General features: G+C 58.5%; 212 protein-coding genes, 1 tRNA gene, 1 other RNA gene and 1 pseudogene. 110 read left to right on the top strand and 105 right to left on the bottom strand.

The window, feature by feature from the left end; all coding sequences use genetic code 11:
• The 42 genes and pseudogenes from VMN77_05420 to gltX form a co-directional block, all read right to left on the bottom strand.
• The coding region (locus VMN77_05420; GenBank protein HTN43221.1) for a hypothetical protein at window positions 1–296 on the bottom strand (296 nt) is incomplete at its 3' end.
• A 136-nt stretch (window positions 297–432) separates the two neighbouring features.
• Entirely contained in the window at window positions 433–1,911 is a 1,479-nt protein-coding gene (locus tag VMN77_05415; protein HTN43220.1) for an alpha-amylase family glycosyl hydrolase, read from the bottom strand.
• Window position 1,912: 1 nt separating this feature from the next.
• Window positions 1,913–4,642, bottom strand: coding sequence for a glucosidase (locus VMN77_05410; GenBank protein ID HTN43219.1), 2,730 nt, complete (start codon window positions 4,640–4,642; stop codon window positions 1,913–1,915).
• 91 nt (window positions 4,643–4,733) lie between these two features.
• Window positions 4,734–5,918 (bottom strand): acetate/propionate family kinase, encoded by a 1,185-nt coding sequence (locus tag VMN77_05405; GenBank protein ID HTN43218.1) that lies wholly within the window; start codon window positions 5,916–5,918, stop codon window positions 4,734–4,736.
• A gap of 18 nt (window positions 5,919–5,936) precedes the next feature.
• Entirely contained in the window at window positions 5,937–8,303 is a 2,367-nt protein-coding gene (locus VMN77_05400) for a phosphoketolase family protein (GenBank protein ID HTN43217.1), read from the bottom strand.
• A 66-nt stretch (window positions 8,304–8,369) separates the two neighbouring features.
• Complete coding sequence (locus VMN77_05395) at window positions 8,370–9,401, bottom strand: class I fructose-bisphosphate aldolase (GenBank protein ID HTN43216.1); 1,032 nt, start codon at window positions 9,399–9,401, stop codon at window positions 8,370–8,372.
• A 102-nt stretch (window positions 9,402–9,503) separates the two neighbouring features.
• A complete protein-coding gene (locus tag VMN77_05390) occupies window positions 9,504–10,091 on the bottom strand; it encodes a histidine phosphatase family protein (GenBank protein ID HTN43215.1) in 588 nt (195 codons plus the stop codon).
• 4 nt (window positions 10,092–10,095) lie between these two features.
• Window positions 10,096–12,264, bottom strand: coding sequence for a glycogen debranching protein GlgX (glgX, locus tag VMN77_05385; GenBank protein HTN43214.1), 2,169 nt, complete (start codon window positions 12,262–12,264; stop codon window positions 10,096–10,098).
• A 69-nt stretch (window positions 12,265–12,333) separates the two neighbouring features.
• Window positions 12,334–14,853: a glycogen/starch/alpha-glucan phosphorylase gene (locus tag VMN77_05380; GenBank protein ID HTN43213.1), complete on the bottom strand. Its 2,520-nt coding sequence runs from the start codon at window positions 14,851–14,853 to the stop codon at window positions 12,334–12,336.
• Window positions 14,854–14,896: 43 nt separating this feature from the next.
• The gene (locus VMN77_05375) at window positions 14,897–16,570 is read right to left on the bottom strand and encodes a mechanosensitive ion channel domain-containing protein (protein HTN43212.1); all 1,674 of its coding nucleotides are present in this window, start codon (window positions 16,568–16,570) and stop codon (window positions 14,897–14,899) included.
• Between the two features lie 14 nt (window positions 16,571–16,584).
• Window positions 16,585–17,085, bottom strand: coding sequence for a hypothetical protein (locus VMN77_05370; GenBank protein ID HTN43211.1), 501 nt, complete (start codon window positions 17,083–17,085; stop codon window positions 16,585–16,587).
• Window positions 17,085–17,858, bottom strand: coding sequence for a polyphosphate kinase 2 (ppk2, locus tag VMN77_05365; protein HTN43210.1), 774 nt, complete (start codon window positions 17,856–17,858; stop codon window positions 17,085–17,087). The genes VMN77_05370 and ppk2 overlap by 1 nt, the downstream gene beginning before the upstream one ends.
• A 16-nt stretch (window positions 17,859–17,874) precedes the next feature.
• Window positions 17,875–19,374, bottom strand: coding sequence for a TolC family protein (locus VMN77_05360; protein ID HTN43209.1), 1,500 nt, complete (start codon window positions 19,372–19,374; stop codon window positions 17,875–17,877).
• A 15-nt stretch (window positions 19,375–19,389) separates the two neighbouring features.
• On the bottom strand, window positions 19,390–20,346 hold the full coding sequence (locus VMN77_05355; GenBank protein ID HTN43208.1) for an efflux RND transporter periplasmic adaptor subunit: 957 nt from the start codon (window positions 20,344–20,346) through the stop codon (window positions 19,390–19,392).
• The gene (locus VMN77_05350) at window positions 20,346–20,843 is read right to left on the bottom strand and encodes a DUF3302 domain-containing protein (protein HTN43207.1); all 498 of its coding nucleotides are present in this window, start codon (window positions 20,841–20,843) and stop codon (window positions 20,346–20,348) included. Before VMN77_05350 ends, VMN77_05355 begins: the two co-directional genes overlap by 1 nt.
• A 112-nt stretch (window positions 20,844–20,955) precedes the next feature.
• Window positions 20,956–21,615 carry a MarC family protein gene (locus VMN77_05345; GenBank protein ID HTN43206.1) on the bottom strand — a complete coding sequence of 220 codons (660 nt, stop codon included), beginning with the start codon at window positions 21,613–21,615 and terminating at the stop codon, window positions 20,956–20,958.
• Window positions 21,616–21,699: 84 nt separating this feature from the next.
• The gene (locus tag VMN77_05340; protein ID HTN43205.1) at window positions 21,700–22,896 is read right to left on the bottom strand and encodes a DcaP family trimeric outer membrane transporter; all 1,197 of its coding nucleotides are present in this window, start codon (window positions 22,894–22,896) and stop codon (window positions 21,700–21,702) included.
• A gap of 47 nt (window positions 22,897–22,943) precedes the next feature.
• Window positions 22,944–23,981, bottom strand: coding sequence for a glutaminase A (glsA, locus tag VMN77_05335; protein ID HTN43204.1), 1,038 nt, complete (start codon window positions 23,979–23,981; stop codon window positions 22,944–22,946).
• A 67-nt stretch (window positions 23,982–24,048) separates the two neighbouring features.
• Window positions 24,049–25,740, bottom strand: a complete 1,692-nt coding sequence (aspT, locus tag VMN77_05330) for an aspartate-alanine antiporter (protein ID HTN43203.1) — start codon at window positions 25,738–25,740, stop codon at window positions 24,049–24,051.
• Between the two features lie 214 nt (window positions 25,741–25,954).
• On the bottom strand, window positions 25,955–27,001 hold the full coding sequence (locus tag VMN77_05325; protein ID HTN43202.1) for an asparaginase: 1,047 nt from the start codon (window positions 26,999–27,001) through the stop codon (window positions 25,955–25,957).
• Between the two features lie 93 nt (window positions 27,002–27,094).
• On the bottom strand, window positions 27,095–28,744 hold the full coding sequence (locus tag VMN77_05320) for a bifunctional aspartate transaminase/aspartate 4-decarboxylase (protein ID HTN43201.1): 1,650 nt from the start codon (window positions 28,742–28,744) through the stop codon (window positions 27,095–27,097).
• A 24-nt stretch (window positions 28,745–28,768) separates the two neighbouring features.
• The gene (gene aspT / locus VMN77_05315) at window positions 28,769–30,451 is read right to left on the bottom strand and encodes an aspartate-alanine antiporter (GenBank protein HTN43200.1); all 1,683 of its coding nucleotides are present in this window, start codon (window positions 30,449–30,451) and stop codon (window positions 28,769–28,771) included.
• 69 nt (window positions 30,452–30,520) lie between these two features.
• On the bottom strand, window positions 30,521–33,337 hold the full coding sequence (locus VMN77_05310) for a decarboxylase (protein ID HTN43199.1): 2,817 nt from the start codon (window positions 33,335–33,337) through the stop codon (window positions 30,521–30,523).
• Window positions 33,334–33,726, bottom strand: a complete 393-nt coding sequence (locus tag VMN77_05305; protein ID HTN43198.1) for a response regulator — start codon at window positions 33,724–33,726, stop codon at window positions 33,334–33,336. Before VMN77_05305 ends, VMN77_05310 begins: the two co-directional genes overlap by 4 nt.
• 125 nt (window positions 33,727–33,851) lie before the next feature.
• Window positions 33,852–34,487: a response regulator transcription factor gene (locus VMN77_05300; GenBank protein ID HTN43197.1), complete on the bottom strand. Its 636-nt coding sequence runs from the start codon at window positions 34,485–34,487 to the stop codon at window positions 33,852–33,854.
• Window positions 34,474–36,780, bottom strand: coding sequence for an ABC transporter substrate binding protein (locus VMN77_05295; protein HTN43196.1), 2,307 nt, complete (start codon window positions 36,778–36,780; stop codon window positions 34,474–34,476). Before VMN77_05295 ends, VMN77_05300 begins: the two co-directional genes overlap by 14 nt.
• Before the next feature lie 434 nt (window positions 36,781–37,214).
• Window positions 37,215–37,913: a 6-phosphogluconolactonase gene (pgl, locus tag VMN77_05290; protein HTN43195.1), complete on the bottom strand. Its 699-nt coding sequence runs from the start codon at window positions 37,911–37,913 to the stop codon at window positions 37,215–37,217.
• A 19-nt stretch (window positions 37,914–37,932) separates the two neighbouring features.
• The gene (gene gnd, locus VMN77_05285; GenBank protein ID HTN43194.1) at window positions 37,933–38,949 is read right to left on the bottom strand and encodes a decarboxylating 6-phosphogluconate dehydrogenase; all 1,017 of its coding nucleotides are present in this window, start codon (window positions 38,947–38,949) and stop codon (window positions 37,933–37,935) included.
• A 43-nt stretch (window positions 38,950–38,992) separates the two neighbouring features.
• The gene (gene pgi / locus VMN77_05280) at window positions 38,993–40,660 is read right to left on the bottom strand and encodes a glucose-6-phosphate isomerase (GenBank protein ID HTN43193.1); all 1,668 of its coding nucleotides are present in this window, start codon (window positions 40,658–40,660) and stop codon (window positions 38,993–38,995) included.
• Window positions 40,657–42,243, bottom strand: a complete 1,587-nt coding sequence (gene malQ / locus VMN77_05275) for a 4-alpha-glucanotransferase (protein ID HTN43192.1) — start codon at window positions 42,241–42,243, stop codon at window positions 40,657–40,659. Before malQ ends, pgi begins: the two co-directional genes overlap by 4 nt.
• Before the next feature lie 2 nt (window positions 42,244–42,245).
• Window positions 42,246–43,922 (bottom strand): phosphoglucomutase (alpha-D-glucose-1,6-bisphosphate-dependent), encoded by a 1,677-nt coding sequence (gene pgm / locus VMN77_05270; protein HTN43191.1) that lies wholly within the window; start codon window positions 43,920–43,922, stop codon window positions 42,246–42,248.
• A 186-nt stretch (window positions 43,923–44,108) separates the two neighbouring features.
• Window positions 44,109–44,726: an outer membrane beta-barrel protein gene (locus VMN77_05265; protein ID HTN43190.1), complete on the bottom strand. Its 618-nt coding sequence runs from the start codon at window positions 44,724–44,726 to the stop codon at window positions 44,109–44,111.
• 189 nt (window positions 44,727–44,915) lie between these two features.
• A tRNA-Gln gene (locus VMN77_05260) sits at window positions 44,916–44,989 on the bottom strand.
• A 165-nt stretch (window positions 44,990–45,154) separates the two neighbouring features.
• Window positions 45,155–45,787: a hypothetical protein gene (locus VMN77_05255; protein HTN43189.1), complete on the bottom strand. Its 633-nt coding sequence runs from the start codon at window positions 45,785–45,787 to the stop codon at window positions 45,155–45,157.
• A 49-nt stretch (window positions 45,788–45,836) separates the two neighbouring features.
• A complete protein-coding gene (locus tag VMN77_05250) occupies window positions 45,837–46,241 on the bottom strand; it encodes a response regulator transcription factor (GenBank protein ID HTN43188.1) in 405 nt (134 codons plus the stop codon).
• Window positions 46,242–46,400: 159 nt separating this feature from the next.
• Window positions 46,401–47,042 carry a response regulator transcription factor gene (locus VMN77_05245; GenBank protein HTN43187.1) on the bottom strand — a complete coding sequence of 214 codons (642 nt, stop codon included), beginning with the start codon at window positions 47,040–47,042 and terminating at the stop codon, window positions 46,401–46,403.
• Window positions 47,039–47,434: an ATP-binding protein gene (locus VMN77_05240; protein HTN43186.1), complete on the bottom strand. Its 396-nt coding sequence runs from the start codon at window positions 47,432–47,434 to the stop codon at window positions 47,039–47,041. Before VMN77_05240 ends, VMN77_05245 begins: the two co-directional genes overlap by 4 nt.
• A gap of 357 nt (window positions 47,435–47,791) precedes the next feature.
• Window positions 47,792–48,049: pseudogene (locus VMN77_05235) on the bottom strand (PAS domain-containing protein).
• Between the two features lie 226 nt (window positions 48,050–48,275).
• Complete coding sequence (locus VMN77_05230; protein HTN43185.1) at window positions 48,276–48,803, bottom strand: DUF4136 domain-containing protein; 528 nt, start codon at window positions 48,801–48,803, stop codon at window positions 48,276–48,278.
• A 223-nt stretch (window positions 48,804–49,026) separates the two neighbouring features.
• Entirely contained in the window at window positions 49,027–49,560 is a 534-nt protein-coding gene (locus VMN77_05225) for a DUF4136 domain-containing protein (protein HTN43184.1), read from the bottom strand.
• Between the two features lie 81 nt (window positions 49,561–49,641).
• The gene (locus tag VMN77_05220; GenBank protein ID HTN43183.1) at window positions 49,642–50,193 is read right to left on the bottom strand and encodes a DUF4136 domain-containing protein; all 552 of its coding nucleotides are present in this window, start codon (window positions 50,191–50,193) and stop codon (window positions 49,642–49,644) included.
• Between the two features lie 61 nt (window positions 50,194–50,254).
• On the bottom strand, window positions 50,255–51,688 hold the full coding sequence (gene gltX, locus VMN77_05215) for a glutamate--tRNA ligase (GenBank protein ID HTN43182.1): 1,434 nt from the start codon (window positions 51,686–51,688) through the stop codon (window positions 50,255–50,257).
• 167 nt (window positions 51,689–51,855) lie between these two features.
• On the opposite strand from gltX, the gene VMN77_05210 reads away from it, so the two are divergent.
• Genes VMN77_05210 through atpF form a run of 4 tightly spaced genes read left to right on the top strand, consistent with a single transcriptional unit; the run spans window position 51,856 to window position 53,588 of the window.
• Window positions 51,856–52,092 (top strand): AtpZ/AtpI family protein, encoded by a 237-nt coding sequence (locus VMN77_05210; GenBank protein ID HTN43181.1) that lies wholly within the window; start codon window positions 51,856–51,858, stop codon window positions 52,090–52,092.
• Window positions 52,093–52,100: 8 nt separating this feature from the next.
• Window positions 52,101–52,826 carry a F0F1 ATP synthase subunit A gene (locus tag VMN77_05205; GenBank protein ID HTN43180.1) on the top strand — a complete coding sequence of 242 codons (726 nt, stop codon included), beginning with the start codon at window positions 52,101–52,103 and terminating at the stop codon, window positions 52,824–52,826.
• A gap of 21 nt (window positions 52,827–52,847) precedes the next feature.
• Window positions 52,848–53,078 (top strand): ATP synthase F0 subunit C, encoded by a 231-nt coding sequence (gene atpE / locus VMN77_05200; protein HTN43179.1) that lies wholly within the window; start codon window positions 52,848–52,850, stop codon window positions 53,076–53,078.
• 3 nt (window positions 53,079–53,081) lie between these two features.
• Window positions 53,082–53,588: a F0F1 ATP synthase subunit B gene (gene atpF, locus VMN77_05195; GenBank protein ID HTN43178.1), complete on the top strand. Its 507-nt coding sequence runs from the start codon at window positions 53,082–53,084 to the stop codon at window positions 53,586–53,588.
• Between the two features lie 10 nt (window positions 53,589–53,598).
• Here atpF and VMN77_05190 read toward each other — a convergent pair whose 3' ends face one another.
• The 5 genes from VMN77_05190 to rlmN all read right to left on the bottom strand — a co-directional run bounded on the left by VMN77_05190 (window position 53,599) and on the right by rlmN (window position 59,024).
• The gene (locus VMN77_05190) at window positions 53,599–54,273 is read right to left on the bottom strand and encodes a hypothetical protein (GenBank protein HTN43177.1); all 675 of its coding nucleotides are present in this window, start codon (window positions 54,271–54,273) and stop codon (window positions 53,599–53,601) included.
• Window positions 54,273–55,088 carry an ATP-dependent sacrificial sulfur transferase LarE gene (gene larE, locus VMN77_05185; GenBank protein ID HTN43176.1) on the bottom strand — a complete coding sequence of 272 codons (816 nt, stop codon included), beginning with the start codon at window positions 55,086–55,088 and terminating at the stop codon, window positions 54,273–54,275. The genes VMN77_05190 and larE overlap by 1 nt, the downstream gene beginning before the upstream one ends.
• A gap of 62 nt (window positions 55,089–55,150) precedes the next feature.
• A complete protein-coding gene (locus tag VMN77_05180; GenBank protein ID HTN43175.1) occupies window positions 55,151–56,527 on the bottom strand; it encodes a pitrilysin family protein in 1,377 nt (458 codons plus the stop codon).
• Window positions 56,528–56,534: 7 nt separating this feature from the next.
• On the bottom strand, window positions 56,535–57,854 hold the full coding sequence (locus tag VMN77_05175; protein HTN43174.1) for a pitrilysin family protein: 1,320 nt from the start codon (window positions 57,852–57,854) through the stop codon (window positions 56,535–56,537).
• Window positions 57,855–57,971: 117 nt separating this feature from the next.
• On the bottom strand, window positions 57,972–59,024 hold the full coding sequence (gene rlmN, locus VMN77_05170; GenBank protein ID HTN43173.1) for a 23S rRNA (adenine(2503)-C(2))-methyltransferase RlmN: 1,053 nt from the start codon (window positions 59,022–59,024) through the stop codon (window positions 57,972–57,974).
• Window positions 59,025–59,104: 80 nt separating this feature from the next.
• Between rlmN and VMN77_05165 the strand changes: the two genes are divergently transcribed.
• The 3 genes from VMN77_05165 (at window position 59,105) to VMN77_05155 (ending at window position 62,408) form a co-directional block, all read left to right on the top strand.
• Window positions 59,105–61,486: a tetratricopeptide repeat protein gene (locus tag VMN77_05165; GenBank protein ID HTN43172.1), complete on the top strand. Its 2,382-nt coding sequence runs from the start codon at window positions 59,105–59,107 to the stop codon at window positions 61,484–61,486.
• A 356-nt stretch (window positions 61,487–61,842) separates the two neighbouring features.
• Window positions 61,843–62,115, top strand: a complete 273-nt coding sequence (locus VMN77_05160; GenBank protein HTN43171.1) for a hypothetical protein — start codon at window positions 61,843–61,845, stop codon at window positions 62,113–62,115.
• Window positions 62,112–62,408: a cell division protein ZapA gene (locus tag VMN77_05155; GenBank protein ID HTN43170.1), complete on the top strand. Its 297-nt coding sequence runs from the start codon at window positions 62,112–62,114 to the stop codon at window positions 62,406–62,408. The genes VMN77_05160 and VMN77_05155 overlap by 4 nt, the downstream gene beginning before the upstream one ends.
• Window positions 62,409–62,499: 91 nt before the next feature.
• On the opposite strand, the gene smc is transcribed toward VMN77_05155, so the two are convergent.
• Window positions 62,500–66,126 (bottom strand): chromosome segregation protein SMC, encoded by a 3,627-nt coding sequence (smc, locus tag VMN77_05150; GenBank protein ID HTN43169.1) that lies wholly within the window; start codon window positions 66,124–66,126, stop codon window positions 62,500–62,502.
• A 253-nt stretch (window positions 66,127–66,379) separates the two neighbouring features.
• On the opposite strand from smc, the gene VMN77_05145 reads away from it, so the two are divergent.
• From VMN77_05145 to VMN77_05135, 3 genes are all read left to right on the top strand, one after another.
• Window positions 66,380–67,144 (top strand): NYN domain-containing protein, encoded by a 765-nt coding sequence (locus VMN77_05145; GenBank protein ID HTN43168.1) that lies wholly within the window; start codon window positions 66,380–66,382, stop codon window positions 67,142–67,144.
• A 101-nt stretch (window positions 67,145–67,245) separates the two neighbouring features.
• A complete protein-coding gene (locus tag VMN77_05140) occupies window positions 67,246–67,488 on the top strand; it encodes a hypothetical protein (GenBank protein HTN43167.1) in 243 nt (80 codons plus the stop codon).
• A gap of 14 nt (window positions 67,489–67,502) precedes the next feature.
• A complete protein-coding gene (locus tag VMN77_05135; GenBank protein HTN43166.1) occupies window positions 67,503–67,940 on the top strand; it encodes a CoA-binding protein in 438 nt (145 codons plus the stop codon).
• Window positions 67,941–68,011: 71 nt separating this feature from the next.
• On the opposite strand, the gene rnr is transcribed toward VMN77_05135, so the two are convergent.
• Window positions 68,012–70,264, bottom strand: a complete 2,253-nt coding sequence (gene rnr / locus VMN77_05130) for a ribonuclease R (GenBank protein ID HTN43165.1) — start codon at window positions 70,262–70,264, stop codon at window positions 68,012–68,014.
• Window positions 70,245–71,222: a beta-ketoacyl-ACP synthase III gene (locus VMN77_05125; protein HTN43164.1), complete on the bottom strand. Its 978-nt coding sequence runs from the start codon at window positions 71,220–71,222 to the stop codon at window positions 70,245–70,247. The genes rnr and VMN77_05125 overlap by 20 nt, the downstream gene beginning before the upstream one ends.
• A gap of 116 nt (window positions 71,223–71,338) precedes the next feature.
• On the opposite strand from VMN77_05125, the gene bamD reads away from it, so the two are divergent.
• Window positions 71,339–72,070: an outer membrane protein assembly factor BamD gene (gene bamD, locus VMN77_05120; protein ID HTN43163.1), complete on the top strand. Its 732-nt coding sequence runs from the start codon at window positions 71,339–71,341 to the stop codon at window positions 72,068–72,070.
• Complete coding sequence (locus VMN77_05115; protein ID HTN43162.1) at window positions 72,067–72,720, top strand: bifunctional precorrin-2 dehydrogenase/sirohydrochlorin ferrochelatase; 654 nt, start codon at window positions 72,067–72,069, stop codon at window positions 72,718–72,720. Before bamD ends, VMN77_05115 begins: the two co-directional genes overlap by 4 nt.
• 12 nt (window positions 72,721–72,732) lie before the next feature.
• Here VMN77_05115 and VMN77_05110 read toward each other — a convergent pair whose 3' ends face one another.
• Window positions 72,733–73,467, bottom strand: a complete 735-nt coding sequence (locus VMN77_05110; protein ID HTN43161.1) for a 50S ribosomal protein L11 methyltransferase — start codon at window positions 73,465–73,467, stop codon at window positions 72,733–72,735.
• A gap of 201 nt (window positions 73,468–73,668) precedes the next feature.
• Between VMN77_05110 and VMN77_05105 the strand changes: the two genes are divergently transcribed.
• The gene (locus tag VMN77_05105; protein HTN43160.1) at window positions 73,669–74,841 is read left to right on the top strand and encodes an anhydro-N-acetylmuramic acid kinase; all 1,173 of its coding nucleotides are present in this window, start codon (window positions 73,669–73,671) and stop codon (window positions 74,839–74,841) included.
• Between the two features lie 6 nt (window positions 74,842–74,847).
• Here the strand turns inward: VMN77_05105 and VMN77_05100 are convergent, their stop codons facing one another.
• The 8 genes from VMN77_05100 to VMN77_05065 all read right to left on the bottom strand — a co-directional run bounded on the left by VMN77_05100 (window position 74,848) and on the right by VMN77_05065 (window position 83,590).
• Window positions 74,848–75,363: a hypothetical protein gene (locus VMN77_05100; GenBank protein HTN43159.1), complete on the bottom strand. Its 516-nt coding sequence runs from the start codon at window positions 75,361–75,363 to the stop codon at window positions 74,848–74,850.
• Entirely contained in the window at window positions 75,360–76,310 is a 951-nt protein-coding gene (locus tag VMN77_05095; protein HTN43158.1) for an Mrp/NBP35 family ATP-binding protein, read from the bottom strand. The genes VMN77_05100 and VMN77_05095 overlap by 4 nt, the downstream gene beginning before the upstream one ends.
• An 89-nt stretch (window positions 76,311–76,399) precedes the next feature.
• On the bottom strand, window positions 76,400–77,578 hold the full coding sequence (gene sat / locus VMN77_05090; GenBank protein HTN43157.1) for a sulfate adenylyltransferase: 1,179 nt from the start codon (window positions 77,576–77,578) through the stop codon (window positions 76,400–76,402).
• Window positions 77,579–77,591: 13 nt separating this feature from the next.
• Window positions 77,592–80,015 (bottom strand): sulfurtransferase TusA family protein, encoded by a 2,424-nt coding sequence (locus VMN77_05085; protein ID HTN43156.1) that lies wholly within the window; start codon window positions 80,013–80,015, stop codon window positions 77,592–77,594.
• 39 nt (window positions 80,016–80,054) lie between these two features.
• On the bottom strand, window positions 80,055–80,435 hold the full coding sequence (locus VMN77_05080; GenBank protein HTN43155.1) for a 4Fe-4S dicluster domain-containing protein: 381 nt from the start codon (window positions 80,433–80,435) through the stop codon (window positions 80,055–80,057).
• Window positions 80,436–80,470: 35 nt separating this feature from the next.
• On the bottom strand, window positions 80,471–82,198 hold the full coding sequence (locus VMN77_05075; protein ID HTN43154.1) for an adenylyl-sulfate reductase subunit alpha: 1,728 nt from the start codon (window positions 82,196–82,198) through the stop codon (window positions 80,471–80,473).
• A gap of 50 nt (window positions 82,199–82,248) precedes the next feature.
• Window positions 82,249–83,118, bottom strand: a complete 870-nt coding sequence (locus tag VMN77_05070; protein ID HTN43153.1) for a sulfite exporter TauE/SafE family protein — start codon at window positions 83,116–83,118, stop codon at window positions 82,249–82,251.
• A gap of 13 nt (window positions 83,119–83,131) precedes the next feature.
• Window positions 83,132–83,590: an Rrf2 family transcriptional regulator gene (locus tag VMN77_05065; protein ID HTN43152.1), complete on the bottom strand. Its 459-nt coding sequence runs from the start codon at window positions 83,588–83,590 to the stop codon at window positions 83,132–83,134.
• 204 nt (window positions 83,591–83,794) lie between these two features.
• Here VMN77_05065 and VMN77_05060 point away from each other — a divergent pair, with 204 nt between their 5' ends.
• Window positions 83,795–85,108, top strand: coding sequence for a hemolysin family protein (locus VMN77_05060; protein HTN43151.1), 1,314 nt, complete (start codon window positions 83,795–83,797; stop codon window positions 85,106–85,108).
• Between the two features lie 23 nt (window positions 85,109–85,131).
• Here the strand turns inward: VMN77_05060 and ilvE are convergent, their stop codons facing one another.
• On the bottom strand, window positions 85,132–85,995 hold the full coding sequence (gene ilvE / locus VMN77_05055; GenBank protein HTN43150.1) for a branched-chain-amino-acid transaminase: 864 nt from the start codon (window positions 85,993–85,995) through the stop codon (window positions 85,132–85,134).
• 6 nt (window positions 85,996–86,001) lie between these two features.
• On the bottom strand, window positions 86,002–87,462 hold the full coding sequence (locus VMN77_05050; protein ID HTN43149.1) for an anthranilate synthase component I family protein: 1,461 nt from the start codon (window positions 87,460–87,462) through the stop codon (window positions 86,002–86,004).
• Window positions 87,463–87,636: 174 nt separating this feature from the next.
• Between VMN77_05050 and VMN77_05045 the strand changes: the two genes are divergently transcribed.
• From VMN77_05045 to iscX, 10 genes are all read left to right on the top strand, one after another.
• Window positions 87,637–89,391, top strand: coding sequence for a HEAT repeat domain-containing protein (locus VMN77_05045; protein ID HTN43148.1), 1,755 nt, complete (start codon window positions 87,637–87,639; stop codon window positions 89,389–89,391).
• Window positions 89,381–90,865 carry an HD-GYP domain-containing protein gene (locus VMN77_05040; protein HTN43147.1) on the top strand — a complete coding sequence of 495 codons (1,485 nt, stop codon included), beginning with the start codon at window positions 89,381–89,383 and terminating at the stop codon, window positions 90,863–90,865. The genes VMN77_05045 and VMN77_05040 overlap by 11 nt, the downstream gene beginning before the upstream one ends.
• A gap of 117 nt (window positions 90,866–90,982) precedes the next feature.
• The gene (locus VMN77_05035; GenBank protein ID HTN43146.1) at window positions 90,983–91,396 is read left to right on the top strand and encodes an Rrf2 family transcriptional regulator; all 414 of its coding nucleotides are present in this window, start codon (window positions 90,983–90,985) and stop codon (window positions 91,394–91,396) included.
• Window positions 91,397–91,417: 21 nt separating this feature from the next.
• On the top strand, window positions 91,418–92,632 hold the full coding sequence (locus VMN77_05030) for an IscS subfamily cysteine desulfurase (protein ID HTN43145.1): 1,215 nt from the start codon (window positions 91,418–91,420) through the stop codon (window positions 92,630–92,632).
• Window positions 92,633–92,653: 21 nt separating this feature from the next.
• On the top strand, window positions 92,654–93,046 hold the full coding sequence (gene iscU, locus VMN77_05025; GenBank protein HTN43144.1) for a Fe-S cluster assembly scaffold IscU: 393 nt from the start codon (window positions 92,654–92,656) through the stop codon (window positions 93,044–93,046).
• A 25-nt stretch (window positions 93,047–93,071) separates the two neighbouring features.
• On the top strand, window positions 93,072–93,395 hold the full coding sequence (gene erpA / locus VMN77_05020; GenBank protein HTN43143.1) for an iron-sulfur cluster insertion protein ErpA: 324 nt from the start codon (window positions 93,072–93,074) through the stop codon (window positions 93,393–93,395).
• 42 nt (window positions 93,396–93,437) lie between these two features.
• Window positions 93,438–94,142 (top strand): Fe-S protein assembly co-chaperone HscB, encoded by a 705-nt coding sequence (hscB, locus tag VMN77_05015; GenBank protein HTN43142.1) that lies wholly within the window; start codon window positions 93,438–93,440, stop codon window positions 94,140–94,142.
• Between the two features lie 22 nt (window positions 94,143–94,164).
• Window positions 94,165–95,988, top strand: a complete 1,824-nt coding sequence (gene dnaK / locus VMN77_05010) for a molecular chaperone DnaK (protein HTN43141.1) — start codon at window positions 94,165–94,167, stop codon at window positions 95,986–95,988.
• A 28-nt stretch (window positions 95,989–96,016) separates the two neighbouring features.
• Complete coding sequence (locus VMN77_05005; protein HTN43140.1) at window positions 96,017–96,421, top strand: 2Fe-2S iron-sulfur cluster-binding protein; 405 nt, start codon at window positions 96,017–96,019, stop codon at window positions 96,419–96,421.
• A 20-nt stretch (window positions 96,422–96,441) separates the two neighbouring features.
• Complete coding sequence (gene iscX / locus VMN77_05000) at window positions 96,442–96,654, top strand: Fe-S cluster assembly protein IscX (GenBank protein HTN43139.1); 213 nt, start codon at window positions 96,442–96,444, stop codon at window positions 96,652–96,654.
• A 7-nt stretch (window positions 96,655–96,661) separates the two neighbouring features.
• Here iscX and VMN77_04995 read toward each other — a convergent pair whose 3' ends face one another.
• From VMN77_04995 to VMN77_04985, 3 genes are read right to left on the bottom strand one after another with little or no spacing between them, the layout of a single operon-like run.
• Window positions 96,662–96,925: a hypothetical protein gene (locus VMN77_04995; GenBank protein ID HTN43138.1), complete on the bottom strand. Its 264-nt coding sequence runs from the start codon at window positions 96,923–96,925 to the stop codon at window positions 96,662–96,664.
• Window positions 96,926–96,937: 12 nt separating this feature from the next.
• Window positions 96,938–97,285, bottom strand: coding sequence for a hypothetical protein (locus tag VMN77_04990; GenBank protein HTN43137.1), 348 nt, complete (start codon window positions 97,283–97,285; stop codon window positions 96,938–96,940).
• An 8-nt stretch (window positions 97,286–97,293) separates the two neighbouring features.
• Entirely contained in the window at window positions 97,294–97,611 is a 318-nt protein-coding gene (locus tag VMN77_04985) for a DsrE family protein (protein ID HTN43136.1), read from the bottom strand.
• A gap of 746 nt (window positions 97,612–98,357) precedes the next feature.
• Here VMN77_04985 and VMN77_04980 point away from each other — a divergent pair.
• From VMN77_04980 to VMN77_04970, 3 genes are all read left to right on the top strand, one after another.
• Window positions 98,358–100,721 carry a vitamin B12-dependent ribonucleotide reductase gene (locus tag VMN77_04980; protein HTN43135.1) on the top strand — a complete coding sequence of 788 codons (2,364 nt, stop codon included), beginning with the start codon at window positions 98,358–98,360 and terminating at the stop codon, window positions 100,719–100,721.
• A gap of 58 nt (window positions 100,722–100,779) precedes the next feature.
• On the top strand, window positions 100,780–101,631 hold the full coding sequence (locus tag VMN77_04975) for a HEAT repeat domain-containing protein (protein ID HTN43134.1): 852 nt from the start codon (window positions 100,780–100,782) through the stop codon (window positions 101,629–101,631).
• 318 nt (window positions 101,632–101,949) lie between these two features.
• Window positions 101,950–102,279: a DUF3870 domain-containing protein gene (locus VMN77_04970; protein HTN43133.1), complete on the top strand. Its 330-nt coding sequence runs from the start codon at window positions 101,950–101,952 to the stop codon at window positions 102,277–102,279.
• A 64-nt stretch (window positions 102,280–102,343) separates the two neighbouring features.
• On the opposite strand, the gene VMN77_04965 is transcribed toward VMN77_04970, so the two are convergent.
• Window positions 102,344–103,930 carry a radical SAM protein gene (locus VMN77_04965; protein HTN43132.1) on the bottom strand — a complete coding sequence of 529 codons (1,587 nt, stop codon included), beginning with the start codon at window positions 103,928–103,930 and terminating at the stop codon, window positions 102,344–102,346.
• 381 nt (window positions 103,931–104,311) lie between these two features.
• Here VMN77_04965 and VMN77_04960 point away from each other — a divergent pair, with 381 nt between their 5' ends.
• Window positions 104,312–104,725 carry a DUF4279 domain-containing protein gene (locus VMN77_04960; GenBank protein HTN43131.1) on the top strand — a complete coding sequence of 138 codons (414 nt, stop codon included), beginning with the start codon at window positions 104,312–104,314 and terminating at the stop codon, window positions 104,723–104,725.
• A 20-nt stretch (window positions 104,726–104,745) separates the two neighbouring features.
• On the opposite strand, the gene ubiE is transcribed toward VMN77_04960, so the two are convergent.
• Window positions 104,746–105,486, bottom strand: coding sequence for a bifunctional demethylmenaquinone methyltransferase/2-methoxy-6-polyprenyl-1,4-benzoquinol methylase UbiE (ubiE, locus tag VMN77_04955; GenBank protein ID HTN43130.1), 741 nt, complete (start codon window positions 105,484–105,486; stop codon window positions 104,746–104,748).
• Window positions 105,487–105,586: 100 nt separating this feature from the next.
• Between ubiE and uvrA the strand changes: the two genes are divergently transcribed.
• From uvrA to VMN77_04925, 6 genes are all read left to right on the top strand, one after another.
• Window positions 105,587–108,430: an excinuclease ABC subunit UvrA gene (gene uvrA, locus VMN77_04950; protein HTN43129.1), complete on the top strand. Its 2,844-nt coding sequence runs from the start codon at window positions 105,587–105,589 to the stop codon at window positions 108,428–108,430.
• Entirely contained in the window at window positions 108,431–110,488 is a 2,058-nt protein-coding gene (gene rhaD / locus VMN77_04945) for a bifunctional rhamnulose-1-phosphate aldolase/short-chain dehydrogenase (protein ID HTN43128.1), read from the top strand.
• A gap of 96 nt (window positions 110,489–110,584) precedes the next feature.
• Entirely contained in the window at window positions 110,585–111,598 is a 1,014-nt protein-coding gene (gene aroF / locus VMN77_04940; protein HTN43127.1) for a 3-deoxy-7-phosphoheptulonate synthase, read from the top strand.
• A gap of 38 nt (window positions 111,599–111,636) precedes the next feature.
• Window positions 111,637–112,284: a DedA family protein gene (locus VMN77_04935; protein HTN43126.1), complete on the top strand. Its 648-nt coding sequence runs from the start codon at window positions 111,637–111,639 to the stop codon at window positions 112,282–112,284.
• Between the two features lie 146 nt (window positions 112,285–112,430).
• Window positions 112,431–114,500, top strand: a complete 2,070-nt coding sequence (locus tag VMN77_04930) for an NAD(+) synthase (protein ID HTN43125.1) — start codon at window positions 112,431–112,433, stop codon at window positions 114,498–114,500.
• Window positions 114,501–114,520: 20 nt separating this feature from the next.
• On the top strand, window positions 114,521–114,994 hold the full coding sequence (locus tag VMN77_04925; GenBank protein HTN43124.1) for a methylglyoxal synthase: 474 nt from the start codon (window positions 114,521–114,523) through the stop codon (window positions 114,992–114,994).
• A 215-nt stretch (window positions 114,995–115,209) separates the two neighbouring features.
• Here the strand turns inward: VMN77_04925 and VMN77_04920 are convergent, their stop codons facing one another.
• On the bottom strand, window positions 115,210–115,647 hold the full coding sequence (locus VMN77_04920) for a hypothetical protein (GenBank protein ID HTN43123.1): 438 nt from the start codon (window positions 115,645–115,647) through the stop codon (window positions 115,210–115,212).
• A 382-nt stretch (window positions 115,648–116,029) separates the two neighbouring features.
• Here VMN77_04920 and VMN77_04915 point away from each other — a divergent pair, with 382 nt between their 5' ends.
• The 5 genes from VMN77_04915 (at window position 116,030) to VMN77_04895 (ending at window position 119,937) form a co-directional block, all read left to right on the top strand.
• Window positions 116,030–116,782 (top strand): YebC/PmpR family DNA-binding transcriptional regulator, encoded by a 753-nt coding sequence (locus VMN77_04915; GenBank protein ID HTN43122.1) that lies wholly within the window; start codon window positions 116,030–116,032, stop codon window positions 116,780–116,782.
• 16 nt (window positions 116,783–116,798) lie between these two features.
• The gene (ruvC, locus tag VMN77_04910) at window positions 116,799–117,335 is read left to right on the top strand and encodes a crossover junction endodeoxyribonuclease RuvC (GenBank protein HTN43121.1); all 537 of its coding nucleotides are present in this window, start codon (window positions 116,799–116,801) and stop codon (window positions 117,333–117,335) included.
• Window positions 117,332–117,952, top strand: coding sequence for a Holliday junction branch migration protein RuvA (gene ruvA / locus VMN77_04905; GenBank protein ID HTN43120.1), 621 nt, complete (start codon window positions 117,332–117,334; stop codon window positions 117,950–117,952). Before ruvC ends, ruvA begins: the two co-directional genes overlap by 4 nt.
• Window positions 117,953–118,984 (top strand): Holliday junction branch migration DNA helicase RuvB, encoded by a 1,032-nt coding sequence (gene ruvB / locus VMN77_04900; protein ID HTN43119.1) that lies wholly within the window; start codon window positions 117,953–117,955, stop codon window positions 118,982–118,984. It abuts the gene before it with no gap.
• A 95-nt stretch (window positions 118,985–119,079) separates the two neighbouring features.
• Window positions 119,080–119,937, top strand: coding sequence for a methyltransferase domain-containing protein (locus VMN77_04895; GenBank protein ID HTN43118.1), 858 nt, complete (start codon window positions 119,080–119,082; stop codon window positions 119,935–119,937).
• Here the strand turns inward: VMN77_04895 and VMN77_04890 are convergent.
• Complete coding sequence (locus VMN77_04890; protein HTN43117.1) at window positions 119,932–120,513, bottom strand: MEKHLA domain-containing protein; 582 nt, start codon at window positions 120,511–120,513, stop codon at window positions 119,932–119,934. The genes VMN77_04895 and VMN77_04890 overlap by 6 nt on opposite strands.
• 82 nt (window positions 120,514–120,595) lie before the next feature.
• On the opposite strand from VMN77_04890, the gene VMN77_04885 reads away from it, so the two are divergent.
• The 14 genes from VMN77_04885 (at window position 120,596) to VMN77_04820 (ending at window position 132,689) form a co-directional block, all read left to right on the top strand.
• Window positions 120,596–120,814, top strand: a complete 219-nt coding sequence (locus VMN77_04885) for a hypothetical protein (GenBank protein ID HTN43116.1) — start codon at window positions 120,596–120,598, stop codon at window positions 120,812–120,814.
• Window positions 120,815–120,840: 26 nt separating this feature from the next.
• Window positions 120,841–122,082, top strand: a complete 1,242-nt coding sequence (locus tag VMN77_04880; protein HTN43115.1) for a 4-vinyl reductase — start codon at window positions 120,841–120,843, stop codon at window positions 122,080–122,082.
• Window positions 122,060–122,449: a hypothetical protein gene (locus VMN77_04875; GenBank protein ID HTN43114.1), complete on the top strand. Its 390-nt coding sequence runs from the start codon at window positions 122,060–122,062 to the stop codon at window positions 122,447–122,449. Before VMN77_04880 ends, VMN77_04875 begins: the two co-directional genes overlap by 23 nt.
• A gap of 147 nt (window positions 122,450–122,596) precedes the next feature.
• Window positions 122,597–123,703, top strand: a complete 1,107-nt coding sequence (gene pheA / locus VMN77_04870; protein HTN43113.1) for a prephenate dehydratase — start codon at window positions 122,597–122,599, stop codon at window positions 123,701–123,703.
• Window positions 123,704–123,791: 88 nt separating this feature from the next.
• Window positions 123,792–124,871 (top strand): histidinol-phosphate transaminase, encoded by a 1,080-nt coding sequence (hisC, locus tag VMN77_04865; GenBank protein ID HTN43112.1) that lies wholly within the window; start codon window positions 123,792–123,794, stop codon window positions 124,869–124,871.
• Between the two features lie 192 nt (window positions 124,872–125,063).
• Window positions 125,064–126,080 carry a 3-deoxy-7-phosphoheptulonate synthase gene (aroF, locus tag VMN77_04860; GenBank protein ID HTN43111.1) on the top strand — a complete coding sequence of 339 codons (1,017 nt, stop codon included), beginning with the start codon at window positions 125,064–125,066 and terminating at the stop codon, window positions 126,078–126,080.
• Entirely contained in the window at window positions 126,058–127,002 is a 945-nt protein-coding gene (locus tag VMN77_04855) for a prephenate dehydrogenase/arogenate dehydrogenase family protein (protein ID HTN43110.1), read from the top strand. Before aroF (VMN77_04860) ends, VMN77_04855 begins: the two co-directional genes overlap by 23 nt.
• A 1-nt stretch (window position 127,003) precedes the next feature.
• The gene (aroA, locus tag VMN77_04850; protein HTN43109.1) at window positions 127,004–128,299 is read left to right on the top strand and encodes a 3-phosphoshikimate 1-carboxyvinyltransferase; all 1,296 of its coding nucleotides are present in this window, start codon (window positions 127,004–127,006) and stop codon (window positions 128,297–128,299) included.
• An 11-nt stretch (window positions 128,300–128,310) separates the two neighbouring features.
• Window positions 128,311–129,045: a (d)CMP kinase gene (gene cmk / locus VMN77_04845; protein ID HTN43108.1), complete on the top strand. Its 735-nt coding sequence runs from the start codon at window positions 128,311–128,313 to the stop codon at window positions 129,043–129,045.
• Window position 129,046: 1 nt separating this feature from the next.
• The gene (locus VMN77_04840) at window positions 129,047–129,721 is read left to right on the top strand and encodes a lysophospholipid acyltransferase family protein (protein HTN43107.1); all 675 of its coding nucleotides are present in this window, start codon (window positions 129,047–129,049) and stop codon (window positions 129,719–129,721) included.
• 99 nt (window positions 129,722–129,820) lie between these two features.
• Complete coding sequence (locus tag VMN77_04835) at window positions 129,821–130,651, top strand: S1 RNA-binding domain-containing protein (protein HTN43106.1); 831 nt, start codon at window positions 129,821–129,823, stop codon at window positions 130,649–130,651.
• A 21-nt stretch (window positions 130,652–130,672) separates the two neighbouring features.
• A complete protein-coding gene (locus tag VMN77_04830) occupies window positions 130,673–131,476 on the top strand; it encodes a S1 RNA-binding domain-containing protein (GenBank protein HTN43105.1) in 804 nt (267 codons plus the stop codon).
• Between the two features lie 14 nt (window positions 131,477–131,490).
• Window positions 131,491–132,372 (top strand): signal peptide peptidase SppA, encoded by an 882-nt coding sequence (sppA, locus tag VMN77_04825; GenBank protein ID HTN43104.1) that lies wholly within the window; start codon window positions 131,491–131,493, stop codon window positions 132,370–132,372.
• Between the two features lie 38 nt (window positions 132,373–132,410).
• Window positions 132,411–132,689: an integration host factor subunit beta gene (locus VMN77_04820; GenBank protein HTN43103.1), complete on the top strand. Its 279-nt coding sequence runs from the start codon at window positions 132,411–132,413 to the stop codon at window positions 132,687–132,689.
• Here the strand turns inward: VMN77_04820 and aat are convergent.
• The 4 genes from aat to VMN77_04800 all read right to left on the bottom strand — a co-directional run bounded on the left by aat (window position 132,686) and on the right by VMN77_04800 (window position 136,208).
• Window positions 132,686–133,264 (bottom strand): leucyl/phenylalanyl-tRNA--protein transferase, encoded by a 579-nt coding sequence (gene aat / locus VMN77_04815; protein ID HTN43102.1) that lies wholly within the window; start codon window positions 133,262–133,264, stop codon window positions 132,686–132,688. The two genes, VMN77_04820 and aat, sit on opposite strands and share 4 nt — an antisense overlap.
• A gap of 3 nt (window positions 133,265–133,267) precedes the next feature.
• Entirely contained in the window at window positions 133,268–134,650 is a 1,383-nt protein-coding gene (locus tag VMN77_04810; protein ID HTN43101.1) for an NAD(P)(+) transhydrogenase (Re/Si-specific) subunit beta, read from the bottom strand.
• On the bottom strand, window positions 134,647–134,937 hold the full coding sequence (locus tag VMN77_04805) for an NAD(P) transhydrogenase subunit alpha (protein ID HTN43100.1): 291 nt from the start codon (window positions 134,935–134,937) through the stop codon (window positions 134,647–134,649). Before VMN77_04805 ends, VMN77_04810 begins: the two co-directional genes overlap by 4 nt.
• A 98-nt stretch (window positions 134,938–135,035) precedes the next feature.
• On the bottom strand, window positions 135,036–136,208 hold the full coding sequence (locus VMN77_04800) for a Re/Si-specific NAD(P)(+) transhydrogenase subunit alpha (protein ID HTN43099.1): 1,173 nt from the start codon (window positions 136,206–136,208) through the stop codon (window positions 135,036–135,038).
• Window positions 136,209–136,810: 602 nt separating this feature from the next.
• Here VMN77_04800 and VMN77_04795 point away from each other — a divergent pair.
• The 16 genes from VMN77_04795 (at window position 136,811) to VMN77_04720 (ending at window position 158,185) form a co-directional block, all read left to right on the top strand.
• On the top strand, window positions 136,811–137,329 hold the full coding sequence (locus VMN77_04795; GenBank protein ID HTN43098.1) for a YfiR family protein: 519 nt from the start codon (window positions 136,811–136,813) through the stop codon (window positions 137,327–137,329).
• Window positions 137,330–137,345: 16 nt separating this feature from the next.
• Entirely contained in the window at window positions 137,346–139,598 is a 2,253-nt protein-coding gene (locus VMN77_04790) for a PAS domain S-box protein (GenBank protein HTN43097.1), read from the top strand.
• 37 nt (window positions 139,599–139,635) lie between these two features.
• Window positions 139,636–140,079: a response regulator gene (locus VMN77_04785; protein ID HTN43096.1), complete on the top strand. Its 444-nt coding sequence runs from the start codon at window positions 139,636–139,638 to the stop codon at window positions 140,077–140,079.
• A gap of 6 nt (window positions 140,080–140,085) precedes the next feature.
• Window positions 140,086–141,816 (top strand): EAL domain-containing protein, encoded by a 1,731-nt coding sequence (locus tag VMN77_04780; protein ID HTN43095.1) that lies wholly within the window; start codon window positions 140,086–140,088, stop codon window positions 141,814–141,816.
• A complete protein-coding gene (locus VMN77_04775; protein HTN43094.1) occupies window positions 141,813–143,846 on the top strand; it encodes a TonB-dependent receptor in 2,034 nt (677 codons plus the stop codon). Before VMN77_04780 ends, VMN77_04775 begins: the two co-directional genes overlap by 4 nt.
• Before the next feature lie 121 nt (window positions 143,847–143,967).
• Window positions 143,968–146,085, top strand: coding sequence for an EAL domain-containing protein (locus tag VMN77_04770; GenBank protein HTN43093.1), 2,118 nt, complete (start codon window positions 143,968–143,970; stop codon window positions 146,083–146,085).
• 101 nt (window positions 146,086–146,186) lie between these two features.
• Window positions 146,187–146,897 carry a TetR/AcrR family transcriptional regulator gene (locus VMN77_04765; protein HTN43092.1) on the top strand — a complete coding sequence of 237 codons (711 nt, stop codon included), beginning with the start codon at window positions 146,187–146,189 and terminating at the stop codon, window positions 146,895–146,897.
• A 56-nt stretch (window positions 146,898–146,953) separates the two neighbouring features.
• A complete protein-coding gene (locus VMN77_04760) occupies window positions 146,954–148,075 on the top strand; it encodes an ABC transporter permease (protein ID HTN43091.1) in 1,122 nt (373 codons plus the stop codon).
• Window positions 148,076–148,282: 207 nt separating this feature from the next.
• Window positions 148,283–148,957 (top strand): ABC transporter ATP-binding protein, encoded by a 675-nt coding sequence (locus tag VMN77_04755; GenBank protein ID HTN43090.1) that lies wholly within the window; start codon window positions 148,283–148,285, stop codon window positions 148,955–148,957.
• Window positions 148,954–149,976 carry an efflux RND transporter periplasmic adaptor subunit gene (locus VMN77_04750; GenBank protein HTN43089.1) on the top strand — a complete coding sequence of 341 codons (1,023 nt, stop codon included), beginning with the start codon at window positions 148,954–148,956 and terminating at the stop codon, window positions 149,974–149,976. The genes VMN77_04755 and VMN77_04750 overlap by 4 nt, the downstream gene beginning before the upstream one ends.
• Window positions 149,973–151,409, top strand: a complete 1,437-nt coding sequence (locus VMN77_04745; protein HTN43088.1) for a TolC family protein — start codon at window positions 149,973–149,975, stop codon at window positions 151,407–151,409. The genes VMN77_04750 and VMN77_04745 overlap by 4 nt, the downstream gene beginning before the upstream one ends.
• Window positions 151,406–152,392, top strand: a complete 987-nt coding sequence (locus VMN77_04740; protein HTN43087.1) for an efflux RND transporter periplasmic adaptor subunit — start codon at window positions 151,406–151,408, stop codon at window positions 152,390–152,392. Before VMN77_04745 ends, VMN77_04740 begins: the two co-directional genes overlap by 4 nt.
• 138 nt (window positions 152,393–152,530) lie before the next feature.
• Window positions 152,531–153,448: an ABC transporter ATP-binding protein gene (locus tag VMN77_04735; protein HTN43086.1), complete on the top strand. Its 918-nt coding sequence runs from the start codon at window positions 152,531–152,533 to the stop codon at window positions 153,446–153,448.
• A 39-nt stretch (window positions 153,449–153,487) separates the two neighbouring features.
• On the top strand, window positions 153,488–154,597 hold the full coding sequence (locus tag VMN77_04730) for an ABC transporter permease (protein HTN43085.1): 1,110 nt from the start codon (window positions 153,488–153,490) through the stop codon (window positions 154,595–154,597).
• A complete protein-coding gene (locus tag VMN77_04725) occupies window positions 154,594–155,784 on the top strand; it encodes an ABC transporter permease (GenBank protein HTN43084.1) in 1,191 nt (396 codons plus the stop codon). The genes VMN77_04730 and VMN77_04725 overlap by 4 nt, the downstream gene beginning before the upstream one ends.
• A gap of 88 nt (window positions 155,785–155,872) precedes the next feature.
• Window positions 155,873–158,185, top strand: coding sequence for a plasma-membrane proton-efflux P-type ATPase (locus VMN77_04720; protein ID HTN43083.1), 2,313 nt, complete (start codon window positions 155,873–155,875; stop codon window positions 158,183–158,185).
• Between the two features lie 18 nt (window positions 158,186–158,203).
• Here VMN77_04720 and VMN77_04715 read toward each other — a convergent pair whose 3' ends face one another.
• Genes VMN77_04715 through VMN77_04695 form a run of 5 tightly spaced genes read right to left on the bottom strand, consistent with a single transcriptional unit; the run spans window position 158,204 to window position 162,948 of the window.
• Window positions 158,204–158,890: a response regulator transcription factor gene (locus tag VMN77_04715; GenBank protein ID HTN43082.1), complete on the bottom strand. Its 687-nt coding sequence runs from the start codon at window positions 158,888–158,890 to the stop codon at window positions 158,204–158,206.
• Between the two features lie 20 nt (window positions 158,891–158,910).
• Complete coding sequence (locus VMN77_04710) at window positions 158,911–160,152, bottom strand: GAF domain-containing protein (protein ID HTN43081.1); 1,242 nt, start codon at window positions 160,150–160,152, stop codon at window positions 158,911–158,913.
• Window positions 160,153–160,208: 56 nt separating this feature from the next.
• Window positions 160,209–160,982 (bottom strand): slipin family protein, encoded by a 774-nt coding sequence (locus tag VMN77_04705; GenBank protein ID HTN43080.1) that lies wholly within the window; start codon window positions 160,980–160,982, stop codon window positions 160,209–160,211.
• A gap of 14 nt (window positions 160,983–160,996) precedes the next feature.
• Complete coding sequence (locus VMN77_04700; protein ID HTN43079.1) at window positions 160,997–162,343, bottom strand: nodulation protein NfeD; 1,347 nt, start codon at window positions 162,341–162,343, stop codon at window positions 160,997–160,999.
• A gap of 53 nt (window positions 162,344–162,396) precedes the next feature.
• Window positions 162,397–162,948, bottom strand: coding sequence for a GNAT family N-acetyltransferase (locus VMN77_04695; protein HTN43078.1), 552 nt, complete (start codon window positions 162,946–162,948; stop codon window positions 162,397–162,399).
• A 236-nt stretch (window positions 162,949–163,184) separates the two neighbouring features.
• Between VMN77_04695 and VMN77_04690 the strand changes: the two genes are divergently transcribed.
• Window positions 163,185–163,463: a hypothetical protein gene (locus tag VMN77_04690; protein HTN43077.1), complete on the top strand. Its 279-nt coding sequence runs from the start codon at window positions 163,185–163,187 to the stop codon at window positions 163,461–163,463.
• Window positions 163,464–163,472: 9 nt separating this feature from the next.
• On the opposite strand, the gene VMN77_04685 is transcribed toward VMN77_04690, so the two are convergent.
• From VMN77_04685 to VMN77_04635, 11 genes are all read right to left on the bottom strand, one after another.
• Entirely contained in the window at window positions 163,473–163,712 is a 240-nt protein-coding gene (locus VMN77_04685) for a hypothetical protein (protein ID HTN43076.1), read from the bottom strand.
• 240 nt (window positions 163,713–163,952) lie between these two features.
• Entirely contained in the window at window positions 163,953–164,645 is a 693-nt protein-coding gene (locus tag VMN77_04680) for an SOS response-associated peptidase (GenBank protein ID HTN43075.1), read from the bottom strand.
• Window positions 164,646–164,699: 54 nt separating this feature from the next.
• Window positions 164,700–166,934, bottom strand: a complete 2,235-nt coding sequence (locus VMN77_04675; GenBank protein HTN43074.1) for a DNA polymerase domain-containing protein — start codon at window positions 166,932–166,934, stop codon at window positions 164,700–164,702.
• Window positions 166,900–167,172, bottom strand: coding sequence for a hypothetical protein (locus VMN77_04670; protein HTN43073.1), 273 nt, complete (start codon window positions 167,170–167,172; stop codon window positions 166,900–166,902). Before VMN77_04670 ends, VMN77_04675 begins: the two co-directional genes overlap by 35 nt.
• Window positions 167,173–167,175: 3 nt before the next feature.
• Entirely contained in the window at window positions 167,176–167,886 is a 711-nt protein-coding gene (locus VMN77_04665) for a hypothetical protein (protein ID HTN43072.1), read from the bottom strand.
• 36 nt (window positions 167,887–167,922) lie between these two features.
• Window positions 167,923–168,153: a hypothetical protein gene (locus VMN77_04660; protein ID HTN43071.1), complete on the bottom strand. Its 231-nt coding sequence runs from the start codon at window positions 168,151–168,153 to the stop codon at window positions 167,923–167,925.
• Window positions 168,154–168,170: 17 nt separating this feature from the next.
• Window positions 168,171–168,779 (bottom strand): transcriptional repressor LexA, encoded by a 609-nt coding sequence (gene lexA / locus VMN77_04655; GenBank protein ID HTN43070.1) that lies wholly within the window; start codon window positions 168,777–168,779, stop codon window positions 168,171–168,173.
• 432 nt (window positions 168,780–169,211) lie between these two features.
• Window positions 169,212–170,927, bottom strand: a complete 1,716-nt coding sequence (locus tag VMN77_04650; protein ID HTN43069.1) for a DUF6600 domain-containing protein — start codon at window positions 170,925–170,927, stop codon at window positions 169,212–169,214.
• A 126-nt stretch (window positions 170,928–171,053) separates the two neighbouring features.
• Window positions 171,054–173,183, bottom strand: a complete 2,130-nt coding sequence (locus VMN77_04645; protein ID HTN43068.1) for a DUF3488 and transglutaminase-like domain-containing protein — start codon at window positions 173,181–173,183, stop codon at window positions 171,054–171,056.
• Window positions 173,180–174,334 carry a DUF58 domain-containing protein gene (locus VMN77_04640; GenBank protein ID HTN43067.1) on the bottom strand — a complete coding sequence of 385 codons (1,155 nt, stop codon included), beginning with the start codon at window positions 174,332–174,334 and terminating at the stop codon, window positions 173,180–173,182. Before VMN77_04640 ends, VMN77_04645 begins: the two co-directional genes overlap by 4 nt.
• 82 nt (window positions 174,335–174,416) lie before the next feature.
• Window positions 174,417–175,361, bottom strand: coding sequence for a MoxR family ATPase (locus VMN77_04635; protein ID HTN43066.1), 945 nt, complete (start codon window positions 175,359–175,361; stop codon window positions 174,417–174,419).
• A gap of 137 nt (window positions 175,362–175,498) precedes the next feature.
• Here VMN77_04635 and coaE point away from each other — a divergent pair, with 137 nt between their 5' ends.
• From coaE to VMN77_04575, 12 genes are all read left to right on the top strand, one after another.
• Window positions 175,499–176,101, top strand: coding sequence for a dephospho-CoA kinase (gene coaE / locus VMN77_04630; protein ID HTN43065.1), 603 nt, complete (start codon window positions 175,499–175,501; stop codon window positions 176,099–176,101).
• A gap of 135 nt (window positions 176,102–176,236) precedes the next feature.
• Window positions 176,237–177,109, top strand: a complete 873-nt coding sequence (galU, locus tag VMN77_04625) for a UTP--glucose-1-phosphate uridylyltransferase GalU (protein ID HTN43064.1) — start codon at window positions 176,237–176,239, stop codon at window positions 177,107–177,109.
• A gap of 47 nt (window positions 177,110–177,156) precedes the next feature.
• Window positions 177,157–177,573, top strand: a complete 417-nt coding sequence (locus VMN77_04620; protein ID HTN43063.1) for an Hsp20/alpha crystallin family protein — start codon at window positions 177,157–177,159, stop codon at window positions 177,571–177,573.
• Window positions 177,574–177,676: 103 nt separating this feature from the next.
• Entirely contained in the window at window positions 177,677–180,118 is a 2,442-nt protein-coding gene (lon, locus tag VMN77_04615; GenBank protein ID HTN43062.1) for an endopeptidase La, read from the top strand.
• A 130-nt stretch (window positions 180,119–180,248) separates the two neighbouring features.
• Window positions 180,249–181,262 (top strand): thiamine-phosphate kinase, encoded by a 1,014-nt coding sequence (thiL, locus tag VMN77_04610; protein ID HTN43061.1) that lies wholly within the window; start codon window positions 180,249–180,251, stop codon window positions 181,260–181,262.
• A complete protein-coding gene (locus tag VMN77_04605) occupies window positions 181,259–181,732 on the top strand; it encodes a DUF2062 domain-containing protein (GenBank protein ID HTN43060.1) in 474 nt (157 codons plus the stop codon). The genes thiL and VMN77_04605 overlap by 4 nt, the downstream gene beginning before the upstream one ends.
• Entirely contained in the window at window positions 181,725–183,131 is a 1,407-nt protein-coding gene (locus tag VMN77_04600) for an HD domain-containing protein (GenBank protein ID HTN43059.1), read from the top strand. Before VMN77_04605 ends, VMN77_04600 begins: the two co-directional genes overlap by 8 nt.
• Window positions 183,132–183,173: 42 nt before the next feature.
• On the top strand, window positions 183,174–183,788 hold the full coding sequence (locus VMN77_04595; GenBank protein ID HTN43058.1) for a hypothetical protein: 615 nt from the start codon (window positions 183,174–183,176) through the stop codon (window positions 183,786–183,788).
• 23 nt (window positions 183,789–183,811) lie between these two features.
• The gene (locus VMN77_04590; protein ID HTN43057.1) at window positions 183,812–183,982 is read left to right on the top strand and encodes a hypothetical protein; all 171 of its coding nucleotides are present in this window, start codon (window positions 183,812–183,814) and stop codon (window positions 183,980–183,982) included.
• A 64-nt stretch (window positions 183,983–184,046) separates the two neighbouring features.
• An RNA gene (gene rnpB / locus VMN77_04585) (RNase P RNA component class A) lies at window positions 184,047–184,573 on the top strand.
• Between the two features lie 36 nt (window positions 184,574–184,609).
• Window positions 184,610–185,221, top strand: coding sequence for a DUF4202 domain-containing protein (locus VMN77_04580; protein ID HTN43056.1), 612 nt, complete (start codon window positions 184,610–184,612; stop codon window positions 185,219–185,221).
• 46 nt (window positions 185,222–185,267) lie between these two features.
• Window positions 185,268–185,894, top strand: a complete 627-nt coding sequence (locus tag VMN77_04575) for an O-methyltransferase (protein HTN43055.1) — start codon at window positions 185,268–185,270, stop codon at window positions 185,892–185,894.
• 24 nt (window positions 185,895–185,918) lie between these two features.
• On the opposite strand, the gene VMN77_04570 is transcribed toward VMN77_04575, so the two are convergent.
• Window positions 185,919–186,278: a hypothetical protein gene (locus tag VMN77_04570; protein HTN43054.1), complete on the bottom strand. Its 360-nt coding sequence runs from the start codon at window positions 186,276–186,278 to the stop codon at window positions 185,919–185,921.
• A gap of 166 nt (window positions 186,279–186,444) precedes the next feature.
• On the opposite strand from VMN77_04570, the gene VMN77_04565 reads away from it, so the two are divergent.
• Entirely contained in the window at window positions 186,445–187,464 is a 1,020-nt protein-coding gene (locus tag VMN77_04565; GenBank protein ID HTN43053.1) for a hypothetical protein, read from the top strand.
• Between the two features lie 10 nt (window positions 187,465–187,474).
• On the opposite strand, the gene VMN77_04560 is transcribed toward VMN77_04565, so the two are convergent.
• From VMN77_04560 to VMN77_04505, 12 genes are all read right to left on the bottom strand, one after another.
• Window positions 187,475–188,656 (bottom strand): class I SAM-dependent rRNA methyltransferase, encoded by a 1,182-nt coding sequence (locus VMN77_04560; protein HTN43052.1) that lies wholly within the window; start codon window positions 188,654–188,656, stop codon window positions 187,475–187,477.
• A 5-nt stretch (window positions 188,657–188,661) separates the two neighbouring features.
• Complete coding sequence (locus VMN77_04555; GenBank protein HTN43051.1) at window positions 188,662–189,438, bottom strand: hypothetical protein; 777 nt, start codon at window positions 189,436–189,438, stop codon at window positions 188,662–188,664.
• Window positions 189,439–189,532: 94 nt separating this feature from the next.
• The gene (locus tag VMN77_04550; protein ID HTN43050.1) at window positions 189,533–189,946 is read right to left on the bottom strand and encodes a cupredoxin domain-containing protein; all 414 of its coding nucleotides are present in this window, start codon (window positions 189,944–189,946) and stop codon (window positions 189,533–189,535) included.
• A 91-nt stretch (window positions 189,947–190,037) separates the two neighbouring features.
• A complete protein-coding gene (locus VMN77_04545) occupies window positions 190,038–190,463 on the bottom strand; it encodes a cupredoxin domain-containing protein (protein HTN43049.1) in 426 nt (141 codons plus the stop codon).
• Window positions 190,460–190,957 carry a hypothetical protein gene (locus VMN77_04540; protein HTN43048.1) on the bottom strand — a complete coding sequence of 166 codons (498 nt, stop codon included), beginning with the start codon at window positions 190,955–190,957 and terminating at the stop codon, window positions 190,460–190,462. The genes VMN77_04545 and VMN77_04540 overlap by 4 nt, the downstream gene beginning before the upstream one ends.
• Window positions 190,954–192,456: an FAD:protein FMN transferase gene (locus VMN77_04535; protein ID HTN43047.1), complete on the bottom strand. Its 1,503-nt coding sequence runs from the start codon at window positions 192,454–192,456 to the stop codon at window positions 190,954–190,956. Before VMN77_04535 ends, VMN77_04540 begins: the two co-directional genes overlap by 4 nt.
• Window positions 192,457–192,467: 11 nt before the next feature.
• On the bottom strand, window positions 192,468–193,646 hold the full coding sequence (locus VMN77_04530; protein HTN43046.1) for a hypothetical protein: 1,179 nt from the start codon (window positions 193,644–193,646) through the stop codon (window positions 192,468–192,470).
• Between the two features lie 190 nt (window positions 193,647–193,836).
• Complete coding sequence (locus tag VMN77_04525; protein ID HTN43045.1) at window positions 193,837–194,031, bottom strand: hypothetical protein; 195 nt, start codon at window positions 194,029–194,031, stop codon at window positions 193,837–193,839.
• 8 nt (window positions 194,032–194,039) lie between these two features.
• Window positions 194,040–194,861 (bottom strand): FTR1 family protein, encoded by an 822-nt coding sequence (locus tag VMN77_04520; GenBank protein ID HTN43044.1) that lies wholly within the window; start codon window positions 194,859–194,861, stop codon window positions 194,040–194,042.
• Between the two features lie 71 nt (window positions 194,862–194,932).
• Entirely contained in the window at window positions 194,933–195,271 is a 339-nt protein-coding gene (locus VMN77_04515; GenBank protein HTN43043.1) for a cupredoxin domain-containing protein, read from the bottom strand.
• 68 nt (window positions 195,272–195,339) lie between these two features.
• The gene (locus VMN77_04510; GenBank protein ID HTN43042.1) at window positions 195,340–195,816 is read right to left on the bottom strand and encodes a transcriptional repressor; all 477 of its coding nucleotides are present in this window, start codon (window positions 195,814–195,816) and stop codon (window positions 195,340–195,342) included.
• 104 nt (window positions 195,817–195,920) lie between these two features.
• On the bottom strand, window positions 195,921–196,964 hold the full coding sequence (locus tag VMN77_04505; protein HTN43041.1) for a hypothetical protein: 1,044 nt from the start codon (window positions 196,962–196,964) through the stop codon (window positions 195,921–195,923).
• 99 nt (window positions 196,965–197,063) lie between these two features.
• Between VMN77_04505 and VMN77_04500 the strand changes: the two genes are divergently transcribed.
• From VMN77_04500 to VMN77_04465, 8 genes are all read left to right on the top strand, one after another.
• Complete coding sequence (locus VMN77_04500) at window positions 197,064–198,068, top strand: polyprenyl synthetase family protein (GenBank protein HTN43040.1); 1,005 nt, start codon at window positions 197,064–197,066, stop codon at window positions 198,066–198,068.
• Window positions 198,069–198,085: 17 nt separating this feature from the next.
• A complete protein-coding gene (gene amrA, locus VMN77_04495) occupies window positions 198,086–198,604 on the top strand; it encodes an AmmeMemoRadiSam system protein A (GenBank protein ID HTN43039.1) in 519 nt (172 codons plus the stop codon).
• Between the two features lie 138 nt (window positions 198,605–198,742).
• Window positions 198,743–200,056 (top strand): DUF1015 domain-containing protein, encoded by a 1,314-nt coding sequence (locus tag VMN77_04490; protein HTN43038.1) that lies wholly within the window; start codon window positions 198,743–198,745, stop codon window positions 200,054–200,056.
• Window positions 200,057–200,160: 104 nt separating this feature from the next.
• Window positions 200,161–200,310 (top strand): YHS domain-containing protein, encoded by a 150-nt coding sequence (locus tag VMN77_04485; protein ID HTN43037.1) that lies wholly within the window; start codon window positions 200,161–200,163, stop codon window positions 200,308–200,310.
• Between the two features lie 20 nt (window positions 200,311–200,330).
• Complete coding sequence (locus VMN77_04480) at window positions 200,331–201,014, top strand: TIGR04283 family arsenosugar biosynthesis glycosyltransferase (GenBank protein ID HTN43036.1); 684 nt, start codon at window positions 200,331–200,333, stop codon at window positions 201,012–201,014.
• A gap of 10 nt (window positions 201,015–201,024) precedes the next feature.
• Window positions 201,025–201,591, top strand: a complete 567-nt coding sequence (locus VMN77_04475; GenBank protein ID HTN43035.1) for a gamma carbonic anhydrase family protein — start codon at window positions 201,025–201,027, stop codon at window positions 201,589–201,591.
• Entirely contained in the window at window positions 201,588–201,986 is a 399-nt protein-coding gene (locus VMN77_04470) for a DUF302 domain-containing protein (protein HTN43034.1), read from the top strand. The genes VMN77_04475 and VMN77_04470 overlap by 4 nt, the downstream gene beginning before the upstream one ends.
• A 163-nt stretch (window positions 201,987–202,149) precedes the next feature.
• A complete protein-coding gene (locus VMN77_04465; GenBank protein ID HTN43033.1) occupies window positions 202,150–203,112 on the top strand; it encodes a diguanylate cyclase in 963 nt (320 codons plus the stop codon).
• On the opposite strand, the gene VMN77_04460 is transcribed toward VMN77_04465, so the two are convergent.
• Window positions 203,109–203,846 carry a nucleotidyltransferase family protein gene (locus VMN77_04460; protein HTN43032.1) on the bottom strand — a complete coding sequence of 246 codons (738 nt, stop codon included), beginning with the start codon at window positions 203,844–203,846 and terminating at the stop codon, window positions 203,109–203,111. The two genes, VMN77_04465 and VMN77_04460, sit on opposite strands and share 4 nt — an antisense overlap.
• Window positions 203,847–204,920, bottom strand: a complete 1,074-nt coding sequence (locus VMN77_04455; protein ID HTN43031.1) for a phosphotransferase — start codon at window positions 204,918–204,920, stop codon at window positions 203,847–203,849.
• Between the two features lie 75 nt (window positions 204,921–204,995).
• Here VMN77_04455 and VMN77_04450 point away from each other — a divergent pair, with 75 nt between their 5' ends.
• From VMN77_04450 to VMN77_04430, 5 genes are all read left to right on the top strand, one after another.
• Window positions 204,996–205,190: a MoaD/ThiS family protein gene (locus tag VMN77_04450; GenBank protein ID HTN43030.1), complete on the top strand. Its 195-nt coding sequence runs from the start codon at window positions 204,996–204,998 to the stop codon at window positions 205,188–205,190.
• 136 nt (window positions 205,191–205,326) lie between these two features.
• Window positions 205,327–206,229, top strand: coding sequence for a TIGR00269 family protein (locus tag VMN77_04445; GenBank protein HTN43029.1), 903 nt, complete (start codon window positions 205,327–205,329; stop codon window positions 206,227–206,229).
• Window positions 206,226–207,014, top strand: a complete 789-nt coding sequence (locus VMN77_04440; protein ID HTN43028.1) for a tRNA (adenine-N1)-methyltransferase — start codon at window positions 206,226–206,228, stop codon at window positions 207,012–207,014. The genes VMN77_04445 and VMN77_04440 overlap by 4 nt, the downstream gene beginning before the upstream one ends.
• A gap of 90 nt (window positions 207,015–207,104) precedes the next feature.
• On the top strand, window positions 207,105–207,551 hold the full coding sequence (gene mscL, locus VMN77_04435) for a large conductance mechanosensitive channel protein MscL (GenBank protein HTN43027.1): 447 nt from the start codon (window positions 207,105–207,107) through the stop codon (window positions 207,549–207,551).
• 76 nt (window positions 207,552–207,627) lie between these two features.
• Window positions 207,628–208,359: a DUF481 domain-containing protein gene (locus VMN77_04430; protein ID HTN43026.1), complete on the top strand. Its 732-nt coding sequence runs from the start codon at window positions 207,628–207,630 to the stop codon at window positions 208,357–208,359.
• Here VMN77_04430 and VMN77_04425 read toward each other — a convergent pair.
• On the bottom strand, window positions 208,356–209,897 hold the full coding sequence (locus VMN77_04425) for an MFS transporter (protein ID HTN43025.1): 1,542 nt from the start codon (window positions 209,895–209,897) through the stop codon (window positions 208,356–208,358). The two genes, VMN77_04430 and VMN77_04425, sit on opposite strands and share 4 nt — an antisense overlap.
• A gap of 228 nt (window positions 209,898–210,125) precedes the next feature.
• On the opposite strand from VMN77_04425, the gene VMN77_04420 reads away from it, so the two are divergent.
• Window positions 210,126–210,800 (top strand): methyltransferase domain-containing protein, encoded by a 675-nt coding sequence (locus VMN77_04420; GenBank protein ID HTN43024.1) that lies wholly within the window; start codon window positions 210,126–210,128, stop codon window positions 210,798–210,800.
• A 15-nt stretch (window positions 210,801–210,815) separates the two neighbouring features.
• Window positions 210,816–211,163 carry a hypothetical protein gene (locus VMN77_04415; protein HTN43023.1) on the top strand — a complete coding sequence of 116 codons (348 nt, stop codon included), beginning with the start codon at window positions 210,816–210,818 and terminating at the stop codon, window positions 211,161–211,163.
• 99 nt (window positions 211,164–211,262) lie between these two features.
• Here the strand turns inward: VMN77_04415 and VMN77_04410 are convergent, their stop codons facing one another.
• Window positions 211,263–211,574: an ATP-dependent Clp protease adaptor ClpS gene (locus VMN77_04410; protein HTN43022.1), complete on the bottom strand. Its 312-nt coding sequence runs from the start codon at window positions 211,572–211,574 to the stop codon at window positions 211,263–211,265.
• 185 nt (window positions 211,575–211,759) lie between these two features.
• Between VMN77_04410 and VMN77_04405 the strand changes: the two genes are divergently transcribed.
• The 12 genes from VMN77_04405 to VMN77_04350 form a co-directional block, all read left to right on the top strand.
• Window positions 211,760–212,341 carry a peptidylprolyl isomerase gene (locus VMN77_04405; GenBank protein ID HTN43021.1) on the top strand — a complete coding sequence of 194 codons (582 nt, stop codon included), beginning with the start codon at window positions 211,760–211,762 and terminating at the stop codon, window positions 212,339–212,341.
• A gap of 194 nt (window positions 212,342–212,535) precedes the next feature.
• On the top strand, window positions 212,536–212,913 hold the full coding sequence (gene ndhC / locus VMN77_04400) for an NADH-quinone oxidoreductase subunit A (protein HTN43020.1): 378 nt from the start codon (window positions 212,536–212,538) through the stop codon (window positions 212,911–212,913).
• A complete protein-coding gene (locus VMN77_04395; protein HTN43019.1) occupies window positions 212,904–213,410 on the top strand; it encodes an NADH-quinone oxidoreductase subunit B family protein in 507 nt (168 codons plus the stop codon). The genes ndhC and VMN77_04395 overlap by 10 nt, the downstream gene beginning before the upstream one ends.
• A 4-nt stretch (window positions 213,411–213,414) precedes the next feature.
• A complete protein-coding gene (locus VMN77_04390) occupies window positions 213,415–213,924 on the top strand; it encodes an NADH-quinone oxidoreductase subunit C (protein HTN43018.1) in 510 nt (169 codons plus the stop codon).
• 83 nt (window positions 213,925–214,007) lie between these two features.
• Entirely contained in the window at window positions 214,008–215,180 is a 1,173-nt protein-coding gene (gene nuoD / locus VMN77_04385; protein HTN43017.1) for an NADH dehydrogenase (quinone) subunit D, read from the top strand.
• A gap of 98 nt (window positions 215,181–215,278) precedes the next feature.
• The gene (locus tag VMN77_04380; GenBank protein HTN43016.1) at window positions 215,279–218,035 is read left to right on the top strand and encodes a molybdopterin-dependent oxidoreductase; all 2,757 of its coding nucleotides are present in this window, start codon (window positions 215,279–215,281) and stop codon (window positions 218,033–218,035) included.
• Window positions 218,032–218,592, top strand: a complete 561-nt coding sequence (nuoI, locus tag VMN77_04375; GenBank protein HTN43015.1) for an NADH-quinone oxidoreductase subunit NuoI — start codon at window positions 218,032–218,034, stop codon at window positions 218,590–218,592. Before VMN77_04380 ends, nuoI begins: the two co-directional genes overlap by 4 nt.
• A 10-nt stretch (window positions 218,593–218,602) precedes the next feature.
• Window positions 218,603–219,136, top strand: coding sequence for an NADH-quinone oxidoreductase subunit J (locus tag VMN77_04370; GenBank protein HTN43014.1), 534 nt, complete (start codon window positions 218,603–218,605; stop codon window positions 219,134–219,136).
• Window positions 219,133–219,435, top strand: coding sequence for an NADH-quinone oxidoreductase subunit NuoK (gene nuoK / locus VMN77_04365; protein HTN43013.1), 303 nt, complete (start codon window positions 219,133–219,135; stop codon window positions 219,433–219,435). Before VMN77_04370 ends, nuoK begins: the two co-directional genes overlap by 4 nt.
• Window positions 219,436–219,719: 284 nt before the next feature.
• On the top strand, window positions 219,720–221,726 hold the full coding sequence (gene nuoL, locus VMN77_04360; GenBank protein ID HTN43012.1) for an NADH-quinone oxidoreductase subunit L: 2,007 nt from the start codon (window positions 219,720–219,722) through the stop codon (window positions 221,724–221,726).
• Window positions 221,727–222,014: 288 nt separating this feature from the next.
• On the top strand, window positions 222,015–223,658 hold the full coding sequence (locus VMN77_04355) for an NADH-quinone oxidoreductase subunit M (GenBank protein ID HTN43011.1): 1,644 nt from the start codon (window positions 222,015–222,017) through the stop codon (window positions 223,656–223,658).
• Window positions 223,655–223,858, top strand: a 204-nt coding sequence (locus VMN77_04350; GenBank protein ID HTN43010.1) for a hypothetical protein, incomplete at its 3' end; no start/stop codon positions are given. The genes VMN77_04355 and VMN77_04350, both read left to right, overlap by 4 nt.

The following is a 223,858-nucleotide window of genomic DNA, read 5'->3' as shown; positions in this document are numbered from 1 at the left end:
ACGGGTCTCGAGACGATCAGCAGGCCGTAGTAGACCCACAAGATTTGAAAGACGGCCATGATCCCCGCCATCCTCGGATTCATGCCTTTATTTGACCGCCGCTTGAGCATCACGACCACGTCCGGCACGGCGGCAAAGGTTGTTCCAAACCCTGCCGCAGCGCCGACGATCTCCGACCTTTGAAGATGGGGAACGAGAAGACTCGCCGTGTCATGTACGGCCAGCTCCTCACATCCAACGAGAGCGATCGCACAGATGAAGAAAAGACCCAGCGTAAGTCTCTTAAAAAAATCCATGTTCATCTCCGCTCCGCAAGACTGTTAGGTTATCGTTCCTTCATGATCCGGTGATCGGTGACGTCGTTCTCGTGCAGGATCATTTCACGAATGACGGTCGTGTACTGGTCCGGTTGGACGTCGTACAAAGCAGCCCTCACAAGGCACGCAACTGGAACAGGTGGCATTGCCACGGCTTCAGGTCGACGTACAGACCGGCGTCCCGCATCTCGTCCCCGTTTCGGTCGTAGGATTCGCCCGACAGCAGATCGTTGAGGCGCCACTTCTTTCCTCTCAGTTCATCCCAGGGCACATGGACACGCGCCTGTGCGCTTTCTCGCCGAAAATTGATGACGATGAGGTAGCGCTCAGCGTCCTTGACCCAACACCAGGCCAGGAGGTTCAAGCAACTCTGGTTGTCGGGCCATCCGCTCCGCTCACAGAGGCGCCATTCACCGTTCCGAAAGACCTCACGATTGATCGCTTTCAGCAGACGTTCATAGAAGGCCGAGAGGTCATGATCGACCGACTCCGCCGGGCGACGGCCCAGAAAGACAGGCAACCTCACCTTCCTTCCCTCGAATTGCCCCTCATGCAGCAGCTTGGCCCCGGTGAGCGTGAGGATCGCCACGGCGGCCGCGCGCCCTTTTCCGTAGGGAAACGTGACGGCAGCCCTGGGCTCGTCATGGTTCTCGATGAACCGGACCATGCGCTGCTGGTAAGTAGGATCCGCAAGGAGGTGCAGACGCACGCTCTCGGCGTTCCCGTGTTCCATCCGGTCATAGAGTTTTTTGTCGTAGCAGTGATCAAAACCCTGTTGTTGCAGTTCCCACTCGAGGTCCCAGTAGGCCTCGGCGATGAACCGGAACTCCCGATACTTCCCTTTGATCGCCGGGATCACCGTTGTCCAGTAGTCGTCGACCGGCTTGACTCCCGCACGGGCCCCCCAGGTACGCTCGAAGATATTGTTCAGCATGAGCATCGCCATGTCGCACCGGATCCCGTCACACTGCTCGGCCATCTCCGAGACCGTTTCGATTACCGCCTGACGGAGCCCCGGCTGAAAGGCGTTGAGTTGAAGCACGTCGGGCCATGCCGGGAAGTAGGGATCCCGGCCGCGGGCGAACACCGTGCCTCCCGCCTTGACGAAGGAGGCCGGGTCGTTCCTCACATCATCGGCATTCCCCTGAACGAAGTATTCAGGATGATCGATGACCCAGGGGTGGTCGGGCGCCACGTGGTTGGGAACGAAATCAAGAATGAGCCGCAGCCCGCGTTCACGGAGCATGCTTCGTGCGGCTGCAAGCCCCTTCGGACCGCCGAGCTGTTCATCAACGACGTAGCGGCGCACGCAGTAGGGCGAGCCGACATTGTCCTCAGGCGAAAAGTCAGGAAGAGCCCTCCTGAAATCCTCGAGGAGCCCCGTATTCCGCATGGAGATTTCAATGCCGGCCGGGCTCCGCTCCCAGACGCCCATGAACCAGACGGCGTCAACGCCATGAGCGGCGACGGCATCCCACTCCTCCTTCGGCACCGTGGAAAGGTCCACCGGCTGCCGGTATTTCCGTCCGAGTTCACGCAGCCAGACCCAGGTATTGATCTCGTAGATGACGGGGTGTTTGGGCCAGCGGCTCACCTCATCCCTCCCCGGCGCCCGTGGCGCCCTTCCTGAACGCGGTCTGCTTGCCCCCCTCCAGCGCCCGCTTGGCGTCCAGGAAGCCGTACAGCTGGATGGTCTTGGCCACAAGTCCGGTCCAGCCGGTCTGATGGCTGGCGCCCAGTCCCGCGCCGTTGTCGCCGTGAAAGTACTCGTAGAAAAGTATGTGGTCGCGCCAATGGGGATCGGTCTGGAACTTCTCTGTTCCACCGTAGACCGCCCGCCAACCGCGACCGTCCCGCAGGAAGATCCGGCTGAGCCGGTCAGAAATCTCCTTGGAAACCTCGAAGAGGTTCATCATCTTCCCGGATCCCGTCGGGCATTCGATGGTGAAATTGTCGCCGTAGTACAGGTAGTAGTTCAGCAGCGCCCGAATGAGCATGATGTTCACCGGCATCCAGACCGGCCCCCTCCAGTTGGAATTGCCGCCGAACATGCCGGTGTTCGACTCGGCGGGGAGATAGTTGACCCTGTACTCCTGGCCGCCGGTCCGGAAGACATACGGCTGCTTCTCGTGAAACTTCGAGAGCGAGCGGATTCCGTAGGGACCCAGGAACTCGTTCTCGTCCAGCATCTTGGAGAGAATCCGGCGAAGCCGCTCCGGGTTGACCAAGGCCATGATCCCGCGGTCTGCCACGCCGAAGTGGCCGGGACCCGTAGGGTGTATGGTGTTCGCTAGCTCGGGCATCCGGCGCAAGCGTTCCATGATCTGCGCCATCGCCCCCGGAATGCGCTCACGCTGCCACTTTTCGATGTTCGTGCTGGCGCACAAGGGCAGGAGCCCCACCATCGAGCGGACCTTGAGACGCGTGGCGCTGCCATCAGGGAGACGAAGCAGGTCGTAGTAGAAGCCGTCCTCCTCGTCCCACATGCCACCTTGACCGGGGCGGTTCATGGCCGCGGCAATATAGTAGAAGTGCTCGGCGAACTTGACGACCATATCCTCGTAGGAGATGTCGTGGCACGCGAGCTCGATCGCAAGCTCACCCATGTTCTGGCTGAACAGCGCCATCCAGGCCGTGCCGTCCGCCTGCTCGAGGTGGCCGCCCGTGGGGAGCGGCGCGCTGCGGTCGAAGACGCCGATGTTGTCGAGGCCGAGGAAGCCGCCCTCGAAGACGTTCTTGCCGAACCGGTCCTTCCGGTTCACCCACCAGGTGAAGTTCAGCAGGAGCTTGTTGAAGGCCGCCTTGAGAAAATCCACATCCGTTTCTCCGCGCAGGGCCTGCTCGGTGCGATGGAGGAAGAGCGTCGCAAACGCATGCACCGGAGGGTTCACGTCGCTGAAGTTCCACTCGTACGCAGGCATCTGGCCGCTGGGGTGCAGGTAGACGCCGCGGAGCATCAGTTTCATCTGTTCCTTGGCGAAGTCAGGGTCCACGATCGAGAGTGGCAGCGTGTGAAAGGCGAGGTCCCAGGCCGCGTACCAGGGGTATTCCCACTTGTCGGGCATGGAGATGACGTCCTCATTCACCATGTGGAACCACTCCGAGTTCCGGGCCATTCGATATCCGTGATGGAGGGGGTGGGAGTGGTGCTCCTCCAGCCAACTGTCGCCGTCGAAGAAGAAGAACTGCTTGCTCCAGAGCATGCCGGCGATGGCCTGGCGCATCACGTTGGCCGCGTCCGGCGAGATCGACGGCGGGGTCACAGAGCGATAGAATTCATCCGCCTCCTTGAGCCGTGCTGCGAAGATTGATTCGAACTCGGGACCGAACGGCACGGCCGGGCCATTTGCGGTCAGGCGCAGACGCACGGTCGCAGATCCCTTTGGAGCGACCTTCAGACGGTAATGCGCCGCCGCCTTCGTCCCGGTCTTCCCGGGATTCACTGCTCCCTTGCGGCCCTGGACAACGAAGTCGTTGATGCCGTCCTTGACATACGGGTCGGGATTGGGGTGGCCGGGAAAGAGCCTGTCATTATTCGTTGTGTTATCGGTGAAGAGCAGCGGCGCCTCGCCTTCGCAGGAAAGGACGAATTTGCCCAGCAGCGAATGCATTGCCTCGACGGTGCTCGTGCCCGAGGTTGCCTTGACCTGCTTGATGTTCGGTTTCCCGGCAGCCCGGTTGGATTCAGAGATCCATGATGCCCAGTCGTTGCGGAACCACAGTGTCGGCAAGAGATGCAGTTCCGCAGCCTCCGGCCCGCGGTTGTGAGCCGTGATCTTGACGAGGATGTCCTCGGGATCACCCTTGGCATACTCGACGAAGACGTCGAAGTAGCGGTCGGCATTGAAGACGCCGGTGTCGAGGAGTTCGTACTCCATGTCGTTGCGGCTGCGACGACTGTTTGTCTCGACCAGGTCCGCGTAGGGATAGGCCGCTTGGGGATACTTGTAGAGATACTTCATATACGAATGAGTCGGCGTGCAGTCGAGATAGAAGTAATACTCCTTCACGTCCTCGCCGTGGTTGCCCTGACTGTTCGTAAGCCCGAAGAGCCGTTCCTTCAGGATGGGGTCCTTCCCATTCCACAGCGCAAGCGCGAAGCAGAGGCGCTGTTTGTCATCGGAAATGCCGGCGATGCCGTCCTCGCCCCAACGGTAGGCGCGCGAGCGGGCCTGATCGTGGGTAAAGAAATTCCAGGCGTCACCGTTCTCGCTGTAATCCTCGCGTACGGTCCCCCACTGTCGTTCACTGAGGTAGGGTCCCCACTTCTTCCAGGGGGCCTTTTGCTCTCGGGCCTCTTCAAGGCGTTTCTTTTCGGCGTCCATGTTGATCTCCTTTCTTCAGGTTAAAAATGCGTTCCGCATCTAAATGGACTGTCGCGCGATCGGTTCAAGCTCTGGCGCTCGGGCATTGGATCTACGGCGCTGATCCAATCAAACGCCGTATGTGCTGTGCGATCATCAGCTCCTCATCGGTCGGTATCACCCATGCGGTCACGCGGCTGCCCTTACGGCTGATACAGGGGCCACCCTTTTCGTTGGCCTCCATATCCAGTTCCAGTCCGAGCCAGCCCGCCTCGCGGCAGACGCGCTCGCGAATCGAAACCGCATGTTCGCCGATGCCTCCGGTAAACACCAGTGCGTCGAGTCCCCCCAGGGCCGCGGCGAGTGACCCGATCTCGCGGCCGACCCGATAGACGAACAGATTCACCGCCTCGGCAGCGCGGGAGTCGGGACTTTCCAACAGCTCGCGCATGTCGCTCGAAATGCCCGAGACACCGAGCAACCCGGATTGTTCGTAAAGAAGTTCCCCCAGTGCGCGGGCGTTCATGCCGTGCCGATCGATCAAATAAAGCAGCACACCGGGATCGATCGCACCGCAGCGGGTGCCCATCATGAGCCCGTCCAATGCCGTGAAGCTCATCGTCGTGGCGACACTTTGGCCGCCCTCCATCGCGCAAAGGCTGGCGCCGTTGCCCAGGTGCGCGACCACGGTACGCCCATGGGCCGCGCGCCGATCCATCCCGGCCAGCACCGAGGCGATGTATTCGTAGGACAGGCCGTGAAATCCGTAGCGACGAACGCCTTCGTCGGCATACTGGCGCGGCAGTGCGAAGGCCTGCGCGACCGCCGGTTGCGTGCGGTGAAAGGAGGTGTCGAAGCAGGCTACATGGGCTATGTTAGGAGCCATCTGTGTCGCCGCTTTGATCGCCGCCACGTTGTGCGGTTGGTGCAACGGGGCCAGCGGGATGAGCGCCTCCAAATCGGCCACCGTTTCCGGGTCGAGGAGCACCGGCCCCGTAAACTTAACCCCTCCGTGCACGACGCGATGCCCTGTCGCGACAATTCGATTCCCGCCGAGCGCGCCGCCCCGACCCCATCTGAATAGGAACTCGATCGCGCCCCGATGATCCAGCCGGGCGCCGGCCTCCCACTCCTTTTCGCCGACGAGGGTCGTGGCGTCGCGGGCCACGAACCGCGGGCGCCCCGGCAGTCCTTCGATCTGCCCGCGCAGAAGGGGCCGGGGCGGGTCTTCGTTGAGAAAGACCGAAAACTTCAGGCTCGAGGAGCCGGCATTGAGCACCAGGATTGCGTCCGACATAAGGTTCGCCTTAAATTTCTAAAACGGCCAGACCCAGTTGGTGATCTCCGGCCGGTCGGTGCCGTGCTCGTGCGCGTAGTTCATGTTGTCGATGATGGCGTTCTTCATCTCCTCCTTTAAATGCGCGGCCTTCGTGCGCAGCTTCGGCACCCGATCGATCACGTCGATGACGAGGTTGAACCGCGAGGTTTCGTTCAGCAGCGCCAGCTCGAGCGGTGTATTGATATTCCCCTTTTCCTTGTAGCCGCGCACATGCAGGTTCTCGTGTCCCTTGAAACGATAGGCGAGCTTATGAATCAGCCAGGGATAGCCGTGGAAATTGAAGATGATCGGCTTGTCGGTCGTGAACAGGCTGTCGAATTCGCGGTCCGTCGACCCGTGTGGATGCTCGGAAGCCGGCTGCAGCTTGAACAGATCCACCACGTTGACGAAGCGCAGCCTCAGATCGGGCACGCGCTCGCGCAGGATCGCGGCGGCGGCCAACGCCTCCTGGGTGGCCACGTCGCCGCAGGAAGCCAGCACCACATCCGGCTCTTCGCCCGCGTCCGTGCTCGCCCGTCCCCAGATTCCGAGACCCTTGGCGCAATGCACGACCGCCTCCTCGATCGTGGTGAACTGGAGATGTTTCTGTTTGTCGGCCACGATGACGTTGATGTAGTCGGTCGACCGAAGACAGTGGTCCGCGACCGACAGCAATGTGTTGGCATCGGGCGGAAGATAGATTCGGGTCACGCTCGAGCTCTTGTTGGTGACCAGGTCGATGAAGCCCGGGTCCTGATGCGAAAAGCCGTTGTGATCCTGGCGCCAGACCGTGGACGACAGGAGTATGGTCTCGGAGGCGACCGAGGCGCGCCAGGGCACATGGTTCTTGGAAATGTCCAGCCATTTGGCGTGCTGGTTGAACATGGAATCGATGACGTGGGCAAAGGCTTCGTAGGTGTGGAAGAACCCGTGCCGGCCCGTGAGCAGATAACCCTCCAGCCAGCCGATCAATGTATGCTCCGAGAGCATCTCCATCACCCGGCCGTCACGCGACAGTTCGCTTCCGTCCAGGTCCTCCGGCAACAGATCCGCCATCCAGGTCTTCTTGCTCGCTTCATAAACGGCCTGAAGCCGGTTCGAGGCGGTCTCGTCCGGACCGAAGACGCGGAAATTGGTCATGTTGTTTCGCATCACGTCGCGCAGGAACTCGCCCAGCGGCTTGGTATTCTCATGCAAGACCTTGCCGGCCTGTTCCACCTTCACGGCGTAATTTCGGAAATCCGGGAGCTTGAGTTCCTTGCGCAGCAGCCCGCCGTTGGCATGCGGGTTGGCGCTCATCCGCCGATGGCCCTTGGGCGCAAGCGCTTTGAGTTCGGGCTTGAGCTTACCGGTGGCATCGAACAGCTCCTCGGGCCTGTAGCTACCCATCCAGTCTTCCAGGAGTTTGAGGTTCGCCGGATTGTCGCGCACATCGGAAAAGGGAACCTGATGAGAGCGCCAGAATCCTTCCACTTTGTGTCCTTTGATTTCCTTCGGCCCGGTCCAGCCTTTCGGCGAGCGCAGCACGATCATCGGCCAGCGCGGACGGAAGGGGTTGTTCGTTTGCCGCGCCCCCTTTTGAATCGAACGAATCTCGCCGATCGCCTCTTCGAGCGTGGCGGCCATCGTTTGGTGCATCACGGCCGGATCGTCCCCTTCCACGAAATAGGGCTTGTAGCCGTAGCCGACAAACAGCGCCTCCAGCTCCTCGTGGCTTACACGCGCCAGGATCGTCGGGTTGGCGATCTTGTAGCCGTTCAAGTTCAGGATCGGCAGCACCGCCCCGTCGCGTACGGGGTTGATGAATTTGTTGGAATGCCAGGCCGTCGCGAGCGGTCCGGTCTCGGCCTCGCCGTCTCCCACCACGCATGCGATGATGAGATCGGGATTGTCGAACGCCATGCCGTAGGCGTGAGAAAGACTGTAGCCGAGCTCGCCGCCTTCGTGGATGGAACCGGGCGTCTCCGGCGTCACGTGGCTCCCGATATGGCCGGGAAAGGAGAACTGCTTGAAGAACTTTTGCATCCCTTCCGCGTCCTCGCTCTTGTCCGGATAGATCTCGGAGTAGGTGCCTTCAAGATAGGCCGGCCCCAGCACCCCCGGCGCGCCGTGACCGGGCCCGGCCACGAAGATCACGTCGAGATCGTGTTTGAGGATCATCCGGTTCAGATGCACCCAAACGAAGGACAGCGCCGGGCTTGCGCCCCAGTGACCGAGCAGCCGGTGCTTCACATGCTCCGTCTTCAAGGGTTCTTTGAGCAGGGGATTATCTTGAAGGTAAATCATCCCGACCGAGAGATAATTACAAGCCCTCCAATAGGCATTCATCAACTCCAGTTCTTTATCGGATAATGGATTTCCCATGACAGCCTCCCAATGATTCCATTTGATTGTTTTCTGCCGCAGACCTCGATTGCTGTGCCTCCAACGTCAAGCCCTCGCCGGTCGGCCTTCCATGGCGTTGGTATATCGGCCCAGGGCGGCCGCGCTGTCGCACATGGCCCGATGATAGAACGCCTGCTGGCCCGCTTTGAGGTTTTCGTTCTTTCCACGCCAGGCTCTGAGTGCCTCGTCCTGCAAGGCCCGCCCGTACGAAAAAGTGAGCTTCCAGGGTTTCGGTCCCTCGAGCTGATTGATCGCGCTCAGATGCATGGTGGCCGCGAGATGATCCTGCCCGCCGGACAGGAAGACGATGCCGGGGACGGCGGCCGGAACATGCCGGCTGAGACAGCGCAGCGTTGCGACCGCCACTTCTTTGACGGAGGCCTGCTTGGCACACTCCTTACCCGATATGACCATGTTCGGCTTGAGCAGCATTCCTTCGAGAGACACCTTCTGGTCGAAGAGCGCGTTGAAGACCTCGTGAAGGACGATGCCCGTCACTTCCTCGCATCGCTCGATCGTGTGCGATCCATCCATGAGGACTTCAGGTTCAACGATGGGAACCACGCCCACCTCCTGACAAAGTGCGACATATCGGGCGAGCGCGTGCGCGTTCGCTTGTACGCAGGTTGGGCTCGGGAGCGTATCGCTTAGGGCGATCACCGCACGCCATTTGGCGAAACGCGCGCCGATTTCGCGGTATTCCTTTAGGCGGTCACGGAGCCCGTCGAGGCCTTCGGTGATTTTTTCTCCGGTCGAACCGGCCAGCGGTTTCGCGCCGAGATCGACTTTGATGCCGGGGAGGATCCCCTGCTTCGCGAGCAGATCGGCCAGCCCGGTTCCCTTCGATGCCCTCTGACGGATCGTCTCATCCTGCAGGATGACGCCGCTGATGAACTCGGCGATTCCGGGTGTGGTAAAGAACATCTCGCGGTAGGCCCGACGGCTGTCCGGCGTCGATTCGATCTTTCGCGCGTCGAGGCGTTTCGTCATGGTCGGCGGGGTCTCGTCGGCCGCCAGGATTCCTTTTCCGTCCGCCACGAGCGACCGCGCGGTCATTGCCAAGTCGGTGGTTTTCATAGGCCCTCCTGTTTTTCACGCCGAGGGGCCCTCCACATGCCTTGGAGTTTTTCCTCGGCTTTGTTTCAATGCCATGGCCAAATCAAAAACGGCCCCGGCTCCCTACGATGTGAGCATGGCATTCCACCTCTTCACCGCCGGGATGTCCCGGTAATAACCCAGGATGTTCAGCGTCGCGGTATCGAGAAGGAAGTGACGCCCCGCCGCGGCCGGAAGTCCGAGCCACCGGGCCGCAAAGACCCTGAAAATATGGCCGTGCGCAAAAAGGGCGACGTTCCCTTCCACCGCGCGGACTCTTCCGATCACACGATCGGCGCGGGCACCGACCTGCTCCGGGCCCTCTCCTCCGGGACAACCGTCGCTGAAGATCATCCAGCCGGGCGCTTTCGTGTGGATCTGTTTCGGGGTGAGCCCTTCGTATTCGCCGTAGTTCCATTCCATCAAGTCCCGATCGATTTCCGCGCGCTCGCCGAATCCGGCCAGGTCGCAGGTCTCACGGGCGCGCCGCAGGGGGCTTGAAAAAACCCGTGCGAAGCTCTCCTTGTCCAATACCGGCTTCAACAGCCGGGCCACGTTCCGGCCGTTTTCCGTGAGCGGGATATCCGTGATTCCGGTGTGCTGGCCGCTCAGACTCCACTCCGTCTCGCCGTGCCGGATGAGATAAACGTGCTGGGTCGGTCTCGCGGTCATCGGATCATCCCTTTTTGAAACGGCCCTCGGCGGACCCCTGAAGCGAAAGCGCGAGAAGGACGATCGAGCGCGGCTGGACGACAAAGGTCGCCTGCGCCACGGCCGGCGCCTTGTCCCAGGTATAGATGTCATCGGGGGACGTCCGCGCGGTGTCGATACACCGCCGCCATCGATGCTTATTCCCCGGTGGGACGGGGGGCAGTTCGAACGCCAACGGTTCCCAATAAGCGTTGAACATCCCGTGGAGGATATATCGTCCCCGGAGGCTGCGCAATGTGAAGGCGACGGCATGCGACGCGTCGCTCCAGTCCGGGTGGTTCAGCGCCACCCCGTGCCACTCGATTTTTGCCCGATCCAGGAGTTGGTTCAGGGTAAGGTTTTTGTCTTCCGCCAGCACGTCACGACGCTGGCGAAACGCCGTCAGCGCTTTGACAAACCGGTGAACGTCGGCATGGCGCTCCAGCAGGCCCCAGTCAAACCAACTGATCTCGCCGTCCTGGCCATAGGCGTTGTTGTTTCCCCGCTGGGTCCGCCGCACCTCGTCGCCCATCAACAGCATCGGGGTGCCGGCCGCCAGCAACTCCAGCGCAAAAAAGTTCTTCACCTGGCGGTTTCGCAGCGCCTCGATCGCCGGATCGTCCGACGGTCCCTCCGCGCCGCAGTTCCAGCTCAGATTGTCGTTGGAACCGTCGCGATTGTCCTCGCCGTTGGCCTCGTTGTGCTTCCGGTCGTAGGAAACCAGATCGTTGAGGGTGAAGCCGTCGTGACAGGTGACGAAATTGACGCTCTGCTCCGCCTCCCGTTGGTCGTGGCCGTAGATGTCGGGACTGCCCAGGAGCCGGGCCGCAATAGGCGACACCGAGCCGTTGTCGCCCTTTAAAAACCGCCGCACGTCGTCCCGGAAGCGGCCGTTCCATTCCTGCCAGGTGTCGCCGACGAAGCTTCCCACCTGATAGAGTCCCGCGGCGTCCCACGCCTCCGCGATCAGCTTCGTGCCGGCCAGCAGGGGATCCGACTCGATGTCCCAGAGAACGGGCGGGTTCGGCAGGGACCGGCCCGACTCGTCGCGGGACAGGATCGAGGCGAGATCGAACCGAAAGCCGTCGACGTGCATCTGCGTCACCCAATAGCGGAGGCTGTCCTGAATCAACCGGCGCACGAACGGCTGGTTGGCGTTCAGCGTATTGCCGCAGCCGGTGTAGTCCGCGTAGCGCGATTTGTCCTGCTCCAGAATGTAATAGAAGTCGTTGGCCAGGCCGCGATAGCACAATGTCGGTCCGTTTTGACCGCCCTCCGTCGTGTGATTGAATACGACATCCAGGATGACTTCGATTCCGGCGCGATGAAGCGCCTTCACCATGTCGCGAAATTCATCGAGCACGGACAGGGCTCCCTTCCGCGAGCTGTACGCATGATGCGGCGCGAAAAAGGAGACCGGCTGGTAGCCCCAGTAGTTCACGCGGCCTTCGGGCGCATCCTGGGGGTCGAACTGAAAAACCGGCAACAGCTCGACGGCGGTGACCCCCAGGTCTTTAAGATAAGGAATCTTTTCGATCAAGCCGGCGAAGGTCCCCCGCTTCACGGGCGCGACGCCCGAGCTGGGATGGCGGGTGAAGCCGCGGACATGAAGCTCGTAGATCACCGTTTCCGCAAAGGGCCGCTTGAGCGGCCGGTCGCCTTCCCAGTCATAGCTCCCGGGATCGGCCACGACGCTTTTCATCGCCGTCGCCGCATTGTCTCCGGGCCGGCTCGCCGCTCCGCGGTTGTAGGCATCGGGAACCGCGATGGCCAGGCCGTAGGGGTCGATCAGAACCTTCTCCCCGTCGAACCTTAAACCAAGCTCCGGCGTGAAGGGCCCGTCGGCTCGATAGGCATAGACCTGGCCCGGCTTAAGGTCCGGGACGAAGCAATGCCAGTAGTGATAGGTGCGGTTCCGGTCGGGATCGAGCGGAATGACCTTCGACGGCTTTTTAGCCTTCTCATCGTCGAACAGCAGCAGCTCGACCCGGGTCGCGTTTCTTGAAAATAGGCTGAAGTTGACGCCGTCGGGATAAACCATTGCGCCGAGAGGGGCGCTCGCCCCTTCTTTGAGAACACCGGGGTCCACCTCTTCCCCTCGTTTGGTTTGTGTCGGGCCAACGCCCTTGCGATTGCGGATCGGTTGAATTTCCATTGCAATGCCCTCCCTTTTGCGATCGCCTCCCCTGATCCGTACGACATCGGCCGGCCAGGCCGTGCCGCCTTACAACGGCACCTTCACCGGCTGCACGGCCCAGATCTCCAGGCAATATTCGTCGATGGCGCGGTCGGACGAGAACTTGCCGCTGCGCGCGGCGTTGAGAATCGACATGCGCGTCCATTGATCTTCGTCCTTCCAGGCGGCACTCACCCGTTCCTGGCAGGCGACGTACGCGGCATAATCGGCCAGGACCAGAAACGGATCGGACCGGGTCAGGTTCTCGACGATCGGGCGGAACACATCCGTATCGCCGCGCGAGAAGCGGCCGGAGCCGATGAGCTCCAGCACCGCGCCCAGCTCGGCGTTGCCATCCATATAGGCCGCCGGCCGGTAGCCTTCGCGCCTGACGCGTTCCACCTCCTCCACCGTGAGCCCGAACAAAAAGAAATTTTCAGCGCCCGCTTCTTCGCGGATCTCGACATTGGCGCCGTCCAGCGTGCCGATGGTCAGCGCGCCGTTCATCATGAATTTCATGTTGCCGGTGCCCGAGGCCTCCTTGCCGGCGGTGGAGATCTGCTCGGACAGGTCGGCCGCTGGATAGATGAGGTGCGCGTTCTGAACGTTGAAATTGGGCACGAAGGCGACCTTCATCCGCGTGTTCACCTCCGGGTCGGCGTTGACGGTTTCGGCGACGGCGTTGATGAGCTTGATGATGCGCTTGGCCATGAAATAGCCGGGCGCGGCCTTGCCGCCGAAGATGAAGGCCCGAGGCGGAATCGCCAGCGCCGGATTCTCCTTGAGCCGGCGGTAGAGCGTGACGATGTGCAGGACATTCAAGTGCTGGCGTTTGTATTCGTGGATGCGCTTGACCTGGATGTCGAACAGCCAGTCGGGATCCAGCTCGGTTCCGGTATGCGCGCGGATATAGGCGGCGAGGCGTTGCTTGTTGGCCCGCTTGACCGTGCGCCAGTCGCGACGGAACGCGGCGTCATCGATCTTGGACTCCAGCTTGCGAAGCGTTCCCAGGTTCGCCGGCCAGCGATCGCCGATCGTGCTATCGAGCAGCTCGCGAAGCCCGGGATTGGCCAGCGCCAGGAAGCGGCGCGGCGTGACGCCGTTGGTCTTGTTGCTAAAGCGCTCCGGCCAGAGTTCGTAGAAATCCTTGAGCACGCTGGCCTTGAGCAAATCGGAATGCAGCGCGGCCACCCCGTTGACCGCGTGGCTTCCGACGGCCGCGAGATGCGCCATCCGCACGCGCTTTTCGCCTTCCTCGCCGATCAGCGACATCCGCGAAACGCGGGCCTCGTCGCCGGGAAACCGAGCGCGCACCTCATCGAGAAAACGTCGGTTGATCTCGTAGATGATCTCCAGATGCCGCGGCAGCAATTCGCGGAACATCGGCAGCGGCCAGGTCTCCAGCGCCTCGGGCAGAAGCGTATGGTTGGTGTAGCCGAAGGTCTTGACCGTGACGGCCCACGCCTTATCCCAGTCGAGCCGCCGTTCGTCCACCAGGAGACGCATCAATTCGGCGACGCCGATGGACGGATGCGTGTCGTTTAGCTGCACGGCAAAATGTCGGTCAAACTGCTCCGCCGGAACTCTGACCAGTTCGAGCAGTCGCAGCATATCTTGCAGGGAGCAGGAAACGAAGAAGTACTGCTGCGCCAGGCGAAGCCGCTTGCCGATTTCCGGCTCGTCGTTGGGGTAGAGCACCTTGGTGACGGTCTCGGAGACCAGCTTTTCGTTGACGGCCTGATAGTAATCGCCGACATTGAAGGCCTGGAAATCGAACGACTCGACCGCCTCGGCGCTCCACAGCCGCAGTGTGTTGCAGGTGTTGACGCCGTAGCCCTGGATCGGGGTGTCGTAGGCGGTACCCTTCACCACCCGGTTCGGCACCCAGCGCACGCGATGACGGCCCTCTTCATCCCGGTCATGCTCGGTGCGGCCGCCCCAGTTGACGTAATAGGAGTTATCGGGCTTGGCGATCTCCCAGGGATTCCCGTGGCGCAGCCACTTGTCGGTGATTTCGGTCTGCCAGCCGTCTCGGATCTCTTGATCAAAAATCCCGAACTCGTACCGTATGCCGTAGCCGATGGCCGGCCGCTCGAGCGTCGCCAGCGAATCGAGATAACAGGCGGCGAGCCTTCCCAACCCGCCGTTGCCCAAACCCGGCTCCTCCTCGCAGGCCAGGATGACATCGAGGTCCTGGCCGAGTTCGGACAGCGCGGCACGCGCCTCCCGTTCGATGTTGAGATTCACCAAATTGTTTCCCAAATGGGGCCCCATCAGGAATTCGGCCGATAGGTAACAGGCCACCTTGCCGCCCCGTTTAAAATAGGTCTCGCTGGTGTTGATCCAGCGGTGCTGCATCCGGTCGCGCACCGCCAGCGCCAGCGCCCGGTAATAGTCGTGAGGCTTCGCTAACGCCTCGAGGCGCCCGATGGAGTGGCGCAGGTGATCGATGACCGCCTGCCGCAAGTCGCCCGCCCGAAGGCCGGCGCGAACATCCGCCTCCGTCCGCGTTCCAACGGGCTTGGGCGGTAATTTTCTCGCCGGCTCCGGGGAAATGTTCGTGTCCATTTTGGTCCCTCCTCCTTATCTCTGTATCGATGTGGCCCCGCGCTTAAGGCGGCTTCGCGGGCCGGTGAGCCTCCTCCTCGTCCGGCGGCGCCGCCGGCGCCGCAAACCAATCCTCTTTTCGCACCACTTTGGGCTGCGCGGGATCTCCCTCGTAAGCCGGCGTCATGATCTGCACGCCGTATTCATTGAAGAGGTCCAGAATATTGCGGTGCATGTCCGAGTAAACCTGCGCCATGGATTGTGCGTTGTCGCAGTAGGCGTTGAGCTCATACGTGACGCAAAAGTCGCCGAGCGACAGCTGCCGGACGAACGGCTCCGGGTTCTTGAGCAGCCCCGCGGTGCGGTCGGCCGCGATTTTCAGCATCGCGACGACCTGGCGCCAGGGCGTTTCATAACCGATTCCCACGGTGGTATGCAGGATCAGTCCGCGCGTTCGGGCAAGGGAGCTGTAGTTGAGGATCTCCGTGTTGAGGATCTTGGAATTGGGCACGACGACCTCTTCGTTCTTGATGGTAGTCAGGTGGGTGACCTGGAGGCGGACCTTCTCGATGTCCCCGACGACGCCTTCGATCTTCACCCGGTCGCCGACCTTGAATGCCCGCCGATACGTGAGCGAGTAACCGGCCAGGATGTTGGCGATGACCGAGGACGATCCGAGCGACACGATCACGCCGAGGAAGATCGAAAGGCCCTTGAAAGCCGGGGACTCGGCGCCGGGGATGTACGGATAGGCCACCACCAGCGCGAAAACCACGACCGCCAATCGAACGATCCGGTAGGTCGGCTGCGCCCAGTCCGCATCGAACCCCGAGATCGTCACGGTTCCCCGTTCCAGACCGGTGAAGAACAGCCGGGCCACCTTGAGCACGTATCGGGTGATGATAAAAAGGATGGCGAGAAAAATGAGGTTCGGCAGGTAACCGATGGCCCCGTGGCCCAGGATGACAAAGGGCTCGAACACCCAGTGGGCCAAACGGTGGCCCGCCGCCCGCGTCCAAGGAAACAGACCCAACGTGAAGTGGAAATAAACGAAGAGCAAGGCGAGGCCGGTGATCAGGCGCAGGGTATGGATCGCCCGCCTTAGCGCGCCCCAGAGCTGCTCCGCATGGATCACTTCAAATGAGCGGATCGTCAACCCGTGAATCCGCGCCTTGTATCGCGCCTCGATCGTCTGTTCCGCACGTCGGAACAGCCGGAATCCCAGCCAGAACGCCGCAATGAAAACCACGGTGGCGATGGCGGCGGCCGAAGTATCTCTCATCAAACTCTCGGGGCTCCGGTCGCTGCGGTACCGTTCGATGGCCTGCCGGATGCGTCGGGCGTGCGTCGCGGCCAGTTCCTGGCGACCCAGTCCTTCCAGGCGTGCGTCGGCGTCGAAGACCGACATGATGAAATAATCCCCGGCCATGATATCGGTTGATGTTTCGGACTCGACCGTTCGCACCGTTTCCGGACTTACGGCGGGGTCTTGAGCCGGGGCCACGATACGGTCGTGGATGGCAAGCGCCCGCTGCTCGGCCGGAAAGGAAGTCGTGCCCCGCACCTTAAACAGCACTTCGCTGTCGAGCTGGACGGGCGCCGTTGCGAAGGCCGCCTCGAGGGCTTCGCGCGAAGCCTCTCCCGAAACGCCTGTCGCAGGCTGGCCCGGCGGCGCCGACCAGGCCGTCAAAGCCGTCGAAGCGGCTAAAGTTGCGGTCAAAACAAAAATTCGTATCATTATAATGGGGTCCTTCACTTCAATTTCGCGCGCGCGAGTCGATTCGATAACGCGCGAGCGATCGAGTAGGGCGCAACGATCAGTACCGGTCCGACTACAAGGGCCGCCCCCGGATACGAAACCCTGAAGAGGATCCATTGAAAAATAGAATCCAGGAGAATTCCCATCAGCAGTAGATTGAGCACGCTCTCGTAACCGCTTCGGACCAGATCGCGCCGTAGCCCCCGGTGGAACAGCACGCCATACAGATACGGCGGCCGCCCCGCCCGCGCATCCGCCAGACCGTTCCAGATGCCGATGATGGTCGCAAAGGTTGGCTGGAGAACGAAACGAAACCGGCCGGGGCCGGTGAGTCGTTTTGGAATATCCTCGATGAACTCGCGCGTAAAAAGGTAAAACCCTCCGCGGTTAAAGGCCTCGCGCAGGGACCCCGGCACCGAGAGCGCGAGCACGAGCAGCGTGAGGCCCGCGAGGATGAAGGTGAGATGCTTTCCCTTCAGGTTCAATTCGACCATCAATATTTCTCCGGCACGAAATTTCTGCCCTTCAACGCAGCCTGATCGTCGTAGGCCCCTTTTTTCGAGCGATCGGGCAGGTGCACCTTCTTCTGGGGCAACTTCTCGTACGGAATGAGGCTCAGGAGATGAGAGATGCAATTGAGGCGGGCCCGTTTCTTGTCGTCCGACCGCAGAATGTACCAGGGCGCCCATTTCGTATCCGTCGCCTCCAGCATCATGTCCCGCGCGCGGGAGTAATCATACCAGCGGCTCCGTGACGGCAAATCAATGGGACTGAGCTTCCATTGGCGCAGCGGGTCGTTTATGCGCGCCTCAAACCGTCGCTTCTGTTCCTTATTGCTGACTTCCAGCCAGTACTTGATGAGCTGAATGCCTCCTTCAACGATATATTGTTCAATCTCGGGACAAAGCTTCAGGAAACGGCGGTGCTGCTCCTTCGTGCAAAACCCCATGACGTGCTCCACGCCCGCGCGGTTGTACCAACTGCGATCAAAGATCACGATCTCACCGGCCGCCGGGAAATGCTGGACGTACCGTTGGACGTACATCTGCGATTTCTCCCGATCGGACGGCGCGGGCAGGGCCACGAGGCGGAAGACCCGCGGACTCACGCGCTCGGTGATCGCCTTGATCGTTCCGCCCTTGCCGGCGGCGTCGCGTCCCTCGAAAAAAACGATCACCCGCAGTCCTTTGGCCTTGACCCATTCCTGGAGCATGCAAAGCTCCGCCTGAAGGCGCTGCAGCTCCTTGGCATACTCTTTTTGTTTCATCTTGGGCCGATCGTGTTCAATTTGTAGTTTTGCCACTGCCGGTCGTCTCCTCTGTTGGCGAAGGCGGGGCCAGGTTTGATTGCGTCCCGTCTTCGGTCTTCTTTTCCTCTTCGGACTTTTTGAAGCTTCCTCCCAGCGCCAGGTATAAGTTAACCCGTTGCACGCGCGCCTCGCTCTGAACCCGAATCAGCGCCGACCGTGCGGCGAACAGGGCGAGCTGCTGCTGCGATACACTTCGAAGATCCACCGAGCCCACGCGATACTGTACATTGGCTAGCTCGAGGGCGCGCTCATTGTCCGTCACGGCGTTCATCAGAATCGTCTGGCGATCCTTGAGCGTGAACTCGGTCGCCAGCGCATTCTCCACTTCGCCGAAAGCGCGAAGCCCCGCCTGCGCGTACTCGGCCAGCGCCTGTTTCTGCTCGGACGTGCGGATCTCCACCTGGGCGCGCAGCGCCCCGCCCTGATAGATCGGCGCCAGCAAGTTCGCCCCGGCGCTCCAGACCGGATTGTTGTGATCCTTGAGGACGAACAGGTCGCTTGAGACGCTGCTGACGCCGGCCGTGAGCGAGATTTTCGGCAACATCGCGGCCTTCGCCTCGCCCACGCGGTCGAAGGCCGCGGCGACCCGCCGCTCCGCGGCGACGACATCCGGGCGGCGTTCGAGGAGTTCCGACGGTAATCCGGCCGGCACCGGCGGGGGCATCAGGTCCAACTTCCCGGAGGCTTCCATAGCCGCGGCGGGATAGCGGCCCAGAAGCAGTTCGAGCGCGCGTAACGATTGTTCGTAGGCGAGCTCAAGCTGCCGGAGGGTGTCACGGTAGCCGTCGAGATTGGCCTGGGCGACGGCGACGTCCAACTCATTGCCCGCGCCCACTCGCAGACGCTGGCGCGCGATGTTGAGCAATTGTTCTGCGGAGGTCACGATCTGGGCGGCGGTTTCTTTCTGCTGTTTGGCCTCGGTCGCGAGGAACCAGCTCTTGGCCACCATGGCGGCGAGAGACTGTCGACCGTATTCGAAGTCCGACAGCGCCGAGGCATATTGTTGGGTCGCGGCGGCGCGGCCGTACCGCACCCGCCCCCAAAGATCGATTTCCCATGAGGCCGACACGAGGATGCCCGTAAGACCGGAATTGTCGCCGCTGAGCTTTCCGCCGGCTCGACCGAGCGCGGTCACGGCCGGATACAGGCTCGCCCCCGCGACTTTCAGGTATCCTCCCGCCTGCTCCACACGCGTCGCGGCCACGCGCAGATCCGCATTGTGAACGAGCGCTTCCTCCACCAGGGCCCGGAGGGAGGCGTCGTTGAAGGTGGCGAGCCATCCGTCGACCACCGCCCCCTCCGCCGCGCCGGGGGCCTTCCACTTCGGCGGCAGCTCCGCGTGCGCCAGGGTTTGCGAGCGAATTTCATCGGCGCTCGGCGGGGGGTTGAGCGCGCAGCCCCACAAAGCGCCGCCCAACAACGGGATCACCGCCAGTGCATATCGGAACGGAATTCGCGATCGCCGGTACGCCACGTTACCCCCCACGACCTAATGAAGCTTCAGGACGAGGTAGTTGGTGTAGGAACCCACGCGCAGTATCACCTTGCGGAGAATATGGATCGGTTCTACATGATGGGTATAGATCGCCGCGCTGCCCAATGCCCCGGCCGCCAGAAAGAGGGCCCGGTCCTTCTCCTCGAGATCGATCTTCACCGGGAAGCGTCCCTCCGGCGGAGGAATAGGTCCCGTCTGAGGGATCGTCCCGCTCATTGGAACTTGACCCTGTCCCTGGGCCCAGACGATGGAGTCGACCTTCCCCTTGATGATCCGGCCGGGATAGGTCGGCAGAGCGATTTCCACTTCGTTGCCCGGCTCCACCTCGTGCAGCTCGTTCTGATGGTAGAGCGCGATCACCTGATACTCGTCTTCGACAAAGCTCATCGCCGGCACAATTGGAAACGGCACGACGAACGAACCGACCCGAAGCTGCAGGTTGATGACCGAGCCGTCCGCCGGCGCATACATCGTCGTTTGCGACAGGTCCCAGCGCGCTTGATCCAGTTGCGCCTGGAGTTGTCGCACGTCGCTTTCATAACGCTCCTCGTCGAATTTGCTTCCCGCGCCGGTCTTCGCGAGGTCGCGCGACTGCCTGAGCCGCGTCTGGGCCAGGGAAAGTTGCGCCTCGATGCGCCGGACGTCGATCTCGAACGGGGTGGGATCGATCTTGAACAGCACGTCACCCTTCTTCATCGGTCGATTGCCCTCGGCCGGCACCTCGATCACACGGCCTCGCACTTGAGGCATAACCTGCACCACGTACTTGATCACGCGCACGTCGTGTGACGATGGGGCGACGACGTTGAGCAAGAGGATCAGGGTGGCGAGCCCGACGATCGGAATGGTGACGACCACCACCTGCGAGGTCGTGTTCCAGGGCAGCCACTTGAGCTTGAAGAAAATAATCCAGACGAAAAATGAATAAATGCCTACCAATAGGAGTTCCATCAGACTTCTCCCTGGCGGGTTTTCATCCGCGCTAATGTTTCCTCGATCTCGGCCAGCTCGCGCTTAAGGGACTCGAGCTCCTCGGCGGGTACGCCTTTTGCGGCCAGTTGACCGATGGCCAGGCGAAGTCGGGCGACCGCCTCGCCCGTGTCGCCGGCCGGCGCCTCGGCCTCGCCTTCGCTTTCCAGGTAGTAATCCTCGTGTTTGTCGGTCCCGTAGGCCATCTTGTGCAGTACGGGTTTTGAGTAGGCCCAGAGCCAGGCGAGCGGCCAAAGCATCCCGCCGAAGACTAACGACAGGATGCAGAGGATTTTGATCGCCTCCTTCTGGGGGTGATGACGCTTCTCGGCGATTTTTTCGGGAAGGATATGGACCATCCAGAATAAATAAATTCCGACAACGGGAACAAATAGGAGGACCACGATGGTCAGGATATCCGCCAGCGTGTCGACGAAGGGCCCCGTCATGGCCCATGCGGATTCCGGAAGGGAGGTCAACAATAAGCCAATTCCGGCCCAGGCAGAGATTTTGAGACCGTATGCCATATTAATGCCGCGACTTATTTTCATCATGTTCTTCATTTTTTCGCCGAAATCGTCAAACCTCCGTCTATGGCCCTGCCGGTAATTGGGGGGGCAGCGACCCCCACAGCTCAGAAATTCCGTTCCACAAGATCTGCACTCCGATGCAGACCAGAATGAAGGCGAAGAGTCGGGACAGCGCTTCGGAGCCCGTCTTCCCCAGCCTCCCTTCGATCCGGTCCGCATACCGGTAGCAAAGGTAAATGGCCGCCGATACGGTCATGCTCGCCGCCAGGGCCCCTAGCATGACCGGAATGGTCCTCGGAAGTATGGCGCCCATCGCGATCGTCACCGAAATCGTTCCGGGGCCGGTCGTGATCGGCATCGTCAAGGGATAAAACGCCATTTGGGCCCAATCCCCCGAACCCCCGCCGATCTCCATGCCGGTCTCGCTCGCCGATCGGGTTTCGTTTAAAAGCCGCCAGCCGGAGGAGGCGAGCACGATTCCCCCGGCCACACGAAGCACCGGCAACGATATGTCAAAAAAATCGAGAAGAAAAGTCCCGACATAATACGACACGTTGATGATGATAAACGCGTAGAAGGCAATCCGTCCCGCAAGAATAATTCGCTGGGCCCGCCCCGCGCGTCGGGTCATCGCAATAAAAAGCAAGGCCATGCCCGGGGGATTGATCACCGGAAAAAGCGCCGCAAACACATGACCGAAGTGATGTAGAAAAACCTTCATCCACTCTCCATGCGTGCACGAACCCCACCTTCGACAGACGGGGCCTGCCCGATCCCGGTCAGGAACAGGCCCCTTGAGCCTGGGTTAAAAATCGTACTTCACCGAGTACTGCACGCGCGTGTCATCGCCCTTGTTCCCGTTCTTGTTCTCGCGTTGGCCCCAAAGGATCTCCGCGCCCGTCATGACCCCTTTCGCCGGGTAAAAAAGCAGGTTCCCCGAGGCGTAGGATCCGTTGTTGAAGGCATTGTCGGCCTGTCCGCCGGAATTGTTTTGATTCTGGCCGCTGTATCCGATGGAGCTGCTCCACTTTTCATTCCAGTAATGATCGTAGTACAAAAGCCACCCAAGCAGCGGCACCGCCTGGCCCTTTGAAAGGGACGAGTTGGGGGCCACATCCGTGCAGCAGTCATTGAAGTAGTTCGCGATGCCCTTTCCATAGGCCAACTGCGCCATAATCTTGTCCTTGCCGTGGGTATTGAGGCTTCCGCTCAGATTGATGCCGCCGCCGAGAACGTGTCCGGAGGTCTTGCTGATGCCAGAGAAGTTTATTAGGTCGGGATTCTGGTATCCGAGCCATCGCACGATGCCTGCCACCTGTGCATGTCCCCAGGGCTGGTTGACACGATACTGCCCGGTCAAATCCGGGTAAGGATTCCAGGCCGTCCATCCTTCCGGGTTGACGGCGTTGCCCACATCGATTGCGGACCCGGGTCCTTCAAGGGCGACCGCGAACTTCGCATGATCGGTGCGCATCGGCGTCCATCGTAACTGGATGTTCCGGAAGAAGATCATTCCGCCCGGCCCCCAGTATTCAATGGTGTTGGGAAAGACGTCCCCGTCCATGAACAGACTGTTCGTCTGACCGGCCAGAAAGGCCCCCATCTCGCCGTAGGCATGGCGGAGACGGATCGTGGTCTGGCCTTCGTCGACCCCGACGCCGAACATGTCGAACTCGAACTTTGTGTGCAGCTCACCCGCGGAGGTCGGGAAGTCGCCCGTAACACCAAAACGCGACTGCCGGACGCTGAAGGTGGTATTGCCATCCTTCCCGCATCCTGGGTCATTCGCTGTTCCGCCAGGACAATTCACCGGGATCTTGGAAGGACGCAAGGCGGCCTTCCAATTGGGATCGACCGTGTTTACATCATAAATGGCATCCAATTGGACAAACCCGTAGAAATTTAATTCCGGTCCCGCCGCTTTCGCAGCGGAAGTGGAGGCCAGTCCTGCGGCAAAAAGGCTAAACGTCAATGCGAAAATGATTGCGTATCGTTTAATCATGTTTGGCTCCTTTATTTATTTGTCCCCCATTGATTTCGATCGGACGTTTATCGTCCGCTGCCGAACACGTTTGCGCCCAGCTGCTCGGCGATGTATTCGATCGCCTTGGCGGAGCGCACGCTGTTCCCGGCATCGTTCACGCGCGGCGAGAAGCCGACGATCGCCATTTTGCCCGGCACGACCGCGACAATACCGCCCCCGACACCGGTCTTGGCCGGCAGTCCCGCCGTGTAGGCCCATTTCCCCGACTCATTATAAAAACCGGCCATCATCATGATGGCGAGCACCTTCGGAACGTACCTCGCATCCAGGACCCGCTCCTTGGTGATCGGGTTCATGCCGTCGTCCGCCAGCGTGGCGCCCATCACCGCGAGTTGCTTTGCGGTCACGCCGATGGAGCATTGCCGGGTGTAGACGTCCACCGCCTCCATCGGATCGGAATAGATGCGATCCGAAGCGAACAGGATGTAGCCGTGGGCCCGGTTTCGCTGGTTGGTAGCCGCCTCGGACTTGTAGACATCCTCGATCACCTTAAGCTTGGCCCCCGAGAGGCGATTTTCAAAATCGAGGATCTTGTTGAAACGATCCTCGGCCGACTTCGCCTTGACCATGCTGACCGCCGCGATCGCGCCGGAATTGACCAGCGGGTTGACCGACACCTGCGGAATAATCTGTGTCGCGAGGATGGAGTTGAACTTCTGGCCGGTCGGCTCGACGCCGATCTTGTCCAGGATCGCTTCGCTGCCCTGCTCCTGCATCACCAGGGCCGCGGTGAACGGCTTGGAGACCGATTGGATGGTGAAGGCATAATCCACATCGCCGGCGGTGTAGGTTTCGCCCTTCGCCGTCACGATCGCGACGCCGAAAAGATCGGCCGGCACCTTGGCCAGCTCCGGGATGTAATCCGCGGGCTTGCCTTCCTTGACATCCTTGAACTTGTTGTAGGCCTCCTGCACGAGGCGTTTGAGGGTCGCGGGATCCGTGGAGACCTCCCCGGCGGTCGCCCGGAACGGCGATACCAGAAGTACCGCCACCGTGAACGTTACCAGTACAGCGGTGCGGTGTAGCCACTTTGGTCTTTCCATATATTTCTCCTTTCTGGTTAGTGATTCGCCATAACTCGACATCACACCTACACCCTGCTTTAAGACTTTATCCAAACTGTGATCGCAACAGCACCATGAAGGTGCCCCACATGGTGAGCAGTATGTTGGCCAGCGCATACGGCACGGTATAACCCAGGACCGGCGTCTGGCTTTCGGCCTTCTCCTGGATCGCGACGAGCGCCGGGGTCAGGGTCTGGCCGCCGGCCATGGCGCCGATCAAAAGCACCGGATGCATCCGCAGAAAATAGCGCCCGAACGCGAAGGCCACGAGCAGTGGAACCGACGTGACCACCGCGCCGCCGAGCAGAAGCCGCGGGCCGGCGTCGCGCACCGCATCGATGAAGATCGGCCCCGCATGCAGGCCGACCACGGCGACGAATCCGGCCAGCCCGAGCTGGGTCATGAGGTTGACCGAGGCGTCTGGAATCTTCCCGAGCGCCGGCTTCACCGAGTAGAACCAGCCGAAGAACAGACCGGCCAGCAACACCCCGACACTGGTCGTCAGCGACAGTTTTAAGGACCCCAGCATGAGATAGGGCAGCCCGACGAACGCGCCGATTACAATCCCGATGCCGAGGAGCATGAGGTTGGTGCTGGCCGTGGGGATTTCAACCTGTCCGATCTCCCGCGCGGCGCGTTCCACCGTGGGCTGCGGTCCGACCAGCTCTATCACGTCTCCGAGATCCATGACGGTTTCAGGGGAGATCGGGATTTCCTGGCCGCCGCGTGTGACCGATCGGACGCCTACCCCGCGGGCCGGCGGCCAGCTGGCCAGCTCGCTGAAGCTCCGTCCCGTGATTTCGGGGTTTGTCACGACGACCCTGGCGACCTCAATCGGGAAATCGAGCAGCTCCGGGTCGTCGACCTCGGGGCCGAGGCGCGGCCCGACCTCCAGGACCACCTCCCGGCGTCCGTAGAGGACGAGGATGTCGCCCCGCTCGACGCGTGTGTCCGGACCGACAGGAATGATCCGGTCCCCTCGACGCAGCCGCTCGACGAACATCCGTCCGTCCGGCCGGATCACCTCCACCTCGGTCGCGCGCTTCCCGATGACCTCGGCGCTTTCGACGCGGTGTGCGCGGAAGGCAAAGCGCTGGTAGGCCGAGGTGACATTGGGGGCGACACGTTTGATCCCGAGCTTCGACTCGAACGCTGCCGCCTCGGCCTTGAGATCGATGCCCATCATTCGCGGCGCGATGGAACCCAGGAACACGATGGGCGCCACCACGCCGAACAAATAGGACAGCGCATCCGCCACGGCGATGTGACTGACGAGCATCTGCCGCTCGGCATCCGGAAGCGGGAGCGCCATAATCGCCTCGGTCGCGGTTCCGATAGCGGCCGATTGGGTCAGACCGCCCGAGAGCAGGCCGGCCGAAAGGCCGAGGTCCAGCCCAAGGAGTCGCGCCATGAAATAGGCCACGGCGAGCCCCGCCCCGCAGTGCACGATCGTGAAGGCCAGCGAACGCAGGCCGTCCCCCTTCAAAGAACGAAAAAACTGCGGCCCGACCGAATAACCGGTCCCGAACAGGAACAGCATGAACAGCACGGTCTTGACGAGACCCGGAACCTCGACATTCAATTGGCCGACCAACAGCGCGGCGAGCAGTGAACCGGTGACGCCGCCCAGGCTGAATTGGCCGAGCTTCCACGACCCGATCCAGAACCCCAGGCCGATCGACAGAAAGAGCGCCAGCTCCGGGTTGCTGCGCAAGGCCGAGACGAACCACTCGATCATGACGTTCGCGTTCCCTTATCGATTGATAGATACCCACGGGCAAGCCCGTGATACTCATTGCGCCGCGCTTCGCGCAAAACTTCATTTACTCCCGCCCGAAAGCGGTGTCCTCTTGCCTGCGCCGCCCGTGATGATCCACCCAGCGAGCAAGGCGAGCGAGAGGGGGAGGCTCCAGTCCGCTTGAGGCGGATGGAGGGGGCGACGCAAGCCCCTATCAATAGGCGTAGAACAGTTCCTGGAGTTTCTTCGGGTCCTTGGTCTGCATCAACCCCAACATCAATAAGATCCTTGCCTTCTGCGGGTTTAATTCCATCGATGCGATCAGACCCAGCTTGTCGTCGTTCACCTCGATATTTCGTGCGACGATCCCGCTGCCGGTGCGCGTCGCACGGACCACGGCCACACCCTTCTTCGCCGCGTCGACAAGACCCGCCATCGCCGTATCGGTCGTATTGCCGTCACCCACGCCGGCCAGCACGATCCCCTTGACGCCTTTCTGGACCAGGAAATCGATCGTGTCGCGTCCGAAGTTGGCATAGGAGTAGACGATCTCGACCCGGGGCAGATCCTCAGGCTTCACGCCATCCACCGAGAACTGGCTTTTCGTGGTGTGGCGCACGCTGTTCGGGAAAAAGAAGTGCGCGATTCCCGTGTTCATCACACCCGCGCGGCCGCGGTTTGGGGATTTAAAAGTGTTGAGTTCGGTGCTGTTGGTTTTCTCGGCCTCGCGCGCGTAGTGGATCTCGTCATTGAGGACGATCAACGGCCCGCGCCCCCTGGCCTCGGGGTTTATCGCCAGCGCCACCGCCTCGAACAGGTTGGCCGGACCGTCCGCTCCGATGGCCGTGGAGGGTCGCATCGATCCGACCAGCACCACCGGCTTGTCGCTCTTCACCACGAGACTGAGGAAGTAAGCGGTCTCCTCCAACGTATCGGTCCCATGGGTGATCACCACCCCGGTCACATCGGATTGCTTCAGCACCGCATTGGCCCGGTCCGCGAGTTTCAGCCAGACGTCATTGGTCATGGTCTGACTGCCGATGCTGGCGATCTGCTCGCCGCTGATGTCGGCCATATCTTTTAACTGCGGCACGGCCTTGATGAGCTGGTCCACCGAAACCTCGCCGGCCTTATAGCCGGGATCGTTCGGGCCCGGTTGCACGCCGGCAATGGTGCCCCCAGTCGCCAACAGCACGATCTTGGGCTTGGCGTAGGCCGCGGGCGCGAGCGCCAGCAGGAACACCAGGATCGGCAGGATCATTTTTATTGGATGCTGTCTCACGGTTTTTCCTCCTTTTGTTTGGCCGGATCATTTCGGCCGGTCGATGGATATTTTCTCTGTGGGTTCCCCGCACTACTTGTTTTTTTGCGACGCCTTCCATTCCTTAACGTAGCCCTCGGCCGCCTGCCTGAGGTACCGGCCGATTTTCGGATAGGTTTCCTCCGGCAGATTGGCGAGCGATACGCGGACCGACCATTCCGGCCCGCCAAATCCGCCGCCGTGCAGAAGCACGACGCCCGACTGCTCCGCGAGACGGAACAGGACGTCCGTGCATTCGTAGTTCTTCCGGAGAAATTTCACGAACTCGGGACCGTATTCCTTTTCGGCCCAGACCATGAGGTCGAGTTCGGCGTAATAGGAGGCCCGGTCTTCCTCAGGGGGCGACGGGAGGTTCAGCCCGTCCCACAGCGCCTTGAAACGCCGGCGCACGACGAGCTGGCAAAGCGTCTTGTAGCTGTTGGCCGTGTCGAGGATCGCGAACAGGGAGAACAGGGCCATCTGGATCTGCTGGGGCATCGACAGGCCGGCGGTGTGGTTGAGCGCGACCTGCCGGCTGTCGGCGACCATCCGGTCGATGAACTTCAGCTTCTCCGGCGCGAGCGAGATGCTGCCGTAACGGCGGTTGAGCGCGGCGCGATCCTTGGAGGACAGTTTCCCCAGCATCTTGTCGAAGATATTGTTCTGGTGAATTGCCACGACCCCGAGCCGCCAGCCGGTGCATCCGAAATGCTTTGAATAGGAATAGACGCCGATGGTGTTCTGCGGCAATTCGGCCATCAACGACCGGAAGCCGGGCACGAAGGTGCCGTAGACGTCGTCGGTGATGATGATCAGGTCGGGCCGTTTGCTCTTCACGATTTTGACGAGCCGCTTCACGGTGCTTTGGCGCATGGCGTAGGAGGGCGGGTTGCTCGGATTGACCAGGAAGAACGCCTTGATCCGCTTGTCCGCGAGCTTGTCGATTTCCTTGTCGGTATATTGCCAGGAATGGCTGCCGTCGGGACGTTGTTCGGAGCCGGCGTCGATGTTCACCACCTTGAAGGCATAGCGGTCGAAGTGAGGGATCTCGATGTAGGGCGTGAAGGTCGGGATCCCGAGCGCGACGGTGTCGCCGCGGTGCAGCAGGCGGTTGAGCATCAGCGAATCGAAGATGTAACACATCGCGGCCGTCCCGCCCTCGACGGCGAACAGGTCGTAGCGGCCGGCGGGCGGCTTGCCGGCGCACAGCTCCCGGACCAGGTATTCGTGCACGATCCGCTCGGTGCATCGCAGCATACGGTCCGGCACGGGATACATGCAGCCGATGATACTCTCGGCGAGTTCGTGCGCGAATGAATCCGGGTCGAAGTTCAGCGTTTTGGTCCCGTAATCGAAGGAGGCGCGGAGGAGCTCGGCCCCGGGAGCCTCCTTATGGGATTCGAGAAAAGATGTGAAGCGTCCCGCGATGCCGTTCTTTTGGGGCATGCGACCGGCATCCGGTATGTTAATACCGCGCCGCGATTCCTCGATGCCGAACTGGAGCAGAGTTCCGAAAGCCTCCCGCGGCGTGGTGCAGATCCAGTTCGGGTTGCCGCGCCCGGCGTTCAGCATCTGTAAATCGCTCTCCCGTTCGCTCTCGGCGGCCAAGGTAATGAGCTTGTCCTTGAGCTCAAAGGGACTCAGCTTTAGCAGCTCACGTTGTTCGGCGCGTGAGGTGGTCGACTTTGATGATTTGATGGCCATCGTAGGATTCTCCTCTCTTTGTTATTACGTCATTAACAACACAATCACGAGCCCCCAGGTGATGAGCAGTATGTTGCCCACGGCGTAGGTCACGGTGTAGCCGAGAGCCGGCGTCTTGCTCTTCGCCGCGTCTTGAATAAGGCCGAGAGCCGCGGTCGTAGTTCGTGCGCCTGCGGCGGCGCCCAGCGTAATCGCCGGGTGAAACTTGAACACGTACTTGCCGAGCAGGACCCCGATCACCAGCGGGACCGTGGTCGTAATGATCCCCGCCAGGAATAGACTCACTCCGGCATTTTTGAGTCCAAGCACGAAGGCCGGTCCGGAACTGATCCCGACCACGGCAATGAAGGTATTGAGCCCCACCGAATTCATCATCCAGAGGGCGGGTTCTGGAACGCGGCCGAAGGTCCGGTACACGGACCGGAGCCATCCGAAGATCAGGCCCGCGATGAGCGAGCCGCCGCTTGTAGTGAGACTCAATGGGACGCCACCGATGTTGATCGCCATGGCGCCCACCAAGCCCCCCAGAACGATCCCGGCTCCCACGAAGACCATGTCCGTCATGTTGGTCGGCCGGTCGGCGTAGCCAATCTCCTTGGCCACACGGTCGACATCACGCTTGGCGCCGACAAGAGTCAGCACGTCGCCGCGATCGACCTGGGTTCCAGGGGTTAACGGCATCTCCAGGCCGCTTCGCATCAGCTTCCGCAAAAACACCCCGCGGGCGTTCTCGGAGGCCGCCAACTCCGCCAAGGTCTTTCCGGCGAGCGATTTGTTCGTCATCACCACATCGAGCAATGTCACCGGAAAATCGAGCAGGGCTTTGTCGTCCACCTCCGGGCCGATGGCGGTTCCACGCTCGACGTGAATCTCCTGTCGGGTTGTTACGGCGACCACGTCGTCCTGATGAATCACGGTGGCGGGCTCGGCCTCGATGATCGCGCCTGCGTGGCGGACCCGGACGATAAAAACGCGGGCCTCCTTGGGAAGGGCCTCAAGCTCCGCAACGGTCCTGTTCACCAGATTCGGGTTGGTCACACGGTAGGCGCGCACATCGAAGCGCCGGGCCGCAGATATGACTCCGGGCTCGGTTTCCCCGCCCGCACCCATCTTCTCTTCCAGCTTTTTACATTCGGCCGGAAGATCCACTCCAAGGATCTTCGGCCCGATAGAGGCCAGGACCCATGCCGACCCGGCCGTGCCGAAGATGTAGGTCACGGCGTAGGCAACCGGCATGGCATTGATGAGCTTCTCCTTGTCCTCCGTTGAGATCCCAAGACGGTTGATCGCGTCCGTGGCCACGCCGAGCACCGCCGAAATGGTCTGGGATCCGGAGAGGAGACCGGCCGCCAGGCCGACGTTGTAGCCGAACAGCTTCGCGACAATTAAGACCGTCAGCAGCGAGGCCACGCACTGGAGGACGGCGAAGATCACCTGAGGGAGGCCGTCGCTCTTCAGGCCGCGGACGAACTGCGGGCCGACGCCGTAGCCAACGGCGAAAAGAAACATGAGAAAGAAAACCGATTTTACTTGTGGGGAGATCGTGATCTGCATCTGCCCCACGACGACGCCCACCAGAAGCGTCCCGGTGACCGCGCCCAGGGAAAAGGTGCCGAACTTGAGCCCGCCCACCCAATACCCCAGGGCCAGCGTGAGAAAAATCGCCAGCTCCGGATAATGTTTAAATGTCTCGATCAGCCATTCCATAAAGCTCCTTTCTCGACCCGCCATCGGCATACCAGGCCGGCCTTAGTGATTTTTGCAGCTCTGGCCGCTCTATAGTTCGGCGGCCTTGGCCTTATGTCTGGCCAGCGCATCGGCTTTAAGCAGTTCGAGACCCTTGACGGCGTTGAAACCGTGAATCTCCTTCACGTCCAGCTTCCGCATGAACGTGATCGTCTCCTGCGTGATCACCTGGCCCGGCACCATGATCGGGAAGCCGGGCGGGTATGGGATCACGAATTTGGCCGAGACCAAGGGCGGTCCGTTCTTCAGCCGATCGTCGATCTCCTGGCTGTTGAGCTTGATGTACTCGCAGTTCGCGGCGTCGTAGGCCATGTAGTAGGCGTCCCGGATATGCCCTTCCTTTGTGGCGCTCTTCGGGTCTTCGCGGAAGGCGTCATGGAAACCACTGAAGTCCGGCATGTCGGGCACGTCCTCCACCAGGGACTTGACACGCGCCTGGAAGGCCGCGCGCTCCGATTCGCCCCCCTCCTGCAGCCGCTTGTCGATCGTGCGCGCCATCTCGGCCAGGGCCTTGATGAGGTGCGCCAGATCGCTTCGGTTATTGTTGATGTTGATCTGCACCAGCACGCTGTTTCGCGAGGTCTTGTTGATCTGGATGTCGTAATCACTCGACAACAGGGCCTTGAACTGTGTCCCGTCGTAGCCGGCGTTTCCGCACAGCAAGGTAATGCGACTCGGGTCCAGGAAAAATTCATCGTCGTCGAGCGCCTTGATCGTGTCCGTCATGGTCCAACCCGGCGCCCCGTAGTCCGCCATGCCCGAGCGGCGGTATTCGGCCGGGATCATATCGGCCGGTGTCGCGGCGCGGAAGTATTTGGAGATGAGCGGATGGCTGTTGATCTCGCGCCGCATCTCGATCGCGAGCTGCGTGGCGCGCCCCACGAGCTCGTAGCCTTCCAATTCCATCTGCCGCCGCGCCACGTCGATGGAGGCGATGATCTGGAGGTTGGGCGAGGTCGATGTGTGTGTGAAGAAGGCCTCCTTGAAAGCCGCTTCGACCTTGTGGAAGTCCTGATCGGCGACCACGATGATCGATCCCTGACGCAGACAGGACATGGATTTATGCACCGAGTCGGTCTCGTACATCCGAAGCCGGACCTTGTCCGGGTCGGGCAACAGGGACATATCGAGAAGACGCGGGTCCTTGGGGTCGAGCTCGCCCGCTTGTTTCTTGAACTCCTCATACCGTTTGCGGTACTCCGGGTCCCGAATCATGGCGCGCAGATCGGCCGCGGCGCCCATCGCGGTTCTCCGACGCAAAAACGGCGAGAAGCGGGCGAAGCCGAACCAGGCCTCGTCCCAGAGAAAGATCAAGTCCGGTTTGATGGCGAGGCATTCGAGCATCGTGCGCTTCACGTTGGCGACATGCCCGTCGAAGGTGCAATTGGTGAGCACAAGCATTCTGGCCCGGTCGAGCTTGCCTTCGGCCTTGAGCCGCAGCAGTGCCTGCTTAATCGGTTTGATCGCGAGGCTGCCGTACATCGAATACTGCGTGAGCGGATAGGCGTCGATGTAGAGGGGCTGCGCGCCGGCCAGCACCGTCCCGTAGTGGTGGGACTTGTGACAGTCGCGATCGATCAGTACGATGTCTCCGGGTCGTACCAACGCCTGGTGGACGATCTTGTTGGAGGTGGAGGTGCCGTTGGTGACAAAAAAGCTGCGGTCGCCGCCGAGGGCGCGCGCCGCGGCATCCTGGGCGAGTTTGATGTTGCCCGTGGGCTCGAGGAGACTGTCGAGCCCGCCGGTGGTGGCGGAGGATTCCGCAAGAAAGAGGTTTGCGCCGTAGAATTCACCCATGTCGCGAATCCAGTTCGACTTGAAGATCGACTTGCCGCGTGCGATCGGCAGGGCGTGAAACGTGCCGATCGGGCGTTGCGCATAGCGTTTGAGGTTGTCGAAGTACGGCGTGGTGTAGCGTTCCTTGATCCCTTCGAGGATGCTCAAATGGATCTCCATCGGCTCCTCGACGCCGTAAAAGACCCGTCGGATCGAGGCGGCCTCGTCGGACCCCGCCAACTTGCCCACGTTGCGGTCGGTGACAAGGTAGATGTCCATTTCGGGTCGCACACGGCGGATTAGGCGGGACAGGGTCGCGCCAAGATCGCCGGTGCGTGCGGCCTCATCGATCGGGACCTGCTGCTGAAGAATTTCCCGCAGGACGGGCACCGAGTACTGGGAGGCGAACCCGAAGCCGTCGCTGATCACGACCGCCTGGAGGTTGTAGTTGAAAATAACGGCCAGAAGCGCATCCTCGAGACTGCCGACGATCACCGGCTCGTAGATGAATTCGTCGTGCTCCCGTCGGATTCTCCGGAACATCTCACGAAGCTCCGGCCAGGTGGAGCGTTCGCCGGGCGAGACCATGAGGATCTCAAAATACGGGCGGCGGCTCTGACCGCGTCCGATGGACGGCGGGAGAATGTCCGGGGCGTGGACTTCGCCCTCGTCTTCGAGTTTCCAAGCCTCGGGATCGTCCCGGTAGCTGTTGGCAAGCAAGGCGAAACTGATACGCTGCACGAGGCGCAGGAATCCGGTCCAGTCACCGGTTCGGATCCGGTCGTGCAGATGCTCCATGAGCCGGGGGCCGGGGAAACCGCAAAGGTCCTCGATCGGCTCCATCGCCGCGAGGAGGTCGGCGGCCTCCGTTTTTAATGGCTCGGTCTTGGACCCGGTTGATTCCGCCAATTCTTTTGCGAGACGGTGAAGGCTGCGCCACCGGTCCACGCGCGCTTCCGAAGCCGTGAAGAAATCCCTCAGGTCAATGGACGGGGAATCGGCGGAGGCCTCGCCCGCCACCGCCGGACCCGTTCGTTTCATGGCCTCCGATGTCTCGTTTTTGCTTTTCATTGTCCCGATCTCCTCTGAATCGCTTCGTTCAATGCCTTAATCAAGGTCTCATCGCTGAACGGTTTGCGCAAAAAGGCGACCGCGCCTCCCTCCAGCGCCCGATCCCGGGTGACGGCCTCGTCATAGGCGGTGATGAAAATGACGGAAAGCGGACTGTGGTCCCGGGTCAGTTGTTCCTGCACATCCAGGCCGTTCAACCCGGGCATATGCAGGTCGAGGAGGACGCAGTCCGGATGAAACGACGGCATGGCATGAATGAAATCGAGGAACTCGCCGCCGGAGGCGAAGGTATGTGTGTTCATCCCCAGCGAGTGCAGCAGCCGCTCCAGCGCGCGACAGACGGATACATCGTCATCCACAACGGCGATCAGAGGCTTGGTTTGGCTCAAGAGGAACCCCGCGCAGTCCACCCGAAACAGGTTCGTTCACTCCATGGATTACAGGGGGCTTATTCTAATGAAAAACGGGATGGGTGGATATGGGACCTTGGTCCAATGGATCGAAAGGGGGAGGATTACGAAGCGGGTCTTGGCGGAAGGCCGATCTTCTCCGTGACGCGCACGAGTTCGGCCAGCGATTGGACCTGCATTTTCTGCATCACGCGCGCCCGGTGGACTTTGACGGTTTTTTCGGCGGTGCCGAGTTCGAAGGCGATTTGTTTATTGAGCAGGCCTCTCACGACCAGGGCCATCACCTCGCGCTCGCGCGGGGTCAAGCGGTGGGCGCGATCTTGAAGGGCCTCGATCTCGGCCCGTTCCGCGCTTTCCCGTTCGGCCCGGGTCATCGCCTGTTCGATGGAGCGCAGAAGGTCCTCATCCCGAACCGGCTTGGGAATAAAATCGACCGCCCCCTCCTTCATCGCCTTCACGCTCATCGGAACATCCGCGTGGCCGGTGATAAAAATAACAGGGTGGGGGGTCTTGGCCGTCCGAAGTTCGCGTTGGAGGTCCAGCCCGCTGAGGCCGGGCAGACGAACGTCGAGCACCAGGCAGGCCGGACCGCCGCCATGAGGACCGCTGTCCAGATATTCGCGCGCCGAGGCAAAGGGCCGCACCTGATGGCCGGCGGACGTGATGAGTCGCGTCAACGCCCGCCGCACGGAGGCGTCGTCATCGATTAGAAACACCGTGGCGGGTTTAGGGTTGTCCAAGATGATCGCTCTTTTCCAGCTCGCGTAGAGGCTGCGAACCGACCCTTCCGGTCCGTCGCCTGTCGACCCGCACCGTGAAGTTAAATGTCGCGCCGCCATCGGGGTTGTTCTCCGCCCACAGACGCCCGCCGTGGGCCTCGATGATGGAGCGACTGATGGTGAGCCCCATTCCCATCCCGTCGGGTTTGGTGGTGTAAAAAGGCTCAAAAATCTTTTCGAGCCTGTCCCCGGGCAGACCGTGGCCGCGGTCGCTCACGGTCACTTTCACCCTGTGGGGGCCGTTCTGTTCTATCCGTACAACGACACGACGTTCGTCGGCCGGGATATCCTTCATGGAGTCAAACGCGTTCAATAAGAGATTGAGCACGACCTGCGTTAACTGAACCTTGTCCCCCCACGCGTGGTGCGGGCCCTGGCTGCATAGGAGCGAGACGTTCACATTGTGTAATACGGCGTCGCTTTGGACCAGCAGCATGACATTCCGGACGATTCCGGCGAGGTCGAGTGCCGCGTATTCGTGCGCTTCCTTCCTGACCAGCGAGCGCAAACGGCGGATGACCTCGCTGGCACGGCTGTTGTCCTCGATAATGTCTCTGAGAATCTCTTGCAGCGTCTCCATGTCGGCCGGGTTGGCGAGCAGAAAGCGCTGGGCGGCCTGGGCGTTGCTCAGGATGGCCGTGAGCGGCTGGTTCAACTCATGCGCCAGCGATGCGGCCAGCTCTCCCATCGTCGAAATGCGTTGGATGTGCGTGAGCTCCTCGCGCTGACGGTCCGCTTGCAATTCGGTCTGCTTGCTCGCTGTTTTGTCCACCACGACGCCTTGCGTCCGGATCAGACGACCCTGTGAATCGAGAACCCCTTTCCCTTTCACCAACACCCAACGCTCCGTGCCACCGGGACGTGACAAACGGCACTCGAATTCAAATAACTGTCCGTTTCCTGCGGCGGCCGTAATCGCAGCGAGGGCCCGATCGCGATCTCCGGGATGAATTCGGCCATAAAGGTCATCGATCTGAAACACCGCCTCTTCTTTAAAGCCCAGGATCGTTCGCAGTGTGCGGTTGGCCCATACTTCACCGGATGGCAAGTCGCGCACCCACAGACCCAAATGACCGGCCCCCGAGGCCAGTTCTATCAAGTTATGGCTCTCCCGAAGGCTCCTCTCGACCTTCCGGAAACGGGAGCGCTGCACGAATAAACCGATGATCAATGCGGTTTGAAACGTTATGATGGCGAGCCCCGCAAGAAGATACCATCGATACTTTTCCCATGCCGAAGGGGTCCGAAATTCCAAGACGCTGCCCGGCGGCAAGCGGTTTTCATCGATTCCCCACCGATGAAGCGCAGTCCAGTTGAAGACGGGCAGGGCGTCCTTATGAAGTTCAAGGGGGTTTGAATTGGCCGATCCGCCTTGAAGAATGCGGCCGGCGAACTCGCCCACCTTTTTTCCGATCGTCTCAAACTGGATGACCGATCCGCCCACGGCTCCGACTTTCACGATCCCCTCAAAAAAACCGTATACGGGAACGCTCGCGCGGTCGACAATCCTCTGCGCGGCTTCCACCGGAACAAAAGATTCGCCCGTGGAATCCCGAAAGATCGTCGTATAGAATACGGCCGTGTCCCGGTCCAAGGAGGAAACGTCCTTCTCCAGTTCCGCCAGGGAACGGTCGGTCCAGAATTCGACCGCAACGCGGCCCTCCAGCGACCGGGCATCTTCCCGAACCCTGTTCAGGTACGCTTTATCAAAGGGCGTGGTGCCGCCGATGACCACGATCCGCCGCACCTCGGGCTGCAACTTTAAAATAAGCTCCATCGTCCCGAGCATATCGGAACGCTGGATAAAGCCGGTTACATTGGGGCCGAATTTTTCAAGAGAGACCTCTCCTTCGGTGAGACCCATCAGAACGATCGGCACGCTCGGAAAATCGGTTTTCGCCAGCTCTGCAAGAAGGTCAAAGCTCACGGTGCATAACGCGACGATCAGGTCGGGAGGATGCGAGGCGTATTTCTCGCGCACGTAATTCAGAAACAGCGGAGATAGCTTCTCCTGGGGATAACGCCCGGCGTCGAGGTATTCGGCGTTAAATTCGACACGCCACTGAAGGGCCGTTCGAATCACAGACTCCGCATTTCTTTGGACGGTTGAGACGCCCGGCATGACGCTGCTTTGGTCCGATAGGATCAGGACGCGTCGGGCCCTCTCGACATCCGCGGCGTTCACGCCCGTTGCGGTGGCCAGGCTCATCCAACACAGCGCGCAAACGGCCATTTTTACAATTCGTTCCCGCATAAGGAAGCTCAACCGGGCCTAAACGAGCCGAAGGGAAGAACCGTCGGCCACGGCTGCGATTACAGATCCATGGGTTGCATCCATGGTATCCTTTGTATCGCTCTTAAGTCAATGCGCCAAGCCTCCGTAGTGTTACTTAGGGTAGTTGGGAAACAAGGCCGTTGCAGGAAACAGGAGGCGACATTCGTCCGACCCTTGTTTTTACACGGTAAGTTACCGACTAGTAATATTACGAGTTGATAATTTTGGTAAAATATGCCTTTTAGGCCCGCCCGGCATGGACCGCCGGACCAAGCGCTCGGTTCAATCTGAACCCGAGCCATGGCCAAGGCGATCCCGATCGTTTCGTGGGTTAAATTTCCGGGTGCTTGAAAACGGAAATCAGTGAAGATGGGACAGCTCGGCGTCTTCCGAAACACGATCTGCCGGGCCGTTTATATCGACCCCGGCCCCCCGGCGGCCGCGCGGTCGGCGAGTACCCGGGCATGGTCCCGGCGAACACGCCCGGCCGGAATGGATGGATCGCCGTCGCGCAAGCGCGAAAGCATCCCGACCTTTTCGCTCCCGGTCACAAGCCAGAGGATGTTCCGTGAACGGTTCAAAATGGGATAGGTCAGGGTCATCCGACGTCGCTGGTGATATATCCCCGTCAGGGCGACATCCCGGTCGGTGATGTGGAGGACCGGATCACCCGGCACGAGTGAAGCGGTGTGACCGTCCGGTCCAAGTCCCAGATGGACCAGGTCGAGCACCGGCGGCGAGCCGGCGATCTCTTTGAGGGTCAGGGCATAGCCCATGGCGGCAACTTCCAGATCCGACGACTCCACCGGCATGGGATGGATTTGCTCCGGAGGCAGCGGGGAATGGTCAAGCAGGCTTTCGCGCAACCGGGTGAGGTTCCGGTCCGGGTGACCCTCCGGGACCACCCGTTCGTCCACCTGCACGACATGAATTTCATCCCAGGGGAGGTCTTCCGAGGCCAGCGCACGAAGCATCGCCCACGGTGTACGGCCACCGCTCATGGCCACGATGAACCGGCCGCGCGCGGCCGCGGCCGCCCGAGCCTCCGCGGCGATGATTTTGGCCGCCTCTTTTGCCACCGCATCGGCATCGGGAAGAATTTTGATTTGCATGAGACCTCTGTTTTTCCCCTCATTTCTCCTGTTTTTCCACGTGTCCGCCGAACTCGAAGCGCATGGCCGAGAGCAACTTGTCCGCGAACCCGGCCTCGCCTCGTGAGCTGAACCGTTCAAAGAGCGCCGCGGTCAGGACGTGGGCCGGCACCGCTTCATCCACGGCGGCCTTGATCGTCCACCGTCCTTCGCCCGAATCCGACACCCGCCCGGTGAAGCGCGAGAGTTCGGGATCTTTGGCCAGTGCGGCGGCCGTCAAATCCAGCAGCCACGAAGCGACCACGCTCCCGCGTCGCCAGACTTCCGCGATGTCGCTCAGATTAAAATCGTAGGAATAATGCTCGGGCTCGCGCAGGGGGGTCGTCTCCGCATCGGCCTCGTGTTTTCTCTTACCGACGTTTGCGGCGCGCAGGATGCCCATCCCCTCGGCGTAGGCGGCCATGAGACCGTACTCGATTCCGTTGTGCACCATCTTGACAAAGTGGCCGGCGCCGTTCGGCCCGCAGTGCAGGTAACCCTGGTCGGCGGTGCCGGGAATCTTCTCGCGCCCCGCGGTGTGCGGGATGTCGCCCGCGCCGGGAGACAGGCCGGCGAAGATCGGATCGAGCCGCTTGACCGGCGCGGCCTCGCCGCCGATCATCAAGCAGTAGCCCCGCTCCAGACCCCAGACCCCTCCGCTGGTTCCCACATCCACGTAATGGATCCGTTTGGCCGCAAGATCCTTGGCCCGCCGGATGTCATCCACATAACAGGAATTGCCGCCATCGATGAGAATGTCCCCGGCCTCGAGATGGGGCCGGAGGTCGGCGATGGTTTTATCCACGACCGCCGCCGGAACCATCATCCAGATCGCCCGCGGTTTCTCCAGTTTTTTGGCGAGATCCGCAAGCGAGGAGGCCCCGACCGCTTTCTCCTGCGCCAACGCCTTCACCGTTTTTGGCGACTGGTCGAAGACGACGCAGCGGTGGCCGTTTTTCAAAAGCCGCCGCACCATGTTCGCGCCCATTCTGCCCAAACCGATCATCCCAATTTCCATATTAGATCCCTCTCACCATAGCCATGGCTCGTTGTGAAGGCCTTCATCCCGCCCCCTTCGAATTCCGATACCGACGGATCAGATGGTTCGTCGAACTGTCATGGCCGAGCTTGGGCGCCGTCTTGCTCTCAAGTTCCGGAAGAATCCGCTGGGCCAGCGCCTTGCCGAGCTCCACGCCCCATTGATCGAACGAATTCAAATTCCAGACGACGCCCTGGGTGAAAGTCAGGTGCTCGTACAGGGCGACCAAGGATCCCAGGATTTCCGGCGACAGGCGTTCGGCGAGGATCATGTTCGACGGTCGGTTTCCCTCGAAGACCCGGTGCGGCGCCAGGGCCGGGGGGGTGCCCTCGGCTTTGACCTCCTTGTCCGTCTTGCCGAAGGCCAGCGCTTCGGCCTGGGCGAAGACATTCGCCAGCAGCATGTCGTGATGGCGGCCGAGCGGGTTGAGCGAACGGTTGAATGCGATGAAGTCGCAGGGGATCAGCCGAGTCCCCTGATGAATCAGCTGATAGAACGAATGCTGGCCGTTGGTTCCGGGCTCGCCCCAGTAGATTGCGCCGGTCGGGTAATCCACCTCGGTTCCCTCCAGCGTCACGTGTTTTCCGTTGCTCTCCATGATCAGCTGTTGGAGATAGGCCGGGAACCGTTTCAGGTATTGATCGTAGGGCAGGACCGCGACGGTTTGAGCGCCGAAGAAGTTATTATACCAGAGGGACAGTAGGCCCATGAGAACCGGCAGGTTGCGCTCGAAAGGGGCTTCGCGGAAGTGGTTGTCCATTCGGTGGAAGCCCTCCAGCATGGCGCGGAATGGCTCCGGGCCGACCGCCAGCATCGTCGAGAGGCCGATGGCCGAGTCCATGGAGTAGCGGCCGCCGACCCAGTCCCAGAACCCGAACATGCTGGCGGGATCGATGCCGAACTTCGACACCTCCGCCGTGTTCGTCGATACGGCGACAAAATGCCGGGCCACCGCCTTTTCATCTCCCCCGAGACCCTTCAACGCCCAGTCCCGGGCGGTGCGGGCGTTGGTCATCGTCTCCAGGGTCGTGAAGGTTTTCGAGGAGACGATGAGCAGGGTCTCCGCGGGGTCCAGGTCCCGAATCGCCTCCGCGAAGTCCGTCCCGTCGATGTTGGATACGAAGCGGAAGGTCAGGGCCCGATCGCTGAAATGCCTGAGGGCCTCATAGGCCATCACCGGCCCGAGGTCGGAGCCCCCGATCCCGATGTTGACGACGTTGCGAATGCGCTTGCCGGTGTGGCCCTTCCAGGCCCCGCTGCGGATCCGATTGGCGAACTCGGCCATTTTATCCAGCACGGCGTGAACTTCTGGAACCACGTTCCCGCCGTCCACGACGATCGAGGCCCCCCTCGGCGCCCGCAAGGCCACATGCAGCACGGCCCGGTTTTCGGTGACGTTGATCTTCTCCCCCCGGAACATGGCCTCGATCCGCTCCCGCAGACGGGATTCTTCCGCCAGCTTCAGGAGGAGCGCGATGGTTTCATCCGTGATCCGGTTTTTGGAGTAATCCAGGAAGAGACCCGCCCCCTCGGCCGTCATCCGCTCGCCGCGTTTGGGATCGTCCGCGAAAAGCTTCCGGAGATGCAACCCCCGGACCTTCTTATAATGGGCCTGGAGAGCCTTCCATGCCTTTCGTCGGGTCAGGGGTGCGGTGCCATGCCGTTTTGCCCGGGGATTTTTAATTTTCATGATGACGCGGCCTCCATCACGCGATCCGTCGTCGGTCTTTCAAGAACCCCCGAGCGCTTTGCGGAGTGTGTCAAATCGCGGATCCATGGGAAGGCCGGATCCGACAGCATCTTCTGAGTGCAGCGCCAGCGCCAGTTACCCTCCGCACGACCGGGGATGTTCATTCGAGCCTCGTCTCCAAGGCTGAGGAGATCCTGTAAAGGAGTCATGGCCAACGCCGCCGGTGAGGACCACGCCAGGCCGATCAGTTCGCGCGCGACCTCCTCGCTTCTCCCAGGGGGGCGCTTTAGATAATCCCATAAATTTTTGCGTTGGTTCTCGGGCAATTCAGCATACCAGCCGCGCGTTGTGGGGTTGTCGTGGGTGCCGGTGTACACCACCGTGTTGGGGACGTAGTTTTCGGGGAGGTAGGGGTTGTCCGACTGGCCGTCGAAGGCGAACTGAAGGACCCGCGTTCCGGGTAAATGCATCTTGTCCCGTAGCCCATTCACCGCGGAAGTAATCACCCCCAAATCCTCGGCGATGAAAGGCAGCGTTCCTATCTCCATCTCCAGCGCATTGAAAAATTTTAAACCCGGACCGCGCCTCCAGCGGCCCGATCGGGCCGTCGGCGCCCCCGCCGGGATCTGCCAGGCCGCCACGAAGGCCCGGAAATGATCCAGGCGGACCACGTCGACGTGAGCCAGCAGCGCCCGAATGCGGTCCATACACCAGCGATAGCCGGTGCGACGAAGCGCCGCCCAGTCGTAGAGAGGGTTGCCCCAAAGTTGTCCATCGGCGCTGAAATAGTCGGGCGGTACCCCGGCGACGACGCGCGGACGGCGATCTTCGTCCAACAAAAAAAGTTCCGGGTTGGCCCACACGTCGCTCGAATCGGGGGAAACGAAAAAAGGCAGATCGCCGATCAATCGGACACCCTTGCCCCGTGCGTATTCCCTGAGGCGCGCCCCCTGACGGAACAACAGAAATTGTACAAAGCATACCCGATCGACCTGGCCGGCCAGTTCCTGACGTGCCCGTTCGAGGGCAGCCGGGTCCCGGCGCACCAGCTCGGCCGGCCATTGGAGGTAATAGGCGCCGTTGTACCGGGCTTTGAGCGCTTGGAAGAGGGCATAGTCCTCCAGCCAATGGGCCTGATCGGTGCGGAAATTCTGACAGGCGTTCTGCAAGTCGGCGTGCGCCTGCGATTGGAAGTTATTCCAGGCCTTCTCGAGCAACCGGTGTTTGAATGAGGCGACGGCCTGGTAATCGACGGCGGTTTCGGAGAAGGATGGGCCTTGGCAATCGTTCGCATTCAACAGTCCGTCCTCGATGATCCAGTCCGGGCTGATCAGTAGCCCGTTACCGGCAAAGGACGAAAGGGATTGGTACGGCGAGTCACCGTATCCGGTGGGTCCCAACGGCAGGGCCTGCCACCAGGTTTGACCCGCCTCGTTGAGTTGGTCGACCCACGCCATCGCGGACGGCCCCAAGTCGCCAATGCCGTAAGACGAGGGGAGCGAGGTGACGTGAAGGAGGATGCCCGAAGCACGGTATCCAGGGGGAAACGGTGGAATACTTGTCGGCCGGGTTTTGTCGATCATGGTCAATCCCTTTGCCGGTCGCGTCCGGGCTTGGATGATTCCAACGCATTGTTGACGATCTTTTGGGCCTCGCTCACAATCGCGTCCAGATGAGCCGGATCCTTGAAGCTCTCCGCGTAAATCTTGTAGAGGTTCTCCGTGCCGGAAGGCCGGGCCGCAAACCACCCGCTGGCTGTCACGACCTTGAGCCCGCCGATCGGAGCACCGTTGCCCGGGGCGCGTGTCAGCTTGGCCGTGATCGGTTCGCCCGCCAGTGTCGCCGCCGTGACCGCCTCGGGTGACAGTTTTTCCAATTTCGCCTTCTGCTCGGGCGTCGCGGGCGTGTCCACGCGCGTGTAGTGGGGCGCCCCGAAATCATCGGTCAATTCCCGATAATGCTCGCCGGGATCCCGGCCGGTGCAGGCGGTGATCTCGGCCGCAAGCAGGTTCATGACCAGGCCGTCCTTGTCGGTCGTCCAGACCCGGCCGTCGCGTCGTAAAAAGCTCGCCCCGGCGCTCTCCTCGCCTCCGAAGCAATACGAGCCGTCGAACAGTCCGGGGGCAAACCATTTGAAGCCCACCGGAACCTCGGATAGACGGCGGCCGAGCTTCTGCACAACGCGGTCGATCATGCTGCTGCTGACCAGCGTCTTGCCGACGGCGGACTGGACCGACCAGAGGGGACGGTGCGTGAGGAGATAGCGGATGGCGACCGCCAGATAGTGGTTGGGGTTCATCAAGCCGGAAGAGGGGGTGACGATCCCGTGGCGGTCCGCGTCGGCGTCGTTGGCGAATGCCAAGCGGTACTTGTCCTTCAGCCCGACGAGCCGGGCCATGGCGTACGGGCTGGAACAGTCCATTCGGATCCGCCCGTCGTAATCGACCGTCATGAAAGAAAAGGTCGGGTCGATCGCGGGATTGACGACGGCGATGTCGATCCCGTAAATGGCGTTGATCGGTTCCCAATAGGGTTGGGCGGCGCCTCCGAGCGGGTCCACGGCCAACTTGAGCCCCGCCGCGCGGATGGCGTCCAAATCGATGACGTTTCGCAGGTCGTTGACGTAGGGCAGGAGGAAGTCTTCCTGTCGGAGGGTCTCCGCTTTGATCGCCGTGGAAAACGGCACGCGCTTGACCCCGGCGTTGCCCTTTTGTAAAAGCTCGTTGGCCCGGTCCTGGATCCAGTGCGTGACCTCGGTTTCGGCCGGTCCGCCGTGGGTCGGGTTGTACTTGAATCCGCCGTCCTCCGGCGGATTGTGCGACGGCGTAACGACGATGCCGTCGGCCAGGTGAGTCTTGCGGCCGCGGTTGTAGGCGAGGATGGCCCGGGAGACCGACGGCGTCGGCGTCACCCCGTCCTCCTTTTGAATGACGGTCTCGACGCGGTTGGCCGCCAGGACCTCGAGCGCGGTCCGCTGGGCCGGACCGGACACCGCGTGCGTGTCCTTGCCCATGTAGAGCGGGCCGTCCGTGCCCCGGCTGTGACGGTAGTCGCAGATCGCCTGGGTGATGGCCAGGATGTGGGCTTCGGTAAATGAGCCGCGCAAGGGCGAGCCCCGGTGCCCGCTGGTGCCGAAACTCACCCGCTGGTTGGGATCCGCGACATCGGTCCGCTTCTCGTAATAATCGCGTTCCAGCCGGGCTACGTCCACCAACATCTCTTTTGTGGCGGGCTTGCCTGCCAGGGGGGAAAGCGCCGTCATTTTTTCTTCCTCCCGTATCCGACCATCCAACAAAGATTATAGGAAGGGAGGGGTCCCAGTTTCAACTCGCAAAAATACGGGGCTTCAGGAAACGTGGTTCCGAGAATGATTAGGATGCACTTCGGGATCGATCGAGAAATTTAAAATACACCCTTCGCCTGAATAGGCCTCACGGATTCCATAAAGTCACAACTTAAACGTCAATCCCACGGTCAGTTCCCCCTGAAGGACCCCGCCGCCTTGCACCCGAATGGTGCAGCCGCCGCCGGAGCAAAAGATCGTGGTGTTGGAGTTTACCGCGGTGAAGATGCCGCGTGCATCAAACCGAAGACCGAGACGTTCCGTCAGGGGGATCTTGGCCCCTCCGCCGAGGGCCAGCGAAAAATGATATTCCGTGGACCGATCCGCCCCCTCCGGGTCCATACGGGTGAGACCGAATGTCCCCGCAACAAACGGTCGGACGCGATCCCCTTCGAGCTCATAGAGGCCGCCGATGTGGTAATAGTCGACGGTGAGGTCGAAATTCGGATCGCCGGTGACCGTCCCCCCTTCCGAAAGCTTGGTTTTCTGGCGACTCAGGTAAACCTCGATCTGTTTGGCGGGCTCAAGGTCGAAATCGAGCATCAGACCGAAGCTCCCGGATTCATCGATCCCGATTCTCTCGCCGGTGTTGGCGTCCTCAAACACACCGCCGAATCGAAACCCTGCGAAGGGGGTGATTTCGATTCCCGAGGCCGCGGCGGCCGCTCCGGGGAGCGACCCGACAAGGATTATAATTATGGTGAAGAGTAATAACTTCGGCAATGGACGACGACCCTATCCTTTTCCGGCGCTGGGAGCCTTGTCCGCATCTTAAACGACCGGCCTTCCGTTTCAACTCGGGGAAGCACCGCTTAGTAAATTTACCAGGTCGGAGACGCCGGGCAGTCGCCGGCTCGCTTCCGGGGCCTTGAATTTGAAATTACGGGGCTTGAAATCGGCCGGGTGAACTATTGGCTGGGGGACGAGGATTCGAACCTCGATAGACAGAGTCAGAGTCTGTCGTCCTGCCATTAGACGATCCCCCAACCTTGTATGATCTATGATAACGGTCTTTGAAATGGCCGGACATGGACCGACGGGGGATCATTCTGAGGCATCGGGGGGGAGCATGTCAACCGGTTTCTTTGGTCAAGCGATCTTTCGGTCCTTTTCCGGATCCTCGATCCGGCCGAATTCCGTCGGCTCCATTTTCACTGCTTTTCCACGAGGCGATTCTGCGACAGGTTTTTCATTATGATTTTTACAAACGATCGCACCTCCGTTTCCATGGGATCGCCAACGAGCGTTTCGGTCATGACCGACCAGATCAGGTGTTGATTGCTGACGTCGTAGAGTTGGGTTTCGACATACAGGATGTCCCGCTGGACGGTGTATCCGGGGGTGGCCTGGTAATAGTCAAAGCCTCTTGAGTAATAGTCATTCCAGCCGGGATTGTACGCTCCGGGATGTGTGGCGTACACGCTGCCCGGATAGTAGGTTTCGTAGGATTTCTTGTCCACGAGACGGGTGATTAAAACCGTATCCGCATGGATTTTTTCCGCCGCGGCCGCGATTTCCTCTTTATCAAGCTTCCGGTCCAGCGGGAGCAGGCTGTACCCGGGAACCGCCTCGATGCCCCGGGTTTTCAGTTGCCGAGAGAACTCGTCCTCGAATACCCGCAGGAGGGTGGGTTTCCCGGTGACGAGTAACACCAGGGCTTTTTGGGGGGTTTGGGTATAGGCGTCGTCCCTCCAGGCGGCCGTCACTTGCGTGGAGGCGCAAGAGGAAAGGAGGATCGCCCCGAATAGGGTCATGGCGGCCGATAAATATATAGTTTTCATCATGATTATCTCCTTCAAGGAAAATTCGAGCGTGAAGAATCGCCTCACGCGGTTAATTGGGGGCTGAACGTATGGATGGGGACACATAGTTTCCCCCTTTCATCACGGTTTCCACGGCCGGAACGAGATCGATGACGGCTGTCCGTTTAAGCACAACCCCTTTGGCCCCGGCGGCAAGGCACTCATGAAGGACCGCTTGATCGTCATGGACGCTTAAAACGATGACAGGAATTTCAGGGCGTAATCTTCGAAGGAGGCGGACCACATTGGCCTCCGACGCTACGGGCATGGAGAGGTCCACGATGATGAGGTCGGGCGCGGCCCTGGCCACGGCGTCCACCAGGGATTTTTCATTCACAACCATATAAATCACATCCACCGAGGCTTCCAGGAGGTCCCGGAGGCCCTCCAGCATACCAAGATGTGAATCGGCCAAAAGTATTCGGGGCCTTTGCATTCTCCTCCGTCCTTTCAAACGGGCTCCGACAGTCCGCCTGAAACGTCGCCATCAATCGTGAGTGATTTTATGTTGTATGCGAAGATGTACTAGAGATTGGCAGGGAACACAACTAGGGAAAATACGGGTTTTTCGAAAATAATGTCCTCAAGGATCACTTCAAATAGAGACAACCCGGTGCTTGATCGCATAACGGATCAAATCGGCCCCGTTATTAATTCCGAGGTCTTCCATCATTCGATATTTGTGGAATTCCACCGTCCTCACCGAAATATCCAGAATCGTGGCAATTTCCTTGGCGGAATGCCCCTCGGCCAAAAGCTGAAGGACCTGACGCTGTCTCGATGTGAGCTGGTTGAGGGTATCCCTATCCCGGTGGGACCCTGCCTTATAGGACTGCATCAGCTCTCCGGCGATCAGCGGCGTCACGTAGGTCCGGCCTTTCAGCGATTCCCGGATGGCCGTAATAAGTTCCTCGGGGGCCGAATGTTTCAGGACATAACCCGAGGCGCCCGATTCGAAGGCCTTCACCGCGTAGGCCACATCGGGGTGCATGGTGAGAAAGACAACTTTGACATTTTCTTGAGTGTGTTTGAGAAATTGAACCGCTTCAATCCCGTTTAACCCGGGCATGCTGATGTCGACCACGATGACATCAGGGCTAAGTTTCTGGGCGGAGTTGATGAGCTCGCGCCCATCTTGAACCGTCCCAACAATATCAAATTCGGGCTCCAGAAGACTTTTCAGTCCCTCGATCACAATTTTATGATCATCGGCAAGAATCACACGCGCCTTCGTCATGGGTTTTTCTCCGGGAACGGAACAAAGACTTCCACCACCGTGCCTTTCCCCGGCTCCGAGTTTATGGACATTGAGCCATGAATTAAACGAACCCGCTCTCTCATACCGGTGAAGCCGAGGCCGGCCTTATGTCTTACTTCGTTCATGTCGAAGCCTGTCCCGGCGTCCCGAACGGTGAGACGCAGGCCTGCCGGTTCGCCGGCAAGGGAAATATGGGCCTCCTCGGCTTTGGAATGTTTGGCGACATTCCGGAGGCCTTCCTGAATCACCCGGTATATGCAAAGTGAAATATCCTGCGGAATCGGTCCCGGAATTGACTCGGGGGAGAACGATACGACGATGCCGGTGCTCTTGGCAAAGGCGTAGCATTCCGCCTCAATGGCGTGGATCAATCCAAGATCGTCGATAATGGAAGGATGGATCTGGCGAGAGAGGTTATGGACGTCTTCGGATATCTTGATCAATTTCTTTTTGATATCCGCAAGCTTCTGATGAACCTCCGGAGGGCTGGCCGCGCACTTTTGCTCAAGCAATCCGGCGTCGATGGCCAGGACGGCCAGTCTTTGCGTCAAGTCATCATGGAGATCCCGGGCCAGCTGTCGCATATCTTCTTCCTGCGACGTCAACAACCTGGAGGCCAGTTTCTGGAGGTCGCTCTGGCTCCACCGAAGAGCCGCCTCGTTCTTTCGCAGGGTTTCTTCCATCTCCTTGCGATCGGTAATGTCGATACAGGACCCGATGTAACCAAGGAAAGTGCCTTCGGAAAACAACGGGCTGCCCGTATCAAAGATCCAGCGATAATGGCCGTCCGCGCGGCGGAGCCGGTATTCCATCTCAAAGAGTTCTCTCCGGTCGAATGCAGTGATATAGGTATCGAGACACCGGTGAAAATCGTCAGGGTGAACCCCATCCGCCCACCCGTTTCCAAGCTCCTGTTCCATTGTTCGTCCGGTGAAATCAAGCCAGCGCTTGTTGAAATACGTGCAGAGCTTATCAGGCCCCGCCATCCAGATAAGCACGGGTGCGCCATTGGCAAGAGTCCCGAACCTCTCCTGCATGGCGCCGGTCTTGAGGATGGAACGCCGGAGCCTTGCGCGGTAATATAATACCGCAAAAATTAAGATGACCTGTAGGAATCCAAGAGCGACAAACCCGATCATCGAATGCCACCTGGAATCATATAAGCCGCGGGCTCGCCGGAGGACTCCCCGAGGGCGAGCCCGTGAGGATTTCCTATTTTTTCGGCGGGAATTGGTTCAGGATTTCGTTCACCGCTTCATCGATGAGGGCCTTACGTTTCGTCGGATCCCCTACGATGCCGACCGCCGTTCCGCGCCAGACCACTTCCTTTGAGTCGGCCTTGATGATGTCCAGCACCAGCGTCCCTTCCCTGTACCGGTCGATCGTTATTCCCTGATTGCAAATCCGAGTTCCGCAATAGTAGTCTGCCACCCGCGGCTCCACCTTGTCCTCGACCGACGCGTGGTAGGCCAGAAAAAAATCCGGGTTCTCCCCGCTTCGTTTTACGTATCCGCGCTTCGTCATTCCATTTTCCACCGCCTCTTTGATCAGTTGGCCCACTTGTGCGGCAATGGCCGTCTCCGGAGGTTTGTCGGTTATTTCGTTCCGGGGCATCCAGTCATAAGTCCTCATCTGGGAAAAATTTACGGTTGGCTCATAGGCCGAAGTGACCGTGAAGGAACTACAGGCCGTCGCCCAGGTCATCATGCTTAAAAAGAAAAATGTGCGGACTCTGTTCATGAATTTATTCTTTTTTTCGTCCCGTTCGAGATTCGGGTTGCCAACGAATTTAAAAGCAAGGGGCTCTATTTTGAAATACCCGGGCAGATCAAGTCAATCGCTTTCTTGCGGGATAGCTTCGGGCACGGATGCGGAAACGGTTTGGCAACGTGCGGACGAATTCAAAAATCCTGGACGTCATCTGTGCGATGATGATGCGGCATCAAATTCCGTGAGGTCGCCTTCATTGTTTCGGGGGAAAGTTTTGAAGCAGGCGGCCGACAGCTCCTTCAATCGCCTCCTGTCTTTTGGACGGATCCCCGATCAACCCGACCGCCGTACCCCGCCAGACCACCCGGTTTGAATCGGCCTCGATGATGTCCAGCACCAGCATCCCCTCCCTGATTTTTACCAAATCGATCCCCTGCGGACAAATACTTTCTCCACACGAGTAGGTGATCGCCCTCGGCTCCATCTTTTCCTTAACTTGTGCGCGGTAGGCCACAAAAAAGCCCGGTTTTACACCCGCTCTGTTTTCTTTCTCATAGCCGCGGGCGGCCAACTCTTTTTCCACCGCCCCCTCGATGATATAGCCCACCCGCCCGGCCGTGATCACCTCCTGAAGGTTATCACTGTCCTTCGGTCGTTGCACCCAGGCGTAGGTCTTCAATCGGGCAAAATTGATGCCCGGCTCGTAGACCGTGTTCACCGTAATTGTGGAGCAGGCGGCGGCCCAGGTTGTAATATAGAACAGTAAAAGAAGGTGGAGCCCTTTCATCGCCCTGTTCGTATTTTTCGTTGACAAGTCTGTGAAGTGGCGCCGGTTCTTTTTTTTTCCCGGGCCCCGCGGGATCCTTTTTTATTTGGGAGGAAACACGCTGAGCAACTGACGGACCGCCGTTTCAATAATTTCCTTTCGTCTGGACGGATCCCCGACCTCGGCGACTGCCGTTCCCTGCCAGACCACATCGTTGCTGTCGGCCTGGATGATGTCCAGGATCAGCGTTCCTTCCCTGACCTGATTCATATCCATTCCCTGGCCGCAAATTCCCCGCCCGCAGTTGTAGGTCACGACTTGGGGTTCAACTCTGGTCTGGACGCGGGCGTGATAATTCAGGTAAAAGTCGGGTTTCCCGGCGGTAGATTTATTGAATCCTCGTGCCTCCAGCCCCTTCTCCACCTCGGACTCGATCATCTGGCCCACCTCCGCGGCGGCCGCGGTCTGTTGAAGGTTTTCGCTCGATGCGGACTTCGGCATCCAGTTGAAGGTCTTGAAACGGGCGTAGTCGAAGTTTGGGTCATATTTGGCGCTTGATTTCACCGTGACCGTGGAACAGGCGGCGGTTCCGATCATCGATCCAAGCAAAACAAACAATCGCAATCCCTTGATTACACCCTTCGCGTTTATCATGAACACCTCCATCAAAATCCCCGGTTCGGTGCAAGGGCCTTCATCTTTTGTTGAAAAGCAGCTACTTCGGGTTACGGGTCGTGATCCAGTCGGTCGCTTGTTTTAGACGGGCGAGGCTGCGCTCCTTCCCGAGGATCTCCATCACCTCGTAGATTCCGGGACTCACCGTGCGGCCGGTGAGGGCCACGCGGACGGGTTGGGCCAATTGGGCCAGCTTCAACCCGTTCTGGTCAAGAAGCCCTTTAAAGGTTTTTTCCAGCTCCGGTGCAGAGAAGGCCGCCGCGGCCTCCAGTCGGCTCACGAGCTCGATCAGCACCGGCCGGATTTCCGGCGTCAGGAATTTGGTCCGGGCGGATTCGTCATAGGACAGGTCTTCTTTGAAGAAAAAGGTGGTCCCCTGCGCCAGCTCGATCAGCGTGCGAGAACGCGACTTGACCGCCGTGATAACCTTGTCCCTAACGAGGTCATCCATCGCTTCGCCGGTATGTCCCTGCCCGGCCAGAATAGGTTTGAGCAATTCGGCCAGCCGCCGGCTGTCCGCCTCATGGATATAATGACCGTTCAACCAGAGCAGCTTTTCCGGGTTGAAAACGGCAGGCGAAGAGGTGATGCTGTCGAGGGAAAATTTTTCGACCAGTTCCTCCCGGCTGAAGACTTCCTGGTCGCCGTGCGACCAGCCCAAGCGGGCCAGATAGTTGATGAGGGCTTCCGGGAGATAGCCCTGCTCATGGTACTCCCCCACCGAGGTCGCGCCGTGACGCTTGGAAAGGCGGCTTTTGTCCGGACCGAGGATCATCGACAGATGCGCGAATTTCGGAAGGGCATAGCCCAAGGCGTGGTAGATCTGGATTTGACGCGGGGTGTTATTCAAATGATCGTCCCCGCGGATCACGTGGGTGATTCCCATCAAGGAATCGTCCACCACGACGCCGAAGTTGTAGGTCGGGACGCCGTCGGAGCGGAGCATGATCAGATCGTCTAACTGCGCGTTGTCGAACCGGACGAGGCCCTTGACCAGATCGTTCACGAGGGTCTGTCCGGTTTGCGGGGCCTTGAACCGAATCGCGGCCGGGAGGTCCGGAGCCGGGCCCTTCCGATCCCGACACCGTCCGTCATAACGGGGAATGAGCTTCCTGGCCTGGGCTTCTTTTCGCCGCCGCTCCAGTTCTTCCGGCGTGCAATAGCATAGGTAGGCCTTGCCCTCTTTGAGGAGGCGGTCGGCGTGCTCCTTATAAACGGGGAGACGGTCCATCTGCCGTACCGGCCCTTCGTCCCAGTCCAGCCCGAGCCAGCGCATGCTGTCGAGAATCGTGTGGATCGATTCTTCGGTGGATCGCGAGCGGTCGGTGTCCTCGATCCGAAGGATAAAGGTCCCCTTGTTGTGCCGCGCGAAGAGCCAGTTGAAGAGCGCCGTTCGGACGCCGCCGATATGGAGATACCCGGTCGGGCTTGGCGCAAACCGGACCCTGACTTTTTCGTTGGCGGAGGTTGTCATGGCCCGGATTATCGCACGGACCCGGGGATAAAGTAAAGAAGAGGCTAAATCGCAGGCGGCCCCGCCGCTTCGCTCTCGATGTAAGAGTTGCAAAACTTCCGCCTTGACAAGATTCGACAATTCTGATTAGATAACGGCTTTGTTTGCCCACGTTCGGTGGGGTTCGTATGGCGGATCCGCAGGATCCATTTCGTCAGGGATTGTCCTTTGCGGCCCGGATCGGCGTCGAGCTGGTAGTCTCAACGGTGGTGGGCGCCGCTTTGGGATACCTCTTGGACACTTGGCTTGGAACGCGTCCCTGGATCATGGTCGTGGGTGTTTTCATCGGGGCCGCGGCGGGATTTCGCAGCATCTATCAAATGGCCACTTCCGGGGATCGGCCCGGCGACAAGAAAGAGCGTTAAACGGACCCATGGAAAATCCGCTTGATCATTTTATATTGCATCCTTTGATCCCGATCCATCTCTTCGGATTCGATCTCTCGATCAATCAGGCCGTGGTGATGATGTGGGTCGTGGTGGCGGCGGTATCCCTGTTCTTCTGGGCGGCCGTTAGTCAGCGCCGCCTCGTTCCGTCCAAGATTCAGAGCCTGGCTGAGATGAGCATCGAGTTCCTTCGGGGCTTGGTGATGGAAAATATGGGCGAGCAGGGAATGCGTTTCTTCCCGTTCATCGTGACGCTGTTCTTCTTTATCCTTTTCGCCAATCTGCTCGGGCTCATTCCAGGGACCTACACGGTCACCAGCCAGATCATGGTGACCGCCTTGTTTGCGATCGTGGTCTACCTGATCAGCCTGGTCGTGGGATTTATGGTCCACGGACTTCATTTTTTCAGCATCTTGGTGCCGCCGGGCACGCCGGGATGGCTTCTCCCGCTGATGATTCCGATCGAGGTGGTGAGCCAGGTGGCCCGGCCCGTAACCCTGGCCGTCCGGCTCTTTGCCAACATGACGGCGGGGCACACGATCCTGATTGTCCTGTTCAGCCTGATGCTGGCGGGGGGAGCGCTGATCGGCTGGCTGCCCTTCGCTTTTACCGTGGCGGTCTATATCTTGGAAGTGATCGTCGCCTTCATTCAGGCGTTTATCTTCACCATTCTGGCGACGGTTTATCTGGGCGATGCCATCAAATTACATTAATTGAAAGGAGAGGGAAAAACCATGGATGCAAACGCAGCAGCGTTATTGGGAATGGGCCTGGCCGCGGCCGGGTTCGGCGGCGCCGGAATCGGCATCGGCTTCATCTTCGGAAAGATGATCGAAGCCGTGGCCCGGCAGCCCGAGGCCGAGGGCAAGGTCGGGAAGTATATGTGGATCGGGTTCGCGCTGGTCGAGGCGATCGCGCTGTACGGCCTGGTGGTGGCCTTCATCATCCTGGGCCTTCGGAAATAACCCATGCCTCAATTCGATACCCATTTTCTGTCTCCCTTGCTTTTCTGGTCGATCGTTTCCTTCGGCATACTTCTCTATCTGCTCAAGCGCTTTGCACTGCCGGGGGTCCTTGAAATGCTGGAGTTGCGGGAAAAAAAGATCAAGGACAGCCTGGATCAGGCGGACCGACTTAAACAGGAAGCGCACCAGCTTCTGAGCCAGTACGAGGCGAAACTCAAATCAGTCCACGAAGAGGGCCGGGCGATATTGGAAAAGGCGCGAATGCAGGCCCAGCACCAGCTCGAGGAAAATGAGCGGCGGATGGAACAGGAGACGCAGCGGATGCTGGCCGAGGCCCGTTCCGAAATTCAACGGGACCAGCAGCAGGCCTTGCAAGAAATCCAGCGCACCGCCGTGGATCTGACCCTTCTGGCGGCCGAAAAGGTTTTGGCCCGAAGTCTGACCGATGCGGACCACCGGCGGTTGGTCGACGAGGCGGTGCGGGAAATCACCCCGCCGTCCAAGCGATAGCCCCGGAGGGTCAATACGGACTCATGCTGGCGAATCCCGAGGGGGGCTGCAAGAGCCCCGGATCAACCGGGCCCGTCTGGACGGCCTGGAGATCGATGACGGCCAGCGTGGAATTCGGTTCGAAGTAGGCGATGCGAAGCGTTTGCCCATTCAGGTCGCGGGCTTCCCACCGCAAGGTGTAATCCTTCCCGAGATCCTTCCGGTCCTTGATCGAACGGACGAGGAGGACGATGTCGCAAGGATGTCCGTCAATCCGGTCCTCCCTTAGAAGAAACCGCGTTTCAATCAACTCCGGGTGGTCCTCTTCCGGAATCAGTCCCTCGCGTTGGGCTTTAAGGGACAACCGAGCGGAAATCGGCGTATCGAAATAGATCTTGTCCCCGGAATAGATCCGGTATTCCTTCATTTCCTTAAAATCCATGATCCAGACCTCGGGCGGGTCGGAATTATTGTGCTCGTACCGGACGGATTGGCCGGACCGGAGAATATGAACCGTCGACAGCGACCGGTGGCCGTTCAGGTCGATCAAGGTCGTCTGGAGTTCGGCCGAAAGATCGGGAAGGCCTGCGGCCGTTGGAGGCGGGGGGGGCGTTTCGCCGACGGCCGCGCCGACGATGAACAGCCCGGCGGTCAGTGCGATTGCGTGCAACGCTGGTGTGATCCGGGATCCCGTTTTCGAACCCATTATGGAGCCGACTCCGGGTTGAGGCTTCCCTGTCGGTAGCCCCGGAGATCCATCGTGACATATCGGAAGCCGGTTTCCTGTACGGCGGCTATCACCCGCTCTCGAAGGGGGGAATCGAGCAGGCGGGCCAGGTCCGCCGCCGCGACCTCGATGCGGGCCACCTCCCCATGGTCGCGCACTCGCACCTGTCGGAACCCCTCCTTCTTTAAAACTTCCTCGGCCCGTTCGATTCGGCCCAGTCGTTCCACGGTGATCGGCGTTCCGAAAGGGACGCGGGAGGACAAGCAGGCCTCGGCGGGTTTGTCCCAATTGGGAAGCCCGAGCGCACGACCCAAAAGACGGATCTGGGTTTTATCGAGGCCGGCCTCGACCAGAGGGCTTCGGACGCCGAAGGCCTCGGCCGCTTCAAGCCCCGGTCGGAAATCCTTGAGGTCGTCCAGATTGGTGCCGTTTGCCAACCATCGCAGGCCCAGCTCCTTGGCCAGACGCGCGCCGTTCGAATAGAGATCCTGTTTGCAGGCGTGGCACCGCCGCAAACCATTTTGGCTGAACTCGGGTCGCTCCATGGCCATGGAAGGAATCAAGTGGTGCGCTGCGCCGATCCGGCTGGCGAGCCGGCGACTGGTTTCCAATTCGGAGGCAGGCACGGTGGGCGAAACGGAGGTTGCGGCGGCGGCCCGGCTTCCCAGAACATCGTGGGCGATTTTAAGCACCAAGGTGCTGTCGATTCCTCCCGAAAAAGCCACCAGGACGGAATCCATCCCCTGGAAGATTTTTTGCAATCGCTCAAGATTTTGATGGGTCCGCGTATCCATGGTTTATAACGGGGGCTCGCGTCGAATTCTTCTTGCGGGTAGCGACGAAGACGACACGATTTCTAATTTGGCCGGATCTTGGCCTCGTCTTGTTTGGCGACCACCACCAGGGCCAAATGATCCGGATCGAGATATTTCTGCGCCACCCGCTGAACATCGGTTTTGGTGATCGACCGGATGAGCTTGGGATAACGTTCGGCATAATCCAGACCCAGGTCGTAATACTCGATCTGGGCGAGAAAGCCGGCGATCTTTGCGCTGGTGTCGATCCGAAGCGGGAAGCTGCCGATCAGAAAGGCCTTGGCATTTTCCAATTCCCGGTCGGTGACGGGCGCGGTCCGAATTTTGCGAAGTTCGGCCATGGCCCCGTCGATGGCCACCTGGGCCGCCGCATTCCGGGTTTGCAGCGAGATGGTGAAGCTTCCGGGAAAGGCACTGGCATCGAAATGGCTGTCGATGCTGTAAGCGAGGCCCTGATTATCGCGGATCTTGGTCATGAGGCGCGAGGAAAAACCTCCCCCTCCCAGGATATAGTTCATGACGGTCACGGCATAATAATCCGGGTTCTTCCGGTCGATTCCCAGGTGACCGAGAATGATATTGGCCTGCGTCAGATTCTTATCGATCAGCTTGACGACGGGTTTTTCCAGGCCGACTGCGGGGGGAATGGTTAGGGTCGGAATCGGAGCCCGAGCCCACGAACCGAAATAGGTTTTAAGGAGATCAAGGGCCTCCGCTTCGGTGATGTCGCCCACGATCGTCATGATCGTGTTGTTCGGATGATAATACCGTTCGTAAAATTGGGAGACATCCGCGCGGGTAATGCCCGGTAAGGTCTGCTCCGTGCCTTCCGAGGGCCGGTGGTAGGGGTGGGCGCCGAACACGATCTGATTGAAGGCCTTGTCGGCCACCTCTCCGGGTTGATCCTTCTCGGAGATAATTTCACCCAGGATCTCTTGACGCTTACGCTCCAAGTCAGGCTCCGGGAAAGACGGGTGGAGTAGAATATCGGAGAGAAGGTCCATGCCGTTATTCAGATCCTTCTTCAGAACCCGAAGCGAGGCCGTCGCATAATCCTCGCCGCCGTCCGCGGAGAGGCCGGCCCCGATGAAATCGACCGCGTCCGCGATCTGGGTGGCGCTTCGCGTGGCGGTCCCTTCATCTAAAAGCTCGGCGGTCAGATTGGCCAGCCCCGCCTTGTCGTCCGTGTCCAGAACGGCACCGGCCTTGACGATCACCTGGACATTGACTACGGGCAGGGAGTGCGCCTCCTGAATGACGACCGTCATGCCATTGTCGGTGACGAGGCGTTTGGGCGAAAAGGGAGTCGCCGCGCCGGCCGCTTCGGTCGGAACGGGCCGGCAGAAAAAGAGGATCGTCCCGGACAAGACCAGCCGGACAAGCCATTGGGTCGCGATGCGGGTTCGGGAATCCAACATGGAGATTCTATTCCTTGTGAGGTTGAGGGATGAGTATGCCCACGGTGCGATGATCCTCGATCAGATAGGTCTTGGCGACGCGCATCACATCTTCTTTTGTGACTTTGCGGATGTTTTCGACATAGGATTCCTGGTAGCCGTAGCCCGCGCCGACCGCTTCCGCGCTTCCGATCTGCATGGCCTGAAAGAAGTTGGAATCTTGACCCATGATGAAACCGGCCTCGATCTGATTCTTGGCTTTTTGGAGTTCCTGGTCGGAGATCGGCTCGGTCGACACCTTCCGGATCTCGGCGTAGATCCCCTTCTCCAGATCGTCCGCGTTCTTGCCCGGCGGAGGAATGCCGTAAAGGTAGAACAGATCCGGATTGGCCGAAAGATTCGGGTATTCACCGCCGACATCGAGGGCGAGTTTCTGTTCATAAACCAGGCTGCGGTAGAGGCGGGAACTTTTCCCGGAGAACAGGATATTGGCCAGCACCCCCAGGGCGTAGTTGTCCGGATGGGAAAAATTGGGTACGGGGTAGCCGGCAAACACAAACGGCAATTGGGCTTCCTTCTTGATCACGAACCGCCGCTCGCCGCTTTGTTCCGGCTCGACGATATGGAAGGGCGGAACCGGGAAACCCTTCGGGACCCGGCCGAAGGTCTGCTGGATTTTGGGAAACAGCTGCTCGGGATTGATATCCCCCACGACGACGAGGATCGCATTGTTGGTCGAGTAATACCGTTTGTAAAAGGCCGTGACGTCGTTTCGTACGAGGCTGTCCAGGTCCGTCATCCATCCGAGCGTCGGGGCGTGGTAGGGGTGGACCAGATAGGCCATGGCGTAGAGGTACTCGACAACCAAGCTTTGAGGGTCATCGTCCGTCCGAAGGCGCCGCTCTTCCTTCACCACTTCCCGCTCCAGTTGGAATTCCTTCGTGTCCAGCAGGAGGTTCGTCATCCGGTCCGATTCGAGGTTCAAGGCCAAGCCGATTTGATCCGCCGAAAGGTTTTCGAAATAAGCGGTGTAGTCCTTCGACGTGAAGGCATTTTCGGTCCCGCCGACCTTGGCGATCATCCGTGAGAATTCGCCCTTTCCGTATTTGGGCGTGCCCTTGAACATCATGTGTTCCGTGAGGTGGGCCAGCCCGGTTTTTCCCGTGACCTCGTTCCTCGAACCGGCGCGATACCAGATCTGGATTGTCACGACGGGGGCTTTGTGCTCTTCGACGAGGATGACCTTGAGCCCGTTCTCGAGGGTGCGGGTCTGAATCTCCCGGGCCAGGGCCGGAGAGGATGAAAAAAACAAGAGCCATGTGAACAAGAGACCCAATAAGATCGGCATAGGAGACATCCTAAACAAGAGCCTCTGGTGTTGTCAACTGCGGATCTCGCGAGTGCAGGAGGGTCCCAACCTTCCGCAGCCCCAGTGGGCTCGTCACCCGGCCGGTTTCATTCCGCCTCAATTTATGACCGTTACGTCGTTTTTCTCGGTGCGGAGTTGGCCGCAGGCGGCCAAGATGTCGCGGCCGCGGCTTTTTCGTATAAAGGCCGCCAGGTGTCCTTCGATCAGGATTTTTTGAAAGCGAAGCACGGTTTCATCGTCCGGACGACCAAAGGGAGCGCCGGGATAGTCGTTAAACGGGATCAGATTCACTTTGCAGCGCAGGCCCTTGAGCAGCCGGAGGAGGCGATGGGCGTCCTCCTCGGAATCGTTCACGCCTTTTAACAGGACGTATTCGAAAAATATCCGCCGGCGGGGCGGGAGGGGATAGTCCCGGCAGGCCCGAAGCAGCGTTTCCAAGGGAAATTGTTTGTTGACCGCGGGCATCAAGCGGTCCCGAACCGCATTGGTTGTCGCATTGAGGGAGACGGCTAGGTTTACGTTCAATCCGCTCTCTCCCAGCCTTCTGATCTGAGGAACGAGACCGGAGGTGGAAAGGGTGATCCTGCGGGGAGAAAGGCCGACCATTTTCGGATCCGTCAGCCGTTTCAAGGCCTCGGTCACCTCGCGGTAATTGGCCAGGGGTTCGCCCATCCCCATGAGGACTACATTGGTCAGGGGAACTCCCGATTCGAGGTCTCTCAGCACCCAGAGCACTTGATCGACGATCTCGTGGGCCTTGAGATTGCGAAGGAGGCCCATGGTGCCGGTGAGGCAAAAAGTGCAGTCGAGCGTGCAGCCGACCTGGGTCGATATACAGAGGGTGTTGCGGTCTTCGTCCGGAATCAAGACGGACTCGATTTCCTGACCATCGGCCATACGAAACAGGAACTTCTGCGTCCCGTCCGTGGAACGCTGCCGCCGGACCAACTCGGGTTCCCCGATCCTAGCCCGCGTCTCAAGAACCGCTCGGTCGGTTTTCGACAGGTTGGTCATTGCATCGAACCGGGAGACGTGTTTCTTGTAGATCCAGTCCCGGAGCTGTTGAGCGCGATACCTCGGCCAGCCCAGATCCCGCATAAAGCCGTCAAACTCGTCAAAGGAGAGCTGTTTGAGATTCACCGTTTGCATGGGTTTAATTTAACACAGTTCCGGACGGACGAACAAGATGTCTTGATCTGATCGGCGTCTGTGTTATAATCGAAAGCGTGATGGCGAATCGGTTTTACACAGGAAGGGTGGCCGGAGCGGTATTGCTTTTCAGCGTGGGCTGGCTTGTCGCCTGTGCGGCCCAAAAGCCGCTGATTGTGCCCACGACCCCTCCTTCCGAACGGAACGAGAATCCCGGTTTGGACCAGCCGCCGCCCCCCGCGCTTCCAAAATCGGACCCGGCTCAGGGGGCCTGCGGATCGGCCGAGGACTGTTTTAGCACGGCGTTGCAGCTGGCGGACAAAGGGGATCGAGGGTCCGCGACCGCCGCACTCCGGTCGCTTCGAGACCGATTCCCCGATTCCCTACCGGCGAAGCGGAGCGGGTTTCTTTTGGGGCAATGGGCCGCCGAAGGGGGGTCCCCCGAGGCGGATGAGCTCTTATCGCAGGCCGTCGTCGATCTCCCCTCGCTCGAAGAATACGGTCTTTTCTTTATGGCCAATGGCGAGGCCATACGGGGACAGTATCCGCAGGCGGTTCAGACCTACGACCGTCTTCTCCAGAAGTATCCGGAAAGTGTGCTAAGCGCGCAGGCCGTTTACCAAAAGGCGGATGCCTGGGCTCAATCCGGTGATTGTCAAACAGCCCTCACACAGTTTCAGGAATTTGTGACCCGATTCCCGGGCGATCCCAACGCCGGCCCGGCCTTGCTTCGACTGGCCGACTGCGCCTTGAAGATCGGGGATTCGGAGAAGGCCATTTGGGCGCTGCAACGGGTGTGGTTTTACTATGCGGACAGCCCGGAGGCCCCGGCTGCGCAAAAGAATCTTCAACAGCTCGGTGCGTCCGGCGTTTCAATCCCGGCACCGGCCTCCGAGGCGCGATATCAGCGGGGCCGGATCCTTTTTGACGCGGCCCGATACGACGAAGCCGCGGTGGAATTCAAGGCGCTGTTGGCCGCCGGCGAACCGGGGAACCGCGATGATCTGAGTCTGAAATTGGGGGAAACCTTGATCCAGCTCAAACAATACGATGACGCCAATCGGGTATTGGAAGACCTGGCCCGCCGCAGCGGCCGGCCGGATCTTCTGACCAGCGCCCTATTCTGGATGGGGCGCGTCGCGATTCGTCAAGGCGACGAGGGGCGGTTCCTTCAGATCGAGCGTAAGCTGGCCGAGCGATTTCCGACCAGCCCGGATCGGGCGAAACTGCTCTTTATGATCGGTGACTATTACGAAGATCGTCGCCAGATCGAACAGGCCCTGAAGATGTATCACCGGATTATCGACGAAACTCCGGGCGATCCATCCGCCGAGGATGCCGTCTGGCGGATCGGCTGGATGGCCTATAAAACGGGGCGGTACAGCGACGCGATCCGGACCCTCGGGGACTATTGGCAGCAACATCCCGCCAGCCTGTCCGGCGGCCAGTTCGGATACTGGATCGGACGCAGTTCGGAACAGATAAACCAGCCGGCCCAAGCGGCGGAAGCTTACCGGGGAGTCTGCCGAGACTTTCTGCGGAGTTTTTATTGCCAGCAGGCCCAGGTCCGCTTGGCCGGACTCCAGTCGGCCCTGTCCGACTCCGGAAAGACGGACCCTAGTCCGGATGCCCCTATCGGAGATCCGGAAGCCGGTTCAAAACCTGTGAACGGGAATTCCATCCGCCTGCCGGTCGATGAGGCCAGCCCCGCATTGACCCGCGATCGGCATTACTCAACGGCACTGGAGCTTCTGGCGCTGCATCTCGAGTCGGAGGCCACCCGGGAACTGTCCTACTTGACGGATCGATATGCGACGGACAAACCGACGGTCTTGAAGCTGGCCGGGCTTCTTTACAGCGCCGGCGACTACCATCAAAGTCTTCGTCTCCTGCGGCTTTACTTCCAGGATGTCATGGAAAAAGGGGGCGACGAGATACCGAGAAGTTTCTGGGAACAGGCTTATCCGAATCGTTTCGTGCAATGGGTGCAACAGCAAAGTCCCGCCGTGGGAACCGATCCCTACCTCGTCGCGGCCGTGGCCCGGGAGGAAAGCGCGTTTGATTCGAAGGCGGTTTCCAAGGTCGGGGCCTTGGGTTTGATGCAGCTCATGCCTTATACCGGGGAATGGGTGGCCAAGCGGGTGGGCCTGGACGATTTCCGTCCCGAACTGTTGCTGGATGAAGCGACCAACCTCCACTTGGGGGCATGGTATCTCGGCCATCTGATTGAGCAATTCAACGGAAACCTGGTCCTGGCGGTGGCCAGCTACAACGCCGGTCCGGACGCGGTGGGTCGGTGGGCGGAGAAAGGGGTGGGGAATCTCGACGAATTCATCGAATCGATCCCGTTTAACGAAACCCGATACTTTACAAAGAAGGTTATGCGAAGCTACCACGAATATCGTCGGATTGCCGGAGAAAATTCCGTTCAGCCGGTGATGGGAGCCTTGGTTTCGCCTTGACAAGTGAGGCGGGAAGACGGTATAGTGGGGTCAATTTTGAGGAGTTGCGAACGTGATCTCTCCTCATCGGAAGGTCCGTGGTTCCGTTCCATTCTCCCGGACGGCATTTCCGCCGTCGGGCATGTCCCATACTTTTCGATTGAATCCATTCGACTCTCGGTGGCCAAGACGCGTAGTTCTACCCGGTGTACACGGCGAACCAGAGGGGAGGCTCCATCCGGCTTCGCTGGTGAAAGCGAGGATCGGGCTTGGCCCGTCCGAGCGCGGGGCGTGGGGGCATCGGAGGAGCAAAGCCCGCACGGGCCCCCACAGTTGATGGGGGCGACGTGAGCCCCTAATATTTAGGAACCGTCGTCATGCCCATCGATCAAATGACATTGTTGGAAAAGCGCGTTCACCAGATCTTGGAACTGGTGAAGCGCTTGAGACAAGACAACACCTTTTTGGAACAGAAGGTCAGGACGATCTCTCAACAATTGGCCAAGCGGGAACGCGATACGCTCCGGTGGAGCCATGACCGGGTGCGATTGCGCTCCCGGGTGAAGCGAATCCTGTCCGAAATGGAGACCGGGGCGGCCCGTCGGGAACCGGCGGAGGCGACCGGGTCCAGAAAGCGAGGGGAGACGTGAAAAAACAAGTGGAGGTGGAGATCTACGGCCAGCGTTATACCATTGCGGGAGAGGCGGATGAACAGTATGTCGGCAAATTGGCTCGATACGTGGACGGAAAGATGAACGAGCTGGCCAAGAGCGGAAAGAATTTCCCCGCCGCGAAATTGGCCTTGCTGGCGGCCGTCAATATCACGCACGAACTCTTCCAACTACGGCAGGACAAACAGGTCAAAGAAAGCCTGATCGAGAAGAAGGCCAAGGACCTGATCGAAAATATCGAAGAGCAGTTCAGTGATCTGAAACTGTATTGATTAAATCCGGCTCCAAGGGGACCGGCCGGACCCATCCTTCGGGCGCCCCGACCCTAAACCTATCCCTCTTCCAACCTTCTTTTAGCAAACGCTAGGCCGTTGCGGTCGTGGAGGACTCGGCCGTCACGGACGCGGGGTCGAGTACGGTATGGCCGTTGCCGTTTGCCCCCAATTTGATCGAGACCAGTTTGGACACCCCGGCCTCTTCCATCGTGACCCCGTACAGAAGATCGGCCTGTTCCATGGTCCGCTTGTTGTGGGTGATGATCAGGAACTGGGAGTGGTCCGTCATCTGGCGAAGCACCTTCAGGAACCGGCGGATGTTCTCCTCATCCAGGGGGGCGTCGATCTCGTCCAGGATGCAAAACGGGCTGGGATGGATCAGAAAACTGGCAAACAACAGGGCGATCGCGGTCAGGGCCTTTTCTCCGCCGGACAGAAGGCTGATGCTCTTCAGCCGCTTTCCCGGGGGCTGGGCCACAATCTCGATCCCCGACTCCAGCGGGTTGTTTTCATCGAGAAGGACCAGATCGGCCTGTCCTCCCACAAAAAAATTCTGGAAGACCTCCTTGAATTTTTCGCGCAAGGCCGAGTACGTTGAAAAAAACATTTCCTTGGTGGTCCGGTTGATTTTCGAAATGGCGGACTCGAGGTCCTCGATCGATTGGGTGAGGTCGGTCTCCTGTGTCGTAAGAAACCGGTATCGTTCATCCAGTTCCCGGTATTCATCGATGGCGGCCAGGTTCACCGGTCCCAGCTGATCTAATTTGGCCCGAAGTTCGCTAAGCCGTTCCTGTACCGGGGCGGGATTGATCGGTTCCGTCATCGCCTCGGCCGCGTCCTCAAGCACCGTTTGATGGAGACTGGAGGCCTGATCGACCAGGTGCTCGATCCGAAGCTTCAACTCGGTCTGGCGCATGTCCAGTTCATTGTGCAGTTTTTCCGCTCGGGCTCGTTCGGCCCGGACCTGGCCCAGACGGTTTTCCAGCTGGTTGATCTGCCCAAGATCGGCCATGTAGGATTCGGTCTCGACCGACAGGCGCTGCTGTGTCTCGGAGAGTTGGGCGCTCAAGGTGCCGATAGTCTTTTCGGTTTGCTCGATGTCCTGGCGGGCGGCCAACCCTTTTGACTCGAGGGTCGTTATTTCAGTGGCTTGGCGGTGTTGTTGTTCCGTTAGTGAGGCCTGATCCTCCCGCCGGCGGAGCTTCTCTTTGGACAGCGCCTCCTCCCGTTGAACCAACGCCGAGACATCCACCTTCAGCTGGGTCACTTCGGAACGAAGAAGGTCTTGTCGTTCGGAGAAGTTTTTGGCCGTTTCCTGGAGGCGCGCAAGCTCGTTTTCGATCCGCCCCTGCTCTTCCCGTTGAGCTTCCAAGCGGAGCAAGGCCTCGGCCAGGGCCTGCTCCGCCGTGACGACTTCCTGCGCTTCCTGGGCGTGTTCGGTCTGCAACAAGCCCCGTCTCTCCTCGAGACGGAGACGGTCCGCTTCCAGAAGGGCGATCTTCTGCCGCTGGGCCGCGATGGTTGCTTCCTCCAGTTGTCGTTGCTCGATCAGTTCCAGTTGTCGTTGTTGAAGTCGCTCCAGATCCGATGCGAGCGCGGCCTTATCGGTCTCGGACCGGCCCAGGTCGCTCTCAAGTTGGATTAATTGTTCTTCGGCCTCACGAATTTCACGCCGGGTTAATAGGAGTCCTTGTTGTGATCCGGTGCGCCGTCCCGCCCAAAGAAGGCCGCTCGGGGAGAGGACTTCCCCTTCCAGCGTCACAATGGTATAGCCGATCCGGAGTTGACTCCAAAGTTTCAATGCCGATTCAAGATCTCGAACCAGAAGAACATCGCCCAGGAGGGCTTGGGCCGCGGCCTCGAAACCGGACCTGACTTTGATTTGCTGCAGCGCCGGTCCGATGAAGCCGTCGAACTCTTCGCCGGAGGAGTGAACCTGGGCGGTTCGTGTCTGACGCGGGGTTCGGGGGAGGAAAACCCCCCGGCCGAGCTGGACCGATTTCAAGGACTGAACGATTTCTTTGATGGTCGCATGATCGTCTATCAATAGACCCTGGAGCTGGTCGCCCAGAGCCGCTTCGATGGCCGGCTCAAAAGCCTTTGGTACTTCCAGGAGATCGGCCACAATGCCGTGAAGCCGGTTTCGGAGTTCAGGCCGCTCGGAAAGCCAGGCGAGGATGCCGGCCTGGGTCGTCATCATCGCTTTTTCGTTCTCCTTCAGCGATGCGAGGCGAGCCTGCGCGAGCGTCAGCACCTCCCGCTGACCGAGAATGGCCTCGGTCCGCGTTGCGATCGCGCCCTGTTTTTGGTGCACTTCATCGCCAAGGCGGGCCCCCTCGGCCTGGACCCGGTTCAGGGTATCCAGGAAATCGTTCAGGCGGGATTGTTCCGCCTCCAAGGCCTGACGGGTCTGATCGATCTGCTGATCCACCGAGGATAATTCGGACCGGCCCTTGTCCTGGATCCGCTGAATCTCTTTTTTGCGTGATTCGAGAGAGGCGACGCGGTTCTTCACCTCGGTCATTTCGGCCATGGTCTCAAAGAGTCGCGTCTTGTTTTCTTCCAGACCGGCATCCTGGACGGCGCGTTGAGTTTCCACCTCGGCCAGCGCGGTTTCCTGGATCGTCAATCGTTCCCGCCGATCGGAAAGAATCGTGACCACATCGGACAATTGCCGTTCGGTCTCTTCCCCTTGCGCAACGGATAGCGTGAGGGATTGTTCGAGACGCGTCTGTTCCTGGCCGAGCTTTGAACGTTGCTCCTCCCAGGAATGGATCTGATGGCGTAAAAGCTCGATCCGATTTTCCTGCCGATGGATCAAGGTCTGGGTGTCGTAGACCGCCTGTTTCAACGAAGAAAGGGCCGTCTCTTTCTGGAGTGCGCCAGTTTTTACGGCCTGCAGCTCGGCCTCGGTTCTGGAGAGCTCCGCCAGAAGCGCGGATTCATCGGTCTTCAGTTCGGCCATCTGACGGAGGACTTCGGAAAGCGTCGTCCGATGATCCCGGTATTCCGAAACCAGAAGCTTCAGTTCCAAGCCCCGGGTCTCGGTCCGGAGTTCCTGGTAGAGCTCGGTCTTTTTGACCTGCCGATCCAGAGCGTTGATTTGCCGCTTGACCTCGCCGATGATATCACGGACGCGGAGAAGGTTTTGTTGCGTGGCTTCCAGCTTTCGTTCGGCCTCGGCCTTTCTCAATTTGTACTTGGAGATGCCGGCCGTCTCCTCGATCAGCTCGCGGCGTTCAAGCGGCGAGGCGTTTAAGAGCTGGTCGACTTTTCCCTGTTCGATAATGGTGTGCCCTTTGTGGCCGGCGCCCGTATCGATGAGAAGGTCTCGGATGTCTTTTAACCGGCACGGGGTCTTGTTGATCAGGTACTCGCTTTCGCCGGTTCGGAACAACCGGCGGCTGATGGCGATCTCCTGGTAATCGCCGAACTGCCCCGCGATTTCTCCGGTGACATCGCCGACGGTCAGAATTACTTGGGATAGATTAAGCGGTCGCCGGGTTTCGCTGCCGTTAAAAATCACGTCCTCCATTCGATCGGAACGGAGCGCCTTGGTGCTCTGCTCTCCCAGTACCCAAAGGACGGCGTCCACGATATTGCTCTTTCCGCAGCCGTTCGGTCCCACGATCGCCGTAATCCCGGGCTGAAACGTTACCACCATCGATTCGGCGAACGACTTGAACCCGATCAACTCCAGTTTTTTAAGGAACATAGGCCTCCTTGGTTATTCCGCCGGCCGGACCGGACCCGCTTATCCCAGTTTGACGAAAACATATAACATATCTGAAATATGAAGTAAAGAAAAAAGTACAAGATTGAGTGGTTATGGATAAGGGATGCTACCATATCCTGTATGGCTGTCCGCTTAGGTTGACGTATCCGGTTCAATGATGTTATGTTCATTCCCGGCCTTGAAACCATCTCCGGTTGTGAAACCGGTGCATTGGAAAGGAGAATGGCGGCCGATGGCGGTATCGGAAGAATCGAGGCTGGCGCTCTTTGTCGACCTGGAGAACATCGCGCTCGGCGTGCGTGAGGCGAAGTATTCCAGCTTTGAGATCGGCAAGGTTTTGGCGCGCCTGGTGGAAAAGGGCAAGCTGATCGTCAAGAAGGCCTATGCCGATTGGGATGTGTACAAGGAATATAAGCGCGCGTTCCATGAGGCCGGAATCGAGTTGATCGATATTCCGCACAAGCGTTACAGCGGAAAGAACAGCGCCGATATCAAGCTGGTGGTGGATGCGATGGAGCTGGCCGCCTCCAAAGAGCACGTGAACATCTTCGTGATCGCCTCGGGAGACAGCGATTTCACCCCGCTGGTCTCGAAGCTGAAGGAAAACGACAAGCACGTCATCGGGGTGGGCGTGAAAAATTCCACGTCGACGCTGCTGGCCTCGAACTGTGACGAATTTATCTATTACGAAGACCTTGTGCGCACCGCGAAGCCGAAACCCAAGGCGGTGACCCAGCTGCCAGAGAAGAAGAAGGAATGCTTCGAACTCCTGCTCGAAACGATCGAGGCCCTTCAGCGGGAAGATAAAGAGGTGATCTGGGGTTCCATGGTGAAGCAGACCATGAAGCGAAAGCAGCCCTCTTTCAACGAGTCCTACTACGGCTACAGCTCCTTCAGCAAGCTTCTTGAGGACGCGGCCAAGCATGAGCTGATCAAGATCACCCATGACGCGAAGAGCCGCTCCTACATCGTTACTTCTCTGACGGAAACCCAGTAATACAGACGCGGGTCTGTTTGCATCCCATCCGAGTGGAGTGCTATAGTTGCGAGAATGAGGCGCATCGCGCCGGTTTTATTTCCTTCCGAAAGGAGTCGGTCATGAAAAAGATCCTTGCGAGTCTGATCCTGGTCTCGATGGTCGCGTTCGGTTCCTGGGCGATGGCTCAGACGGGCGGCGGATATATGATGGGCGATGAAGGCCGCCATTACGGTGTGATGGGCGGCTACCTTTGGTGGTGGGGACTGTTCGGCCTGGTCAAGGCGGCGATCGTCCTGTTGGGCCTGTGGCTGCTTTATCGAATCACCCTTGCGGTCGAAAAGATCGCGGCCTCGAAACCGTGAAAGGGGGGTTGACAATGACCAGCGAAGAAATGTGCGAGCTGCCGGCCTTCCGGGTTTCGGAGGAAGAGGCCCGAAGTGTGATGGACCGATACAAAACCATCGCGGTCGTCGGTTTTTCCACCAATCCCGAAAAACCCAGCCATTACGTTCCCAAGTATCTCAAAGAGCACGGCTACACCGTCATTCCGGTGAACCCGACGGCGAAAGGGGAAATTTTAGGCCAAAAGGTATATGCCGGTTTGAAGGAGATTCCCCAAAAAGTCGAGATCGTCGATATTTTCCGTCCGCCGAAAGACGTTCCTCCGATTGTTGAAGAGGCGATCGCCATCGGAGCGAAGGTCGTCTGGATGCAGGAGGGGATTGTGAACAACGCCGCGGCCGAACGGGCCAAGGCCGCCGGCCTGACCGTCATCATGGACAAATGCATGATGAAAGTGCACCGTTCCCGGTGAGGGAACGGAATTAATTGTGGCCGCAGGCGTTCATTACACGGCGCGGAGCCAGGGGCCTTGTTCCCGTTAAATTATCTTCCGCGCCTTCTTTTCGTGCCTTTTTCTCGCCGCTGGTGCATCGTTCTCTCGTGCGGAGCCTTCCGGTCGCCCTCCTCCGCCAGCCGGAAGTCGGCCTGGCGTTTGATCAGGTCGACCTTTTCGACGCGGACCTTGACACGGTCGGCGATCCGGAAGATCCGTCGGTGGCGGCGGCCTATCAAACGGTGCTGTTTTTCTTCGTAGACATAGTAATCGTCCGGGATCGAGCTGATATGGACCAACCCCTCCACGAACATCTCCTCCAGCTCCACGAAGAACCCGAATGCGGTCACGCCCGTGATGAACCCGTAGAACTCTTCCCCCTCCTTGTCCGCCAGAAAACGGACCTTCTTTAAATCAACCGCTTCGCGTTCGGCCTCCATCGCGACGCGCTCCCGTTCCGAGCTGGTCTGGGCCACCTGGGGGAGGAGCTTTTCAAAGACCGTCCGTCGGTGGGGGGACATTTCACGGTGATGAATCATCTCCTTGACGAGTCGATGGACGATGAGATCGGGATAACGTCGAATGGGGGAGGTAAAATGCGTGTAGTGATCGAACGCCAGCCCGAAATGGCCGACATTCTGGGTCGAATACTTGGCCTGTTTCATGGACCGGAGCAGGACGTGATTAATCAATCGCTCCTCGGGGCGGCCCTTCACTTGTTCAAGCACATTCTGAAACGCCTTGGGCCGGACTTTCTCCGGAGCATGGCCCGACTTGGGTCCCGAGAACCGCAGGCCGAAACTTCCGACGAACTGGATGAAGTCATGAATTTTCTCCGGGTCTGGCGAATCGTGAATGCGGTAAATGAACGGGACGTTCTGCTCCGTCATATGCTCGGCCACGGTCCGGTTGGCCGCCAGCATGAATTCCTCGATGATCCGGTGAGCGATGTGGCGCTCCTCCCGGATAATATCCGTGGTCTGTCCTTGAAGGTCTAAAATGATCTCCGGTTCAGGGAGGTCAAAATCGATGCTCCCGTCGTGGGTGCGGACCGCCATGAGCCGGCGGCAAAGCGCTTCCATCAGCTCAAAGTCGTTCCGCAGATAGTCGTAGGTCCGGCCCAGCTCCGGATCCTGATCGATGAGGATTTTTTTGATGGCCGTGTAGGTCATCCGTTCATTGCTCCGGATAACGCTTTCATATATATCGTATTCCAACCGCTGCCCGTTTGGATCGAACAGCATCTCGGCCGTCAGCGTGAGACGGTCCACCCTGGGATTCAAGCTGCAGATTCCGTTCGAAAGCCGTTCGGGAAACATCGGGACGACCTGATCGGGAAAATAAACGCTGGTTCCCCGGCGGCGGGCCTCCAGATCGAGCGGTGAGTCCCACGGGACATAATGGCCGACATCGGCGATGTGGACCCAGAGCCGGATTCGGTCGTGAGGCAGCCTTTGAATGGAAACGGCGTCGTCGAAATCGCGGGCCCGTTCTCCGTCGATTGTGACGGTGTTGAGATCCCGAAGATCCCGTCGATTTCGGATCATGTCCGCCGAAACCGTTTCGGGAACGGCCTGTGACTCGACGAGAACCTCTTTGGGAAAAACCTTGGGAAGACCGAACTCGGCGATCACCATCTCGGTGTCGATCTTGGAATCCCCGGCCTGGCCGAGTACTTGGACGATTCGCCCCTCCGGGTTTCGATGCGGCGTGGGATAAGACGTAATCTCGGCCACGACCAGATCGCCGGTCTTGGCGCCGCCCGTGAGATCGGGACTGACATACAGATCCCGGCAGACCTGTTTTTCGGTCGGGACGATGAATCCGAACTCTCGTCCCGATTCAAACCGCCCGACGATCCGGCTCATCCCCCGTTCCAGGACGCGAATGATCCGACCCTCCCGTCGGCCGTCCGGCTTGGTGGATTCGATTCGGGCCACGACGCGGTCGCCATGCATCGCCTCCATCATGCCTCGCCGCCCGATGAAAAGATCCGGCCCGTCCGCCTTTTCCGGGACGACGAACCCGAACCCGTTCGGGTGACACTGAAGCCGGCCGGTCACCAGATTCATCTTTCCGGGAATGCCGTAGCGGTTGCCCTTGATGGCGATCAGCTCGCCGTCCCGGATCATCTCGTCCAAAAACTTTTGAAAGGCCGCCCGGCGATTCTTCGGGATGCCGAGCGAGCGCATCAGTTCGCGCAGAAGCATGGGATGGGCGGATTGTTTCTCGATCCGCTTTAAGATTTCTTGACGTGTGGGAAGGGTTGGAATGACATACCTCCTAATAACGGACCAGTGCACCGCCCCAATTGAGTCCTCCGCCGAACGCGCCTAGGAAGATCAGGTCCCCGGGCCGGATATGCCCGCTTTGAAATAGATGATCCAGTGCTATGGGCAGCGAGGCGGAAGAGGTGTTGCCGTAACGATCCAGGGTCATCACGAATCGGTCCCGCGGAATATGCAGCCGTTTGGCCACGGCCGAGAGTATCCGGGAATTGGCCTGATGGAAAACAAAGTGATGGATGTCGTTCGCTTCGAGGTGATGGGTTTTTAAAATTTCATGTGTCACATCGGTCAGCCGCTGGACCGCGGCCTTGAAGAGAGATCCCCCCTTCATTCGGATCACATGTTGTTGTTCCGCCAGGCTCTGCGGGCTGATCGGCTGTCTCGAACCGCCCGCCGGGATTTGAATCATCCCCGATCTTGAGCCATCCGAATACAGGCGGACCGAAAGAAGACCGGCCCGGCCCGCGCTCCGTTTGAGAACGACCGCGCCCGCGCCGTCACCAAAAAGGATGGCCGTGGCCGGATCGGACCGGTTTAAGAACCGGGACTTGACTTCGGTCGCAACGGCCGCGACGGTTTTCGCCTGGCCGGACCGAATGAACTGCTCCGCGACCGAAAGCGCAAAAAGAAATCCGCAGCAGGAGGCCGCGACGTCCAGGGCGAAGGCGTTCCGGGCGTGGAGATTTTTTTGAACGAGGCAAGCGGTTGATGGAAACCACATGTCGGGCGAGGTGGTGGCCAGAACGATGGCATCGAGATCATTGGCCGTGCAACCGGATTGTTCCATCGCCGCCCGGACCGCCTCGGTCGCCAGATCGGAGGCGGCCTGGTCCTTTCCAGCCCATCGGCGTTCCCGGATGCCGGTGCGTCTTTGAATGCCGGCGTCGTCCATATGTACGAGGGCCGCCAGTTCCTGATTGGTCACGCGGCGATGCGGAACGTAGAACCCGGTGCCGGCAATTTGTGCGATCAAAGCGAACTCCTTATTACGAGGGAATTATAAGAGACGGCTTCCGAGAAGTCAACGAACCCGTCTTGCCATTTCCGCTCGCATCTGGTATGCTATCCGACGGTACAACAACCATTCTCATGGAGATCAAAACTCAAAAAACGATCGTCGGTTTTGCCTTGACCGTTTTTCTGGCCGCCGCCGGCTGCGGCACCCCGAACGATCCCCTGGGAGCCGATATCCGCAAAGAACTCGGTGTGACCAAGAACAGCGCCGAGGAAACGAAGGACGATGTCAAGCGGAACTATGACCCCAAGGTCATCCTAAAACGGGCCGAGGCCCTTTATCAAAGCGGGGAGTACATCGAGGCCGCCGGCGAATACCAACATTTTCTGGATCTCCATCCCCTTCATGAATGGGCCGACTACGCGCAATTAAAACTTGGCCTGAGCTATTTCCAGCAATTTACGACCATTGATCGGGACCCCGAGCCGGACCAAAAGGCGTTGGGATCGTTTCAAAAATTATTGACCACGTATCCCAACTCAAAATATGCTGACGAGGCCCGGAAGCGCATATCCATTTGTCAGGAACGTCTGGCCCAGTACCAGTTTTATGTCGGTCACTTCTATTACAAGCAGGAGGCTTACCCGGCCGCGATCCACCGATTTGAACAAATCCTTTCGGCGTATCCGAACGAGCCGGTGGTCGCGGATACCTTATACTACCTCGCCCTCTCTTATGAACGATCGGGGAAGGCCGAGCAGGCCGTGAGCCGCCTGCAGGACCTGATCGTAAAATATCCCGACAGCCCCTATCACGAAAAAGCGCGGCAGCTCCTGGGCCGACTCAACCAAGGACCGCAATCATGAGGTATTTCCCGGCCTTTCTTGATCTACAGGGCCGGTCTGCGGTCGTGATCGGCGGGGGCCGGATTGCCGAGCGCAAAGTCCTCACCTTGCTGGCCTGCGGCGCCCGTGTGACTGTGGTCAGTCCGGGCTTGACTCCCAAACTGTCCTATCTGGTTCAGGCGGGCGCGATCCGTGGCCACGCCCGTCGCTGGCGTCCCGTGGACCTCAAAGAGGCCTTCTTAATCATGGCCACGACGGACGATCGGAAGGCCAATGCCGAAATCGCCCGTCGGGCGCAGGCGGATTCCCGTCTCGTCAACATTGCAGACGACCCCGCCCGATGCAATGTCATCATGCCCTCCGTGATCACACGGGGGGATTTAATCATCGCCGTATCGACGAGCGGAAAAAGTCCATCGCTCGCCCGCCGGATCCGCCGGGAACTGGAAGGGTCGTTTGGAGCGGAATACGGAAAATTCATCTGCCTGTTGGGTTCCATCCGGAAACAGGTCCAATCGCGGGTTCCTTCCATGGCTCGTCGGCGACGCATCCTTCAACGGCTGGCCGCGTCCGATCTCCTCACGCTTCTGCGGCAGGGCAAAAAAAGACAGGTGCAAAAACGGATTCAACAGATCGTGGGATTGAAGGACCTGACGTTGAATGGTTATTGAAGTCGGGGGAAATTAACACTTGTTCCGGGCTTCGTAGATCCGCAGTTCCCAAAGCCAGCGACTGCCTTTCTTAATAAGCCGAACGATGCCGTCCGAGATCAACTGATTGAGTGGAGGGGTCTCCGGGGAGATCGAAGCCGGCAGCGGCAGCCGTTTTTCGAACACCATCCGGACTTCTTTAAACGTCTCTCGGGCGGCGGCCAAAATTCGTTTCTCATTGGCCAGTGAAATCACGGGAAAGATCAGCCGCCCGTTCGAAACCAGATGCTGTCGGACGGATTGGAACATCCGGACCGTCGGATCGGCGCCGTCCGGTCCACCGGTCGGAACCGGTTCGGGAAACCATCCGGAGCGCCGGGCCAGTGCCTCGGCCACGCCGGAAACGTCATCGATAATCGTATCCGCGACGAGGCCGTTGAGCGAGTCGAATAAATCCCCCTGCCGGCAGTCAATTCGGTCGGCTACGCCGTTCATTTCAGAATTCCGCCGGGTGAGATCGCAGGCCTCTTTGTGGAGGTCCAGTGCGTAGACCCGGTTGGCGCCCATCTTGGCCGCCAGCACTGAAAAAAAGCCGCTGCCGCAACCCAGGTCGATCACCGTTTCCCCGGAACAGGACGCAAACTGATCGGCAATTAGTTCGGACGTGGTGGTCGGGACAAACACACGACCGGGCCACAGTTCAAGACGAATCGTGTGACCGTGAATGGTCCAATCTTTTGTTAAAACGCTCGTTGCCTGGGTGGTCAAGGTTACTCCTCGGTTTAGCTAACTTACTGCCCAGGACAGAGGTATTAAGAGGGTCAATGGACAGACCGCAATAGTGGACTGATGCTAACATACCATTTTAAGCCGAATGTTGTCAAACAAGGATATGACGTCCCATCCCTTACCTGGGGCCTTTTAAATTTATCTTGACGCTCTCCCATTGTTGCAGTAGGCTAACCGGCCATGAAGGTGATCGGGCTGATTTCAGGAACGTCAACCGACGGCGTTGACTCCGCCTTGGTGGATATCTCCGGCCGGGGGCTGGAGAGCCGACTCCAGTTGTTGCGGTTTGCGACCTTTCCTTATCCTCTTGCGTTACGTTCTCGCCTTGTTCATTTGACCCACGACGGCCGGGTAGAGGAGCTCAGCCGGCTGAATGTCTATGTCGGCGAGCTGTTTGCAGGGGCGGCCGTTCGGATTGCGAGAGAAGCCGGCATCCCGCTGGACGAAATCGATCTGATCGGATCCCACGGCCAGACGATCTGTCATCAACCCGTCCCTATGAAGATCGGCGGAATGAAAATCCGTTCAACGCTCCAAATCGGGGAGCCGTCCGTCATCGCCGAGAGAACCGGCGTGACGACCGTGTCCGATTTTCGTCATCGGGACATGGCGGCGGGGGGGGAAGGCGCGCCCTTGACGCCTTATCTGCACTATATCCTTTTTTACCATCCCCAGCGCCCTCGTCTCGTTGTCAACATCGGCGGGATCAGCAATCTCACGTATTTGCCTTCCGGGACCGGTCTCTCGAAAATTGTCGCCTTTGACGCCGGACCCGGGAATATGTTGATGGACGGAATCGTCCAGCATCGAACGAACGGACGGCGAACGATGGATCGGGACGGAGCCATGGCCCGGCGTGGAAAGGTCCATGAGGAGCTCCTGAATGAATTGCTCCGGCATCCATTTTTAAATCGAAAGCCCCCGAAGACAACGGGGCGCGAGGCCTTTGGACAGGGCATGATCCGTCGGTTAATAAGGCGGGCGGGGATCTTGAGGTTAAACCATTGGGATTTAATGGCGACCGTCACCGCCTTTACGGCCCGGTCGATTGCTCAGGCTTATCGAGGATTCATTCTTCCCGGTGGAAACGCCGAGGAGGTGATCGTTGGAGGTGGAGGAACCCGAAACGTGACCTTAATGCGGTTTCTTCAGCAGGCCTTCGGCCCGGTTCCGGTTCTCACGTTTGAGAAGTTCGATCTGGACAGCCGAGCGCTTGAGGCGATGGCCTTCGCCCTGTTCGCGTACGGTACGATTCAAGGCGAGCCGAACAACGTTCCTTCCGCCACCGGGGCTAAACGGCCCGTAGTTATGGGAAAAATCGTGCCGGGCCGGAACGGTTTGATCATCCCGTGATCCCTGTTACATTCCCACCTTTTCCCGGTACTCATCCATGACCTGATCGTTCACTTCGGCGAACCCGTTCTCTTTCGCGTACTGCTCGATTCCAGCCCGGGCGAGCGACCGGACGAAAGACGGGACGTTTTGAAGCCGCTTTTCGGCGTTCGATGTCCAAGGAACCGAGGGTTGGGAGTCCTGACCGGACAGGCCGGCCCCGATCCCGGTGTCTTTGAAACCCGACCCGGCCAGCATCGCCGGGAAGGGGCATTTGCCCATGTCGGCCGACAGGGTCGCCGTGGGTTGGCCCTCCGGCTTGATGGCCTCGCGTGTGAATTCCATCGGCTCGGCCGGAACCGTCCGTCCGCCGATCTTGACGCCCAGCCCGCTGACCAACTGGGTCTCCCCCGGATTGGTGACCATCGCAACTTTATAGCCGCATTGGGTACAGGCAAAGGTGATGCCAAGGCGGAGCGTGTCGACCTGTTCCTTGGATTCGTAATCCATGAAGTTGTTGCATTTGATGCACAAAAATTTCATGACGATCTCCTTGATTCAATGTGCTGTTGCAGCGAATCGGTAATGATCCGGAAGGCCTGCGCGGCTGGTGTGAGCGGATGCTCATCCACGAACGACCGGCCATGGTCCGCACAGCCGGCGATCCGCCGGTCGAAAGGGACCCGGCCCAACAGAGGGAGGCCCATTTTCTGGAGAGGACTTTCCCCCCGGGACGCATCTTCGAAAAGTTCCAGCGACTCTCCGCAATGCGGGCAGATCGCCCCGCTCATGTTCTCGATCAGTCCGATGATCGGGATATGAAGTTCCCGGTTCAAAAACACGACCGATTTTTTGACGATAAATTGTGAAATTTCAGAAGGAATCGTCACGATCACGGCCCCATCCAGGTCCGAAATCATCTGGGAGATGATCGGCGGCTTGTCAGAGGAGGCCGGGGGCATATCAATCAATAGGAGATCCAGGGGACCCCAATTGACATCGCTGATGAACTCGCGTATGACGCTCATCTCGACCGTACCGCGCCAGACGGCCGAATCTTCCCAAAGCCCTTTCCACATCACCGGGCTGCCCTCGCTGGGGAGCATCAGCTCCATCGAGGCAACTTTGATCCCGTTCACTCCAAGCGCCGGTTGAGCCCCTTCGGACGTAATCTTGAGCGCCCGCTCGCGTACGCCCATCATTTTCGGGATGCAAGGCCCGCTTAAGTCCACGTCCAGGATGCCGACTTTGTAGCCCCGCGCGGCAAAACTGTGGGCGAGATTAACCGTCACCGAGCTCTTGCCTACGCCCCCTTTCCCGCTCATCACCGCGATCTTGTGCTTGATCAGGCCCATCCTTGTCTGGACGGCCGCGACCTGCTCCATGACCTGCTGAACAATGGGATTGACCACCTTGTTTTTCTTTTGCTGCGCCTCGAGGTCTTTTACCACCTCGGTGATGGTCCTTCCTTCCGATTTGCCTTGTTTCATGACATTCCTCCCAGAAAAAGCTACTATATGCCAGACGGGGGAGGGTGTCAACAGAGGAAATTTGTGGCACCGATGCCCGCCAAGGGCGTTTATCCGCTATTTTTCATCGCCTCGATCAGGATCTTGGCCACTTCCGGACGGGAAAACTCGGGTGGCGGCAGGGTGCCGGCCCGGAGCATTTCACGAACTTTTGTGCCGGAAAGGCTTACATGTTCATTCTTGTCATGCGGGCAGGTTTTGACCGAGGCCATGCTTCCGCAGGCCTTGCAGTAAAAGGTGTTGTCGAAGAAAAGCGGCGTGATGCCCAGTTCCCCGGGGGCAAATTCATTGAAGATATGGTGGGCGTCGAACGAGCCGTAAAAACTTCCGACGCCGGCATGATCTCGCCCGACGATGAAATGGGTGCAGCCGTAGTTCTTCCGGACGATCGCGTGATGGATGGCCTCGCGGGGGCCGGCATAACGCATCGGCGCCGGAAGCACCGAGAGCACGACGCGGTTTTTAGGGTAGTACCTTTCTAACAAGGCCTCGTAGCATCGCATCCGGACATCCGCGGGGATGTCGTCGCTCTTTGTCTCGCCGATCAGGGGATGAAGCAAGAGTCCATCCACAATCTCCAGCGCGCATTTCTGGATGTATTCATGAGCCCGGTGAACCGGATTTCTTGTTTGAAAACCGACGACGGTCTTCCATCCGCGATCTTTGAAGATGGCCCGCGTTTCGGCCGGCGTAAGGCGGTAGGAAAGAAACTCGCGGTTTTCTGGAAGCCGAACCACGCTGACCTTGCCTCCCAGAAGAATATCTCCCCGTTTGTAGAGAATGTCCACACCCGGATGCGCTGCGCTGTCGGTTCGGTAGACCGCCCTCGCGGCGAGTTTTTTATCGTATTCGAATTTTTCCTCCAGATGAAGGATCGCCAGGATATTTTGACGTTCATCCGTCAGGGCGATTTCCTGACCTTCCCGGATCGACTCGGCCGTCTTCCTGTCGACACGGAAAGTGATCGGGATGCTCCAGGGAAGGCCGCCGGACAAGTGCATCTCCGTGACCACGCGTTCATAATCCTTCCGTCCCATGTAGCCCTCGAGCGGGCTGTAGGCGCCTACGGCGAGCATCTCCAGGTCGCAAAGTTTTCGCCGGGTGAGCGGGATCTTTTTCATCTCGAGCGCTTTGTTCATCAGCCGTTCCTGTTCGGCACCTTGGACGAGGCGGCTGATCAACCGGCCGCCATGGGCCGGAATTTCATGATGGGGCGTATTCGTTGTCATTTGTTTCTCCGAGTTAGAACGCCTTTTCGATTAGAAGACGGTAATGGTAATCGTCCAATTTTTCCTGGGACAGAATCTTCTGTCCGTCACCTTGGAGACTCTTCGGGACGTTTCGGATCGGCTCGCCTTCGTCCAGAATCACCTCGAGCCGTTGGCCGACTTCCAATTCCTCCAACTTGAGTTTGGTTTTCACGTAATTGATCGGACAGGCCACGCCGCTTAGATCCAGCTTGACGACCGATACCGTTTCCCCCGGCGCCTGCTCGCCAGATTTTTCCACCGCCTCGGATGCTTTGGGGGCGTGGGTTTTCCCTTGCTTAAGCGCACGGCCGTGTTGGTCAAAGGCCGCATGACTGGCTTCGACAAATGATTTGGCAAAGGCAATTTTTCCTCGGGCAAACTCGACCGTGGGCGACTTTGGTCCAAGCTCCTTGACCTGATCGGTCAGGCGGGCGAAGGTCCGGGGAAGGATTTCTTTCCCGACCAGAAGCGTTTCGGCTTTAAAAAGAATGTCGGCATCGATGGAGGAGTCGACCCCTTCCAGCACCAAAAGCCCCTTGGCCGCGGCCACGATGGCTCGGTAGGCTTTATTTACGGCATGGCCCGTCTGCCCCTTTTCGGTCATTACCCCGGCCAGGTGAAGTTCCTGGTCGGCTTCAAACAGGAAGCCCTCCATCATCTCGTAAGCCCCTCCGGCGCATTCGCCGGGCCCAAGATCCTCCGTTGTGAAATCCTTCTCCTCTCCCCAGTCAACGTAGAAACTGCGGTCCTCGTCATAGGAAGGCAGAAACGTGAACGGCATCAGGGTCTCTTTGAGTTTTTCCTTGCCCAGTCGTGCGGTAAAGGTCTCGAACGATTCGCCGTTGAGGCGGGTCTCCCGGTACTGTTTGAGAAGATGCCGAACGGCATCCGGAGCGCGTTTGGCCGGGATCTTAACGACGTACGGTCCGAATCGTAGATTCGAGCCCCCGAGATGGATCTCGTAGAACGGCGCAGTGCGGCTGCCGACTTTTTTGCCCACGCCGTGAAATCCGATCGAGGCGAGCTGATGCTGCGCACAGGCGTTTTGACAGCCGGAAATCTTGATCGACATATTGGCGAGATCGTCGTTGGCCGGGTCCCCTGGGGTAAATAGTCCGGCGAGGGCCCGCGCCAGGCCCTTGGAAGAGGTGAGCGAAAGTCCGCAGGTGTCTGTTCCGGGACAGGCCACGACGTTTTCGATCCGTTCCGCTCCGGCTTCAGCCAGGCCGATCCCGGTCAGGGCCTCGTAGACGGCCGGCAGATCGGCCTCGTGCACCCAGCGCATCGCGAAATTCTGTTGGACCGTGACCCGAATGTAACCATCCGAAAACCGTTCGCAAACATCCGCGACAGCTCGAACCTCCGCGCTTTTGATGTCTCCAAGCGGAATCTTGATCGTGACGAGGTTAAAACCCGGCTGTTTCTGAGGCAAGACATTGTATTTGAGCCAGACCGAAAAGGCACCCGTGGCCCGCCCCCGATTCCAGGCACGGGGAGCGGCCGGTTGTTTTAAGGGTGTCTCCTCGGCGACCGGGAGGGTATAATGACCGTTCTGCAATTTAATCAGATCAAACTCGATCTTCCAGAGCTGAAAAAATTTTTCAAACCCCAGCTTTTCGACCAAGAATTTCATTCGGGCCTTGTACCGATTCTGACGTTGGCCGTACCGGTCGAAGACACGAATGACGGCTTCGCAGACCGCGACCAAATCCTCGGGCGGTGCGAATTCGGTCAGAACGTTTGCGATCCGCGGCGTGGAACCCAATCCCCCCCCCACGACGACGCGGAAACCCAGCCGGCCGTCCCGCTTCCGGGCCGTGATTCCGATATCATGGATCGCCGTGGCGGCATGATCGTAATCCGCACACCCCTCGAGGGCAATCTTGAATTTCCGCGGGAGCTTCTGGCAGATCGGATTTCTCAAGAAATGTTGCGTGATCGCCATGCCGTAAGGGGTGACGTCCGTCACCTCCGTCGGGCTGATCCCGGCCATTGGGCAGGCCGTGACGTTACGAACCGTGTCGGCACAGGCCTCCCGCGTGGTCATACCGACTTCGGCGATCAATCGCATCATTGTCGGAACATGCTCCAGCTTGACAAAATGCATCTGGATATTCTGGCGGGTGGAAAGATGGCAGACTCCGGAGGCGTAGGTCTCGGCCACGTCCGCCAGACGCCGCAATTGTGCCGGATCGAGCCGCCCCTGCGGGACCTTGACCCGGAACATCTGAACTCCGGGCTGTCTCTGTCCGTAGACGCCGTGTTGCAGGCGGAAGGGCTTGAATTGATCCGCCGTGATTTCGCCCCGGTTCAGACGGGCGACCTCACCCTCGAAGATCTCGATCTCTTTTAAGACCTCGGCGGAGATCTTGGAGAGATCCACCGGTATTTTTTGTTGCGTGGTCAATGTTCCCATGGTGTTTCCTCCCATCCGCGCATCCAAGAGACGATCGGATTAAATTGAAAAATCAGGCTGTCCTGTTCCTTCCACCTTTTCATCCAGCGCGACCGGAAGAATCTTGGTCGGAATGGTAAAGGCCTCTTTTCGGCCGTGACTGTCGACCGCCTCCCATTCAATCATGTTCTGGGAGGAGCGAACATGCGGCTGAAGACTCGCATTAGGAAAGCCCAGTTGGAAGGAGAGCCGGAACAAAATGGCCTCCTCCGGGCAGGCCTTCACACAGGCGAGGCAATCCCAGCAATCCTGATACTTGAGATAGGCCTTATTGGTCCCCATGTCCTTAACGATGAGATCACCCGGACACATTCGAACGCAGGGCGGCTGAACGGAATTTCCGCAGCCGTCGCATTTTACTGGATCGACAATAACAGGCATAAAATGTCCTTTCTTATAATTTTATAAGCTGGATGCTAAGGTTTGAACGGGTCTCCCGGAACCAGTTGCTCGTAGGGTCGTTCAAGCATTGAAATCGTTCCTGTATTCGGGTCTCGACGAGAGTTGACAAACTTCAACCAGTTTTTGTCATCCCGTTCCGGATAGTCCATTCGCGTCTGGTATGATGGCCACCGGGTTTCTCGTCGGTGCAGGAGGTGTTCCACCAGAATTTGAGCCACGTCAATACGGTCCAAGATCTCGTGCACCTTCATCAGATCATGAAGATCCTCCGCCACCAGGAGATTCAACTGTTTCGGCAATTGGGCCAGATGTTTTCGGGCGACCAACAGTTGCGTCTCATTCATTTCGTAATATCGAGAGGCCCCGCCGGCGTACTCCTCCATGATCTTTTGAAGGCGCGACTCCACCTCTTCGGCTCGGATTCCCGCAAATAGTCTACTATGCTGATGCAGCGGGTGAAAGACCCGTTCCTGTTCCCGGTCGATCCATGTGGAGTCGGGTTCGGCCCGCTGAATTTGGTCGACGTACTTCCCGGCCGCCCGGGCCGCGATAACGCCTTCCGCCCAGCAACCGCTGACGAATTTGAACGGTGCACCTCCGGCCACATCCCCTGCGGCATAAAGTCCTTCCAGGGTGGTTCGTCGATCGATATCGACCCAATAACCGGCCTGGCAATGTCCCCCCACGATGTAAGGTTCCGTCAACTGAACTTCAACCGGTTCTTTGCTCGGATCGATATCGTTTGAAAGCCAGTAAAGTACCTGGGAGGGATACATATCGAGAAAAGCCGCCTTCAGTTTTTTGACCTGATCGGAGTTGATATGACGGGTATCCAGATAGACCGGACCCCGTCCCTCTTTTAACTCGGTGATCGGTCCAAACGCTCGATAAGGAGTGGGGGCGTTGTCTCCTCCTAATTGGGCATAGCGGCTCGCCATGAATTTTTCGCCTTTTCCATTGATCTGAGGCGCGTTAACTCCAAGGGCGATTGTTCCGGTCGGTGCGATGGCGTCTTTCGTCCTCAAGGCGATGTAACGCATTTCAAAGCTGGTCATCTCGGCCCCGGCTCGAATTCCCATGGCATATCCGGCGCCGGTGTTGTAGGGAGAGTACCAGGTCTTGTGCTGAGCATCATGGGTATTATTGGGACGGTAAAGTCCCGCCGCGCCTCCGGTGGCCACAATCAGGGCCTTGGCCTTTACAACGTAGAATTTACCGTTGCGAATGCTGAAACCGGTTGCGCCAATGACGCGTTGATCCCGGGTCAAAAAATTGGTTGCAATCGTCCAGTTTAAAATCTGAACGCCAGCATCCCGGACGGCCTTGGCCAGAATGGGTTTTAAGGATTCGCCATTAATCTTGATGTTCCAACGGCCGCGGGGAACGTAGTTGCCTTTTTCATCACTTAAGATCGGCAGACCCCACCGCTCGACTTTCTTGACGCAATATTCGAACAACTCCGACTGGCTTTTTACCAAGTCCTCGCGAATCAGGCCGCACGAATCAAATCGGACATACTTTACAAAACTCTCCGGCGTCTCCCCAGGGTTCAGATAAGCATTGATGGCATTCATTCCACCGGCCAGACAGCCGCTTCGGTCGATATGGGCTTTTTCCATAATCGTCACTTTAAGATGAGGATAACGTTCACGCAGTTCGGTTGCGGCGAGGCAACCGGCCGTTCCGCCACCGAGGATTAAGATATCGGTCTCCACCGTCTGCCGACTGACGGTATGGCCCATGCTGACCTTTGATGAGGAAGGCGGCTCTCTTTTCATTCGATCACCCTGTGCTAAACGGTTTTTACTTTCTGCGATTGATAGAGTTTGACCTTTGTGAAAAATTGGTAGAGGAGATAGGTATCAATCCCGATGACGGACAACCAGAGCAGATACGCCGTTGGACTGGCCACCAGATCGAGATCGATCAGGACCCGTGACAGTCCGAATCCGACGACCCATGCGTCGAAGCTCATGCAAACCCTCCGAAAGGTTTCCGGATTGAGGCGGTGGATCACGTAGGCGCCCAATGGAACTCCGACCAGAACGCTGGGTGCGATTGACGCAAAGATTGCGCCGCTTTGGACAGTATACAACCCAAGCAAGTAATAAGTGCTGGCGGTTAATAGGGCTTCCGTTACGCGGATCAGGCCCAAAGCCGCACGGAACTCCTCTTTCACAAATCCCTGATTGTTAAACATGAGTGCCAGTGGTGGGCCCGATACGGTAGTGACAGCATAGAGGAAGCCGACGCCCGTACCGAAAGGAACGCCCACGGCCCGCTCGGAATGGATAGGTTTGCGTACGCCGGCCGCTTGGAGGAGAATCAGAGGGAGCAGAACGGCAAAGGTCGTGAATTTAATCCAGCCGGGGTGGACGGATGATAAGACATAGCCTCCAAAAACAATACCGGGAACCATTCCGAACAAAATGGGAATGACACGTTTCCAAACTTTCGGCACCCCTTTCCGGTTGATCAACAAGATGTAACTGTTGATAAAAATCTCGACCAGCACCAGGGCGGGGTTCAAGATTCGATTGGTGTAGAACAGAAGCGCCACCGGGACGGTGATGGATGAAAAACCATGACCCAGTCCTCCGTTGACGACCGCCGCGAAGAGCGTAATGGAGATCAGGATGATTAAATCCGTTTCGGTACTCATATCTTCTCGATTTTCATATATGGTACATCAAGACCTTTTGTTGATCTTTTTCTTTCTTTCGGTCACAAAGATCTTTGATCGTAATGGACTCCAGAATCTTCATTACGGCCGCTCTGACTTCTTCCCAGATCGGTCTTATTATATCTAAACCGGGTTGGATTTCATATGGGTGGTGCCGATCATTGTTTCCCGAAACACGGTTGGATGGATTGATCGGACCCTCAATCGCTTCCAGAACTTCGCTGAGCCGAATATCGGAGGGAGGTCGGCTCAGTACATATCCGCCCTGCGCGCCTCGCAGGCTCTCGATCAAGCCGGCTTTTCGAAGACCGCTTAATACCTGTTCTAAGAACCGAAGGGGTATTTGCTGGTTCTTTGCGATTGTCTTAGCTTGGAGAGGTGTCTCTTCGTCATGTTGAGCCAACTCGAATATGGCCAATAAACCATACACCCCTTTTGCTGAAAAATACATAATCCCTACCTTTCCGATCAAATTATAGTAATTTATATTATATTTGTGTTCTGATGTCAAGGGGCATTATTTTAGTTTTTAAATAATATTATAAAACAATAAGTTATGCATGTTTTCGTATTATCATGTAGCGATGCCACCTTGCAATTTCACTTTTTTTATGCTAATCTCGGAGCTATTTTCACCACCTGAAGGGCCGAAAATTTGCAGTATATTTGGGCAGAATTAGTTTCAATTTTCTTGCTTATATTGCTGAATGGGCTTTTTGCCTGTTCAGAGATCGCGATCATCGCGGTCCGGCGAAGCCGGATCAAGCAGCTACTGGAACAGGGGAATCGCCGAGCTGGGTTTGTCCATCAACTCCAGGAAGACATGGAGAGGTTTTTAGCGACGATTCAGATCGGCATGACGGTCATTAGTTCCCTGGCTGCGGCCGTGGGCGGTGCCTTTGCCGTGGAGACACTCAAGCCCGTTATTCAAAAAATTCCAAATGAAACGGTTCAAAGTATCAGTGAAGCCCTGGCGGTGGGAAGTGTCGTAATCGTAATTTCCTACCTGACACTCATTATGGGCGAACTGGTTCCAAAATCTCTCGCGCTGAAATATTCGGAGCCCATCGCCCTACAAGTAGCTCTCCCAATCGTTTGGATGTCAAAGCTCACATCAAGGTTTATCAGGGTCCTGACGATTTCCAGCGGCCTTCTACTTCGTTTTTTTAAGGGGTCGGTCTCGCAAGAGAAAACCTTTATCTCGGAGGAAGAAATAAAGATCCTGATCCGTGAAGGGCGTGAAAAAGGGATCTTCGATCAGACGGAGCAAGACTTGATCCACAGTGTGTTTGAGTTCACGGATATTTCGGTGAAGGAGGTGATGATCCCTCGTCCGAAGATGCACGCCCTGCAGATCGATATGCCCCCTGACGAGCTATTGAAATTTGTAACCACCCATAAATTCTCCCGTTATCCGGTTTATCGTAGAGGGATTAATGAAATAATTGGGATCCTGTATTACAAGGACCTTATGACCCAGTTAGTCAATCAGGAACCGATTGACTTAAAAACTCTCATCCGGCCCGTATATTTTGTCCCGGAGACAATGAAGGTGAGCCATCTCTTAAAGGAACTTCAGCGCCGCCGGATTCAAATGGCCGTCGTCGTGAATGAATATGGAAGCGTTGAAGGGCTGGTCACACTGGAAGATCTTGTTGAAGAAATTGTTGGGGAAATTCAGGATGAAATGGATCGCGGCGAACGACCTGTCGAACGGTTGAAGGACGGGTCCATGGTTGTGGACGCCTCGATGTCTATTCGTGATCTCCATGATGATTATGGCTTGTCTTTGCCAGAGTCGTCGGAATATGAAACACTGGGAGGGTTTTTTCTTTCGCAGATCCAGAGCATCCCCCGCGGGGGGGAGATCATTCAACACGGTAAATTTAAGTTTACCGTTGTGGATATGGCTGATCGTCGAATCGCTAAGGTCAAGATCGAGAAAATTCCCGAGAAGGTATCTTCTTAGGTCGCCGTCTCAAAAATAAAGGTTCAAATTCTGCACTCAAGCCGTACCTGTTCTTGATAGGCTTCGTGTAAAAGGCGGGTGATGGGACCTGGCTTCCCATTTCCCATCCTGACTCCATTCGCCATCGCAACAGGCATGATCTCCATTGACGTGTTGGTCAAAAAGCACTCATCCGCATTGTAAAGGTCCGGGACTCGGAGGCGAGTTTCTTTAACGGGGATGTCGGCGTGCCTAGCCAAATCGATGACGAGGCGACGTGTGATGCCCGCTAAAATGCCCAGATCAACCGTTGGAGTGTAAAGCCGTCCCCGCCTTACGATAAAAACATTACTGATGCTTCCTTCTGTTAAATAGCCGTTGACGTCGAGCATCAGTCCTTCATCCGCACGTTTTCGCTTGGCCTGGAGTTTCGCCAAGATGTTGTTGAGAAAATTGGCCGATTTAATCTGGGGATTCAAAACCGACCGCGGAGTTCTGCGTACGGAAACAATGGCAATTTTCAATCCATTGTGGTATTGACGGGGATTGTAACCGTTGAAGACACGGGGGATGATGGCGATCGTTGGTGTTCGGCAGAGGGACGGATCCAAACCGATCGGCCCATGCCCGCGGGAAATGCAAATTCGAAGCAGTGCATTTTTCAGATGGTTGACCAGCAGAGTTTCATGCAGCAGTCGACGAAATACAGGGAGGGTGCGTGGGATAGAAATTTCAAGCCCATGGGCTGATACTTGTAGCCGTTTCAGGTGTTCATCGAGGCGAAAGATCCTACCTTGGTAGGCCCGGAGCGTTTCGAACACGCCGTCTCCATACAGAAACCCATGGTCGAAAACCGAGACGACGGCTCTCTGTTCGCTGACAAACCTGTTGTTCAGATAAATGCGCATCTTCGCCTAACTCAACCCACTCAAAGCACGAAGCAGGGCCTCGGCCTTGTACAAGGTTTCTTTATATTCACGCTCGGGTTCCGAGTCCGCTACGATGCCACCCCCGACCTGGATATAGGCCCGGCCATTTTTAATCACAAAGGTCCGAATAATCAAGTTTAGGTCCAGTTCGTCCGCAAAGCTGATGTATCCAAAAGAGCCCGCATAAGGACCCCGAACCACCGGCTCCAGCTCCTCGATGATTTCCATGCAGCGGACTTTGGGAACGCCGGTAATGGTTCCACTTGGAAAAACGGCTCGAATGATGTCAAGGGAATGCAGGCCGGGTGAAAGTATGCCTCGGATATTGGAAACCAAATGCATCACGTGAGAATAACGCTCCGTCACCATGAACTTATCGACTCGGACGCTTCCGTAACGGCAGACTTTGCCCAGGTCATTCCGCTCCAGATCCACCAGCATGAGGTGTTCCGCCCGTTCTTTTTCGTTGGAGAAAAGTTCCATGCGCATTTCCCGGTCCTCGGGGCGAGTTCTCCCGCGGGGTCGAGTTCCTGCGATCGGTCGGGTTTCAAGAACGCCGCCCTGCTGACGGATAAGGCGTTCGGGAGAGGCACTGACCAGATAAATATCATCCATCCGTAGAAAACCGGCGAATGGAGACGGGTTGATTTTGCGAAGTACCTTGTACAGCAACCAAGGGTCCTGGTCAAATGGAACCGAAAAGCGTTGGGAAAGATTGGCTTGATAAATGTCGCCGGCCGCAATGTATTCTTTACACCGCAGGACCATTTTGATGTATTGGTCCTTCGTAAAATTGGAAGCTGGACGAGCAATTTGAGTTGAATCGTATCTGGGGAGACGTTTTTGAATTGTACCGGTCAGTTTTTCTTCAATTCGTGCAATCTGAAATAGACCCTTTTCATAAAGCTCCTTGCGGTCCGTGTTCAGAATGTGACTCTTCGGAGGGGTATATATGATCTGGATAGTTTTTTGCTCATGATCGAAGGCTATGACAGTATCTGTAAACATGAATAATAGATCTGGGCAACCCAGATCGTCCACGCCAAAACGGGGGAGTTTTTCGAAAAAGCGGACGATGTCGTAACTAAAAAAACCGACGGCTCCGCCTGCAAAAGCGGGTAACCCTTCCGATTTGGGCACCAAATACTCGTTGAGGTGGCGATTCAGAGTAATTATGGGTTGTTCCTGGATAACTTGGTGATAACCGTGCCGATGGATCTCGGCCCGACAACCTTTCGTTTTCAAAACAAGGAAAGGCTCTGTTCCCACAAATGAATAGCGTGCGGTTGCTTTCGATCCTTTCACACTTTCCAACAGGAAACTATAAGGACCGGCTGCGATGCGCTCATAGGCTGCCACTGGGGTTGTTGTGTTCCAGGGTAACTTCTTGACCAGCGAACCGGGATGCGGGCTCTTAAGAAATCGTTCTTTGGTCTGAAAATCCATTGCAATGGGTTTCTTTTCTAATTGGAATCCAAGCCTATATGTCGTTTCAAAGCGCGCTTCATGATACCTTAAACAATCGAATTGTCAAGCTGTTGCGCGGAAACTTCCCTGAAAAGCGTTTTTGACAATCCATGGGTCGGCATCTATAATTAATCACAAACACAGGTTATAGAGATGGATGCGAAGCTTCCCGAACCGATCAAAAGTTCAGATCCCGATTCTAAAGTCGATACGGATGTCGAGATTGATAAAGAAGAACTCAAATCGGTCAAAGAAGTTCTTCTCCAACTGACCAAAACGGCCAAAACCCTTAAAATCTACCTGCCCAATAATCCGATTTACCAAAGATTCCTTCAAGAACTTCAAATCCGGTTCGATTCTCATCTCCGTGCACATGAGACGTTACGCCTTAAAATAAAACAGTATGCCATTTACTATAAAGGGCAACCTGTCTATGAGAACACCAATCGCCTAGAAAGCCTCGCATTTAAGCTCTCCGTGGATGGCGTCCGAGAGGTAACGTTCTTTGAGGGGATTGATAAAGACGAGATAACTAGCTTATTGGAAATCATCGGCCGTGAATACGATCCCAGCAACCCTGATGACGATATGGTAACGCTTTTGTGGGAGAGACATTTTACTCATATCAATTATTTAGTGGCCGACGATTTCATACAGGAAGCCATCATGCCGATTAGGCCACAGGAGGCGGCAACGTTTGAGAAACTTGTTGAAAAGGAAAAGCCGACAATGAATCCGGTGGCGGCCGCCCAAACAACGATCCAAGAATACCTGGGTCCCAAATTGGCCGATCAATCATCCGAGATTTTTGTATTATCAGAGGAGGAAATTGCCTCCATTAAACAGCAAATAAAGGTGGAAAAATTCGCCAATCCAATTTCGACTCTCGTGGGGATCTTGGCGACCATCCTTCGGATCGAAAAAGACGATGCGGCGTTTTCCGAAATGGTGGAGATTCTCGATAGTGTTTTGGAGACCCTGATGCTCCGAGGAGACTTCTGGCACTCCAAAAAAATCCTGCAGCTTTTTCGTGAGCTCTTGGAACCGCAAAGAAATCTTCCAGAGATTCAGCGCCTTCGTTTAATGCAAGCGATCGATCGAGCCGGGGATCCGCAGAGAATACACGCTTTAGAACCGGTTCTCAATCAATGGGGGGCAAAAGAAACGGACCAGGTCTACGAGTTCTGGTTGTTACTCAACAAAAATGCCCTCCTCCCACTGATCGAGCTTCTGGGCCTATTGACACAGATGAAGATGCGCCGTGTCATTTGCGAAGCCCTCATTCATCTGGGACATGAAGATATTGAACCGCTCATCCAAAAACTGGACGACCCCCGGTGGTTTGTGGTCAGAAATGTCGTCTACGTCCTGGGCAAGATCGGACGGGATAAAGTCCTTGAGAATTTCCGAAAGTTGATTGACCATCAGGAAGTCAAAGTACGTAAGGAATTGCTTCACACCCTTGATGGAATGAAGGATCATCGTGCGAAGGAACTGCTGGTGCGTTTTCTCAACGACCCTGAAAGTTCACTTCGTATTTTGGCCCTTCGCAGTTTGACAAGCCACAATTATCTAGGGGCCCTGGAGCCCTTAAAGGAATTGATTGAAGGACGGGATTTTGCTTTCCGGGATTTGTACGAAAAGAAAGAAATCTTTGAGGCCTTGGGAAAAATGGGCGGCTCATCGATGGTGCCCAAGATGCGAAAACTTGTCCGCCAAGGGGGGGCAGCCTGGTTTAAGAAAGCCATCAAAGAAGAAATGGGACTTTGTGCAGTCCTCACGTTAAAACGTATTGGCACTGAAGATGCCATGGCCGTATTGAAAGAAGGACAAAATCTGTCCAGCAAGGTCATTCGGGAAGCGTGTGCAAAGGCCCTGAACGAGATCGGAAGATCGCATGGTTCATAATCCTAACCAACAGGAAGGGCCGCGGTCCAACCGGCAGCTATTATCTTCCCGGGGCTTTGATGAAGAAATGGCGAAAAAGGGCAAAGAACTGGTTAATCAGTTTTATATCCTTATGAAGACAGCGCAGATCCATGAACCAACGAATGTGGCGATGGAGGCACCCATCGAAAATATATTACGGACGCTGCGGGGTATTTGGCAATGGAGGGACGACGCCTACCTTCGCTTGGAAGGGGATTACCTATTCTTGGATGAACTCAAGCTCAAGATGGACATCGATGGATTTACCAGCTTTACTTCTCTGATCGACGCCCTGAAGCAACTGCAGATCGGTGGCATCCTTTTTAAGAAGGGCTCTACCGTAGATGAGTTGAAGCGGTTCGTTTATGTTCTCGTGCAGACAGATCCAAATATCGAGGCGTCATATGAGGGAGTCACGCAACGGATCAAAACGATGGGGATTGTCAACGTCGAAGTTGATCCCTTTGAGGAAAAAAAGGATAGCTTCGATGACATTCTCCAAGATTCAAAAGAGATGGCCAAAAGCACCTATTTCAGGACCATGACGGCCGTCGCGGAGGTGATGGACAATATCAAACTGGGTCAGGCCGTGAGCGTGAAGCGGGCCAAGCGAGTGGTTCAAGGCATGGTGGACTTGTTGTTGCAGGAAGAGTCGACCCTATTAGGCCTAACCACTCTCCGGAGTCATGACGAGTATACCCATCACCATTCCGTGAATGTTTGCATTTTATCGCTGACCATGGGGCAGCGCCTGGGATACGCCAAAAAAGAGTTGACCGAGCTCGGTATTGCAGCCTTGTTTCATGATATGGGCAAGGCCAGCATTTCTCCCGAGATCTTGAACAAGCCGACGGACTTCACAGAAGAAGAGTGGCAGATTATGCGTCGACACCCCATTCTTGGAGTGAAATACGTTATCAAGCTAAAGGGCGTCAATGAAATGACCATTCGGATGGTTACCGGCATATTCGAACACCACTTAAATTATGACTCATCCGGCTACCCGAAATTGGAAACGAAGTGGGAACTCAGTCTTCTGGGAAGAATTATCAGCCTCGTAGATTGCTATGATGCCCTGACCTCTTCCAGAGTTTACAATCGTGTTCCTTATCCACCAGACAGGGCGTTGAAATTTATGCTAAACAAAAGTGGACGAGCGTTTGATCCCATCTTAATGAAGGTCTTTGTCAATAGCATCGGTATTTTCCCAATCGGAACCTTGGTTCTCCTAGACACCAATGAACTGGGCGTTGTGGTGCAGACCAGTTCTACACCGGATCGAATGGATAGGCCCAAGGTCAAGGTAATCGCGGATCCCACTGGCATGGAAGTTGACGGAGATGTGATCGACCTGGCTAAACTCAATGAAAAGACGGGTCGTTACAGTGCGAACATATTAAAGGTCATTGATTCCACGAAGTATAAAGTTGACGTAAGCCGATACTTTTTATAATCCCCGCATTAAATTCCTAATTGCATGGATTTTCACTTGACAACATGTTAAAACATGTGATAAATTATGTCCGACTAAAAGAGTCGCAGATTAAAACAGTCGTGATTGAGTGTGGCCATGCTGAAACTAAGTAAAAAAGTAGATTATGGGTTGATGGCGATCAGTCACATTGCCTATTGCGAGGATGACCGGAAGATCGTCAACACCAAGCGAATCGCTGAGGAGTACAGTATCCCGGTTGAATTGCTCGCGAAGATACTGCAAAAGATGGCCAAAGGTGGATTAATCACAAGTTTGAACGGTCCAAAAGGGGGATATGTTTTGGCAAGACCTCCTCGAGATATTACAGTGGGGCAAGTGGTCAATGCCATTGAGGGACCCATCGAGTTGGTTCATTGCTACCGAGCCGATGAGGCCGATTGCCAGCAACTTTCAAAATGCAGTGTGAGAAAGCCCATCCGGAGAATACAGGATAGCATTGCCCGGTTATTGGATAGTATCACGATTGAGGAAATTACGCGGTCGCCTTAACCACCTTGAGAGGAGTTGATCATGAAGCTACCAATTTATATGGACAATCACGCAACGACCCCCATGGACCCGCGGGTCCTGGATTCTATGATGCCGTATTTTACCGAGAAATTTGGAAACGCCGCCAGTCGTAATCATTCTTTCGGATGGGAAGCGGAAAAGGCGGTGGACGATGCACGGCGTCAGATTGCAATGCTCATTCATGCGGATCCAAAGGAGATCATATTCACCTCCGGCGCGACGGAATCGGATAACCTGGCTTTGAAGGGTGTGGTAGAGATGTATCGAGAAAAAGGCAACCATATTGTAACCTCGGTAACGGAACACCGGGCGATACTCGATACGGCCAAGCGGTTGGAGAAGCAGGGCATGCAGGTGACCTATCTTCCCGTCGATAAAGATGGGTTTGTGAATCCCGACGAGGTGAGTAAGGCGATCACAGATAAAACGATCCTGATCTCGATCATGATGGCCAATAATGAGATCGGGACGGTTAACCCGATCGCCGAGATCGGTCGGATCGCAAAATCGAGGGGCGTATTGTTCCATTGTGACGCCACGCAAGGCGTCGGTAAGATTCCGGTGGATGTCGAAGCGATGGGGATCGACCTGATGTCGTTTTCAGCCCATAAGATTTACGGACCGAAAGGGGTGGGTGCGCTTTATGTCCGTCGCAAGAATCCACGGGTCCGACTGGCTCCGATCCTTGACGGAGGGGGACACGAGCGGGGCATGCGTTCGGGTACCTTGCCGGTTCCGCTGATTGTGGGTTTTGGAAAGGCCTGTCAGATCTGCATGCAGGAGATGCCGGAAGAATCCAAACGCTTGAGTGATCTTAGAGAAAGGCTGAAGGAAGGAATTCTCAAGAGTTTGGACGAGGTTTATCTTAATGGACATCCTACGAAGCGTCTTCCGAATAATTTGAACTTGAGTTTTGCTTATGTCGAGGGCGAATCGGTCTTAATGGGGTTAAAAGAGATTGCCGTTTCCTCAGGGTCTGCCTGTACCTCGGCCACGCTGGAGCCTTCTTACGTGATTCGGGCATTGGGTGTCGGTTCGGACCTTGCGCATTCATCGATTCGGTTCGGGCTGGGTCGATTTAATACCCAGGAAGAAGTGGATTATGTCATTAAGCGGGTGGTCGAGACCATTCAAAAGCTTCGCGAAATGTCTCCGCTTTATGAAATGGCCAAGGAGGGAGTCGATCTTAAATCGGTACAATGGGCGAGAGATTAAGGTAAAGAGGAGGTTAATTCCATGGCATACAGTAATAAAGTGATCGATCATTACAACAATCCCCGAAATATGGGAAGTTTTCCCAAGGAAGAAAAAGAAGTCGGGACCGGTATTGTAGGTGCTCCCGAATGCGGAGACGTGATGAAACTTCAGATCAAGGTGGAGTCGGGACGTATCATCGATGCGAAATTTAAAACCTTCGGCTGCGGTAGCGCGATTGCCAGCTCCAGCCTGGCAACCGAATGGATGAAGGGAAAGACCTTGGACGAGGCAGAAAAAATTAAAAACACCGAGATCGTCCAGGAGCTGTCATTACCGCCGGTGAAAATTCATTGCTCCGTGCTCGCAGAGGATGCCATTAAGGCGGCCATCGCGGATTATCGTAAAAAAACCGAAGGCAACGGTTCTGTTTAACCAAAAAGAGAGGAGGAAATTACAGATGATTACGCTTACGGAAAATGCAGCTAATGAAGTGAAACGATTAATGCAGGCACAGAATCTGACCGACGTCAATCTGAGAATGGGTGTGAAGGGCGGCGGATGTTCGGGGATGTCTTACACGTTGAACTTCGAATCGGAAACCCGTGACCAGGATCAAGTATTCGACGTCCATGGTGTGAAGGTCGTTGTGGATCCCAAAAGTCTCCTCTATCTAGAGGGGACCACGCTGGATTTCGTGAACGGCCTCGAAGGAACGGGCTTTAAGTTTATCAACCCGAATGCCACCCGAAGCTGCGGGTGCGGAAGCTCTTTCTCGGCCTAACCATCGTCGGACTATCAACCTTTGCATCAGCAGGGACGAGCTGTGTCGGGTGAAAAAGATTCGCTGGCCAGAAGCCTGTGTTGGAATTGTCAATCCGAAGTGGGAGGGGAGTATTTCTGCGACCACTGCATCAAGATTCAGCCGGCTCCCTCCGATGTCGATTTTTTTCAACGCTTGGGCCTTCCCCGTCATTTAACCATCGATCTTCAGGATTTGGAGCGGCGGTTTCACGATTTAAGCCGTAAAATTCATCCGGATCTCTTCCAACAAAGATCGGAGAGGGAAAAGGCGATCAGTCTTCAAAATGCGGCCATCCTGAATACGGCCTACCGCACCCTGCGTGATCCGATTCTTCGGGTGGAGTACCTCATAAACGTGGAAGAAGGAGCGGTCAAAGATATTCCGGCGAAGGCCCCGCCCGACTTGTTGGAAGAAATCATGGAGCTTCAGGAAGCCCTCGAGGAATTTAAGCAACTTCGGAGGACGCCTTCGGGTGAAGGCGCGAGACTCAAAGAAACCTTAATGGCCAAGCGAGATCGACTGGGGGCCCGTAAAGATATTCTGGAAAAGGACCTTTTGAGTCTTTTTCAAGAATGGGACCGGTTTCAGGACCAGCGCCCGGACTATGCCGATGGTCCAGAAGAGCATCGGAAGTCGTTGTTACGGAGAATGAAGGATTTGCTCTCGGCCCGGGCCTACTTGAGAACCGTCCTCCAGGATCTGGACGAGGGACTTCGGGATCGTTAGTGAATTAAAAGGACTCAAAAGCATGTCAAGGATTGTGGGAATTGACTTGGGCACGACCAATAGCCTCGTCGCGATTATGAACGGCAAAGAGCCGAAAGTCATTGCGGATCGCGAGGGACGGACGCTCGTCCCGTCCGTGATCTCGGTCGATGAGCAAGGTTGGATGGTCGGGGAACGGGCCCAACAACGATTGATGACCCATCCGCAATCGACGATTTATTCGGTCAAGCGTTTAATGGGGAAGGGGCTAACCGATGTTCAGGAAGAGCGCAAGTACTTTCCCGTCTCTCTGACCGAGAAGCAACCCGGAATCATTCAAGTCGAATTGGGCCCATACCGGTTGACCCCGCCCGAGCTGTCGGCCCTCATTCTTAAGGAAGTTAAACACCGGGCGGAGGAATTTCTAAGGACGAAGGTTACACAGGCCGTCATCACGGTGCCGGCCTACTTCAATGATAGCCAGCGACAAGCGACCAAGGATGCGGGACGGATCGCCGGGTTGGATGTCTTACGTATTGTGAACGAACCCACGGCGGCTTGCCTGGCCTACGGCCTCCAGAAGAAAAAGCAGGGTGTGATCGCGGTTTACGATCTCGGGGGCGGAACCTTTGATATCTCCATCCTGAAAGTCAAGGACGGGATCTTTGAAGTTCTGGCCACCAATGGAAATACTCATTTAGGCGGGGATGACCTTGATCAGCGACTTATGGAGCTGGTTCTGCAAGAAATCCGGGTTGAATTCGGGCAGAATCTCCAAGAGGATGTGGAATCGATTCAGCAAATTCGCTTGGGGGTGGAAAAAGCCAAGCGGCAACTATCGACCGAAGAAGTGACCGAAATTGTCATATCCCTAAAGCAGGGGGTTGTTTACCGCCGCCCGCTGAAACGAAGTGAGCTCGAGTCGAAGGTCAGAGATCTGATCGATTTAACCATCGGCCCGTGTCGACAGGCCATGGAGGACGCGCATTTGTCGTTGAAAGAGATCGACGAGGTTGTTTTAGTCGGCGGTGCGACGCGCATGCCATTGGTGAGCCAATTGGTTCAGGAATTTTTTCAAAAGACGCCCCACTCCGAATTGAATCCGGATGAAGTGGTCGCCATGGGTGCAGCGGTCCAGGCCGATATCCTGGCGGGCGGCATCCAGAACATGCTCTTGCTGGACGTGACGCCCCTGTCGCTCGGGATTGAAACCATGGGCGGCGTGATGAGCGTTCTGATTCCGCGAAACAGCACGATCCCAACCAACGCAAAAGAACTTTTCACAACGTTCGTCGATGGTCAGCGTTCCGTGGACATCCACGTTTATCAGGGGGAACGGGAACTGGTCAAGGATAATCGCAGCCTCGCGCGATTCCAGCTCAAAGATCTCGATCCTTTGCCGGCGGGCATGCCGCGGATCGAAGTCAATTTTACGATCGATGCCAATGGGATTCTTCACGTGAGCGCGAAAGATCTGCGCGGCGGCCGAGAGCATTCCGTTGAGGTGAAACCCTCCTACGGTCTCAGCGATGACGACGTGTTGAGGATGATCGAGGAGTCCTTCACGTTTGCCAAAAGCGATATGGAGGCCCGTTTATTAATCGAGGCTCGGAACGAAGCCGCCACGATTCTGGCTCATACCGAACGCGCGCTGCGACGAGCGGAGCACCTGGTCGCGCCGGAAGAGCGGGGGCGGATTCAAGACCGGATCATCGACCTGAAGAGGTCAATGGAGGAAAACGACCACCGGCTCATCCGGGAACGAATCGAACAACTAGATAAGAGCACGGTTCATCTGGCAGAACGTTTAATGGATTCGACCTTGCAGAACGGTTTGAAAGACAAAAAACTTTCGGACCTGCCTTGAAACTATCGGAGATCGGGAAAGGTTTTCCATGGAAACTAAACTCGGGGAGGTATTACAGAACACCCAGCCCGTGATGGAAGGGAACGGCGTCAAGAGGAAATACAGGGTGACATTTCTGCCGGCGAATAAGACGGTGGAAGTGGATGAAACCCAGTTCCCTCTCCAACATGACGGAAAACCGGGTTCCCTGCTGGATATCGCCTTGGCCCACGGGATAACCATGGGTCACAATTGTGGTGGGAACTGTGCCTGTACCACCTGTCATGTTGTAGTGAAACAGGGCATGGAGAATCTTTCTCCCATGCAACAGGACGAAGAGGACCGTCTGGATATGGCCGAAGGTTTGACCCTTTCCTCGCGGTTGGGCTGCCAGGCAGTGGTCAGGGGCGATATTATCGTGGAAATCATGGACGAAGGCGAGGGCGGTCATTAACCCTCCGAAGGGGGTTCCTTATGGAATTAAGCTGGCAGGATGCGGAAGAGATCGCCTTGCGGTTATTTGACCGCTATCCGGAACTTGACCCTTTGACGGTCCGATTTACAGAGTTGCACCAGTGGGTGACGGAATTATCCGAGTTTAAAGGTGATCCCAAAGCCTCCAATGAAAAAATACTGGAGTCGATTCAAATGGCCTGGTACGAAGAATACAAAGCGGCCCACGAATAACCGAGGGTCACCAAACAATCACAGAATCAGAAGTCAAAATGAGATCGAGCATTTTATCGTATTGGATCGATTCAAATTTTGAAGCCATTCCTCTCTTTTGAGCATCTTCTTCCAGCACATATATCTTGACCGGCAGGTCCGGTTGTAAACGAACCGCCTCTTGGATCAGAAGGACGGACAGGTATTGACCGGAGCCTTTGGCTTCTTTTGAAATGACCGTCAAGGCTTCCGCGGGGTTGACATCTTTTAGCACGTGAAGAATTCGAGCCATCCCTCGCCTCGATCAAAAAATGAAAAATCGGCCGGCCCCTTGAACCAAATCGGCAATCTTATCAAACGAAACGGCCTGGATGGCATATTCCGAGCCTTCCGGCAAATGGGCCTGTAATGCGTTTTCTTCGACCATGAAGGTCTGGCCCAGCTCTTCGAAGGCAGGGAGATATTTTTGGAGGATGTCGCCGTCGACGAGATCTTCGGTATCATCGGACAGCAGGAGCGGAGACCGGTTGAGAAGGACGATCGACACGGGATGCTCGCCGCTGACCAAGCCCAGAGCGATGCGGATGGCCTCGACCGGTCGATGGCTTTCAAGCGGGTTGCTTTTAATCAGGACGAGAATGGTATCGGCCATGGAAGGGATCAGTTAAAGGAAATAAATTGGTCACAGCCCTTGACTAGATCGGATAAAACGACCAGGCCGCACGGGACGGCTTTACCGCTCAGTGAGACATGGTGGTGCTCGGCCCCGTAAGCGCAAACGAACAATCTCAGCCCTTGCTCGGCTAACGCGTTCAAGCGTGGATGATCCATGGCCAGTGTTCCTTGATCAATCAGATATAAATAAACCTGGCACTTCGCGGCCAGGGCGGTTTCGGTCAGGCGAACCACGGTATCAAGGTTGGGGTGCTGCGGGGGTGTCGACAGAAGAAGCCCGAGTTTCTTTTTTTCATGATTCAACACCGCCCTACTCTAACACCCGCTTCTTCGATTTGTCAATGAATCGTCGATGCAGCTCCGAAGTCTTCAAAATCACTCACCTCCAATTCACAACCTTCCCCCAGACAATCCACAATATATGGGTGGTTTTGATGGATTTAGACACTTTATATGGTATTTTTTTCTTGACATGCATTTGGACAAATGATATATCACATGACACATTTTCTACAACGTTGTTGAACCAACATTGTACCTAACGTAGTAAACACATTTCAGGCGGGTTCTGCAATTCTCAAGACGTCCAGTTCGGGTTAAATACATGCAACGTATCACCTTCATTGGCGGCCATTGTCCCGGTTGCAAATTGTGGTTTGGGACAGGGACGTTTCGTATTAAACCAATTTATGGCCGGAGTGTCTGTTCTGCGTCCAACTAGGAGGTTAGGTGGCTCCCAGGCATATATGCGATGCGGAAGGGTTTTGGGTGGCGTTTGTCGTGGGCGCGGAAGTGTTTTTGCGCGGGGGCGAATGGCTGGGTCGGCTTGGCGAAAATAATGCAATTTTTGATCACTACGGACGGGTTCGGGGCTTCTTGGATGACGCTGGCCGCCTGGTGATGGTTCAAGTCGAAACCGTTCGGTCAAATGTTCCGGTACAGGATTCCTCATGCGAAATGGAGCGAGGAACGGAAAAGGTCCGATAAGCGATCCTTATCATACCGAGGAATCAAGTCGGGTGGGAGATCAAAGTATAAAGGAGGATTCTATGGAGATCGCAAAGAACGTCGAACATGCAAAAACTCAGGGCTTCTCTCGAATCTCCAAACACTTTCCCATCACCGAGCGGCGTGATGGACAATCCCCTGACCCGCAGACCATATGGGAGAGCCGCGGTCAATGGACCCCCAATGCTATTAAGGTGATGGAGGAACGATACCTTCGGAAAGAAAACGGGAAGGTTCTGGAAACCGCCGAAGGGATGTTCAAACGGGTCGCCTTGGCGATTGCAAAAGCCGAGAGCCTTTGGGGGGCCTCCGCCGCGGAGGTGGAGGCCGTGGCGGCGCAATTTTATGATCGGATGATCCGTGGGCAGTTTATGCCGAACAGCCCGACGCTGATGAACGCCGGAAAGGAAAACGGGCTTCAGTATTCGGCCTGTTATGTCCTTCCGATCGAAGACTCGATCCGGGGAATCTTCGATGCGATCAAGAATGCCGCCGTGATTCACCAGTCCGGAGGCGGGACCGGTTTTTCATTCTCTCGATTGCGGGCCAAAGGGTCCTTGGTCTCGACCACCCAGGGCGAAGCCAGCGGGCCGGTCAGCTTTCTGAAAGTTTTCGACGCGGCCACGAATTCCATCAAGCAGGGCGGCACCCGTCGAGGGGCCAACATGGCCATTCTCAATTATAACCATCCCGACATCATGGAGTTTGTGCTCAGCAAACGCAAACGACAGATCACGAATTTTAATATCTCCGTGGCCGTGACCGAAGAGTTCATGCAGGCGGTTTCGATGGGAAAAGAATACAACGTGATCTCCCCCCATACGGGGAAAGCCGTGGGGCGGCTCAATGCCCGCGAGGTTTTCGAGGAGATCGTGGAGTCGGCTTGGCAGACCGGCGATCCGGGGCTGGTCTTCATCGATCGCATGAATCAGGGGCCGTCCAACCCCGTGCCCAAGATGGGTCCTGTCGAAGCCACGAATCCGTGCGGGGAACAACCGCTCTATCCCAATGAAGCCTGCAATCTGGGGTCTTTGAACCTCCTGTCTTTTGTCAATAAGAAAACCGGGAAATGGGCGATCGACTGGGAAGAGTTGGAGCAGGCCGTCCGAGTGACGGTCCGGTTTTTGGACGACGTAATCGAGGTCAATCCTTATCCGTTGCCGGAGATCGATGCCGCCGTCAAGGCCAATCGGCGCGTCGGTCTGGGCGTGATGGGATGGGCCCATCTTCTTTTCCGTTTAGGAATACCCTACCACAGTGAAGAGGCCTTGGCCCTGGGCCGGAAGATCATGGGATTCATCAATTCAGTCGGCCATCACGAGTCCGAAAACCTGGCCGAGGTGCGCGGGCCCTTTCCCAATTGGGCCGACAGCATCTACCGGAACAGTCGTCCTCTTCGGAATTCCACTGTAACCACCATCGCCCCGACTGGGACGATCAGCATTATCGCGGGCTGTTCATCGGGAATTGAGCCGGTCTTCGCGCTGGCCTTTCGTCACGTTTCCGGAGAAAGAAAACTGACCTTCGTGGACCCCGTCTTTGAGACCATCGCCAAGGAACGGGGGTTCTACAGTCCGGCCCTCATGGACCAAATCAGCGAGCAGGGAAACATAGACGGCATCGAGGAGGTGCACTCCGACCTGCGGGATGTGTTTCAGGCCTCGCACCAGATTTCGCCCGAATGGCATATCCGAATGCAGGGTGCGTTTCAGGAGTATACGGACAATGCCGTCTCTAAGACGATCAACCTTCCCAATTCCGCCGCGCGCGATGATGTGAAGAAAGCGTACCAGTTGGCGTATCAGGTCGGTTGCCTGGGAATCACCGTTTTCCGGGACGGTTGTCTGGAAGAGCAGGTTTTGAACGTCGGCACGTCGGCCAAACCGAAGGCGCCATCGGCGTCCGCCGGTGAGGAAGTCAAAAAAGTCAAACCCCGTCCTTACAAGCGAGTCGGCGTCACCCTGAGCAAGGAGACTCCGTTGGGGACAGTGCATATCACGATGAACGACGATGAAGAGGGCCCGGCCGAGGTGTTTATGACGATCGGAAAGGCCGGAAGCGACATCATGGCGATGGCCGAATCATTGGGGCGGTCGATTTCGCTCTATCTGCGCACCCCTTCTTACCTCTCGCGTTATGAAAAAGTCCAGGAAGAAGTGGAGCAGCTGCGCGGCATCGGGGGCGCGCGTTCGGTCGGGTTTGGAGAGGCGCGCATCTCCTCACTGGCGGATGCCATCGCCCGTGCGATGGAAGAACATTGGATTAAGTCTCCGAACAACGGCAACGGTCACGGGAAGAGTGGGAGTTTCCGCCTCACCGGAAACCTCTGTCCGAAATGCGGCGTCCAGATGGCCCGGGAGGAAGGCTGTCAGAAGTGCTACTCCTGCGGGTATTCGGAATGCTGAGCGGGGGCTAAAGATTTCTGCCCGTCGGCAGCTGATTTTTTTCTTCATCGTCGCATGGATGAGTTGGGCTGGATTAACCCTAGCGCAGTCGCCCTGCACCGGATTGGAGGACTGCCTTAAGGATCTGAAATCTTCCGATGCCTCCAGCAGGTCCGGCGCCATTTTCATGCTGGGAATCTTGAAAGACAAACGGGCCACGCCGGCCCTCATGGAGATTTTAGGGGAAGAACATGACTTCGAAGTCCGCTCATCGGCCGTCAAGGCGATCGGCGCCCTTAAAGATCCGATGGCGGTGCCGGTCTTGGCGGATCTTTTGGACCACAAGGACCTACAGCTTGATGCGATCGACGCGTTGGTGAAGATAGCGGATCGGTCGGCGGTGGAGGCCCTTATTCAGGGTCTGAAACATCCCGAGATCCAAGTCGCCGCCGTGCGGGGACTGGGAGAAATTGCGGACCCTTCCGCAAAGCCGGCATTGACGGCGTTGTGGCGCCAGACCGACAACGAGCGTGTGCGGGGTCTGAGCGGTCTAGCCATTCAAAGGATCAATGCAATCTGGGGCCCCACCGAAAAGGAGATGGGGATCCCCCGTTATCCCAAGTCCGAATTTATGCCGAATGCCCGCGGAGAATGGATTTTTGTTTCGGAGGATCCGCTTCCGAAGGTTTCCGATTTCTTCAAAAGGCATCTCAAGAAAGAGCCGTTGACCTTTCAGGTTTTCCAAATAAGGTACGAGAACGAATTGGGGGAGACCAAAGAGGGCATTCCTTCCAATCCGCCCAACCTGATCTTCGTGGCAGAAGAGCAGAAATTCCTGGGAAAGAACTATCCGGCGAAGCTGATTTTCCTGCAAAGAAATAAGGCCGAGACCGAAATAAAGATCTTCAAAGCCATCGGAGGGCCGGATTAAATCTGTAGAATGCCGATTCTCTCTTGACAATGACGATGACGCTTGATAATATTTTTGCGCTTAATCGTCCCAGGCAATAAAACAAACCGCATCTCATAGGTAGCTGTCCTGTTCATTGACGGTTGGACGAACCCCGACCGTGGAAAGTGAGCTGACCCAGCTGTCTCGTCTCTGGATTCTGCTGTGAATCCTGAGGCGGATACTTGGGTCTTTTTTTTGTGGCGGCAACCTGTTCATGGGAGTACACTGGAATTGGGGAAATCGGGGATCGTATCCTCTTAACGGAAAGAGGGAAAATCCATGGATCATGATGGGGGAATGTTCATCTTTGGGGGACAGGCCCGGCTGCCCAAGGAGCTCTCGGCCGTCGAGGTGTTTCAGGTGATTGCCCACGTGGACGTGCCGACCGGAAAGGTGGTGGAGGTCGATTTCATGCCCTGTCCGCCGCTCATCATCGGGATGCTGAAGCAGATGATGGTCGGCATGTCGCTTCAAACCGACGCCAATGATTTGCTCGTTCAGGTTGAACAGCGTCTGTTTCATAAATCCAAAAAGGCCGTGATCACGGCGATTAAAGACTTAGTCCGGGAATACCGGGAATTTCTGTATCGGGCTTCAAAAGCCACCCATCCCCCCTCGGAAGTCTGACGTTCATCTTCCCGACCGACTCCGCGTTTCCAAGGCGGTTGGCCTCGGTGATCTTATCAACACGCTACGGACGGTTCCGGCTTTGTCCGACGCCCCGCGCCAATAAATCCTGCTCCAGGTTAATCAGCACATCCCGTCCCGCGTTTTCAACGACCCCGCGGAACAGAGACTCGTCGGCATACAGCTCATGGACCGATCGGCCAGCCGGAGAGGCCTGTTCCCAAGCCGTTTTATCCCAGGCCCGAAGGCAGGCCCGTGCAATCAGGTGGCTTAAGGGCGGGGGATTGTAGAGCATCTTTTTAACCGCGACCGGATTCAACGAAAGGGGATTGTATCCGCCCGAGAGGTATCCCTCCTGGATGAGGCGCTGCTCGAATCCGGTGTGGGGCTGCACGCCGAGGAAGAAGAGCATGGGGAAGACGCGGTCTTCCCCCAGGATGGCGGCGATTTTTTTGTACGACGCCACGCTTTCCATTAATGTGGTCTCGGTATCCCCCGGGGAGTTGAGTGAATAATTCAGGATCAAATTGCCCGTAAACCCCGCCTCTTTCAGATAGCGGCAGCCGTCGTAGAGATTGTCCAGGCGAAAGCCCATATGCAGTTCATTCAGGACGACTTGGGAGCCGGAGGTGATCGCCACTTCCAGATCGCCCACCCCGGATTGGACCATCCGACAGGCCAGGTCGGGCGTGATCAGGCTTGTCCGAATGTAACCGGACCAAGTCAGGTCCAACTTCTCGGCGATGATCCGGTCCAGGATTTCGTTGCATTGGGGCAGGGCTTCGCTCCCGGTGATGAACTGGGCGTCGGTGAACCAGAAGGCTCGCGTTCCCCATTGCCGGTAGTGCTGCAGGATGTCTTGAACCACTCGCTCGGGTGCGCGGTAACGGACCCGTTTTCCCTCGATATACGGGTATTCGCAGAACTGGCAATCGTAGGGACAGCCGCGTTTTGACTGGACGCCGATACAGTCATTTTTGTACGCGACGTGTTGAGGGAAAATCGCGGTCAGATAAGACAGATCGATCGTCATGTCCTGAATGGATGTGATCGCGTTCTTTACGCCGCGGAAGACTTGATCGCCTTTGCGTAGGATCGATCGTTCATCGGACAGGTCTTTCCCTTCGATCACCTTCAACAAGGCGTCCTCGCCTTCGCCCAGAAGACCGATCGTGCCCTCCGGAAGACGGCGGATCAATTGGTCGGCGAACACGCTGAAGGCCCCGCCGCCGACGAGAACCCGTTTCCCCGGATAGCGTCGGTGGATCAACCAGAAATAGGACAGGATTTCCTGGATGCCCCGATAATACGTCCAGAGGTATCCCAATCCCTTGATCGAGGCGGTGAGCTTCTTGAGGGGGTTGGTGGAATAATAGAAGTTAAAGGCGTATTTTAAAGAGGGATCGCCTTCATGGGGGGCGAAGACTTGGATATCCCGCCAGGAAAAACAGACCAAGTCCGGATCGAGTTGACGGAGCTGCGCCAAAAGGGTCTTGCGGCGGTGAGCCGACGGGATCAACGACAGGTCGAGAATTTGCTGTCGGATATCGGGGTGTTTTTGATGGACCCCGTCGGCCAGATAGGTTACCCCGAGCGGATAGACCGGCCGGCAGGGGAGAAAGATATAAAGGATGGAACGAACGTCCGTCATGGCGGATTTACGATAACACAGGCCGTCAGGCTATGCAACCAACTGCAGATGATACCCGGTTCGATTGAGGCCCGGACTGCGACTCGGCTATTGTTTGGGCTCCCGGCTTGGCGAAGGACGCGGCCCGCCGCAGGCGGGCAAATTATGGCTGCCTTACCTTGCCAGAATTTAGCGGCCGAGCCTTAGCCGGGTCAAACAAAAGCCGTCGGAGCAGGGAGGGTGCAGTCGAGCCGGACGGGGCGCCCCGCCTGCGGCCACCCGCCGGATGTCACTCTAAATTTGTCGTTTGTATTAGTCGTGGCATTTTTTCTGGCATTTTGTCCGACGATTGAATATGCTGTTCTCGGGCCGGATGATCAAACGCGTACAGGAGCATTCTTCATGACTCAGACGGAAAAATACGAACGGTACTCCGCCACGTTGCGGATTTTTGGAAAGATCGAGGACCTGAGCGTCATCGGGATGCGCCTCGGGCTTGAACCGACGCGGGTCCGTCGCCGAGGGGAGCCGGTTGAAGGGACATCCGAGCACCTGGAATTCGATTTCTGGGAGATGACGGCGCCGGTGACGAAAGACCGGCCGCTGGAGGACCATCTCGCCTGGCTGAAGTCCCGGCTGGTTCCCCGAGGGTCCGTCCTTCGAGACATCAAGACCGCGTTATCGGTCGACCTGTTTTGCGAATTTCGATCCAATCACGGCCAGGGAGGCTTCAGTCTCTCACCGGAGGCTCTGGCGTGGCTTGTGGAGCTCGGGATCGGCCTTGATGTGGCAGTCGTATTTGAAAAACCGATGTAGGGGCGACGCATGCGTCGCCCCTACAGGGCCGGTTTGACTCCGATATGAATCGCCACGATTCCGCCGGTGAGGTTTCGATACGATACAGGGGAAAAACCCGTCTCCGAGAATAAAGTCTTAAGCCGTTCTTGATCCGGAAAGGCCCGAATCGAAGCCGGGAGATAGTCGTAGATTCCGGTGTGATCGTGCGAGACCAGCCTTCCGATCCGGGGAAGGATGGTGAACGAGTAGAGGTCATACATTTTTCGCAAAGGTGCGCTGGTGGGACGGGAAAATTCCAGGCAGACGGCCCGTCCGCCCGGTTTTAAGACGCGAAACATTTCGCCCAACGCCGCCGGGATATCGGCCACATTGCGTATTCCAAACGCCACGGTGACGACCTGAAAGGTCCGGTCGCAGAACTGAATCGATTCGGCGTTTCCCCGGAGCAGCGTGACATTTCCGTTTGGCCTCAGCCGTTCGATCTTCCGCCGACCATATTGAAGCATCCGTTCATTCAAGTCCAGTCCGATCACCTGTCCCTCGGGTCCGACCTGTCGGGCCAGCAAAACGGCCAGATCCCCCGTGCCGGTGCAAAGATCGAGGACGGTGTCGCCCCCGGCCGCCCCGCTGATCCGGACCGCTTCCCGCTTCCAGGCATGGTGAAGACCGAGCGAGAGAAGGGTGTTGTTGAGGTCGTAGCGGTGGGCGATCGCGGTAAACATTTTTTGCACGGCCCGTTCTTTTTGGGGTGCGGTGGGCAAGGAGGCAACCGGCTGCATCGGGTATTGGTAACACCATTGGAGGCCGTTGTCAATGGGTGGACGGCGGAAACCCGGACATGGTATACTACAAAATTCAAACGGCCGTTTGAGGGACCCGATGCAACAGAAAGAGATCGTCATCCGCGGGGCGCGCGAGCATAATTTAAAAAACATCGACGTCGTGATCCCCCGCGACAGGCTGGTGGTGATCACCGGGCTGTCCGGCTCCGGAAAATCCTCGCTCGCTTTCGACACGATCTATGCCGAGGGCCAGCGCCGATACGTGGAATCCCTCTCCGCGTACGCGCGGCAATTTTTAGAGCAGATGGACAAGCCGGATCTGGACTCGATCGACGGGCTTTCACCCGCCATCTCGATCGAGCAGAAGACGACCAGCCATAACCCGCGGTCGACCGTCGGAACCGTGACCGAGATTTACGACTACCTTCGTGTCCTGTACGCGCGGGTCGGCCGGCCCCACTGTCCCCGATGCGGACGCGCGATCGCGGCGCAGACGGTTCAGCAGATGGTCGATCACGTCATGACCTGGCCCGCCGGTTCCAAGATCCAGATTTTCTCCCCCGTTGTCCGGGGCCGGAAAGGGGAATATCGAAAGGAACTGCTCCAGCTCCGCAAAGGCGGCTTCACCCGCGTCCGGGTCAACGGACATATTCGGGATCTTTCGGAAGAGATCGCCCTGGATAAAAAGAAGAAGCAGACCATCGAGGTTCTGATCGACCGGCTGGTGGTCAAAGACGGGATCCGGAAACGACTGGCCGATTCCATCGAGACCGCCTTGCGGCTTCCGGCCGGACTGGCCGGCCCGGCCGAAGGGATCGTTCTTCTTCAACGTGACGGGGAGGAGGTCTTGTTCAGCGAAAAGCTGGCCTGCGTCGAATGCGGCATCAGCCTTCCCGAAATGACGCCCCGCGTCTTCTCCTTCAACAATCCCCACGGCGCCTGCCCGGCCTGCGGCGGCCTCGGAACGACGATGGACCTGGATCCCGACCGGATCGTCCCGGACAAGAACCGCTCCCTCCGCGAGGGGGCGATCAAGCCTTGGGAAAAACGGTTCTCGGTCTATTATTATCAAATGCTGGAAGCGGTCGCGAACCATTACGGGTTCGATCTCCGGACGCCCTTCAAGGACCTCAAGCCGGAGCACCAGCGGATCCTTCTGAACGGCTCCGGCTCGGAGGAGCTCCCCTTCCATTACGACAGCGACGGCCACCGGCACGCCTACCGCAGGCCCTTCGAGGGCGTGATCGGAAACCTCCAGCGGCGTTTTCGCGAAACGGATTCCAGCTACATCCGCGAAGAGATCGCCCGATACATGGGCAGCCATTCGTGCAAGGTCTGCCAGGGCGAGCGGCTCAAGCCGGAGAGCCTCGCCGTGACGATCGGGGAAAAGTCGATTGCCGAGGTGGCGCGCTTCTCGATCAAGGAGGCGGACATTTTCTTTGCCGGCCTGAGGATGACCGAACGGGAGGCGTTCATCGCCCACCGAATCTTGAAGGAGATCAAGGAACGGCTCGGATTTTTGATGAACGTCGGCCTCGATTACCTCACGCTCGACCGCGCCGCGGCCACGCTGTCCGGCGGCGAGGGACAGCGGATCCGGCTCGCCACGCAGATCGGGTCTTCGCTGACCGGGGTGCTGTACATCCTGGACGAGCCCAGCATCGGCCTGCACCAGCGGGACAATCGCCGGCTGCTGGATACGCTGATCCGCCTGCGGGATCTGGGCAACACGGTCCTCGTGGTGGAGCACGACGAGGAGACGATCCTTACGGCGGACCATGTGATCGACATGGGGCCGGGGGCCGGTATCCACGGCGGCGAGATCGTGGCCCAGGGGACGCCCGCAGCGATCACGGGCGATGAGAAGTCCCTGACGGGAAAATACCTTCGCAGGGATCTTGTCATCTCCCTTCCCCGGCGGCACCGATCGGCGCAGAAATTTTTGAAGATCATCGGGGCCCGTGAAAACAATCTCAAGACCATCGATGTTCCGATCCCGTTGGGCCTTTTCACCTGCGTCACGGGAGTGTCGGGTTCGGGCAAGAGCACCCTGGTCCTCGAGGTGCTGTACAAAAACCTTGCGCAGCGGCTGTACCGTGCGACGGACCGTCCCGGTGCGTGCGATCAGATCAAGGGGCTGGAGCATCTCGACAAGGTGATTAATATCGACCAATCGCCCATCGGCCGAACGCCCCGGTCCAACCCGGCCACCTATACCGGCCTGTTCACCTTCGTCCGCGACCTGTTCACCCGGCTTCCCGAATCCCGGATGCGGGGCTACAAGGCCGGGCGCTACAGCTTCAACGTCAAGGGCGGCCGTTGCGAGGCTTGCCAGGGGGACGGCGTGATCAAGATCGAGATGCATTTTCTTCCGGACGTCTACGTCACCTGCGAGGTCTGCAAGGGCCAGCGCTACAATCGGGAAACGCTCGAGATCACATACAAGGGAAAAACGATCGCGGACATCCTGGATATGGCCGTGGACGAGGCCGCCGCTTTTTTCTCGGCGATCCCGCACATCAAGGAAAAACTTGAAACGCTCCAGGACGTCGGCCTGGGCTACGTTCATCTGGGCCAGTCGGCCACGACGCTTTCCGGCGGCGAGGCGCAGCGCGTCAAGCTCTCCCGCGAGCTGTCCAGGCGCGCGACCGGGCAGACCTTGTACATCCTGGACGAGCCGACCACCGGCCTCCATTTCGCCGACATCCAAAAGCTGTTGGACGTTTTGAATCGGCTCGTCGACGCCGGGAACAGCGTCGTGGTGATCGAGCACAACCTGGACGTGATCAAGAATTCGGACTGGGTCATCGATCTGGGGCCGGAGGGCGGGGATCTAGGGGGCCGGATCGTCGCGACCGGAACGCCCGAAGCGCTCGCGCAAAACAAGGAGTCCTACACGGGACAGTTTTTAAAGAAAGCGATGTCTTGGGTTGATCGATAAATGAAGAGCCGCTGGTCGGATAATGAGGCGCGAGGGCTGGAGGGGCTGAGCATCCTGGTCCACACCTCCCGTCTGATCGGGATGGACCCAGGCCTCGTACTTTGGGGCGGGGGGAATTCGTCCCTCAAGATAAATGGCTTGGATCACACCGGCCGGCCGATACGGGTCCTCTGGATGAAGGGCTCCGGGTCGGACATGAGGACGATCACCCCCGGGCAGTTCACGCCGCTGCGCTTGGACGACCTCCTCCCGTTAATGAAGCGGGAGGCGATGACCGATGACGAGATGGTGGCCTATCAGTCGAAATCCGTTCTGGAACCGGGCGCGCCGAAGCCCTCGATCGAGACGCTGCTCCACGCCTTTCTTCCGACGACCCATATTTACCACACCCATGCCGACGCGATCTGTGCCTTGACCGACACGCCGAACGGCGATGAGATCATCGAAGAATTATATGGCGCGAATGTCGCGCTTATCCCGTATCTTCGTCCCGGGTTCCTTCTATCCAAAAAGACGGGAGAGGCGTACGCGAAAAACCCCGGGCTTCGCGCGATAATTCTGGACAAGCACGGGCTGATCACCTGGGGCGCATCCGCCAAGGAGGCCTACCTCGAGACGATCCGGATGATCACCCTTGCCGAGCGGTATATCGCACGGCGAAGGCGGCCCCGCGCGCGGCCGGCCGGTCCGGCCGTTTCCAAACGGGCCCGTCGCGCGATCGCGGCCGCGGTCGCGCCGGCGCTTCGCGGCGGAATCGGTAGCGGGAAACGGATGGTCCTGTTCTATGACGACGACCCGGCCGTCCTTCAATTCGTCAATCGCCCCAAGGCCAAAGCGCTGTCCCAAATCGGGCCGTTCACGCCGGATCATCTGATGCATACGAAACCCTGGCCCTTGTTTTTGGAAACGAAGGGTTCAGGCCGGCCCGATCCCGAAACGATCGCGGCGACGCTTCCAATATCGCTCGCGCAGTATCGGGAGCGCTATGTCCGTTATTTCGAGCGGCACAAGACGCCGGGTGTCACGATGCTCGACCCCAACCCTCGCGTGATCCTGATCCCGGGCGTCGGGATGTTCACGACCGGAAAAGACCGTCGGGCGAGCCGCATCGCGCGGGATATTTACCGGCACACACTCGGCGTGATTCAAGACAGTGCTGCGATTTCATCCTACGTTTCGCTTTCGCCTCGCGAGCTTTGCGATTTCGAGTACTGGCCGATGGAGAATTTCAAGCTGACGCTTCTACCGCCCGAGAAGGAAATGTCCCGGCGGGTCGCGCTGGTGACCGGCGCGGCCGGGGGAATCGGGAAGGCGCTGGCCGAGCGGCTGGCCGTCGAAGGGGCGATGGTCGTATTGACCGACATCGATCTTGAGAAGACCCGCACCGTGGCCGAGGCGATCAATCAAAAGGCGGGCGAGGCGAACGCCACCGCCGTAAAAATGGACGTAACGAGCGAATCCTCCGTTCAAAAGGCCTTTGAGAGCGCGGTTCTGGCCTACGGGGGACTGGACATCATCGTCTCAAACGCGGGCATCGCGAAATCCTCGCCGGTCGACCGACTGTCGCTTTCGGACTGGGATCGCTCGATGGCGGTCAACGCCACCGGCCACTTTCTGGTCTGTCGGGAAGCGCTTCGCATTTTTAAAGAGCAGGGCCTCGGCGGGAATATCGTGGTCGTCGCCACAAAGAATGTCCTCGCGCCCGGAAAAGATTTCGGGGCCTACTCGGCCTCCAAGGCGGCCCAGGCCCAACTGTCCCGCATTCTCGCGATCGAGGGCGCGGAGGATCGTATCCGCGTGAACATGGTGAACCCGGACGGCGTGTTTCAGGAGTCCGGACTCTGGTCCAAAGAGATCCGGGAGGAGCGCGCGAAGGCCCACGGCATTCCGATCGAACAACTCGAAGATTTTTACGCCAGGCGTAATCTTCTCAAGACCAAGATCTATCCCGGCGACGTCGCCGAGGCCGTCCTTTATTTCGCGTCCGACCGTTCCTCCAAAACCACCGGCGCGATCCTGCCCGTGGACGGCGGCGTCCGCGAGGCGTTTCCGAGGTAACGCCCGCGTTCCTCCTTTGCCCATCGTGAAACCCGTCCCCGCCGGCTTGTAATTCCGCCGGAGTTCAACTATACTTTCGTTGTATGGGAGGCGAGGATGCTGATCGTCATGCGACAGGATGCCACCGCGGAGCAGATCCAAGCGGTGGTTGAAAAGATCAAGGAATTGGGTTTCAAGCCCCACGCCATTCCCGGCAGTGAGCGAACGGCGATCGGGATCACGGGCAACCATGGTCCCGTGGAACCGGACCTCTTCGAGTTACTTCCGGGGGTCGCCCAGGCGATCCCGGTCAGTCAGCCCTTTAAGTTGGTGTCCTCCGAGGTCAAGCCCGAACGAACCGTGGTGAATGTGAACGGGGCCACCATCGGCGGCGAATCGTTGGCCGTGATGGCGGGCCCCTGTTCGGTGGAAAGCGAGTCCCAGCTGATGGCCTGCGCGCGGGCGGCCAAGGCCGCGGGGGCGCAGTTCCTCCGAGGCGGTGCGTTCAAGCCGCGTACAAGCCCTTACGATTTTCAGGGGCTCAAAGAGGACGGGCTCAAACTCTTGGCGCTCGCTCGCGAGGAGACCGGTCTGAAGGTGGTGACCGAAGTGATGAGCCCGGGAACGGTGGACATGGTGGCGCGCTACGCGGATGTCCTTCAGATCGGGGCCCGCAATATGCAGAACTTTCCGCTCCTGGAAGAGGTCGGCGACGCCAAGCGACCGGTCCTGTTGAAACGGGGTCTGAGCGCGACGATCAAGGAGCTCCTGATGGCCGCCGAGTACATCGCCTCGCGCGGCAATTACGAGATCGTGCTGTGCGAGCGGGGCATCCGGACTTTTGAGACGATGACCCGCAACACACTGGATCTGGGCGCGGTCATCGTGCTCAAACAGCTCTCCCATCTGCCGGTGATCGTGGATCCTTCCCACGGATTCGGTTTGCGTTACGGCGTCATTCCCCTGGCGCGCGCGGGCGTGGCGGTGGGCGCCGACGGATTGATCGTGGAGATCCATCCCGAGCCGGAACATGCCCTGTCCGACGGTCCCCAATCCCTGACCCTCCCCATGTTTCAGGAACTCATGCGGCAGATCCGGCTCGTGGCCTCCTCCATCGGCCGACGCATTTAATGCCCATGTCTTGATGATCGAGCAAACGGGGTCCGGAAATGCACGCATGGATCGTGTTATGGTTCAACCTGGTTCGGGACTGGGGTTACCCGGGGATCATCTTATTGATGGCGATGGAAAGCTCCGTCCTCCCTCTGCCGAGCGAGGTGGTGATACCTCCCGCGGCCTATTGGGCGGCGCAGGGTCGCTACAATTTTTGGGGCGTGATCCTGGCCGGAACAATCGGAAGCTATCTCGGCGCGGCCGTCATGTACTGGGTGTCCCGATGGATCGGCCGGCCGCTCGTCGTCCGTTACGGGAACTATGTTTTCATTCCCGAATCGAAACTGCTCCGCGCCGAGCGCTGGCTGGCGCGATATGAAGCCGGAGGGGTTTTCTTTGCGCGGCTCCTGCCGGTTGTGCGGCACCTGATCGGCATCCCGGCCGGAATCGTCCGGATGGAATTTAAAACCTACAGCCTGATGACGATCACCGGCTCGGCGGTCTGGTGCTCCGTGCTGGCCTGGTTCGGGTCCGAGGTGATCGGCGACCGGCCCGAACTGCTCAACGATCCGCAACAGATGATCCGGGTTCTTACTGATCGGTTCCACTGGTTCGTGGCCCTCATCCTGATACTGACCGTCCTTTACATCGTCGTTATGCGCCTAACCGCCAGGCCCGAGGGCGCGCGCGAGAACCTGAAATAATCCGGTTCCGCGATCACGGCCGGCTTCAAAACCCTCTCGGATTTTCAAAAGTCGGCATGTTGATTTTTAATCGGTTTAGGCCTATTCTTGTTCGGGAGTTGAAGCAAGGCCCCTGTTGGGAAACGTGACGGCATAGACGGAGGCCCGTGGGTAAAGAGGGATCATTCTTCAACCTTTACAATCATGCGTTCGTGCGCGTGGCGGTGGCCATCCCCGAGGTCCGGGTGGCCGATCCCGCCTATAACGCCCGACAGACGATCGCGCTCATGGAGCGGGCCGTGGAGCGGAGCGTCCTTCACGTCCTGTTTCCGGAGCTGGGGTTGTCCGCCTATTCCTGCGAGGATTTGTTCCATCAAAAGGCCCTCCTCGACCGCTGCACCGAGGCGCTCGGCGAGGTTCTGAACGCATCTAAAAAAATCCCGGTGATCGCCGTCGTCGGTCTGCCGCTGCAGGTCGACAGTTTGCTATTCAACTGCGCCGTGGTGCTGTATCGCGGAGGGCTGCTCGGAGTGGTCCCGAAGACCTACCTTCCCAATTACCGCGAGTTCTATGAATTACGCCAGTTCGTTCCGGCCGACTGCGCCCTCCGTCACACAATCGACCTTCTGGGTCAACATGATATTCCTTTTGGCAACCGGCTTTTGTTTCGAATCGAGGACCAACCCGCCTATACTTTTTACGTTGAGATCTGCGAGGATTTATGGGTTCCCGTCCCGCCCTCTTCGATGGCCGCGCTGGCCGGCGCCACGATCCTTTTCAATCTTTCCGCCTCCAACATCACCGTGGGAAAAGAAGACTACCGGCGTCAACTGGTCGGCAACCAGTCCGCCCGGTGCCTCGCGGCCTACGTCTATTCGGCCGCCGGATTTGGCGAGTCCACGACCGACCTCGCCTGGGACGGTCACGGGATGATCTACGAGAACGGGACTCCCGTGGCGGAGACCCCGCGATTCACCTACGGCCCTCAATTTATTACGGGGGACCTTGATCTGGAGCGCCTCGCTCAGGATCGCATGCGACAGAATAGTTTCGCGCAGGCGGTCCGTCGTCACCGGGAAGATCTCGGGGACTTTCGTCTCGTTCGCGTGGCCGCAAAGCTTCCCGACACGGCGCGCCTGCTGTTGGATCGCCGGTATGATCGATATCCTTACGTCCCCAGCGACCCGCAACGACGGGATGAACGGTGCCGTGAAGTCTACGAAATCCAAGTGCAGGGCTTGGTCAAGCGTCTGCAGGCGGCCAAAGTGGATAAAGTGGTCATCGGGGTTTCCGGGGGGCTGGATTCCACCCAGGCCCTCTTGGTTTGTGCGAAGGCGATGGACGTGATGGGACAATCCCGCGAAAACATTCTGGCCTATACACTCCCCGGGTTTGCCACCGGCCCCCGCACGCGCGACCAGGCCGGGCGATTGATGAAGGCGGTGGGTTGCACGGCCCACGAAATCGATATCCGTCCGGGCTGCGAGCAGATGCTCAAGGACATCGGCCATCCCTATGCCGATGGCCAGCCCGTGTACGACACCACGTTTGAGAATGTCCAGGCGGGCGAGCGGACGAGTCTTCTGTTTCGCGTGGCCAACAAAGAAGGGGCCATCGTCGTGGGGACGAGCGACTTGAGCGAGCTCGCACTGGGCTGGTGTACGTACGGCGTGGGCGACCAGATGGCTCACTACGATCTGAATGCGAGCGTGCCGAAAACGCTCATCCAGTACCTGGTTCGCTGGGTCGCCGAGAGCCGGGCGCTCGGTCCCGATCTGCGTCCGGTGCTCGAAGAGATTCTCTCGACCGAAATCAGCCCCGAACTCGTACCCGGCGTCTCCAGAGAGCAGCCCGGTCAGCGCTCGGAAGAGATCGTGGGTCCATTTGCCTTACAGGATTTCCATCTCTATTACACCCTCCGCTTCGGATACTCGCCTCCGACGATCGCCTTTCTCGCCTACTGCGCCTGGCATGACAAGGCGGAGGGCCAATGGCCGGATATTCCGGAAGACCAGCGCCGTGAATTTTCCATCGGAGAGATCAAGCGGTGGTTGGGGGTTTTTCTCAAACGATTCTTTCAGACCAGCCAGTTCAAGCGAAGCGCGTTGCCGAACGCCCCGAAAGTCGGGTCGGGGGGATCGCTCTCGCCCCGCGGGGACTATCGGGCGCCGAGTGACAGCGAGGCCGACGCCTGGCTGGCACAGCTCGAGGCCGTCCCGAACGAAGAAACGGATTAAGGGAGAGGAGATGAATGAAAATGACGCACAAAAAAATCGTCATGGAACACGATAAGAAAATCGCGCTGGTCGCTCACGACAACAAGAAGCGCGATCTGGTCGAATGGGCCAAATACAACCAAACGCTCCTGGCGCATCACAAGATCTATGCGACCGGGACGACCGGGGGAATCCTGGAGCAGGAACTCGGTTTCAAAATCAACAAGCTTCAGAGCGGGCCCTTGGGCGGCGATCAGCAGATCGGCGCCAAGATCGCCGACCGGGAGATCGATTTCCTCATTTTCTTCTGGGACCCGCTCGAACCGCAGCCGCACGACCCGGACGTCAAGGCGCTCCTGCGCATGGCGGTGGTCTGGAACATTCCCGTCGCCTGCAATCGCTCCACCGCCGATTTCATGATCTCCTCTCCCCTGATGGACAGCAATTATGATCGTCTTGTGCCGGATTATGACACGTACCGAACCCGAAAGATCGAAGAGGAGAAATCATCGTAGCCATGCGATGAGGGATCGTCCGATTGCGGGAAAAATTTGAGGCCATTTTTCCACCCCTACGGTCTCTTCTCATTTCAAAAATCGGAATATTGATTTTCAATAGATTTTGGCCAATCTTAATATAATTCTACTTTACCTCTTGAAGCATCTCTGACAGGGTTTTTTAACAGCATATGAGGTTCATTCAGGAGGGTCAAAAAGGACTTGATCAAGAATTACCAAACGATCCTGACGCCGCGGGTTTTTATCCCTTGGGGTGTTTCGAGCGTAATATTATGGTGGCAACCCACGACGAATGGCATGTTGGGGATGGTGACCGATACCATAACCGGGACATCATTCGGATGGCAATCTGTTCCCCCGGGAGGATTCTGACTCTCGGGTTTGAGTTTCACAAAAACCTCCGTATTGTCGTCTTGGAACTTCACCTCTCCCACTACCGTATCGCAGGTATTCGGAAGAGACATGGCCTCCAAGATTCTAATCGAATCGCCTAGGCTCCAAATCCGAGACTCGACGGGTCCATTATCGGCGGGAAGGGTTTCGATCGTGAATTCAGGTTTAGGCGGCTGCTTGGCTCTAAGGTCCTGGCTAAAAGCCAAAATAAGGAGGATGACCACCAAGGCAGAAAGAGTTCGCATCGGCTTGGGCATGATTTTATAATCACCTTTTGTCCGGATGGGCCGGTGACATCAACGCAAACGCGCTAAAAATTCCGGCTGCCAATAGAGCCTTTTTCGTTATTCCAAGTCTCCTTTTTATTGCGGGCCACCGCGGCTCACCGGATCGTTCAGGGGATCGACAATAAAAATCAATATGGTTTAAATATACCTCGCTCGCTTTCTCTGTCAAGGCCGGTTCGTGCGGTTCATTGACTCTCGCCGTCGTTTGTGTTAAAAATAGCGCATTCGGACAATCTCAGGTTACTCAAGTCTCCGTTCACCTGGTAGGGATAGGTCGATGTGTCTGCCTTGCGCGGCCGCGGGCCACCACCCCTACGAAAGGTGAACGGAGAATGAATAAGGATTATGCGTCATGGGCGGGCACTCGCACTGGTCCACAATCAAACGGAAAAAGGGCGCCGAGGACGCGAAGCGGGGGAAGGTCTTTACCAAGATCATCCGCGAGATCACGACCGCGGCCCGCGTCGGAGGCGGCGACCCGAACGGCAACCCGCGTCTTCGACTGGCGATCGTGAAGGCCAAGGACGTCAACATGCCGGCCGACAACATTAAGAAGGCGATCCAGCGGGGCACGGGTGAGCTGCCGGGCGTGCATTACGAGGAGGCGGTCTATGAGGGATACGGACCGGGCGGGGTCGCGATGCTGATCGAGACCACCTCGGACAATAAAAACCGGTCGGTTTCCGAAATCCGCAACCTGTTGGAGAAAAACGGCGGCCGGATGGGCGAGGCCGGCAGCGTGGCCTGGATGTTTCATCGCAAGGGCCGGATCATCGTGGATAAATCCAAGTCGGACGAGGAGAAGCTGATGAACCTCGTTCTGGAGGCCGGGGCGGAGGATCTCCGAACGGAGGACGACAGCTTCGAGGTGATCACCTCGCCGCACGATTTTGAAAAGGTACGAAAAGTCCTAGAGGACCAGAGGATCGAGATGATCTCGGCCGAGGTGGCCTCCGTTCCCCAAAATTATGTGAGTCTCCAGGGAAAAGACGCCGAGCAGATGCTCAAGCTGATGGAAGTGCTCGAGGATCACGACGATGTTCAGAACGTCCATGCGAATTTTGATATTCCCCAGGACGTGATGGAAAAGGTGGCCGCGAAATAACAAGGATGAAGCCTGCATGCGCGTGATCGGAGTTGATCCGGGAACCGTGACGACGGGCTACGGGGTGGTGGATGAAGAGGACCGTCGGCTTTCGTACGTCGCCTCCGGTTCGATCACAACCGTCGCACGACAATCGCTCCCGAAACGGCTCAAGAAGATTTATGATGAACTGGTGGCCCTGATTCGGACCCAGAATCCGACGGCCGTCGTGGTCGAGAACACCTTCGTTTCCAAAAATTATCAAAGCGCGTTGAAACTGGGCCAGGCCCACGGCGTCGCCCTCCTGGCGGCCGAGACCTGCGGGCTTCCCGTTTATGAGTGCATGCCGACCGAGGTGAAGCTGGCCGTGGTGGGGTACGGGGCGGCCCGAAAGGACCAGGTCGAGAGCATGGTCGGCCGCCTGCTGAACCTCAAGACCCCGCCCGATTCCCACCATGCGGCGGATGCGCTGGCGGTAGCGATCTGCTATCTGCACTCGGCCAAGATCCGGGCTTTGACAAACCGGCCCGCGGCCGACCGCGGCTTACCGGCGCGCCGGTCTTTCCCGTTATGATCGCCTCGCTGACCGGAATCTTGGTACAGAAGACGCCCCAGTCGGTCATTGTGGACGTCCACGGGGTCGGTTATGAGGTGGTGACGCCGTTGACGACCTTCTATCGGCTGCCGTCCGAGAACGAAACGGTCCGCTTCTGGACCCACACCCACGTGCGGGAGGACGCCCTTCAGCTCTACGGGTTTTCTAGCCGCGAGGAAAAAAACGTCTTTCTCCTCCTCCTGGGGGTCTCCGGAATCGGGCCGAAATTGGCGATCAATATCCTTTCCGGTCTTCCCCTCGCCGAGCTGATCGCGGCCGTCAAGAGAGGGGACGTCGCCCAACTGAGTTCGATCCCGGGAATCGGTCCGAAAACGGCGGCGCGTTTGGCGCTGGAGCTGAAGGAAAAGATGGTGGGCGTTGAGGTCGCGGATTCGACGAAGGCCGGCCCGCCCGAAGGGAAGGATAGGCAGGAAATCGAGGACGCCGTGTCGGCGCTGGTCAATTTGGGATATAAATCCCCCCTGGCCAAGGACGCGGTCAAGAAGGTGCTGGGGACCGGAAACGGCGGTCCCGCCCGAGCGATGGGGATCGAGGATCTGATCAAGGAATCCTTGAAAGTATTATCGAGGACCTAAATGCCCGAACGGATCCTGACCACCCAGATGAACGAGGAGGAGAAAACCTACGAGGCCTCGCTCCGTCCGACCTCGCTCTCCGAATACATCGGCCAGACGAAGCTCAAAGAGAACCTGACGATTTATATCCAGGCGGCCCGCGACCGGGGCGATGTCCTGGATCACGTGATTTTCTACGGACCGCCCGGTCTGGGCAAGACGACGCTGGCCCATATCATCGCGCGGGAGCTGGGCGTCAACATCAAGGCCACCTCCGGACCGGCGTTGGAGCATCCGGGCGATCTGGCCGCTATTTTGAGCAATCTCTCGGAGCGGGACGTCTTTTTCATCGACGAAATCCACCGGCTCCACCCGGCCGTGGAGGAGATTCTCTATCCGGCCATGGAAGATTTTGAGCTCGACCTCGTGATCGGGCAGGGACCCTCGGCTCGAAGCGTGAAGCTGGCCCTGCCCCGGTTCACGCTGATCGGGGCCACGACGCGCGCGGGCCTTCTCACCTCCCCGTTGCGGGAGCGGTTCGGCGTGATCAACCGGCTCGATTTCTACCAGCTCTCCGAGCTGGAGGAGATCGTGAACCGTTCGGCGCGGATTTTGGGAATCGAGGCCGACGCCGCCGGGTCCAAGGAAGTCGCGCGCCGAGCCCGGGGGACGCCGCGGATCGCCAACCGGCTGCTCAAGCGCGTCCGCGATTTCGCCCAGGTCAAGGCGGACGGACGGATCACCTTGGACGTGGCCCGCGAGGCCCTCGGGCGGATGGAGATCGACGAGCAGGGGTTCGATTTCATGGACCGGAAACTGCTGCTCACGATCATCGAAAAATTTTCCGGCGGACCGGTGGGCGTCGAAACGCTGGCCGCCGCCGTGAGCGAGGAAAAGGACACGATAGAGGACGTCTACGAGCCCTTCCTGATCCAGGGCGGGTATGTCGACCGTACCCCGCGCGGCCGCCAGGCCACGCCCCTGGCCTATCTTCACTTCGGCAAGGCGGTTCCCCTCAGCGCCCAGAAACCCGAGCAGCCCAAGTTGCTCTGAACGATCCTCTCGACCTTCAAGGAATTCAAGAGCCTCATTGACAGAGGCGATCCCCCACAATTAAAATAAAATCATTTTCATGGAGGGGAGGCAAGATGGCCGATTTTGATCCGAATCAATTTGTCGAAGGGCAACGCCAGGACTGGAACCGGGTTTCGTCCGCATGGGAAAAATGGGATGCCTGGTTTGATGTCGGATTTGAATCCTGCAACCGGCATCTGGTGGATCGGGCTCGACTGGGGCCAGGCCATCATGTCCTGGATCTGGGAAGCGGAACCGGATACCCTGGCATTCCGGCGGCTCAACGGGTGGGTCCGAAGGGACACGTCACCGGCATCGATCTGGCGGAGGAGATGCTTGAGGTTGCGCGACGGAAGGCCGAAAAGCTGGGGCTAAAACAGATAACCTTTCGACAATCGGACGTCGCATCGCTGTCTTTTGAAGCGGGCCGTTTCGATGCAGTCACTTCGCGATTCTGTCTGATGTTTCTCCCGCGTCTGGACAAAACCCTTCGAGAAGTGCACCGTGTGCTGAAGCCGGGAGGAGCCGTCGCGGCGGCCGTTTGGGCCGCACGGGAAAAAAATCCCTATATCACAATTCCGATGGGCGTTCTCAGGGAATATATCGAGATACCGCCGGTGGATCCCGCCGTTCCGGGCATCTTTTATCTGGAGCGGCCGGGTGATCTGCTCGGGCGGATGAAGGCCGCCGGTTTTACGGAGCTGCGAGAAGAAGAGATCCCGATCGAAGGCGTATTCTCCTCGGGACGGGAATATCTGGACTGTCTGAAGGAAATGGCCGCACCGCTTCAGGGGCTGTTCGAAAAGGTCCCGCGGGAGAAACGCACCGAGGTCGAAGAGAAGATGGTTCAGGGGGCGGAGCGCTTCCGTCGCGGTGGAGAGGTCCGAATCCCCGGCGTGGCCCTTGCGGTCTCAGGAATTAAATCGTTATAGATAGGTCCATCGGCTGAAGGTCGCGGCCTGGCCTCGGCAGCGATCCTGCCCGTCTACCAGGTTCCAGACGACGGCCTTTTCCACCCGGAAGCGGCGGCCCGTTTTTGAAATTCGTACCCCTTGGTAACCCTCCATAAAACCCTTCCTCGAGACCTCGTCCAGAAGCCTTGCCCGTTCCGCCTGCTCCATCGGCTCGGCGGTCGAGCGCGAGGGCATCTTTGTGAATTCCTCCCACGACAGTTCCCAAAGAGTTAGCGCCGTCCGATTGCCGTAATTCAGAACGGGATCCTCTTCCGTTCCATGCGAGATGACGACAAACGGCGCATCGAAAAGACTTTGCGCGAGCGCGTCCGGAGATTTCTGAGGAGGAAGAAGGTCCGATCCAATCCAGCGACGGTAACTGGAAAGGATTACGACGGCCTGACGGACCACGGCCTCGGAGAGCTCCCTGCGCTGCCCTCGGGCGCTTCCCCGCCCGGGCCGTTCGAGTTTTGAGTAAAGCATCGCAAGACCCCAGTGGTAACCGCCTAAAAAACCTACGCCTTTTTGGGCAGGGATGTCAAGTGTCGACCGCAACCGCCCCTCCGTCTTGACACCCCGGTAATCTCGGATACACTTCTATTGATTAATACTTCCGTCATTTCCTTCAGGAGGGACCATGGCACAGACGACAGAGACAACGAACATGACAAAGCTGATCGGATGGTTTAACGAGCAGTCGGACAGTACTTTGAAAAAACTCGCGAGCGCCCGGATCATTCTCAAGACGGGGTATACGGTCCCCTCTCTGCTCGAGAAGAACTCGACCGATCCGAAACTATTTGAACAGGTAAAAGCCATCATCGAAGAAATGACGGGGTTAAAAAGCCCTTTCTAAAATCCATCCTGGGAGGACAATAGAAAATGAAAACGCTTACGACACAACCGATCGTATTTCACCGGGAGATCAATCAGGCGGTCCTTGGTGGGGAACCGCTGGTGTTCCACTGTCATCACTATAATTGTACTTTACAGAGGACCCTTTTGGATCCTGCCGATATCCAGATGAAGCCGGTTCTGGTCGACGCGGCTGCGGAGGTGGTGTTTGGCCAGCTTCAAAAGATGGTGAAAAAAGGGGAGCCGGCCACTCAGAGGCTTTCGGAATTCGCGGATATTTTCAGAGTGCTGGGGTTCGGAGTCTTGGAATTAAATCAAATCACCGAAAAAGGTGGAAAGATCATAGCCCCCTTTTCACATTACGGTTTTGGTTTTTTGACGAAATGGGGCCGGCAGGAATCTCCCGCGTGCTACTTCAACTGCGGATTTATCGAGGCTGCGGCCGCTGCAGCCTTTGACAAGCCTTTGGGTACCTACCGGTGTATCGAAAAGGAATGCATCGCCCAGGGGGCGAATGCCTGCCGTTTCGATTTGACGGTCGACTCCAAAAGGAGGGTCATCCCAACGTCGGTCGGAACGGGAGTTTGCGATGCCAAGGTCGCGCCCCGGAAATCGACCAACCAAGTCGATGAAGAGGGGATCATCACGGCGGTTTCCGGAATGGAATTGGTCGGAAACGAAGAAGGGTACATTCCCGCTTTCGGCGTTTATCTCACACGACACTTCGCCAATTACTATAACCGGATCTCCTACGAATTTGAAATGCGGACCCGGAAGGTTCGGGGGAACGAGATCGACCCGGTGATCCTGCCTCTTCTGGTGGAGGCGGGGCATATTTGCGCCTTTAACACGCTTGGGGGAATCATGAAGTCGCCGGAGTGGTATCAACTCATTTATCCGTCGCTGAAGTCCCGGGAAGACTGGATGCACGGGATTTTTGCGGTCATGAACGCCCTGGGATGGGGGGTCTGGAGGGTCGCGGAGCTGATCCCCAACGAGCGCCTGGTCGCACGGGTGTTCAACTCGTACGAGTCGAACGGTTATTTGGCCATGAAATACCCTAAAAGCGATCATGGAATCTGCTACCTGGCCACGGGTGCAACGGCCGGGTTGGCCAATCTGCTTTACACCGGAGATATCACTCTCAAACCCGAGTTAAATGAGGCCTATTACAAAAAGCTCTTCCGCAACCTGAAGACCTTTACCGCCAAGGAGGTCAAGTGCCGCGGAAAAGGAGATCCCTTCTGTGAAATCGTTGCCGAAAGATAATAGCGAGGTCGAATCTCTTGAAACTTCCGCGCCGCCGGTCTCGAGCTCCTTAAGGTTCGAGACGGCGGCGCTGGAGGTCCGAAAAGACTGTTACAAGAACCCACGGGTCATTCACGTCACACTCAAAAACAGCGTTGTGAATCCGGGAATGGTCGATTATTTCCGGAGGTTAGGAAAAATTGTAAAGGCCATTCCAAGCTATCCCGTGGTCGACATCCCCGGGTATTTCAAGATGGGTTTCTGCATGAACACCCCTGAAATTTATATCTGGGTCCGTCAGAAGCCCTCCTCTGATTTCGAAGCTTTCCTCATGACCCATCTCCGATCCTCCCTTCAAGAGCCCGCGGGTCCGAAACCACAAGAGTAGCTTCAAGCCGCTCCCGAAGCGTCCTCAATAAACCGCTTGCAAAGAATGCCAAAATCGTTTAGGATGATAGGTCTTCAATTCTAAAGGCAAAATCGTTATGTTCATTGCCGTGAATACTAAGATTTGACATGAACACGAAAGACGAGAATGCGCAAGAAAGATAGGACGGACCATAAAGGCATCGCACAACTGCGCCGGCTGATCGATGCGCTGGATGAGCAGATTCTCACCCTTCTGAATAAGCGGGCCAAGATCGTCATGCAGATCGGCCAGCTCAAGAAAGTCAATTTGTCCGATCTTCATGCCCCCGCGCGCGAGATGGAAATTTACGAACGGCTTTCGCGTTTGAACAAGGGCCCGTTTCCGAAGGAGGCCCTCCGCGCCGTCTATCGCGAGATCATCTCGGCCTCCCTGTCCCTTGAAGGCCCGCTCAAAGTCGCCTATCTCGGCCCGAAGGCGACCTTCACCCATCTCGCCAGCCAGCGACAGTTCGGCTTCTCGGCCTCGTATGTTCCGGTGAACAGTATCAAGGATGTCTTCAGCGAGGTGGAACGGGGCAGGGCCGATTACGGCGTCGTCCCCATCGAGAACTCGACCGAGGGGGTGGTGAATCACACGCTGGATATGTTCGTCGACTCGCCGTTGAAGATCGTGGGCGAGGTGATGCAGGAGGTGTCCCTCCATCTGATGAACAAGAGCGGCCAGATGGAGGATGTGAAGCATATCTATTCCCATCCACAGCCCTTCGCCCAATGCCGGGTATGGCTGGAAAATCACCTGCCCCATATCCCCACGACGGAGGTCTACAGCACCGCCCGGGCGGCCGAGCTCTGCAACGAAAACGCCTCCGCCGCGGCGATCGCCTCGGAGCTGGCGGCCCAGCTCTACGGTCTCCAGATCATTCAACGGCGGATCGAGGACAACATCAACAACTTTACGCGTTTTCTGGTGGTCTCGTCCAAGGGCCTCGGCCGGACCGGCCGCGACAAGACCTCGATCATGTTCACCATCCGGGACCGGGTCGGCGCGCTGCACGATATGCTACAGCCTTTCTCGCAGCACGGGATCAATCTGACCAAAATCGAATCCCGCCCGTCGAGAAAAAAGGCCTGGGAATATATTTTTTTTGTGGATCTCGAAGGACACCAGGACGACGAGCGGGTGAGACGGGCGCTGGAGCAGCTCAACGAGCAGTGTCTTTTCTTAAAAGTATTGGGGTCTTATCCTGCGGCCAAAGAAAAAGGGAATGAATAAAAATAACAAAGCCCAGCTCGCAAAGCGAGCGAGAGGGGGAGGCTCCAGAGGCTTTGCCGATGGAGGGGGCGACGTGAGCCCCTAAAAAATGATTGAAATCGGAAAACATATCGAAGGGATCGAGCCCTACAAGCCGGGCAAGCCGCTGGAGGAACTGGAACGCGAACTCGGAATCAAGGCTGCGATCAAGCTGGCCTCGAATGAAAACCCGCTCGGCCCGTCCAAGAAGGCCCTGGCGGTTTTGAAACGAGGATCCGCCGTTCTTCACCGTTATCCGGAAGGAAGCGGGCGGCGACTGCGGGAGGCGATCGCCCAGAAACACAAGCTCAAGCCCGGGCAAGTGATCCTCGGGAACGGCTCGGACGAGATCATGGATCTGGCGGCCAAGACTTTTTTGGAGCCGGGGGATGAAGCGATTCTCGGTGATCTGACATTCGCGATCTATCACATCAGCGTGACGGCCCATCACGGGATCAGTGTGCGGGTTCCGCTCCGGGACGGCACCTACGACCTGGAGGCGATGGCGCGCCGCTTGACGCCCCTCACCCGCCTGGTCTTCATCTGCAACCCGAACAACCCGACCGGGACCATGGTCAGCCGGCGGGGGTTGGATCGCTTGTTGAACCACCTTCCCCCGAATGTGCTTGTGATCATGGACGAGGCCTATGCCGAGTATGCCGACGACCCGGAATTTCCGAACACGGTCGAGGACGTGAGACGGGGCGCGCCGGTCCTGGTTCTCCGCACCTTCTCCAAGATGTACGGCCTGGCCGGTTTGCGGATCGGGTACGGTCTTTCGACGCCGGAGGTGATCGGGGCTATGAATCGCGTCCGGCTTCCGTTCAATACCAACAGCCTGGCCCAGTCGGCGGCCCTGGCGGCTTTATCGGACGAGACCCACGTCGCTCGAAGCCTTCGGGTCAACCGCGAGGGGAGGCGTTATCTCTCCGAATCGTTCAAGGCCCTTGATCTGAGATATTTGCCGAGTCAGGCCAACTTTGTCTATGTCGATACCGGCCGGGACGGCGGGACCGTGTATGAAAGGCTCCTGAGAAAAGGCGTGATCGTTCGCCATATCCAAGGGTCGTGGTTGCGGGTTTCGATCGGCCGGCCCGGGGAAAACCGGCGCTTTGTAAAAGCGCTTATGGAAGTCTTGAAAAGGAAGTAAACAGCCAGCGAGGATCGGGCCTGGCCCATCCGATTAAATTACTTTCCCGGCGAACAACGCGAGCGGGAGGGGGAAGACTTCGGCGAGCTCAGTCGAGCCGCTTTATCCGGCTCGGCCGGCCTGCACTCGGCAGTTTGCAGCCGATGTGTGGAGGGGGCGAAGCGGGCCCCCAACAAATAGAAAGGGTGCTGCATGATTATTGTCTTGAAACCGGACGTCACCGAAAAAGAAATCAACCATATCATCGATAAACTGAAAGAGTACGGACTCAAGCCCCACGTCTCCCGAGGCGAGGAGCGCGTGATCATCGGGGCGATCGGAGATGAGCGCCAGTTGGCCAGTCAGCCGCTGTCCATCTTCCCGGGCGTCGAGAAGGTGATGCCGATCCTGTCCCCTTACAAGCTGGTCAGCCGCGAATTTAAAAAAACCGATTCCATAGTGGAGGTGGCGAAGGGCGTCAAGATCGGCGGTAAAAAGGTTCATGTGATGGCCGGGCCCTGCGCCGTCGAAAAGCAGGATCTGCTGGTCCATATCGCCCAGGCGGTGAAGGAGGCCGGGGCGACGATCCTCCGCGGCGGCGCCTTCAAGCCGCGGACCTCCCCGTACAGCTTTCAGGGACTCGAGGAAAAAGGGCTGGAGTTTCTCGTGGAGGCCAAGAAAAAGACCGGGCTGCCGATCGTTACGGAGGTAGTGGACCCCCGCGACGTGGCGCTGGTGGCCGAGCATGCCGACATCCTCCAGATCGGCGCGCGAAACATGCAGAACTTCCGGCTGCTGACGGAGGTGGGGGCCTACGACAAGCCGGTCCTTTTGAAGCGGGGCCTATCGGCCACGATCAAGGAGTTCCTGCTCTCGGCCGAGTACGTCATGGCGCGGGGGAATCATAAGGTGATCCTATGCGAACGGGGAATACGGACGTTTGAGACCGCCACCCGAAACACGCTCGACCTGTCGGCCGTCCCGGTCATCAAGGGCATGAGCCACCTGCCGATCATCGTGGACCCCAGCCATGCGACCGGCCGCTGGGAGCTGGTCGTTCCCCTCGCGCGGGCCGCGGTGGCGGCCGGCGCGGACGGCATCATGGTGGAGGTCCATCAAAACCCGGAAGAGGCCCTCTGCGACGGCGAGGAGTCGATCAAGCCGAACAAGTTCAAGACCATGATGAGCGAGATCCGGAAGATTGCCGATGCGATTGGCCGCGAAGTCTAGGAAGGGCACGGCACGTCGTGCCCCCGCGATCCAGGCTCAAAAACGCCTGTTCCGAAAGATCGTCATCGTTGGGGTCGGTTTGATCGGCGGGTCCCTCGGGATGGCCGCCCGCAAAAAACGACTGGCGGATACGATCATCGGCGTGGGACCCCGCGCCGACGAGCTGAGACGGGCGGTCGCGCGGAAGGCGGTCGACCGCTACGAAGCGGATTTCCGGAATATTGAAAAGGCGGTTCATAGAGCGGATCTGGTGATCCTGGCCGCTCCGGTGGGACAACTGAAGGCCGTGTCCCGCGAGTTGGCCCCCTGCCTCTCGGAAGGGACCGTCGTCACGGATGTGGGAAGCGTCAAAGGCTACCTGGTCCGTCATCTGGAAGAGTTGTTTTCCAGCGGTCCGTCGAATCGGACCTCCTTCGTGGGGGGGCATCCGATCGCCGGTCGTGAGCGATCCGGGATCGAGGCGGCCTCGGCGAACCTGTTCACGGGGGCCCTTTGCATCCTGACGCCGACCGACCGAACCTCTCCCGAGGCCTTCAAAAAAGTTCAACGGTTCTGGGAGGCGATCGGGGTCAGGACCGTTTCGATGGATCCCGACACGCACGATCGGATCCTGGCCGTTGTGAGCCATCTGCCGCATCTGATCGCATACGCACTCGTCAACACCGCGCTCGAGCTTCAGTCCAAGAGCGGCGATCTTCTGTCCTATTCGGCGGGCGGGTTCCGGGATTTCACCCGGGTGGCCTCCAGTTCCCCCGAGATGTGGCGGGACATCTGCATGGCCAACCGGGAAAATCTTTTGGCCGTCATCGAGGCCTACGAGAAAACCCTGGACCGGTTCAAGCGGCTCCTGGTGGAAGGCCACGCGGAAGGACTGCAGCGCGAATTCGAACGGGCCCGAACGGCCAAGGAAAAATTAAATTGAAATGAAATCGATCGCGGTCAGGAAAAGCCGGGGGATTCATGGGACGATCACGGTGCCCGGGGATAAATCGATCACCCACCGGGCGATCATCCTGGGTTCCCTCGCTCGCGGGACGACGGTGGTCAAGGGCTACCTGCCTTCCGACGACTGTCTGCATACCGCTTCGGCCTTCCGTTCGATGGGTGTTTCCATCCAGGAAGGCCGAACGGCCAGCGGCCCCTTGCGGATCGAGGGGAAAGGGCTTCGCGGCCTATCCGAACCGTCGGGGGTGTTGGATTTGGGAAATTCCGGCACGGGGCTGAGGCTTTTGGCCGGCGTCCTGGCCGGCCAGGATTTTTTTTCGGTCCTGACCGGGGACGAATCGTTGCGGCGTCGACCCATGCGGCGGGTGGTCGATCCGCTCCGGCGGATGGGGGCCGAAATCGACGGTCGCGAAGGCGGGAACATGGCGCCCTTGGCCGTCCGTGGAAGGCGCCTGCAGGGCATCGCTTATGCGTTGCCGGTGGCCAGCGCGCAGGTCAAGTCCGCGCTGCTTCTGGCCGGATTGCTGGCCGAGGGCCGAACCGTCCTGGCCGAACCCCTGCCCTCTCGCGACCATACCGAGCGGATGTTCCGCGGGCTCGGGATTTCCGTCGAGGTCGAGGGCCTGGAGATTTCGCTGAAACCGCCGTCCGAATTCTCGGGCCGTGAAATCGAGGTTCCGGGGGATTTCTCTTCCGCCGCTTTTTTTATCGTGGCGGCCACGATCGTGAAGGATTCGGAGCTCATGATCCGCCATGTGGGCGTCAACCCGACCCGCACGGGTCTTTTGGAACTGCTCTCGGAAATGGGAGCCGAGATCCGTCTCGAGAACCTTCGCGAGGTCAATCATGAACCCGTCGCGGATCTGGCGGTGCGTTCGCGTCCGCTCAAGGGGATTTCGATTCGGCCCGAAAGCGTGCCGAAGACGATCGATGAATTCCCGATCCTGTGCGTCGCCGCGGCCGTGGCGGAGGGCGAGACCGTCGTGCAGGGGGCGGAGGAGCTTCGGGTGAAGGAATCGGACCGGATCCGGACCATCGCCCGCGAGCTTTCCAAACTGGGGGTCGACCTGAAGGAACGGCCGGATGGGCTGGTGATCCGCGGGGGCCGAAAGCTATCGGGGGCCCGGTGTCGGAGCGAGGACGATCACCGCATCGCGATGGCCCTGGCCATCGCCGGTCTGGTCGCCGAGGGCGAGACCGTGGTGGAAGGGGCCGAATGGATCGAGACCTCCTTTCCCGGTTTCCCGTCCCTCCTGAAATCCGTGACGGGATGACGGGGAGGCGGATGGCGGCCCGCGCGACAACCCCCCTAATCATTGCGATCGACGGTCCGGCCGGCTCGGGCAAGAGCAGCGCCGCCCGATTACTGGCAAAGACGCTGGGTTACCTTTATCTGGACACGGGCGCCCTCTACCGGGCGGTGGGATGGAAGGCGTTGAAGGAAGGGGTGAGCGTTCAGGACGAAGAGGCCCTCGAATCGTTATGCTCCCGGCTGGAATTGACGGTCCGGCCCGACGGCGAAGGGATGAGGGTTTATCTGGACGGACGCGACATCACGGGCGAGATCCGAACCCCGGACGTGAGCCGGGCCGCCGCAGCCGTGGCGGTCGTGGCGGCGGTTCGCCGTCGCTTGCTGGGTATCCAGCGTCGGATGGGGAGCGAAGTTGGCGCGCGCGGCGGGATTGTGGTGGAGGGGCGCGATATCGGAACGGTGGTGTTTCCGGAAGCGACGGTGAAATTCTTCTTGAACGCTTCTCCGGAGGTCCGCGTGAAGCGCCGGTATGAGGAACTCCGTCAGCAGGGAATGACGGTCGATCTGACCCAAACCCGGCAGGAGATCGACACTCGGGATCTGAAAGACTCCAGCCGGGAGCTCGCGCCGCTCAAGGTGGCGGAAGACGCGATCCGTATCGACTCGACCGGCCAGACACTGGAAGACGTGGTTTCGACGATGGCGGAGGCGATACAGCAGAAAACGGGCTTGCCCGTGAGGATCTCCCGCGGTCCGGTGGACCGGTGAGATGCTGTACGCGGTCTCCCATGCGATCGTGAAAACCATGGGCCGGCTCCTGTTGCGACTGCGTGTGGTCGGCGCGGAGCACGTCCCCCAGACCGGACCGGTCCTGTTCGCGCCGAATCATGTCAGCTATCTGGATATCCCGCTTCTCGGCGCCATGATCGACCGTCCGCTTCATTTCATGGGGAAGTCCAGCCTGTTTCGCGGCCGCTTCGTTGGAAGGCTGTATCGGAAACTGAACGGTTTCCCGATCGAAAAGGGGCATCGCTCCCGCATCGGACTGATGGAAGCCGTTCGACGGCTTAAGCAGGGCCATTGCGTGGTGATGTATCCGGAGGGCGGCCGGAGTATCGGTGGACGCCTCCAGAAACCGATGCCGGGGATCGGGATGATCGTGGCCAAGAGCGGTGCGAAGGTGATTCCGGTCTATGTGGCCGGAACCGACAAGGCGCTCCCCGTGGGCGCCTGGATGGTTCGACTCCATCCGGTGACGGTGTTCATCGGTGAACCGATTGATTTCACGGAGCAAATCCGGAAGGGGGACGGAAAGGAACTTTATCTTCAGATCAGCCGGACCGTGATGGAGCAGATCGTGAAATTGGAGGCTCAGGCCATGGGTGAACCGATACCGAAAATCGATTCCGTGCCGGATGCGACCGTGAAGGGTGAAAATAATTAAAATAGTGACAAATCATGAAGAAGTATAGTACAATGCGCTTTCAGTTTTTGTTAGGAAATTAATTACAATCCAATCGAACGGAAAGGGGATGAAGACAGCATGACGTTTTCGGAAGAAGCACCGACCACCAAGACCGCAGGGGCGCCGAACGAAGAGCTCCCGATGAATATGCACGCCCTCTATGAGGAATCGTTTAAAAATTTAAAGGAAGGAGGGGTCGTCGAGGGGACGGTGGTGGCCGTTCAACAGGCCGGCGTGGTGGTGGATATCGGCTACAAATCCGAAGGGCTGATCCCCGCCGGTGAATTCAGCTCGGCCGAGATCGCGGCCCTGAAGGTCGGGGAACGGATCCAGGTTTATCTGGAAGAGCGCGAGGACAACGAGGGGAACCTCATCCTTTCCAAGGAGAAGGCGGCCAAGATGAAGGTTTGGGAAGTCTTGGAGAAGTCCTTCGAGAAAGGAGAGGTCGTCGATGGCAAGATGGTCTCAAAAGTCAAGGGCGGGATGATGGTGGACATCGGGGTCAAGGCCTTTCTGCCGGGCTCGCAGATCGACCTGCATCCGGTGCGCGACCTGGACGCCCTGGTCGGCAAAACCTTTCCGATGAAGATTATCAAGATGAACCACCGCCGGGGAAACATCGTCGTCTCCCGTCGCGTGCTGTTGGAGGAGTCGCGGGACAAGAAACGCCGCGCCGCCATGGCGACGCTGGAGGACGGGCAGCTCATCGATGGAATGGTCAAGAACATTACGGAGTACGGGGCCTTCATCGATCTGGGCGGGATCGACGGTCTGCTCCACATCACGGATATGTCCTGGGGGCGGGTGAACCATCCTTCCGAGATCCTGTCGGTGGGCGACCGGATCGGCGTGGTCGTCCTGAAATATGACAAAGAAACCGGCCGCGTTTCCCTCGGACTCAAGCAATAGACGCCCGATCCCTGGGGACGGGTGGAGGAGAAATACCCCGTCGGGACCCGGCTCAAAGGGAAAATCGTGAGCATCACGGATTACGGCGCCTTCGTGGAGCTCGAGGCCGGCATCGAGGGCCTGGTTCATATCTCGGAGATGTCCTGGAGCCACGAGGTTCGCCATCCCTCCAAACTGGTTTCGGTCGGAGATCATGTGGAGGTGGTCGTCCTGATGGTGGACCGCGAGAATCGCAAGATCTCGCTGGGCATGAAGCAGGTGACGCCGAATCCGTGGAGCGCGGTCGAAGGCAAATATCCGGTCGGGAGCCGGATCACCGGCAAGATCAAGGGGCTGACCGACTTCGGGGCGTTTGTGGGACTGGAAGAAGGGATCGACGGTCTGATCCATATTTCGGACATGTCTTGGACCAAGCGCCTGACCCATCCCTCCGAGTTGTTTAAGAAAGGCCAGGCGGTCGAGGCGGTGGTTCTCAAAGTGGACAAGGAAAAGGAACGCCTCTCCCTCGGCTACAAGCAGCTTCAATCCGATCCGTGGGAAACCGGGATCGCCGAGAAATACCGGGTCGGCGACGTGGTGAAGTGCCGGGTCGTCAAGGTGACGGATTTCGGCGTCTTCGTCGAATTGGAGGACGGGGTGGAAGGGCTGATCCATGTCAGTGAAACGGGCATCGAGCCGTCCTCCCGGATCGGGGATGCCATGCAGGTAAACGATGTCATTCGCGCCCAGATCATCAAGATGGACATTCCGGAACGCAAGATCGCCTTGAGCGTCAAGGCCTACAAGAGCGAGCAGGAACGCGCCCAGAAAAAAGATAAGAAATAAGACGGGGCTGGAAAATGAAAAAGCATCCGCTGATGGTCGGCCTGATCCTGTTGGCCGTCCTGGCCGCCCTCTTCTTTATCATGACCTATTCCGCCGCCGTCATGCAGGCCGGCGGCGGCCTCCTCGGGGACCGGATCGCCCTGATCAAAATCGAAGGCGTCATCCTCGATTCCTCCGACACGATTGAAGAACTCCATCGCTACGATCAAAATTCCGGAATCAAGGCCATCATCCTCCGGATCGACAGTCCCGGGGGCGGGGTCGTTCCCTCCCAGGAAATCTACGAAGAAGTGAAAAAAATCCGCGAGGAGGGTCAAAAGAAAGTGGTGGTCTCGATGGGGACGGTGGCCGCCTCCGGCGGTTATTACATCGCCAGCGCCTCCAACCGGATCGTGGCCAGTCCGGGTACGCTGACCGGGAGCATCGGCGTGATCATGGAGCTGGCCAACGTGGAGGGCTTGTTCAAGAAGATCGGCGTTGAGAGCGTCGTGATCAAGAGCGGCCGGAACAAGGACATCGGCTCTCCCTTCCGCAAGATGCAGCCGGAGGAGCGGGCGATCCTGCAAAGTTTGATGGACGATGTCCACGACCAGTTCATCCAAGCGGTGGCCGAAGGGAGGGGGCTGGAGGAGGATCGGGTTCGCCGGATGGCCGACGGGCGCGTCTTCACCGGACGGGAGGCCAAGCAGCTCGGGCTGGTGGACGACATCGGCGATCTTCAGGACACGATCCGGCTTACGGCCGATCTGGTCGGAATCAAAGGGGAGCCCCGGATTGTGGAATCCCGAAAACGAACCTCGTTATTGGATCTGTTCCGGGACCAGTTCCTGGGCCGCTTGCCCAGCATGCAACTGCCCCAAACCGGCGTATCGTTGAAATACCTGATGGCGTTTTAATGGATCCTTGTCCAATTCCACTCACGAGGAGAGGAGAAATGACCAAAGCCCAGTTGATCGAAACGATGTCCCAGAAAGTGACCCACCTCACGAAACGTCAGACCGAGATGATCGTCAACACGATCTTCAACAGCATCCGGCAGTCGCTGGCCAACGGGGATAAAATCGAGATCCGCGGTTTCGGGAGCTTCAAACTCCGACAGCGGCGCATGCGGGAAGGGCGAAATCCCAAGACCGGCACGCAGGTCCACGTCCCGGCCAAGCGGGTGCCGTTCTTCAAGGCCGGAAAAGAATTAAAAGAGATCGTGAACAGTTAATCAAACCGGCAGGGAAGGGCGAGCGCTTTTTCAAGCCGACGGAGGTATTCCCGACGGGGAATCTCGACCGCGCCGAAGCGTTTTAGGTGCGGCGTCGTGAACTGGACATCGAATAACGCATAGCCCCGCTCCTTCAAGCGCCCGACCAGGAACGCGAGGGAGACTTTCGAGGCGTCGCGCACGATCGTGAACATCGATTCCCCCATGAACGCCCCGCCCAGACTCACGCCGTAAATTCCCCCCGCCAGTTTCCCTTCATAATAGGCCTCGATCGAATGGGCCTTTCCTAAGCGGTGCAAGGCCGAGTAGGCCGCCACGATCTCGTCGCTGATCCAGGTCTCCTCTCGATTCGCACAGCTTCGCATAACGCGTTCAAAATCGCGATCGACCGTGATCTCAAACTTTTTGCTTCGGATCGTCCGGGCCAGTCGGCGAGAAATATGAAACCGGTCCAGATCGATGATCGTACGCGGATCGGGGGAGTACCAGCGGATCCGCCCGCCCTCATCCGCCATCGGAAAGATGCCTTGGCGGTAGGCTTCTTCAAGCAGTTCGGGCGGAATGGTTTTCGACATCCCTTATGCCGCCTTCAGCGCGGCGATCAGATCGAGAATCGCCTTCTTCCCATCGGCAAAGTACATCAGGGTGTTGTCGGCGGCGAACAGGGGATTGGGAATCCCGGCGAAACCGGGGCTCAGGCTGCGTTTGATCACGACCACGGTCCGCGCCTTGTCCACGTTCAGGATCGGCATGCCGGCGATCGGGCTCGACGGATCGGTCCGCGCGACCGGGTTGACCACGTCATTGGCGCCGATCACCAGGGCGACGTCGGTCTGCTCGAACGCGGGATTGATCTCGTCCATCTCCTTGAGCTTGTCGTAGGGGATGTCGGCCTCGGCCAGCAGCACGTTCATATGGCCCGGCATCCGTCCCGCGACCGGATGGATCGCGAACGCCACCTCCGCGCCGCGACTCTCCAGCAGGTTGGCGAGGTCACGGACGGCATGCTGGGCCTGGGAGACGGCCATCCCGTATCCCGGAACGATCACCACGCGACGGGCGGTGTCCAGCAACATGGCGATCTCCTCGGCCGTGGCCGCCTTCACCTTGCCGCCGTAAACCTGGTCGGCCGTCGGACCCGCCGCCGGCGCGATTCCCACTCCGCCGAAAAGAACGTTGGTGAGCGAGCGGTTCATCGCCTTGCACATTAATATCGACAGCACGAAACCGGAGGCCCCGTCCAGCGTGCCGGCGATGATGAGAATGGCGTTCGAGATGACAAAGCCGGTGGCCGCGGCCGCCAGTCCGGCGTAGGAATTCAGCAGAGAGATCACCACCGGCATGTCCGCCGCGCCGATCGGAAGGACCAGGAGGATTCCGAACACGAGGGCCAGACCCACCAAGAGATAGAACAGGGGCGTGGCGGCCGGGACCGCGATGAGGAAGAACCAGAGCGCCGCCAGGAGGCCGAACAGCGCGACGTTCGATATATTTTGACCCCTGAAAGAGATCTGCGCGACGATCAGTTCCTGAAGCTTCGCAAAGGCCATCAGGCTCCCGGTGACCGTCAGGGCCCCCATCATCACTTCAAAACCGATCGCGGTCATCTTGATCGAGCCGAGTTCCGATCCGTGACGGTAATACTCGGAGATACCGACGAGGGTCACGGCCAAGGCCCCGAAGGCATGGGACAGTGCGGTTCGCTGCGGCATGGCGGTCATCGGCGTCCAGAGCGCGATTCCGATCCCGATTACGGAACCGATCGCCATTCCGGCGACGATCCACCGGAAGCTGATGATTTCGTGATGGAAGAGCGTTCCCACGATCGCCAGGGCCATGCCGAGCTCGGCCAGGAACATCCCGCGACGGGCGGTCCTCGCGGAATTCAGATCCTTTAGCCCCAGGATGAAGAGGACCGAAGCGACCAGATAGGCCCATTGGATGAAGCCGCCTTCGGTCATGGCCGTTTTTTATCCTTCTTGAACATCTTCAGCATCCGGTCGGTGATGAGAAATCCTCCCACGACATTGGTCATGGCCGAGACCACGGCGACGAATCCCAGGACGGTGCTCACGGCGCCGTAATCGCCCCCCGCCGTGACCAGCGCGCCCACCACCGAGATCGCCGAGATGGCGTTGGTGGCGGACATGAGCGGCGTGTGAAGCAGCGGAGGGACCCGCGATATCACTAAATAGCCCACAAAAGCGGCCAGCATGAAGATCGTGAGCAATGCGATCGAAATATCCATCAGGTATCCTTTCTATTATTAGGGGCTTGCGTCGCCCCCTCCATCCGCCTAAGGCAGAATGGAACCTCCCCCTCTCGCTCGCGTTGCTCGCTGGGTAACTATCCCCGAGGCGATGCGGCCGTCGGTCCCAATAGTTCCCGGATTCGCGGGTGCACGATCGTTCCGTCCCGGGCCACCAGAGTCTCGGAAACGATGGCATCCTGGGGATCGGGGCGAAGCTTTCCTTCCTTTACGATGTGGGTCAGAAACGTCGAGATGTTTTTAGCGTACAACTGGCTGGCATGATAGGGAACCGTCGCGGCCAGGCGGACCGGTCCGATAATCGTCACGCGGTGGGCCGTCAGGGTCCGGCCGGGCTGCGTCAGTTCGCAATTGCCGCCGTTCTCGGCGGCCAGATCGACGATCACCGAGCCGGCGGCCATGCCGGAAACCATTTCCCCCGTGACCAGCACCGGCGCGGGTTTTCCGGGAATCGCCGCGGTGCAGAGGACGACGTCGCTTCCGGCCACGACGCGGGCCATGGTCTCGCGCTGCCGGCGGTAAAACGATTCGTCCATGACCCTGGCGTAGCCGCCCCCGGACTCCGCGCCGGAGGTGTCCAGGGGCAAATCCACGAACTTCCCTCCCACGCTCTGAACCTGCTCTTTGACGGCGGGGCGGACATCGTAGGCCTGCACAACCGCGCCCAGCCGGCGTGCGGTCGCGATCGCCTGCAGTCCCGCCACCCCCGCTCCGATCACGAAGACGCGGGCCGGATTGACGGTTCCGGCGGCCGTCATCATCATCGGAAATATTCGGGGCAGCGTCTCGGCCGCTAGAAGCACCGCTTTGTATCCGGCGATGGTCGCCATCGAACTCAAAACGTCCATGCTCTGCGCCCGGGTGGTTCGTGGAAGGAGTTCCAGAGCGAACACGACGGCGCGCCGTTCGGCCAGATCTTTTACGGCCCGGGGGGAGGAAAGCGGATCCTGCAATCCTACCAGGATCTGATCGGGGCGCACCCGGTTAAGGTCGGCCCGGCCGGCCTCCGGGTTGGCCCCGAGGCCGAGGACCTGGAGGATGATATCGGCCGAGCGGAACAGGTCGTCGCGGCTCGCGGCGATCCGCGCACCTTTTTCTTGGTAAGTCCCGTCCGAAAAACCGGCCGCCTCGCCGGCCCCGGCTTCGATCAAGACCTGGAATCCGACTTGGACGAGAACGGGAACGACAGCCGGAACGAGTGCGACACGCCGCTCGCCCGGAAAGGTTTCTTTGGGAACTCCGACGATCATCGAGGGATTACTATACCAGTGCCGTGTCGCCGGGGTCAAACACGCCCAAGACTTTAATTTTTTTTGAGTTCTTCAAACCGCCCGCTGGAGGATAGGGGGTTCCGCCCGCCTTGACAGACGATAAATCTTTGTTACACTTAATAATGTCCTGCCACCATCCACAGCGTTGTATTAAATTAGCGCGGCCTCATTAGAGTATTTGTAAGTATTTGTATGTATATTTCCGGCTTGGGGATGGGTTTATGGCAGAGTCCTCTTTTAAAAATTTCTCTCCATGATGGAGTTGCCCGAGCATTTTCAATTCGACGCCGTCGCGCGCCGCGTGGACGTGCTGCCCGCCACAAACGCACTACGCGTGTTCCGGCTAACTTTACATCTGACGTGCGACTTGCGGGGCAGCTCAACCCGATCGACATTTCGCTCGCGGGCCGGGATCTTTAGGACAATCAGCATCCAGAATTCGGTGCGTTGGAAATTCCGCGTAGCGTTCATGGAAAGGTCGCATGGCCATTTTAGGTCGATTCATTCACCCATACCTCTCGCCTGAGCAAGTTAAATGCGGGTGGTCTTCCGGCCCGCGGGTCGGTTTTAGGTGGATCGTCGTGTTGTCGATAATCCTCGGCATCGGCATCGCGTCCGTTCGGGCCGAGACCTTGACCTCGACCGAGTACCAGGTGAAGGCGGCTTTCATCTACAATTTCTCAAAATTTGTGGAGTGGCCGACGGAAACATCGGAGGGTGATAAGCCTTTTGTCATCGGGGTACTCGGGCGGGATCCTTTCGATAAAGCGCTGGATGAGACCGTTTCGGGGAAGACCGTTCAGGAAAAGAGGATCGCGGTTAGGCGGTATTCGAAAATCGAAGACGCACTGGCATGCAACGTTCTATTTATCAGCGACTCGGAGAAAGACAATATGGCCAAGATCATCGAACGCCTCGACCATCTGCCGGTCCTGACCGTCAGCGATATCGGACAGTTTGCAGAACAGGGCGGCATGATTCAATTGATCGTTGATCGGAACCGGGTTCGATTTGCGGTCAACCGAACCGCGACCGACAAGGCGGGCTTGAAGCCGAGTTCTCAACTGTTGAAATTGGCCCGAATCGTAACGAGTCCGTAAGGATGAAGGAGTAATCTTGTTCACCGCGTTTCGAGATCTTCCTATCCGTCATAAAATGATGCGGATCAGCATGCTGGTCAGCACGTGCGCGCTGATGTTGGCCAGTCTGGGTTTCATCACGTATGAATTCGTAACCTATCGGAACGGCATGGTCCAGAACCTCTCATCCCAGGCGGAGATTATCGGCATCAATACCGTCTCTGCGTTGCTCTTTAATGATCCGAAGGCCGCGACGGAAACCATGACCGCGCTCCGGGTAAGATCCCGAATCGTGTCCGCCGCAATTTACACGGCTGAAGGCACATTGTTCGCCCGATATGTTCCGAGCGATGGCGTGACGGTTTTTCGGCTCCCGGAACGGATAACCGAGCAGGAGGCGAGTCACCGATTCCAAGGGGGTTCCTTGTTTGTATTGCAGCCGATCATATCGGACGGTCAGAAAATCGGCGCGGTCTATATTCAATCGGATCTCAAAGAGATGGAGGATCGTTTGAAGCGTTACGCGGCCATTGTCGCCGGCGTATTGGCGATTTCCCTGTTGACGGCTTATTGGATCTCGTCCAGGCTTCAAAGGAGAATCTCGGAACCCATCCTTCAACTGGCCCGAACGGCCCGGGCCGTTTCCGAGGAAAAAAATTATTCCGTTCGCGCCGTTGCGGACGGCCGGGATGAAGTCGGCCGGCTGGTTGAAACGTTTAATGAAATGCTCACCCAAATCCAGGTGCGGGAGGATGCATTGCAGAAGGCGCACGGTCAATTAGAACAAAAAGTGAATGAGCGGACGCGGGAATTGCAACAGGAAATTATCGAGCGGAAGCGGGGGGAAGAGGAGTTGAGGCGCGCCGAGGATTTCCTGAGCTCCATCATCGAAAACATTCCCAACATGATCTTCGTCAAGGAGGCGAAGGATCTCCGATTCATGCGATTTAACCGGGCGGGCGAAGATCTCCTGGGTTTTCCCCGCGCCGACCTGATGGGGAAGAACGACTATGATTTTTTCCCGAAAGAGCAGGCCGATTTTTTTGTGGAAAAGGACCGGCAGGTGCTTGAAGGCGGAAAGCTAGTCGATATTCCGGAAGAGCCGATCCAAACCCGTTACCACGGCACGCGAACCCTGCATACCAAGAAGATCCCGGTCTCCGATGCGGCGGGGAAACCGCTCTTTCTATTGGGCATCTCAGAGGATATCACGGAGCGAAAACTCGCCGAGACCAAGTTTCGGAGATTATTGGAAGCGGCGCCGGATGCGATCGTGATTGCCGATCGCGAAGGCCGGGTTGTCCTCGTAAATAATCGGACCGAAGATCTGTTCGGTTATAAGAGGGAGGAGTTGCTCAATCAGTCCATCGAGATATTGGTTCCTGAACGCTTCCGTAAAGCCCATGTCGGTCATCGGGCCGGGTATTTTACCGATCCCCGGGTGCGGGCCATGGGACTGGAGCTGTCCGGATTGCGAAAAGACGGCAGCGAGTTCCCGGTCGAGATCAGTCTCAGTCCCTTGGAGACGGAGAACGGCACGGTGGCGATCAGCGCGATCCGAGACATCACCGAGCGCAAGCGGGCCGAGGAAGAAAAAGCAAAACTCAGTATGCGGCTTGAAGCGGCCAACAAAGAGCTGGAGGCCTTCAGTTATTCCGTTTCGCATGACCTCCGCGCCCCCCTTCGCCACATCGACGGCTTCAGCCAGATCCTGCTCGAGGATTACACCGATAAATTGGACGAGGGGGGGCGGACATTCCTTCGGCAGGTGCGGGGGGCCAGCCAGCAGATGGCGCAGTTGATTGACGATCTGTTGAACCTGTCCCGCGTCACCCGGTCCGAGATGCGCCGGGAGACGGTCGATTTGAGCCGGATGGCCGAGGCGGTGACCGAGATGCTGCGAAAAGGGCACCCGGCTCGGGAAGTCGAAATTTCGATCGCGAAAGGGCTTGTGACCGATGGAGATGAGCGGCTTCTTCGGGTGGCATTGGACAACCTCATAGGCAATGCCTGGAAATACACGGGGAAACAGCCGCAGGCCCGTATCGAGTTTGGCCGGACGTCGCAAAACGGGAAGGCGGCCTATTTTGTCCGTGACAACGGGGCGGGTTTTGACATGGCCTATGTGCACAAGCTGTTCGGGGCATTCCAGCGCTTGCATTCAGTGTCGGAATTTCCGGGAACGGGGATAGGGCTGGCAACGGTGCAACGAATTGTCCATCGGCACGGGGGGCAGATCTGGGCCGAGGGCGCGGTTGAAAAAGGCGCGACGTTTTACTTTACGTTGTAGCCGGTATTCTCCGGCAAATCCATCAGGGGGGTGAAGAATGCAGAAAAAAGTCATCATGCTGGTCGAGGACAACCCAAACGACGAGGCCCTGACGCTCCGGGCCCTGAAGAAAAACAATATCGCGAACGAAGTGGTGGTGGCTCGCGACGGCGCCGAAGCCCTCGACCTTCTGCTGGGCCAGGAATCCCATGTCGGCCAGGACGACGGCCAGATTGTCTCCGTGGTTCTGCTCGACCTGAAACTGCCGAAAGTGGACGGACTGGAGGTTTTGAAAAAGCTTCGCGAAAACCCGAAGACGAAACTGTTGCCGATCGTCGTTTTGACTTCCTCCAAGGAAGAACAGGACATGCTCCAGAGCTACAGTCGGGGCGCCAACAGTTACATCCGCAAGCCGGTGGATTTTGCTCAGTTCATCGAAGCGGTGCGGCAGTTGGGGTTGTACTGGCTCGTCCTGAATGAAGTTCCGCCGCAGGAAAGGTAACCGGCCATGGCCATTCCGCTACGTGTTTTGATCGTCGAGGATTCGGTGAACGATACCGAGTTGCTGGTTCGGGAACTGCGACGCGGGGGTTACGAACCGGCCTATGAACGCGTGGAGACACCCGAAACCATGAGCGCTGCGCTCGACCGACAGGTGTGGGATATCGTCTTCGGAGATTACTCCATGCCGCACTTCAACGGCGTGGCGGCCTTGAAGTTATTGAGGGAGAGGGGGCTTGATTTGCCTTTCATTTTTGTGTCGGGGACGATTGGTGAAGATACTGCGGTGGCCTCGATGAAGGCCGGCGCAAACGACTACGTGATCAAGGGCAATCTCAAGCGGCTGCTTCCGGCGGTCGACCGGGAGCTGAAGGAGGCGGCGGTGCGGCGTGAGCATCGGCAGGCCGAAGAAACGATCCGCTACCTGGCCTATTACGATCCCCTCACCGGCCTTCCCAATCGGACCTCGCTTCTCGACCGGCTGCAGCGCACGATCACGGAAGGGTCGGCCTCAAAAAATCCGGTCGCCCTCCTCCTGATGGATCTGGACCACTTCAAAGAGGTGAACGACACCCTGGGGCATCATCGCGGCGATATTCTATTGCAGCAGGTCGGGTCACGACTGCAGGCCGCGTTGAGGCCGTCCGATCTCGTCGCACGCCTCGGAGGGGATGAGTTCGCGGTGATGCTGCCGTTGGCGGCCTCCCAGCATGCGGCCCAGGTGGCCCAAAAAATCCTGAACGTGTTGGAGCCGCCCTTTGTGATTGAAGATTTGCCCGTCGCGGTTGAAGCCGGCATCGGGATCGCGCTCTGCCCCGATCACGGGGCGGATCCGAACATCCTGATGCAGCGGGCCGATGTGGCGATGTACGCGGCCAAGGCGGCCGGCAGCGGCTACATTCTTTATGACACCCAACACGATCGGCACAGCCCCCGTCGACTATCGCTCATCGGCGAATTGCGTCAAGCCATCGATCGGGACCAGCTTTTTCTGCACTACCAACCGAAGATCGACCTGAGGACCCGCCGGGTCACCGGAGTCGAGGCGTTGGTGCGCTGGCGGCACCCCGAGCATGGGTTCATCCCGCCGGATCAATTCATCGAGCCGGCGGAGCGGACCGGGCTGATCAAGCCGCTGACGCTGTGGATCTTCAATACGGCGCAACGCCAGCAGGCGGCCTGGGAGCGTGACGGGATTAACCTCTTGATGTCGGTGAACTTATCGACTCGCAACCTTCATGATCCTCACTTTCCCGACCAGATCTCCGAGATCCTTCAGCCCACGCGCGGGAAGGCGGACCGGCTGGAATTGGAGATCACCGAAAGCGCCATCATGAACGACCCGGCCCGTGCGCTGGAAGCGATCACGAGGCTTCGGACGATGGGCATCCGGTTTGCGATTGACGATTTTGGAATCGGCTATTCCTCCCTGGCCTATCTCAAACGATTGCCGGTGGACGCGATCAAGATCGACAAATCGTTTGTCATCAACATGATCGAAAATCAGAACGATGCGGTCATCGTTCGATCCACGATCGACCTGGCCCACAATCTGGGTCTTCAGGTAATTGCGGAGGGCGTGGAGAACAAAGAGCTCTGGGATCGACTGGCGGCCCTGGGCTGTGACGCCGCGCAGGGTTATTACATGGCCAAGCCGATCCCCGCCGATGATTGCACCCGATGGTTGCGGGAGTCGCCGTGGGGTTTACGCCCGACCGCGTCTGGAGAGGTCGGATGATAAAAAATTCCGTAATCATCCGGGAGGCAGCCGCCGGTGCGAATTGGGGGACCGCCGTTTTTCTTTGTTGCGCCCTCGTCCTATCGATCGCGATCGATGTTTCCGCGGCCGGGGCGGAGGACGCCGCGAGCGAGCCGGTGTCTTCTGGGGACCTTTCCAACATGACCCTTGAAGAACTGGCCAATATCGAGATCACTTCGGTCTCAAAACGCCCGGAGCCCCTGAGCAGCGCAGCCGCATCGGTGGAAGTGATTACGGACTGGGACATTCGCCGCTCCGGCGCGTCGAGCATTCCGGAAGCGCTGCGGTTGGCCGACAATTTGGAAGTGGCGCAGAAAAATTCCCACGACTGGGGCATCAGCGCGCGCGGATTCAACACCGATCTGGCCAACAAACTGCTGGTCATGATGGACGGGCGAACCGTGTATACGCCGCTTTTTTCCGGCGTTTTCTGGGACCGTCAGGATTATTTGCTCGAAGACATCGATCGCATCGAAGTCATCAGCGGTCCCGGGGGAACGCTTTGGGGGGCCAACGCGGTCAATGGCGTGATTAACATTACCACCAAGAGCTCCAAAGACACGCAGGGGGCCTACCTGGAAGCCGGCGGGGGAACGCAGCTGGAGGGCTTTACCGGCGTGCGTTACGGCGGCACGCTGGCTCCCGATGTGTATTATCGAGTTTATGGCAAGTATTTCAATCGGGGCGATGAAGTCTTTGCCAATGGGGATAATGCCTCGGACTCGTGGCTGATGGGACAGAGCGGGTTCCGCATCGATTCCGAGTCTTCTCCGAACAATAACCTCACTCTGCAAGGTGATTATTACAGCGGCCAGGAAAACTTGGTGACGGGAGACCAAGCCGGGGTCAGCGGCGGAAATATTCTGGGCCGCTGGTCGCACGTTTTTTCGAACGATTCCGATATGAGCCTGCAATTGTACTACGATCGGACGCATCTTGCGGACCCGACCCCCCCCCTTGTGATTAATTCAACCCCGTTCGCGCCCGCCGGCCTCTTCCAGGACGACCTCGACACCGTCGACATCGATTTTCAGCACAATTTCCGATTGGGGCGACACCGGTTCGTGTGGGGTCTCGGTTACCGCTTTACCCATGATGTGGTTGGAAACTCGCCCGGACTGGCTTTTTTCCCGTCGGTTCTGGATCACAACCTATACAGCGGATTTGTGCAGGATGAAATTGCGCTTTTGGAGAAGCTGTCCTTCACGCTGGGGACGAAGATCGAACACAACGATTATACCGGATTGGAAGTGGAGCCCAACGTTCGGCTCGCTTGGACACCCACCGAGCAACAGACGATCTGGTCGGCCGTATCCCGCGCGGTTCGGACGCCCTCCCGCATTGACCGGGACCTATCCGAGCCCGCGCCGCCTTACCTCGTCCTTCTGGAGGGGGGGTCCGACTTCGATTCCGAAACGGTGATCGCATATGAACTGGGCTATCGGGCCCGACTGGGTCAGAAGGTTTCCGCCTCCATATCGACCTTCTACAACGATTACGATCAAATAAGAAGCACAAGCCTTACTCCCGTCACGATCCTGCCCTTTTTCTTCGAAAACAATCTCGAAGGCAAGACGTACGGAGGCGAGTTGAGCGCCAATTACCAGGTGCTTGATTGGTGGCGGTTGCACGGCGGTTACAATCTTCTCAAGGAGCACATTCGCGTCAAGCCGGGCGAGACGGACTTCAATAATGCGCTCAATGAAACGGGCGACCCTGAACACCAGTTCTCACTGCGTTCCTCCATGGATCTGCCACACAACGTGGAACTCGACGCCGGCCTGCGCTGGGTGGACGAATTGCACGTCAACAATGCCGGGGTGGCCGAAACCGTGCCGAGCTACCATGAATTGGACGTCCGCATCGGCTGGCGTCCGATCAGCAGCCTCGAACTCTCCGTCGTCGGACAAAACCTTCTGCACGACCATCATCCGGAATTTGGTCCTCCAAGCCCGACTCGGGTGGAAATTCAGCGCAGCGTCTACGGAAAGATTGCGTGGAGGTTTTAGGTGGATCGACCCTCTTGCCGCGCACGGCGGCACGCCTTTGCCTGGCGGCGAAATCGGCGGACCTTCTCGCCCTCTGCAAAACGCCGGGGGCGGCGTTCAGAAACGGTCAGGAAAAACAACCATGAGTAAATCCATTCGCGTATTAATCGTTGAAGATTCGGAAGAAGACGCGGGGTTGTTGGTTCATGAACTTCGGCGCGGCGGGTATGAACCGGTCTATCGGCGGGTGGACACCGAGCAGACCATGGGCGGGGCGCTCGCCGAACAGGCGTGGAATATCGTGATCAGTGATTATAACCTTCCGCAGTTCAGCGCACCGGCGGCCTTGAAGTTGTTGCAAGAAAGTGGGCTCGACCTGCCGTTCATCATCGTGTCCGGCGTGATCGGCGAGGATGTGGCGGTGGAGGCCATGAAAGCCGGCGCGCACGACTGCGTCATGAAATACAATCTGCAACGATTGCTGCCGGCGGTGGAACGGGAATTGCGGGAAGCGGAGATCCGTCGGACCCGCAGACAGGCGGAGGAAGAACTAAAATTCCGGAATGCCATTCTCTCGACCCAGCAGGAGACTTCACCGGATGCGATCTTGGTGGTGGACGAGGAGGCAAGAATCATTTCCTATAACAAGCAATTTGTCGACCTTTGGGGCATCCCCGAGGAGATGGTCCGGGCGGCAGTCGATGAGCCCGTGCTCCAGTCTGTCGTTCGTCAGATGAAGGATCCGGAAGCTTTTCTCGCGAGGGTCAGGTATCTGTACGAGCATAAGCAAGAAAGAAGTCATGAGGAGTTGTCGCTGGCGGATGGGCGGGTCGTCGACCGCCATTCCGCACCCATGTTCGGCGCGGATGACAGGTACTATGGCCGAGTTTGGTATTTCAGGGACATCACCGAGCGCCGGGCGGCGGAAGAAATGGCGCAGCGGGTGGCATATTATGACACGCTGACCGGTCTTCCAAACCGCAGCCTGCTCTACAATCGCTTGGTCAGCAGGATACGGACCGGCGCCGAAGGAAACAAACGGACAGCCCTTTTGGTCATGAACCTGAATCGTTTTAGAGAGATCAATGATACATTGGGACACGGCCGGGGCGACGAGATCATAAAACGGGTCGGTGAGAGGTTGCGAACCGCCATGTACGACCGTGACATCGTGGCGCGGCCGGGAGGGGACGAATTTACGGTTTTGATGATCGATCTGGCGGACTCGGGCGATATCGCCCTGGCGGTTCAAAAAATACTGAACGTGTTGGATCATCCATTTTTGATTGACAACATTCCGGTTCGGATCGAGGCGAGCATCGGGGTTGCGCTTTATCCCGATCACGGGGAGTCGGCCGAGGTTTTGTTTCGGCGGGCGGACGTTGCGATGCATGTCTCCAAGAAGACCGGCGCCTCCTACATCGTATACGACCCCGCCCGGGACAAACACAGCCCGCAGCGTCTTGGCCTGATGGGCGAGCTGCATTTCGCCATCGAGCATAACGAGCTTACTCTGTTCTACCAGCCCAAGATCGACATGAAGACCCGACACATCATGGGGGTCGAGGGCCTGGTCCGCTGGAACCATCCGCACCGGGGGATGATCCCGCCGGATCAGTTCATTCTGCCCGCGGAGCAGACCGGTCTGATCCATCCCCTCACCCGGTGGGTCGTGGCCGCCGGCATGCGACAGTGTAAAGCCTGGCGGGAGGCCGGAATGGAACTCACGGTTTCCGTCAATCTATCGGCGAGAAACCTGCTGGATCCGAAGCTGCCGACTCAGGTGGGCGAGCAACTTCGATCGACGGGGGTGAACCCCGACTGGATGCAATTTGAGATCACCGAGAGCGCCATCATGTCCGATCCCGTCCATGCCCTGGACGTGCTGATGAAGCTTCACGGGATGGGCATTCATTTTTCGATTGACGACTTCGGAATCGGCTACTCCTCGCTGGACTATCTTCAAAAGCTTCCGGTGGACACGATCAAGATCGACAAGTCCTTCATCGTTAACATGATCCGGAATCCGAATAATACCGTGATTGTCCGTTCCACGATCGATCTCGCGCACAACCTGGGTCTCCGGGCGGTCGCGGAGGGCCTGGAGAACAAGGACCTTTGGGACCGCCTGGAGACCTTGGGCTGTGATATCGCCCAGGGCTATTATATGTGCAAACCGATGCCTGCCGACGACCTCATGCGGTGGTTGCATGAATCGCCGTGGGGTTTATCCTCGACCTCCGTTAGCAATCCGTCCTAGCGCCATTCCGCCCGGAACTCGGCTGGCCTTCGCCTTGACAACGGCGGGCCACCCCTTTAATATGATGAGTGATTACTCACTCATCATCGGATCCGATTCCCATGGCCCGGCCATCCGTCAACTTATACGCGGGGGCCCGTGCGGAGAATAAAAATGCACGGTCCTCCGAGACCCCCCCGTCCCGCGCCCGCGCGGGGCGAGCCGGCCGCCCGCTTAACCGCAAGGATCTTATCCTCAAGGCCGCGATCAAGGTGTTCGCCCGCTACGGATTTTCCCGCGCCCGCACGGCCGTGATCGCGCGCGAGGCCCGCGTGGCCGAGGGCACGATCTACAACTACTTCAAGAGCAAAGACGATCTGATCCTCACCATTTTTGATCAGACCTGGCGGGACCTCCTCCGGGCCTTGCGGACGAAGCTCGACCCGATCGGGGACCCGATACAAAAATTGGCCGTGGTGCTGACGACGGTGCTGGATCTCTTCGAGGCCGATCCCATGCTGGCCGAGGTCTTCCTGGTGGAACTCCGCCAGAGCGGAAAATGTTTTTCCAACCGGCCGATGTCGGTGATCCTGGAATTTCTCGACCTGCTCGAGGCCGTCTTAAAAGAGGGAATCGACCGGGGGCTGATTCGAAGCGACATCAACGCCAAGATCGCGCGCGGCCTGCTGTTCGGCGCGGTCGAGAACATCGTTCTCGGCTGGCTCTTGCGCAAGACCCATCCGAACCTGTTCAAAAAAGAGAAACCCTATACCCTGGAAGAGGCGAAAGAGACCCTGATGAAATTGTTTGCGACCGGTTTCTTCGTAAAATAATCGGATCGTAGGGGCGTATCGCGATACGCCCCTACATAACGCACGGGGTATCACCCATGCCCTCGATCGCCCGAAAAAATCTTTTTCACGACCGGACCCGTTTCGCCATCACCCTCATCGGCATCACGTTCTCGGTCGTCCTGATCTTCACCACCGTCGGCGTGTATCTCGGCTTCATGCAGGACGCCTCGTTTATCGTGCAGTCGATCCCGGCCGAAATTTGGGTCACGTCAAAAAATCTTCAGAACTTCAATTTCGCCTGGCCGATCTCGGAGCGCAAGCTGGAGCAGGTCAAAGAGGTGAAGGGCGTGGCCGAGGTCGAAAAGATGATCCACTCCTGGGGGGTGATGAAGCTGTTCAGCGGCGGGACGGAGCAGGTCGAGATCCTCGGACTGGATCCCGAAGGACCCTTCGGCTTTCCCTGGCGTCTGGCGGAGGGCCGGCCGACGGACGTGAAGGGGGGCGAGTTCGTGATCGTGGATCAGTCCTCGGTCAAGCGCCTGGGCCGTCTCAAGGTGGGGGATGTCCGCGAGATCAACGATTACCGCGTCAAGGTGGTCGGGTTGACGCGGGGGCTCAAGTCGATCACGACCGCGCCCTACGTGATCACATCCTACGACACGGCCGCGCTGTTTAATCCTTACTTCCGTGAGCCGGTTTTCCTTCTGATCAAAACGGATCCCGGGCAATCGGTTGAGGAGGTCGCTCGGCGCATCCGGGAGCACGTTCAGAACGTGGATGTCTACACGCAGGCCGGGTTGAGCGCCAAGACCCGCCGGTACTGGACCGTCGCCACGGGCATGGGAATGGGGTTTCTGCTGACGGCCTTCGTGGGTTTCGTGGTCGGCATGGTGGTGGTCAGCCAGACAATCTATTCCTCCACCATCGAGCATATTCGGGAGTTCGGGACGCTCAAGGCCATCGGGGCGACGAACTGGACGATCTATAAAATTATTCTGGAGCAGGCGGCCGTGAATGCGGTCATCGGTTTTATCGTCGGTCTGGGGCTGGTGCTGCTGATCAAGAAGGGCTATGACGCGCTGGGGATCGCCATGCTGATTCCTCCGCCGTTGATGGGCGCCGTCTCGTTGCTCACGCTGGCGATGTGTCTTTCGGCCTCGATCGTGTCGATCCGGAAGGTGAGGACGCTCGATCCCGTGATGGTGTTCCGGGTATGAAGCGGCCGGCACGGCTCCGAACGGCGGCCTCGGCGCCGCTTTGGGGATACCCGACTTGGCGAAGGCTGCGACCCCGTGCTAACGGGGAAAATCTCGCGCCAAGATTCTTCGTGAAATTCAGCGGCCCAGCCTTAGTCGGGTCAAAGCAGCGCCGCGAAGCCGAGAGGAGACATGCCAGCCGCTTCTGGTGTAAAGGATGAGTTTGCAATGAGCCATTATGTATTGGAAGCCAAAGGGCTTCGCAAAGTCTACGAAGAAGGCCCCGTGACCGTGGAGGCGGTGCGCGACGTGTCGCTTCGGGTCAAGCCGGGGGAAAGCGTCGCAATCATGGGGCCGTCCGGGTCCGGCAAGACGACCCTGCTCTCGATGATCGGCTGCATCCTCCGGCCGACCCAAGGCGAGGTGATCATCGACGGACGTCCGGTGCGTTGGGAGGCGGACGACCTCTCGCGGGTCCGTCTGGAATCAATCGGGTTCGTGTTTCAAAGCTTCAATCTATTTTCGGCGCTGACCGCGCTGGAAAATGTTGAGGTGGCCCTCGACCTTCGGGGGCGCAGGGGACCGGAGGCGAGGCGACGGGCCCGGGAGATGATGGAGGCCGTCGGACTCGGCGACCGAGCGGATTTTCTCCCGCGCGATCTGAGCGGCGGGCAGAAACAGCGCGTCTCGATCGCGCGGGCGCTGGTGAACCGTCCGCCCCTGATCCTGGCGGACGAGCCGACCGGAAATTTGGATTCCAAAACGGGGCACGCCGTCATTGAATTGCTGCGGGACCTGGTGGTCAAGGAAAACCGGTCCGTCGTGGTCGTGACGCACGACACGCGGATGATGGATCTGGTTCACCATGTCTATCGATTGGAAGACGGAGTTCTGGTATCATGAAGCGCGCCAAGTGGATCGTCCTCCTGATTCTGGCCGCGGGTCTGGGCGTCATCGGCGTACGGATGCTTCGCGGGCCGGCCGACTCCGGGCCAACGGCGGCGGTGGTCTACGGCAACATCCTGGACCGCATCGCGGCCCGCGGGAGGGTCGAGGCCAAGACGACCGTGGATCTGGCCGGAAAGGTCGATGGGCGGATCCAATCCATCGCCGTGAAGGAAGGAGAGGAGGTCGCGAAGGATCAGGTCGTCATTACCATGGACGATGCGTACGCCAGGGCCGCCGTCGACCAGGGCCGCGCCGAACTCAAGGATGCGGAACTCACCTATTCACGCGCCCGGCGCCTTCTTCAGTCCAACGCCGCTTCAAAGGCGCAGTTTGATGACGCCGATGCGAAGCGGGACCTGGCCCGCGCCCGTCTCGAAATGGCCGAAGCGCTTTTAAAGGATATGCACATCGCCTCCCCCGTTTCGGGCCTGGTGATCGCGAAATACCGGGAGGCGGGCGAGTCGGTCAAGGCGGGCTTGCCCATCCTCACGATCGCGGATGTCTCGGCCATCCGGGTTCGGGCCGAGATCGACGAAGACGACGTGGGACATCTGGCCCTCGGCCAGGAGGCCTCGATCACCTCGGACGCCTATCCGGGCCGCGTCTTCACCGGGAAAGTGATCGAGATCGGGGAGCGCGTCGGCAAGCGGTCGATCAAGCTGGAGGACCCGTCACGGATCACCGACACCAAGGTCTTGGAGGCGAAAATCGAGCTGCCGCAATCGGCGAAGTCCGATCTGAAACAGGGGATGACCGTGGATGTCAAGATCGACGTCGTCCGGCGCGACCATGTCTTGAAGATCCCGCGTCGTGCGATTCAACAGGATGAGAACGGTTCCTTCGTGAGGGTGGTGAAGGACGATCGGGGCGGAGGCGGGCCCGATATTCGAAGGGTGGTTCCGGGGGCGATGGACCGATGGGACGCCGAAGTCCTACAGGGCCTGCGGGAAGGGGAAAAGGTGGTGATCCCATGAAGACGCTTTGGAGGAAGTTCCATGCGGTGGCGCAGGGCCGCACATCCCCGCGATCCGGGTTGATCCTTTGGGTCTTTATGCTGGGGGTCCTGTCCGGGGTGCCGTCGGCGCTCGCGCAGTCCACCGGACCGGAGGAGTCCCGGGCGATGGCGCTGGAGGATTTCAAGCGGCTGGCGCTGGAGCGGAACCTCGGGCTGAAATCCTCCGAGGCCGGCGTGTTGGGCGCGAAGGCCGAGGCCCGGGGCCGCTACGCCGATTTTTTCCCGAAACTGTCGGCCGAGGCCCGGTACAGCCGCGATGAGCACCTCCAGCGGGTTCAGGTTCCGACGGGGACCTTCAACGCATTCCCCCCGCTTCCGCCGTCGCAATCCGAGCTGGCCCTCGGCGATCTGACCAACTACGGTCTGCACCTGGCGCTCGAGCAGCCGTTGTTTACGGGCGGCGCGGTGTACTACAGTTATCAGGACGCGAAATTGGGATCGACCCTGGCGGACTTGCAGCATCAGCAGAACCTGCAGGATCTTCTCCTCGGGGTGGAGCTGGCCTATTGGGATATTCTGAAGACGGAGCGGCTTCAGGGGGTGGCCGAGCAACAGGTCCGCGATCTGACGGAGCATCTGCGCGTGGTGAAGGCGTCGTACGAGGCCGGCAGCGTTCCGTACAACGAGGTCCTGAAGACGACGGTCAACGAAGCCGAGGCCGAACAGAGGCTTCTGACGGCGAAGAACAACGCCGATCGCGCCAAGATGACGATGAACAATCTGCTTCGCCAGGAACTCACGACGCCGTTGACCTTGGCGTCCGGAGAGGATGAGCAGAAACCGGCCGAGTTGATCTCCTACGAGGAGGCCGTGACAATCGCGGTGGAGCTTCGCCCGGAACTCGCGGCCGGCCGGACCGAGGTCCAATCGATGGATGTCCGGCGGCGAATGGCACAAAGCCGTTATTATCCGACCTTGAGCGCGGTGGCGAGTTACGACCGGGCCAAGGAGACCACGAACGTGATTCCGGAAAACTGGGAGGTTTTGGGTGTTCTGCGCTGGAATTTATGGGAATGGGGGAAAACCGGGCAAGAGGTGGAGCGCGCCCGGCTGCGGCTGCGTCAGAGCGAGCTGGATCTTGAAGCGGTGAAGGACCGGATCGCCCTCGAGGTCCGCGGGGAGTACCTGGGCGCGGTCGAAGCGAAGGAGAAGATCGCCGTGGCCCGCACGGCGGTCGATCAGGCGCAGGAGAATTTTCGGATCACCGACGAGCGGTTCAAGGCGGGCGTGACCACGAACACCGAGGTCCTCGATGCCGAGAGTCTGTTGATCTCGGCCCAGGCGAACCTGACCAACGCGGTCTACGATTTCCGGTCGGCCAAGGCGCGATTGGACCGCGCCCTGGGGCGGCAGGTCCTTGCGGGGGGCGGGGGGGAGGAGAAACAACGATGACGAGGGTCCGGGCCGTCGCGATCTTGGTTGTCGCGGGCATGATCCTCGGGTCGTTCGCGGCGGTCCGGTATTTCGATCGCCCCCCGAACGGGGCTCGGATCGCGGCCAGCGGGACGATCGAGGCGACCGAGGTCGAGATCGCGCCGAAGGTCACCGGCCGGATCGAGCGGATCACGGTCGATGAAGGCGACCGGGTACAAAAAGACCAGCTCCTGGCCGTGATCGAGCGCCGCGAGCTGGAGGCCCGGGTTCGGGAGGCCGAGGCCCAACGGGTTGCGGCCCGTGCGAACCTTCAGAATCTGGAAGCCGGCTCGCGCGATCAGGAGATCAAAAAGGCCGAGGCCTCCCTGGAGGAAGCGCAGGCCAACATGGAAAAGTCCCAAGCCGACTGGGAGCGGCTCGACCGTCTTCATAAAGACAAGGTGGCCTCGGATCAGGAGTGGGAGCACGCCCGGACGGCCTCCGACGCGGCGGTGGCCAAGCACCGGGAGGCCAAGGAGCATCTCGACCTTCTGAAGGCCGGCACGCGGAGGCAGCTGATCGACGCGGCCCGCGGGGACCTCGATCGGGCCCAGGCCGGACTGGAGCTCGCCCAGGCGGAGCTCGATCAAACGCATCTTACGGCGCCGCTGACCGCGACCGTGCTGCTTAAAAACCGGGAGGCGGGCGAAGTCGCGACGGTGGGAATGCCCGTCGTGACGCTGGGGGATCTGGACCATCTTTGGGTGACGATCTACGTCAAGGAAACGGATCTCGGACGCGTAACGCTGGGCCAGAAGGCCCGCGTTTCCGTCGATACTTTCCCCGGAAAGAATTATCCCGGCAAGGTGACGTATATCTCGAACAAGGCCGAGTTCACGCCCAAGACGATCCAGACCAAGGAGGAGCGGGTCAAGCTGGTGTTCGAGGTGAAGGTCGCGGTCGAGAATCAGAACGGCGAACTGAAGCCCGGGATGCCGGCCGACGTGGAACTTGCTCCGTAATTGGATAAGCGGGTGGCCGAGGCGGGGCGCTCCACCGAGCGGAGCCCGGGTCCCTACGCCGGGCGGGGTGGCGAGCACGGTGGGGCTGCCGAAGGACAGGACCCCCTTACGAACCGAGCCCATTTAGGAGAGGTTGTCATGAACGCAATCGAAGCCGAACGCCTGGTGAAGCGGTTTGGAAGCGTCCCGGCCGTGGACGATGTCAGTTTTCAAATCCGCAAGGGCGAGATCTTCGGCTTCCTCGGGCCGAACGGGGCGGGCAAGTCCACGACGATCCGGATGCTCTGCGGGATCCTCCGGCCGACCTCGGGAGCCGCGACGATCCTGGGTTTCGACGTGAACCGGGAGAACGAGCGGATCAAACCGCTGGTCGGCTACATGTCCCAGAGTTTCGGCCTCTATTCGGATTTGACGGTGGAGGAGAACCTGTGGTTTTATTCGCGGCTGTATCTTGATTCCGGGACGGTCCGCGAAAAAACCCGGGAGGTGATCGCCTCGCTCGAATTCGAACCCTACCGAAAAACCCTGGCGGCTCAGCTCTCCGGCGGGTGGCGGCAGCGGCTGGCGCTCGGCTGCGCCATCGTCCATGATCCCGAAGTCGTTTTTCTGGACGAGCCCACGGCCGGGATCGATCCGGTTTCCCGGCGGACGATGTGGGACTACTTCTACGGCCTGGCCGAAAGGGGAAAGACGCTTTTCGTGACGACGCATTATATGGAGGAGGCCGAGCGCTGCCACCGGATCGGTTTCATCTGGAAGGGCCGGCTCGCGGCGCTGGACAGCCCTTATCGGATCCGGACCGAATTCCATGACCACGAAATAGTGACGGTCCGGACCGGGCGGATCAACGAGGCCTACCGCCTGATCCGTCGGGTTCCGGGCGTCATCGACGTCAATATCTATGGAGAGGATCTTCACGCGGCGGTGCCCCGCGCCGACGAGGCGATCCCTCCCCTCCGGGCCGCATTGGAGAAAGCGGGAATCCCGGTCGAACGCCTGGAGCGAATCCAGCCTTCGATCGAGGACGTGTTTGTCTCGTTGTCGAAAACCGTGTAGGGGCGTACGGCCGTACGCCCCTACGGAAAATGGGTAACAATGGGTCCCGTTTGGGCGATCATGGTCAAGGAATTCATCGAGATCCGGCGGGATCCGCGGACGCTGGGCCTGGTCGTCCTGATGCCCGTCCTGCTTCTGGTCCTGTTCGGGTTCGCGATCAACCTGGACATCAAGCAGATCCGGACGGCGGTTTGCGATCGGGACCGCACCCCCGAATCCCGCGCCCTGACCCGAGCCTTTTTAAGCTCCGGCTACTTCCAATCCGTCGATGCCGAGGCCTGCGGAAGACAGGCGGAGCTGCTGGATCGGGGGAGAGCCAGCGTCTATCTTGAAATCCCGCCCCGGTTCGGAGATCGCGTGAGTTCCGGAATTTCGGCTCCGATCCAGATCCTGCTCGACGGATCGGACAACAACACCGCCAGCGTGGCGGGAGGATACGTGGAGCAGGTGCTCCGCGCTTATTCCCCCGACCGGTTTGGGGGGACCGCCGTCCCCCGGGCCATCGAGGTCGAGAGCCGTGTCTGGTTCAATCCGGACATGAACAGCACCATCTTCATCACCCCCGGCATCGTCGGGTTGCTGATCATGATCATCGGCGTCGCCCTTCCGGCCATGGCCGTCGTGCGGGAGCGCGAGCTGGGCAACCTGGAGATTCTTCTGTCCAGCCCGGCCCGGCCCTGGGAGGTGATTCTCGGGAAGATGCTTCCGTACGGGATCATCAGCCTCGTCGTGATCTTCCTGACCGTGCTGACCGGGGCGGTCGTATTCGAGGTCCCGTTTCGCGGGAGCGCGATCCAGTTGTTCGGGCAGACGCTGGTCTTCCTCCTGGCCACGCTCGGTATGGGACTCCTGATTTCCACGATCGCCAAAACGCGGGCCGTGGCCTTTTTCATCAGTCTGCTCAGCACGCTCCTCCCGACCTTCATCCTCTCCGGGTTCATTTTCCCGGTCGAAAGCATGCCGTGGGCGCTTCAGGGGGTGAGCTTCCTGATTCCCTCGACGCATTTTCTGATCATCCTGCGCGCGATCCTGTTGAAGGGGGTCGGGCCCGAAGCGGTTTGGCCGCACACGCTGATTCTCCTGGGATTCGGCCTGACCGTGATCACGATCAGCATCCGCCGCGTTGCCGCGGGGAATGAGACCGGATGATCCAACGGATTCTCACCATGGCCTGGAAAGAGGCCAAGCAACTTCAGCGGGATCCACGGTTGTTCCCGATCCTGTTCATCGCGCCGATCCTCCAGTTGACCCTTCTCGGATATGGAGCGACCTTCGATATCAAGAACCTCCCGATCGCGGTCTGGGATCAAAGCCGGACGGCCGAAAGCCGGGCCTACATCCGGGCCTTCACGCCGACCGAGTACTTCGTCGTGAAGGAGCCCGTGAACAACTACCGCGAAGCGGCCGAGCGGATCGATCGCGGCCGGGCCGTCATCGTCCTCGTCCTCCCCACGGACTTCGGCCGGCGCCTCCGGGGGGGGCGGCCCGTCACGGTCCAGGCGATTCTGGACGGCAGCAACTCCAACACCGCGCTCATCGGTCTCAATTACATCAACCGGATTACGGAAGCTTTTTCCTCCAACATTGAGCTCACCCGTGTCCAGGCAAGCGAGGGACCGGCCCTGCCGGACCGGGAGCGGGGCGCGGGGGAATTGGAGAACCCTGTCGGCTCTATCCGCACGGGCCCCCGCATCTCGATAGACAACCGCCTGCGCGTGTGGTACAACCCGGAGCTGCTGAGCAAGAATTACATGATCCCGGGCGTCATCGCCGTCCTGCTCATCGTCATCACCAGCATGATGACCGCGCTGGGCATCGTAAAGGAAAAGGAGATCGGGACGCTCGAACAACTGGTCATCACGCCGCTTCGCCGGTCGGAGCTGATGATCGGAAAGCTTCTCCCGTTTGTGGCGATCGGGTTCATCGACATCGGCATCGTATTGTTATTCGGGATTTTCTGGTTTGACGTCCCGGTGCGGGGGAGCATCCCGCTATTGTTCGCGCTGGCGGCGGTCTATATCCTGACCACGCTGGGTCTGGGCCTGTTCGTCTCGACGATCTCCCGGACGCAAAACCAGGCCCAGCTGACCATCTTTTTCATCATGCTGCCGCTGATGATCCTCTCCGGTTTCGCCTTCCCGATCGCCAACATGCCGGTCTTTTTCCAGGATCTCTCTTATCTCTCCCCCGTGCGGTATTTTCTCGTCATCATCCGCGGTATTTTCTTAAAGGGCGAGGGGATCGATACCCTCTGGCCGCAGGTCGTCCCGCTGGCCGTCCTAGCCGTCGCGATCTTTTCCATGAGTGTCCTGCGGTTCCGGAGGACGCTGGGGTAGCCCGCCATGTCGCCCCGGGGTCCGCACTGCGAGCCCACTCCCCAACAGTAAAAAAGGGAATGCTTCAAATGACCGGGAGAAACGATTAATGGAGACGGGATTGACGAGCAAGCAGGCGAAGGAACGATTAGAGCGGTTCGGCCCGAACGAGGTGGCGGAGACCCGGCCTCGTCCGTGGCTGACATTTCTGAGCAAGTTCTGGGCGCCGGTCCCGTGGATGCTGGAAGCGGCCATCGTACTGCAACTCTTTCTGGACAAGCCCGATGAGGCGATCATCATCGCCCTCCTGTTGGTCTTCAACGCCGGGCTCAGCTTCGTTCACGAAAACCGCGCCAACAAGGCGCTGGCCCTGCTGCGCAATCGGCTCGCCGTCCGGGCGCGGGTGAGGCGTGACGACCGCTGGCAACGCATCCCCGCCAAGGAACTGGTGCCGGAGGACGTGGTGTATCTGCGCCTGGGCGATCTGGTGCCGGCGGACATCCGTTTGTCCGAGGGCGCCCTGCTGCTCGATCAATCGGCGCTGACCGGGGAGTCGCTCCCGGTCGAGGCCGGTCCCGGTGTGACCGCGTACGCGGGAGCGGTGATCAAGCGGGGAGAGGCGACCGGCAAGGTCGTCGCCACCGGGACTCAAACCTATTTCGGCAAGACCGCCGAACTGGTTCAAACCGCAAGAACCGTCAGCCACCTCGAAAGTCTGATCTTTACCATCGTCAAATACCTGATCGCCTTGGACTCGGTCCTTGTGGTCGCGCTGCTGATTTACTCCGTGGCGACGGGGATGCCCCTCTCGGACGTGGTACCCTTTGCCTTGATCCTCCTGGTCGCCTCGGTTCCGGCGGCGCTGCCGGCCACGTTTACTCTGGCCACCGCCCTGGGAGCACAGGAGTTGATTACGCGCGGCGTGCTGGTGACGCGGCTTTCGGCGATCGAAGAGGCCGCCGGGATGGACATCCTCTGTAGCGATAAGACCGGGACCCTGACCCGGAACCGGCTGCGCCTTGCGGCCCTGCGCCCGTATCCGCCGCATACCGAGGAGGAACTGCTGCGCCTGGCTTCGATGGCCTGTGACGACGCGGGCCAGGATCCGCTCGATCTCGCGATCCTCGCCGCCGCCCGGGAGCGCGACCCGCTTTTTTCCGCGGGTCGACGTGCGGAGTTTCTCCCCTTCGATCCGGAAACGCGGCGCACGGAGGCCGTCTTCGAACGGGACGGACAAAGGCTTCGAATTATCAAGGGGGCCCCGCGCGCGGTCGCCGCGCAGGTTCCATCGCCGCCCGAAATAAATTCGGAAGTGGAACGGCTGGCCGGGGAGGGCTACCGCGTTATGGCCGTGGCCGCCGGCGTCGACGGCGCCCTCCGATTCACGGGTCTGTTGGCCTTGGAGGATCCCCTGCGGGAGGACTCCGCATCTCTTGTCCACCGACTGCGGGAACAGGGGGTGCGCGTTTTGATGGTGACCGGCGACAACCTGGACACCGCCCGGGCCGTGGCTTCGCGGGTCGGCATCGGGAATCGCGCCTGCCCGGCGGAGGCCCTGCGCGCCGACGACGGCGTGCGGGTGCTGGATTACGATGTGTTTGCGCGCGTCTTTCCGGAGGACAAGTTCCGTCTCGTACGCGCCCTGCAACAGGCCGGCCATGTGACGGGCATGACCGGGGACGGGGTCAACGACGCGCCCGCCCTCAAGCAGGCCGAGGTGGGCGTGGCCGTCGCGGAGGCCACGGATGTGGCCAAGTCGGCCGCCGGTCTGGTGCTCACCCAGCCCGGGCTTTCCGAGGTGGTGGCGGCCGTGGAGACCAGCCGGCGCATCTACCAGCGCATGCTGACCTATACGCTGAACAAGATCGTCAAGACCCTGGAATTCGCGATTTTCCTGAGCCTGGGTGTGATGCTCACCGGCGTTCTGGTGATCACGCCCTTGCTAATGGTCCTGCTGCTCTTCACAAACGACTTCGTGACCATGGCCATCGCCGCCGATCGCGTGTCCTATTCCCCCGGACCGGACCGCTGGGACATTCCCACCTTGATGCTCACGGCCGGGACGCTGGCCGTGCCGGTTCTGATCCTTTCTTTCGCCGTGTTCTTCGCGGCGCGCGATTGGCTCCGCCTGCCTTTGCCGCAACTGCAAACCCTGATCTTCGTCATGCTGGTGTTTACCGGCCAGGGCATGGTGTACCTGGTGCGCGAGCGTCGCCGCTTCTGGCATTCGAGACCCGGATCCTGGCTCCTGCTGAGCACGTTTCTGGACATGATCCTTGTCGCTATTTTCGCCACGCGGGGCATTCTCATGGCTCCGATCCCGTCCGCCTTGGTCGCGGGCTTGCTGGCGCTGGTGGCCGGAATCTTGATCGGGGTGGATTTTTTGAAGGTGGGCGTCTTCCGATATTTCAAGATGCGCTGAAGACCCGCCCGGCGGCGCTTATTGGGTGCGGCCCTTGGGGGCGCCGGAGACGAGACCCTGCCGGTGGGCGTAGACCGCGGCCTGGAGGCGGTTGTTCACCTGGAGTTTTTTCAGAATATTTTTGAGATGAATCTTGACGGTGTGTTCGGAAATATTGAGCGCGTTGGCGATCTCCTTGTTGCTCGCGCCGTTCGACAAGGTCTGGAGGATTTCTTTTTCGCGGTTTGTGAGGAGCTGGTAATCGCCGGAGGCGTCCGCCTTGGAGGCCGGCCTGTTGGCGATCGACGAAAATTCCGTGAGGAGCTTCGAGGCCATGTTGTGCGGGATCACGGCCTCTCCCTTCATTAAAAGATCGATCGCTTTCAGCAAGTGGTCCGGCTCGACGCTTTTCAGAAGATAGCCGCGCGCGCCGGCCTTGATGGCCGAGAAAAGGTCCTCATCCTGTTCTGAAACGGTGAGCATGATGATCCGGGCTTCCGGGAGCTCCTGGCGGATCGCCCCGGTCGCCTCGATGCCGTTGCATCCGGGCATCTGCACGTCCATCAGGATGACGTCGGGGCGGAGTTGCCTGGCCAGCGCGATGCCTTCCCGGCCGTCTTTGGCCTCCCCCACCACCTCGATTCCGCTCTGCGCTTGAAGCAGATTGATGATCCCCTTGCGGAACAGCGTATGATCATCCACGACGAGTACTTTGACGGGAGGCATCGTCCTCTTTCCTTTGCGTTCTAGGGGGACGGAGCAGGGGGGATTTCGATCCGGATCGAAGTTCCCTGACCGACGACGGTGGCGATCCGCACCGTGCCGCGGAGGCAGGCGGCGCGTTCTTTCATGATCGAGAGGCCCATCCGTTGCCGGGCCGGATCTTCGACGGTTTTTGGGTCGAATCCGTCGCCGTCATCTTGAACCGTGATCCGGAGACCGAAGCCGCCGCCATGGACCGCGACGCTCACTTTTTTCGCGCGGGCATGCTTGCGGACATTGGACAGGGATTCCTGGATGATCCGGAAGATCTGGGTGTGGACGGAAGGCTCAAATTGGGACAGATCGGCATCGCTGAAGAAATCGGTCTGAATCCCCGTCCGCGAGCCGAATTCCAGGCAATACCTTCGAAGCGCGACCTCCAGCGTCTCGTTTTCTTTCATCGGAATTCGAAAGTCGATCAGCATGCTCCGAACGTCCTGATAGGTGTCCTGGATGACCTTGCGGATGTGATGGAAATCTTCCAGGACCGGGGTCTTCGGCTCGGATTGAATGCGGTCTTCGAGAAGCTTCGTCTGCATATTCAGATAGGCCAGCGACTGCGCGATGTTGTCGTGAAGCTCCTGGGCGATCAACCAGCGTTCTTCCAGAAGGGCCGACTCTTTGGTCTTGGAGGCCAGCTGCGAATTCTCGACCGCCACGCCGATATGATGGCTGATGGCGATCAGGAGCGGCCGGTCCGCGTGAGCGAAAGCCCGGGGTCGTTTGGAATAAAGGGTCAGGATCCCCAGTGTCTTCTCCCGCGCGCGAAGCGGAACGCTGATCATCGATCCGAAGCGTTCATCGCGGCAGGCCGAGCGGATCAGCCGTTCGTCCTTGGAGAGGTCGTCGGAAACTACGACCTCCCCCAGCCGGATGGCCAGGCCGCAGAGGCAGGCCCCCATGGGGATCCGTTGCTCGGTGTAAATGAAGGACTGGGTGACGCCGCGACTTGCACACAGGATCAGGTCCCCGCTGGCGGAGTCCAGTAGGTGAATCGAGCCGATGTCGGCCTCGGTCAACGTGAGGAGCCGTTCCAGCGTGGCACCGAGCGCGGCCGTGAGATGCGGGGACTGGCTGATCGTGGCCGAGATCGTGTTTAAGACGTCGATCTTTTCGTACGGATCAACGGGAACCATTGGGGGGATGGACGGGGGAGTCGTCGGCTTCGAGCCGGCCTTGAAATGCTGGTTTTCCTTACGGTGACTCTGGTGCTGCGGTTTGTCCATTGCGCATAACCCCGGTGCCTATCTTACTCCCATTTCCTGCAAAAGCAAAGCGGTATTTAGGATGATCTTTTTTCCGGTTCCCGCCGCCTGAAGAACGGTTCGAGAAAGTCGATCGGGACCGGGAAGATCGTCGTGGAATTTTTTTCGGCCGCGATCTCGGTCAGCGTCTGCAGGTAGCGCAACTGGAGGGTGGTGGGGTTCCGGCTGATGATCTCCCCCGCCTGGGTCAGTTTCTCGGCGGCCTGATATTCTCCCTCCGCGTGGATCACCTTCGCCCGTCTTTCCCGTTCGGCCTCGGCCTGTTTGGCGATGGCGCGGACCATTTCCTGGGGGAGGTCCACGTTCTTCACCTCGACGGCCGAGACCTTGATTCCCCAGGGTTCGGTCTGCTGGTCGATGATCTGCTGGAGTTTCGAATTGATCTCCTCCCGCTTGGACAGCAGGTCGTCCAACTGGCCCTGGCCGAGGACGCTGCGCAGCGTGGTCTGCGAAAGCTGGGACGTGGCATAGAGATAGTCCTCGACCTGGATGATCGCTCTTTGAGGGTCGATCACACGGAAATAGATGATGGCGTTGACTTTCACCGATACGTTATCCCGCGTGATTACGTCCTGGGGCGGTACGTCCATCACGATCGTCCGCAGGCTCACCTTCGCCATGCTCTGGAGGCCGGGGATGACAATGATCAGGCCGGGCCCCTTTACCTTCTGAAAGCGTCCCAGGAAAAAGATCACGCCGCGCTCGTACTCCCTGAGGATCTTGAGGGAGATGAACAGGAATAGGAGAACGATCAGGATAAGGCCCGGAAGACTGACGAGTAACTGAATCATGATTGACCCCCGCTCTATTTTTTCGACCGTTTGATAAACAGTTTTAGTCCCTCGATGCCGGTCACTTCGACCGTCTCGCCCTCATGGATCGGTTCGGAGCTGACGGCGTCCCAATACTCTCCCTGGATCAGGATTTGACCCCGGGGGTTGATCTCGGTCCGGGCGGTTCCCGAAGCGCCGATGAAGACCTCGATGCCGGCGACCGATTTTTGATGACGGGTCTTCCAGGCCATTCCGACCACCCCCAAAAAGAATCCGGCCGTCACGACGGCCGTCGGGAAAATCACCCACAAGGAAATCTGCATGAACGGCAGGTCGGTCTTGACCAGCATCAACGAGCCCAGAACCATCGAGATCACCCCGCCCACGGTCAGCAGCCCGTAGCTAGGCACTTTGATCTCGGCGATGAACATCACGATGGCCAGAAGGATCAGAAGCAGGCCGGCGTAATTGATCGAGAGGGTCTGGAAGGAATAGAAGGCCAGGACGATGCAAATCGCGCCGACCACGCCGGGCAGGATCGCGCCCGGGTTCGACAGCTCGAAGATCAGTCCGTAAATGCCCAGAAGCATCAGGATGTAGGCGATGTTGGGATCGCTCAACGCGTTTAAGATTCTCATCCGGCCGCTCATTCCGACCGTCTTGACCGCGGCCGATTTGGTCTTAAGGATGCGCGGGCCCGCGGCCGTTTGAACCGTTCGGCCGTCCACGGCGGCCAGCAGGGCCGGCAGGTCCGGCGCGATCAGGTCGACGATCTTGAGCTTCAGGGCCTCGGTCTCGGTGGCCGAGACGCTCTGGCGCACGGCGTCCTCGGCCCACTGGACGTTGCGGCCGTGCTTCTCGGCGATCGACTTGATATAGGCGGCCGCGTCGTTCTCGACCTTCTTTTTCATCTCTTTGTCCATCTCTCCGCCGCCCATCGAAACGGGATGGGCCGCACCGATGTTCGTCCCCGGGGCCATGGCCGCGATGTGGGCCGCGAGCGTGATGAAGACCCCGGCCGAGGCCGCGCGGGCGCCGGTGGGCGAGACATACACGATGATCGGCACCTCGGAAGCGCTCATCTCCTTGACGATCGTGCGCATCGAAGTGTCGAGGCCTCCCGGCGTGTCGAGCTGGATCACCAGCGCCTGGGCATGATCCTGCGCGGCGTCCGCGATGGCCTGGGTCAGGTATTCGGCCGAGACCGGATTGATCACGCCGTCGTACACGGCCACGGTCACCGCGGCCGGTTCGGCGGCCGGAGCGGGACGGGACTGAGGGAACGAATCGGCGGCGGGGAGAATCGTGGTAATTAGGACGGGCAAAAACGCGAATACCGGCGTCAAGACGACCGATCGGATCCATCGGGATAGGGCCATCGCTCACCCTCGAAGAAGTGAGCGAGTATCATATTCTTTTCCCAAGCGGACTGTCAAGAAACGGGCGGCGGGGGTCCGGAGGGCGACGTCTCGCCGAGCGGGAGGCGGTAGCCCATCACCGTCAGGTCCTTGGAGGGATGAAAATCGAGCCCGGGCGCGCGCACGAATCCCATCCCCTCGTACATGCGCCTGCCGACTTCCATGAAATCGCTCGTGTGCAAGGTCAGGGCCGCGGCGCCGGAGCGGCGGGCCCGCCGGATGCATTCGCGCAGCAGCGCCTTACCGATACCGCGGCCCCGCGCGGCCCGCGCGACGGCGAGCAGGCGGGCTTCCGGGTGCTCGATCGTGACCCGGGAGCCGTCCGGGCGGGGAAAAACCGTTCCGGGCGGGTATAACATAACGGCGCCCACGACGGCGCCATCTTGTTCGGCCACGATCCGCTCGGCGGACGTCGGGTCGGCGAGCGCGTTTAAGATTCCCTGGCGGTACCCTTCCCAGTGCGCGTGCATGCGGGCCGCGTACTCCTGGAAGGCGGCCAGCGTCACGGTCCGGATCGCTTCGCGATCGCTCTCGCGCGCGTCGCGAAGTGAAAAGTCCTTCCCCATTTTATTCTCACGATTCGAGTTATCATATCTCATGTCACAGGCGGGAAACAATCTTTCCCCCGATCCTCCAATGCCCATAACATACAGTTGAAAGAAATCCGGCAAGAGAGTAAATTACGATCCTGCGCGGATGATCGGCGCTCGACAGTCCAATCGAACCGCGATGGCGTCGGGCCTTTTGGCGCATGGGATCCAAACAGGGGCTCAATTAAAACCAAAAAGGGAGAGTTTGTGCCATGGCAAAATATCTCATCGAGGTTCCGCACGAGGCCGAGCCGGTGGCTTGCGCCAAGGCCGTCAAGGTCTTGCTCGAAACGGGCTCTCATTTTCTGACGAATGCGGATTGGGGATGCTGGGACGGGGAACATAAGGCCTGGATCACTTTGGAGATGGGAAGCAAAGATGAGGCCCGGTCGATCTTGCCCGTGGCTTACCGATCCCAGGCGAAGATCGTGCAACTCAACAAGTTTACCCTCCAAGAGATCGACGAGTTCCTCAGCCATCATCGGCGATGACGGCGGCGGTCACCCGGGAACCTGTTTCCGGGCCGCCATTCCGCTTTGGCCCGGGCTCCGGACCGGGTCTTTTCTGACCGGAACGGCCTCTCGATTCCGGATCTTTTGACGGTGCCGGAGGATGACCGGATCGACGATATCCCCGCAATAGATGCACCGCCAGCCTTCGTAGGCCCAGGACGTCCCCTCGGCCGCCCCGCTGACGAACGCCTCGTAATTCATCATCCCGCTGCATTTCAGGCAGTTCATGTTCTCCCCTCCGTTTCATTAATTTCACACGGCGAATATACGGAGGTCAGGTTACGTCCAGTTCAATGTCGGGTTAATTTGCGTAAAAATCCTCGGCGCGGGCCTGTGAGGTCCGCGCCGCTTCCTAACGGAATTTGGGATGCGATGAGGATTAATGGGTAGGTCGGGCGGAAAAGAGGGGGTATCCCACCCTGTCCCTTTATAAAGTAGGTTTTCATCTTAGAGAGGCACAAGGGAACATTAAAATAGCGTGGAAGGAGGTGGGACCACGGCCGGTTCGATGCAGTCGGGCGAATCGTGTTTCGGACTGTTGACCAACTTAGACACCGCGTAGGCTTCCATCTCGTTTGACGAATAGGGCGCTAAAATCTTTTCCAAATGCTTGACGTCGGCCTGCGGGTCGAGCCAGGCTTCTTCATCCTCCGGTTTCATGATCACGGGGATCCGGTTATGTATCGGTTGCAGGATTTCATTCGGCTCGGTCGTAATGATCGTAAAGGTCCGAAACTCTTTTTCCTGCCGGTCCTTCCATGTTTCCCATAGCCCGGCGAAGGTGAACGGCTCCTTTGATTTGAGCCGGATTCGCATGGGGGTCTTCGTTCGGCCGTCCGATTCCAAACGCCATTCATAAAACCCGTCGGCCGGAATGAGGCATCTTCTTTTTTTAAATGCATTTCTGAAACTGGGTTTCTCGGCGACCGACTCGGCGCGGGCATTGATCAACTTATAGCCGATGGACGGATCCTTGGCCCAGGAGGGGATGAGCCCCCAGCGGAAGACTTGAACCGATCTTCCCTCTTCGTTCAGGATGACGGGCGCGTTCTGGGAGGGCGCGATATTATACCGCGGGTGGAAGTCTCTCATCGGGGACTTGATCAACAGGCGTTTCAGGATCAGGATGATCTCTTCCGTAAGGGTGTATCTCGCGCACATAGGGCTTCATCATAGCCCTCGCCCGGGCGGTGAATCAAGTCACTGTCTGGATATTTATCGGGTCAATTGCTCCAGCCTTTTAAGATCGTAGCCAAACAGGGCGAGGAGGCTTTCACCGCTTTTTAAAAGCAGCTCGCTGTACTTTTCGACGTCATAGGCATGATCCGCCGTGAGGGTCGCATAGGCCCGGGCCCGGCCGGCCGGATCTTTATCCGCGTCATGGGTGATGACGTACTGAATCGCTTCCCCCGGCGCGAGTTTGACCCCGCGGGCCAACAGTTCATGGGAAACCACGGCCGAAAGCGTCGCCTTCTTGTATTCCCGGGGGTCCTGGGAAAGAGTTCGCGTGATGACCAGCTCTCTTAGATTGACCTGTCCTTCAACGAGTCGCCGACGGTATTCGGCCAGGATTTTGACGACCTCAGGAATTTGTGCCTCATATTCTTTAAGATCCTGGGCCTGATTTAAAACCTCGATCATACGGGTTTGAGCTTCTTTGACCAGGGAAGGCGTGTCGGTGCGGCGCACTTCCAGGCCCCGTATCTTCATCGCTCCGGTACGAAAGACGCCCAAAAACCGGTTCGGAACCGAAAGGCTCGGCCGCGTCTTCGAGGGAAGGAACCCGATCCAACGATAAATCCCTTCCAGGTTGATCGGAAGGCCGGTTCCCTGAGTGATCGCATCCGCAAGCTTCCGATAGTCGGGCTCCGTCGCACCGGCCTTCTTGACCCAGACGGAATCCACGATGGCATGGAGGAGTTGATAGCCACGGCCTTCCGCAATCTCCTTGGCTTGAAGAAGCGTCTCACGACTGTAAGCCGTCACGCACTCATGCGCTTCGATGCGCCCGAAACGGGCATTCTTGTAACCCAGATAACCGAAGGAGACCACGAGCAGCCATTTCAGCGCGTTCTGGCGCTGATCGTAACGTTCACGCCGTTTCGGATCGGTCGTGGATTTGAGTCGTTGTTTATACTGCGCTCGCTTGGCAAGAAGCGGCTCGAGGGTTTCCGGGACAAGTCCCTTTCGTTTTGTGCAGATCGTATAGCCCGTTTCCGGAACGCGATTTCCGGGGCAGCAGGAACAGCCGACCGTTTCGGGCGAGATGTTGAACCGGGCCATGATGGCGGGATACATCGAGGCGAAATCAAGCTCGGCGACCTCTTCCTGAAAACCCACCGGCGGAAGAAAGACCATGCCGCCTTTATCGATCGTGAGCAGCTCGAAGCCGGACTTGAACTCCTCCGGCTCGCTCTTTCGCCACGGAATGAGGATTCCCGCCCGGTAAGCCGTCTCAAGCTGCATGGAGGTGATCCCCGTTCCGGTCGAGGTCCGGGCCATATGCTGAATCGGGAGCTTTGTGACCCGGGCCTGTTCAAACAGTCCTTCGAGACCCGCCTCGTTGAGAATGAACGAATTCTGCCGGTCGATGTGCCAACGGCCGAAGAAGGTCTGCGCCCCGGCGCTGTGGACCATCCGTCCATAGGAGGCATAGGAACGCATCTTTTTCCCGGCGATCGCCATGCGCCTGTCGCGATTGAAGGCGACCGGAATCCTGCATCGCTCCGAAAGCATTTGAACATGCGGGATGATGAAGGAGTCTCCCCAATCGGTGAAAATCAGGTCCGGATCGTTTTTACGGAGGTGATTGTTGAGCCCGGTCAACACCTCGGCCGGATCATCCCCTTCAAGCACACACCGGCCATGGTCATCCCGGATCTCAAGCTTCCCTTGACCTCCGTGATTTGGATTGATGAGGTCCCCTTCCAACCGCAGATGCATGGAGCGGAGCGGGGGAAGGGAATAATCCGGATCCCAGGGCGAATCGAGCGCTTGGATGGTTTGGATCGTTTCCGTTTCGGTGCGATCCACGGAACACAAGGCCAAAGGGAATAGGTTTCGTTCATAGAAATAGAGCTGAGAGAGGTCGATGTCACAATTATAGAATTGCAGTCGGTCGCCGATACGGACGAGCCTCTTTACGATGCCGACGTATTCCGTGGGATCGTGGACTGTAACCTGCACCACCGGGATCGCCCGGCCGCTGAAGAACTCGCTGCGCTCGACGTGCCGGGCCGTGACGGGAGTCTTTTCGCGTGACAGATGAAGAACGGCGTTTCTTGATTCAATCGACGGACCCTCGAAATAAAAGGAAGGATGAAACGGATCGGTCAGCCGGAGCCGACGTCCGTCCTCCGCGATGATCCAGAGGACCATGCCTTCAGCGGCAGGGTAGACGTCGAACAACCAGCCCCTAAGCCTGCGCCTTGAATCCGGTTTCGAGTTCATGGAGCCGTTTCTCCAAAGCCAGACGCGCTTTGCGTTCCTCGAGCAGCATCGAAAGGAGCATGGCCGAGAAGGGATCGGTCGGCGCGAGATAAGCCCCGGCCTGCGCATGATAGCGCGCATCGGCAAAAAGCAACTCGATAATCGCCTGATCCTCTTTGCGCAGGGCCCGTTTAAATTTTCCCCATTCCTCCAGGGCCTGATTGACCTGCATCGTGAAGGTGGCCAGCGTCCGGCCCATGAATCACCTCGAAGAAGATCGCTTGATCGAGAACGGCATCAAAGGAAGGACCCAGTGCTTATCTCGTGCGGTTTGGGCGTCGTCGATCAGCAGGTATCGATCCTTCTCATGGACCAACGCAAAAATCCGGTTCGCGGATTTGATTACGAAGGGCGCGAGGTTTTTCCTCTGCGCTGTCGGCGCAGGCGGGTCGGGGGCCAGAAGGATCAGTCGGCAGCCTTGATGCGCCAAGGCGCGGAGCTTTTCCGTCGTCTTGCGAAGGATGCGCGTCGCTTCCCACGCCGGAACTTCCTCGTCATAGAACGTGTCCAGCAATCCGGAGACGAAGCAAAGACGGCTTTTGTATTTTTGGAGCGCTTTCTCCAAGCGCTCGCAAATGACGGCCTCCAACTGGTGCGCGGTGAAGGCCCGTGATAGATGGAGACGGTCCAGGAGCCGCCGGCGATTCGTTTTAGGACCGTCCGTGAGCTTCAGGATCAGCGGGAGGTCTATGATGTTGGCCCCGTCGACCAGGACGACCGACTCGTCCTGAAGCAGTCGCCAGGCCATCAAATAATGGCCGAGCGCGAACACCCCGCGATGTCCGATGAACCCGATGATCCGGCCCTGATCCCGCGCCACGGCTTCCAAGGCGGCCGGCGTGACGATCTTCTGCCAGGAAAGATCGGTCGCTTCGATTTCGAACAACGACGATTGAGAAGAAGGATCGGCCATCGAGTAGGGTCCTTGCCCTTTCAATTGTGAAGCGCGTTAGAGACTTTGCGTTGTGCGTCCTTGGGCCATCAGTACGGCTGCGTGTTGATCGGCTTTGGGTTCGAAGACCGGGCAGAGGTCGTGATCCTGGTTTTCCCAGAGCGTTCCATCCACCGGCGATTCTCCCTGATCGATGAGCCGACAGCGGTTTGTCATCTTTCCCAGATCCAGATCTCGCACATGAACGCAGTCGGGGCATCTCCAGTAAAAATAATTTTGCTCAGCCATCGAAGCTCTCCTCTTGACTAATTGAGATTGGGAAACCGGACCACGCCCAGGACCTTGCCGAGGATACGAAGGGCGTCTTTTGGGGTGAATGTCATGGGTTGATGCGCGGGGTTCTCGGGTTGCAGAACGATCTTGTCGCCGCGGCGGAAGACGCGCTTCACGGTGGCCTCGTCCTCCGCCAGGACCACCGCGATCTCCCCGTTCTCGGCCTGGGCCTGCGCTTTCACCAGCACGTAATCGCCGTCTAAAATTCCGGCTCCGATCATGCTGTCGCCCTTGATCTTCAAAAGGAAGACCGGACCCCCGCGCGTCACGGATCGGTCCAACGCCAAAGTTCCGAGGATGTTTTCTTCCGCGAGAATGGGCTTTCCCGCGGCCACCTGGCCCAGGATCGGGACGGAAACGGCCTGAGGTTGATCGGCGATCCCGATCGATCGCGCGCCGCGCCCGCGGGTGAGGTGACCGTTTTTTTCCAAAGCCAGGAGATGCTTTCGGACCGCGTGGTGTCCGCGGATCCCGAGATGCCGTGCGATCTCGCGGACGGTGGGCGGATATCCGGACCTCGCGATGAATTGATTCACGAAGTTCAGGACCTCGGCCTGCCTGTCGGTCAGCGGGTTCTTCATCGGGATTCAATGGGTGTCCAAATGGACACCTATACTATAATCGAGCGGGCGGGGCTTGTCAAGGGGGAAAATCGAATCTATTTTGATGAAAATAGATATGGGTGACACTGATCAGCATCGGCCCGAGTCGCGACTTGGCCGAGGTTCGGGCACCGGACTCGGCGAAGGACGCGGCCCTTCAGGGTCAATTTTCCGCCAAGCCCCTTCGGAAAATTGAGCGGACGAGCCTTAGTCCGGTCGAACTGCGGCCACGGAGCAGGGAGGGTCGAGTTGATCAGGGTGTCACCTATGTTGTTATCAGGGCAGGAAATCGAATATATTCGATCTGCATCACTATATATAGAGTGGATGGGGATTTGTGCGGGCCGCGACGGGTTCCAATTTGGTATTCGATGAAAGCAGGTTCTTCGCGTCGATGCGTGATACGGCGTCCTATCGCGAAGGACCGGCCGGGGCTTGGATTCTGGATGGCGGGGGGACCTTATAAAGGGGCCGGACCTGTCGGGTTCCTCCCGCCGAAGGACCCGGAGCGGTGGGCGCCGAGGGAAGCCGCGGCAACTTGATGCTCTTGGGGGGAGACGGTTGCCGTGTCTTGGGTATGCGCCCGGGTTCGACCCTCTGCTCCGGCAGGCGTGGCGTTGGCCTTGGAAGGACGGAATGCTGTGAGGGTTCGACTTCCCTGACGATGATGTCTCTATGAACCGCGCGACCCCCTTCGATGGTCGGCGGGCGTCTCGCCGGAAGCGAGGGCGCGGCGGCGGGGGGCAGGCCTTTTGTGATGACACTGTGAATTTCCTTCACCCGGTGCTCGAAGAGGGGCGGCGGGGCCGAGGGAGGACGGGTGTAGACCACCGGGCGATTGATCGTTTGGGGCGGAAGCCAATCCGCCGTGACCACTTTATCCGGCGCGGGATGCAGACTGGCGCGCGTCGGCACGACCGGCGGCGGGCCGACGGCCACACGGCCGGACCGAATCGGATCCTTGGGCGGCTTGAACCTCTCGTCTTCCGGCGCGCCGGTGACGAACTGACGCCGGGATATCACGGTCGTCGCCCCCGGGACATGGGAATTGATCGGGTTGGAATTGAAATGCCTGTGGTCGGGGGGCTTGTGGTGATAATAGATCTCGTGGGGTCCGAGCGGCACCCAACTCACCCAGGTCGGCCCGTAATAAAACCGCACGCAGCCGGGTGTCCAGATTCCCAGGGCCGGACCGGGCACCCAGACCCAACCGACGGTTCCGACCACGATCCACCGGCCGTAGTGATAGGGGAGCCAACCCCAGGGTTCGTAGGAAACCCAGGTCCAGCCCCACGGCTCGACCCAGACCCAGCGGCCGACATGATACGGAGCCCATCCCACGGCCACTCGGGGGGCCCAGACCCAGCCGTAGGGCTGGATCTGACTCCAGCCCCCGTAGGTATTCAATTCCGACACCCCCATCTCCGTGTCCGAGGGGAGATGTTCATGGCTCTCGGCCGCGGTCTCTTGATCATCGCGGTCTTTATTCCATTTATCCCAGTCATCCGGCTCCCCGGCCGAATCCACGAGGTAGTCCGGGGAGTCGCCCCCCTCGATCGAGACGCGTTGATCGGCCGCGATCACGACCGGCCCCTCGTCGCGGTTTAATTCCAGCTCTCCCTGGCGGACCGTCATCGCGGTGGACCCGTCGTCCGCCACGTCCACCCGAAATTCCGCCGAACGGGTGATCTGGGCCGTGGCCTGCGGCGTGTCGATCTCCATGAAGGGCTGCTGCGCGCCCGTGCGAAACGGGGCCTTGGCCTCGATGCTGGCCACGCCCAACGTGACCTGGAAGTGGATCCAGCCCGGATCAAGGCTTAAGAGGTCGAGGCTGGTGTTTTCCGCAAGCCGGACCACGGTCCCGTCGTCGAATTGGACCTCGGCCCGGGAGTCGTCGGTCGTCCAGAGCTTGTCGTGAGGGCGAAGCGGCATATTAATCGAGGCCGCCACCCACTCCTCGTCATCGCCCCGCTGAAGAAGCGCCTCTCCATCGATGAGGCTGATGCGGGAAAGCCTCACCGTCCCATAGGGCTCGGTGGATTCTTCCTCGGCGAAGGCCGATGGCGAAAACAGGCTTGCCAGACCCGACAGAACCAGAACGGCCAGTACCCGGATGAACACGGACACGAAAAGTTCCTCCCTCAAATGAAATTATGACCCGATTGGTAAGGTAGAATCAAGTCCGATTCCGTGCTGCCCGTCTCTGAACGCGGGAGGGTTTAGAAGGGTTTTTCGGAAAAGGCCGAAGGACTCTCAAGATTCTGTCGGGTTGGATTTCAGGTTCCGGAGCAATTCGGCGATGCGGGATTGCTCCGGCTCGGACAGAGCGTCGCCGGCGAAGCGGACGCGGTAGTAAAGGTCGGTCAGCTCGGCCGCGACGGGACGGAGCGGCTGGGGCGCGGCCGGAATTCGGGGGAGAAACTCCCGGGGAGTGAGAGTTGGCGGTTTGGGATAGCCTTTGGCGCGGAGCAGGTCGAGCATCTGATAGTAGAAGGCGTGGGGTTGGACCTTCCGAAGCCGCTTTCGCCATGGCCGGGTGATTCCGCTTCTCGAAAAGTCAAGATGACGCATCCCCCAGAACAGGGCCCCGGCGCCGCACAGAACGGCGAGCATGATCAGGATGGGATGAAGGAGGGCGGAGGAAAGAAAGTCCCACGCGGCATCGAAGGCCCCGCTCACCCGGTTCATGACCTGAATCCGAACCTTCATCGTTCCTTCCTTCACCTCGTTCGCCAGGCTGATCTGATCGTGAAGGCTGAAGTAGATCACGTACCGGTTCCACCACCACTGGATCGAGTCGGCCGAGCGGCCGAGAAACCCAAAAAGGCCTCCCGCGTCATCCGACGGGACCGGCGGGGTCGGGTCGAACGGGATCCATCCGGACCGCTCGAACCATACCTCGACCCAGGCGTGCGCGTTGCTCTGGCGAACGGTGTAGTATCTGCCGAAATCGTTCCATTCGCCGGGCAGGAAGCCCGTCACAAACCGCGCCGGAATTCCGAGGCTGCGGAGGAGGAGCGTCATGGCGGTGGCGTAATGTTCACAAAAGCCGGCCTTCTGCCGGAACAGGAAGTCTTCGATGGGCATGCCGGAGGACGTCGGTTGGACATCCAGGGTATACCGGTAATTGGTCTGGAGGTATTTTTCGGTCGCCATGATTTTCTGGAGGACGGTGTCGGCCGACGGATTCGCCCGGAGAATATCCCCGGCCAGCTGCGCGATCCGGTCCGATCCCTCCGGCATCTGGAGATAAGGCCGGAGTTGGGGGCGTGCGGCCGGAATCGTTTGGGTCTCGGTGTCCGATTGCGTCAGGGAGGGGAGCACGGAGGTGAGGGTGTATTCGAACCGTGTGGCCGGGACCGTCGGGAGGGAGATGGAATTCATCGCGTTCACCCGGATGGTTGAGAACTGGCCGCCGATCTGGATTGCGTACGGCGCGCCGAAGAGGACGGCGGTGTCCAGGGGCTCCAGGATGATCTCCTGGGAGATCGCCCGTTCGGGGTATTGTCGATAGGCCAGATTGAAGATGCCGTTTCCCTCGGAGGCCACGAGGCGGCCGCTGCCGAAACTGTTGCGCCAGCTGCGGCCGTCGTAGAAATCATACACCATCCCGCGCCAGTACATCCCTTCGATCCCCGGAAGCGGGCGGGAAGGCTGGACCCGCATGATCACCGTCGGATCTTTTTTGACCGAACCGATCTCGCCCAGATCCACTACGTTCGAAAAGCCGGAGGTCCGGATCAGGCTGGATTGGGATCGATGAAAGAAGCCCAGTCCGACCCGGGGGATGAAGATGAAGAGGATGAGCGAGCATCCCAACGCGGCGACCGCGATGGTATTCGTGCTCATGAAGAAAGGCCAGGTCAACCCGGACGACCAGCCGGGCGCTTGCTCCCCCGAGGGCCGGCCGGGAGATTTCGATTTTTCGGTCGTGAGATGATGAAGAAGGAGGGCCCAGGTCGCGGTCAGGAGGTAGAGCACAAAGGAAATCAGGAAACTGACGTCGATCGTATAGGTCGAGGCGGCCAGGAGCTGGAGGAAACTGATCAGGTAAAGTTGGAAATGGTCCTGGGGCGTTCGGAGATTGAAGAGTTTATTGATCATGAGGAAGACGACGAAATGGGTGCAGGCCGTCAGAAGGGATTGGGAAAATAAAGAGAGGTCGACGATAAAAAAGGCCAGCACGGCCAAATTGACCGAGGTCCAGATCTGACGGCTCAGGTTGAACGTCATGCCTCCCAGAACCAGGATGAAGCTGGCCGCGACGGCCGCGACGGCCGCAAACCCGAACAGGAAAGAAAATTCGTTGGTCAGGATCAGGGAAAGCAAACCGATCAGGGCCAGGAGGCGGGAGGTGATCTGAAAGGTCAGGTCCAAGGTCACGTTCGTTTTCCTCCCGACCTGGACCAGGTCTTGAACCGGGGCTCGCTGGCCACCAAGACCTCCGAAAAACGTCCGCGCAGAGGGTCCCAAAGCGGGTCGGTGCAAGGGAGAATCAGGATCCGGCGCCCTTCAAGAGCCGCGGTGCGGCTGAGGGCCGCGATTCTTTGGCTGATCCTGTCCCGATCGGCCGGATCCGTGGAATCGTAGAGGGGCTGGATCAGCGCAAGCCTTTTCAGGACGGGATCAAGATCCGTTGACGCTTCCGGGCCCGATTCGGTTTCAGAGAGCGTTTGCAGGGCGACGGCATAGCCGCGCCGCCCGAGCGCGTAGGCGAGCGAAGCGGCCAACTCAACGGCCCTCTCGAAATTTTGAAGGTGTTCTTCGGATCGAGCCGAAAGGTGATTGGTGAAGAACAGATGGATGTCATCGTCCTCTTCGCGCTCGTATTCTTTCAGGAGGAGTTTCAACTCGCGGGCCGAAGCCTTCCAATGGATCCCGCGCGCGTCATCCAGCGGGGTGTAATCCCGAAGATTGTGAAGCGTCGCGCCGCTGCCCCGTTGACGGTATTCATGGTCCTGGCCGGGACGCGAGGATACCCTTTCGATGCTCGGCGGAACCGGAAGGACCCGGGGATATACCAGCACCGTCCGGATCTGGGGACGAATCAGGCTTTTGTGAAAAAAACCGAACGGAAAGGTGGTGTGAAATCGAAGCGACGGCAAGGGTTGAATCCCTCTTTTTTCAAAACGGATTGTCTGCGGAAAAACGGCGGTCTGCCGGGCGGACAGTTTGAACATGTAAACGGATTGAACCGCTTCGGTCCCCGCGTCCATCCGGAACGAAAAAGAAGGAAGGAGCCTTTTGTCGTTGGTGATTCGGAGCTCCACCGGGGCCGGTTGTTGCGCGAAGATCCGGACGGGGAAAGCCCATTCAACGGAAATCTTGCGGAGCGACTGCTCGGAGAGGATGCCGGAGACGATGATCAGACTCAGCATCATTCCGAGAATGAGGTACAGGAGATTGTTTCCGGTGTTCACCGCGGCCACGCCGACGGCCAATGTGAGGAGGACAAAACGGGTGCCCGTCGGCGTAAAGGTGACGGAGCGGTTTCGGTAAATCAGTCTCTGCAGTCTGATGAGAAAGGCGGACATAAACCATTTTCATCGGCGGGCCGTTTGTTTGTAGGGGCGTCCCGGCCTATTGAAATTATTTTTGGCATGGCGTATCCTGCCCCTACAGCGGAACGGCGACCTGGTCCATTAATTCCTGAAGGATGCGTTCGGCCTCCTCGCTCCGGGGGCCGTCGGTTTCAAACCGAGTATTAAGAATCACGCGGTGGGCGAAGACCAGGGGGGCCAACCGTTTGATGTCGTCGGGAACGCAATAATTCCGTCCGTTGACCAGGGCGTAGGCCTGCGCGGCTTTGTGGAGCGCCATGGCCCCGCGGGGGCTGACCCCCAGCCCGAACAGCTCGCTGCTCCGCGTGGCCCGGGTCAGGGCCAGGAGATAGTCCACCAGCCCTTCGTCCATGCGGACACGATCGACGGCCTCTTGAAGTTCCAGCACGTCCTGGATCGTCAACACGGGCTTGAGGTCGTTGGCCGGCTGAAAAAGACGCTGAGTGGTCAGGATGACCTTCTCATCCGCAAGATCGGGATAACCGATCCGTATCCTCATCAGAAAGCGATCCAGTTGCGATTCGGGCAAGGGATAAGTTCCGTGGTGTTCCAGAGGGTTCTGTGTGGCCATGACCATGAAAGGCTTGGGAAGCGGATAGGTATGACTGTCCACCGAGACCTGGATATCGTTCATGGCTTCCAGAAGACTGGACTGAGTCTTGGGCGTGGTCCGGTTGATCTCGTCCGCCAGGATAATATTCGCGAAGATCGGGCCGAGCTTGAATTCAAAGGCCTGGGTGTGTTGATTATAAATGGTCACCCCCAGGATATCGGACGGAAGGAGGTCGCTGGTGAACTGGATGCGCCGGAAGCTGCAGTCCAGGGACCGGGCCAGGCTGTGGGCCAGCGTGGTCTTGCCGATTCCGGGGACGTCCTCGATCAGGAGGTGTCCGCGGGCCAGCAGCGCCGTGATCGTCAACCGGACCACCTCCGCTTTTCCCTTAATCACCTGTTCAATATTATCTTGAAGAATCCGGACTTTCTTTGCGGTATGATTCATAAAGAAAGTTTAACAGAGGGGTTGCGAATAGTCAACGCGACTGGAGGCGGCCCCTTGATTTATGGTACAATCCCGGCTTCGAAAATTCGCCTTGGAAAGCCCGGGGCGGCCCAACAAATAACCCTGGATGATATAGGATGCTTCTTGTCGGGTTGACCGGCGGTATCGGAAGCGGAAAATCGTTGGTGGCGCAGATGTTCAAGCAGCTGGGCGCTTACCTGATCGACGCGGATGAGCTGGCCCATAAGGCGGTTGAGCCCGGCCATCCGGTTTTAAATCGGATCGTGGAGGCCTTCGGACCGGAAATCCTGAATCCCGACCGGACCCTCAACCGGGCCACGCTGGGCCGCTTGGTGTTCGATCACCCCGAAAAAAGGGAACTGCTAAATTCGATCGTTCATCCCTATGTCTTTATGGAGGAAGAGCGGCAACAAAGGGAAATCGCGCAAAAGGATCCAAAGGCGATCGTTTTGTTTGACGCCGCGTTACTCATCGAGACCGGGTCGTATCAGCTCATGGACAAGGTGATTTTGGTGACGATTGACCGCCGAAAACAGATCAGCCGCATCATGAGACGGGATGGGCTGAGTCGGGAGGAAGCCGTCAAGCGCATCGGGGCTCAGATGCCCCAGGCCAAAAAGAAAAGCAAGGCCGATTACATTATCGACGGCGGGCAGTCCCCGAAGGCGGTCGAGGAACAGGTGCGCAGGATCTATGAGGAGCTCAAGCCGCTGGCCTGAATATTCGGGCGGGGCTCGTCTCCATCGCCGGGTCCATCGATTTGGAAGGGCTCCCGACTTCGACATAATTTCCGGGGACCGGTTCGGCTCGAGCTGAATTTGACTTTTCGTCGATCCTCTCGGTAGAATGGGTCCATGCTTTCATCCAACGTGGTCAAGGCCGTCATCCCGGCGGCGGGGCTGGGAACCCGGTTCCTGCCGGCGACCAAAGCGTCCCCGAAAGAGATGCTTCCGCTGGTGGACAAGCCGCTGATCCAGTACGTCGTGGAAGAAGCGGTGGCGGCCGGGATTCGTGAGATCATCATCATCACCGGTCGGGGGAAGCGGGCGATCGAGGATCATTTCGACGTCTCCATTGAACTGGAAGAGAACCTCCGCGAGAACGGAAAAAAAGGACTCCTAAAAGAAATCCAGGCCATCGCGGAGATGGCGGATTTTTGCTACGTCCGGCAGCGTCACGCGCGCGGGCTGGGTCATGCCATACTGTGCGCCCAACCTCTGATCGGCGATGAACCCTTTGCCGTCATTTTGGGGGACGACATTCTGGACGGACCGCAGCCGGGGATTCAACAGATGATCCAGGTCTATCGTCGTTTCCAATCTCCGGTGGTGGGCGTCCAACCCGTGCCCAAATCCGAGGTTCATCAATACGGCGTGATCAAGGCGTCGCCGGTCGAACCGGATCTTTTCCGGATCGAAGACCTGGTCGAAAAGCCCCTGCCTGAAAAGGCCCCGTCCAATCTCGCCGTCATCGGACGTTATATCCTGACGCCGGAGATCTTCAAGGTCTTGGAAAAAACGCCGCCGGGAAAAAACGGAGAGATTCAGTTGACCGATGCGCTTCGGATCCTGGCCCAGCAAAAAGTGATGTACGGCAAGCAACTTGAAGGCATGCGTTACGACGCCGGTGACAAGCTGGGTTTTCTGAAGGCGACCGTGGAATTCGGGTTGAAACGTCCGGATTTGGGAAAGCCGTTCCTCCAGTACCTTAAGAGTTTGAAGTTGTAGGCCGTATTCGGGAGGGCCTCCCTGTGGCGAGGGATCCGTTCATCCACATGAAGATCATTCAGAGCCCGTTGGGACCGTTTCAGGAAGTGTATCGAACGGAGGAAAGCGAGGGCAAGAATATGGTTGGCGAGACGCCGAGCCCCTTGGTGGACATCTATGAACAATCGGATGCCCTGGTGATCGAGGCCGATCTTCCGGGGATTGAACCGGGAGAGGTGGCGGTCCGTCTGGCGGACGATCAGGTGACCATTGAAGGGCAGAGGGGTCAAAGGGGGGAGGGACAGGAGGCCGGACATTATCTGCGGATGGAACGCTGTTTTGAAGATTTCCGGCGCATCATCCAGCTTCCTTTTGCCGTGGATCCGCAGAAGGCCGAGGCCCGCTATCGGCAGGGGGTTCTGATCCTCCGTTTCCCGAAAATCGAAGACCGGCGCAAACGAACCATCAAGATCGAGATCAAGTAGGTCCACCGGGACCGAACTGATTTTTTTCCTTCCAGCGAGTACGGCGAGCGATCGCCAGCGGAGGGGGCGACGCGAGCCCCTCCAAACAAAGGGGGTCATTCACGTGGCAGAACAGGACAAAGAAGGCATGCAGCAACCGATCGAAATTCCGGAGGCCCTTCCGCTCCTGCCGGTGCGGGATATCGTGGTCTTTCCCTACATGGTTCTTCCCTTGTTCGTCGGCCGCGAAATGTCGATTCGCGCCATCAACGAGGCCCTGGCGGGAAACCGCATGATTCTGATGGCGACCCAGAAAGTGCTGGATGTCGAAAACCCCGAGCCGAAGGACATCCACACCATCGGGACCGTCGGAATGATCATGCGGATGTTGAAACTTCCGGACGGCCGGATCAAGATCCTTGTGCAGGGCCTTTCCCGGGCCCGCGTCCTGAATTTCGTCCAATCGGAGCCGTATTATCAGGTCCGGATTCAAAAAATCATCGAGCCCAAGGTCGAAGAACGGCCGCTGGAGCTGGAGGCGCTGATCCGCACCGTCAAGGAGCAGCTCGAGAAGGTCAGCAGTTTCGGGAAACTCGTGCTGCCCGAGGTTTTGGTGGTGATCGAGAATCTGGACGACCCCGGCCGCCTGAGCGACATGATCGTCTCGAACCTCGGCCTCAAAGTGGAAGAGGCCCAGGAGGTCCTGGAGATCCTCGATCCCAGCGAGCGCCTCAAGAAGGTGAGCGAGATACTGGCCAAGGAGCTCGGCGTCCTGAACATGCAGCAGAAAATCCAGGCCGAGGCCAAGGGGGAAATGGACAAGACCCAACGGGAATATTTTCTCCGGGAGCAGCTCAAGGCGATCCAGAAGGAACTGGGCGACGTGGACGAGCGCGCCGAGGAGGTCACCGAATTCCGGAAGCGGATCAAGGAAGCCAAGATGCCGGACAAGGTGTCGAAGGAGGCCGACAAGCAGCTCAAGCGATTGGAGCACATGCACCCCGACTCGGCCGAGGCCTCCACGGTCCGCAGTTACCTGGAATGGCTGGTGGAGTTGCCGTGGAGCAAGAAGACCAAGGATAATTTGGACATCAAGGCGGCCTCCAAGGTGCTCGACACGGATCATTACGACCTGGAGAAGGTCAAGGAGCGGATTCTGGAATACCTGGCCGTCCGGAAGATGAAGGACAAGATGAAGGGCCCGATTCTCTGTTTTGTCGGTCCGCCGGGGGTGGGGAAGACCTCGCTTGGGAAATCGATCGCGCGTTCGCTTGGACGCGAGTTCGTGCGGATCTCCCTGGGGGGGATTCGTGACGAGGCCGAGATCCGGGGGCATCGCCGGACCTATGTCGGGGCCCTGCCCGGCCGGATCATTCAGGGAATCAAGCAGGCCGGAACCAACAATCCGGTTTTCATGATGGATGAGATCGACAAGGTCGGCGCGGATTTCCGCGGCGATCCCTCCGCCGCCCTGCTGGAGGTGTTGGACCCGGAACAGAACAACGCCTTCAGTGATCATTACCTGGGCGTGCCGTTCGATCTGTCCAACGTGATGTTCGTCACCACGGCCAATATCACCGACACCATCCTGCCGCCGCTTCGGGACCGGATGGAGGTGATCGAACTTTCCGGATATACCGAAGAGGAGAAACTCGGCATCGCGCGCAATTTTCTCATGCCGCGGCAGCTGACGGAGCACGGCATCACGGAGAAGAACGTGACCCTCACGGACGCCGCCATCCGGACGGTCATTCAGCAATACACCCGCGAGGCCGGCGTTCGGAACCTTGAGCGGGAATTGGCCAACGTCCTCCGCAAAATTGCGCGACAGATCGCGGAGGGAAAAGAAAAGCATTTCACGGTCACGCCGGCCAATATCCACAAACTTCTCGGGGTTCCGAAACATCTTCCCGAGGCGGAGCAGGAAAAGGACGAGGTCGGTGTGGCGACCGGACTGGCCTGGACCGAGACCGGCGGGGACATCATCTACATCGAAGCCACCTTCATGAAGGGCAAGGGAGGCGTGTTGCTGACCGGACACCTTGGCGATGTCATGAAAGAGTCGGCCCAGGCGGCGCTGAGTTACATCCGGTCCCGGGAGAAGACCCTGGGCATCCGGCCGGATCTGTTCGCGAAAAACGATATCCATATCCATGTGCCGGCCGGCGCGATCCCCAAGGACGGGCCTTCGGCCGGAATCACGATGGCGACGGCTCTCGCCTCCGTTTTTATCAACGTGCCGGTCCGTCGGGATGTGGCCATGACCGGGGAGGTGACCCTCCGGGGACGCGTGCTGCCCATCGGCGGATTGAAAGAAAAAATTCTGGCCGCGCGGCGGGCCGGGATCAAGACCGTGATAGTTCCGAAGCGCAACGAAAAGGACCTTGAGGAAGTCCCGAAGCACGTGCGTCGCGGGATGGAGTTCGTCTTTGCCGAGACCATGGACGATGTCCTCCCGGCGGCCCTCCGGCAGTCGCCCGGCTCCAAAGTTCACCGTCCGGTCGCGCAAAAGGTCCGCCGTGAAAAGGTTCTGGCCCCGGCCATCTCGGCTCGCCGGAGGGGATGAGCCGGGGTGGTCATCGGGTGGGACGAAAACGGTATCGGGGGGCCGCTGCGGAAGAGAAGGAGATGAGTCCTTACATGCCCCCTGCGTCCCCGCGCTTCCGGCGATGGAGCCGGATGCTCGCTGGCATCCCATGAATTTAAGTCAACTGGGGGAGTTCGGGCTGCTTCAACGCCTCTTTCGCCGGATTCCATCCCCTTCTCGAACCGTCTTAATCGGTCCGGGGGATGACGCGGCGGTTCTGCGGAGCTCATCCCGTTGGGATTGGGTCGTCACGACGGACCTGCTGGTGGAGACGGTCGATTTTGATCGATCCTACAGCTCTTATCCCCAGATCGGATACAAAGCGTTAGCCGTCAATCTCAGCGACATCGCCGCGATGGGCGGTCGGCCGGTCGCTTTTCTGGTCAGCCTGGCCGTTCCGGGCCGGACCCCGGTTCGGGCCGTGGACGAAATCTATCAAGGGATGCTGACCCTGGCCCGCCGGTATCGGGTCGCCCTGATCGGCGGAGATGTTTCCGCGGCCCGCCAAGGCCTCATGATCAATGTTATGGTTCTTGGGACGGTCGAGCACGGAAGCGCCGTGACCCGATCCGGGGCCAAGTTCGGCGACCGGATCTACGTCACCGGCACCTTGGGGGACTCCCGGGCGGGCCTGGAAATATTAAAGACGAAGAGGCGCCCGAATCCTTCCGGGATGGATTCCCGCCTGGTCCGTCGTCATTTTTTTCCCGACCCCCGTGTCGAGTTCGGCCGCCTGTTGTGCCGTCGGGGTTGGGCCACGGCGATGATAGACCTCTCGGACGGCCTGGCTTCCGACCTACGCCATCTTTGCGAAGCCAGCGGTGTGGGGGCCCGGATCGAACGGGACCGTTTGCCGGTTTCAGCCGCCTTGGCCGCCTATGCCCGCCGTTTGAATCGGTCCGCCGCGGACTACGCCCTGCGGGGCGGCGAGGATTTCGAGCTGCTTTTTACGGTGAACCGGACGAAGGCCGCGGCCACAGAGGCCGCGGCGAAGCGGATGGCCCTGGCGGTCACCCCGATCGGCGAGATCGTGTCCAAGGGGCGAGGGATGACCTGGGTTGGAAAGGGGAATCGCGAGATTCCTCTTACCGTGAAAGGCTACGAGCACTTTAAACATTCATGATCACGATTTCCTACTGGCGCGACAAGATCAAGTCCGTTCTGCATCTGGATGACAACCCTCACCGGATCGCCGCCGCCTTCTCCTTGGGGGTATTTATCTCCTGTTCGCCGTTTATCGGGCTCCATATCATCAGCGCCTTCTTTCTCGCCTGGGTCCTCCGGCTGAATCCGCTCGCGGTCGTCCTCGGAACGCTGTTAAACAACCCCTGGACCTTTGCCCCGATCTTCGGGGCCGGCCTCTGGATCGGCGTCAAAATCTACGGGAGGCACGAGCTCCTGCATCCGATCCATTGGCAGGATCTCACCATCGTGAACGCCATTCCTCAACTCGAGCCTTACCTCAAGCCGTTTCTTCTCGGAACGACCTTGTTGGGCATCATCACGAGCCTGATTGCCTATCCCTGCGCCTATTACTTTATCAAGGAGTACCGTTATCTCCGCCACCGGGCGCAGGAGACCTCCCATGTATAAGGGCTCCCTGTACGAAGGCCACGCGCTGATCGCCGATCCCATCCATGAGTACATCACGTTTACGGTTCCCTATCCGGATGCGCCGCCGGAAATCACCGAGAAACACCTTATCGACTCTCCGTGGATGCAAAGGCTCCGGTATATCTACCAGCTCCAAAGCGCCCGCTGGGTCTATCCTTCCGCCGAGCACAGCCGGTTCCAGCATTCGATCGGCGCGATGCATGTCGCCGGGCGGTTCGCCCGCCACCTCCATGCCTCGTTGACCGAGATCGTTCCGGACTGCCCGTCGGAGAATTTCATCGAGGAGCTGCTCCGTGTCACGGCCCTCGTTCACGACATCGGCCACGGTCCTTTCGGCCATTTCTTCGACGACAATTTCCTGGCCCAATTCGGGATCACGCACGAGGTTCTGGGGCAGCATATCATCCGGGAGGAACTGGGAAGCCTGATCCGAAAGATTCGACGCAGCCCCTCCGGGCCGTTCGGGCGCGGGGAGGAGATCAATCCGGACCATGTTGCCTTTCTGATCCTCAAGGATCCGCAAAAGAACAGCGCCAAGTATCCCCGCTGGCTGGTATTCCTCCAGCCGATCCTGGGGGGAATCTATACGGCCGACAACATGGACTACGTCCTCCGGGATTCGTACATGTGCGGCGTGGCGGTCGGTCCCGTCGACATCCGGCGGCTGATCCACTACACCTTTTTCACGGGCAAGGGCCTCACCCTTCACAAGACGGGGCTCTCGGCCCTTCAGATGTTTTTGAACACACGGCTGTACCTCTATTCGAACGTGTATTACCACCGGACGACGCGGGCGATCGATCTGCACCTGCGCGACATCTTCCACGATACGATCCAGAGAATCTTCCCCCATCATCCGGTCAAGGATCGCTCGGAATACCTTCAACTGACCGAGTGGTCGCTGCTGGAGGAAATCCGCCGGTGGAAGCGGTCTTCCGACCCCAAAAAACGGAAACTGTACGACGAATGGCAGCTCATCTTCCACCGGGATGTGAAGTGGAAGATGGCCTACGACATCACCCTCCCCACCCGCGGCGGCGAGCGCGGGAGGACCTTTCTCGATCAGGAGACGGTGGAGCGGAGAATCCGCGAGCAACTCCCGGCGGCCTTAAGGAAACTGCCGTTCAAAGTCGACATGGCCAACCAGGATCCGAGGCCGCTCAATCCCCTGAGCATGGGGGAGTTCCAGATATATGTTTACGATCCTTCCACGAAAAACGTATCGAAGGAGATCCTGCGGGAGTATTTTGATTTCATTCCGGCCAAGATCGTCCAGTGCCGGATCTTTACGCTGAATCATGATCACGACGCCGAGTTGGCCCGGGCCGCCGAACGCGTCCTGGGCACGGAGTCTCCCAGCAGCACGACCAATTTGTAACCCGATTGCAGGACCCTTGATCATGCCTCCCACGGAGACTGCTTGAAACGGACCCCGATCATCCTACTAACCGTCGGCCTCTTGTCGTTCGTCGTGTCCGGTATGGCGACGGCCGTCGCGCAGGATTCCGGGAAGAGCACCGATCGGCCGTTCTACCGCTACGTGGATCGAAACGGCGTGGAGGTCTTCACGGACGATCTTTCACGCATCCCGGCTAAATACCGATCGTCCGCGAAGGTGGTCGAACTGCCGCCGGCCGTCAGGATGCCAGCGTCGTCTCCGCCAACGATAACCGTGCGGCCATCCTTCACGACCCGTCTCCGAAAATGGGTTGAAAGCCAGCCCGCGGCCTACCGGGTGATGATCCTCGCGATTCTGCCCACGGCCCTTTTAAGCTTGTGGGTCTTAAAATTCTTACAGAAACTTACCGATGTCGCTTTCGTGAAAATATTTCTCCGGCTGGGGATGCTGGCGATCGTGATCTCCACGGCCTATCTCTGCTATTTTATTTATCTCCGGGTTCAGGCCGAACGGTTAGGCGGCACGATTTCGGTGGAAACCGAGACCGTTTCATCGCCCCGGCAGAGGGCCGAGGATTTGAAAAAGGACGAGACCGACCGCCTCAAGGTGATCGAGGATACCGTAAACCAAAAGTAAGCTACCGGAAAAGGGCCGAAACCATGATCGTGCTCATTCATAAATCCTGCAGCGGCCCGGCCGTCGAAACCGACACCCTGACCGCGGAGGCCTGCACCCTGCCGGTCGATGCCTTTCCATTCACCTGCTTCACCTGCCTGGAAGAAATCGCCGACGAGTCGGAATTGAGGTTCTCGGAAGAGATCCGGATGTGAGCCCCTGAAAACAAAGGATGCTTGCAGTATAGCCTTCAGACCCTGTATAGTAGAGGTGCGCACTGAAGTGGTTCAGGTGATCGCGCCCCGCACGAGCACGCGGGGTGAGGAAAGTCCGAGCTCCAGAGGGCGGGATGCTGGGTAACGCCCAGGCCTCGCGAGGGGACGGAAAGTGCCACAGAGAACAGACCGCCGACGGTGCGAAAGAGGTGGCAGGGAGCTCCAGCCATCTCGGACGCATACGGGCAAGGGTGAAACGGCGAGGTAAGAGCTCACCGCCCCGTCAGTGATGACGGGGGCACGGCAAACCCCATCCGGAGCAAGACCAAATAGGTTCCGTCTGGTCCGTGAGGGCCATAGAACGGCCCGTTCGAAATTATAAGCGAGCGGCCGGCTTCGCCGGCGCGAGCGCGGGGGGCGGGGGCATCGGTGGACCTTCGGTCCTTCTTTGCCGCACGGGCTCCCGAATATAATAGGCGGAACGGGTTGGTTGCTTGAGGTCCCGAGTAATCGGGATCCCAGAGAAATGATCGCCACCCCGGCGGAGCGATCCAAAGGGGCACAGAACTCGGCTTACGAACCGCTTCAGTGCGCATTTTTGTCTCACCGGTATCTTAACGCATTCCCATGAAGACGCAGACACTTCTTGAAAAAGCCCTAAAAGAATTCGACCGGATCAACCGTCAGGATCCCCGGCGGCAGCGGTTCGGCGGGAAGTCACATCCTCGCGAACTTATCTTTGCCAAGACGGTTTATGCCTGTGTCGAACGGCTCGATGTCTCCGCATCCGAAGCGGTGCGCCTGGCGGCGCGTTCGCACACCTTAAGGCGTTGGGAGATTCCCCGCGACCGGTATCGCATGGACGTCGGCGGGTATCATCAATGGCGTGCGGCGACGGCGGCTCATGCGGCCGATGTCGCGGACGAGATCTTAAAGCGGGTCGGTTTTTCGGACGCGGTCATACGGGAGGTCAAGCGGATCATAAACGGACATCGCCATCCGAGCGATCCGGACACGCAACTCCTGGAGGATGCTGATGTACTTGCCTTTCTTGAGATCAAACTGAAGGATTATCTGGCCCGATGGGATGAGGCGAAGGTCCGTCGGATCCTGGAAGGCACCTGGACTAAAATGAGCACGGCCGCCCGTCAAATGGCCCTGGCGATGCCGCTGGATCCGCGGGTTCGGACCCTGATGACGGGTTTGAATCCGAATAGCGATCGCAATCCCCGGCCGTGAAGCCGGGGTTCTTCAGATAAAAATTGCACTAAGGAAGGGCCATCCAATGGACATCCTCCATCCGGACCTTGAGAGCTATCTGATGCGACTCCTTCCGACTCGGGATGAGGTCCTGTCGGAGATGGAGCGGTCCGCCGAGAAGATGCGGTTTCCCATCGTCGGACCGCTGGTCGGGAGGGTTCTGAGCCAGATGGCCCGCATGATCGGCGCCGGGCGGGTGTTCGAATTTGGCTCCGGGTTCGGGTACTCGGCCTACTGGTTTTTAAAGGGGATGGACGGCCGGGGTCAGGTCGTTTACACGGATGACGAAGAAGAAAACGTACGCCTGGCCCGCGATTTCTTTAAACGAGCCGGGCTGCTCTCCCGCCTTCAGATCGAGGTGGGGGACGCCCTGGAGATCATCGATCGTCAACACGGTTCGTTCGATATCATCCTGATCGATTGCGAAAAGGCCCGTTACCCCGCGGCGTTTGAAAAGGCCGTGCCGCGAATTCGAAAAGGCGGCTTGCTGATCGCGGACAACGTGCTCTGGTCCGGTTCGGTCGTCAAGCCATCGGAAGAGCCGTCAACCCTCGGGATCCAAACCTTCAACCGACTCATTTCCACGGACCCGCAACTCTTCACGACGATCCTCCCGCTGCGCGACGGAGTTTCGATCAGCCTGAAACTCTAAACCGCCCCCCCGCGGACCGCGTACTTAATTTTCGTGACCCTCAATGAATTCCAGCAGCGAGCGATAGGCGATGGATCGTACCTCCGCTTTGCTTGGCCGGCTCGTGCTGAGGTTGGCCTCAAGCCAGGACTCTTCCTTTACGTAATTGAGCGACCGTTTGCAGATTTCCCACATCCGGTGCCGGAATTCCTCCGATAGTCCGACCTGGATGCCTTCGGATTCCAGCCGGTCGTCCAGGATCGCCAGAAGATCCATGAGGGCCTGATCGGGGGTGTAGGGTTGTTCCTGATATCCGGCCGTTTGATAAGTCATCGATTCCTGTCGGGCCTGTTCGACGAGGTCCAACATATATCCTTTTAACAATCCGATCTCATGGCCTGTCATTTCGATTCTTCCCGGTCAATTTCTTAGCCTGCGTCACGGCAGGGATCAAGTATCCCATTTTAGGGCTCGGTAATGCAATTTAGATCCGCTAATTCAAGGGATTGGAATATAGACAAGTCCGCGCCTGGATGCTATATTTTTTTATAATCCGTCCCGAGGTTGGGAAATGCCTGAAAAGGTGTGGGTTCTCGAAAACCCGACAATAAAATCGGATAAAAAAGATGGAAGCCCCGCGAAGGTGCCGGGACCGACGGAGTCGGGTAAAAACCCCGCTCTTGCGGCCACACTATCGCTTTGGGTCTGGGGAACGGGCCAGGTTTACAACCGGGAATGGAAATGGGGCCTCCTCTTTATTCTCCTGATGGCGAATTTCTACGGGGTCCCGTGTCTGGTCATCGTCTACTGGCCTATTCTTGCCCCTTATTTGGAAACCTTTCATATCACCCGGTCCAATGCCTTGATGGGAACCGGAGCCTTCTGGCTGACGGGTCTGATGGTTTGGATATTCAACGTTCTCCATGCCTATTACGGCGCCGAAAAAAAGCGGACCAGGCCCTTTGAGGGCATCAAACATCCCATGCTGGTTGCGCTCTGCTCCTTCCTGCTTCCCGGTTGGGGGCAGCTTCTCAACGGTCAACCGAAGAAGGCCTTTTTCTTTCTGATCTTCGCCGCCGCCGGCTTCGCCGCCGTGACGGCGCCGGTTTCAATCTTTTTCATCTGGCCGATGCTGGCGACGATTGACGACCGAATCGCGGTCGAGTGGATGGTCGTCGCGGCCGCGGGAATTTCCCCCCTCTTTTTTTTGATGTGGATGATCGGCCTCTACGATGCGGTGAAGGTCGGTCTGGATCCGGTCAAGAAGGAGTCCTTGCGCAACCGGTTCGGGTACGCCATCAATCGGATCCGGATCAAGGGGCTGGCCCGAGGCGTCCTTCCTCAGATAAAGGTTTTTCTGATGCTGGCGTTGTTTCTCGCCTTGACTTCAGCCCTCGGCTATTTCTATTTTCCCTTAAATAACTATGCCCCGCTCCTGCGAAGCCTTGAGTTGACGACGGAAGATCGGGGGATGGTTCTGACCCCTTATCTCATCGGCCATCTCGTTGATACCTTGACTCCGGGTGGATCTGTTCATTCCGAAGCCCGATTGCCAAAATCCCCTCATACCCCGCCGGCCGCGAATCGCTAGGAAGACGGGCTTATTTGGCTTGAAGGAAAACGCATTTCAAATATTGCGTCTCCGGAATGGCCAGATCGATCGGATGGTCCCGGCCCTGGGTGCGCCAGGCCGTGATATAAAAGGATCGTTCGGCATCGGCGGCGGCCGAAACGAGAATCTCTCGAAACAAGGATTGGCCGATCAAATGCGAACAGGAACAGGTTACCAGAACCCCGCCCGGCGACAGCAGCATCATCGCCAGCCGGTTGATTTCTTTGTATCCACGCACGGCTTCCTTGACTTTTTGACGGCTTTTGGCGAAGGCCGGCGGATCAAGGATGACACAATCGAAGCGCTTCTTCGCTTTGTATAGCCGACGGAGCCCGTCAAAAACGTCCTCTTGAAGATACGTGCTGGCGGAGGCCAGGCCGTTTCGTCGGGCGTTGGCCTGAGCCTCAGAGACGGCCTTTTCCGAACTGTCCAGACCGATCACCTCTCCTGCGCCGTACCGTGCGGCATGGAGTCCCCATGCGCCGGTGTAACAGAAGGCATCCAGCACGCGTGCGCCTCGTACCATCCCATCGAGGCAACGGTAATTCTCGGATTGATCCAGAAAGAAACCGGTCTTCTGCCCTTCCCAGACATCCACCTCAAACGAAAGGTCGTTTTTCCGTATGACGAGAGGGGACGGTAGCGCCCCGTAGAGAAGCCGTTTATCTTGGACAAGGCCTTCGAGCGCCCGGCTTGCGGTGTCGTTGCGCGCCACCACGGCGGCCGGCCGAAACCGTTTGATCAAGATCCGAAGCACCGGCTCGGTCAAACGGTCCATCCCGGCGGTCAGGAACTGGACCACCCAGACGGGACCGTATCGGTCGATGATCAAGCCCGGGAGGCCGTCGGCCTCCCCGTAGACGACCCGGCAGGCTTCTTCGCCGCCGAGCCACTGGCCGCGGAGCGCCTGCGCCTGAGATATTTTTTGTTCCAGGAAATCCTCGTTGATCTCCGTCCGCTCCCGATTCAAGAGCCGGACCGCGATGAGCGATCGGGGGTTGAAGTACCCGCGGCCGATCCATTCTCCACGATGGTTTTGGATATCCACCGCTTGCCCGGGTTCCAGTTCCTTCGGCAGCCGGGTCAATTCATTCGAAAAAATCCAGGGATGGCCGGTCTTCAATCGCTTAACGGCATGGGCTTTGATTACGAGGATGGGGAGCGGTGACATCGTATTTATAGGAACTCAAACTCCAAAATGGCTTTGATCACCTGATCGTCGCTGCCCTTGGTCAGTCCGAAACCGTATCCGATGTCCAGATTGACGCTGCGGGAAAATTTGAGTCCCAGACGCGGGAAGATATAATGCTGCTGCTGGCTTTTGGGGTCCAGATGGCCCAACGGACCCATATCGCCGTAGAATTCGACGCCAGGCGTCAGGCGGGGAGACGCCCTGTAGTACAGACCCGTGGCGTACTGGAATTCCATCCCTTGGTCGACCTCGGGTCCGCTGACGTCTTTTTCAAATATTGGATTGACCACGATGGAGAATTGGCCCAGGTCTTTTTCAAGAATAACCCGTGCCTCGAGCTCTTCGTTTGCGCTGTACTTCTCGCGGGGAAGGTTGTACTCGACTTCGATCGCCCCGTCGAGAAAGCGCTCGCCCTGCTCAAAAAAGCGATACCGCGAAACGACCGCCCGCGCCTGGACGTATCTGAAATCCCCGTCTTTCGGTTGTTGAAAATCGGCGTAACCCCCGATGGTCCAGTGGTCCGTCAGTCCGTATTCGACCTCCAGCGAATGCTGTTGAAGGCCCTGTTTGTCCAAGAGCTCCCCGAAGTAATCGTAGGAATGTTCCGATTTGGCGGTATAAGTCCACCAATAGGCGAGCTCCGTCTCTCCTTCGCCCGGCGTTGAATAGAAATAAACTTTGAATTCGATCGCATGGGTTTGGGTCGAGAACGCCAAGACGAGCCATACGGCCAGGATGAGGCCAAGCTTCATTCTGAACATCCGGTCTCTCCTTTCATAGGGGCTCGCGTCGCCCCCTCCATCGGCAAAGCCGGATGGAGCCTCCCCATCCCGCACGCTTTGCGAGCTGGTTTATTTATGGATCAGCCTCGATCAGGATCATCCCGTCCATTCCATGATGACTGGGAATGCGGCACTGGAAGTCAAACTCTCCCGCGGGCGGGGAAAGGAGTTTGATCCGGGCCGTCTTGCCGGGGGCGACGTCGACCACCTCGATATTGCGGCCCCGGACCGTGTTTTGACCGATTTCGACCTCGACCATCTGATCCTTGAGAAGCTCGGACCGGAACTGATGAGGTTCGTGGCCTTCGTTCTCGATCACCAGTTCGAGGGGTCGATTCGCCTTGGCCTCAATCCGACGGGGAGTAAAGCTGTACTCTTCCGCCTTAATCTCGACCGTTTGCCAGGGTTGCTGGGCCAAACCTGATCCGAGCAGTGCCCACCCCAATGCGAGCACAACGGCCGCCAATTTTTTCAAGAACGATTTCATCCGGGGTCCCAATGAACAGATTCGCGCTACATTGGCAAACTTCAGTCCGTTTGTCAATCTTCGCAAAAATTCTCCAAGACTGGATCGAAGCTCACCGGATCTGAAGACGCCCTCTCATTCCTTCTTGATAGTGATCCTTCGGTGCTTTGGCATGGCAGGCGATAGAAAACTCTCCCGGTTTCTCCGGGGTAAAACGAAGCACGGCGCGGGCCTTGGGAGGAATCTCAAGCTCGGTCACGCCGAGCGTGCCGGTGATAATCCCGTTGTTTTCCACATCCACGGTCAGCGTCTGCAGCGCCTCGGTAATAAACTCGTGCATGACCGTTCCGTCATTGATCAGGGTGAGCTCAACCTCCTCGCCGACCTTCAGCCGGATCTCGGCCGGTTCGAAATGATATTCCTGAAGCCGGACCGTGATTCGCCGGAGGTCTCCGTCGGATTTTTTCGCGTCCGGCCATGCCGGCCCGGCCCCGATCAGAATCAGTCCCGCGACCCAGATCCATCCGATTCGCTTCATTCTCCTTCTCCTTTGAACCACATTTCATACAGCGGCCACCCGATCAGAAGCAGCGCGCTCGTTTCCATGCCGGCCCAGCTGGCCATCTGAAGATGGGCAAAACCGGGGGCGACATATTTGATCAGCCAGGGGCTGGCCAGATCGGCCAGCGTGCTGCCGAAGGCCAGCAGGACCACGGCGAACTTCCATCGTTTCGGGACGGCGGCGCCGATGAACAGATGCGTCAGGACCAGCAGGATCAGTCCCTCGATAAAGGCGTGAGAATGGGCGTCTTCCAACATCTGGCCGATGGGCTGGCCGAAGGCCTCTTCATCGAGGTCGGAGCCCCGGTAATGGGACACGATGGCGTTGTAATTCGGCCCGACCCGGAGACATCCAAGCAACGCAATCGTAAAATAGCCGATGAACGCGAAGATCAGAAATCCGGTATAGATGATTTTGATCTCCGGAGAACTGTTCGCGATCCGGAATCCCTTTTTGCTGAAATCCTTCATGGGGAACTCTCCGCGTGGATGCCATAAACAACGTGAGCGAGGGCCAGGGCTTTTTTCACCGCGTAGGCCGTGGAGCGGGAGGAAAGAGTCGCGCCGCTGATGCCGTCAATGTCCCGGCCCAGCTTCAAAGGCGCGTCCAGGGTCTTTCCGATAAATTGATTGATGAAACGTTTGGACCGGATCTCCGAGCCGCGCGATTCACGGTAGGTCAGGACCTCGATCCCGATGAGCCGGCCTTGAGGATCGACCCCGACCATGAAGGTGATCGGCCTCTCCTTTCCGATGACGTTGAGGACGACCGCGTACCCGATCGTCACCGCGGAATCCGAACCGGTCCCTCGATAGAACGTGTAAACATTCTCCTCGATCCGTTTTTCCAGCCGCTGGCTGATTTCGGCCGCCTGTGGATCGGTGAGGGTCACCGTTTCCTTCTTAAACTCCCGGCCTTCCGGCATCATCAGGCGAAGGGCTTCTTCGTCCGTCAGGTAGACCGTTCCGGACACGGCGGGCGGTTTCAGAACCAGAAGTCCCGCCGCGGCCATCAAGCCGACGAGAAACCGTCGCCGGTTCAATCCTCCCGAGCAAACCCGTTTCCAATTCCGGGTGGTCTTAATCGAAAAGCTCCCGGCCCGGACTTCAAAGAAGCAGGCTTCTACTTCCTCCTGCAAATCCAGCAGGGCCCTTCCGGATCGGGCTCCCAAGACAAAAGCGGCCGTTGATAACGCGTCGGCCTCGGTCGCCGTGGGCGCGATCACGGTGACGCCGGCCGATCCGGCTGCAGGGTAGCCTGTGCGCGGATCGCAGATGTGGCCGTACCGTCTTCCTTCGTAGTTGAAGAACTGTTCATAGGCCCCGGAGGTTGCAATGGCCCGATCACGTATTTGAACGGTCTGGATGATCCTGCCGGAACCGCTCGGATCCCGGATTCCGACCCTCCAGGCATCGTGATGTTTTGAAGGGCCCAAGGCAAAGGCCGTGCTCCCGCAGCTGACCCATGCACGGTTGATCCCGTTTTCTTTCAGGACGGCGACGGCCCGGTCCACCGCATAACCTTTTCCCATCCCGCCCAGGTCGATTTCCATCCCGGGTCGACGGAGAGTCAATTCAAAACGGACTTCGTCGATACAGACCTGCCGATAACCGAGACGCTCGATCGTCGCCTGAATCCGTTCCTCGTCGGGCGGAACCGTACGCGGCCCTTCCGGTCCGAATCCCCACAGCCGGCTCAGCGCTCCGGCCGTCGGATCGAAGGCCCCTTCCGTCAAGACGGCATACCGCAACGCCTCGGCGATGACCCGGCCGACCTCGGGATTGATCCTTATTCTGCACGGGCCGTTGCAGCGGTTGATCCGGGAGATTTCGCTGCCGGGTCGGAAGCGGGACAGGAGCGATTCAACCCTCTCGATCTCCTGATCGGCCGCCTCGACCGCCCGACGCTCATCGGGGGGAGTTCCATGGGCCCTGATCTCCCAAGGGGTTCCCATATGAATCCGTTTCAATTGCAGCATCGTTAGAACATGAACGCCATCCCTAGGTTTGTGCGATGCCCGGTTTGATCGGCCCCATCGCGCCAGCGCTCCTGGTCGATCTTCAGCGCGACATCTCGGTGGGGAAAGTAGGTGATGCCGTAGGTGATCACCCGGCGGTCGTTGGCCTCATCGGCCGGGCCGGTCGCGGCCGCGGCCCCGCCCGCAACCTTGGCCTGGGTGTTAAAATGCTCGATCCGACCGAATAAGACGAGGTCCTGTTCGGTGCCCGGAAGGAGGAGGGGCAAGGTGTGAAGGGCGATCTCGGCCATTCCGCCGGTCATCTCCTCTCCAATGGTTTGATCCAGCGCGGTCGAAAGGTCCTCGGTTCCGCTGACATGGGTCATGATGTAGGTTCCGCGCGCCTCGAAAGGCCCACGGCGGGCATGAAGGTCCAGATCCCAAAGGGACACGGCGACGCCTTTCGGCACGACCGAGGAGCACGGCGCGATGCAGGAGTTCTCGGTTCGCTGGCTTGCCCCTCCGGTATAGTAAGAACCTCCCACTTGAATCCCGGGCAGCCCGACATATTCGATCCGGCCCACGACCGCCATCTGATCCGCCCCTTTTAGATCCTCGGACAACGGGACGATCTCGCCGAGTCCGTTATTGGCACTGAATTGACTCGCGTCCAACCCCGTCACATAGTAAACCCGCGCGTTGAGTCCAGAGGACAGGCTGCCGACCAGCCCCGCGCCGCCTTCCTGCCAAGTGGTTGGAATCAGGAAACGCTGAACATACGGACGCTCGACACTGTAGAACTGCGTGGGTTCATGAAACTCGTTGAGATCCCCGACCGGCATGAGTAGGCTGCCCACTCGAGCCTGGAGTCCGGGGGTCAGGTCGAACTCCAGGTAGCCGAACTCCAGTTCTATTTCCTGCCCGGCGTGTTCCCATTCCACCTCACCCTGAAATCGGATCCGGTCGTTGAACGGCACGCCCCAGCCGAGAACCAACCGATGGAAGTCCATGGTTGTCCGGTCATCCGTCGATGGAAACCCTCCGCGGTCTGAATTCACAAACGGGCTGTTGTAGTGCATTTCGCCGTAGCCGTAAAAACTGATCTTTGTGCCTTCTTCGGATTCGGCCGCGGCCATTTCATCCCGGCCGAGACCCACACCCAGACAAACCACCATCGAAAGAAGAATCAATCGTTGTTTCATCGAAAACCTCCTTATGAGCCCCGTCTTCGGGGTGGTTGGGGCTCTGGGTTCTCGATTGACCTCGGGCCGTAGGTGGTTCTTGATCGTTTACGCTTAAATAAACGGTGTCAATCCAAAATAAAAAAGCCCGCGTCCTTCGGCGTGACATGGACGTGGGCTCTGGGTTGAAACCGCTGGCCGCTTCCGGGGATTACAGTCGAACCGTTACTGTTTTCGATCCTCCATTGAAATTAGACAGCGGGATCAGCGCCAGTCGTTTACAGCGCCTGCATTTAAGTTCGATCGCGGAGCCCACCAGCTTTGCGACCAGACTGCCGCATTCGCACCGAACTTCATGTGAGTTCGGTTGATCCGAGGCCGCTTTGTGTTTCCCGTTGGTTTCCATGTCCATCCTTACTGTGCCAGATCGTGGCGTTGCCGCCGGAGCCAAATCAGGGTGATGGGAAAGTAAAAGAGATAGAAGAGGGCCTGGATCAGCGAAGGGCTGGAACGATACCCAAAAATACCCGCGACCAGAGACCCCAAAAGCGAACGCTCGCTCAAAAACCAGGAAGTGTTCCAGATCGGTTCCATCAACGGAGGAACCAGTCCCACCGAGACCAGCTTTCCGATTCCCGAGGAGAGCATGCCGGCCGCCATAAAAAGGAGGATGAACCCGCTCACCCGGAAAAACGGTCTCAGGTCGAGGTGGCCGAAGCCCTTGAAAAAGAGCCAGGTCATCAGGACGCCGAGCCCGACCCCCAGAAGTCCGCCCATCACCGGAGGGGCGACCGAAGTTATCCCTCCTCCTTGCAAGAAGAAACCCCAGAGAAAAAGGACCGTCTCCATGCCTTCACGAAACACACCCACAAAAGCCAACGTGGCCAGGGCCCACAGCCGGTTCTTGGAAATCGCCAGTTCCGCCTCGTGTTGAAGCGCCCCTTTGATCTCCCGGGCGTTGTGATGCATCCAGATCACCATGTGAGTCAAAACGCCGGTCGCGAGGAACAGGATGGCCGCTTCAAATATATCCTCGCCGATGTCCTTGAAGAACACGGACAGGTAATCGGACATTCCCGCGAAGATCAGGCTGGCCAAAACCGCCCAGAGCGCGCCCCAATACACAAAGCGAAACTGTTTGGACTGGCCGATCTTGTTCAGGTAGGTTAACAAAATACCCACGATCAGGGCGGCCTCGATGGTTTCTCTCCATGTAATGATAAACGTTCCAAGCATTCCGAGGGTTTCCTATCTATTATTTATAGGGTCTCGCTGGGAAGATTTCCTGAGACTCTGCACGCGGGCCTCTACTCGGCAATGACCTTTCCCTGGGCCGTGTCCGGATGGAAGTCCCCGAAGAAGTCATAGCTGCCCGGTTTAAGCGGGGGAAGGAAGATCGTGATGGATTGGCCGCCGCGCACGACCCTTTCCCGGTTGAGACTGAAGCTTTCGAATTCCTCGGCGGTTTCATCCTCATTGCTCACGAGTAATTTCACCTTCGTATTGGCCTTCACCCTGACCTCGGAGGGGGAGAAGCGATGATCCTTGATGAGAATGCGGATCCCATCCTCCGCGTCCGCCGTGCCGAGGAGCCATAGCCCGAGCCCGAGTAGGAGACCAAAATGCAAGGCCGCGCCCCTCTTCATCCTTGTTCGCCGGTTCGTATCGGGAAAAACGGTTCGTCGTTTCATGTCAGTGGGTTTTTGGGGGATGATCAACGGGGGGCCGCCTTCTGCCAATCCCGACACTTTTCCCAATCGATGCAATGTCCGAAGAGCTCCAGCCGGTGATGGCTGAGTGTGAAGCCGTGCCGGGCGGCCATTTTTTCCTGAAGCCGTTCGATGGCGGGAGATTCAAACTCGATAATCTTGTCGCATTTATCACAGATCAGGTGATCGTGGTGCTTTTTGTTGATCACATTGTCGTAAATCGTCCGGGTATCGTCAAAGTGCCGTTGCTGTCCGATGCCGACTTCGCACAAAAGGTTCAAGGTCCGGTAGATGGTGGCCAGGCCCATTCGTTGGCGTCCCTTCCGGGAGATCTGACGATGCAGTTCTTCGGCCGTGATATGATCCACCTTGAGAAAGGCTTCCAGGATCGTTTCCCGCTGTTGAGTCAGTTTGAGTTGCTTCTCGGCCAGGTAGTCTTTTAATCGAGCGACTTCTTTGTTCAAGGGCAGTGCCTTGGTCATTTCACACCCCCGGGTGTTCGTTGAAATTGATTCTGATTCTCAAAATACAGGAGCGGCGGCCCGTTTGTCAAGCAGATTTGTGAATCGAAAAAAGGCCGGGCGGATTATCTTGCGAGATAGAATTCGATGAAGAGCAGCGCAAACCAGCCGATTTGGAGGATGAACCAGCCGCCGATCAGGATGAACTCCAGCGTGGTGTTGAATGAAATGGAGAAGTTTTCGGCGGCCATGGTGTAGACGTCTTCGAGGATGTCCAGTTTCTCGTTGATATTCTTCCGCCACTCCTCGAGGTGGAATTTTTTCGAGATGAGGGCATACAGCCGGGCCGTGTACCAGTCCCCGATCAATTTGATGCTGTGTTCGATCGCCTGGGATTCCAGGATGGAGGTGGTCCGGGTCTGGATGATCTCCCGCAGCACGGACCGTACCTGCTTGGACCGGAGCCAGGACTGTTCCGGACGCCGGCGGAGCAACTGGAGGGTGGTTTTCAGCCGTCCATCCAGCTCCTCGTCCAGCATGCGGGATTTCAAGAGCTGAAGGTTGGTGATTTCGAACAGTTCGATATTCGCATCAAAGTCTCCATGAGGGTCGAAAATGAAGGCCCCGTCCCAGTCTACCACCGTCAGATCGTCCTTGCCGTATTTGAGATTCGACCGGAGGGTCGCTTTGATTTCTTCCTCGTCCAGGAGGATCTGCTCCTTTTTAAGCAACGCGGCGATCTTTTCGCCGTGAAGCGCCAGGAACATCTCGGGATCTCCTTGATAATCCGAAATGCAGTAGACGCTGTATTCTTCGTCGAATTCCGGGTTGCACTGAAACTCGTTCAGGAAGCGACGGCTCTCCAGCAGCAGGTCCCGGTTGAGCTCGAACAGCGGCTCCGCCGCGAGATCCTGAAACTCGAACGTGGCTTCGACGATGACGGTGTCGGGGACATAGGCCTTGACGACAAAAGTGGCTTCCCGGTCGCGGATCTCGCCCTTTTGTGTGCGGATGATCGCCTGCTTCGGAATGACGTCGGGATAGTTGGGAGAACTTTTGAGCACGCGGCTTTCGACGATCGCCGTGGCCTCCAGATTCAATCCGGTCTGACCCACCAGGAAAGTGACACAACGGCCTTTCAGGGCCATTTCCTGTCGCCCGTTTTCCATAAACGCATCATACGCAGCCGCCGGATGGGTGTCAAGGAAAGCGGCGGAGCTTGCCAGTTTTGTCTTGACAAATCATTACCCCTGGCCTACTATCTGCGTATGCTTCCATCCAAGAAAACCTCGTCTTTTCCAACCATTCAAGACATCTGGGAGCGATACCGTCCGGACCTGCTGAAGGTGGAGGCGCAGATCCAAAAAAACCTTTCGTCGGAAGTTCCGCTCATCAATCAGGTGGCGCAGTATATCCTCAACAGCGGCGGCAAACGAATCCGGCCGCTTCTGATGATCCTGTCGTCCAAGCTCTGTCCGTCACCGGGCGAAGACCATATTTTGCTGGCGGCCGTCGTGGAATTCATTCACACCGCCACGCTGCTTCACGACGACGTGATCGATGAAGGGAACCTTCGGCGGGGGAAAAAAACGGTGCGAACGCTGTGGGGAAACCACGCGAGCATTCTGGTCGGGGATTACCTTTATGCCACGGCCGTGGCCAACGGCCTGAGCCTGAACAACCAGGAAGTGAACCTCAATCTGCAAAGGGCGTGTTCCCAGATGATTGAGGGAGAGATGGTCCAGCATGCCTACAACAGCGACTTGGCGATTACCGAGTCGGACTACCTTCGAATCATCCAACATAAAACGGCCAGCCTGATCGCCGTATCCTGTCATCTGGGAGGGGTTGTGAGCGGCGGATCACCCGAACAGAAAGAGGCCCTGTATCAATTCGGACAAAACCTCGGAATGGCCTTCCAGGTTGCGGATGACACGTTGGATTATATCGCCCAGACGCAGCGGCTGGGTAAGACGCTCGGGGCGGATCTCCGGGAAGGCAAAGTCACGCTCCCCCTGATTCATCTGCTGCGGAATTGTTCGGATGAAGAGAAGGATCGGGTCACTCATACCTTCGGGGTGAACGAATCGTCCGATAAACAATTTGATGAGATCCTGGACCTGATGCACCGTCATGGATCCATCGAGTACGCGTTTTCCGTGGCCCGGGGATACATCCAAAAGTCCGCCGGTATCTTGGAATCGTTCGGCCCTTCCGTCCACAAAGCGGCGATGGAAGTGGTCGCGGATTATGTCGTCTCCCGCGATCATTGATTCCGCGATCGACTCCGATGCAAGCACCCAAACCCCATCCGTTGGTTGAATTAGCCCAAGAAGCCATCCATGAATATCTGAGCCGGCGGATCGTGATGCCGCCACCCGTTTCCCTGGCCGGGGCTTTTTCCCGGCCCGCGGGCACGTTTGTTTGCCTGAAGAAAAACGGCCAATTGCGCGGTTGTGTGGGTACCTATGAGCCCGCGCGGGCTACGGTGGCCGAAGAGGTGGTTCATAACGCGATTGCCTCGGCCACCCGCGACCCCCGTTTTAGTCCCGTGATCTTGCCGGAGTTGAAGGAGATCGACTGTTCGGTGGACATTCTTTCGATTCCGGTCCCAACCGCCGCGCAGGACTTGGATCCCCGGCGATTGGGGATCTTGGTTGTACAGGGTCCGAGGCGCGGCTTGTTGCTGCCGGATCTGGACGGTATCCAGACGGCAGAGCAACAGATCCGGGAGGCGAAGCAGAAGGCCGGCATCATGACCGATGAGGCGGTCGAGCTTTACTCTTTTACCGTGCAGCGGTTCCGCTGATGGCGCATCGGCCGCGTTCCCGGTCCGTTCGGGCCGGGGAGAGGCCGAAATAAAATCTTAGGTTTAGTCCCTTTCCCGGCGGAGGTTCCACGCCGTTTTACCGGGTGGGAGCTTCGATCATCGTTTCGGAGGGTTCCGATGGCTGTTCTCTTACCGTTTCAAGGCCTTCGTTTCAATGCCAATAAGGTCAAAGATCTTCGCAAGGCGGTCTGCCCGCCGTACGACGTCATCGATGGCCCGGCACAGGACCGCTATTATCACGCCCACGAGTACAACATCATTCGGGTGGAATTGGGCAAGGAGAACCCCGACGACAGTCCGACAAACAACCGCTACACCCGGGCCGCGGCGTATTTGAAAGATTGGGTTAAACAGGGAGTGCTCGAAAGGGATTCCGAGCCGTCCCTGTATTTATACAAACTCGATTACCTTTTGCCGACCCAGGAGAAGAAAACACTGAAGGGTTTCTTTTCTCTGGTTCAACTGGAGGAAATCGGAAAAGGAAAGATTTTTCCGCACGAGTTTACCTTTCCAAAGGCCAAACAGGATCGCCTCCGGCTGATGCGAGCCTGCCAAGCCAACACCAGTCCCATTTTCATGCTTTATTCCGACCCGGGCGGTGATCGGATCGCCGGGTTGGAACGTTCGGTCGATGAAGCCCATCCGCTGATCAATATCGTCGGCGAAGAGGAGATCCGCCACCGGCTCTGGAAGATTTCAACGCCGTCTGTGGTGGATACCCTGTGCGACTCCATGAAGGATCATCCCCTGTTTATTGCGGACGGCCATCATCGCTATGAGACGGCCCTGACCTTCATGGGCGAAATGAGGGCCAAGGATCCCTCCCCGGGGCCAAAACCGTACGAGGCCGTTTTTATTTTCTGCTCCAACATGGATGACGCCGGCATCTCGCTGCTGCCGATTCACCGAGTCATCCTGAACCCGCTGCCCTGCGATCTAAAAACCCTGAAGCATCGGTTGGCGCAGTCGTTTGACGTGACCCATATGGACTTCAATAACACCACGGAATCCCGGGTTCGGAAAAAACTTTTCGAGGAGATGTCGAAGGCGGGCCAATCCGCGACCGTCTTCGGCCTGTACGCCGGGAGCGAGCCCTCTTTTCATTTATTGAAGCTGAAACCGGAGTTTGCGCCCAAGACCTCCAAGGCTCTGGAGGGGTTGGATGTTTCGATCTTTCAAAAAAACATCCTGGAAGGCGCATTGGGGATTACCGACCCCGCGGCCAAGAAGGAAGGTCAGGTCCAGTTTGTCAAAGACGAAGAGAAGGCGATCAAGGCGGTCCAAAGCCGTTCGGCCGGTCTGGCCTTCTTCCTCAATCCGACCAAGATCCGACAGGTGCGGGACGTGGTCCTGGTCGGAGACCGCATGCCGCAGAAATCCACTTATTTCTATCCCAAGCCGCTGACGGGGTTGGTGCTGAACAAGTTTTGAGGATGTCTTCCCCCTGATCCGTGTAACTTTCTCCCGGGATGCGGGATGCACACAAAGAGCAAGATGAATTCATCCGTTCTAATCTTATTAGAAAAGGAGCCATCGTGGAAAAGGATCCGGTCTGCGGGATGATGATCGACGAGAAAAAGGCGGCGGGGAATTCCGTTTATAAAGGCACGACGTATTATTTCTGCGCGAAGAGCTGCAAGGAGAAGTTCGACAAGAATCCGGAACATTACCTGGCGCTGAAGTAAATCGCCCCGAGGCCAACGCCATGGTACCGCGTATCTCCGTCATCATCCCGACGCTCAATGAAGCCACGGTCATCGAGAAGACAATGGCGGCCTTGTCGAAACGGGATGGTCTGGAACGGATCGTTGTCGACGGACACAGTTCGGATGACACGCGGGCGTTGGCCGGACCGTATGCGGATAAGGTTCTGTTGACGGAGGCCGGCCGGGGCCGGCAGATGAATGCCGGAGCCCGCGCGGCGGCCGGCGAGGTGTTTGTGTTTCTTCATGCGGATTCTTGTTTATCGGATGACGCTTTTCGTGAACTGATCCGGGCGCTTGAAGATCCCGACGTTTTGTGGGGAGCTTTCCGTCTGGGGATTGATTCCCCACGAAGGATCCTGCGCCTTGTGGCGGCGGCGGCCAATTGGCGGACCCGCCTGACCGGGATCCCATACGGGGACCAGGGAATCTTCGTGCGCCGGTCGGTCTTTGAACAGTCGGGCGGGTATCCTGAAATTCCGATCATGGAGGATCTCGAGTTCGCCCGACGACTCAAGAGCCTGGGGAAAGTCAAGTTGCTGTCCCGACCGATCGTGACTTCATCCCGACGGTGGGACAAAGAAGGGGCGGGTTACACCACGTTGCGCAACCAGATCTATGTGGTGCTTTATTATCTGGGCGTCTCCCCGGCCCGATTGGCACGGTGCTACCGGACCGTCCGATAAGAGAGGTTGCATGCCTTCCCCCTCCAGCCCGTCTCGCAATAAGATCGATCCCTCGGTCTTCATCGCAGAAACGGCCACCGTTGTGGGCGACGTTTCGATCGGAAAGTCCTCCAGCGTCTGGTTCTCGGCCGTGGTTCGCGGCGATATCGCCCCCATTCGCGTGGGGGAAGAGACCAACATCCAGGATGGGGCGGTTCTTCATGTCGGACACGGATTTCCCTGTGTGATCGGAAGCCGCGTCACGATCGGCCACGGCGCGATGGTGCATGGGGCCACCGTCAAGGACGGAGCGATGATCGGGATCGGAGCGGTCGTCTTGAACGGTGCCGTCATCGGCGAGAACGCGCTGATCGGCGCCGGCGCGGTGGTGACCGAAAATACGGTTATCCCTCCCGGTTTCCTGGTCACGGGGATTCCCGGCCGGCCCATTCAGCCCATCCGTCCCGAACAACGCGACTATATTCTGAAAGCCGCAAGCAACTATGTCCGGTACGCGCAGGACTATAAACGGGCCGTTCAAGGACGCGCCCGACCCGCGAAACGAAAACCATCCTTCAATCAGAGGAGAAAATCATGAAGACCGAACATCAATACGGCTATTCCAAAACGGTGAACGTTCCCTACGAAGAAGCCTTGGTGAAGATTGCGGAGGAGCTTAAAAAAGAAGGTTTCGGGGTGCTCACCGAAATCGACGTCAAAGAAACGCTCAAAAAAAAGCTGGGGGTGGATTTCAAAAAATACAAGATTTTGGGGGCATGCAATCCGAACCTCGCCTATCGGGCCCTGAGTCAAGAAACCGAACTGGGATTGTTTCTCCCCTGCAACGTGATTGTTTATGAAAACGAAATAGGAAAGACCGTGGTCTCGGCGATCAATCCGATCGTCGCGCTCAGCCGGATCGATAACCCCCTGCTGGAACCTATTGCCCAGGAAGTATCGGTCCGCCTCCAGAAAGTCGTTGCGGCATTATAAGAAATTTATTTTAATTCAATTGGTTAGGCTTCCTTTGTGGTTTGACAGGAGGGGGAGTTCTGTTATACTAAAAATAGGATTGGGATGGAACTGTCCATGTAAAACCCGTAAGATCCGTTAAACTTCCTCCCGATCGATTTCCCGTGATACACCGAGGCATGTGATGTCGAAGGCCAGAATACTCTTAATCGAGGATAATCCCCTCCAAGCCAAACAAACCCAGGCTGTCGTGGAGGCGGGCGGCCATGAAGTCATATTGGCCGAGAATGGAGGGACCGGATTCCGATTGGCCAAGACCCAACCCATCGATCTTGTTTTATTGGATGTCGTCCTTCCTGATTTTTCCGGAGCACAGATCTGCCAGTGGTTGAAGCGGGACGAGTCGACCCGTTCCGTACCCGTCATTATGCTGACCTCCAAGGGCTCGGTGGAAGACAAAGTGGCCGGTTTGCAGATCGGAGCGGATGATTACGTTCCCAAGCCGTTCAGCGATAAAGAGTTGCTGGCACGGATTCAGGTTTGCCTGCGGACAAAAATGCGGGAAGACGAGCTTCGGGGCGCCAATGATCAACTCGAAAATCAATTGCTGGATGTCAGACAGAGGGCGATTACGGACGCCGGCACCGGACTTTACAATCGACGGCATTTCTTCGAACTGCTGGATCGAGAGTTCTCTCGCGCCAAGCGATTTAACGAACCCTTTAGCTGTCTCATGATGGATATCGACCATTTCAAGGAAATCAACGATTCCTTCGGCCATCCGATCGGGGACAAGGTCCTGGTCGAAATCGCAGGGATTCTGAAACAGAGCGTGCGATTGATCGAGGTGGCGGCTCGATACGGAGGAGAGGAGTTCGTTCTCTTGCTCCCCAAGACCCGCCCGAACGAGGCGATTAAACCCGCCACCCGAATCCTTGAAAGCGTTTCCTCGCTCCGTTTTCCAGGGTTTCCGCCGGACCGGATCATCACAATCAGCATCGGAATTTCCGGGCTTCCCGATTCCTTGATCGCCTCCAAGGAGGATCTCATTCGATCCGCCGATTTCGCCCTGTATAAAGCCAAACGGGCGGGAAGAAACCGCATCGAGTTGAGCGACGGGGGGGAATTGACCAAGGGTAAGGTTTAGCCCCCCTGCATGTAGGACAGCCGCACCCTTTTCCCTTTTAAATCCTCCTGCGCTTTACGATAGCGTTCCGGTGTACCGATGTCCATCCAATAATCCCCGAACTCGTGACCGAGAAGCCGCTCCCCCTTTTGAAGCATCTCCAGATAGGCATCGATGATGGTGGAGAAACCTTGATCGGGGATATAGGAGAGGACGCGGGGATCCATCACGTGGATGCCGGCGAACATCCTTTTGGCAAGGGCCTTTCCCGTCCAATCCGGTCGGCCCAGAAATTGGCGGATCCGGCGCTGCGGGTCGATGCCGACCGCTCCCCATGAATCGACCTCCGGATCTTCCCTCAGGACCAGGGTGGCCGTGCCATTTTGGCGCTGATGAAATTCGACGAGCCGGTCCAAGCGGATCTCCACCAAGATGTCGCTGTTGATCACCAGAAAAGGTTCGTCGGAGAAGAAGCGGGCCATTTTTTTGATTCCGCCGCCGGTTCCCAGGATCTGGGGTTCTTCCGAATACCGGATCTTCATTCCCCATCGGGATCCGTCTCCCAGGGCCTGCACGATTTTTTCCCCCTGGTAGTGCAGGTTGATGACGACCTCCCTCAGCCCGTATTTTCGAAGCAGCCGCAGCGTATACTCGATCAAAGGTCTATCCTCGAGCGGGAGGAGCGGTTTCGGCAGATTGTCCGTTAAGGGCCTGAGGCGGGTCCCCAGGCCGGCGGCCAGGATCATCGCTTTCATTTATTGAAATTCCGCCACATAAGGTTGAAGGACATCCCTCAGCTTCTTCAACTCCTCGTATCGATTCAGATTGCGCCAAACATATCCCAGCGTCTGGGGTATATAGGGAAGAAGATGAGGCCTTTTTTTCACGATATCAATATAGACAAACCGTCCGGCCGCTTTCAGGTTCCGCTGGAGGCTCATGAGATCGAACAGCTTGCGAAAGGGAGCCCGCTCCGGTCTTTGCAAACCCTTGTTGTTCCATTCCGACCGCCGATCCAGGAAATAATTGATCAGGTCGTCCACCACCGGTTCCGGAAGAACGGCATAAGAATCTCTCAGCAGGGAGGCCAGATCGTAGACACACGGGCCCATCAGGGCATCCTGAAAATCCAGCAGCCAGATACGCTCCCCATGGACCATCAAATTGCGGCTGTGGTAGTCCCGGTGCGTAAGGACCCGGGGTTCCCTGGCCAATGTTTCGCTGATCTTTAAAAATTCCCCGCGAATGGTTTCCCGGTCGCCCGGGTTGATCGAAGCCCCGGTCCGGGCCTCGATCCCGTACTCGAGAAAATGATCGAATTCCCACATGAAAAGAGGCATGTCGAAGGCGCGGCCGAAGGCGATGCAGTTCGTGTTTCGATCGTGGGTCGCCGGTCCCTGGATCTTCAACAGTTCATCGATGGCGAGCCGGTAGTACCGTCGGATTTCCTCGGCCGTGCGGGCCTTCAACTCCTTTTCCAGCGTTTGGTCTCCCAGGTCTTCCAGAAAAAGTAGACCGGCCTTGGGATCATAATAATGGAGTTTCGGGACGGCGACGTCCGATCGGGCCAGATGGCGGAGAATGTTGACATACGGGATTTCGTCGACCCGGACCGTCGAGGCCGATACGGCCTCTTCCGATTTCTTGAACGCCTCCGGTTCGGCCAGCTCCATGAGGATCAGCGTGGCCGGACCATCCCGATTTGTGTAATGAAGACGGTAGTAGGACCGGTTGGAGGCGTCCCCTGGAAGCGCGCGGATGGCGACGTTTGCAGGGGCGATGTCCAGCTTTGTTTTCAGGATGGCGAGAACGGTCTCTCGGTCGAGCATCGAACAAATTGTGCCATTAACCTTTTTTTCTGTCAACCGTTGAAAACGGGGTGGACTTGGGAGTATGATGCCCGCATGCGTATCCTCTTGCAGCATCCGAAACGGGAAACCGAGATCAAGGGGCCCAAGACCGTCGGCCAGCTGTTGAAGAGACTGGATCTTCTGCCGGAGGCCGTGTTGGTCCTCCGGGGCGATGAGCTGGTCACGGAAGACGAAGCGCTGCGGGAGGACGATATGATCGAGATACGGCCGGTGATATCGGGGGGATAACTGCAAAAGCGGGTGGCCGAAGCGGGGCGCCCCACCGAGCGCAGCCGGGGTCCCTACACCGGGCGGGGTGGCGAGCACGGTGGGGCTGCTGAAGGACAGGACCCGCTTTTGCCTGTGAATAGAGGAGATCCGTAGCTTGCGCTGCCGACGATGCGGCGGGAAGGCCGTTCTGAAAATGCCGCGGCATAACACCTCGGTTTGCGCCGCTTGCCTGAACGATTACGTCCTCGAGCAGGTCCGGCGGGCGATCCATGACCAGAAGATGTTCGAACGCGCCGACCGGATTCTGGTGGCCGTTTCGGGTGGAAAAGACAGCCTCACGCTGTGGGACATTCTGATTCGCCTGGGCTATGACACGGCCGGTCTGCATATCCAGCAGGGCATCGGAGATTATTCCGAGGCCTCCCACCGGAAAACGGCCGACTTCGCCCGGTCCCGCTCCGTCGAGCTGATCGTTCATTCTCTCAAAGAGGAAGAGGGAGCCGGGGTGCTGGAACTCGCCGACCTGACCGACCGGAGTCCCTGTTCCGCCTGCGGGGTGATGAAGCGGTACAATTTCAACCGGATTGCTCGCGACCGTGGATTCGACGTCCTGGCGACGGGCCACAATTTGGACGACGAGGCGTCCCGTCTCTTGGGCAATCTCCTTCGGTGGCAGGAGGATTATCTCGCCAAGCAGTCGCCGGCGCTTCCCTCCACCCATGAAAAGTTGGTAAAAAAAGTCAAGCCGCTCTACCGCCTGGCCGAGCGCGAGATCACGGCCTATGCGGTCGTCAACAAGATCGACTACGTGATCGAGGAATGCCCGATGAGCGTCGGGTCCAAGATGCTCGTGAACAAGGAGGTCTTGAACCGGCTCGAGGCGGACGCCCCCGGGACGAAGCAGGCCTTCTACTTCGGTTTTCTGGAGCGACGCAGAGGGGAAGACCTGTTTCGCGAAGACGAAAAGATTCAATCCTGCACCCGCTGCGGCCAACCGACCACGGGAGCGATCTGCTCCTACTGCCGGATTTTGGAAAAGGTAAAGGCCGCGACATGACAGCCCTGCGCCCCGGGGATCGCATCCATCTCGTCAGTAACAAAGGCCGGCGGTACAGCGTGGTGCTGCAAAAGGGCGGCGTCTTCCAGTTCAGCGGCGAGCGGTTTTCGCATGACGATCTGATCGGCCGGCCGGAGGGCGTTTCGGTCCGAACCTCCCGCGGGACGCCTTTCATCGCCCTCCGACCGACGCTCGCCGAGTATGTCCTTAAAATGCCGCGCGGCGCACAGGTGATCTACCCCAAAGACCTCGGACTGATCCTGATGTGGGCCGATATCTACCCCGGCGCGAAGGTTTTGGAGGCCGGAATCGGCTCCGGCGCGCTCACGATGGCGCTGCTTCGGTCCGTGGGGGAGAAAGGTTTTGTGATTTCCTATGAGATCCGCGAGGACTTCGCCAAGCGGGCCCAGGAGAACATCAACCAATTTCTGGGGCCGACGACGAATCTCGTTGTACGGCTGAAAAATATTTACGAAGGGATCGAGGACGGACCGGTGGACCGCTTGGTGCTCGACCTTCCGGAACCCTGGCATGTGGTTCCGCATGCCGTCACGGCCCTTCGTCCGGGCGGAGTTTTTCTCTGTCTGCTCCCGACCGTTCCTCAAGTCCAGCAGGTCGTCGCGGCCCTCCGGGCCGAGAAGGGTTTCGGGTTCATAGAATCCTTCGAGACGCTTCTTCGCACCTGGAATATCGACGGACGCTCCGTCCGCCCCGACCACCGCATGGTGGCGCATTCGGCCTTTCTGACCGTTGCGCGGCGTGTGGTTCCGCAGGAAACAACCTGATGCGCTTTGTTTAGTTTCGATATCGTTTTGCGCCATTCCGATTCAGATCCGATATAAATTGAATACCGCAACCACGAGGAGGGGGCACCCATGCTGAAAGAATTCAAGGAATTCGCGATAAAGGGGAACGCCATCGACATGGCCGTCGGGATCATCATCGGCGCGGCCTTCGGGAAGATCGTCAGCTCGCTGGTCAACGATATCTTGATGCCGCCCATCGGCCTCCTGGTCGGCAATGTGGATTTTTCCGGACTGTTTTTGAGTCTATCCGGACAGCCCTATCGGACGCTGGCCGAGGCGAAGGCGGCCGGCGGTGCGACCATCAACTACGGCCTGTTCATCAATACCGTCATCGATTTTCTCATCGTCTCGTTTGTCATCTTCATGCTGATTCGCCAGATCAATCGATTGAAGAAGGAGCCGGCCGCGCAACCGGCCGCGCCCACCACCCGGGATTGCCCCTACTGCTTCTCGGCGATCTCGATCAAGGCGACCCGTTGTCCTCATTGCACGGCTCAGGTGGAAAGGGCGAAGTAAGGGTTTGTCGTGCCACCCATGGGGTGTAAAAACCAAACTCGACCATTGTCATTCGTTCGACCGGGAGGAACTCAATATGAAGCGGATCATCTCTCTTGTTTTGATATCGGGTTTAATGGGAAGCGCCACGGTTCCGGCCTGGGCCGATGAACCTCCCCCGCCCTGGAAAGGGAGCGTGGGACTGGCCTATGTGGAAACCTCCGGCAACAGCTCGTCCAAGACGTTTTCGGGCGAACTGAAGGTCGAGCGAAACTTTTCATCCTCCAAGCTCACGCTACAGGGCAGCGCCATGTATGCCGAGAGCAACGACGTCACGTCGGACGAGAGCTGGTCCGGATCCCTCAAATACGATCGAAATCTCACCGAACGCAGCTACCTCTATCTTCTCCAGAAGACGGAGCGAAACACGTTCCAGGGAATCGAGTTCCGTTATACCTATCAGGGCGGTATCGGGTATTACCTCCTCAACAGTCCGGCCGACGTTTTGAAGACGGAGCTCGGCGCCGGCTATATTCACGAGGACCAGATCAACCCGTTCCCGGATCGGGGATTTCCGAGCGCGCGCGTCTTCGCCGGTTACACCCACAATTTCACCGAAAAGAACCGCTTCGATGAATGGGTGGAATACCTGCCGAATTTGAAAAATGGACAGGATTATCTGATCAACGAGGAAACGGCCGTGATTACGAATCTGGTTGGAAGTCTGGCCTTGAAGGTGTCCTTCGATGTCGCCTACGACAACCTTCCGCCGCCGGATCACGAGAAAAGCGACCGGACCTTCAAGACGGCCTTGCTGTACACATTTTAGGACGGGGCCGCTTTGGCGCCCGTATGGAACCGGTCGAGGGCGGCCAACCATCCGGCCGAGAGAAGGTAGGCCGCGGCGAGGGCGATCGGGACGGGGGAGTCGGCCGCCCACGGCCAGAACAGCCGGCCGTCGGGAAACGGGGAATGGATCACGCCGAACAGGGCCGCGATTCCGCCCGCGGCGAGAAACGCGGCCGCGGCCCTGAAACGATGATCGATGATCATGCTCAAGGCGCCGGCCCACAGCATCGAAGAGATGATGAAGCCGTTCGCCAGAATCGTGATCGTCCGGACCGTGACGGCCGCGTCTCCCGTCAATTTCTCCACGGACACGCCGGCGCCGCCGAGGGCCGAGGTGACCTGGATGAGGACGAGATAGGCGATGGCCGGAAGAAAGGCCATCGCCACGGCTTTGTGATGGGCCGCCGGCGTGGCCGAGAAGGCCTGCGCCAGGATTTCAAGACCGATGAAAACGAGGATCGGCGCGACGGCCGCTTCCGGAATGATGTTCACGATCCAGGCCAGATAGCCCAGCACCCCGCCCAGTCCGACAAATAAAGCCGTGGCGAGCGTGTAGCCCGCTCCGGCGCCCATGTCTTTATAGGCCGGCTGGCCGATATACGGCGTGGTCTGGAGCACCCCGCCGCACAGTCCGCCGATCAAGGTCGAGATCCCGTCCGTCAATACAATGTCGCGCGCGTTATACTCGTCGCCGCCGGCCGCGGCGCTCTCGGTCACATCGACGCCCCCGATCACGATGGTCAGCGCGAAGGGAAGCACGAGCGCCAAATACGGACCCAGGCCGGACAGGCCCTGGATGAATCCGGCCGTCGGCCGGGGCAGCGCCACGCGCCACCCGGCACCCGGGCCGGTCCGGATTTCCGGGGGGATCAGGCCCGCGGCCGAAAGGGAATAATAAAGCGCGACGCCCACCGCGACGCCCGCGAAGGCCGCCGGGATACCCCCGGGCAGCCGGACGCGTCCGATAAAACCGGTTAGGATGATCACCAGCGACAGAAAACCGACGAGGGGCTGGTGGAACACCTTGAGCAAGGGGAAAAAACCGATCATGAGAATGGCGATCCCCGCGATCGGACCCAGTAATCCGGCGCGGGGCACCAGCCGTCGGAGATAGGGGGTCAGAAAGGCCAGGGGGATTTTGACCCCTCCCGCCACGACGATCGCCGCCGTGGCGATTCGCCAGGCCGCCTCGGGATCTTTTGTGGCCGCAAAGGCCGGACCGATGATCCCGAACGAAAAGGCGAACAGGGAAATGGTGTCGATCCCGAGCGGCATCGCGGTGACGTCCGCGCGCCCGGTTTTCCGGGCCAGGCGGACCGCCATGACCGAATAGACCAGATCCCCGATGAGAACGCCGACCACCGATCCCGGAACGATCCTGTAGAGAACCAGTTCCTTTGGAAACCCAAAAACACCGATCAGGATCCCGCTTAAAATGACCAGCTGGGTGACGTTGTCCAGCATCAGTCCGAAAAACGCGTTGATGTCCCCGGGCCGAACCAGCAGGGAACGCTTCATAGGGCGGTCTCCATCGCAGGGATTGTAAAAACCTGCGGAAGTATATACCACGCCCCCGGTCGTGGCAAGCGTTGTTTGACTTTTCCGGCTTAAATCGGGTAGAGTACGGACGGCGTTTATGTTGCCCAGTCTTGGGGAGAGGGGGTGCCCCGGCCGATCCTCAACTTAGACGAATCTATGTTTCTCTCTAAACTTGTGGGCTAGGGTTTGGACGCATGAGGAGGCCACATGGATACGGAGAAGGTCACCAAGGTTTACTCTGCTTACTCCGGTTTCTACGATCTGCTTTTCGGAAAGATTTTTCATAATTCCCGTGCCGCAGCAATCGATTTGCTGGACTTAAAATCGGGCGACCGTATACTGGAGGTCGGGGTGGGAACGGGCCTTTCACTTCCCCTGTATCCCCGGAACTGTTCCGTCATCGGGATCGACCTGACCGGGCCGATGCTTGAGCAGGGCGCCAAGAAGATCAAGAGGCTCGGGCTGGATCACGTCTATCTGCAACAGATGGACGCCACCCACATGGCCTTTCGGGATAATCTTTTTGATGCGGTCGTGGCGGCGTATGTCATGAGCACCGTCCCGCGTCCCCGGGCCGTGCTGGCCGAGATGATCCGCGTCTGCCGCCCCGGCGGGAAAATCGTCCTGCTCAACCATTTTTCCAACGGAAACCGCCTGGTCTCCCGGGTCGAAAAAACGATCTCGCCCCTTTGCACCTGGATCGGCTTCCGCTCGGATCTTTCGCTGGAGTCGCTTCTGGATCGAACCTGTCTGGATGTCGAACAAAATCTCAAAGTCAACCCCTTTAACTACTGGCATATCGTCCAGTGCGTCAATCGGAAGCCGATCAACGGTGTTTCTTATCCGGAACGGGCCCGCTTGGGCACCATGACATCCAATTGAGGATGGGCTAATCCCATGCACCGGGGCGTACCGTTCAATCCGCATCTTTTTTTTCTGGCCCATATCTTCTTCCTCGTCGTCTTCGTCGCCCTGGTCTGGGCCCTCGTGGTGGTGATCAAGAAACGCCGCGAGCCCAAGGCGCTGATCCTTTCCATCCTTCCGATGGCGCTGATCTTCATCACCACCTACTTCGCGACCCGCGTGCCGATCGCCCATCAGGTGATCAATATCTTCTACAACGCCATCCTGATCTTCAACGCCGTATATTTTTGGAAGACCGGCCCGAGCCCGACCGGGCCGCTCTACCTCGCCTCGGTCATCGGCACCGCCCTCGACTTCGCGATGCATTTCGTCATCATGTGACAGAGCTTTTCGGTGATGAAGGCCTCTGTCAGGACTGAGTAGGGGCGTACGGCCGTACGCCCCTACGAAATTCCCTTTTTCAATGTATTAGGGAGACGATCAGGCGGGTTCGATCACGCATCGAAGGGGGAAGCCGGCCGAGCGGGCCGCTTCGATCGTCTGTTGCTGGCGCAGCTCGGCCTCTTCCAACGGCAGCACGTCCACGACGGCCGCGCCGGTATTGTGGGTTTCGAGCATCAACTCGACCGCCGTGGCGGGATCCTTTTTGAAGATCGCGATCAGGATATGGACCACAAAGTCCATCGTTGTGACGTTATCGTTCAGAAAAATCACCTTGTAAGGCGGGAGCGTTTTTTCACGGATCGCTTCGTCCGTTTCTTGAATCGTGCCGGGTTGAGTGATCGTGGGCATCGGAATTCCGTAGTCGTATTGGTTTTTTTTCGCATTATAACATAGACATAAAGGCTGTCGCAGCACAACTTTATCTTGCTTTTCCGACCGATTGTCTGTATAGTGGCCCAACCCTGTAAAGCCCACGGTCCTGGTAAGGATGGGCTGGGGGAGTGGAACAAATGATCGCGAAGGAACATTCGAAAATGAAATCGAAAATGAGTCTGAAAATGACGTTGCAATGGACCTGGATCCTGAGCCTGTCACTGGCGGCCTTGCCCTTGGGGCTTGACCCGGCCCGGGGCGAATCCGCAGCGGGCGCCAAACTCATGACGGTCTCGGCCGGCGAAGAGATCTCGATCGAATACACTTTAAAACTCGAGGACAAGACCACGGTCGACTCCAATGTGGGGGGCGAACCGTTTAAATTTATTCAGGGAGAGCACCAGGTTGTTCCCGGTCTCGAGACGGCACTGGAGGGGCTTAAGGTGGGCGACAAAAAAACGATCAAGGTCGTCCCGAAAGACGGATACGGCGAAGTCGATCCCAACGCCGTCCAGGAAGTGGATAAGTCCCGAATCCCGCCGGAAGCCCTGGTCATCGGAACCCCCCTTGAAGGGACCGACCCTACGGGCCATCCGATCAATGCCCGGGTGAGTGAGATTAAGGAAAAGACGGTCATCCTTGATCTGAACCATCCCCTGGCCGGTAAAACGCTTTTTTTCGATGTTAAAATCCTCGATATCCAGGCTCAAAACAAGTCGGACTCACAAGACCTTCCCAAATAACGTCCCCGGATCGGTTAGGAAATCTCCCACACGTTCCGGATCAACAACGGTGAGTTGTACCCTCTTTATAGGTCTTTTGGCCCATCCGCATGGGACTTATAGTCCCTTGACCAAGCTTTAAAAGCATGATATTGTTGAAAACCTGGTAAAAATAAAGACCGATCAAAGCCCTTCGATCGTTGCAAAGGAGTGAGATGATTTCCCAGACGGCAGCCTACCTTTCCCAGTATTTTTCGATTTTTATTTTTATCGTGCTGGCCATCGGGTTCGGAGGGGTCACGCTGCTCCTCAGCAACGTTGTTCAACCGCGTCTGGACCTGGAAGAAAAATTATCCCCCTACGAATGCGGGAGCGAGCCGATCTCGGATGCGCGGAATCCATTTCCGGTCCGGTATTACATCATCGCGATGCTTTTCGTGATCTTCGATGTCGAGATGATCTTCATTTATCCCTGGGCGATCGTCTTCGACAAGATCGGATTCTGGGGACTCTTTGAAATGGTGGTGTTCATCGGCTTGTTTGTCTTCGGCTATATCTATGCCTGGAGGAAGGGAGCCCTGCAATGGGAGTAGGAACCCTGGACGGCGAGGGCGGCCTCGTAACCACGACGATCGAGCAGGCGGTCAACTGGGCCCGCAAGGGATCCCTCTGGCCCCTGACCTTCGGCCTGGCCTGCTGCGCGATCGAGATGATGGCGGCGGTCTCGGCCCGGTACGACATCGACCGCTACGGGGCCGGCGTGTTCCGCGCATCGCCGCGGCAGTCGGACCTGATGATCGTGGCCGGGACGGTCTGCCGGCGCATGGCCCCCGTGATCCGGAAGATTTACGATCAGATGCCGGAGCCCAAGTACGTGATCGCGATGGGCTCCTGCGCGACGTCCGGAAATATTTATAACAGCTATGCCGTGGTGCAGGGCGTGGACCGCTTCGTTCCGGTGGACATTTACGTTCCGGGCTGTCCTCCCACTCCCGAGGCCCTCTTCGACGGAATATTAAAACTCCAGCAGAAAATCATGAAGCAAAAGGTTTTCATCAAAAGCCCGATCCTGGGGGCGACGAAGGTTTAAGGCCATGCATCCGAACGCGGAAAAAATCCAGGCCCGGTTTCCGGAGGCCTTCCTCTCGGCGAAGGAATGGCGGGGCGACCTGGCCGTGACGGTCAAAAAGGACGCGATCGTTCCGGTTGGCCGTTACCTGCACGACGATCCCGGGATGGACTTCGATTACATCGTCCATGTCTCCTCGGTCGATTATCCGGAAGATCCGGAGCGCTTCGAGGTGGTGTACGAGTTTTACTCGATCCGCCGCCGCGAGCGGATCCGGATCAAGGCCCGCGTGACGGAGGAGGACGGCTCGATCGATTCGGTGACCGGGATCTGGAAGGGCGCCGATTTCATGGAACGGGAGGTGTTCGACATGATGGGGATCCGCTTCAATCACCATCCCGATCACCGCCGCATCCTCATGCCGGACGAGTACGACGAAGGCTATCCCCTCCGGAAGGATTTTCCCCTGGCCGGAAAAGGGTGGCGCGACACGTTCGAGTTCATCACCGAGGGGTCTCACAAGAAGACGACATGACGACGGAAACCAACCCCAAGACGGTCGAACCCGCGCCCGAGCATCCCGTGGCCGGAGTTCCCGTGCCGAACAAGGCGCTTCCGCTGCTCCGGACCGAGAAGTTGATGCTCAACATGGGTCCCCAGCACCCCAGCACCCACGGCGTCTTGAAGGTCGTCCTGGAGCTGGAAGGGGAGCGGATCGTCAAGGCCACGCCGGTTTTGGGCTTCCTCCATCGCGGGGTGGAAAAGCTGGCCGAGGACGGGACGTATCACCAGTTCATCCCGCACACCGACCGCCTCGATTACGTCTGCGCGATGTACAACAACTTCGCCTACGTCCGCGCCGTCGAAAAACTGCTGGACATGAAGGTGCCGGAGCGGGCCGAGTACCTCCGGACGATCGTGGCCGAGATCCAGCGGATCATCGGCCATCTCTTCTGGCTCGGGACGCAGGCGCTGGACATCGGCGCGATGACCGTTTTCTTCTATACCTTTCGGGAACGGGAAGTGCTGTTGGACTTCTTCGACGACCTGTGCGGCGCGAGGCTCACGACGACCTGGTACCGGATCGGCGGGGTCGAAAACGACATCAGCCCCAAGCTGATCGATCACCTCTACAAATTTCTGGAGAACTTCAGCGAAAAGCTGGACGAGTACAACGCGCTGCTGGAGACCAACCGGATCTGGCTCGCGCGGACGAAGGGCATCGCCGTAATCTCGGCCGAGGATGCGATCAGCTTCGGGCTGTCGGGGCCGACGCTTCGGGGCTCCGGCGTGGATTACGACCTCCGAAAGTACGAGCCCTACGGGGCCTACGACAAGGTCCAGTGGGAGGTGCCGGTCGGAAAGAACGGCGACACCTACGACCGCTACTGGATCCGGATCCTGGAGATGAAGGAGAGCGCCAAGATCGTCAAGCAATGCCTCGATCAGCTGCCGCAAGGGCCGTACATGGTGGAAGACCCGCGCGTGACGCTTCCGCAAAAAGACAAGGTCTTCACGAACCTGGAGCATATGATCCGTCAGTTCAAGCTCTTCACGCAGGGGTTCAATACGCCGCCCGGTGAAATCTATTGCGGCACCGAGGCGCATAAGGGCGAGCTCGGGTTTTATATTGTGAGCGACGGGAGCGGGAAACCCTACCGCCTGAAGATCCGCGCCCCTTCGTTCGTTCACATGGGCGCCTTCGATTATATGGCCCGCGGCTACATGATCGCCGACATCGTCACGATTTTTGGAACCTACGACATTGTGATGGGGGAGTGTGATCGGTAAGGCAGTAAGGAGTGAGGTGTAAGGAGTAAGGAGAAAAATCTGTCTCCTCACGCCTGACTCTTCACTCCTCACGAAGCGTTCAACGAGGAAAAAGCGAAATGGGTACACGAGACGCAAAAGAAGCGAGGCTCCTGGGGGCCGGGGAGGAGATCGAGCTCACGATCGACGGCCAGAAGGTCACGGCCACCTCGGGCCGGTCGCTTTACGATGTGCTGAGCGGGATGGGAAAGATCATCCCGGCGATGTGCTACCACTACACCTTCACGCCCTTCGGGTCCTGCGGGATGTGCCTGGTCGAGGTCGAGGGCAAAAAGGCGCCCGTCCGTTCCTGCACCGCCTCGGCCCAGGCCGGCATGGTCGTCCGGACCGAGACGCCGGAAATGAAGGAGGCCCAGAAAAAGGCGCTGATCAAGCATCTGTCCACCCATCCGTTGGACTGTCCGGTTTGCGACGCCGACGGCCATTGCGAGCTTCAGGATTTCACCTTCCAGTTCGGCATCGGCGAGGTGCCCAACGTGAAGCAGAAGGGGATCCCGGAAGACACCCGGTCCCTCGTCCTCGACTTCAACATGAACCGCTGCATCGTCTGCGGACAGTGCATCAACGTCTGCAAGGAGGTCCAGCTGGTGGACGCGCTGACCTTCCTGAAAAAAGACGGCAACACGATCGTGACGGCGAAGGAGGACAAGCCGCTTTATTGCGAGTTCTGCGGCGACTGTCTCGCGGTCTGCCCGGTCGGCGCCATCACCAACAAGTTCTCCAAATACCTCTACAAGCCCTGGCAGATGAAGAAGACGCTGACCACCTGCCCGTATTGCGGCGACGGCTGCCAGATCGCGGTCGAGACCAAGGACAACCGGATCGTCCGCGTCACCTCCAAGTTGTCGTGGAAGTCCAAGTGGGGGGAGCGGGCCGATACCGCCAAGGGACACGGCGGCATCTGCGGGCGGGGCCGCTTCGGGTTTCAGATGGTCAACAGCCCTGACCGGCTCAAGCTTCCTCTCGTCCGAAAAGAGGGCCGCCTGGCCGAAACCCCCTGGCTGGACGCCCAGGACCTCGTCGCCGGGGAATTGTCGAAGATCAAGATGGAGCACGGCGGACAGGCGATCGCCGGCCTGATCTCGGCCCGATGCACCAACGAGGACATCTATCTTTTCCAGAAATTCATGCGGGTCGGCCTGGGGACGAACCAGATCGACAGCACCGCACGCTACGGCCAGATGAATGTCGTCGCGGCCCTGCGCAAGGCCTTCGGGACCCCCCGCATCCGTATGATGAACAACGCGGAGCAGGTGACGAAGGCCGATGCGATCTTCATCATCGGGTCGGACATCACCGAGACGCATCCCGTATTCAATATCCGGGTGAAGGAGGCCTTGCGGAAATACAAGGCGAAGGTGATCGTGGCCGACCCGATCTCGACCCCCATGGCCAAGCTGGCCACCCATCATCTGGCGATCAAACCCGGCTCGGAACGCGCCTTGATCCAGGGGCTGGTCGGGATCATCCTGGAGCGCGGCTTGTGCGACGAGACCGTTTTGCAGAAATATCCGTCGGCGGTCGAGGCCTTGAAGGCGGCCGCGGCGGCCGTCCCGATCGGGGCGGCGGCCGAAGAGACCGGGATCGCCCCGGAACGATTGGCCGAGGCGGCCGAGATCCTGGCCAAGGCCGAACGCGGGGTGATCCTCTTTGAAGAAGGGATCACGAAGCGGCGGAACGGCTATCAAAACGTCCTGAACCTGGTGGACCTTGCGCTCGTCGCCGGCTGCTTCGAGAAGGACGGCGCCGGCCTGAACGCCCTGTGCGAGGAGAACAACGAAATCGGCGTGATCGACATGGGCGGGGCATCGGAGTTCCTTCCGGGGGCGTCGGAGTACCAGAACGCCGAGGCCCGGGCCAAAATTTCGAGGGAATGGCGGGAAGAGCTCCCGACCACGCCCTCCGCCGATCTCGCCCGGATCCTGGAGCGCGCCCGGAGGGGCGAGATCAAGGCGCTCTACATCGTGGGGGAAGATCCGGTCGGCACCCTTCCGGCCTCGATGGGCGCGGCCGAGGCGCTTTCGAAGATCGATCTCGTGATCGTGCAGGATCCCTTCCTGACCGAGACCGGCCGGCTGGCCCACGTCGTCCTGCCGGCGACGACCTACGCCGAGAAGGAAGGGAGCTTTACCAGCATGGAGGGCAAGGTCAATCCCGTCCGCATGGCCCTGGAGCCGATCGGGGAAAGCAAACCGGACTGGGAGATTTTCTCGGAGCTGGCCTGGAGGATGAACGTTCCGCTGGAGTACGGGAGCGCCAAGGAAATTCACCGCGAGATCGCCAAGACGATTCCGGGCTATTTTACGACGAAGCCGGAGCCCTTGCCGATCCACCTGTCCGCTTACCTCAACAACGGCTATGCGCAGGAAACCCATGCGCGCTACGCCGTGAAGCTCCGCCCCGATCCGTCTTCCGTCCCGGCCGATTATCCCTTCACGTTGGTCCTGGGCCAGATCCTGTACCACTCCGGAAAATATTCGACCCGGGCCGAGGGCTTGATGAAGATCTATAACAAGGCGCTGCTTCAGGTCGGTCCGGCGGATGCCGAGCGGCTCGGGCTGGCTTCGGGCGATCGGGTGATCCTCAAATCGCCGTCGGGTCAGACGGAGGTCGGGGTGGAGGTTCAGCCCCGTCTTCCGGCCGGGTTGGTCTTTTTCCCGGAGCATTTCAACTCTCCGCCCGTCAAGGACCTGATCGCGGCCGAGGTCGATCCGGTCACCCGCGTGATTTACCACAAACAGGGCGCGGTCGCCATTCATGCCAAGCCGAAGGCGGCTTCCGCCCCGGGCGGCAACGGACAAGGAGCCTCCGCGTGAAGCGAAGCCGCAGCCTGATTCAAAAGATCCTGATGCTGGAAATCGTCAAGGCCTTATGGGTGGTTTTCCGGCATATGTTCGGCAAAGGGGTGACCTTCCAATACCCGCACGTGAAACGGGCGCTGCCCGATACGCATCGCGGGGCGTTGGGCCTGTTGCGCTACGACGACGGAGTGGAACGTTGCGTGGGATGCGATCTGTGCGAGGCGGCCTGCCCGTCCCGCTGCATCAAGGTCGTGAGCGAACAGATCCCGGACAAGCCGCTGGTCCGCTACGCCAGCGAGTTTTACATCGACATGACGAAATGCGTCTTCTGCGGTTTCTGCGTGGAAGCCTGCCCGGTCAACGCGCTCGGGATGACGAAGCTTTACGAGTATTCCACCGAAAACAAGCGGGACCTTTATTTCGATAAGAAGAAACTGTACGAAATCGGCGAAAAATATTTCGCCGACGCGAAGGCGTACCTCGTGGCCCACCGTCAGGAACAGGCCGATGAAACCGCCAAAGCGTACCGGTACAAATTCCCGTTCCCCGTCCTGACCGAGAAAAAGGAGTAGCCGGCCGTCCATGGTCCAGCAGGTGTTCTTCTACTATCTGGCCTTCGCCAGCATCGCGAGCGCCGTGCTGACCGTCGGTTTGAGAAACCCGGTCCATTGCGGCCTTGCCCTCTTATCCCTGCTGTTCCACATCGCAGGGTTTTTTGTTTTGTTGAACGCCGAGTTCATCGCGGCGGTTCAGATCATCATCTATGCCGGCGCGATCCTGGTGCTCTATCTTTTTGTCCTGATGCTCCTGAACCTCAAGAGCGAGGAGCGCTATCTCCATCGCCGCTACGCCCTTTGGATGTTCTTCGGCCTGCTGGCCGCGGGCCAGGCCTTCTGGCTCCTCCTCCATTCGCCCTTTGCGGGTAAGCCCGGGGATGTGACCCCGGACAAGATCACCCAGTTCGGGCACAGTCAGACGATCGGGATCGTATTGTTCAACGACTACTTCCTTCCGTTTGAAATCGTCGGCGTCTTCCTGCTGGGCGCGATCATCGGCGCGATCGTGCTGGCCAAGGACCGCCCCCCGGAGGTCGGGAAGGAGAGGACGTCCCCATGATTCCGTTGTCCTCCTACCTGGCGGTGAGCTCGGTACTGTTTGTGATCGGTCTGATCGGTGTGCTGATCCGGAGAAATTTTATCATTATATTAATGGCGGTCGAGATCATGCTGAACGCGGCCAACCTCAATCTGGTCGCGTTCTCGTCCTATCTGGATTCGATGGCCGGGCAGATCGTGGCCCTGTTCATCATCGCCGTGGCCGCCGGCGAGGCGGCCGTGGGCCTGGCGATCATCATCGTCGTCTTCCGCGGCCGGATCGCCACGAACGTGGACCAGATCAATTTGTTGAAATGGTGACCGTGTATCGGCGGGTGGCCGCAGGCGGGGCGTCCCATTCTGCAGCCGCCGTTTGCCACTGGGCCAAGCGGCGACTCGGCTTGCGTTTGGGCCACCCGGCTTGGCGAAGGACGCGGCCCGCAGGGTCAATTTTCCGCAGAGCTTCTTCGGAAAATTGAGCGGCCGAGCCTTAGCCGGGTCAAACGAAAGCCGTCGGAGCCGAAGGGTCCAGTGTCAAACGGCGCATGATTGACCTCGATCGAGCGTAGGACAGAATGTGCAAATCATGAGAAACAAATAACGCGATGGACATCATCTGGCTCATACCGGCTTTTCCGCTGCTGGCCGTTCTGATCAACGGGCTGTTCGGCCACCGGCTGTCCGAGCGCGCCGTGAGCGCGACGGCCGTCGGCTCGGTCGGGCTCTCGTTCCTGGTCGCCACGGCGACGCTGATGCGTGTGATCGGCGATCCATCGCCCGCGGTCGCGACCCTCTTCACCTGGATTCCGGGCGGGGATCTCACGATCGAGTTCAACGCCCTGATCGATCCGCTGACCGCCGTCATGATGATGGTGATCACCGGCGTCGGCTTCCTGATCCATGCCTACTCGATCGGCTACATGCGCGGCGACTCCGGCTACGCCCGCTACTTCACCTACCTGAACCTTTTCACCGTTTCGATGCTGATCCTGGTGATGGGCGGGAACTACCTCGTGATGTTCGTCGGCTGGGAAGGCGTCGGTCTCTGCTCGTATCTGTTGATCGGCTACTGGTACGAGCGGACCTCGGCCATCAAGGCCGGGACGAAGGCCTTCGTCGTGAACCGGATCGGGGACGCCGGATTCCTTGTCGGTCTCTTTTTGATCTTCGCCCAATTCGGAACGCTCAATTACAGCGAGGTCTTCGCGCGCGCGGGCGAACTCTCGACCGCAACCGCAACCGCGATCACGCTCTGTCTGTTCATCGGCGCGATCGGAAAATCGGCCCAGCTTCCGCTGTACACCTGGCTTCCGGACGCGATGGAAGGACCGACGCCGGTTTCGGCACTGATCCATGCCGCCACGATGGTGACGGCCGGCGTTTACATGGTCGTCCGCAACCATGTCCTGTTCAATATGGCGCCGGTTTCCCTCGAGACGGTGGCCGCGATCGGCGCGGCAACGGCGCTTTTCTCGGCCACGATCGGCCTGGTCCAGTACGACATCAAACGGGTGCTGGCCTACTCGACCGTCAGCCAGCTCGGTTACATGTTTCTTGCCTGCGGCGTGGGCGCTTACGCCTCGGCCATCTTCCATCTCGTCACCCATGCCTTCTTCAAAGCGCTACTGTTCATGTCGGCCGGAAGCGTGATCCATGCGATGGGCGGAGAGCAGGATATGCGAAAGATGGGCGGCCTGGCGAAGCATCTCCCGAAGACCGCCACGGTCTTCATCATCGGCGCATTGGCCCTGGCCGGAATTCCGCCGCTGGCCGGATTCTGGAGCAAGGATGAGATTATGGGCGCGGCGTTCCGAAACGGCCCTCTGGTCTTGTGGATCATGGGACCGATCACCGCCGCGATGACATCCTTTTATATGTTCCGTCAGGTCTACATGACTTTTTTTGGACCCTCCCGGATGGATCATGAGGTTGAACACCACCTGCATGAATCGCCCAACGTGATGATCTATCCCTTGATCGTGTTGGCGGCGCTCTCGCTGCTGGGCGGGCTGCTGCTCGGATTTCCCCCGGAAGAAGGATGGATCCACCATTTCCTCGGGCCGGCCGCCGGCGTGCGGGAGGCGCATGTCTTGGACACCACGGACATTGTTTTGATGGTTTTGTCGGCGGGGATCGCACTGGCCGGATGGTTGGCGGCGCGTCAGATTTATTTAAAGAAGCCCGAAGCGGCCGTTGCGCTGGCGAGACGGTTTTCGACGGCCCATTCCGTTCTTTACAACAAGTACTGGGTGGATGAGTTTTACGATGCGACGGTGGTCGAGCCGTCAAAGGTTCTGGGCCGTGGGGCGAACCGATTCGACGACCGGATTATCGACGGGATCGTGAACGCCGTGGGGAATCTCACACAGGCCGGCGCGGCCATGAGCACCTGGGTCGAGAAGTACGTGATCTACGGCATACTGAATATCACCGGCTATTTGAATCATATCGCTGCGGGGATCTTGAGAAAGATTCAGTCGGGGCAGGTGCATCATTACGCCGCGCTTCTCGTGGTCGGGATTTTTATTCTGGTGAATCTGTATCTCTGGTTTTTCAGTGACACGACGATGTCCGTTCTGTTAACACGGCTGTCGCTTGGCTCTGGGAATTAATACAAACGGCCTTTTGAGTGACATTCGGCGGGTGGCCGATTGGGGTTGGGCCCAAGAGGCGACTCGGCTTACGTGTGGGGGAACCCGGCTTGGCGAAGGACGCGGCCCGGAGGGCCAATTTTCCGCAAATCCTCTTCGGAAAATTGAGCGGCCAAGCCTTAGCCGGGTCAAACGAAAGCCGCCGGAGCCGACGGGTCTAACTCCAATCGGCCTACGATTCAGCCGCAGGACAGGAACCGCCGAGGGGGCAGGATTAAAGTTGCTCGTATTTAGGAGAATGCGGATCGCATGAACCTCCAAATTTTCTGGAATCAACAGATCGGGTTTCCCATATTGACGCTGCTGATCTTCTTCCCCGTTGCGGGAGCGGTCAGCCTCTGGATGCGAAAGGATCCCCGCGCCGCGAGGGTCGAGGCGCTTGTCGTCAGCCTCATCGTGCTGGCCTTGTCGCTTCTCCTCTTCTTCAATTTCGCCGCGGGCGTTTCGGCGATGCAGTTCGTCGAGTACGTCCCCTGGATCGCGCCGCTCGGGATCAGTTATCATCTCGGGATCGACGGGATCAGCCTGTTTCTGGTTATTCTCACCGCGCTCCTGACAGTCTTGACCATCCTTTACTCCTGGGACCGCGTCCGGGAGAATCTCCGCGAATATCTGATCTGCCTCCTCATCCTGGAATCGACGATGATCGGGGTGTTTATCGCGCTGGATCTCGTTCTGTTCTTCGTCTTCTGGGAGGTGATGTTGATCCCGATGTACTTCCTGATCAAGACCTGGGGGACCGGACCGGAACGGGATTACGCCGCGCTCAAATACGTCGTGTACAACCTGACCGGAAGCGTACTGATGCTGGTGGGTTTTATCATTCTTTATTTGAATTATCGCGACTGGGCCTCCCAGATCCGCGGCCTGGAACCCTATTCGTTTGACTACCAGAAACTACTGCATGCGCCGGTTTCTTATGACAAACAGCTCTGGATTTTTGCGCTCGTCTTTCTGGGTTTTGCCGTCAAGGGCCCGATCTTCCCCTTCCATACCTGGCTCCCAAGCGCGATGCTTCAGGGGCCGATCGCGGTGGGCGTGATGCTCTCCGGCGTGAAGCTGGGCAGCTATGGCCTCCTGCGGTTCAACCTGCCGCTGACTCCCGAGGCCTCGCAAATAGCCGTGCCGCTGATGATGGCGCTTGCGCTGATCGGGCTGATCTACGGCGCGTTCATCGCGCTGTCCCAGCCGAATCTGATGACGATGATGGCCTATGCCGGGATCAGTCATCTCGGTTTCGTGACGGTGGGGTTGTTCGCCTTGAATCAGATCGGGATCGAGGGCGCGCTGCTCCAGATGGTAAACCTGGGCGTCGCCGGCGCCGGCATGATCTTTGTCGTGGGTTTCCTGCTCGACCGCAGGGGTTCGTTCAATATACACGATTACGGCGGACTGGCGAAGCGTGTGCCGGTGTTTGCGACGCTGTCCCTGATCATCGTACTGGCCTCGCTGGCGCTTCCGGGGACGAATGTCTTTATCGGGGAGTTCATGATACTGGTCGGGGCGTTCAAGGCCGGCCCGCTGTATGCCGTCGTCGGCGTTGTTGCCGTGATCCTGGGAGCGGCCTACCTGCTCTGGATGTACGAGCGGGTGATGCTGGGGAAGATCGAAAAGCCGGAAGTCGCCGCGATGCCGGATCTCAATTTCCGGGAAGCGGCGATCGCCTGTACTATGGTCGGTCTTATTCTCTGGATCGGGCTGTATCCCGCGCCGCTGCTTTCCCGCATGGAGCCCTCGGTCCGTGCGGTGGTCGATCGTCTAGAGAATAAGGAACTGCCCTTGAATCCGGTCGTACGGATCGATCCGAATAATCCCCATGCCTATCTTCTGGAGATTCTGTCTCATGCCGATTCGGCTCCGGCCGTCGGTGCATCCGAGGGGTCGGTGAAATGACGGAGCACATTCTATCCATCATACTGTTCGCGCCCTTCGTCGGGGTGGCGCTGCTTCTCTTCATCCCGAACGAGAAACCGCTGCTGGTTCGGTCCGTCGCCGCGATCGCCGGACTGATCCCGACGCTGGCCTCGTTTTATCTCCTGTACAATTACGATTCGGCCGCGGGCGGGTATCAGTTCACGGAGCAGTACGTCTGG

The sequence above is a fragment of the Nitrospiria bacterium genome (assembly GCA_035498035.1).
Lineage (GTDB): Bacteria > Nitrospirota > Nitrospiria > JACQBZ01 > JACQBZ01 > JACQBZ01.
Note: the sequence above shows the minus strand (reverse complement) of the source record. Positions and strands in the feature narration are given on the sequence as shown.

Coding starts and splice junctions, on each gene's coding strand:
- VMN77_05390 (HTN43215.1), bottom strand. CDS start 10,091: ATGACCGCGAGACCGACCCAGCACGTTTATCTCATCCGGCACGGCGAG.
- VMN77_04540 (HTN43048.1), bottom strand. CDS start 190,957: ATGAAGGATTTCAGCAAAAAGGGATTCCGGATCGCGAACAGTTCTCCG.
- VMN77_04660 (HTN43071.1), bottom strand. CDS start 168,153: ATGGCTGAGCAAAATTATTTTTACTGGAGATGCCCCGACTGCGTTCAT.
- VMN77_04475 (HTN43035.1), top strand. CDS start 201,025: ATGCCTTCCCCCTCCAGCCCGTCTCGCAATAAGATCGATCCCTCGGTC.
- VMN77_05255 (HTN43189.1), bottom strand. CDS start 45,787: ATGATGAAAACTATATATTTATCGGCCGCCATGACCCTATTCGGGGCG.
- VMN77_04480 (HTN43036.1), top strand. CDS start 200,331: ATGGTACCGCGTATCTCCGTCATCATCCCGACGCTCAATGAAGCCACG.
- VMN77_05405 (HTN43218.1), bottom strand. CDS start 5,918: ATGTCGGACGCAATCCTGGTGCTCAATGCCGGCTCCTCGAGCCTGAAG.
- VMN77_04600 (HTN43059.1), top strand. CDS start 181,725: ATGTATAAGGGCTCCCTGTACGAAGGCCACGCGCTGATCGCCGATCCC.
- VMN77_04545 (HTN43049.1), bottom strand. CDS start 190,463: ATGAAGCGAATCGGATGGATCTGGGTCGCGGGACTGATTCTGATCGGG.
- VMN77_04855 (HTN43110.1), top strand. CDS start 126,058: ATGCGATTGGCCGCGAAGTCTAGGAAGGGCACGGCACGTCGTGCCCCC.
- VMN77_04745 (HTN43088.1), top strand. CDS start 149,973: ATGAAGACGCTTTGGAGGAAGTTCCATGCGGTGGCGCAGGGCCGCACA.
- VMN77_04680 (HTN43075.1), bottom strand. CDS start 164,645: ATGTGCGCGAGATACACCCTTACGGAAGAGATCATCCTGATCCTGAAA.
- VMN77_04675 (HTN43074.1), bottom strand. CDS start 166,934: ATGAACTCGAAACCGGATTCAAGGCGCAGGCTTAGGGGCTGGTTGTTC.
- VMN77_05115 (HTN43162.1), top strand. CDS start 72,067: ATGAGGTATTTCCCGGCCTTTCTTGATCTACAGGGCCGGTCTGCGGTC.
- VMN77_04965 (HTN43132.1), bottom strand. CDS start 103,930: ATGACGGACGTTCGTTCCATCCTTTATATCTTTCTCCCCTGCCGGCCG.
- aspT (HTN43203.1), bottom strand. CDS start 25,740: ATGATCGAGTGGTTCGTCTCGGCCTTGCGCAGCAACCCGGAGCTGGCG.
- VMN77_04640 (HTN43067.1), bottom strand. CDS start 174,334: ATGTCCGCCTTTCTCATCAGACTGCAGAGACTGATTTACCGAAACCGC.
- gnd (HTN43194.1), bottom strand. CDS start 38,949: ATGGAAATTGGGATGATCGGTTTGGGCAGAATGGGCGCGAACATGGTG.
- iscX (HTN43139.1), top strand. CDS start 96,442: ATGGAATTAAGCTGGCAGGATGCGGAAGAGATCGCCTTGCGGTTATTT.
- glgX (HTN43214.1), bottom strand. CDS start 12,264: ATGGAAATTCAACCGATCCGCAATCGCAAGGGCGTTGGCCCGACACAA.
- aroF (HTN43111.1), top strand. CDS start 125,064: ATGATTATTGTCTTGAAACCGGACGTCACCGAAAAAGAAATCAACCAT.
- lexA (HTN43070.1), bottom strand. CDS start 168,779: ATGAAGAACCCGCTGACCGACAGGCAGGCCGAGGTCCTGAACTTCGTG.
- VMN77_05175 (HTN43174.1), bottom strand. CDS start 57,854: ATGCCGATCTTATTGGGTCTCTTGTTCACATGGCTCTTGTTTTTTTCA.
- VMN77_04570 (HTN43054.1), bottom strand. CDS start 186,278: ATGACAGGCCATGAGATCGGATTGTTAAAAGGATATATGTTGGACCTC.
- VMN77_05245 (HTN43187.1), bottom strand. CDS start 47,042: ATGACGAAGGCGCGTGTGATTCTTGCCGATGATCATAAAATTGTGATC.
- VMN77_04690 (HTN43077.1), top strand. CDS start 163,185: ATGGCAAAATATCTCATCGAGGTTCCGCACGAGGCCGAGCCGGTGGCT.
- ilvE (HTN43150.1), bottom strand. CDS start 85,995: ATGCGCATTTATCTGAACAACAGGTTTGTCAGCGAACAGAGAGCCGTC.
- VMN77_05355 (HTN43208.1), bottom strand. CDS start 20,346: ATGGAACTCCTATTGGTAGGCATTTATTCATTTTTCGTCTGGATTATT.
- VMN77_05095 (HTN43158.1), bottom strand. CDS start 76,310: ATGAAACAAGGCAAATCGGAAGGAAGGACCATCACCGAGGTGGTAAAA.
- VMN77_05140 (HTN43167.1), top strand. CDS start 67,246: ATGAAAAAGATCCTTGCGAGTCTGATCCTGGTCTCGATGGTCGCGTTC.
- VMN77_04800 (HTN43099.1), bottom strand. CDS start 136,208: ATGATCGTCGGAGTTCCCAAAGAAACCTTTCCGGGCGAGCGGCGTGTC.
- VMN77_05210 (HTN43181.1), top strand. CDS start 51,856: ATGGCGGATCCGCAGGATCCATTTCGTCAGGGATTGTCCTTTGCGGCC.
- aat (HTN43102.1), bottom strand. CDS start 133,264: ATGTCGAAAACCATTCCGCCCGAACTGCTTGAAGAAGCCTACCGCCAA.
- VMN77_05370 (HTN43211.1), bottom strand. CDS start 17,085: ATGGTCGAATTGAACCTGAAGGGAAAGCATCTCACCTTCATCCTCGCG.
- VMN77_04925 (HTN43124.1), top strand. CDS start 114,521: ATGACGCACAAAAAAATCGTCATGGAACACGATAAGAAAATCGCGCTG.
- VMN77_05225 (HTN43184.1), bottom strand. CDS start 49,560: ATGAAAGGGCTCCACCTTCTTTTACTGTTCTATATTACAACCTGGGCC.
- sppA (HTN43104.1), top strand. CDS start 131,491: ATGAAAAAGCATCCGCTGATGGTCGGCCTGATCCTGTTGGCCGTCCTG.
- pgl (HTN43195.1), bottom strand. CDS start 37,913: ATGCAAATCAAAATTCTTCCCGATGCCGATGCGGTGGCAAAAGAGGCG.
- VMN77_04710 (HTN43081.1), bottom strand. CDS start 160,152: ATGGACAAACCGCAGCACCAGAGTCACCGTAAGGAAAACCAGCATTTC.
- erpA (HTN43143.1), top strand. CDS start 93,072: ATGATTACGCTTACGGAAAATGCAGCTAATGAAGTGAAACGATTAATG.
- VMN77_05410 (HTN43219.1), bottom strand. CDS start 4,642: ATGGACGCCGAAAAGAAACGCCTTGAAGAGGCCCGAGAGCAAAAGGCC.
- VMN77_04740 (HTN43087.1), top strand. CDS start 151,406: ATGACGAGGGTCCGGGCCGTCGCGATCTTGGTTGTCGCGGGCATGATC.
- VMN77_05310 (HTN43199.1), bottom strand. CDS start 33,337: ATGAAAAGCAAAAACGAGACATCGGAGGCCATGAAACGAACGGGTCCG.
- bamD (HTN43163.1), top strand. CDS start 71,339: ATGGAGATCAAAACTCAAAAAACGATCGTCGGTTTTGCCTTGACCGTT.
- VMN77_04775 (HTN43094.1), top strand. CDS start 141,813: ATGATAAAAAATTCCGTAATCATCCGGGAGGCAGCCGCCGGTGCGAAT.
- VMN77_04725 (HTN43084.1), top strand. CDS start 154,594: ATGATCCAACGGATTCTCACCATGGCCTGGAAAGAGGCCAAGCAACTT.
- VMN77_04990 (HTN43137.1), bottom strand. CDS start 97,285: ATGGCCGATACCATTCTCGTCCTGATTAAAAGCAACCCGCTTGAAAGC.
- VMN77_04565 (HTN43053.1), top strand. CDS start 186,445: ATGCCTGAAAAGGTGTGGGTTCTCGAAAACCCGACAATAAAATCGGAT.
- ppk2 (HTN43210.1), bottom strand. CDS start 17,858: ATGAAACAAAAAGAGTATGCCAAGGAGCTGCAGCGCCTTCAGGCGGAG.
- VMN77_04560 (HTN43052.1), bottom strand. CDS start 188,656: ATGTCACCGCTCCCCATCCTCGTAATCAAAGCCCATGCCGTTAAGCGA.
- VMN77_04555 (HTN43051.1), bottom strand. CDS start 189,438: ATGTTCAGAATGAAGCTTGGCCTCATCCTGGCCGTATGGCTCGTCTTG.
- VMN77_04880 (HTN43115.1), top strand. CDS start 120,841: ATGAAAACGCTTACGACACAACCGATCGTATTTCACCGGGAGATCAAT.
- VMN77_04415 (HTN43023.1), top strand. CDS start 210,816: ATGCACCGGGGCGTACCGTTCAATCCGCATCTTTTTTTTCTGGCCCAT.
- ruvB (HTN43119.1), top strand. CDS start 117,953: ATGCCCGAACGGATCCTGACCACCCAGATGAACGAGGAGGAGAAAACC.
- VMN77_04960 (HTN43131.1), top strand. CDS start 104,312: ATGACTCAGACGGAAAAATACGAACGGTACTCCGCCACGTTGCGGATT.
- VMN77_05205 (HTN43180.1), top strand. CDS start 52,101: ATGGAAAATCCGCTTGATCATTTTATATTGCATCCTTTGATCCCGATC.
- VMN77_04770 (HTN43093.1), top strand. CDS start 143,968: ATGAGTAAATCCATTCGCGTATTAATCGTTGAAGATTCGGAAGAAGAC.
- ruvA (HTN43120.1), top strand. CDS start 117,332: ATGATCGCCTCGCTGACCGGAATCTTGGTACAGAAGACGCCCCAGTCG.
- VMN77_04500 (HTN43040.1), top strand. CDS start 197,064: ATGCTTCCATCCAAGAAAACCTCGTCTTTTCCAACCATTCAAGACATC.
- VMN77_04580 (HTN43056.1), top strand. CDS start 184,610: ATGAAGACGCAGACACTTCTTGAAAAAGCCCTAAAAGAATTCGACCGG.
- VMN77_04390 (HTN43018.1), top strand. CDS start 213,415: ATGCATCCGAACGCGGAAAAAATCCAGGCCCGGTTTCCGGAGGCCTTC.
- VMN77_04620 (HTN43063.1), top strand. CDS start 177,157: ATGAAGATCATTCAGAGCCCGTTGGGACCGTTTCAGGAAGTGTATCGA.
- VMN77_04735 (HTN43086.1), top strand. CDS start 152,531: ATGAACGCAATCGAAGCCGAACGCCTGGTGAAGCGGTTTGGAAGCGTC.
- VMN77_04530 (HTN43046.1), bottom strand. CDS start 193,646: ATGAAACAACGATTGATTCTTCTTTCGATGGTGGTTTGTCTGGGTGTG.
- VMN77_04840 (HTN43107.1), top strand. CDS start 129,047: ATGCTGTACGCGGTCTCCCATGCGATCGTGAAAACCATGGGCCGGCTC.
- VMN77_04975 (HTN43134.1), top strand. CDS start 100,780: ATGAGTTGGGCTGGATTAACCCTAGCGCAGTCGCCCTGCACCGGATTG.
- VMN77_05325 (HTN43202.1), bottom strand. CDS start 27,001: ATGATCCTGCCGATCCTGGTGTTCCTGCTGGCGCTCGCGCCCGCGGCC.
- VMN77_05035 (HTN43146.1), top strand. CDS start 90,983: ATGCTGAAACTAAGTAAAAAAGTAGATTATGGGTTGATGGCGATCAGT.
- VMN77_05250 (HTN43188.1), bottom strand. CDS start 46,241: ATGCAAAGGCCCCGAATACTTTTGGCCGATTCACATCTTGGTATGCTG.
- cmk (HTN43108.1), top strand. CDS start 128,311: ATGGCGGCCCGCGCGACAACCCCCCTAATCATTGCGATCGACGGTCCG.
- VMN77_05065 (HTN43152.1), bottom strand. CDS start 83,590: ATGTATTTTTCAGCAAAAGGGGTGTATGGTTTATTGGCCATATTCGAG.
- VMN77_05105 (HTN43160.1), top strand. CDS start 73,669: ATGAAGGTGATCGGGCTGATTTCAGGAACGTCAACCGACGGCGTTGAC.
- VMN77_04430 (HTN43026.1), top strand. CDS start 207,628: ATGAAGCGGATCATCTCTCTTGTTTTGATATCGGGTTTAATGGGAAGC.
- VMN77_04605 (HTN43060.1), top strand. CDS start 181,259: ATGATCACGATTTCCTACTGGCGCGACAAGATCAAGTCCGTTCTGCAT.
- VMN77_05375 (HTN43212.1), bottom strand. CDS start 16,570: ATGATACGAATTTTTGTTTTGACCGCAACTTTAGCCGCTTCGACGGCT.
- VMN77_05040 (HTN43147.1), top strand. CDS start 89,381: ATGGTTCATAATCCTAACCAACAGGAAGGGCCGCGGTCCAACCGGCAG.
- smc (HTN43169.1), bottom strand. CDS start 66,126: ATGTTCCTTAAAAAACTGGAGTTGATCGGGTTCAAGTCGTTCGCCGAA.
- VMN77_04835 (HTN43106.1), top strand. CDS start 129,821: ATGACGTTTTCGGAAGAAGCACCGACCACCAAGACCGCAGGGGCGCCG.
- VMN77_04465 (HTN43033.1), top strand. CDS start 202,150: ATGTCGAAGGCCAGAATACTCTTAATCGAGGATAATCCCCTCCAAGCC.
- VMN77_04470 (HTN43034.1), top strand. CDS start 201,588: ATGAAGACCGAACATCAATACGGCTATTCCAAAACGGTGAACGTTCCC.
- VMN77_04380 (HTN43016.1), top strand. CDS start 215,279: ATGGGTACACGAGACGCAAAAGAAGCGAGGCTCCTGGGGGCCGGGGAG.
- VMN77_04715 (HTN43082.1), bottom strand. CDS start 158,890: ATGCCTCCCGTCAAAGTACTCGTCGTGGATGATCATACGCTGTTCCGC.
- ubiE (HTN43130.1), bottom strand. CDS start 105,486: ATGCAGCCGGTTGCCTCCTTGCCCACCGCACCCCAAAAAGAACGGGCC.
- VMN77_04405 (HTN43021.1), top strand. CDS start 211,760: ATGAAATCGAAAATGAGTCTGAAAATGACGTTGCAATGGACCTGGATC.
- VMN77_04440 (HTN43028.1), top strand. CDS start 206,226: ATGACAGCCCTGCGCCCCGGGGATCGCATCCATCTCGTCAGTAACAAA.
- VMN77_05345 (HTN43206.1), bottom strand. CDS start 21,615: ATGAAGGTTTTTCTACATCACTTCGGTCATGTGTTTGCGGCGCTTTTT.
- ruvC (HTN43121.1), top strand. CDS start 116,799: ATGCGCGTGATCGGAGTTGATCCGGGAACCGTGACGACGGGCTACGGG.
- nuoL (HTN43012.1), top strand. CDS start 219,720: ATGGACATCATCTGGCTCATACCGGCTTTTCCGCTGCTGGCCGTTCTG.
- VMN77_04730 (HTN43085.1), top strand. CDS start 153,488: ATGGGTCCCGTTTGGGCGATCATGGTCAAGGAATTCATCGAGATCCGG.
- VMN77_04420 (HTN43024.1), top strand. CDS start 210,126: ATGGATACGGAGAAGGTCACCAAGGTTTACTCTGCTTACTCCGGTTTC.
- amrA (HTN43039.1), top strand. CDS start 198,086: ATGCAAGCACCCAAACCCCATCCGTTGGTTGAATTAGCCCAAGAAGCC.
- VMN77_04720 (HTN43083.1), top strand. CDS start 155,873: ATGGAGACGGGATTGACGAGCAAGCAGGCGAAGGAACGATTAGAGCGG.
- VMN77_04520 (HTN43044.1), bottom strand. CDS start 194,861: ATGCTTGGAACGTTTATCATTACATGGAGAGAAACCATCGAGGCCGCC.
- VMN77_04805 (HTN43100.1), bottom strand. CDS start 134,937: ATGGATATTTCGATCGCATTGCTCACGATCTTCATGCTGGCCGCTTTT.
- thiL (HTN43061.1), top strand. CDS start 180,249: ATGAATTTAAGTCAACTGGGGGAGTTCGGGCTGCTTCAACGCCTCTTT.
- VMN77_04490 (HTN43038.1), top strand. CDS start 198,743: ATGGCTGTTCTCTTACCGTTTCAAGGCCTTCGTTTCAATGCCAATAAG.
- VMN77_05220 (HTN43183.1), bottom strand. CDS start 50,193: ATGATAAACGCGAAGGGTGTAATCAAGGGATTGCGATTGTTTGTTTTG.
- pgi (HTN43193.1), bottom strand. CDS start 40,660: ATGAAAATTAAAAATCCCCGGGCAAAACGGCATGGCACCGCACCCCTG.
- VMN77_04995 (HTN43138.1), bottom strand. CDS start 96,925: ATGGCTCGAATTCTTCACGTGCTAAAAGATGTCAACCCCGCGGAAGCC.
- nuoK (HTN43013.1), top strand. CDS start 219,133: ATGATTCCGTTGTCCTCCTACCTGGCGGTGAGCTCGGTACTGTTTGTG.
- VMN77_04510 (HTN43042.1), bottom strand. CDS start 195,816: ATGACCAAGGCACTGCCCTTGAACAAAGAAGTCGCTCGATTAAAAGAC.
- malQ (HTN43192.1), bottom strand. CDS start 42,243: ATGATCGACAAAACCCGGCCGACAAGTATTCCACCGTTTCCCCCTGGA.
- VMN77_05005 (HTN43140.1), top strand. CDS start 96,017: ATGGAAACTAAACTCGGGGAGGTATTACAGAACACCCAGCCCGTGATG.
- sat (HTN43157.1), bottom strand. CDS start 77,578: ATGACAACGAATACGCCCCATCATGAAATTCCGGCCCATGGCGGCCGG.
- ndhC (HTN43020.1), top strand. CDS start 212,536: ATGATTTCCCAGACGGCAGCCTACCTTTCCCAGTATTTTTCGATTTTT.
- VMN77_04780 (HTN43095.1), top strand. CDS start 140,086: ATGGCCATTCCGCTACGTGTTTTGATCGTCGAGGATTCGGTGAACGAT.
- VMN77_05165 (HTN43172.1), top strand. CDS start 59,105: ATGGCGAATCGGTTTTACACAGGAAGGGTGGCCGGAGCGGTATTGCTT.
- VMN77_05070 (HTN43153.1), bottom strand. CDS start 83,118: ATGAGTACCGAAACGGATTTAATCATCCTGATCTCCATTACGCTCTTC.
- rlmN (HTN43173.1), bottom strand. CDS start 59,024: ATGCAAACGGTGAATCTCAAACAGCTCTCCTTTGACGAGTTTGACGGC.
- VMN77_05135 (HTN43166.1), top strand. CDS start 67,503: ATGACCAGCGAAGAAATGTGCGAGCTGCCGGCCTTCCGGGTTTCGGAG.
- dnaK (HTN43141.1), top strand. CDS start 94,165: ATGTCAAGGATTGTGGGAATTGACTTGGGCACGACCAATAGCCTCGTC.
- VMN77_04395 (HTN43019.1), top strand. CDS start 212,904: ATGGGAGTAGGAACCCTGGACGGCGAGGGCGGCCTCGTAACCACGACG.
- glsA (HTN43204.1), bottom strand. CDS start 23,981: ATGGAAAGACCAAAGTGGCTACACCGCACCGCTGTACTGGTAACGTTC.
- VMN77_04935 (HTN43126.1), top strand. CDS start 111,637: ATGCACGCATGGATCGTGTTATGGTTCAACCTGGTTCGGGACTGGGGT.
- VMN77_04505 (HTN43041.1), bottom strand. CDS start 196,964: ATGGAAAACGGGCGACAGGAAATGGCCCTGAAAGGCCGTTGTGTCACT.
- VMN77_04920 (HTN43123.1), bottom strand. CDS start 115,647: ATGCCCAAGCCGATGCGAACTCTTTCTGCCTTGGTGGTCATCCTCCTT.
- VMN77_04705 (HTN43080.1), bottom strand. CDS start 160,982: ATGATTCAGTTACTCGTCAGTCTTCCGGGCCTTATCCTGATCGTTCTC.
- VMN77_04695 (HTN43078.1), bottom strand. CDS start 162,948: ATGGGGAAGGACTTTTCACTTCGCGACGCGCGCGAGAGCGATCGCGAA.
- rhaD (HTN43128.1), top strand. CDS start 108,431: ATGAAGAGCCGCTGGTCGGATAATGAGGCGCGAGGGCTGGAGGGGCTG.
- VMN77_04980 (HTN43135.1), top strand. CDS start 98,358: ATGGAGATCGCAAAGAACGTCGAACATGCAAAAACTCAGGGCTTCTCT.
- uvrA (HTN43129.1), top strand. CDS start 105,587: ATGCAACAGAAAGAGATCGTCATCCGCGGGGCGCGCGAGCATAATTTA.
- VMN77_04575 (HTN43055.1), top strand. CDS start 185,268: ATGGACATCCTCCATCCGGACCTTGAGAGCTATCTGATGCGACTCCTT.
- VMN77_04635 (HTN43066.1), bottom strand. CDS start 175,361: ATGAATCATACCGCAAAGAAAGTCCGGATTCTTCAAGATAATATTGAA.
- VMN77_04665 (HTN43072.1), bottom strand. CDS start 167,886: ATGGCCGATCCTTCTTCTCAATCGTCGTTGTTCGAAATCGAAGCGACC.
- VMN77_04765 (HTN43092.1), top strand. CDS start 146,187: ATGGCCCGGCCATCCGTCAACTTATACGCGGGGGCCCGTGCGGAGAAT.
- VMN77_05160 (HTN43171.1), top strand. CDS start 61,843: ATGCCCATCGATCAAATGACATTGTTGGAAAAGCGCGTTCACCAGATC.
- VMN77_05230 (HTN43185.1), bottom strand. CDS start 48,803: ATGAACAGAGTCCGCACATTTTTCTTTTTAAGCATGATGACCTGGGCG.
- atpE (HTN43179.1), top strand. CDS start 52,848: ATGGATGCAAACGCAGCAGCGTTATTGGGAATGGGCCTGGCCGCGGCC.
- VMN77_05050 (HTN43149.1), bottom strand. CDS start 87,462: ATGGATTTTCAGACCAAAGAACGATTTCTTAAGAGCCCGCATCCCGGT.
- VMN77_04355 (HTN43011.1), top strand. CDS start 222,015: ATGAACCTCCAAATTTTCTGGAATCAACAGATCGGGTTTCCCATATTG.
- VMN77_04515 (HTN43043.1), bottom strand. CDS start 195,271: ATGAAGAGGGGCGCGGCCTTGCATTTTGGTCTCCTACTCGGGCTCGGG.
- galU (HTN43064.1), top strand. CDS start 176,237: ATGCTTTCATCCAACGTGGTCAAGGCCGTCATCCCGGCGGCGGGGCTG.
- VMN77_04525 (HTN43045.1), bottom strand. CDS start 194,031: ATGGAAACCAACGGGAAACACAAAGCGGCCTCGGATCAACCGAACTCA.
- VMN77_04550 (HTN43050.1), bottom strand. CDS start 189,946: ATGAAATCGTTCTTGAAAAAATTGGCGGCCGTTGTGCTCGCATTGGGG.
- VMN77_05075 (HTN43154.1), bottom strand. CDS start 82,198: ATGGGCCATACCGTCAGTCGGCAGACGGTGGAGACCGATATCTTAATC.
- mscL (HTN43027.1), top strand. CDS start 207,105: ATGCTGAAAGAATTCAAGGAATTCGCGATAAAGGGGAACGCCATCGAC.
- VMN77_05145 (HTN43168.1), top strand. CDS start 66,380: ATGGCGGTATCGGAAGAATCGAGGCTGGCGCTCTTTGTCGACCTGGAG.
- VMN77_04425 (HTN43025.1), bottom strand. CDS start 209,897: ATGAAGCGTTCCCTGCTGGTTCGGCCCGGGGACATCAACGCGTTTTTC.
- VMN77_05030 (HTN43145.1), top strand. CDS start 91,418: ATGAAGCTACCAATTTATATGGACAATCACGCAACGACCCCCATGGAC.
- VMN77_04785 (HTN43096.1), top strand. CDS start 139,636: ATGCAGAAAAAAGTCATCATGCTGGTCGAGGACAACCCAAACGACGAG.
- VMN77_05085 (HTN43156.1), bottom strand. CDS start 80,015: ATGGGAACATTGACCACGCAACAAAAAATACCGGTGGATCTCTCCAAG.
- VMN77_04590 (HTN43057.1), top strand. CDS start 183,812: ATGATCGTGCTCATTCATAAATCCTGCAGCGGCCCGGCCGTCGAAACC.
- VMN77_04455 (HTN43031.1), bottom strand. CDS start 204,920: ATGCTCGACCGAGAGACCGTTCTCGCCATCCTGAAAACAAAGCTGGAC.
- coaE (HTN43065.1), top strand. CDS start 175,499: ATGCTTCTTGTCGGGTTGACCGGCGGTATCGGAAGCGGAAAATCGTTG.
- VMN77_05320 (HTN43201.1), bottom strand. CDS start 28,744: ATGGCCATCAAATCATCAAAGTCGACCACCTCACGCGCCGAACAACGT.
- aroF (HTN43127.1), top strand. CDS start 110,585: ATGCTGATCGTCATGCGACAGGATGCCACCGCGGAGCAGATCCAAGCG.
- VMN77_05045 (HTN43148.1), top strand. CDS start 87,637: ATGGATGCGAAGCTTCCCGAACCGATCAAAAGTTCAGATCCCGATTCT.
- VMN77_04760 (HTN43091.1), top strand. CDS start 146,954: ATGCCCTCGATCGCCCGAAAAAATCTTTTTCACGACCGGACCCGTTTC.
- VMN77_05190 (HTN43177.1), bottom strand. CDS start 54,273: ATGGGTTCGAAAACGGGATCCCGGATCACACCAGCGTTGCACGCAATC.
- VMN77_04670 (HTN43073.1), bottom strand. CDS start 167,172: ATGGGCCGGACGCTGGCCACCTTCACGATGCAGGTCAATCAGGCCCTG.
- VMN77_04885 (HTN43116.1), top strand. CDS start 120,596: ATGGCACAGACGACAGAGACAACGAACATGACAAAGCTGATCGGATGG.
- VMN77_04755 (HTN43090.1), top strand. CDS start 148,283: ATGAGCCATTATGTATTGGAAGCCAAAGGGCTTCGCAAAGTCTACGAA.
- VMN77_04410 (HTN43022.1), bottom strand. CDS start 211,574: ATGCCCACGATCACTCAACCCGGCACGATTCAAGAAACGGACGAAGCG.
- pheA (HTN43113.1), top strand. CDS start 122,597: ATGCGCAAGAAAGATAGGACGGACCATAAAGGCATCGCACAACTGCGC.
- VMN77_04915 (HTN43122.1), top strand. CDS start 116,030: ATGGGCGGGCACTCGCACTGGTCCACAATCAAACGGAAAAAGGGCGCC.
- pgm (HTN43191.1), bottom strand. CDS start 43,922: ATGACGGCGCTTTCCCCCCTGGCAGGCAAGCCCGCCACAAAAGAGATG.
- VMN77_05295 (HTN43196.1), bottom strand. CDS start 36,780: ATGCGGGAACGAATTGTAAAAATGGCCGTTTGCGCGCTGTGTTGGATG.
- aspT (HTN43200.1), bottom strand. CDS start 30,451: ATGGAATGGCTGATCGAGACATTTAAACATTATCCGGAGCTGGCGATT.
- VMN77_05100 (HTN43159.1), bottom strand. CDS start 75,363: ATGAAATTTTTGTGCATCAAATGCAACAACTTCATGGATTACGAATCC.
- VMN77_05395 (HTN43216.1), bottom strand. CDS start 9,401: ATGAAAACCACCGACTTGGCAATGACCGCGCGGTCGCTCGTGGCGGAC.
- VMN77_04820 (HTN43103.1), top strand. CDS start 132,411: ATGACCAAAGCCCAGTTGATCGAAACGATGTCCCAGAAAGTGACCCAC.
- VMN77_05080 (HTN43155.1), bottom strand. CDS start 80,435: ATGCCTGTTATTGTCGATCCAGTAAAATGCGACGGCTGCGGAAATTCC.
- hisC (HTN43112.1), top strand. CDS start 123,792: ATGATTGAAATCGGAAAACATATCGAAGGGATCGAGCCCTACAAGCCG.
- aroA (HTN43109.1), top strand. CDS start 127,004: ATGAAATCGATCGCGGTCAGGAAAAGCCGGGGGATTCATGGGACGATC.
- VMN77_04685 (HTN43076.1), bottom strand. CDS start 163,712: ATGAACTGCCTGAAATGCAGCGGGATGATGAATTACGAGGCGTTCGTC.
- VMN77_04370 (HTN43014.1), top strand. CDS start 218,603: ATGGTCCAGCAGGTGTTCTTCTACTATCTGGCCTTCGCCAGCATCGCG.
- atpF (HTN43178.1), top strand. CDS start 53,082: ATGCCTCAATTCGATACCCATTTTCTGTCTCCCTTGCTTTTCTGGTCG.
- VMN77_05180 (HTN43175.1), bottom strand. CDS start 56,527: ATGTTGGATTCCCGAACCCGCATCGCGACCCAATGGCTTGTCCGGCTG.
- VMN77_04750 (HTN43089.1), top strand. CDS start 148,954: ATGAAGCGCGCCAAGTGGATCGTCCTCCTGATTCTGGCCGCGGGTCTG.
- VMN77_04460 (HTN43032.1), bottom strand. CDS start 203,846: ATGAAAGCGATGATCCTGGCCGCCGGCCTGGGGACCCGCCTCAGGCCC.
- iscU (HTN43144.1), top strand. CDS start 92,654: ATGGCATACAGTAATAAAGTGATCGATCATTACAACAATCCCCGAAAT.
- VMN77_05340 (HTN43205.1), bottom strand. CDS start 22,896: ATGATTAAACGATACGCAATCATTTTCGCATTGACGTTTAGCCTTTTT.
- VMN77_05380 (HTN43213.1), bottom strand. CDS start 14,853: ATGGACACGAACATTTCCCCGGAGCCGGCGAGAAAATTACCGCCCAAG.
- VMN77_04895 (HTN43118.1), top strand. CDS start 119,080: ATGGCCGATTTTGATCCGAATCAATTTGTCGAAGGGCAACGCCAGGAC.
- VMN77_05400 (HTN43217.1), bottom strand. CDS start 8,303: ATGGGAAATCCATTATCCGATAAAGAACTGGAGTTGATGAATGCCTAT.
- VMN77_04450 (HTN43030.1), top strand. CDS start 204,996: ATGCGTATCCTCTTGCAGCATCCGAAACGGGAAACCGAGATCAAGGGG.
- VMN77_04970 (HTN43133.1), top strand. CDS start 101,950: ATGTTCATCTTTGGGGGACAGGCCCGGCTGCCCAAGGAGCTCTCGGCC.
- gltX (HTN43182.1), bottom strand. CDS start 51,688: ATGACAACCTCCGCCAACGAAAAAGTCAGGGTCCGGTTTGCGCCAAGC.
- VMN77_04700 (HTN43079.1), bottom strand. CDS start 162,343: ATGGCCCTATCCCGATGGATCCGATCGGTCGTCTTGACGCCGGTATTC.
- VMN77_04810 (HTN43101.1), bottom strand. CDS start 134,650: ATGACCGAAGGCGGCTTCATCCAATGGGCCTATCTGGTCGCTTCGGTC.
- larE (HTN43176.1), bottom strand. CDS start 55,088: ATGGATACGCGGACCCATCAAAATCTTGAGCGATTGCAAAAAATCTTC.